195 protein-coding genes, 7 tRNA genes and 2 rRNA genes (2 of these 204 running past the window's edge) are annotated in these 230,686 nt (G+C 39.7%); 68 read left to right on the top strand and 136 right to left on the bottom strand.

The window, feature by feature from the left end; translation table 11 throughout:
• The 11 genes from ACUR5C_RS07180 to ACUR5C_RS07130 form a co-directional block, all read right to left on the bottom strand.
• Positions 1-184 carry the 5' portion of a lipopolysaccharide assembly protein LapA domain-containing protein gene (locus ACUR5C_RS07180; protein ID WP_454467673.1) on the bottom strand. It extends 110 nt beyond the left edge of the window, so 184 of the gene's 294 nt are visible here — the first part of the coding sequence; it begins with the start codon at positions 182-184; its stop codon lies off the left edge, out of view.
• Between the two features lie 133 nt (positions 185-317).
• A complete protein-coding gene (gene ihfB / locus ACUR5C_RS07175; RefSeq protein WP_454467672.1) occupies positions 318-611 on the bottom strand; it encodes an integration host factor subunit beta in 294 nt (97 codons plus the stop codon).
• Between the two features lie 133 nt (positions 612-744).
• Positions 745-2,418, bottom strand: a complete 1,674-nt coding sequence (rpsA, locus tag ACUR5C_RS07170) for a 30S ribosomal protein S1 (RefSeq protein WP_454467671.1) — start codon at positions 2,416-2,418, stop codon at positions 745-747.
• A 255-nt stretch (positions 2,419-2,673) separates the two neighbouring features.
• A complete protein-coding gene (cmk, locus tag ACUR5C_RS07165) occupies positions 2,674-3,366 on the bottom strand; it encodes a (d)CMP kinase (protein ID WP_454467670.1) in 693 nt (230 codons plus the stop codon).
• Between the two features lie 37 nt (positions 3,367-3,403).
• On the bottom strand, positions 3,404-4,495 hold the full coding sequence (gene serC, locus ACUR5C_RS07160; RefSeq protein WP_454467669.1) for a 3-phosphoserine/phosphohydroxythreonine transaminase: 1,092 nt from the start codon (positions 4,493-4,495) through the stop codon (positions 3,404-3,406).
• Positions 4,488-7,130 carry a DNA gyrase subunit A gene (gene gyrA / locus ACUR5C_RS07155; RefSeq protein ID WP_454467668.1) on the bottom strand — a complete coding sequence of 881 codons (2,643 nt, stop codon included), beginning with the start codon at positions 7,128-7,130 and terminating at the stop codon, positions 4,488-4,490. The genes serC and gyrA overlap by 8 nt, the downstream gene beginning before the upstream one ends.
• 744 nt (positions 7,131-7,874) lie before the next feature.
• The gene (locus ACUR5C_RS07150; RefSeq protein WP_454467667.1) at positions 7,875-9,608 is read right to left on the bottom strand and encodes a GGDEF domain-containing protein; all 1,734 of its coding nucleotides are present in this window, start codon (positions 9,606-9,608) and stop codon (positions 7,875-7,877) included.
• A gap of 22 nt (positions 9,609-9,630) precedes the next feature.
• Entirely contained in the window at positions 9,631-9,918 is a 288-nt protein-coding gene (locus ACUR5C_RS07145; protein WP_454467666.1) for a hypothetical protein, read from the bottom strand.
• Positions 9,919-10,010: 92 nt separating this feature from the next.
• Positions 10,011-10,802 carry an SAM-dependent methyltransferase gene (locus tag ACUR5C_RS07140; RefSeq protein WP_454467665.1) on the bottom strand — a complete coding sequence of 264 codons (792 nt, stop codon included), beginning with the start codon at positions 10,800-10,802 and terminating at the stop codon, positions 10,011-10,013.
• Between the two features lie 79 nt (positions 10,803-10,881).
• Entirely contained in the window at positions 10,882-11,418 is a 537-nt protein-coding gene (locus tag ACUR5C_RS07135; protein WP_454467664.1) for a GNAT family N-acetyltransferase, read from the bottom strand.
• A gap of 2 nt (positions 11,419-11,420) precedes the next feature.
• A complete protein-coding gene (locus ACUR5C_RS07130) occupies positions 11,421-12,689 on the bottom strand; it encodes a pepsin-like aspartic protease (RefSeq protein WP_454467663.1) in 1,269 nt (422 codons plus the stop codon).
• 187 nt (positions 12,690-12,876) lie between these two features.
• Between ACUR5C_RS07130 and ACUR5C_RS07125 the strand changes: the two genes are divergently transcribed.
• The 3 genes from ACUR5C_RS07125 to ACUR5C_RS07115 are packed head-to-tail and all read left to right on the top strand — an operon-like array spanning position 12,877 to position 15,698.
• On the top strand, positions 12,877-14,232 hold the full coding sequence (locus ACUR5C_RS07125) for a TRZ/ATZ family hydrolase (RefSeq protein WP_454467662.1): 1,356 nt from the start codon (positions 12,877-12,879) through the stop codon (positions 14,230-14,232).
• A gap of 43 nt (positions 14,233-14,275) precedes the next feature.
• The gene (gene ubiG / locus ACUR5C_RS07120) at positions 14,276-14,986 is read left to right on the top strand and encodes a bifunctional 2-polyprenyl-6-hydroxyphenol methylase/3-demethylubiquinol 3-O-methyltransferase UbiG (protein WP_454467661.1); all 711 of its coding nucleotides are present in this window, start codon (positions 14,276-14,278) and stop codon (positions 14,984-14,986) included.
• 55 nt (positions 14,987-15,041) lie between these two features.
• A complete protein-coding gene (locus tag ACUR5C_RS07115; RefSeq protein ID WP_454467660.1) occupies positions 15,042-15,698 on the top strand; it encodes an HAD family hydrolase in 657 nt (218 codons plus the stop codon).
• 19 nt (positions 15,699-15,717) lie between these two features.
• Here the strand turns inward: ACUR5C_RS07115 and ACUR5C_RS07110 are convergent, their stop codons facing one another.
• Together ACUR5C_RS07110 and pdsR are read right to left on the bottom strand one after the other, a co-directional pair.
• A complete protein-coding gene (locus ACUR5C_RS07110; RefSeq protein ID WP_454467659.1) occupies positions 15,718-17,799 on the bottom strand; it encodes an ATP-binding protein in 2,082 nt (693 codons plus the stop codon).
• 94 nt (positions 17,800-17,893) lie between these two features.
• Positions 17,894-18,586 carry a proteobacterial dedicated sortase system response regulator gene (gene pdsR, locus ACUR5C_RS07105; RefSeq protein ID WP_454467658.1) on the bottom strand — a complete coding sequence of 231 codons (693 nt, stop codon included), beginning with the start codon at positions 18,584-18,586 and terminating at the stop codon, positions 17,894-17,896.
• Between the two features lie 299 nt (positions 18,587-18,885).
• Here pdsR and ACUR5C_RS07100 point away from each other — a divergent pair, with 299 nt between their 5' ends.
• The 6 genes from ACUR5C_RS07100 (at position 18,886) to ACUR5C_RS07075 (ending at position 25,540) form a co-directional block, all read left to right on the top strand.
• Positions 18,886-19,569 (top strand): OmpA family protein, encoded by a 684-nt coding sequence (locus ACUR5C_RS07100; RefSeq protein WP_454467657.1) that lies wholly within the window; start codon positions 18,886-18,888, stop codon positions 19,567-19,569.
• A 388-nt stretch (positions 19,570-19,957) separates the two neighbouring features.
• Positions 19,958-22,009 carry a transglycosylase SLT domain-containing protein gene (locus ACUR5C_RS07095; RefSeq protein ID WP_454467656.1) on the top strand — a complete coding sequence of 684 codons (2,052 nt, stop codon included), beginning with the start codon at positions 19,958-19,960 and terminating at the stop codon, positions 22,007-22,009.
• A gap of 226 nt (positions 22,010-22,235) precedes the next feature.
• On the top strand, positions 22,236-22,526 hold the full coding sequence (locus ACUR5C_RS07090; protein WP_454467655.1) for a DUF6763 family protein: 291 nt from the start codon (positions 22,236-22,238) through the stop codon (positions 22,524-22,526).
• Between the two features lie 209 nt (positions 22,527-22,735).
• Positions 22,736-23,776, top strand: a complete 1,041-nt coding sequence (purM, locus tag ACUR5C_RS07085) for a phosphoribosylformylglycinamidine cyclo-ligase (RefSeq protein ID WP_454467654.1) — start codon at positions 22,736-22,738, stop codon at positions 23,774-23,776.
• Between the two features lie 62 nt (positions 23,777-23,838).
• A complete protein-coding gene (gene purN / locus ACUR5C_RS07080; protein ID WP_454467653.1) occupies positions 23,839-24,480 on the top strand; it encodes a phosphoribosylglycinamide formyltransferase in 642 nt (213 codons plus the stop codon).
• 28 nt (positions 24,481-24,508) lie between these two features.
• Positions 24,509-25,540, top strand: a complete 1,032-nt coding sequence (locus ACUR5C_RS07075; protein ID WP_454467652.1) for a DUF3108 domain-containing protein — start codon at positions 24,509-24,511, stop codon at positions 25,538-25,540.
• A gap of 82 nt (positions 25,541-25,622) precedes the next feature.
• Here the strand turns inward: ACUR5C_RS07075 and ACUR5C_RS07070 are convergent, their stop codons facing one another.
• The 3 genes from ACUR5C_RS07070 to ACUR5C_RS07060 form a co-directional block, all read right to left on the bottom strand.
• Positions 25,623-26,141: a protein tyrosine phosphatase family protein gene (locus ACUR5C_RS07070; RefSeq protein WP_454467651.1), complete on the bottom strand. Its 519-nt coding sequence runs from the start codon at positions 26,139-26,141 to the stop codon at positions 25,623-25,625.
• Positions 26,131-26,400 carry a YheU family protein gene (locus ACUR5C_RS07065; RefSeq protein WP_454467650.1) on the bottom strand — a complete coding sequence of 90 codons (270 nt, stop codon included), beginning with the start codon at positions 26,398-26,400 and terminating at the stop codon, positions 26,131-26,133. The genes ACUR5C_RS07070 and ACUR5C_RS07065 overlap by 11 nt, the downstream gene beginning before the upstream one ends.
• Positions 26,401-26,646: 246 nt before the next feature.
• Positions 26,647-26,723, bottom strand: a tRNA-Arg gene (locus tag ACUR5C_RS07060).
• A gap of 206 nt (positions 26,724-26,929) precedes the next feature.
• On the opposite strand from ACUR5C_RS07060, the gene queG reads away from it, so the two are divergent.
• Positions 26,930-28,057 (top strand): tRNA epoxyqueuosine(34) reductase QueG, encoded by a 1,128-nt coding sequence (queG, locus tag ACUR5C_RS07055; protein ID WP_454467649.1) that lies wholly within the window; start codon positions 26,930-26,932, stop codon positions 28,055-28,057.
• A gap of 262 nt (positions 28,058-28,319) precedes the next feature.
• Here queG and ACUR5C_RS07050 read toward each other — a convergent pair whose 3' ends face one another.
• Both ACUR5C_RS07050 and ACUR5C_RS07045 read right to left on the bottom strand, forming a co-directional pair.
• On the bottom strand, positions 28,320-30,227 hold the full coding sequence (locus ACUR5C_RS07050; RefSeq protein WP_454467648.1) for a hypothetical protein: 1,908 nt from the start codon (positions 30,225-30,227) through the stop codon (positions 28,320-28,322).
• A gap of 36 nt (positions 30,228-30,263) precedes the next feature.
• The gene (locus ACUR5C_RS07045) at positions 30,264-32,834 is read right to left on the bottom strand and encodes a serine/threonine protein kinase (protein WP_454467647.1); all 2,571 of its coding nucleotides are present in this window, start codon (positions 32,832-32,834) and stop codon (positions 30,264-30,266) included.
• 298 nt (positions 32,835-33,132) lie between these two features.
• Between ACUR5C_RS07045 and ACUR5C_RS07040 the strand changes: the two genes are divergently transcribed.
• Positions 33,133-33,324, top strand: coding sequence for a DUF6316 family protein (locus ACUR5C_RS07040; protein ID WP_454467646.1), 192 nt, complete (start codon positions 33,133-33,135; stop codon positions 33,322-33,324).
• 188 nt (positions 33,325-33,512) lie between these two features.
• Here the strand turns inward: ACUR5C_RS07040 and tcdA are convergent, their stop codons facing one another.
• Positions 33,513-34,304: a tRNA cyclic N6-threonylcarbamoyladenosine(37) synthase TcdA gene (gene tcdA, locus ACUR5C_RS07035; protein WP_454467645.1), complete on the bottom strand. Its 792-nt coding sequence runs from the start codon at positions 34,302-34,304 to the stop codon at positions 33,513-33,515.
• A 185-nt stretch (positions 34,305-34,489) separates the two neighbouring features.
• Here tcdA and ACUR5C_RS07030 point away from each other — a divergent pair, with 185 nt between their 5' ends.
• Positions 34,490-36,268: an acyl-CoA dehydrogenase family protein gene (locus ACUR5C_RS07030; protein ID WP_454467872.1), complete on the top strand. Its 1,779-nt coding sequence runs from the start codon at positions 34,490-34,492 to the stop codon at positions 36,266-36,268.
• Between the two features lie 10 nt (positions 36,269-36,278).
• Here the strand turns inward: ACUR5C_RS07030 and hda are convergent, their stop codons facing one another.
• From hda to ACUR5C_RS06960, 14 genes are all read right to left on the bottom strand, one after another.
• Complete coding sequence (hda, locus tag ACUR5C_RS07025; protein WP_454467644.1) at positions 36,279-36,962, bottom strand: DnaA regulatory inactivator Hda; 684 nt, start codon at positions 36,960-36,962, stop codon at positions 36,279-36,281.
• A 10-nt stretch (positions 36,963-36,972) separates the two neighbouring features.
• Entirely contained in the window at positions 36,973-37,569 is a 597-nt protein-coding gene (locus ACUR5C_RS07020; protein WP_454467643.1) for a CDP-alcohol phosphatidyltransferase family protein, read from the bottom strand.
• Positions 37,566-38,807 carry a DUF2066 domain-containing protein gene (locus ACUR5C_RS07015; RefSeq protein WP_454467642.1) on the bottom strand — a complete coding sequence of 414 codons (1,242 nt, stop codon included), beginning with the start codon at positions 38,805-38,807 and terminating at the stop codon, positions 37,566-37,568. The genes ACUR5C_RS07020 and ACUR5C_RS07015 overlap by 4 nt, the downstream gene beginning before the upstream one ends.
• Positions 38,808-38,906: 99 nt before the next feature.
• On the bottom strand, positions 38,907-39,911 hold the full coding sequence (locus ACUR5C_RS07010; RefSeq protein ID WP_454467641.1) for an FAD:protein FMN transferase: 1,005 nt from the start codon (positions 39,909-39,911) through the stop codon (positions 38,907-38,909).
• A gap of 121 nt (positions 39,912-40,032) precedes the next feature.
• Positions 40,033-40,977, bottom strand: coding sequence for an AgmX/PglI C-terminal domain-containing protein (locus ACUR5C_RS07005; protein WP_454467640.1), 945 nt, complete (start codon positions 40,975-40,977; stop codon positions 40,033-40,035).
• Between the two features lie 5 nt (positions 40,978-40,982).
• Positions 40,983-41,501, bottom strand: coding sequence for an ExbD/TolR family protein (locus ACUR5C_RS07000; protein WP_454467639.1), 519 nt, complete (start codon positions 41,499-41,501; stop codon positions 40,983-40,985).
• Positions 41,498-42,058 (bottom strand): ExbD/TolR family protein, encoded by a 561-nt coding sequence (locus tag ACUR5C_RS06995; protein ID WP_454467638.1) that lies wholly within the window; start codon positions 42,056-42,058, stop codon positions 41,498-41,500. Before ACUR5C_RS06995 ends, ACUR5C_RS07000 begins: the two co-directional genes overlap by 4 nt.
• A gap of 28 nt (positions 42,059-42,086) precedes the next feature.
• Positions 42,087-42,815, bottom strand: coding sequence for a MotA/TolQ/ExbB proton channel family protein (locus tag ACUR5C_RS06990; protein ID WP_454467637.1), 729 nt, complete (start codon positions 42,813-42,815; stop codon positions 42,087-42,089).
• A 202-nt stretch (positions 42,816-43,017) separates the two neighbouring features.
• Positions 43,018-43,407 (bottom strand): hypothetical protein, encoded by a 390-nt coding sequence (locus tag ACUR5C_RS06985; RefSeq protein ID WP_454467636.1) that lies wholly within the window; start codon positions 43,405-43,407, stop codon positions 43,018-43,020.
• A gap of 96 nt (positions 43,408-43,503) precedes the next feature.
• Positions 43,504-44,178 carry a tetratricopeptide repeat protein gene (locus ACUR5C_RS06980; protein WP_454467635.1) on the bottom strand — a complete coding sequence of 225 codons (675 nt, stop codon included), beginning with the start codon at positions 44,176-44,178 and terminating at the stop codon, positions 43,504-43,506.
• Positions 44,165-46,960 carry a tetratricopeptide repeat protein gene (locus tag ACUR5C_RS06975; protein ID WP_454467634.1) on the bottom strand — a complete coding sequence of 932 codons (2,796 nt, stop codon included), beginning with the start codon at positions 46,958-46,960 and terminating at the stop codon, positions 44,165-44,167. The genes ACUR5C_RS06980 and ACUR5C_RS06975 overlap by 14 nt, the downstream gene beginning before the upstream one ends.
• A gap of 71 nt (positions 46,961-47,031) precedes the next feature.
• Entirely contained in the window at positions 47,032-48,996 is a 1,965-nt protein-coding gene (locus tag ACUR5C_RS06970) for a tetratricopeptide repeat protein (RefSeq protein ID WP_454467633.1), read from the bottom strand.
• An 8-nt stretch (positions 48,997-49,004) separates the two neighbouring features.
• The gene (locus tag ACUR5C_RS06965) at positions 49,005-49,568 is read right to left on the bottom strand and encodes an AraC family transcriptional regulator (RefSeq protein ID WP_454467632.1); all 564 of its coding nucleotides are present in this window, start codon (positions 49,566-49,568) and stop codon (positions 49,005-49,007) included.
• 236 nt (positions 49,569-49,804) lie between these two features.
• Positions 49,805-50,293, bottom strand: coding sequence for a TlpA family protein disulfide reductase (locus ACUR5C_RS06960; protein ID WP_454467631.1), 489 nt, complete (start codon positions 50,291-50,293; stop codon positions 49,805-49,807).
• A 410-nt stretch (positions 50,294-50,703) separates the two neighbouring features.
• Between ACUR5C_RS06960 and ACUR5C_RS06955 the strand changes: the two genes are divergently transcribed.
• Positions 50,704-52,455, top strand: coding sequence for a cyclic-di-GMP receptor FimW-related protein (locus tag ACUR5C_RS06955; protein WP_454467630.1), 1,752 nt, complete (start codon positions 50,704-50,706; stop codon positions 52,453-52,455).
• Here ACUR5C_RS06955 and ACUR5C_RS06950 read toward each other — a convergent pair.
• Complete coding sequence (locus ACUR5C_RS06950) at positions 52,433-53,626, bottom strand: YihY family inner membrane protein (protein WP_454467629.1); 1,194 nt, start codon at positions 53,624-53,626, stop codon at positions 52,433-52,435. The two genes, ACUR5C_RS06955 and ACUR5C_RS06950, sit on opposite strands and share 23 nt — an antisense overlap.
• Positions 53,627-53,692: 66 nt before the next feature.
• Here ACUR5C_RS06950 and arsC point away from each other — a divergent pair, with 66 nt between their 5' ends.
• The 3 genes from arsC (at position 53,693) to ACUR5C_RS06935 (ending at position 55,190) form a co-directional block, all read left to right on the top strand.
• The gene (gene arsC / locus ACUR5C_RS06945) at positions 53,693-54,043 is read left to right on the top strand and encodes an arsenate reductase (glutaredoxin) (protein ID WP_454467628.1); all 351 of its coding nucleotides are present in this window, start codon (positions 53,693-53,695) and stop codon (positions 54,041-54,043) included.
• Positions 54,044-54,137: 94 nt separating this feature from the next.
• A complete protein-coding gene (gene wrbA, locus ACUR5C_RS06940; protein ID WP_454467627.1) occupies positions 54,138-54,728 on the top strand; it encodes an NAD(P)H:quinone oxidoreductase in 591 nt (196 codons plus the stop codon).
• A gap of 69 nt (positions 54,729-54,797) precedes the next feature.
• Positions 54,798-55,190 (top strand): DUF2069 domain-containing protein, encoded by a 393-nt coding sequence (locus ACUR5C_RS06935; RefSeq protein WP_454467626.1) that lies wholly within the window; start codon positions 54,798-54,800, stop codon positions 55,188-55,190.
• Positions 55,191-55,207: 17 nt separating this feature from the next.
• On the opposite strand, the gene aroC is transcribed toward ACUR5C_RS06935, so the two are convergent.
• From aroC to ACUR5C_RS06920, 3 genes are all read right to left on the bottom strand, one after another.
• Positions 55,208-56,290, bottom strand: coding sequence for a chorismate synthase (aroC, locus tag ACUR5C_RS06930; protein ID WP_454467625.1), 1,083 nt, complete (start codon positions 56,288-56,290; stop codon positions 55,208-55,210).
• Positions 56,291-56,493: 203 nt separating this feature from the next.
• The gene (gene aroA, locus ACUR5C_RS06925; protein WP_454467624.1) at positions 56,494-57,762 is read right to left on the bottom strand and encodes a 3-phosphoshikimate 1-carboxyvinyltransferase; all 1,269 of its coding nucleotides are present in this window, start codon (positions 57,760-57,762) and stop codon (positions 56,494-56,496) included.
• A 131-nt stretch (positions 57,763-57,893) separates the two neighbouring features.
• Positions 57,894-58,208: a DUF6122 family protein gene (locus tag ACUR5C_RS06920; protein WP_454467623.1), complete on the bottom strand. Its 315-nt coding sequence runs from the start codon at positions 58,206-58,208 to the stop codon at positions 57,894-57,896.
• Positions 58,209-58,481: 273 nt separating this feature from the next.
• Between ACUR5C_RS06920 and pabB the strand changes: the two genes are divergently transcribed.
• The 3 genes from pabB (at position 58,482) to ACUR5C_RS06905 (ending at position 61,980) form a co-directional block, all read left to right on the top strand.
• Entirely contained in the window at positions 58,482-59,927 is a 1,446-nt protein-coding gene (gene pabB / locus ACUR5C_RS06915) for an aminodeoxychorismate synthase component I (protein WP_454467622.1), read from the top strand.
• A gap of 6 nt (positions 59,928-59,933) precedes the next feature.
• Positions 59,934-60,491, top strand: a complete 558-nt coding sequence (locus ACUR5C_RS06910; RefSeq protein WP_454467621.1) for a CoA pyrophosphatase — start codon at positions 59,934-59,936, stop codon at positions 60,489-60,491.
• A 124-nt stretch (positions 60,492-60,615) separates the two neighbouring features.
• Positions 60,616-61,980 carry an L-serine ammonia-lyase gene (locus ACUR5C_RS06905; RefSeq protein WP_454467620.1) on the top strand — a complete coding sequence of 455 codons (1,365 nt, stop codon included), beginning with the start codon at positions 60,616-60,618 and terminating at the stop codon, positions 61,978-61,980.
• Positions 61,981-62,058: 78 nt separating this feature from the next.
• Here the strand turns inward: ACUR5C_RS06905 and ACUR5C_RS06900 are convergent, their stop codons facing one another.
• Positions 62,059-62,691: a nitrogen regulation protein NR(II) gene (locus ACUR5C_RS06900; RefSeq protein WP_454467619.1), complete on the bottom strand. Its 633-nt coding sequence runs from the start codon at positions 62,689-62,691 to the stop codon at positions 62,059-62,061.
• 181 nt (positions 62,692-62,872) lie between these two features.
• The gene (locus ACUR5C_RS06895) at positions 62,873-63,748 is read right to left on the bottom strand and encodes a universal stress protein (RefSeq protein ID WP_454467618.1); all 876 of its coding nucleotides are present in this window, start codon (positions 63,746-63,748) and stop codon (positions 62,873-62,875) included.
• 524 nt (positions 63,749-64,272) lie between these two features.
• On the opposite strand from ACUR5C_RS06895, the gene ACUR5C_RS06890 reads away from it, so the two are divergent.
• The 4 genes from ACUR5C_RS06890 (at position 64,273) to ACUR5C_RS06875 (ending at position 70,378) form a co-directional block, all read left to right on the top strand.
• Positions 64,273-66,783, top strand: coding sequence for a GGDEF/EAL domain-containing response regulator (locus tag ACUR5C_RS06890; RefSeq protein WP_454467617.1), 2,511 nt, complete (start codon positions 64,273-64,275; stop codon positions 66,781-66,783).
• Positions 66,784-66,908: 125 nt separating this feature from the next.
• Positions 66,909-68,711: a thiamine pyrophosphate-binding protein gene (locus ACUR5C_RS06885; protein ID WP_454467616.1), complete on the top strand. Its 1,803-nt coding sequence runs from the start codon at positions 66,909-66,911 to the stop codon at positions 68,709-68,711.
• Positions 68,712-68,715: 4 nt separating this feature from the next.
• Positions 68,716-69,582 (top strand): citrate synthase family protein, encoded by an 867-nt coding sequence (locus ACUR5C_RS06880; protein WP_454467615.1) that lies wholly within the window; start codon positions 68,716-68,718, stop codon positions 69,580-69,582.
• Between the two features lies 1 nt (position 69,583).
• A complete protein-coding gene (locus tag ACUR5C_RS06875) occupies positions 69,584-70,378 on the top strand; it encodes a citrate/2-methylcitrate synthase (protein ID WP_454467614.1) in 795 nt (264 codons plus the stop codon).
• A gap of 20 nt (positions 70,379-70,398) precedes the next feature.
• Here the strand turns inward: ACUR5C_RS06875 and ACUR5C_RS06870 are convergent, their stop codons facing one another.
• The 3 genes from ACUR5C_RS06870 to ACUR5C_RS06860 are packed head-to-tail and all read right to left on the bottom strand — an operon-like array spanning position 70,399 to position 75,020.
• Positions 70,399-72,513, bottom strand: coding sequence for a TonB-dependent receptor plug domain-containing protein (locus ACUR5C_RS06870; protein WP_454467613.1), 2,115 nt, complete (start codon positions 72,511-72,513; stop codon positions 70,399-70,401).
• Between the two features lie 31 nt (positions 72,514-72,544).
• A complete protein-coding gene (locus ACUR5C_RS06865) occupies positions 72,545-74,113 on the bottom strand; it encodes a sensor histidine kinase (RefSeq protein WP_454467612.1) in 1,569 nt (522 codons plus the stop codon).
• A gap of 4 nt (positions 74,114-74,117) precedes the next feature.
• Positions 74,118-75,020, bottom strand: a complete 903-nt coding sequence (locus ACUR5C_RS06860) for an ABC transporter substrate binding protein (RefSeq protein WP_454467611.1) — start codon at positions 75,018-75,020, stop codon at positions 74,118-74,120.
• 187 nt (positions 75,021-75,207) lie between these two features.
• Here ACUR5C_RS06860 and ACUR5C_RS06855 point away from each other — a divergent pair, with 187 nt between their 5' ends.
• Positions 75,208-75,771, top strand: a complete 564-nt coding sequence (locus ACUR5C_RS06855) for a YqiA/YcfP family alpha/beta fold hydrolase (protein ID WP_454467610.1) — start codon at positions 75,208-75,210, stop codon at positions 75,769-75,771.
• Between the two features lie 136 nt (positions 75,772-75,907).
• Positions 75,908-76,879 (top strand): transposase, encoded by a 972-nt coding sequence (locus ACUR5C_RS06850; RefSeq protein ID WP_454465862.1) that lies wholly within the window; start codon positions 75,908-75,910, stop codon positions 76,877-76,879.
• Between the two features lie 332 nt (positions 76,880-77,211).
• On the opposite strand, the gene ACUR5C_RS06845 is transcribed toward ACUR5C_RS06850, so the two are convergent.
• The 10 genes from ACUR5C_RS06845 to ACUR5C_RS06800 all read right to left on the bottom strand — a co-directional run bounded on the left by ACUR5C_RS06845 (position 77,212) and on the right by ACUR5C_RS06800 (position 87,711).
• Positions 77,212-77,288 (bottom strand) — tRNA-Pro (locus ACUR5C_RS06845).
• A 139-nt stretch (positions 77,289-77,427) separates the two neighbouring features.
• Positions 77,428-77,778 carry a MerR family transcriptional regulator gene (locus tag ACUR5C_RS06840; protein ID WP_454467609.1) on the bottom strand — a complete coding sequence of 117 codons (351 nt, stop codon included), beginning with the start codon at positions 77,776-77,778 and terminating at the stop codon, positions 77,428-77,430.
• Positions 77,759-78,058: an integration host factor subunit alpha gene (ihfA, locus tag ACUR5C_RS06835; protein ID WP_454467608.1), complete on the bottom strand. Its 300-nt coding sequence runs from the start codon at positions 78,056-78,058 to the stop codon at positions 77,759-77,761. The genes ACUR5C_RS06840 and ihfA overlap by 20 nt, the downstream gene beginning before the upstream one ends.
• Before the next feature lie 2 nt (positions 78,059-78,060).
• Positions 78,061-80,439 carry a phenylalanine--tRNA ligase subunit beta gene (pheT, locus tag ACUR5C_RS06830; protein ID WP_454467607.1) on the bottom strand — a complete coding sequence of 793 codons (2,379 nt, stop codon included), beginning with the start codon at positions 80,437-80,439 and terminating at the stop codon, positions 78,061-78,063.
• A 113-nt stretch (positions 80,440-80,552) separates the two neighbouring features.
• Positions 80,553-81,575: a phenylalanine--tRNA ligase subunit alpha gene (pheS, locus tag ACUR5C_RS06825; protein ID WP_454467606.1), complete on the bottom strand. Its 1,023-nt coding sequence runs from the start codon at positions 81,573-81,575 to the stop codon at positions 80,553-80,555.
• Positions 81,576-81,869: 294 nt separating this feature from the next.
• A complete protein-coding gene (rplT, locus tag ACUR5C_RS06820; RefSeq protein ID WP_454467605.1) occupies positions 81,870-82,226 on the bottom strand; it encodes a 50S ribosomal protein L20 in 357 nt (118 codons plus the stop codon).
• Positions 82,227-82,243: 17 nt separating this feature from the next.
• A complete protein-coding gene (rpmI, locus tag ACUR5C_RS06815; protein WP_454467604.1) occupies positions 82,244-82,441 on the bottom strand; it encodes a 50S ribosomal protein L35 in 198 nt (65 codons plus the stop codon).
• Positions 82,442-82,644: 203 nt separating this feature from the next.
• On the bottom strand, positions 82,645-83,190 hold the full coding sequence (infC, locus tag ACUR5C_RS06810) for a translation initiation factor IF-3 (protein ID WP_454467871.1): 546 nt from the start codon (positions 83,188-83,190) through the stop codon (positions 82,645-82,647).
• 225 nt (positions 83,191-83,415) lie between these two features.
• Positions 83,416-85,347 (bottom strand): threonine--tRNA ligase, encoded by a 1,932-nt coding sequence (thrS, locus tag ACUR5C_RS06805; RefSeq protein WP_454467603.1) that lies wholly within the window; start codon positions 85,345-85,347, stop codon positions 83,416-83,418.
• Between the two features lie 639 nt (positions 85,348-85,986).
• Positions 85,987-87,711 carry a bifunctional sulfate adenylyltransferase/adenylylsulfate kinase gene (locus tag ACUR5C_RS06800; RefSeq protein WP_454467602.1) on the bottom strand — a complete coding sequence of 575 codons (1,725 nt, stop codon included), beginning with the start codon at positions 87,709-87,711 and terminating at the stop codon, positions 85,987-85,989.
• A gap of 310 nt (positions 87,712-88,021) precedes the next feature.
• On the opposite strand from ACUR5C_RS06800, the gene ACUR5C_RS06795 reads away from it, so the two are divergent.
• Both ACUR5C_RS06795 and ACUR5C_RS06790 read left to right on the top strand, forming a co-directional pair.
• Complete coding sequence (locus ACUR5C_RS06795; RefSeq protein WP_454467601.1) at positions 88,022-88,405, top strand: VanZ family protein; 384 nt, start codon at positions 88,022-88,024, stop codon at positions 88,403-88,405.
• Positions 88,406-88,616: 211 nt separating this feature from the next.
• A complete protein-coding gene (locus ACUR5C_RS06790; protein ID WP_454467600.1) occupies positions 88,617-90,077 on the top strand; it encodes a capsule assembly Wzi family protein in 1,461 nt (486 codons plus the stop codon).
• A 248-nt stretch (positions 90,078-90,325) separates the two neighbouring features.
• Here ACUR5C_RS06790 and ACUR5C_RS06785 read toward each other — a convergent pair.
• A protein-coding gene (locus tag ACUR5C_RS06785) for an IS3 family transposase (RefSeq protein ID WP_454465036.1) occupies positions 90,326-91,401 on the bottom strand; the annotation gives its coding sequence in 2 pieces (ribosomal slippage) (positions 90,326-91,152 and positions 91,152-91,401; 1,077 coding nt in all).
• A gap of 158 nt (positions 91,402-91,559) precedes the next feature.
• Between ACUR5C_RS06785 and ACUR5C_RS06780 the strand changes: the two genes are divergently transcribed.
• The gene (locus tag ACUR5C_RS06780) at positions 91,560-91,928 is read left to right on the top strand and encodes an endonuclease domain-containing protein (RefSeq protein ID WP_454467599.1); all 369 of its coding nucleotides are present in this window, start codon (positions 91,560-91,562) and stop codon (positions 91,926-91,928) included.
• Between the two features lie 258 nt (positions 91,929-92,186).
• Here ACUR5C_RS06780 and ACUR5C_RS06775 read toward each other — a convergent pair whose 3' ends face one another.
• The 35 genes from ACUR5C_RS06775 to ACUR5C_RS06605 all read right to left on the bottom strand — a co-directional run bounded on the left by ACUR5C_RS06775 (position 92,187) and on the right by ACUR5C_RS06605 (position 133,616).
• On the bottom strand, positions 92,187-93,569 hold the full coding sequence (locus ACUR5C_RS06775; RefSeq protein WP_454467598.1) for a phosphohexomutase domain-containing protein: 1,383 nt from the start codon (positions 93,567-93,569) through the stop codon (positions 92,187-92,189).
• A gap of 110 nt (positions 93,570-93,679) precedes the next feature.
• Positions 93,680-95,329, bottom strand: coding sequence for a glucose-6-phosphate isomerase (gene pgi, locus ACUR5C_RS06770; RefSeq protein ID WP_454467597.1), 1,650 nt, complete (start codon positions 95,327-95,329; stop codon positions 93,680-93,682).
• Positions 95,330-95,331: 2 nt separating this feature from the next.
• Positions 95,332-96,213, bottom strand: a complete 882-nt coding sequence (gene galU, locus ACUR5C_RS06765; RefSeq protein ID WP_454467596.1) for a UTP--glucose-1-phosphate uridylyltransferase GalU — start codon at positions 96,211-96,213, stop codon at positions 95,332-95,334.
• Between the two features lie 88 nt (positions 96,214-96,301).
• Positions 96,302-97,705: a mannose-1-phosphate guanylyltransferase/mannose-6-phosphate isomerase gene (locus ACUR5C_RS06760; RefSeq protein WP_454467595.1), complete on the bottom strand. Its 1,404-nt coding sequence runs from the start codon at positions 97,703-97,705 to the stop codon at positions 96,302-96,304.
• A 283-nt stretch (positions 97,706-97,988) separates the two neighbouring features.
• Positions 97,989-98,996: an NAD-dependent epimerase gene (locus tag ACUR5C_RS06755; RefSeq protein WP_454467594.1), complete on the bottom strand. Its 1,008-nt coding sequence runs from the start codon at positions 98,994-98,996 to the stop codon at positions 97,989-97,991.
• 61 nt (positions 98,997-99,057) lie between these two features.
• A complete protein-coding gene (locus ACUR5C_RS06750) occupies positions 99,058-100,338 on the bottom strand; it encodes a nucleotide sugar dehydrogenase (RefSeq protein ID WP_454467593.1) in 1,281 nt (426 codons plus the stop codon).
• A gap of 50 nt (positions 100,339-100,388) precedes the next feature.
• Positions 100,389-102,314 (bottom strand): polysaccharide biosynthesis protein, encoded by a 1,926-nt coding sequence (locus tag ACUR5C_RS06745; RefSeq protein WP_454467592.1) that lies wholly within the window; start codon positions 102,312-102,314, stop codon positions 100,389-100,391.
• A 32-nt stretch (positions 102,315-102,346) separates the two neighbouring features.
• The gene (locus ACUR5C_RS06740) at positions 102,347-103,522 is read right to left on the bottom strand and encodes a DegT/DnrJ/EryC1/StrS family aminotransferase (protein WP_454467591.1); all 1,176 of its coding nucleotides are present in this window, start codon (positions 103,520-103,522) and stop codon (positions 102,347-102,349) included.
• A gap of 8 nt (positions 103,523-103,530) precedes the next feature.
• A complete protein-coding gene (locus tag ACUR5C_RS06735) occupies positions 103,531-104,748 on the bottom strand; it encodes an acyl-CoA reductase (RefSeq protein WP_454467590.1) in 1,218 nt (405 codons plus the stop codon).
• Positions 104,749-105,855, bottom strand: a complete 1,107-nt coding sequence (locus ACUR5C_RS06730; protein ID WP_454467589.1) for a LuxE/PaaK family acyltransferase — start codon at positions 105,853-105,855, stop codon at positions 104,749-104,751.
• Positions 105,848-107,224: an AMP-binding protein gene (locus ACUR5C_RS06725; protein ID WP_454467588.1), complete on the bottom strand. Its 1,377-nt coding sequence runs from the start codon at positions 107,222-107,224 to the stop codon at positions 105,848-105,850. The genes ACUR5C_RS06730 and ACUR5C_RS06725 overlap by 8 nt, the downstream gene beginning before the upstream one ends.
• 9 nt (positions 107,225-107,233) lie before the next feature.
• Entirely contained in the window at positions 107,234-107,992 is a 759-nt protein-coding gene (locus ACUR5C_RS06720; RefSeq protein ID WP_454467587.1) for an SDR family NAD(P)-dependent oxidoreductase, read from the bottom strand.
• Positions 107,979-108,215 (bottom strand): acyl carrier protein, encoded by a 237-nt coding sequence (locus ACUR5C_RS06715; RefSeq protein WP_454467586.1) that lies wholly within the window; start codon positions 108,213-108,215, stop codon positions 107,979-107,981. The genes ACUR5C_RS06720 and ACUR5C_RS06715 overlap by 14 nt, the downstream gene beginning before the upstream one ends.
• Positions 108,216-108,228: 13 nt before the next feature.
• Complete coding sequence (locus ACUR5C_RS06710; RefSeq protein ID WP_454467585.1) at positions 108,229-108,873, bottom strand: acetyltransferase; 645 nt, start codon at positions 108,871-108,873, stop codon at positions 108,229-108,231.
• On the bottom strand, positions 108,866-109,462 hold the full coding sequence (locus ACUR5C_RS06705) for a sugar transferase (protein WP_454467584.1): 597 nt from the start codon (positions 109,460-109,462) through the stop codon (positions 108,866-108,868). The genes ACUR5C_RS06710 and ACUR5C_RS06705 overlap by 8 nt, the downstream gene beginning before the upstream one ends.
• Complete coding sequence (locus ACUR5C_RS06700; RefSeq protein WP_454467583.1) at positions 109,459-110,667, bottom strand: glycosyltransferase family 4 protein; 1,209 nt, start codon at positions 110,665-110,667, stop codon at positions 109,459-109,461. Before ACUR5C_RS06700 ends, ACUR5C_RS06705 begins: the two co-directional genes overlap by 4 nt.
• 24 nt (positions 110,668-110,691) lie before the next feature.
• Positions 110,692-111,843 carry a non-hydrolyzing UDP-N-acetylglucosamine 2-epimerase gene (gene wecB / locus ACUR5C_RS06695; protein ID WP_454467582.1) on the bottom strand — a complete coding sequence of 384 codons (1,152 nt, stop codon included), beginning with the start codon at positions 111,841-111,843 and terminating at the stop codon, positions 110,692-110,694.
• Positions 111,844-112,953, bottom strand: a complete 1,110-nt coding sequence (gene wbjC / locus ACUR5C_RS06690; RefSeq protein ID WP_454467581.1) for a UDP-2-acetamido-2,6-beta-L-arabino-hexul-4-ose reductase — start codon at positions 112,951-112,953, stop codon at positions 111,844-111,846.
• Positions 112,950-113,972 (bottom strand): polysaccharide biosynthesis protein, encoded by a 1,023-nt coding sequence (locus ACUR5C_RS06685; RefSeq protein ID WP_454467580.1) that lies wholly within the window; start codon positions 113,970-113,972, stop codon positions 112,950-112,952. Before ACUR5C_RS06685 ends, wbjC begins: the two co-directional genes overlap by 4 nt.
• Before the next feature lie 11 nt (positions 113,973-113,983).
• Positions 113,984-114,763, bottom strand: coding sequence for an AglZ/HisF2 family acetamidino modification protein (locus tag ACUR5C_RS06680; RefSeq protein ID WP_454467579.1), 780 nt, complete (start codon positions 114,761-114,763; stop codon positions 113,984-113,986).
• Positions 114,764-114,765: 2 nt separating this feature from the next.
• Positions 114,766-115,380, bottom strand: a complete 615-nt coding sequence (hisH, locus tag ACUR5C_RS06675; RefSeq protein WP_454467578.1) for an imidazole glycerol phosphate synthase subunit HisH — start codon at positions 115,378-115,380, stop codon at positions 114,766-114,768.
• Positions 115,377-116,513: an N-acetyl sugar amidotransferase gene (locus tag ACUR5C_RS06670; RefSeq protein WP_454467577.1), complete on the bottom strand. Its 1,137-nt coding sequence runs from the start codon at positions 116,511-116,513 to the stop codon at positions 115,377-115,379. The genes hisH and ACUR5C_RS06670 overlap by 4 nt, the downstream gene beginning before the upstream one ends.
• An 11-nt stretch (positions 116,514-116,524) precedes the next feature.
• Entirely contained in the window at positions 116,525-117,670 is a 1,146-nt protein-coding gene (locus ACUR5C_RS06665; RefSeq protein ID WP_454467576.1) for a glycosyltransferase family 4 protein, read from the bottom strand.
• Positions 117,670-118,284 carry a CatB-related O-acetyltransferase gene (locus ACUR5C_RS06660; protein ID WP_454467575.1) on the bottom strand — a complete coding sequence of 205 codons (615 nt, stop codon included), beginning with the start codon at positions 118,282-118,284 and terminating at the stop codon, positions 117,670-117,672. The genes ACUR5C_RS06665 and ACUR5C_RS06660 overlap by 1 nt, the downstream gene beginning before the upstream one ends.
• Positions 118,285-118,320: 36 nt before the next feature.
• Entirely contained in the window at positions 118,321-119,508 is a 1,188-nt protein-coding gene (locus ACUR5C_RS06655) for an O-antigen ligase family protein (protein ID WP_454467574.1), read from the bottom strand.
• Positions 119,498-121,648, bottom strand: a complete 2,151-nt coding sequence (locus ACUR5C_RS06650) for a glycoside hydrolase family 20 protein (protein ID WP_454467573.1) — start codon at positions 121,646-121,648, stop codon at positions 119,498-119,500. The genes ACUR5C_RS06655 and ACUR5C_RS06650 overlap by 11 nt, the downstream gene beginning before the upstream one ends.
• Positions 121,649-121,691: 43 nt before the next feature.
• Positions 121,692-123,059 carry a lipopolysaccharide biosynthesis protein gene (locus ACUR5C_RS06645; protein ID WP_454467572.1) on the bottom strand — a complete coding sequence of 456 codons (1,368 nt, stop codon included), beginning with the start codon at positions 123,057-123,059 and terminating at the stop codon, positions 121,692-121,694.
• A complete protein-coding gene (locus ACUR5C_RS06640; protein WP_454467571.1) occupies positions 123,022-124,152 on the bottom strand; it encodes a DegT/DnrJ/EryC1/StrS family aminotransferase in 1,131 nt (376 codons plus the stop codon). The genes ACUR5C_RS06645 and ACUR5C_RS06640 overlap by 38 nt, the downstream gene beginning before the upstream one ends.
• A gap of 65 nt (positions 124,153-124,217) precedes the next feature.
• Positions 124,218-125,072, bottom strand: coding sequence for a UDP-3-O-(3-hydroxymyristoyl)glucosamine N-acyltransferase (locus ACUR5C_RS06635; protein ID WP_454467570.1), 855 nt, complete (start codon positions 125,070-125,072; stop codon positions 124,218-124,220).
• Between the two features lie 41 nt (positions 125,073-125,113).
• The gene (locus ACUR5C_RS06630; protein WP_454467569.1) at positions 125,114-126,067 is read right to left on the bottom strand and encodes a Gfo/Idh/MocA family protein; all 954 of its coding nucleotides are present in this window, start codon (positions 126,065-126,067) and stop codon (positions 125,114-125,116) included.
• Between the two features lie 36 nt (positions 126,068-126,103).
• Positions 126,104-127,036 (bottom strand): Wzz/FepE/Etk N-terminal domain-containing protein, encoded by a 933-nt coding sequence (locus ACUR5C_RS06625; protein ID WP_454467568.1) that lies wholly within the window; start codon positions 127,034-127,036, stop codon positions 126,104-126,106.
• 118 nt (positions 127,037-127,154) lie between these two features.
• Positions 127,155-128,807, bottom strand: a complete 1,653-nt coding sequence (locus ACUR5C_RS06620; protein WP_454467567.1) for a capsule assembly Wzi family protein — start codon at positions 128,805-128,807, stop codon at positions 127,155-127,157.
• A 30-nt stretch (positions 128,808-128,837) separates the two neighbouring features.
• Positions 128,838-131,513, bottom strand: coding sequence for an SLBB domain-containing protein (locus ACUR5C_RS06615; RefSeq protein ID WP_454467566.1), 2,676 nt, complete (start codon positions 131,511-131,513; stop codon positions 128,838-128,840).
• 732 nt (positions 131,514-132,245) lie between these two features.
• A complete protein-coding gene (rfaH, locus tag ACUR5C_RS06610) occupies positions 132,246-132,752 on the bottom strand; it encodes a transcription/translation regulatory transformer protein RfaH (protein ID WP_454467565.1) in 507 nt (168 codons plus the stop codon).
• Positions 132,753-132,842: 90 nt separating this feature from the next.
• Positions 132,843-133,616 carry an MlaC/ttg2D family ABC transporter substrate-binding protein gene (locus ACUR5C_RS06605; protein WP_454467564.1) on the bottom strand — a complete coding sequence of 258 codons (774 nt, stop codon included), beginning with the start codon at positions 133,614-133,616 and terminating at the stop codon, positions 132,843-132,845.
• Positions 133,617-134,017: 401 nt separating this feature from the next.
• On the opposite strand from ACUR5C_RS06605, the gene ACUR5C_RS06600 reads away from it, so the two are divergent.
• The 4 genes from ACUR5C_RS06600 to ACUR5C_RS06585 all read left to right on the top strand — a co-directional run bounded on the left by ACUR5C_RS06600 (position 134,018) and on the right by ACUR5C_RS06585 (position 136,796).
• Positions 134,018-134,560, top strand: coding sequence for a hypothetical protein (locus ACUR5C_RS06600; RefSeq protein ID WP_454467563.1), 543 nt, complete (start codon positions 134,018-134,020; stop codon positions 134,558-134,560).
• 26 nt (positions 134,561-134,586) lie between these two features.
• The gene (locus ACUR5C_RS06595) at positions 134,587-135,036 is read left to right on the top strand and encodes a hypothetical protein (protein WP_454467562.1); all 450 of its coding nucleotides are present in this window, start codon (positions 134,587-134,589) and stop codon (positions 135,034-135,036) included.
• 282 nt (positions 135,037-135,318) lie between these two features.
• Positions 135,319-135,792 (top strand): chemotaxis protein CheX, encoded by a 474-nt coding sequence (locus ACUR5C_RS06590; RefSeq protein ID WP_454467561.1) that lies wholly within the window; start codon positions 135,319-135,321, stop codon positions 135,790-135,792.
• A gap of 110 nt (positions 135,793-135,902) precedes the next feature.
• Positions 135,903-136,796 (top strand): pseudouridine synthase, encoded by an 894-nt coding sequence (locus ACUR5C_RS06585; protein ID WP_454467560.1) that lies wholly within the window; start codon positions 135,903-135,905, stop codon positions 136,794-136,796.
• Between the two features lie 876 nt (positions 136,797-137,672).
• Here ACUR5C_RS06585 and ACUR5C_RS06580 read toward each other — a convergent pair.
• From ACUR5C_RS06580 to uvrY, 7 genes are all read right to left on the bottom strand, one after another.
• A tRNA-Gly gene (locus tag ACUR5C_RS06580) sits at positions 137,673-137,748 on the bottom strand.
• A 29-nt stretch (positions 137,749-137,777) separates the two neighbouring features.
• A tRNA-Leu gene (locus ACUR5C_RS06575) sits at positions 137,778-137,864 on the bottom strand.
• A 58-nt stretch (positions 137,865-137,922) separates the two neighbouring features.
• Positions 137,923-137,996, bottom strand: a tRNA-Cys gene (locus tag ACUR5C_RS06570).
• Positions 137,997-138,089: 93 nt separating this feature from the next.
• Positions 138,090-138,165 (bottom strand) — tRNA-Gly (locus ACUR5C_RS06565).
• A gap of 103 nt (positions 138,166-138,268) precedes the next feature.
• The gene (gene pgsA / locus ACUR5C_RS06560) at positions 138,269-138,874 is read right to left on the bottom strand and encodes a CDP-diacylglycerol--glycerol-3-phosphate 3-phosphatidyltransferase (protein ID WP_454467559.1); all 606 of its coding nucleotides are present in this window, start codon (positions 138,872-138,874) and stop codon (positions 138,269-138,271) included.
• Positions 138,875-139,062: 188 nt separating this feature from the next.
• Positions 139,063-140,898, bottom strand: coding sequence for an excinuclease ABC subunit UvrC (uvrC, locus tag ACUR5C_RS06555; RefSeq protein WP_454467558.1), 1,836 nt, complete (start codon positions 140,896-140,898; stop codon positions 139,063-139,065).
• A 47-nt stretch (positions 140,899-140,945) separates the two neighbouring features.
• A complete protein-coding gene (gene uvrY, locus ACUR5C_RS06550; RefSeq protein WP_454467557.1) occupies positions 140,946-141,590 on the bottom strand; it encodes a UvrY/SirA/GacA family response regulator transcription factor in 645 nt (214 codons plus the stop codon).
• Between the two features lie 215 nt (positions 141,591-141,805).
• Here uvrY and ACUR5C_RS06545 point away from each other — a divergent pair, with 215 nt between their 5' ends.
• Both ACUR5C_RS06545 and ACUR5C_RS06540 read left to right on the top strand, forming a co-directional pair.
• Entirely contained in the window at positions 141,806-142,552 is a 747-nt protein-coding gene (locus ACUR5C_RS06545; protein ID WP_454467556.1) for a YciK family oxidoreductase, read from the top strand.
• 348 nt (positions 142,553-142,900) lie between these two features.
• Complete coding sequence (locus ACUR5C_RS06540) at positions 142,901-143,785, top strand: GGDEF domain-containing protein (protein WP_454467555.1); 885 nt, start codon at positions 142,901-142,903, stop codon at positions 143,783-143,785.
• A 164-nt stretch (positions 143,786-143,949) separates the two neighbouring features.
• Here ACUR5C_RS06540 and fadJ read toward each other — a convergent pair whose 3' ends face one another.
• The 3 genes from fadJ to proB all read right to left on the bottom strand — a co-directional run bounded on the left by fadJ (position 143,950) and on the right by proB (position 148,627).
• Positions 143,950-146,127 carry a fatty acid oxidation complex subunit alpha FadJ gene (gene fadJ / locus ACUR5C_RS06535; protein WP_454467554.1) on the bottom strand — a complete coding sequence of 726 codons (2,178 nt, stop codon included), beginning with the start codon at positions 146,125-146,127 and terminating at the stop codon, positions 143,950-143,952.
• On the bottom strand, positions 146,127-147,518 hold the full coding sequence (fadI, locus tag ACUR5C_RS06530; protein WP_454467553.1) for an acetyl-CoA C-acyltransferase FadI: 1,392 nt from the start codon (positions 147,516-147,518) through the stop codon (positions 146,127-146,129). Before fadI ends, fadJ begins: the two co-directional genes overlap by 1 nt.
• A 266-nt stretch (positions 147,519-147,784) precedes the next feature.
• The gene (proB, locus tag ACUR5C_RS06525; RefSeq protein WP_454467552.1) at positions 147,785-148,627 is read right to left on the bottom strand and encodes a glutamate 5-kinase; all 843 of its coding nucleotides are present in this window, start codon (positions 148,625-148,627) and stop codon (positions 147,785-147,787) included.
• Positions 148,628-148,921: 294 nt separating this feature from the next.
• On the opposite strand from proB, the gene ACUR5C_RS06520 reads away from it, so the two are divergent.
• Positions 148,922-149,335, top strand: a complete 414-nt coding sequence (locus ACUR5C_RS06520) for an Hsp20/alpha crystallin family protein (protein ID WP_454467551.1) — start codon at positions 148,922-148,924, stop codon at positions 149,333-149,335.
• Between the two features lie 176 nt (positions 149,336-149,511).
• On the opposite strand, the gene ACUR5C_RS06515 is transcribed toward ACUR5C_RS06520, so the two are convergent.
• From ACUR5C_RS06515 to ACUR5C_RS06495, 5 genes are all read right to left on the bottom strand, one after another.
• Positions 149,512-149,637, bottom strand: a complete 126-nt coding sequence (locus ACUR5C_RS06515; RefSeq protein ID WP_454467550.1) for a hypothetical protein — start codon at positions 149,635-149,637, stop codon at positions 149,512-149,514.
• 234 nt (positions 149,638-149,871) lie between these two features.
• Entirely contained in the window at positions 149,872-150,636 is a 765-nt protein-coding gene (locus ACUR5C_RS06510) for a phosphoadenylyl-sulfate reductase (protein ID WP_454467549.1), read from the bottom strand.
• Between the two features lie 62 nt (positions 150,637-150,698).
• Positions 150,699-152,411 carry an assimilatory sulfite reductase (NADPH) hemoprotein subunit gene (gene cysI, locus ACUR5C_RS06505; RefSeq protein WP_454467548.1) on the bottom strand — a complete coding sequence of 571 codons (1,713 nt, stop codon included), beginning with the start codon at positions 152,409-152,411 and terminating at the stop codon, positions 150,699-150,701.
• A gap of 2 nt (positions 152,412-152,413) precedes the next feature.
• Positions 152,414-154,213 carry an assimilatory sulfite reductase (NADPH) flavoprotein subunit gene (locus ACUR5C_RS06500; protein WP_454467547.1) on the bottom strand — a complete coding sequence of 600 codons (1,800 nt, stop codon included), beginning with the start codon at positions 154,211-154,213 and terminating at the stop codon, positions 152,414-152,416.
• A gap of 187 nt (positions 154,214-154,400) precedes the next feature.
• Positions 154,401-154,491 (bottom strand) — tRNA-Ser (locus ACUR5C_RS06495).
• A 226-nt stretch (positions 154,492-154,717) separates the two neighbouring features.
• Here ACUR5C_RS06495 and ACUR5C_RS06490 point away from each other — a divergent pair.
• Entirely contained in the window at positions 154,718-155,401 is a 684-nt protein-coding gene (locus ACUR5C_RS06490; RefSeq protein ID WP_454467546.1) for a Bax inhibitor-1/YccA family protein, read from the top strand.
• Between the two features lie 96 nt (positions 155,402-155,497).
• Here the strand turns inward: ACUR5C_RS06490 and gdhA are convergent, their stop codons facing one another.
• Positions 155,498-156,847 carry an NADP-specific glutamate dehydrogenase gene (gene gdhA / locus ACUR5C_RS06485; RefSeq protein ID WP_454467545.1) on the bottom strand — a complete coding sequence of 450 codons (1,350 nt, stop codon included), beginning with the start codon at positions 156,845-156,847 and terminating at the stop codon, positions 155,498-155,500.
• Between the two features lie 266 nt (positions 156,848-157,113).
• Here gdhA and tusD point away from each other — a divergent pair, with 266 nt between their 5' ends.
• From tusD to ACUR5C_RS06460, 5 genes are all read left to right on the top strand, one after another.
• The gene (tusD, locus tag ACUR5C_RS06480; protein ID WP_454467544.1) at positions 157,114-157,512 is read left to right on the top strand and encodes a sulfurtransferase complex subunit TusD; all 399 of its coding nucleotides are present in this window, start codon (positions 157,114-157,116) and stop codon (positions 157,510-157,512) included.
• Positions 157,513-157,558: 46 nt separating this feature from the next.
• Entirely contained in the window at positions 157,559-157,912 is a 354-nt protein-coding gene (gene tusC / locus ACUR5C_RS06475; protein WP_454467543.1) for a sulfurtransferase complex subunit TusC, read from the top strand.
• A gap of 42 nt (positions 157,913-157,954) precedes the next feature.
• Complete coding sequence (tusB, locus tag ACUR5C_RS06470) at positions 157,955-158,284, top strand: sulfurtransferase complex subunit TusB (RefSeq protein ID WP_454467542.1); 330 nt, start codon at positions 157,955-157,957, stop codon at positions 158,282-158,284.
• Between the two features lie 4 nt (positions 158,285-158,288).
• The gene (locus tag ACUR5C_RS06465; protein ID WP_454467541.1) at positions 158,289-158,627 is read left to right on the top strand and encodes a TusE/DsrC/DsvC family sulfur relay protein; all 339 of its coding nucleotides are present in this window, start codon (positions 158,289-158,291) and stop codon (positions 158,625-158,627) included.
• A gap of 179 nt (positions 158,628-158,806) precedes the next feature.
• Positions 158,807-159,397, top strand: coding sequence for an MlaC/ttg2D family ABC transporter substrate-binding protein (locus ACUR5C_RS06460; protein ID WP_454467540.1), 591 nt, complete (start codon positions 158,807-158,809; stop codon positions 159,395-159,397).
• A gap of 57 nt (positions 159,398-159,454) precedes the next feature.
• On the opposite strand, the gene serS is transcribed toward ACUR5C_RS06460, so the two are convergent.
• From serS to lrp, 6 genes are all read right to left on the bottom strand, one after another.
• Complete coding sequence (gene serS / locus ACUR5C_RS06455) at positions 159,455-160,738, bottom strand: serine--tRNA ligase (protein ID WP_454467539.1); 1,284 nt, start codon at positions 160,736-160,738, stop codon at positions 159,455-159,457.
• Positions 160,739-160,799: 61 nt separating this feature from the next.
• On the bottom strand, positions 160,800-161,195 hold the full coding sequence (gene crcB / locus ACUR5C_RS06450) for a fluoride efflux transporter CrcB (protein WP_454467538.1): 396 nt from the start codon (positions 161,193-161,195) through the stop codon (positions 160,800-160,802).
• Positions 161,196-161,304: 109 nt separating this feature from the next.
• The gene (locus tag ACUR5C_RS06445) at positions 161,305-162,669 is read right to left on the bottom strand and encodes a replication-associated recombination protein A (protein ID WP_454467537.1); all 1,365 of its coding nucleotides are present in this window, start codon (positions 162,667-162,669) and stop codon (positions 161,305-161,307) included.
• Between the two features lie 23 nt (positions 162,670-162,692).
• Positions 162,693-163,409, bottom strand: coding sequence for an outer membrane lipoprotein periplasmic chaperone LolA (lolA, locus tag ACUR5C_RS06440; RefSeq protein ID WP_454467536.1), 717 nt, complete (start codon positions 163,407-163,409; stop codon positions 162,693-162,695).
• Between the two features lie 208 nt (positions 163,410-163,617).
• Positions 163,618-165,921 (bottom strand): DNA translocase FtsK, encoded by a 2,304-nt coding sequence (locus ACUR5C_RS06435; RefSeq protein ID WP_454467535.1) that lies wholly within the window; start codon positions 165,919-165,921, stop codon positions 163,618-163,620.
• Positions 165,922-165,999: 78 nt separating this feature from the next.
• Positions 166,000-166,473: a leucine-responsive transcriptional regulator Lrp gene (gene lrp / locus ACUR5C_RS06430; protein WP_454467534.1), complete on the bottom strand. Its 474-nt coding sequence runs from the start codon at positions 166,471-166,473 to the stop codon at positions 166,000-166,002.
• Positions 166,474-166,640: 167 nt separating this feature from the next.
• Between lrp and ald the strand changes: the two genes are divergently transcribed.
• The 3 genes from ald (at position 166,641) to trxB (ending at position 169,649) form a co-directional block, all read left to right on the top strand.
• Positions 166,641-167,759 (top strand): alanine dehydrogenase, encoded by a 1,119-nt coding sequence (ald, locus tag ACUR5C_RS06425; protein ID WP_454467533.1) that lies wholly within the window; start codon positions 166,641-166,643, stop codon positions 167,757-167,759.
• Between the two features lie 273 nt (positions 167,760-168,032).
• Positions 168,033-168,569, top strand: a complete 537-nt coding sequence (locus ACUR5C_RS06420) for a DUF2058 domain-containing protein (protein ID WP_454467531.1) — start codon at positions 168,033-168,035, stop codon at positions 168,567-168,569.
• A 126-nt stretch (positions 168,570-168,695) separates the two neighbouring features.
• Positions 168,696-169,649: a thioredoxin-disulfide reductase gene (trxB, locus tag ACUR5C_RS06415; RefSeq protein ID WP_454467530.1), complete on the top strand. Its 954-nt coding sequence runs from the start codon at positions 168,696-168,698 to the stop codon at positions 169,647-169,649.
• Positions 169,650-169,735: 86 nt separating this feature from the next.
• On the opposite strand, the gene ACUR5C_RS06410 is transcribed toward trxB, so the two are convergent.
• Positions 169,736-170,389 carry a flagellar brake protein gene (locus tag ACUR5C_RS06410; protein WP_454467529.1) on the bottom strand — a complete coding sequence of 218 codons (654 nt, stop codon included), beginning with the start codon at positions 170,387-170,389 and terminating at the stop codon, positions 169,736-169,738.
• Positions 170,390-170,498: 109 nt separating this feature from the next.
• Between ACUR5C_RS06410 and ACUR5C_RS06405 the strand changes: the two genes are divergently transcribed.
• Entirely contained in the window at positions 170,499-171,872 is a 1,374-nt protein-coding gene (locus tag ACUR5C_RS06405) for an SLC13 family permease (protein WP_454467528.1), read from the top strand.
• A gap of 16 nt (positions 171,873-171,888) precedes the next feature.
• Here the strand turns inward: ACUR5C_RS06405 and ACUR5C_RS06400 are convergent, their stop codons facing one another.
• Positions 171,889-174,192, bottom strand: a complete 2,304-nt coding sequence (locus ACUR5C_RS06400; protein ID WP_454467527.1) for a xanthine dehydrogenase family protein molybdopterin-binding subunit — start codon at positions 174,190-174,192, stop codon at positions 171,889-171,891.
• Positions 174,193-174,530: 338 nt separating this feature from the next.
• Here ACUR5C_RS06400 and ACUR5C_RS06395 point away from each other — a divergent pair, with 338 nt between their 5' ends.
• Positions 174,531-175,961, top strand: coding sequence for a high affinity choline transporter 1 (locus ACUR5C_RS06395; RefSeq protein WP_454467526.1), 1,431 nt, complete (start codon positions 174,531-174,533; stop codon positions 175,959-175,961).
• A gap of 19 nt (positions 175,962-175,980) precedes the next feature.
• Here the strand turns inward: ACUR5C_RS06395 and ACUR5C_RS06390 are convergent, their stop codons facing one another.
• The 7 genes from ACUR5C_RS06390 to ACUR5C_RS06360 form a co-directional block, all read right to left on the bottom strand.
• A complete protein-coding gene (locus ACUR5C_RS06390) occupies positions 175,981-177,075 on the bottom strand; it encodes a polysaccharide deacetylase family protein (protein WP_454467525.1) in 1,095 nt (364 codons plus the stop codon).
• Positions 177,076-177,177: 102 nt separating this feature from the next.
• The gene (lpdA, locus tag ACUR5C_RS06385; protein WP_454467524.1) at positions 177,178-178,596 is read right to left on the bottom strand and encodes a dihydrolipoyl dehydrogenase; all 1,419 of its coding nucleotides are present in this window, start codon (positions 178,594-178,596) and stop codon (positions 177,178-177,180) included.
• Positions 178,597-178,684: 88 nt separating this feature from the next.
• Positions 178,685-180,415, bottom strand: coding sequence for a dihydrolipoyllysine-residue acetyltransferase (aceF, locus tag ACUR5C_RS06380; protein WP_454467523.1), 1,731 nt, complete (start codon positions 180,413-180,415; stop codon positions 178,685-178,687).
• Between the two features lie 13 nt (positions 180,416-180,428).
• Entirely contained in the window at positions 180,429-183,119 is a 2,691-nt protein-coding gene (gene aceE / locus ACUR5C_RS06375; protein WP_454467522.1) for a pyruvate dehydrogenase (acetyl-transferring), homodimeric type, read from the bottom strand.
• A 654-nt stretch (positions 183,120-183,773) separates the two neighbouring features.
• Entirely contained in the window at positions 183,774-184,631 is an 858-nt protein-coding gene (gene ampE / locus ACUR5C_RS06370) for a regulatory signaling modulator protein AmpE (protein ID WP_454467521.1), read from the bottom strand.
• Positions 184,632-184,758: 127 nt separating this feature from the next.
• Positions 184,759-185,313 carry a 1,6-anhydro-N-acetylmuramyl-L-alanine amidase AmpD gene (gene ampD, locus ACUR5C_RS06365; protein WP_454467520.1) on the bottom strand — a complete coding sequence of 185 codons (555 nt, stop codon included), beginning with the start codon at positions 185,311-185,313 and terminating at the stop codon, positions 184,759-184,761.
• Positions 185,314-185,421: 108 nt separating this feature from the next.
• Positions 185,422-187,749 (bottom strand): DUF1631 domain-containing protein, encoded by a 2,328-nt coding sequence (locus ACUR5C_RS06360; protein ID WP_454467519.1) that lies wholly within the window; start codon positions 187,747-187,749, stop codon positions 185,422-185,424.
• A gap of 556 nt (positions 187,750-188,305) precedes the next feature.
• On the opposite strand from ACUR5C_RS06360, the gene ACUR5C_RS06355 reads away from it, so the two are divergent.
• The 5 genes from ACUR5C_RS06355 to ACUR5C_RS06335 all read left to right on the top strand — a co-directional run bounded on the left by ACUR5C_RS06355 (position 188,306) and on the right by ACUR5C_RS06335 (position 193,177).
• The gene (locus ACUR5C_RS06355; protein WP_454467518.1) at positions 188,306-188,842 is read left to right on the top strand and encodes a retropepsin-like aspartic protease family protein; all 537 of its coding nucleotides are present in this window, start codon (positions 188,306-188,308) and stop codon (positions 188,840-188,842) included.
• Positions 188,843-188,884: 42 nt separating this feature from the next.
• A complete protein-coding gene (gene nadC, locus ACUR5C_RS06350) occupies positions 188,885-189,757 on the top strand; it encodes a carboxylating nicotinate-nucleotide diphosphorylase (RefSeq protein ID WP_454467517.1) in 873 nt (290 codons plus the stop codon).
• A 403-nt stretch (positions 189,758-190,160) separates the two neighbouring features.
• Positions 190,161-190,586, top strand: a complete 426-nt coding sequence (locus tag ACUR5C_RS06345; RefSeq protein WP_454467516.1) for a pilin — start codon at positions 190,161-190,163, stop codon at positions 190,584-190,586.
• 135 nt (positions 190,587-190,721) lie between these two features.
• Positions 190,722-191,141, top strand: a complete 420-nt coding sequence (locus ACUR5C_RS06340; protein WP_454467515.1) for a pilin — start codon at positions 190,722-190,724, stop codon at positions 191,139-191,141.
• A 119-nt stretch (positions 191,142-191,260) separates the two neighbouring features.
• Positions 191,261-193,177, top strand: coding sequence for a tetratricopeptide repeat protein (locus ACUR5C_RS06335; protein ID WP_454467514.1), 1,917 nt, complete (start codon positions 191,261-191,263; stop codon positions 193,175-193,177).
• 5 nt (positions 193,178-193,182) lie between these two features.
• Here the strand turns inward: ACUR5C_RS06335 and ACUR5C_RS06330 are convergent, their stop codons facing one another.
• Positions 193,183-194,187: a glycosyltransferase family 4 protein gene (locus tag ACUR5C_RS06330; protein ID WP_454467513.1), complete on the bottom strand. Its 1,005-nt coding sequence runs from the start codon at positions 194,185-194,187 to the stop codon at positions 193,183-193,185.
• The gene (locus ACUR5C_RS06325; RefSeq protein ID WP_454467512.1) at positions 194,184-194,945 is read right to left on the bottom strand and encodes a glycosyltransferase family 2 protein; all 762 of its coding nucleotides are present in this window, start codon (positions 194,943-194,945) and stop codon (positions 194,184-194,186) included. Before ACUR5C_RS06325 ends, ACUR5C_RS06330 begins: the two co-directional genes overlap by 4 nt.
• Before the next feature lie 141 nt (positions 194,946-195,086).
• Here ACUR5C_RS06325 and ACUR5C_RS06320 point away from each other — a divergent pair, with 141 nt between their 5' ends.
• The 4 genes from ACUR5C_RS06320 (at position 195,087) to ACUR5C_RS06305 (ending at position 199,593) form a co-directional block, all read left to right on the top strand.
• Positions 195,087-196,433 (top strand): flippase, encoded by a 1,347-nt coding sequence (locus ACUR5C_RS06320; RefSeq protein ID WP_454467511.1) that lies wholly within the window; start codon positions 195,087-195,089, stop codon positions 196,431-196,433.
• A gap of 118 nt (positions 196,434-196,551) precedes the next feature.
• On the top strand, positions 196,552-197,286 hold the full coding sequence (locus tag ACUR5C_RS06315) for a hypothetical protein (protein WP_454467510.1): 735 nt from the start codon (positions 196,552-196,554) through the stop codon (positions 197,284-197,286).
• Positions 197,286-198,383, top strand: coding sequence for a polysaccharide pyruvyl transferase family protein (locus tag ACUR5C_RS06310; RefSeq protein ID WP_454467509.1), 1,098 nt, complete (start codon positions 197,286-197,288; stop codon positions 198,381-198,383). Before ACUR5C_RS06315 ends, ACUR5C_RS06310 begins: the two co-directional genes overlap by 1 nt.
• Positions 198,361-199,593 carry a glycosyltransferase family 9 protein gene (locus tag ACUR5C_RS06305; RefSeq protein ID WP_454467508.1) on the top strand — a complete coding sequence of 411 codons (1,233 nt, stop codon included), beginning with the start codon at positions 198,361-198,363 and terminating at the stop codon, positions 199,591-199,593. The genes ACUR5C_RS06310 and ACUR5C_RS06305 overlap by 23 nt, the downstream gene beginning before the upstream one ends.
• Here ACUR5C_RS06305 and ACUR5C_RS06300 read toward each other — a convergent pair.
• The 4 genes from ACUR5C_RS06300 to ACUR5C_RS06285 form a co-directional block, all read right to left on the bottom strand.
• A complete protein-coding gene (locus ACUR5C_RS06300; protein WP_454467507.1) occupies positions 199,556-200,509 on the bottom strand; it encodes a GDP-L-fucose synthase family protein in 954 nt (317 codons plus the stop codon). The genes ACUR5C_RS06305 and ACUR5C_RS06300 overlap by 38 nt on opposite strands.
• Positions 200,510-200,512: 3 nt before the next feature.
• Positions 200,513-201,637, bottom strand: a complete 1,125-nt coding sequence (gmd, locus tag ACUR5C_RS06295) for a GDP-mannose 4,6-dehydratase (RefSeq protein WP_454467506.1) — start codon at positions 201,635-201,637, stop codon at positions 200,513-200,515.
• Between the two features lie 139 nt (positions 201,638-201,776).
• Positions 201,777-202,982, bottom strand: a complete 1,206-nt coding sequence (locus ACUR5C_RS06290; protein WP_454467505.1) for a glycosyltransferase family 4 protein — start codon at positions 202,980-202,982, stop codon at positions 201,777-201,779.
• Between the two features lie 33 nt (positions 202,983-203,015).
• The gene (locus ACUR5C_RS06285; protein ID WP_454467504.1) at positions 203,016-203,888 is read right to left on the bottom strand and encodes a glycosyltransferase family 2 protein; all 873 of its coding nucleotides are present in this window, start codon (positions 203,886-203,888) and stop codon (positions 203,016-203,018) included.
• A 242-nt stretch (positions 203,889-204,130) separates the two neighbouring features.
• Here ACUR5C_RS06285 and pilB point away from each other — a divergent pair, with 242 nt between their 5' ends.
• From pilB to ACUR5C_RS06250, 7 genes are all read left to right on the top strand, one after another.
• Positions 204,131-205,849 (top strand): type IV-A pilus assembly ATPase PilB, encoded by a 1,719-nt coding sequence (gene pilB / locus ACUR5C_RS06280; RefSeq protein ID WP_454467503.1) that lies wholly within the window; start codon positions 204,131-204,133, stop codon positions 205,847-205,849.
• A gap of 19 nt (positions 205,850-205,868) precedes the next feature.
• Positions 205,869-207,143 carry a type II secretion system F family protein gene (locus ACUR5C_RS06275; RefSeq protein ID WP_454467502.1) on the top strand — a complete coding sequence of 425 codons (1,275 nt, stop codon included), beginning with the start codon at positions 205,869-205,871 and terminating at the stop codon, positions 207,141-207,143.
• A gap of 72 nt (positions 207,144-207,215) precedes the next feature.
• A complete protein-coding gene (locus ACUR5C_RS06270) occupies positions 207,216-208,121 on the top strand; it encodes a prepilin peptidase (protein WP_454467501.1) in 906 nt (301 codons plus the stop codon).
• 24 nt (positions 208,122-208,145) lie between these two features.
• Positions 208,146-208,781, top strand: coding sequence for a dephospho-CoA kinase (gene coaE / locus ACUR5C_RS06265; RefSeq protein WP_454467500.1), 636 nt, complete (start codon positions 208,146-208,148; stop codon positions 208,779-208,781).
• 60 nt (positions 208,782-208,841) lie between these two features.
• Positions 208,842-211,028: an asparagine synthase (glutamine-hydrolyzing) gene (asnB, locus tag ACUR5C_RS06260; RefSeq protein ID WP_454467499.1), complete on the top strand. Its 2,187-nt coding sequence runs from the start codon at positions 208,842-208,844 to the stop codon at positions 211,026-211,028.
• Positions 211,029-211,045: 17 nt separating this feature from the next.
• Positions 211,046-211,342, top strand: coding sequence for a hypothetical protein (locus tag ACUR5C_RS06255; RefSeq protein WP_454467498.1), 297 nt, complete (start codon positions 211,046-211,048; stop codon positions 211,340-211,342).
• Between the two features lie 7 nt (positions 211,343-211,349).
• Positions 211,350-212,099, top strand: coding sequence for a cell division protein ZapD (locus ACUR5C_RS06250; protein WP_454467497.1), 750 nt, complete (start codon positions 211,350-211,352; stop codon positions 212,097-212,099).
• A 60-nt stretch (positions 212,100-212,159) separates the two neighbouring features.
• Here ACUR5C_RS06250 and ACUR5C_RS06245 read toward each other — a convergent pair whose 3' ends face one another.
• A complete protein-coding gene (locus tag ACUR5C_RS06245) occupies positions 212,160-213,350 on the bottom strand; it encodes a choice-of-anchor H family protein (RefSeq protein ID WP_454467496.1) in 1,191 nt (396 codons plus the stop codon).
• A gap of 180 nt (positions 213,351-213,530) precedes the next feature.
• On the opposite strand from ACUR5C_RS06245, the gene ACUR5C_RS06240 reads away from it, so the two are divergent.
• Positions 213,531-215,192, top strand: coding sequence for a dipeptidyl-peptidase 3 family protein (locus tag ACUR5C_RS06240; protein ID WP_454467495.1), 1,662 nt, complete (start codon positions 213,531-213,533; stop codon positions 215,190-215,192).
• A gap of 144 nt (positions 215,193-215,336) precedes the next feature.
• Here the strand turns inward: ACUR5C_RS06240 and ACUR5C_RS06235 are convergent, their stop codons facing one another.
• The 3 genes from ACUR5C_RS06235 to hutG are packed head-to-tail and all read right to left on the bottom strand — an operon-like array spanning position 215,337 to position 217,971.
• Positions 215,337-215,855, bottom strand: a complete 519-nt coding sequence (locus ACUR5C_RS06235) for a hypothetical protein (RefSeq protein WP_454467494.1) — start codon at positions 215,853-215,855, stop codon at positions 215,337-215,339.
• Positions 215,856-215,901: 46 nt separating this feature from the next.
• Positions 215,902-217,137, bottom strand: a complete 1,236-nt coding sequence (locus ACUR5C_RS06230; protein WP_454467493.1) for a cyclic di-GMP phosphodiesterase — start codon at positions 217,135-217,137, stop codon at positions 215,902-215,904.
• A gap of 39 nt (positions 217,138-217,176) precedes the next feature.
• Positions 217,177-217,971 carry an N-formylglutamate deformylase gene (hutG, locus tag ACUR5C_RS06225; RefSeq protein ID WP_454467492.1) on the bottom strand — a complete coding sequence of 265 codons (795 nt, stop codon included), beginning with the start codon at positions 217,969-217,971 and terminating at the stop codon, positions 217,177-217,179.
• 151 nt (positions 217,972-218,122) lie between these two features.
• Between hutG and hutC the strand changes: the two genes are divergently transcribed.
• The 3 genes from hutC to hutH all read left to right on the top strand — a co-directional run bounded on the left by hutC (position 218,123) and on the right by hutH (position 222,149).
• The gene (gene hutC / locus ACUR5C_RS06220) at positions 218,123-218,830 is read left to right on the top strand and encodes a histidine utilization transcriptional repressor HutC (protein ID WP_454467491.1); all 708 of its coding nucleotides are present in this window, start codon (positions 218,123-218,125) and stop codon (positions 218,828-218,830) included.
• 36 nt (positions 218,831-218,866) lie between these two features.
• Positions 218,867-220,540 (top strand): urocanate hydratase, encoded by a 1,674-nt coding sequence (hutU, locus tag ACUR5C_RS06215; protein ID WP_454467490.1) that lies wholly within the window; start codon positions 218,867-218,869, stop codon positions 220,538-220,540.
• A gap of 76 nt (positions 220,541-220,616) precedes the next feature.
• Positions 220,617-222,149: a histidine ammonia-lyase gene (hutH, locus tag ACUR5C_RS06210; protein WP_454467489.1), complete on the top strand. Its 1,533-nt coding sequence runs from the start codon at positions 220,617-220,619 to the stop codon at positions 222,147-222,149.
• A 39-nt stretch (positions 222,150-222,188) separates the two neighbouring features.
• On the opposite strand, the gene lysA is transcribed toward hutH, so the two are convergent.
• Genes lysA through ACUR5C_RS06195 form a run of 3 tightly spaced genes read right to left on the bottom strand, consistent with a single transcriptional unit; the run spans position 222,189 to position 225,671 of the window.
• On the bottom strand, positions 222,189-223,349 hold the full coding sequence (lysA, locus tag ACUR5C_RS06205) for a diaminopimelate decarboxylase (RefSeq protein ID WP_454467488.1): 1,161 nt from the start codon (positions 223,347-223,349) through the stop codon (positions 222,189-222,191).
• Positions 223,339-224,664, bottom strand: coding sequence for an aspartate kinase (locus ACUR5C_RS06200; RefSeq protein ID WP_454467487.1), 1,326 nt, complete (start codon positions 224,662-224,664; stop codon positions 223,339-223,341). The genes lysA and ACUR5C_RS06200 overlap by 11 nt, the downstream gene beginning before the upstream one ends.
• On the bottom strand, positions 224,661-225,671 hold the full coding sequence (locus tag ACUR5C_RS06195; RefSeq protein WP_454467486.1) for an aspartate-semialdehyde dehydrogenase: 1,011 nt from the start codon (positions 225,669-225,671) through the stop codon (positions 224,661-224,663). Before ACUR5C_RS06195 ends, ACUR5C_RS06200 begins: the two co-directional genes overlap by 4 nt.
• A 571-nt stretch (positions 225,672-226,242) precedes the next feature.
• On the opposite strand from ACUR5C_RS06195, the gene ACUR5C_RS06190 reads away from it, so the two are divergent.
• The gene (locus tag ACUR5C_RS06190; RefSeq protein WP_454467485.1) at positions 226,243-226,554 is read left to right on the top strand and encodes a LysR family transcriptional regulator; all 312 of its coding nucleotides are present in this window, start codon (positions 226,243-226,245) and stop codon (positions 226,552-226,554) included.
• Between the two features lie 49 nt (positions 226,555-226,603).
• Here the strand turns inward: ACUR5C_RS06190 and ACUR5C_RS06185 are convergent, their stop codons facing one another.
• Positions 226,604-227,140: a SprT-like domain-containing protein gene (locus ACUR5C_RS06185; protein ID WP_454467484.1), complete on the bottom strand. Its 537-nt coding sequence runs from the start codon at positions 227,138-227,140 to the stop codon at positions 226,604-226,606.
• Between the two features lie 10 nt (positions 227,141-227,150).
• On the bottom strand, positions 227,151-227,441 hold the full coding sequence (locus ACUR5C_RS06180) for a GIY-YIG nuclease family protein (RefSeq protein ID WP_454467483.1): 291 nt from the start codon (positions 227,439-227,441) through the stop codon (positions 227,151-227,153).
• Between the two features lie 120 nt (positions 227,442-227,561).
• Here ACUR5C_RS06180 and ACUR5C_RS06175 point away from each other — a divergent pair, with 120 nt between their 5' ends.
• Positions 227,562-227,924, top strand: a complete 363-nt coding sequence (locus ACUR5C_RS06175; RefSeq protein WP_454467482.1) for a hypothetical protein — start codon at positions 227,562-227,564, stop codon at positions 227,922-227,924.
• A 487-nt stretch (positions 227,925-228,411) separates the two neighbouring features.
• On the opposite strand, the gene rrf is transcribed toward ACUR5C_RS06175, so the two are convergent.
• Together rrf and ACUR5C_RS06165 are read right to left on the bottom strand one after the other, a co-directional pair.
• Positions 228,412-228,527: ribosomal RNA gene (rrf, locus tag ACUR5C_RS06170) — 5S ribosomal RNA — on the bottom strand.
• Between the two features lie 155 nt (positions 228,528-228,682).
• Positions 228,683-230,686: ribosomal RNA gene (locus ACUR5C_RS06165) — 23S ribosomal RNA — on the bottom strand (it continues 888 nt past the right edge of the window).

The raw sequence follows: 230,686 nt of genomic DNA, 5'->3' as shown, positions 1-230,686 counted from the left end.
CAACCAGCGCACCTATACCGACTAGAAACCCTAATAATAAGCATAACACCATTACCCAGTTTAACTGCCACTCAACTTGACTGTATATATAGTTAATAGTTACTAAGCCATCATTTTGAGCAAAAAACAGAGCAGATACTATAAATAGTATTAAAGCGATGATAATAATGATGAAATTTTTCAAAATTCTGCCTCAATTTTTTAACCAAGCTATTTTAGCCTATCTCATTCTACCGGGTCGACCTACATTTTAATTTTTGACTGCAAAAAAAAAGCATATCCAAGATATGCTTTTATATGATTCTAGTGACTTAGGTTTAACTCTTTTCAATTCCGTCGTTAACGCGATCTCTTAGCTCTTTACCCGGCTTAAAATGAGGAACATATTTGCCTTCAAGTTGAACAGATTGACCTGTTTTAGGGTTTCTTCCTACTCTAGGAGCGCGATAATGAAGTGAAAAGCTACCAAAGCCTCTAATTTCAATTCTCTCACCCTTAGCGAGTGATTGAGCCATATGTTCTAAAATATTTTTAACCACTAACTCTACATCTTTTAGCGAAAGTTGTGTTTGCCTAGCTGCTAATCTTTCAATGAGTTCGGATTTAGTCATTATAACCCATTCCTTTGTTACTTTTCGTGACGTTTGGATTACTTTCTACAATAGACAATTTATTTACAAAAAGCAAAAAAAAATGCCCAAAATCAATAGATTATGGGCATTTTTTACTAATTACTATAAGTAATTAATCGCGATCCATTTGCTCTTTTAATAGATCACCAAGCGTTGCTGGAGCAGCTTCTTCGCCATCTTTGCTGAATTCAGCAATAGCGTCTGCTTCTTCTTGCTTGTTTTTCGCTTTAATCGACAATGTGATTACGCGGTTCTTTTTATCTACAGCAGTAAACTTAGCTTCTACTTCATCGCCTTCTGCAAAGAACTTAGTCGCATCGTCTACACGTTCGTCGCTGATTTCTGCAGCACGTAAGTAACCTTCTACACTGTCAGCTAAAGCAACTTTAACGCCACGAGCGTCAACTTCAATTGCTTTACCTTTAACCATAGTTCCTTTTGCGTTATCCGCTAAGAACTGTGCAAATGGGTCAGAGTCGATTTGCTTAATACCTAAAGAAATACGCTCTCTTTCAGCATCAACAGAAAGTACTACCGCTTCTACTTCGTCACCTTTATTAAAGTCACGAACTGCTTCTTCACCAGTTGCGCTCCAAGAAATATCCGATAAGTGAACTAGACCGTCAATACCACCGTCTAAACCAATGAAGATACCGAAATCAGTGATTGATTTGATCTTACCAGTAACACGGTCATTTTTGTTGAATTTACCCGCAAACTCAGTCCAAGGATTAGGTACACATTGCTTAAGACCAAGCGAAATACGACGACGTTCTTCGTCGATATCAAGTACCATTACTTCAACTTCGTCACCTAAGTTAACAACTTTGCTTGGGTGAATATTTTTGTTTGTCCAATCCATTTCAGAAACGTGAACAAGACCTTCAACGCCTTCTTCGATTTCAACAAAACAACCGTAGTCAGTTAAGTTAGTAACACGGCCAAACAAACGCGCGCCTTCTGGGTAACGACGATTTAAGTCTGCCCATGGATCTTCGCCTAATTGCTTCATGCCTAATGATACACGTGAACGCTCACGGTCATACTTAAGGACTTTAACATCAATTTCGTCGCCAACTTGAACAACTTCAGATGGATGCTTAACACGTTTCCACGCCATATCTGTGATATGTAATAGACCGTCTACACCACCTAAATCAACGAAAGCACCGTAATCAGTTAGGTTCTTAACGATACCTTTAACTTGTGCGCCTTCTTCTAAGCGAGCTAATAACTCGTCTCTTTCTGCTGAACTTTCAGCTTCAATAACGCTACGACGTGAAACAACAACGTTGTTACGCTTTTGGTCGAGCTTGATAACTTTAAATTCTAGGTCTTTACCTTCAAGATGAGTTGTGTCGCGAATTGGACGTACATCTACTAATGAACCAGGTAAGAATGCACGAACGTTCTTAACTTCAACCGTGAAACCACCTTTAACTTTACCAGTAATCATACCAATAACAGTTTCGTTAGCTTCACAAGCTTTCTCAAGCTCTAACCAAGTTTCAAATCGCTTCGCTTTTTCACGTGATAATTGAGTCGCACCGTAACCATCTTCAATTGCATCTAATGCAACGTCAATTTCGTCACCTACGTTTACTTCAACTTCACCTTGCTCATTTAAAAATTGTGAAAGTGGAATAACACCTTCAGATTTTAAACCAGCGTTTACCACAACTGTTTCATTATCAATTGCAACCACAGTGCCTTTAACAATTGCACCAGGACGCATTTCGAGTTCATTTAAACTCTGTTCAAATAGTTCTGCGAAATTCTCGCTCATCTTTAGATACCTAAAATCGTGTATAAAATACACTTAGTTTCAAACTCCGAATAACATCCAGTTAGTCCGGGATTATTAATAAAAGACCGACTAATCCGTTAGCAGTCCAAAAAATGCTTTAAATAGTTTTTAAATAGAACCAACTAATCTCTAAAACCAATTAGTTAATTCAAAATATTCTTGTTTGGGGAATTTTCTAAACCAACAGAAAACGCCACATCCTACTACTTTTAATTAGCCTATAAAAACGGCTAATTATTTAGCAATAGGCAGGCTTTTTGATGCAAAATCAAGAACTTGAGTCATTACTTCTGACAAACTCAAATTTGAGCTATCAACGACAAAAGCGCCCTCCGCAGGTACCAATGGAGCCACGGGGCGATTCCGGTCACGCTCATCGCGTTCTTTAATGCTGTCTAAAAGCGCGCGCATATTAGCACTTACACCTTTATTTATCAACTGTTTATAGCGTCTCTCTGCACGGCATTCAGGACTTGCAGTAAGAAAAATTTTGACTGGCGCATGAGGGAAAACGACCGTTCCCATATCGCGGCCGTCGGCGATTAACCCGGGCATTGAATAAAAGTCTTTTTGGCGCTGAAGTAGCGCTTCTCGCACTTCTGGAATAATTGCAACTTGAGAAGCTGCCTGCCCTGCTTCGTCCGTTCTAACCAACTTGGCGAGGTTTTCGCCTTCTAAAATGGGCTCTACTTCGTTGGTTTTAGGGTTGCTTTCAAAGTGCACATCCATGTTACGTGCCAATTGAGCAACGTCTTGATGATTATTAATATCAATAGCATGCCGCTTTACAGCAATACCCAATACGCGATAAAGCGCACCGCTGTCTAAAATATGCCAGCCTAAATGCTCAGCTAGCATTTGACTGATAGTACCTTTACCCGAGCCAGAAGGTCCGTCAACCGTAATTATATTTTGCGTTTGAGACATGATTTAATGAACCTTAATTTAAAACTAAACGGATAAATTAACCGTGTTGACGCTTAAATTCTTGCATAAAGTCGACCAACGCTTGCACACCGGCTAAAGGCATTGAGTTATACAGGCTAGCACGCATACCACCAACACTACGATGACCTTGCAGTCCGACTAAACGTTCTTTTTCGGCTAATTCTAAAAACAGACTGTCTAGCTGAGTGTTTTTTAAGGTAAAGGGGATATTCATTCGAGAGCGGTTTTTTATTGCCACTGGATTAGCGTAAAAATCATCGCTATCAATACACGAATACAAAAGTGCGGCTTTATCAATGGCAAGTGCTTCCATGGCAGCCACACCACCCTGCGATAGTAGCCACTCGAAAACTAAGCTCGACAGGTACCAAGCATAAGTTGGCGGTGTGTTCACCATAGAACCGTTGTTCGCTTGCGCTTGATAATTGTAAATTTTAGGTAAGCGCGAAAAGTTCATCTGATTAAATAAATCGCGCTTCACAATGACAATAGTCATGCCAGCCGGGCCAATATTTTTCTGAGCCCCTGCATAAATTAAGTCAAAGTCATTAATATTGATAACTTCGGATAAAATGCAAGATGACATATCAGCGACAATTGCACCTGAGCTTTGAATTACTTCGGAAAAGCGGTGCCCTTCAATTGTCTCGTTGGGTGTGTAGTGGGTGTACTTGGGGTTTTCTACTCGTTGCCAAGATTCGCTGGGAGTAATTTCTTGTAAGTTAGCGCTATTTTGAGTAACGACATTTAAGGCTTTAACCGAACCAAATCTGGCCGCTTCTTTAGCCGCTTTATTTGACCAAATACCGTTACATAGGTACTCAGCTACGTCATTTTCTTGCAGTAAACTCATCGGGATATTTGCAAACTGATGAGACGCGCCACCATGTAAAAACAGCACCGCATACTCATCTGAAACACCGAGTAGCTTCCTTAAATCTGACTCGGCTTTTTCAGCAAGCCCTTGATATTGCGCGCTTCGGTGACTTATTTCCATGACCGAAACACCCATACCGCGCCAATCTAAAAACTCGGCATGAGCTTGTTGCATGACCGCTTTTGGCAAGGCCGCTGGCCCCGCACAAAAGTTAAAAGTCGTTTCACTCATCGTTTGAGTCGCTTTCCTTGTTATCAACCGCGTCATTTGTTTCAGGCTTAGCTTCTGCTTCTGTTTGAGCCTCGGCAGCGCTGTTTTCAGACTCTTCTTCGTCAGTTTCTAGCTCATCTATACGTTGTAAACCAACCAGTTTTTCATCTTCTTGTAAGCGAATAAGCCTTACACCTTGCGTATTTCGGCCCATAATTCTAATTTCATCGACGCGAGTACGAACTAAAGTACCACCTTTACTGATCAGCATGATTTCGTCACCGTCAGTCACTCTCACCGCACTAATCGCTTTGCCGTTTCTTTCACTCGATGTTATTGAGATAACACCTTGACCACCACGACCTCGTAACGGATGCTCGTTCATCTCAGTACGTTTACCATAGCCATTTTCAGTTACGGTAAGAATTTGACTATTTTCGTCGGCTCGAACCAGAGCAATCACTTTTTGGTCTTCGGCAATCCGCATACCACGAACCCCGCGAGCAGTTCGTCCCATTTCTCTAACGTTTTCTTCATGGAATCGAATTACTTTTCCGGCATCACTAAATAACATTAAGTGATCTTCACCACCGGTAATAACAGTACCAATTAACTCATCGCCTTCATCTAATCGTAATGCAATGATTCCGTTAGAGCGTGGTCTAGAGAATTGCTCTAAAGAGGTTTTCTTAACCGTTCCACTTGCAGTTGCCATAAACACAAAGAGCTCTGGAGAGTAATCTTTTACTTGTAAGATACTAGTAATACGCTCATCGTCTGCGAGTGGCAAAATGTTTACAATGGGTTTACCGCGTGAGCCGCGACTTGCCAAAGGAAGCTCGAAAGTTCTTAACCAATAAACTTTTCCGGCACTAGAGAAACATAAAATAGTCGCGTGAGTAGAAACAACCAATAACTTAGCAATAAAGTCTTCGTCTTTCATTTTAGTGGCCGATTTACCCTTACCACCACGACGTTGTGCTTCATACATATTTAAAGGCTGATATTTAACATAGCCTTCATGAGATAAAGTAACGACCACGTCTTCTTCTGGAATTAAGTCTTCCATTAATAAGTCTGCAGAACTATTGGTTATTTCTGTTCTACGCTCATCACCGAAAGCTTCTTTTACCTCTACCAGCTCTTCTCTTATCACTTCCATTAGTCTTTCTGTGCTAGCTAAAATAGCTAACAATTCGGCAATTAAAGCGATTAAATCGCGGTAGTCCGAAATAATTTTTTCATGTTCTAGGCCAGTTAATTTATGGAGTCTTAGATCCAAAATCGCTTGCGCTTGCGCTGGCGATAAATGGTATAAATTATCTACCATGCCAAACTGTGGTTCTAAATCATCCGGACGACAAGCGTCAGCGCCGGCTCGATCTAACATTTCTAAAACTTCACCCGCAGCCCAGCCTTTAGCCATTAACTGCGTCTTAGCTTCAGCAGGGTTAGCCGCTTTCTTAATTAATTCGATTATTTCATCTATGTTGGCTAAAGCTAATGCTAAACCTTCTAAAACGTGCGCTTTTTCGCGAGCCTTGCGCAAGTCAAAAATAGTTCGTCTCGTCACAACTTCGCGGCGGTGGCGAATAAACGCCTCTAGCATTTCTTTTAAATTGAATAACTTAGGCTGGTTGTTTTCTAGCGCAACCATATTAATGCCAAAAACAGTTTGCATTTGTGACTGTGAGTAAAGGTTATTCATGATGACTTCAGAGTTTTCACCCCGACGAAGCTCTATCACCATTCGCATACCGTCTTTGTCTGACTCATCACGGAGTCCTGTGATTCCATCGATCTTTTTATCTTTAACTAGCTCGGCAATTTTTTCAATTAGTCGCGCTTTATTAACTTGATAGGGTAATTCGGTAACAACAATGCTTTCTTTGCCGTTTTTCTCGTCTGTTTCAATATGGTGTCTGGCTCGAATATAAATACGCCCCCGACCAGTCGTGTAAGCTTGAACAATCCCTGCTCTACCATTAATGATGCCTTGCGTTGGAAAATCTGGCCCAGGAATATGTTCCATTAAACCAGCGACGTCAATATCTGGAGTGTCCATAACCGCTAAACAAGCGTCAATCACTTCATTGAGGTTATGTGGCGCAATATTGGTCGCCATACCAACAGCAATACCCGCAGAGCCATTAACAAGTAAATTAGGTACACGTGTAGGTAATACCGTAGGCTCCGATTCACTACCATCGTAGTTTTCGGCCCAATCTACTGTCTCTTTATCTAAATCAGATAATAACTGGTGAGCCAGTTTGTCCATTCGGACTTCGGTATAACGCATCGCCGCTGGAGAATCACCGTCGACAGAGCCGAAGTTACCTTGGCCATCAACCAGCATATAACGTAGAGAAAATGGTTGCGCCATACGTACAATCGTATCGTACACCGCGGTATCACCATGCGGGTGGTATTTACCGATTACGTCACCGACCACACGAGCAGACTTTTTATAGGGCTTATTAAAGTCATTGCCTAGCTCATTCATTGCGTATAATACGCGGCGGTGAACGGGCTTTAGTCCGTCTCGAACATCGGGTAACGCTCGACCGACTATAACGCTCATTGCGTAATCTAAATAAGAGACTTTAAGTTCATCTTCAATGTTGATTGGAAGGACTTCTTTTGCAAACTCACCCATAAATGACCATCGTTCCTTATATTATTGATTTTTAACGAATTTCGTTAAAAACTCAGCGATATTATTATTAATATGTCTGGCTAAACAAACTTGCTTGAACTCAAGCGGTATAAAGCAGGCAAGTGTACCACAAGTTGGACTAAAAATGACTAGATAATTTGCTAATTATTCGATTGGAAACAAAGCAAATTGCTTAAAGTCATCATCTGTTTATTTATTAGCCAACTCGGTTTAATTTGACTGAGCATTTTGTACTCAATTCTAAGTTCACACTTAAAATCCAATTCAAGCTTAGAATCCAATTCAAACTTAAAGTCAGCCTATAGTAAGACTGCCTATTGATTTAAGAATTGGTCCCTTTAGCTGTGTTGAGAGCAATTCTTAAAACTGGTGGTCCGGTCGCTAACTTTGTCAATTCTACAGGTATAAAGTCTACCTTTACTTAATTTCAATCTTGAGCGAAACCATAAACTAGCGCTTGCGCAAAGCCGAGGCAAACTTCACGCTGCTAAGTTGAAGTTTTTAATTTAGTGTTGAAGTGTTTAATTTAGTGTTGAGATTTTTAATTAAGAATGACAATACTGCAATGTAGCAGCTTGAGAACTTTAGCCTAAAACCGCTTTTTATTTGGATTTAGCTTATTAGTTGGACTTATCAGGCATACACCGGATAAACGCTACAATCGCTGCACAGCCACTCAACCGAGTGAATGAATGCCGCAGCGACTGGCTAAAGTCAGTTTGGTTAAATCGGCTTATAACTAACGACTTGGTTTCTACCGCGTCGCTTAGCTAAGTACATGGCTTCGTCTGCGTGCGCTATAAGATCTTTTAACAAATAACCACTCGATTGGCTATCAGCGACGCCAAAGCTTGCCGTAATTGGATCATCTAGCCCTAAAGGTGTTACGTCTATTTCGCTTATTTTAAGGCGACATTCTTCGGCAATTCTTAAGGCTTGTTCTGGCTCGCAACCAGGTAATAAAATAGCAAACTCTTCGCCGCCAACGCGGCCAAAAATATCCACTTTTCTAACGCACTCTTTACACGCCAAAGCAGTCAGCTTTAAAACTTTATCACCAACGGGGTGACCATGATTATCATTAATCTTTTTAAACTTATCTAAGTCAAACAATATAATACTGGCTTTGCGTTCAAAGCGCGCATAGTAACTTAGCATTGTTTCGGCGCTTTGAGTAAAGTAAGCTCGGTTGCTGATTTGAGTAAGGCTGTCATATTCAGCCAAGTACTTTAGTTTTTGCTGTGAGCGTTTTACATGCACTACCCACAATGTTAAAACGGTTAAGCTAAATAGTAATAAAATAATTATCCAACGATTATAAGTTGCAGACTCTTGCGCTAGATCTTTTTCTAGCTGCAAAATGTGATTCACTTTATTTAAGGAACTAATTTTTGCATCTTTTTCTGCCGACTGGCGTTTTGCAGATTCAATAGCAAGTTGCCGACCATTAATTTCTTGAAAGTGCTTTTTCTCCGCATCAAAATAGGCTTTTAAATATTCAATAGCCCGCTTTAACTCTCCCGCTTTTAAAGCTACCTGATAAAGTACATGATAGGACTCAGCAATGCGTTTAGTTTGCTCTACATTTTTACCTAAATTAACCGTAGTTTGTGCCATCTCATTGGCTTTATCAAAATTATTAGACAACCAATAAGCACGCGCTAATAGCGAGTAAACTTCTAAGATAAGAAATTGATACTGACTTTTTTCAACCGGCTCTTTAATACTTGTTAGCAAGTTTAGTGCGTCTTCTGTGCGCTGTTCTTTGACATAATAGCTTGCTAAGTCAGAGCGAATTACATTAGCGAGCAAATGCTCTTTGGCTTTTTCGCATATTTCTATTGCGTTTGATAACTCCAAAGCGTAATTCAACTCTTCACCGAGCAGTCGCTTTGATTTTAGTGACATACCTTTGGCTAAACAAAGGTTTCTTTGATTTGTGCCTTCACTTAATACTTGAGAAAGATAGCGAATGGTTACCGCATGATATTCAATTTGGTCATAAAAAATAGCGGCTGCAATTAGTCCTTGATGTTTAATGCCTAAATCGTAGATTGCGTTTCTATTGGCTTCGATAAATTGAATAAAGTCGAGTCCTTTCTTCCACTCTCTTTTAAAAGCGAATAAATTAACCAAGGAGAAAGCCGTTCGATACTTTAGTGACACATTGTGCGAATTGTTAAATACATGTAAGTAATTTTTCTCTGCGTCGTCTACTTTACCACCCAAAGCATGCAAATAGCCCTTTAAATATAAATAGTAGTATTTTTGATTAATATCGAACTGATCAAAATGCGCTTCTAGTTGTCCAATTAGTTGAGCAAATTCCGCTGCATTAGATGATTTTATTGACTCTGCTGCTTCTAATTGACGTTGAAATTCAGTCGAGTTCGCTTGCAAAAGCGCAGCAGCAAGGCTAAGGCTGGCAAGCGCCAGCCACTTTAAAAATGTTAACATGTAAGGTTTAAACTTATATTAATTAAAAATTAACGACAGCTAGGTGACTACTTTCTGCTGGCTTTTCATTGTCATCATCTTGCTTGCTATCATCTTCGTCGTCGTCATCTTTAGCTGGAACAAGCATACAAACAATTTCGTGCTTTTTACCTAATATTGATTCTAAGTAGGACACATCGCGAGCAATAATGGCTTGAATAACCTCGCTAGGCAAATTATAAGGTGCTAACGTTTTTTCTATCGCCTCATTGTTATTGGCGAAATTAGCGACACACGAAAGCTCTTCCAAAGCAGAAATTAAATTATTCATTTTATTGTCCTTTTATTTATTAGTGTACTTATTAATTTAGAGGGTTCTAGCAATCTTGTTATAATACTTGAATCTCGATGCAAATCAAATAATTAGTGAGCTATAGCCTGTAACTGGCTAATTACTGCATGATTCTTTTGTAATTCCTTACATGCGGGGATTACTAGGGTTGTGTAGTCGTGCAATTTAGCATTAACTAAATCACTTAATGCGATTTTTTGAATGCGATTATTCCCCAAGGATATTGTTTTGGCTTCATATAAAATCACCTGATGTGATAATGGGTAATGCTGGCCTAATAAGTCGATTAAAATTTGTAATGCTTGGCGACTAGTATTGCGTTTAGCTAAACTCATATCGCCAGCAACACCAATCTGCCACAAAATTAACAACGCCGAGGGATCTATCTGGCGATGATACATCATAAACTGAGTTGCTTCGTACTGCTGGCAACCAAGCTTGCCTGGGTCTAGCCCTAAGTCGGCTATTAAGCAATCTTCTGCTGAAATACCAGGTTCCATGCTTGCGCTGTAGCCCTCATGCTTAAGTTGTTGAATAGCTTTGTGAGCAACCAACGCGAATACACCTGGATGACCGTATAAACATAAGCAAACATTTTTGCCTTGCTTTACTTCAGCCACAACAACTTCGAGCATTTTTCGATAAGTTTGGTTTCTTGACAGCCCTTTTTGATAGTGGCTTTGCAGATTGCGAACATCATTATTCATTTGGCTAATCCACTCTTCCATAAAGTGATTTGAGACCGACATAAAGACGGTGTCTGCGGCTTGAATAGCAGATTTAGCAACCGGTGTTATATGCGCTCCCAGTTGAATTCCTGTTCCGACACAAATAAGCTCGCCTTTAGCTGTGGTATTACTCAATGAAAATCCTTAATTTATACTCGTTACTTGAACTCAATCCGGTCAAATTACCGCTAGGTTATATTTTAACCGGTTCATTTTAGTGTACTTGTGCCACGGGTTTAAATTCCCAAGCGGACTTGTCAACACCATAAACCACATAATTGGATTTAGGTTGCGTTGCTATTGGTTTAGCATTAACCGAGCGACAGGCTAAAATAACGGCTCGGTTATTTGTTCTAGTCTTAAAATGAATTCGTTGTACGCCCTTGTGGTAAAACAAATTATTCACCATGCTAATTCCAATTTGGCGGCCCTCTCCCTTGGCTAATATTCTGTGCTTTATTACAATACCAAGTTCTACCGTTTGAGTAGCCTGATCGATAATACTAGCCCCTACAAACCCAATACAATGCTGACTTGACTTACAGCGCAGCTTAAAATAAAGCTGGGTGGTAGAGTTTACAATATGATTAAACAGCTTAGTCAGCTCAGTATGATTTAACTGGTGCCGGATATACCGCATGGTTAGTGGGCAATTAAAAACGTCAATGTAGTCGGTTAAATCGTTTGGCTGAATAACCGAAAATTGATACTTAGGGTGCTGCGGAAGCTGTTCGCTAGAAGCAAATAACATGCTTAGCCTACGGTTTTAGCTTGTGCAAATTTCATACTACCAAACTGATTTTCAAACCGTGCAAATACAACAAAGTAACCAGCCATTAAGGGTAATCCCAAAATAGATTGGTCTGGCCAACCGGGTAGCTGAGAAATAATTTTAAATGAAATTTGACCATGTTGAGGTGCGTTGACTTGCCAATAATCTTCAGCCTTGCACATTAAGCTAACTTCTTTTTCTGGACTATCTAGCGAGCCTTCAAAAATAAACTCAATATCTGGCCACTCGTTTAAATTAACTAGATTGGCATCTATTCCCTTCTCTTTATTTTCGAAAGTTAGAAAGGGTTCTAAAATATTTTTGAAATTTGGATTAGTTTTTTCAAAGCAGTCAATAATATAATTATAAACGACATTATCTAATACAATTGCCGATGCCCCTGTGTCGATAAACGCATTAGAATGGTGCCTAGTTAAGTCGCGCCCCGTTAATAATGGTGCGTTAAAGGCGTCAAACTCGCCAACCTTCACTTTCAATAGCCTAACGTTATAATAGACATCATCGATAACTTTAATGCGCTTAAAGTCGCCTTGGTATAGGTCTTTATCTTCTGCGCCACCACCTAATATAAACAAACCTTGATTTAATGGATCTTGCTTAAGCTGCTCTTTTGACAAATTATTTTCAGCATGATGGATACTAGAGCGATGCGCGAGAATTGCAAACCGATTGGCGGAAATCCCCTCTTCCTCTAGCTTTGTAAAATAAGGTTTAAGCTCTTCTTTGGGATAATTTTTTAAATACTTATAAAAATCTCCCGCTGACTGTTTTGCAATTTTAGTGTCATCCCAAGGATAACTAACTGCGGGGTCGAGTGGTACCGTTTGGAAGTAACTTGTCAAATCGTGAGCATCATTAAGTTCATGAAAGGCTAAGCCTAAAATTCCGTCGGCCTCAGCAAAAGTTCCTTGAGTCATTTCGACTGCAATGGCAACATTCACGTTGTCTAAAAGCATTTTGTCATTGGCGGCAAACATATCGACACCGGTTTTAACTACAGGGCCATACCACCCACCAATACCGTAACGAATACACTGAACAAAAGAAGTTGCAACTAGTTCGGCATCAAGGTGTGACTCGTACGCGGCTTTCGAAACGACTAAAGTACTGCTTCCAGTATCAAGCACCAGTTCAGCGGTATCTTTTTCACTACCAAAACTCACCGTGACTGAAAATCCACCTCTTGCGTAGACGTTGGTCATTGGCATTCTAAGCGATTTGCTCGACATAAACATTCCTTGCTTTTGTTGTTATTTCCTAAGTTAACCAGTTTTTTATCACGACTTAATTTCAATAAATTAACTCAGACTTTAAATGATTACTTTTTGAGTATAGGTTTTCAGGGTAAAATATCAGCCAACTAAATAGAGCGCAACATAAAAGACGCTAATCACGATTAAAAAGAGCAATTTGATTATGCAAGAGTACATTATTAGTGCCGACTGGTTAATTCCAATGCAAGAAGCTAACCCTTCTGGCTCAAACCAAAGCTCATCAACGTCGAACGAGCAAACCCAGTTTTTACAACATCAAGCGATCAGAGTTAAAGGTAATTTAATTTCTGAAATCCTTGACTCAAAACTTGCGCAGCAAAAATATCCCGAATTACCTTTTACCCATTTAGCCGGTCAAGTGTTATTACCCGGCTTTGTCAACGCTCATTGTCACGCGGCTATGAACTTATTAAGAGGTTTATCCGACGATAAACCGCTAATGGAATGGCTAGAAAATGAAATTTGGCCAGTAGAAGCTCAATTTGTTGACGATGCGTTTGTTTACGAAGGTTGTCAACACGCCATTGCTGAAATGTTACGCTCTGGCACCACCTGCTTTCAAGATATGTATTTTATGCCCAATCAAGTCGCCAAAGCGGTGCATGAGTCTGGCATTCGCTGCAACTTGGGTCTGGTGATTGTGGACTTTGAAACTAGCTGGGCGAAAAACGCCCAAGATTGCATAGAAAAAGGGCTAGATGTCTATGATGACTTTAAGCACAGTAATACCCTGTGTTTTAATTTAGCGCCACATGCGCCTTATACTGTGTCTAAAGGCACCTTAGAAAAAATTGCCATGCTTTCTCATGAGCTCAGCTTAAATGTTCAAATCCATTTACATGAAACCGCCCACGAAGTTGACTCATTCATTGAAAATCACGGAATTCGACCCATGTCGATGATGCGCGATCTTGGACTACTGTCACCGCAACTTAATGCCGTACATATGACTCAGCTTAACCAAGGCGAAATAGAGTGGCTAGCCGAGTCCGGTACTCATGTGATTCACTGCCCTCAATCGAATATGAAATTATCAAGTGGCATTTGCCCAACTAAACAACTGCTCCAAGCGGGAGTTAATATTGCAATTGGTACCGATGGCGCTGCCAGTAACAACGACTTAGATATGATTAATGAAATGCGCAGTGCTTCATTGTTAGCCAAAGTTGACTTTCTTGATCCAACCGCATTAAATGCCTATGAAACACTTTATGCAGCAACTATGGGCGGAGCTAAAGCGCTAGGTTTAGATGATAAAATTGGAAGTTTAGAATCAGGCAAGTGCGCTGACTTTATTGCGATAGATCTTAACACGATTGAAACCATGCCTGTCTACAACCCAATTTCACAAATCGTTTATTCTAGTAGTAGAAATCAAGTGACCAATGCATGGGTTAACGGCAAGCAGCTTTTAAAAGATCGCCAACTTGCCACTTTAAATACACAACAGATCATGCACAACGTTGCGCAATGGCATTCAAAAATAAGTCAAAGATAATTTCAGTAAAAACGACAACCTAATTAATTTGGAAATAATACCTATGAAACAATCGCAAAATGTTGACGCTGCTGAAATTAAAAAGTTTTCAGATTTAGCTTCTCGATGGTGGGATTTAGAAAGTGAATTTAAACCACTTCACCAAATAAACCCTCTTAGACTAAACTACATTCACCAAAAGTCTGCAGGGCTAGAAGGCAAAAAGGTACTCGATGTTGGCTGTGGTGGTGGAATTTTAGCTGATTCAATGGCGGCTAAAGGGGCAATAGTGACCGGCATAGATATGGGCGAAGCACCGCTTTCTGTAGCAAAACTTCACCAATTAGAATCTGGGCAGAATGTTGACTACCAAAAAATTACTGCTGAAGAATTAGCGCTACAACAACCGCACAGTTTTGATATTGTCACTTGTATGGAAATGATTGAACATGTACCTTCACCCGCATCGGTAGTGGCGGCTTGCGCACAGTTAGTTAAACCCAATGGGCATGTGTTTTTTTCAACTATAAACCGCACTGTAAAAGCTTATGCGTTCGCGATTATTGGAGCAGAATATGTTTTGAAAATGCTTCCTAAAGGTACTCACCAATATCAAAAGTTTGTAAAGCCATCTGAACTGACCACTTGGTGCCGCAATAGTAAGTTAGCCACTCACGATTTAATTGGAATGCACTACAACCCGATAACTAAAGCTTATCGTCTAGGCGCAGGCGTCGACGTCAATTACATTATGCACAGTCAATTACAAAGCTAATTAACAGAAGGTTATAGGCTTTACTATAATCTATACGACCTAAGGACGTTACTTTATGCAAGGTATATTTTTTGATCTCGATGGCACTTTAGCAGACACTGCGCCTGATCTTTCACTTGCGATTAACTTAGTGCTAAAAGAGTTTGGCAAAGAACCTTTGCCATTTAGCGCCACCCGAGCACTCGTTTCTGGCGGCTCGCCCGCATTAATTAAACTAGCTTTTAATAAGACAGCAAGTGATCCTGAATTTGAAAATTTAAAACAAATGTTTTTAGATTTTTATGAGCAAAACATTCACGCAAAAAGCAAATTATTTAACGGCATCGACAAAGCTATCGCTATTTTAAATCAAAAAAATATTCCTTGGGGAATCGTTACCAACAAACCCGCCTACCTTACTCAGCAATTCGTTCCACACTTTTCATCACTTGCAAGTGCAAGTGTTGTGATTAGTGGTGATACTTACAATGAGAAAAAGCCGCATCCCAAACCACTTATTGAGGCTTGTAATGCGGTAAACCTTTCTCCCAAAGAATGCGTTTATGTTGGTGATGACGAGCGAGATATTATTGCAGCTAATCGCGCTAACATGTTCTCCGTTACAGCTAACTGGGGATATTTGTCGGGTCAAGATCCCTTCAGTTGGCACGCAGACTTTCATTTAGAAACAAGTGAAAGCCTAGCCGGATTTATCAAGGATACATTTAATTAAATAGGCATTGCATATTAGATTAGGCTTTTGCCTGTGGAACTCTAACACAAAAGCTCACTCCCGCCGGAGTTGTATGGTTCGACACAGTGACACTGCCTCTGTGAAATTCTGCCACTAGTTTAACCACATATAACCCTAACCCCAAATTGCCCTCGTTTTTTGAATCTTCACCACGAATTGAAACTAGTGAGCTAAAGATTTTTTTACGATTCTTTTTTTCAATTAGCGGCCCCTGATTAAATACAACTAATTCAATCCATTCTGACTTTTTTTCTAAAGTAATAACGATTGGCTTTCCTTGAGTACAAAAGTCCATCGCATTGGCTAAAAGTTTATCTAGCATTTCGGCAAATAAATCGGCCGATAGGTTCGCAAAAAGATTTTCACTTGGTTGCGAATATTCAAATTGAAACGTTTTAAAGGTTGTTTGGTAACCATCAATTAACTGTTGAACGAGTTGGTTAACCTTGACTGTTTCTACGCAGGCAGATTGCATGGCTTCTTTTATCCCGCTGGCGTGGCGCATTCGGGTGATTATTTCGCCTAACCGAGAAGTTCCAACCAGCGCTCTTTTAATAGTGGCCTTATTGTCAGCAGGTAAATCGTGGAGTAATAAGTTATCTAGTGAAGAGCGCACAACCGCTATCGGCGTTCTAAGCTCATGCGAAAGTCGAGATGCCAGTTTTTCTAAATAATCATTATACTCATACAGTTTATTTCCCATTTCGTAAAAAGCGTTTGACAGTTCGGCAATCTCATCTCCTTTTTCAAAGATTAATTCTGGCGGCGAAGCAATCCTGCCATCACTATCGGCAACTGACTTAACTTGTTTTCGCAACAGACTAATACGCCGAATTAAGCGCCCCACATACCAAGAGATAATAATTAGCACAATTAATATTAAACCCGAAGTAACCCAAACCATACGACTTAACGCTTGCTGTTGTAAAAACTGCACTCTCGCCACATTCTCTTCAAGTAAAATGACCCCTAACAATTTGTCAGCTTTGATAATCGGGGTGGCAGCCACCGCAATCGAAAAATCGCCATCTAACGATTTTTCAATTGCCGACGCCGTGCGCGAATTAATTGCTGCACTTATTAACGGGTTGTTTAATCTTAATCGGTCTTGGCGCTTATCATAGTTTTGTGACTGTTCACCAAATAACCATGCGGCTAATTTGTTGTACTGACTCTGGGGCGACTGTAAAGATCCTTTTCTGGCTAAGACTCTACCTTGAGCATCTAGCACCCATAAGCGCTGCCCTAAAATAATCGACAAGTTTTGGGTGTACTCTTCGATCTCTTTAACTGGCCAAACTAAACTATTTCTGTCGAAACGATTAGTTGTGAACAATTGTTTGTAGGTATTAGCGTTTTTTTGGTCGACATCATAAAAGGATATTCCCAGCTGCTTGGGAGATAACTTAAATGGAAAGCGTATTTCTAACTGAAACCCTAGCTGGGTTTCTACCCACTGAGCAGAAAAACGCCAATCAATTTTTAGCTGTTTATTTTGCAGCCGTTTTACCGGAATACGCCCTTGTCCATTGGGTTGAATAAATATTTGCTGAGGAATGTCACTGCTGTCTATATATTCGACCATCACTTGGTCTGCAACATAACTATTGACAGCATCTTTGTAAATAATTTGTTCATCTGTAACAGCAAGCGAAACAAACAAATGCTGCTGCGATGCGCCTAACAAAACACTTAGCTTTTCATTGCTCGCCATTTGCGGCGAATTATTTAAAGCTTGAAGCGCTTGACTAGAGGAAAAGCTAGACCTAAATTTCTCATAATATTCCCATTCATCAAAATAGCCGTCGACATTAATTTTTTCAGATAAAGGAAAAACGAATAATTCTTTTGCCAAACTATTGTCTGGCTTTTCTTGCGTTTGTGTAGCAAACCAATTGGCGTGTTGATTTAGCTGTAGACTGTAGAGTTTTGCTGCCAGTTCTAAATTACTTTTTAAATTATTCACTAATCCTTTTTCTACTGCTTGCAACAGAAAAATACTAGAAATAGGTATTAGCAAAGTGATTAAGCTTATAGAAATAAACTTGCTTTTCAATGACCACTGGGAAGGATTAAACAAATGCAAGTTATAACCTTTTCAAATACCGCAAGACGGCGTTACATATTAATTTGATTAAGATAGCATTTAGTCGCTAACTCTTGTTAGAGAGTGACTAAACTTTCCAACGATAGCCCATTCCGTATACAGTTTCAACACGATTAAATGATTTATCGATAGCAATAAATTTTTTACGTAAGCGCTTGATATGCGAAGTCACTGTAGAGTCATCGACAACAGCTTTTGCTGCTTCCATTAATTGGTCTCTGTTTTTGACATGACCTGGGCGCTTAGCTAGCGCATGTAATATCCAAAATTCGGTTAGCGTAATATCAAGCGTGTGCCCCTGCCAGGTTGCGACAAACCGATTAGAGTCTAAACATAAATCTCCAGTTTCTATTAATGCCTCAGTAGAATCTAAATTATTTTTAAGCGCGTCAACACGACGAAATAACGCTGATATGCGCACTAGAACCTGCGCTAGGCTTATATCTTTAGTCAAGTAATCATCGGCGCCTAAACGTAACCCAGAAATTGTATCGAACTCACTATCTAAAGCCGTTAAGAATATAATCGGTAAAGTTAAAGATTGAGCACGCAAATAGCGGCACAGTTCGAACCCCCCTTCTGGCTCATCTTTGAGTCCTACGTCTAAAATAGCTAAGTCAGGTAAACGCGTTTCAAACGCTTTAAGAGCCTCTGCTTTACTCGCATAACCAAAAACATCATACCCCTGCTTTCGTAAAGATGCCGAATAGTTTTCTCTTATTGCAGCTTCATCTTCGACTAATGCAATTCGTCTGGCCATGCTTAACTCTCTCATAAAATAAATAATAGGTAAGGATAATACCTTAAAAAATCGACTTTGAAAGCAGCTAGAGTAAAACGCCATATTTTTGCCACATTCCGCCTTTAATGATTCATTTTAATAATATTTTAGCGCCGTTATTTAGCGGTTTAATAGATTCATCCAAAAGCAAATCACAAAATAGCTTTTGGCGCTTTTACTAAGGACTTATAGACAAAGGGTAAGAGCCAAGGAAGGCCAATATTTTTGGGTAGAACCAATAGAATTAATCGATAAAACTAACATTTAGGAGTTTTCAAATGAAAAAAGTAATCACCATCACCGCATTATTAGTTGCTTCAACTATCAACACAGCGAACGCAGCGGCCTCAAGTACCGAAGAAAATATAGGCTTCGCCACCGGTGCGATCACCGGTGCAGCAGTGGGTGGCCCGCTCGGATTTATTCTTGGCGGTGTAGCTGGCATCTTATTGGGCGATCAAGTTGAAAAAGCCAATCAACTTGAGCAAGTCAATCAAGAATATGTCGTTCTGCAACAACAGCAAAGTGATTTACAGCTAGAGCTCAGCACATTGCGTGAATCTATCGCCAATGCTCCTCAAGAAACCTCTGGTTGGCTTGCCGATGGCCCAACGCTTAACCTAATGTTTACCACTAACTCTTTTGCCCTATCAGACACAGATTTAGCCAATATAAAACGTATCGCTAAACTATTAAATAATTATCCAAACTTTCAGGTACAACTTGATGGATACTCTGACCCTAGAGGCAGTAAAGCTTCAAACTTAACACTGTCTCAACAGCGAGTATCGGCGGTAGAGCAAGCATTTGCTGAGTTTGGAATAGACTCAAATAGAATTATTAGCCATGCTCACGGCGAAATTAGTACCTTTGAACAGGCCGACAGAGATGCGCTAGCAATGGCCCGAAAAGTTAGCTTAAACTTTATTGATACCAACGCGAACCAAGTCGCTCAAAACTGAGTTCTACCCCGCACGGCTCAGCCCCTTCTGTAATTTTCTGAGCCGTGCTTCCTAAAGTCTTCACCTTGGGTGCACGTTTAAGTTCCGCGTGCACTCTTTTTTATTCTATAAGCCAAATAAATAGAAATAACTAAGGTTTTAGCTGCTTTTTAGCCGCTGTTTGAGTAAAAAAGCTCAACTTATTGCTAATTTACGCGATAACTTAATAAAGATTGAATAATCAGCGCTTGCTATCGCTTTACTGTTCCCCATTTTTTAGCTTGTTAACAAAAACTAGACAGTGGTATGAAACAAGTGATAAAAAGAGGTAAGCGTTTATTTTTTAAACCTTTATTTTAAGTAACCGTGGCTCTACTTCACGGCTATAGCGCGCCCTAGGAAAACTGATTTGGCTGTAAATAAACTCAATTCAAAAGCAATCAGCATAATTGTGATGGGGCTTTTTATTGGCTGTTTAGAGGCCAATACGGCTATCAAAGATTTATCAAAAGACCTAACACTCCCTCAAAGCAACACCGCCAAGCCCGTATCTGCGCCACTAACAGATAAAAAACACGCTCTATCAGAGCAGCAATTGGCGACCAAAAGAGCGCTTTTTTTAAAAGCCGAGAAAGCCCTATTAAAAGGGCGCTACCAAGAGTTTAAGCAACTTTTAACCCAACTAGAAGACTATCCCCTTAAAAGCTACTTAATTAGAGATTATTTACTGAAGTCGCGTCAGTTTAAGCATACTCAAGCAATTGAAGCCTTTTTCAACGAATTTGGAGAACAGCCAGTCGCCAGGAAGTTGCGGTATAAATGGCTCTATTGGCTTGCCGACAATGATTATAGCCAGCTTTTTTTACGCCATTATAGAAGCTTTAACAGTCCACATTTAATCTGCAAACAACTCGAATTTAGACGTCGGCTAAATGAAAACCCTAAAGATGTTTTTAATCAAGTTGCCAATGTATGGGCAACGGCAAACTCGCTACCCAAAGCTTGTGATCCAATACTTGCGGCTTGGAAAAAGTCTGGTCTGCGCCAAGAATCACAAGTTTGGCAACGCCTTATTAAGGTAGTAAAAGCCAATAATTATCGCTTAATCAAGTACTTGAAAAAGCAGCTAGCCCCCGACTCTAGAGACGCGGCCGATCTGCTTATTGCAGCAAATAAAAGACCTTATTCACTTAAAAAGGTTAAATTTAGTTTGCCATTAACAGACAAAGCCCACGATATTATTGAGATTGCACTAGGTAAACTCGCTTGGCAGAACCCAAACCAAGCCATTGAGCTGTGGCAGCACCTTTCAACTCACTACCAGCTAAATCGCGAGCTACCACAGGTAAAGCGCAATATTAGTTTAAGTTTAGCTATCAATAGAGATCCTAAGGCAGAAGACTGGTTAAGTTCATTAACTCACTCGCAAGATGAGTCTGTAAAACACTGGCTATTATCGAGCGCTTTAAACCGCCAAGATTGGCCTAAGATTTTACAACTAACCCAAAACTTTATTGATGCTGGTGATAGCTCCAATCAATGGCAATATTGGAATGCGGTTGCAGCAACACAAATAGGAGACTTAGTTTCAGCTAAAAGTCGCTTCGAAGCTTTGGCGGCCACTCGTAGCTATTATGGTTTTTTATCTGCTCGCCAATTAAATATTCCTGCAAATTTAGCGCAACAAAGCTTTAATTTTGCAGCAAGTGAACTCGACGAGCTAGCAAACGCACCAACCGCCCTCCGCGCCAAAGAGCTATATCAATTAAAACGTTTTTCCTTAGCCCGCTCCGAGTGGAACTATCTCGTCCGTCAAACCCCGCACCAAGAGCAAATTAAATTGGCCCACATTGCCCACCTATGGGGTTGGCAGCACCAAGCAATTCTCGCATTTGCCAGAAGTAAACAAATTGACGATGTTGCCAAACGCTTTCCTTTAGCTCACTTAGAAACCTTTAATCAGTATGCACAAAAACACTCAATCCCAGTCAGTTGGGCGTTTGCTATTGCCCGTCAGGAAAGCGCATTTAAGGCCGATGCTCATTCGCGTGTAGGCGCCAAAGGCTTAATGCAGCTTAAGCACACCACCGCAAAGTCAGTCGCTAAACGTCAAGATAAGTACCATCACGCCAACCAGCTGCTTAACCCTGAAACAAATATTAAGCTTGGTACAGCACATTTAGGCAAAATGTACACTAGCTTTAAAGATAACCCAGTTTTGGCTACCGCTGCATATAATGCAGGTAAAAGCAGAGTTGACGAATGGTTAAAATTGAATAATTCAGAAAACAGCATTTATTGGATAGAACAAATACCATACAAGGAAACCCGAGAGTACGTTAAAAACGTGCTTACCTATCAACTCATTTATGCGCAATTAACCAATCAAAGTGAGGTGTTTATTGATCGAGTGTTTAACGCGCCTATATCGAGTCAAATTGGACAATCTGGCGCTAAATAGTCCAAAACCCTCAATTTTTCCTCGCTTTTCAAACCAAAGTCAATACCCGTATCTGGCAAATAAAAAATTCTTCTATTAGCCTTATTCTTATGAACGAAATGATCCTTTTAAAACACCAAATTTTAGACCATGCTTACTCTGAAGGGCCGATAATTAAAGGCCTTATATAATACCGAGTGAATTAACCGGCTCTTTCGATTACAAAACGAAAATAGAGGTAAGTACAATGATGTCTGGCCAAGTTTCTGCTGAAATCGGTCACTGGTACCGACCAATCACTGATCCTAACGTGTTCGAAGTGGTTGCAATTGACTACGATGATCAAACCGTTGAAATTCAATATTTCGATGGCGATATTGAAGAACTTGACTTTAGCGGATGGAAATCACTTAACCCTTTAGAAACAGCGCCTCCCGAAGACTGGACCGGCCCGTTCGAACTTGAACGGCAAGACCCTGCTTTTAACGACTATGCGATTAATGAAGCTTTACAGTCATTAGAACAGCGGCAGCGATAACTTTTCGCTAATCTCTAACCCCAAGAAATCGCTATCACTTATATTGGCGAGCTTTGAATTGGCAAGCTTAGTATTGGCGAGCATTTTATCATTTAATCCTCAAGCGACTGTTTATCTATTTAATTTTGCCCAAAATCTGTCGCATTCAAGCCCTAGCGTGATAGAATAGCGCGCAATTTAATCAGGCTATTAAAAAGAGATTTAAACGTATGACAGATTCAAACAAACCAAGCCTTAGCTACAAAGATGCCGGTGTTGATATTGATGCTGGAAATCAGCTAGTTGAACGAATAAAAAGTGTTGCAAAAGCGACACGTCGTCCAGAAGTTGTATCTAACTTAGGCGGTTTTGGTGCAATGTTTGAGTTGCCAACAGGCTATGAGCAACCCGTACTCGTTTCTGGGACTGATGGCGTTGGTACCAAACTACGTTTGGCTATAGATGCTGGCATACATGACAAAGTAGGAATTGATCTTGTCGCTATGTGTGTTAACGATTTAATTGTTCAAGGCGCAGAGCCACTCTACTTTTTAGATTACTATGCGACTGGCAAACTCGACGTGAACACTGCGGTTGACGTTGTCACAGGAATTGGCGAAGGCTGTAAACAATCTAATTGCGCTTTAATCGGCGGCGAAACAGCTGAAATGCCCGGCATGTACGAAGGTGAAGATTACGACCTAGCCGGCTTTTGTGTTGGTATAGTTGAAAAGTCAAAAGTCATTGATGGCACCAAAGTCACTGCGGGCGATCAACTGATAGGTTTGGCTTCTAGCGGACCTCACTCAAACGGCTACTCGCTTATTCGTAAAATCATTGAAGTTTCTGGCGCTGATTTAGAGCAAGAATTTGGCGACAGCACCTTAGCAAAAACCTTATTAGAACCGACAAAAATTTACGTTAAATCTGTGTTAGAGCTGATTAAGTCGTTAGAGGTTAAAGCACTATCGCATATTACCGGTGGTGGCTTACTAGAAAATATTCCACGTGTTATACCAGAAAACGCATGCGCTCAAATTGACACCCAAAGCTGGAAAATGCCTGCTATTTTTGAATGGTTACAATCCAACGGCAATGTAGAGATAATGGAAATGTATAAAACATTCAACTGTGGTGTTGGTATGGTTATTGTTGTGTCTCAAGATAACCTTGCACAAGCCATTCAAATCTTAAATGATTTAGGCGAAACCGCTTGGCACTTAGGTGAAATAACACCGGCAACCGACGGCACCCAAGTTAGTTTTAAATAGGCCAGAAAACTCTGGCCCTTACTTTAGTTTAATCACTCTATAAATTCTGCTGGTAGTATTAAATGGCGAGAAAACGGATTGTCATATTAATTTCTGGAAATGGCTCCAATTTACAGGCGCTAATTAACGCCCAGTCTAAAAACTTTTTTGACGCTGATATTGTCGCAGTTATTTCAAATAACCCAGCAGCTCACGGCTTAGTTCGCGCGCAGAATGCGGGCATAGTGACAGCTATTTTACCGCACCAAGACTATTCAAGCCGCGAACTCTTTGATCAATCATTAGCCGCTGAAATACAAAAATATCAACCCGACCTAATTGTATTAGCGGGGTTTATGCGCATTTTGAGTGAAGCGTTTGTTAGCCAGTTTTATGCCAAACTAATCAATATTCATCCCAGTTTATTACCCAAATATCCTGGCTTAAATACCCATGCTAAAGCGCTTAAAAATCAAGATAAATTTCATGGTTCAAGTGTTCACTACGTAACTAAAGAGCTTGACGGTGGGCCTGTCATTGCCCAGGCAAAAGTAAAGCTAATGCCAAACGACACTGAACTAAGCCTTGCAGAACGAGTCCTAACCCAAGAGCACCGCTTGTTCCCTCAAGTGGTTAAGTGGATTATTGAAGAAAAGGTAACTATGCTTAATAATCAAGCATTTTGGGAAAAGAAAGTTTTAACTCATCCCATTCAGCTCGATTAAAACAACATGAAATTTACACGAGCTTACAATGCAACCCATTTTAACGCCTAAAAAAAATCTTAAATATAAACGGCTCGGTGTAATCTGCTTAGTTTTTATGCCTTTTATTTTCTCATGTAGTAGTAAAGCTCAACCGCTTCACTCGGCTGATATTACAGTTACCTCAAAACAATTAGAAGTCAGTCAAATAAATCAGCAAACAACCAACCAAGCTAAGCCAGCTGGCGAACTGTCTGCAAACATAAGTAGTCAGCCATCAGCACAAACTGCGCTTAATGAAAACCAAGCCAACCTAAATAAAAACGCACAGCAACAATCTCTAAACGAAAACCCTGACCCGATTAATAGCAGCCAAGAACCCCTGCCACGAATTGAGCTAAACCGAGAAAACACTAAGTCAAAAAGAAATCATTGGGCATTTTTATTTCCTTATACCGCGAAATATACTGTCATTTCAGATGGAGACAAACTAGGAACTGCAACGCGCTCGTTAAAACGAACAACAGGTCACTGGTCGTTAGAGATTAAAAGTGAATTAAGAAAGTGGATGCTGAAACTAAAAAGTAATGAGTATTCGTTATTTAATATCGTGGGCAATGAACTTTACACTCACAAGTTTTTTACCTCAACGAAAATAAGCTTTAAAGATGACAGAGAAATAGTTCAAGATTTTAACTGGGATACTAACCGTGAAACAGGTAAAAAAGACTCTCAAACTTGGGAGTTGAGCTTAGATGAACACTTGTATGACAGAATGTCACATATAGTGCAAATGCGAGCCGATCTGCTACAGAATAAAACTGAGTTTGTGTACTTAATTAGTTACAAAGGAAAACGAAAACCATACCGTTATACTTTAAAGGCTAAACAAAAAATAGTCACTGAGTTCGGTACATTTGAAGCACTTAGATTTAATCGCTCGAGCGGTGACGATGGGCGGTTTTCAATTTGGTTTGCTCCGGCACTTAATTATTTCCCTATAAAAATTGCCCAGTTTGAACAAGACAAACCCGATGTTGAGTTGATTCTTAAAACCCTTAGTTTTGAAAACCTGGAATAGTCTTTGATCATCATTAGTCAGTTAACGAACTGACTAACTGACTAACTGACTAACTTTGAATTAAAACTAACTCACACTGCCATTATTTCTTTATGGATTTAATCACAGATTGAGTATGTTCTTTTAGACTGCCTAAGCCTGTACTTTCGCCAATAGAAATTGCTTCTTGTAGCGATTTACTTTGAACTGCCGCAGCTCTTATTGCCAAAAGTGCCCCTACCCGATTGCTACTTGCGCAATGAATAAGCACTGGCCCTTTAGCTGTTTGTAAAAGTTCATCTAACTTTTGTGCATTTTCTAAATTAATATCACTGGCTCCAGAAATGGGCAGTTGAATATATTCCATACCTTCGGTTTCAACAATTTTTTTCTCGTCAAAGTCGTTAAACTCACCTGGTGTTCTTAAGTTGATTATCGTTTTAACGCCACTTGTTGCAAATGACTTTATTGCCTGTTGCGAAGGTTGGCCCGCTGTAATTATCGAGTCACTCAAAGTATTTAAATTTTTAATTTCAATAGACTTTAGATTTGATGGCTCATTTGCCATTGTAAAACAGCTAAAAAGCAATACTATAATTAAAATTGCAGATTTATTTTTCACGATATCTCTCCTCATAGTTTTCTTGATTATCAGAGCTCTCACTAGAAACACTCAGCGCGTGAGGGTCTTTTAAATACACCGATTGATTGAGCTCGCTAAATTCAATTACAAGCTCCCCTTTACTAATATGGGACTTAATTTTATCAACCCATTCAGTCATTTTAAGGTCGACTTCGGCTTCATTAATATTGGATTGAATATAAGACTCAATGATGCCTTGCAGCGCTTCTGGGCTGAGTTGCTTGTGATCGATTAACACAATAAATAGTTCGCTTTGTTAAACAGAGATCCAGTTTAACTAAAATGACGCCAATACCTCAAGCTTTCTAACTAAAATGAACCTGTAGGTAACCCAAAGATAGCGACACTGAGACTATGCAGTTGTTTTAGAGCGGTTGTTTTACAGCGGTTGTATTAAAGCGTACTTTTTAGAAAGCATTAGAAATTGACTAATAATTGAATGCCTAAACAAAAAAAGGTCACTAAATAGTGACCTTTTAAAATTTGGCGCGCCATGAGCGATTCGAACGCCCGACCCTCAGGTTCGAAGCCTGATGCTCTATCCAGCTGAGCTAATGGCGCAAATGTGTTGCAGGCGCTAATCTAACCGAATGCAAGCCGAGACTCAAGTATTTTATGCAATTAATCTACTAAAGGTTAAAAAGCAACCAAGCTTCATAATTATCAAATTGCGACTTCAGCTTGGCTCGCTTAGCCTCAATACTTATATTTTAGAAAAAAGTGCGTATAATCTTAATGCATATTGTTCTGTTCGGCGATCGGTAAAGATGCAAGCTGAAGACTTGTTAAAAATAAAGCAAAAGATTATCAAAATTGCGCTTGAAAATGGCTTTCAAGATGCAAGAGTCTCTGATGTTGATACCGGCGGATATATAGATGAGTTTAAACAATGGGTAAAGGATGGCTATCATGGACAAATGTCTTACCTAGAAAGAAACCAAGATCTTCGTCAATTTCCGCAGCAGCTACACCCTAATACTTTGCGCGTGATATCTTTACGTTACGATTACCTACCTCAAAGCGCTGGCTTTTCTAAACCATTATTAGATTCAACCAAAGCGAATGTTTCTAGGTACGCTTTAGGACGCGACTACCACAAATTGTTAAGAAAAAAATTAAGCTCGCTTTGCAAAACAATTCAACAAGACGCTTGCTTAACGGATTTGAGTACACGAGTTTTTGTTGACAGTGCACCAGTATTAGAAACAGCATTTGCAGAAAAGTCTGGTTTAGGTTGGAAAGGAAAGCATACTTTAGTCATTAATCGACAGGCTGGTTCCTGGTTTTTTCTAGGCGAAATATTTATTAATTTAGCATTGCCAGTTGATGAGCCGGTTGAGGACTTATGTGGCAGCTGTAGTTCTTGCATTAAGCTATGCCCTACTCAAGCTATAATTGGACCCAATAAAGTCGATGCAACTCGATGTATTTCTTATTTAACCATTGAAAATCAGGGCGAAATTCCCGTCTCACTCCGCCCCAAAATAGGTAACCGGATTTACGGCTGCGATGACTGTCAGTTGGCTTGTCCCTGGAATCGTTTTTCAACGCCAAATAAATTTGGTGACTTTGCGGCGCGTAACGAACTAGACAATATTGATTTGCTCACACTTTGGCAATGGGATGAAGCAGAGTTTCTAGATAAGCTAGCAGGAAGTCCAATACGTAGAATTGGGTATCAAAACTGGCTTAGAAATTTAGCTGTAGCCATTGGTAATGGTGAATTTTCAGAGCCTGCAATAACGTTATTAAAAGCAAAAAAGAGTTTAGCCAATCAATTAGTGAACGAGCATATTAATTGGGCTATTACCCAATTAATGGATAAAACCAAACCCCTTCAAGATAATAAAAAATTACTTAACTGCATCAATACAATGCTACCACGAGATGCCTAATTTAAAAGTAAGAGTTTAACCAGTTAACTTTTTCAGCCACATTTTTTGCAACCGCATCTTTTGCAACCACATCTTTTGTAGCCACAGCTCTAATCCGCAGGGTTCTTAAGCATTATCTTGTTCAACAGCCCATAGAGATCAGGAGACACTTTAATGAGTCCGGGAAAATCAGCCTGCGGTCTAAATTTATTGGCTTGCTAAAATCTCGTGTAAAAAAATGCCCTTGATATTAAGGGCATTTAAACTAAGAAAAAGTGGGCGTTTAATGTTTGCTCAGTGTTAAACTTTTCAATTCAGTTAACCACTGGTTAACGTCTAACCCCTTCGCTTGTGCAATCGCAACGGCATTAGCTAAAAACTCTATCGCATCACTATTGTTACCTTTGGCTTTAGCTTCATTCGCTTTTTTATAAAAAACATTTTCTGGCGTTTCCAAATAAGCGTTTAATTTTTTCCCAAGCCCTTGCGCCAATTCTGTCGCTAAATTATCCATAATTTTAATATCACTGGGTAAACCGCCATCAACAAATGCTTGATGAAATTCCCCCTTTTGCAGTTCATCAATAGACTCTCCACTGAACTGGCGTTCACTTGATATTGTATCAGTTAATAAAATACTACCGTTAGAAGGCTCTACTATTCTATAAGCGACTTCGGCTACAGCAAGTTTTTTAATGTGTTTAACAACTAGCTCCACATTTTCCATTATGGGCGTTTCATTGTACTGCTTAGGTGCTTCCCCACGCTTACGTCTGGCCCAATCTTGATAGTCTTCGGTTTCTTCTCTGTGGGTGCCAACGCGAACATTTAAAGTTCTTTTTCCTTGACTCTGATTGGTTTCGATTGCCGCTTGCAATACTTCTCCGTCAATTTTTAATGCCAAGCCATCATAAGTTGATTCTTGTACTAACTTATCCGCGGTGACAATTGAAACTTCATTGCCTAGCTGCTCAAACAAAATTCGTTCGAGTTTGCTTCCAATTCGTCGTCCAACTGAGTTAAGTGCGCTTTGGCTAGTGAGAACTTCTTTAAAATCCGCGATAGACAATTTAGTCATGGCTCGCTGCTTTATTTCACCTAAGAGTTTAGTCGATTCTGTTTTTAGTCCCGGATAGGCGGGATCGAACTCAGCAATAACTCTTAACAAAGTTTGCTTTTCACCTAGATTTAAATTGGGCTGCTTAGACTTTTGCATTAATAAATCTAAAAACTGCTTTTCTTGAATAAAGCCACTTGCAGCAACCGATAATTGGCGTTGGATATTGCGCCCTTTATTAAAGTTATCGTAGGCTAATAATAAGTCGCCTTGTTGATAGGCTTTGTGTGCACTAGCAGAAAAATAATTTGCTAAAACTAAAATGCTTTTTTGCATCGATTTTTTAAGCTGCATAAAAATTGGTTCATCTGCTACAGCCATCATCGCCTGATATGCTGACTCTGGTTTACCGTTCTCTAACGCAAAGCGAAAATCTTTTTCAAATAAGCCGGCTTGAGCCTGTGACAACATTGACTCAAACTGGATATTTCCCGCATCAATCGCTAAACCTGTTTTTGCTGCATCTTTTGCCGTACTGTACAAGCGTTTCGCGAGCGCATCACTTCCAACATAAAGCATTTGCGAAACTGTAGTTTTCTTTGCTTCTTCAAAAGATTTTGCTTCAGGCTCATTTGCACCCGCTAGTTGTGCCGCTTGCCGATGAAAGTTAACTTTTTCTGCTACCCCGGCTGCTTGCTCACTTTGTTGCATAAGCGATGCAATCGCCTGGTTTTTACTCTCGAGCAAAGCATCAACTTGCGGAGCTATACGGGCATAATCTGTTGCTGACCAGTTTTGCATGTCACTTAAATAGTTTTTAAAGTCAACAATATTTTTTCTAGTCACAGAAAAGGCATCATTCGCTTGCTGCTGCTTTAAGCTAGTTAAAGTTTGATTAGCTTGCGTAACTAATAAACCAACTATTTTACTTCTTATATTAATTGCTTCTTTTTTACTACTGCCACTCGATTCTGCGATGACCTTCTCTATTTTAGCGTACAGGCTAGGTAGGTTGTTATTTTGTGCTGCGCTGGCTATTTCTGCATTAGAAATTATCGCGGGCTTAGCTCCACCACAAGCAATTAAACTGATTAACACCAAACAACTACATAGTTGTATCAATTGGTTTTTCATAGAAATATACCTTAAATTTTTATTTGCACTAATTTACTAAAATTCGACTTCCGTTGGTGGGTCTTGCTGTTTTTTACTTTCAGGCTCACTCGTTAACTCAACTTGCCTAGCTTCAGGTTTATCTTCAGCTTTAATATCATTGCTTTCTTGTTGTTTAGTATCGACTTTACTTTCAGGCGATGTTTTAGGCAGATTGTTATCTGTTGGTGAGGCTAAATCTTCATTTTGACCAGCGCCACTATCACCATTGGCTTTACTATTTGCTTTACTATTTGCTGACTCTTGATTGATCGAATCTAAGCTATTGGCATCAGAACCAGTTGAGTCAAGCTGGCTTTCAGGCTCTTCCTTGGTAGGAACAACTTCTATAATATTGGCGACGCTTTCTGCAAAAGAATCATAATCGGTATCTTCTGAGTTAAATAGCTTTAATTTAGTTAACCAAATTTCTGCATTCGCTCTATCATTGGCGGCTATAAATTGAGTTAGCGTTGTTTTAATTGTCGCCTCAATTCGAGCAATGCCAGTTTTGGCCTCTTCATTGGTTGGGTCAATTTCAAGGACTTTTTTATATTTAGCCAGCGCATTATTTTCCTCTGGCATTACAAGCACGCCCTGAGACTCAAAACTTTTCGCGCTGTCTAGACTACCAAGCAGTTGCATTTGCACCATGGGGTCATTAAGTTTAGCAAGTCTTTCTTGCTCTGCTTTTCGCTTGGCTTCAGCTAAAGCCGCTTGTTCTTTTTGTTGCTGTTGAAGCTTGGCATACTGGTTTTCTCCAGTCACAATTTTCTGCCTCAATGCTGCTTGTTTAAGCTTATCTTGTGACAATGAATTAAATCGCGCTTGGAAAGCTTTGGCTTTAGAAAAAGAACGTTCGGCAACCGCTTGTTCAATGAGTATTTCATATGCATCTGCAACCTTTTGAAGGCCGTCTTGCGCCGCTTGGTTGCTCTCGTCTAACTTTAAAACTTCTTGATAATAGTAAATAGCGTTTTTTTCGGCCGGCGATGAAAGGCGTCGGTTAAGCAGTGCTTGCTCTGCATCTTCTAATAAACTCGCTATTTTCTGTTGGGTCTTTGCCTGAGAGTCGCTATCTTCTAAAAATGCTTGTTCCATCTGCTTAATATTTTCTTGAGTAGCGCCTAACAGTTTGTAATTAGGATCTTCAAAACTAACCAAAGCAACCCATTGCTGTGCTTGTTCAAACGCATTTTTTTCAGCTAGATCAGTTGCCTCACTTAAACTCGTGCTTAAAATGTTTTGATAAATTAAATTTGCATTATTGTTATCTGGCTGTAAGGTTTTTACCGTAGCGACTAGCTTTAGTGCTTGCTTAAAATCATCAATATTATGTGGGGTAAACTGCAATAATGCATCAGCTTGTTGCAATAGTTCGGCAACGTTTGGTTGTTCTGGCTCTGCTGTATTTTGCGCTACACTAGTATCGCTTTGCTTACGCTCTAACTTAGACAACTGAGGTTCAGCAGCAGTACTTGGCTTACTCGCATTTTCGCTAAGCGGTTTAAAAGCGTAAATATTTGCATTAATCCAGGCGCTTGTTTCGGCAAACCAATAGTCTTTACTTAAAACCCCAACGGCTAGTAACGCCACAAGCGAGCTCATTACAACAATTTTAGGTAGTTTACTGGCACTGCTATCTTGGGATTCGGTTTGATAATTAAAGCTACGCTTTTCAGTATGCAAATCGTCGAATATTTCTGGCACTTCCGACTCGGTATTAATTTCCGTGGGGTTTTGTGTAGAAACAGGCTTTTGCGCCGGGGGTACAATACTTTGAGATTTTCCAGAGCGAGAAAACTCCACCAAAGCAAGCGCTAGGTCTTTGCCAGTTTGAAAGCGCTTGTCAGGATCTTTGTCTAGTAGCTGATCAATAATCCACTGATAATGGTCTAGTCTAACTGGCAATTTAGGAATGGGTTTAGTGACGTGCTGAATACAAACTGCAACAGAGTCTTCGCCTGTAAACGGAACTTTGCGGGTTAGCATTTCGTATAAAATAATGCCTAAACTGTATAAATCGGAACGGCCATCTACTGTTTTGCCACGGCACTGCTCTGGGCTCATGTATTCTGGTGTGCCAATAAGCTTTCCGGTTTGCGTCATTTGGGTAGATGAGTTAGAGGCTTTAGCAATACCAAAATCAGTTAACACGGGTTCATTATCGCCGTTAAACAAGATGTTTTCGGATTTTACGTCTCTATGTATATAGCCTTTTTGGTGTGCAAAATGCAATGCACCTGCCACCTTCGCAATAATGCTGATGCACTCTTTGGTTTTAAGACCGCTATTAATTTTTGCTTTTAGGTCAGATCCTGGCATATATTCCATAGCCAAGTAATAGAAATTACCACTTTCACCGACATCATAGACGGTAACAATGCTCTTATGGGAGAGTTTAGCGACTATTTTCGCTTCGCGAATAAATCGCTCTCCAAAGGTTGGATCAGCTGCTAATGCCGGAGACATGACCTTTAAGGCTACTTCTCTATCAAATCCTTTTTGAATGGCAAGATATACAGTTGCCTGACCGCCCACTCCAAGAGTTCGAATTATTTTATAACCAGGAATCTCGATGGCGCTCAATACTTATCTCACTTTAAAATCGTTATAATTGTTATGTTGGTACTTGATTGGTCCGACCAAAACTCGCTAAAACCAACCAATTTCAATATGTTACTGGATATTAACAAATCCGGCTCAGCCTGTGAAACGCTTCCGAATTATTCTCGTAAGTTTAGCTTAAAAACGTCGACTGAGGCGTAATATCAATTTTATATTAAGGATAATATTATAATTGATAATTCATATTAACGATAAGGTTAAAAATTGAGCTAAAATTAACTACGTAAGGTAACTTTAAACGATAAAAGGAGAAACGTTTATGAAAATACGCCATGGAGAGCCCTCAAAGGCTTGGTTTCGCTCAGACAGATACTACCACACTAATGACGGCTGGTGGTTTATGACTCGAGAGCATAAAGAAGAAGGTCCATTTTCATCTCAACATGAAGCTGAAAATGAGCTTATGCTGTATATCAGAAAGATTAACCAGCTTAGTAATTTCACGTCTTAGCCGTTTTATGTCGTAGTAATTTCAAGTCAAAGCAATTTCAAGTCTTAGCAATTTCAAGTCTTAGTAATTAGGCGCCTTTGCAAGCATTAACTTGATACTCAGGCTAGCAGAGTACAAATTTCACCATACTCAAAACGCTTAGTAAACTAAGCGCTTTGAGTTTGAGTGGCGATGATTCAATACTTGGCTCAAGATTGTGCGAGTTTTTTGAGCACTCGTGCCGCTGCAAACATGCCAAACGAAGCAGTAACTACACTACCGGCACCTAATCCACCTTCACAATCCATTTTCACACTTCCATCTTGAAATACCTTTTGTTGGCAGGTTTCACCGTCCAATTGCGGGTAATTGAGCTGTTCCAGCGAATAAATGCATTCAATGCCAAATTTACGTTTCGGGTTTTTGCTAAAGCCATAGTGTCTACGTAATTCACTACGCACCTTGGCAGCTAAAGGATCTTGTATAGTACGCGACAAATCAGCACAGCTAATTTGCGTGGGATCTAGCTGGCCTCCTGCTCCACCGGTCGTAATTACTTTAATTTTATTGCGTTTACAAAAGGCTAACAAAGCGACTTTAGCTGGTACGCTATCAATAGCATCTATAACAAAATCTGGATTATCTGCCAGTATTTCTGCTTGATTTTTAGCGCTAATAAAATCACTGGTTAGAGTGACTTGGCAATCAGGATTAATGTTTTTAATTCTCTCAGCCATCGCTTGTGTTTTTAACTGACCGACACTTTTTACATCAGCATGAATCTGGCGATTGGTATTGGTTACACAAATATCATCTAAATCGACCAAATGGATGTTACCTATATCCGATCTTGCTAACGCCTCTGCAGCCCAACTACCAACGCCGCCTAAGCCCACTACAGTCACTCTAGCTTGCTGGAATTTTGCGTGTGCTTTTTTGCCATACAGCCTGCTTATCCCGCCAAAACGCAAAGATCTTTGCTCTTGAGTATTGTCTTGCATAACCAACTAATTGATTGAGTTAAAAATTTGAAGAATCATTATACATGAGTATTTATCTTCGGCAGGAGCATTAATTGTTTGAAATACTAACTTATCGCGGCTTTATAAATATTGCAGACAAACCACTTGACCCAACTCCTCTGACCAGATAAATTAATCCGCATCAATTCAAAGAGGACTGAATGATGCCCCAATATACTGCACCACTAGAAGACATTCACTTTAACTTACATACTTGGTTAAAAGTGACCCAACACTATCAAAATTTAAAACTCGACGACGCCGCAGATGAAACACTTATTAACGCTATCGTTGAAGAATCTGGCAAGTTTGCGAGCGAAGTACTTTCGCCACTCAATTTTCCTGGTGATCAGGTAGGCTGCATTTTAGAGCAAGGTAAAGTAATTACGCCTGCTGGCTTTAAACAAGCCTACCAGCAGTATTGTGAAGCGGGCTGGTCCTCATTGGCAGCATCTCCTGAATTTGGTGGACAAGGCTTGCCCTACTCACTCTCTGTAGCGACCGCAGAGTTTAATGCGGCCGCTAATACTTCATGGAGTATGTATCCTGGGTTAACCCATGGAGCCATTGCAGCATTAGAACACCATGCAACTCAGGCCTTAAAAGAACAATTTTTGCCAAAATTAATTTCTGGCGTATGGACTGGCACTATGTGTTTGACCGAAGCTCATTGTGGTTCAGACCTAGGCCTGTTAAAAACCAAAGCTGAATTAGTTAATGGTGATTACTTAATTAGCGGTACCAAAATATTTATTTCAGCAGGTGAACACGATATGGCTGAAAACATCATTCACTTAGTACTTGCGCGACTTCCAGATGCTCCGTCAGGAACTGCCGGCATTTCATTGTTTGTAGTTCCCAAAATCTTACAGTGCGAAAACTCCTGTGAACAGCCAAGTGACAATCAAGTGCAGTGTAGCGCCATTGAACATAAAATGGGCATTAAAGCTTCTTCAACTTGCGTGATTAATTTTGACCATTCGAAAGGCTATTTAATTGGCGAACCTAATAAAGGCTTGAGCTACATGTTTACCATGATGAATAAAGCTCGGCTGGGAACCGCAATACAAGGTTATGCCATTGCAGATTTATCTCGCCAGGCGTCGTTAGCTTATGCTAAAGACCGTCTGCAAATGCGTTCACTTTCTGGGCCTAAATATCCCAACAAACCGGCCGATCCCATTATCGTTCATCCAGACGTGAGACGTATGCTGCTGTCTCAAAAGGCTCTCATAGAAGGTTGTCGAGGACTAGCGCTTTATACCGCAACACTCGTCGATATAGTCGAACATGGGAATCAACAAACAGAAGAAGCGAAAAATGCAGAATCTCTTTTAAGCCTGCTTACGCCAATTTGCAAAGCCTTTATGACAGAAGTTGGCTTTGAATCTACCAATCATGCAGTGCAAACTTTAGGTGGTCACGGCTTTATTTGCGAATGGGAACTTGAACAACAAGTAAGAGATTCTCGCATTACTTTAATTTACGAAGGTACCAACGGCATCCAAGCGCTCGACTTCCTCGGCAGGAAAGTGTTGCGTGATAATGGCGCTGCTCTAGGATCATGGATTAAACAAATTATGGCGCAAACCGACGCTGTGAGTGATGAGTTTTCACCTCAAAAACAAGCGCTAGTTAAATTATGCAAACAATGGTCACAAATCAGCCAAAGCATTGGGTTGAAAGCCGCCAATAATCTTGAAGAAATTGGTGCTGCTGCGTTTGATTTTTTAATGTACTCGGCATATATCAGTGTCGCGCATATATTATTACAACAAGCTAACTGTGTTGACAAAAGTAACGCAAGCGACCAGTTTAAACTCAGTAAAAAGCAAACAATGAAATTTTACTTCGCGCGCCTGCTAAGTAGAACGGAAACTCATAAACTCAATATTGAAGCAGGCATTGAAACATTAGAATGTGCTGAATTTGAGCTAAACTAAACCGACTTTTTCACTGGTCTAAGATTTCTTTGACCAGTGGAATGGTGACTTTACGCTGTAGCATCATACTAGAGCGATCTAGTGTATCTAGTATTTCGACAAGATCAGCAACCGAACGGCTGTAACGCGATAAGATAAACTTAGCCACTTCTGCAGGAATATCTAATCCGCGGTGAGTAGCCCTACTCTGAAATAGCGATATTTTTCCGGTATCACTTAACGCTTCTAACTTATATATTTCCATAGCGCTCAAACGAGAATTTAAATCTGCCAAATTAAACTGGGTTTGGGCAGGCGCAGCATTGGAAAAAATAATTAAGTGCTTGTGGTCAGCCTTTAATTCGTTATACAAATTAAACAGCGCAACCTCCCACTCACTCTTAGCCTTAACTGCTTCTACATTATCAATACAAACTAAGTCGAGGTGATGCATTCCCTGTAAGATTTCTGCATCAAAACTTTCATTATCTAGAGGAAGATAAGCCGCCAGTAAGTCTCGCTCTGCAAAGCTATGACATAGTGCTTGTGCTAAATGCGTTTTACCGGTTTCGCTGGCGCCCCAAATAAAAATAAATTCTGGAGCTGCATCGGCTAAAGTACTTAAGCGCTCGATCAGCTGAAGGTTGTGGCTCGCTTCAAAGTTATCAAAGGTACTCGAGTCGTCGAGCTGAACGTTTAAAGGTAATTGCAACATATTAAAGTAATCAGTCTTGGTTCTTAGTTTTCTGAGTAGGCGATGATTTACTTTTAAGTTGATACAGTTCAACTTTAAACTTTTTACCCCACACCCAACCATAATGAATACCACTACTTAAAGTTGTCACATAAGTTGCGATTACCATAGCTTCAATAAAAGCAGGTGATAGAGTGTACAAGCCAGCTGAAACCAAAATACAAGTGACTAAAAATAATTGTACAAAAGTATTTAACTTCGACAGCTTGCTGGGCTTCATTTCATAAGGCCCTAAGCGATAATGAAAATAATAGGCACCACTGACAATAAAAACATCGCGTAAAACAATTAAACCAAATAGAATCCAACTAATTTGTTGATTTATTGCCAAGATAACGATGGTTGTTATGAGCAGTGCTTTATCAGCCAGTGGATCTAATATGGCACCAAAGCGACTGACCCAACCAAACTGCTTTGCTAAAAAGCCGTCTAGGGCATCTGAAACACCTGCGATAACAAACACGAATAATGCATTTTGATAATTTTCGTTAATGAGAAAGATCGACAGCGGGATCAGTAAAACGACACGTAAGATCGTAATCACATTAGGAATAAAGCTTAAATTCATTCAACCCACCGAAAGTAAAGCATGGTTTCTTGCTCTAAAGGTAATGGCTGTAAACTAGCGTTTGCTTTATTTAAGACGTTTAGACTGTCCTTTTCTAGCGACTCATCTTTTTCTGGCTCAGCTAACACAAGATTATTCTCGGAAAGCGCAGAGAAAGACTGATCGGTAGAACCAGATTCAGTTAACTGAAATGGATCGACACTTGGCGCAGTTTCTTGAATCAGTTTATTGCTCAACTCGATGCCTTCAATAACCGACTGAAGCTCACCTAGCAAAGCAATATTAAAGCGGGCATGCGTTCCCGCAACTTGCTCCAACTCCACTTTTCTTATTGACGATAGGCCCTCTAAAAACTGCTGAACCTGTTTAAAGTCTTTAAAGTTTTTAACCCCAGATATTTGAAGCTTTATTGGTAAAGTATCGGCTGATTCTACAACACAATACTTTGCACATAACTGTTCTGCCAATCGATTAGACAAACTTGCTACCAATGCTTGTGGCGTTGGCGCTTCAATTTCAATTGCCTGTTGTTCTGACTGATTTAGATAAGTTAATTTACTTTGCCAAGTATCACCAACTTGATTGATTCGACCAACTAAGACTGAATCAGCTTGGTAACGCTCCGAAGCGTTATTTACAGGACCTAAAAATCGCCCCCAAACATCACTTAAAGTAACATTCAGTTCATCTTCCAAATCCATTAAAGGTAATATAACTGGAAGGCCACGTCGTTTTGCCTCTTCCGATATAAGATCGGACCAAAAGCTATTTTCGGGATTTTCTTTAACTAATTGGCGATTAAAGTTTTCTTCTACTGCAAGCCATAGAATGGTAACCGGTCGATTACTGCCCCAAATAGGCATACCGGCAGTTTGAATCAGCTCATCAACTAAACGCGGTTCAAAGTGCATTTTTAAATTAAACGGATACTCTGAAGCTTGCTGTGAATTACTCGCAGAATCGTTAGGAATATATTCGAAGCGCTGCAAAAAAGCCGTAACTTTACGAAAAGACTGCTTCACTTCGTATGCATCTAATACTCTTTCTGAACCACTTTTACGGATCAATACTTCTTTAAAGCCAGTTAGCACTGCTCTTGAACGAGTTGTACTTCGTTGGTCCGCCACGCCTACACTTGACTCATATAACCCCTGAACTTCAACCGCTTGCACACTATCTACTCTAGCGCAAAGCAAGATCACAGTAATTAAAATAAGTCGGTTAACTAGTAGTTTCATAATCGTCCCATTAAATAAGATGCTGACAATGATAATCTAACTATGAATTAGTGCCAAGCTAACATTTAGTGAATTTAAGGGAGATGGTTAATTATTGAGCTATTCTGCCGGGGTTAAATCTTTAGACAGCAATAACTTACCTTTATTGTTCACTATAATTGCGGAAACATTTGGCATGGCGTTAACCAGGGCCATGCCCTCTTTAACCCCTAACACAAACACGCTAGTGGAAAGCGCATCAGCAGTGATTGAATCATCCGCTATTATAGTCGCACTTTGAATCTCGCGCGCAGAGTCGCCAGTTTTGGGATCAATAATATGATGGTACCGCTTACCCTCGAGCTCAAAAAACCTTTCATAATCTCCCGAAGTTGATAGTGCGACGTTTTCCAATGGCATATTAGCGAGTAATTTGTCCGGGTTTCTAGGGTGCTTAATTCCAATATACCAGAGCCGGCCATTTTTTCTGCCTATTATACGGCTATCGCCACCGGCATTAACAAATGCATTTTGAATACCATGCCGCTGCAAAATTTGAATCGAACGATCAACTGCATAGCCTTTGCCAATACCGCCAAGATCAATTTTAACTCGCTTATCGGTAAAGAATACTTCTTGGGTTTGAGGGTTAAGCTGAATATTACGATAATTGATAGCAGAGCGTAACTGGTCAATTTGAGACGCGGTTGGTTTTACCTGCTCTCTATAATTGTATAAATAGCCCACACTCGAAAAACTGATATCAAACGCTCCATGGGTCAACTCTGCAAAATAATGAGAGCGCGCTAATATATCAAACATTTCTTGGCTAATTTTCATTGCGCCTTTGGCAGCGTTTTCATTGATCTGAGTTAACTCACTGTTCGGCTTGTAGGGACTCATCACGCGATCAATGCGCTCCATTTCCTCCACAACATCTTTAATCAGTTGACTAGCTAACTTTTGATTTGCGCTTTCAAACTCAACTTTAGCCAAGGTTCCCATCACTTCAAACTGATGACTATGCCATGATTTGCTTACTTTATTTTCACGCGCCGTTACAGGCTTATTTACGCCGACAGTCAATATGAAAATAAAACTAATTAAAAACCATTTTACGTGCATTCTGACTTCCTGACTTGTATTTGACTAAAAATACGCCATTACTAACCAATAATAGCGATAAAATAATTGACTCGAATAAGGCAATTTTTAATGAAAAAAGTTTAAAAATCGCCTTATTTTTTTAAGAAGGGAAAAAGTTGATTACATAGGTACTATTCCAAGTCGCTACTTGCGCTGCGCCAAAGTTTATTCGTTTAATTCTTGCGACTAAACGTTTTTCTAGAGCGGGATTATTTAATTCGCTTGACTCAATTTCACAGCTACTTACTCGCCCGTCTGGCTGTATGGTAAGACGAAAACTTACGCGACCTTGAATGCTTGGGTCTTTTCTTAGCGCTCTATGATAAAGCGCAAATATCGCCGGTTTATTCTTTTCAAACTCTAGCTGAATATTTTCTGAACTTCGTTTCAATGCTCCCGAAGCAGACTTAACTTGCGTATTACTTACCGCCTCGTCAATATCACTTTTAACTTGAGTGGTATTTTGGCCAGCTAACCTTCCGGTACCAGAAGATTGGCTCGCCGTAGCGACCTTAATTCCACCACTGCCTTGAGTTGCCTTTTTAGTAATAACCGAGCGCGTAACTTGGGCAGCCTGCCCTGTATCATTAGCTAAGCTCTTATTCTCTTTTAAGTTTTGCATATCGTCCGGATCACGTAAGTCTGCCAATGCATCAAATACGGCGATATGTTTTTTAGCAACTTCTTTTGCGGTATTTTTAGGCTCTACTTTCTCGGGTTGTTTTTCCGGCTTAGGCTCTTCCTTTTTTTCTTCTTTAGGTTCTTCTTTGGGCTCTTCTATTGGCTCTTCTTTTGGCTGCTCTACTGGCGGTGGAGGCTTAACTTCTTTCTTTTTCTCAAGCACCATTTTTACCAGCCTAGGAGGAATGCTAGCGGCTCTATCACGATCAGGTTTTACCACATCAATAAAAGGCACCACCGCTCCAAATAAAATACTAACAATAAGCAGAACCAACAAAATTCTAAAAAAGCGTGACGACTCTACCTCGTCATTTTCCCAAGGTAAAATAGGAGTTAGCATTGAACTGTTAAGATAACTTGCCATGCAGATTAACTTCCCTTGCCATTGTTTGAATCGTTAGATTGGCCGCGCTTCATTACCGCCATTGATATGTTGGTATAGTTAGCCTGACTTAATGTGGCTAAAATTTTCTTTAGCAGCTTATAGGGAATTTCTTTATCTCCCATGACCGTCACTTCTAATCCTTCTTCTAGTGCTGCTCCGGTCCAAGACTGCTTTGCTTGAAACTGCATTTCTTTAAGCAATGCTTGAATAACAACTTGGTCACTCTTAAGCACTTGCTCAACATTGGCTATTACTCGGCCTTGCACCAAAATTTGCTCATTATTCACTAACACGATCACCGTTTCTTTAGGTAACTGTTGTGCGGTTGACTCAGGTAGTTTCACCGCTTTACTGCTAGGTAACTGCTCGACACTTGACGAGTTAACTAACAAGAAAAACACTAAAATCGTAAAAATATCCATTAAGGATACAAGGTTTAAGCTACTCGTCCCAAATCGCTTGTGATGTCTTTCCATGCGAACGGCTCGATACGACTTTTTCATTGTTGAGCCCCATCGCTTTTGGGTTGTGAAGAATTAAAACTAACCGGCGGCGCGTCTCCCATAGAAATATTAGGGAATAACTCACCTTGAATAACAAATCCTTGAGAATCTAACTCGATCTCTTCTCTTTCGATTAAGCGCACCGCATCCATAGTTTGTACCAAAATATCATATTGAGTGTCCGACTCTAATAATAAGGTAACCCCGGTATCGGTATTAAATTCAGGGTGTTGTTTGACCTGTTGTAAGTATTCATTAAGGCCTTTAAAGTCGTATTCGGAATCTAACATGGGTATGCTTTTTAACAGACCCGACTGCCTTTCTAGAACATCGAACTTGTCTTTACGGATAACAACCTCTAAAGCTTTCGGCGGCTCATCTTCAGACGGCAGAGATTCGCTCACACCTTCTGGCAAATTTAGGTTTAAAATTGAAACTTGAGAAAACACTGCAGTAATAAGTAGAAATGGAACTAAAACCACCATTAAATTCATAAACGCAGTAATATTTAATTCTGCGTTGTTTTCACGTGTTCTTTTCGATTTACGTCGAAACATTGGTTCACCAATCCATTAAATGAGCGGCTTAGGCTTTTTTCATAGGCGCTTTTGCTGGCTCTGAAGGTCGTGCATCTCTAATTAAATTAACAAACTTAACAGAGGCCATTTCAATGCTATCAACAATCTCGGTGGTTTTTGTTTGTAAAAAGGTAAACGCTAATAACAACGGGATAGCCGCCATTAAACCAAATGCGGTAGTATTCATTGCAATAGAAATACTTGCAGATAGAATATTTGCTTTTTCTGCAGGGTCAACGTTGGCAACCGCAGTAAATGCTTTAATCAGACCTAAAATGGTACCTAAAAGACCAAGCAAAGTCGCAATATTGGCAAATGTTGCTAAATAAGGTGTGCGCTTTTCTAGCCGTGGTAGCACTTCCATCAAGCCCTCTTCCATAGCCATTTCTAAATCATCGTGACGTCGGCCTTTACCCACTTTTGACAATCCATAGGCTAATATTCTTCCTATTGCAGAGCGAGAGTTTGAAGCGACTTCCATTGCCTGGCGAAAGTTACCTTGGTTTAGAATTGGTAAAAGTCGCTTCCAAGCAGCTTGATTTTTAGCTTTCATCAAATTTAAATAAATAAACCTTTCTAATGCGATGGCCAAGCCAAAAATGAATACAATCATTATGGGGTACATAAAGGCACCACCATCTTGAAAAAAGCTCACAATGACATCAAAAGTTCCTGGTTCTACTTGATTACCAGAGTTCGCAATTTGAGATGCTAAATCGTTTTGTTCTTGAGCCATGAGATTCCCCTACTGGCAGTATTTAAGTCAATATTTGAATAGTGATGCAATAAGCAACAAAGTAACAGTTGCGAGATTAATTAACTAGTATAGACATAATCATTAATATTAAAAGTAGTATTAGTTCACAGAAACATCCTTACCTATTGATAAAACCTAATGCAATATCATAGACTTAAGCGCTTTGCAGAGCTTGCTAAGCTCATTCTGTTTTCTCTGCATTATTGACGCTCTGAGTTAGCTGGCGGTAAAACTTCACTTGTTTAGTAAAAACCTCAGGGTCAATTGGTGCGTAAACTTCATCCACCAAGCGAGTAATTTCAGGAGGAGAAGCCTCACTAGCATCCCCTTTCCAAGGAACAATATAAAGTACATTAGGTAAATCTTTAGTTCCAGAAACATTCATTCCTAACACAGTCTCTTCAATAAGGGTTTGTGACTTTGATGGCTGTTGTGCAGTCTTTGCTTGTTGCTGTGAAGGATTTGCTTGCTCACTTTCTTGTGCTAACAAAAATTCATTTTGAGCAATAAGCAAACTACATAGTACCGCAAACGCTAGGTGACGTATTTTAGTTAAAAATCGTTTTTTCATGATCATAAGTTACTCTCAATTCTCTCGCTCATTTATTGTAGGCCTATTTAATGTAAGCCTATTTTATTTGCCTAAGATAAGGCAAACTTTGCTTGGCTAATTCATTCGTCGCTTTAAATCGATAATCCATTTGTTGACTGTTTCTTTTTTAGCTGTCGATAACAGTAGGTACTGCTGGTAGTGCTGTAAGGCTAACTCAAAGTCATAAAGATAAATATCGGCCAATATGCCCAAATTTAAATGCACAGTTGCATGATTGGGATAAATTTCTATCGCTTTTTGGTAGGCCGCCTTGGCTTGAGCAAATTGACCTTGCTCCCTTAAGGCGAGCCCTTGCAACTCAAAACAATAATAATTATTTGGCGTTACGTTGATACAACTTTGGCTTTCTTCTACTGCGGCTGCAAAGTCAGACTGCTGCATATAAATTCTAGCTAACCGATAATGAGGCCCTGATGATTGTGGAAATTTCAATTTAAGACTTTTTAAACTCGCAATCGCTTGATCAAACTGCTGCTTAGAGAGCAAGTTATCTACCTCATCATACGCTTTGACTAAATCTAAGTCTGGCGTCAAACTCATAGGATCTGGAATATTCGAAATTATTACAGCAGCAATCTCTGCACCTTGTGAGTCTTTTTGCGGCTCACTAGACGAAGCGTCGTTGGCGGAGGCCTTGATACTTTGAGCCCCTTGCTGATTTCCTGTGGCGCAACTGGCTAATAAAACGATAGCTAAAGCAAAAACGCTAACTTGACTAAAACGAAACATTGGAAAGCGCCTCTAAATTTTCATGTTTATCGTATTGGATAGGTTTTAGCTTGCGCAATGAGTCTATACTTGCTTTGACAGAATCATCGTAAACGGCCTGTTTAGTTCTTTGAGCATTTGTTTCGTAAAAGCTAATCGCTTTATCTTCAAACGGTAAAGCTTGATCTTCTAAAAGGAACCCATACTCTTCTAATTCATCTTCGTTTAACCCTTTAGGCCTTTCAGAGTTCATTAAGTCAGTTGCAAGTATTTGATATATTTGTGCGACTTTATGCGTACTGGCGGTGGTAAATTCTGCGATTCCATAAGCCCCTATTTGATTATAAGCTTGCAACGCTTTCTTCATTGCACTCCGTTTACTTTTTAAGCTTTTAGCCAGCGGTAATTTAAGCTTAATGCGCTTAAAAGATTCAAATAACGGTAAAGACAAATCATATTGAGACTTAGCCGCTAAATAGGCAGTTCTTGTATTATTTTTAGCTTTATTTTGGGCATAAAACTCGACTATTTTCTTACGCCAAAAATCACGCTTACTAGAATCGCTTTTACCGGTGTATAACTCAACTAAAATAGCTCTCGCCTCTTGCGCTAATAAATAAGGCTGCGGGTACTCCCAAACATAAAATTTATAAGCCGCGATGGCTTTATCAAAAAGCTTTGCTTTGTGATAAAGCTCTGCTACCTTCCAATAACCTGCTCTAGCTAGTTCTGGATCATTCTGTTGTTTTGACAACAAATTATACTCAACAGCAGCTTTACTCCAGTCTTGTTGTTGCTCGTAAATGAGCGCAAGCTTTTCAGGAATATCTTTAGCTAGTGGGTGTTTTGGATAACTTAACCTAAAGCCTTCTAGCGCTTGGGCCGCCAAATCCCACTGCTGAGTTTGAATCATTAAAACAGCAGCGTCAAAATAGGCTGTAGCGGCAACCGCTAAAGTGGGCTCTAACGCTTTAACTTTTAAAAATAACTGAATCGCTTGCTCAAATTGACCAGCTTGTTTAGCTGCATCAGCTAATTGGTATACCGATTCAGCGCGCCTTTGCCTAAATATTTGGCGCTGTTTATTATTTAGTTTTACGCTATTTAATAGCTGAGTAATTGCAACTTCTGCCTTTGCATAATCTTTTAAATCAAACAGGCCATTAGCAATTATAATTAAAGCGCGTTCTTTCTGTTTAACTGATATTTTAGTTGGCAACGCCAGCAAATTTTCTGATGAGGTAATTGCGCCTAGCACATCGCCAATTTGCAGTTGTTGTTCTGCTACATTAGCTAATATTTGTGGTGTTTTTTCATCTTGATTAAACACGGTTGTAAACTGCGTTCCACTCTGAATCAATGGCATTAAACGCTCAGTTTGGGTCGCACCTTTCGGGTGCTGATAAGCTTGTAACGCAAGTAATGCTTTATACCCTGCATCACGCGAGAATTTAGAAATAGGATTTTTATAAGCAACTATTTCAAACTCATGGGCCGCTTGCAAAAGCTGTTTTCCATCTAATAGTGCTTCAGCAAGCGCATACCGATATTCACTATCAATTTGCGGCTCGTTAAAGGTAGCCAAAATTTCTCTATACCATTTAGCTGCAGCCAAATAATCTTTCGGTTGTTTAGACTGCTGTGCTTTTGCGTGATAGTACTTAGAAATGTCGTCTAAATGCAGTCTGAGCAATGGCATTAAATCATCAATCACTTTTCCAGAATACTCTGCCCAAAATTGACTATTTCTACCGTAACTATTCACAAAATTTTCTTTCGCTGGCAAAATCAAACTAGGAAAGCCACCTTTTCTGTAAATTTCAATAACCTTAGTGTGAAAGTCAGGCGCGGACAAAGCGATTGGATTGAGTTTGATAAAACCTAAATAAGTGTCAGCGGCATCTTTAAATCGCTCTTGCTCAATATACAAGTCGGCTAGCGCAGCATAGATTTTATCTTCATAGTTTTTACGTCCAAACTGTGCAAAATACTGATTCACTGTTTCTGCACCATCTTGGTTATAAAAAGATAAGCTAATAACTCTCAAGGTATCTTTTATTAAATCACCAACGAGTCGGGTCTGACCTACACCAGCAGATTGTTGGTGTACTAAGCGTTCGTACAAAATAAAAAAGTCTTGTAGTGCTAGCGAAAAATTATTTTGTTTAAACAAAGACCAGCCGCGCTTGTAAAGCGCTTTGTCGTAATACTCTGAGTTTGCTCCTTTACTTATCACTTCACTGTATGCGTTTTCAGCAACAGGATAATTTTTTCGCACAAAATAAGCTTCACCCCGCCTAAACTGACTTTCTAAATAGGTTACTGAGGCATTATGATTCACAGCGATTTGATCAAGTATCGCTAAAGATGACTCTGGGTCACTATTGAGCGAATGAGCTCGCGCTAATTGATATTTAACCTGATCGATTTTGGGGTAGTTTGGGTATTCACGAAGTAACGTTGAATATAATTGGATCGCATCATTAAAATTCGCACTTTTAACACTGCTAGCTAAATTAGCATTATTTTCATCGCCCAGTTTAATCTCTGCCAAGCGCATAGTTAAATCAGCCAGCCTATGTAAGGCTTCTTTGCGAACTTCTGGGTTGCCCCGTGTTAACAATCGTTTATAACTATTAATAACGGTTTCTGGTGGCACATCTTCGAGTGCAGAAGTTTCTACTGTATCGACTTGCTGATCATAAAAACTTACTCGAGGCTCTTGGTCTTTAGGCAATAATTCATTAAACGGAATAAGACGCTGCATGCTTGCACAAGAGACTAAAATTAATACCAGGCTCAAACTAATGCAAGACCTTAACCCATAGTATGGCTTAGTTAAGCGGCTGAATATAAAACGGCCTAAAGTCATGATTAATCTAGCTCCGGCAGTTTTAGTGCTTGCTCATGCAATCTGGCAATAGAAAGGTCCGACTGCAATAAATAATGTTGCAACGCTTTTTTTCTACTATTTAAAACCTTTACAATTTGGGTTTCTAATGCGTTAGCTTGTAGCTTTATTTGCTCGTCGACTTTACCCTGTAATCCTTGTAGATTTTGCGAAGCTTCATCTATCTTTTGCTGATAGCCTTGAAAACGAGTTTGGGCAACATGACGAGCATCAGCTAAATTTTGTTTTCTTAATGACATTTTGTTTATGGCTTCTCTAATCTCCAAAGCGACTTTTTCGAGCTGCCAAATTTTCGCAACTTTGCCTTCTAACAATTGCCACTTTAAAACACCATTGGCTCTACGAGCCTTTTCTTTTTGCTGGTTGCTAAGTAACTCATCAGGTATATCCGCTAATTTAGCATTTAACCCAGTTAATCGTTGGTAAATTTCTAGTTGATTTGAGTTAGCTAGTTGATGAATATTTTTATCTTGCTTTAAGTTGTCAATAACGCGCTCAAGCTGGGTTAATTCTTGTTGGAATTTCTCTACCATGCCAGTCTTTAAATAGTCATTAATAACAGGCATTTTTTGTTCAAAGCGCAATTCGTTGGTTTTAACAATTTGGTCAAATGTTGGCAACTCTCTTTCCCACTTTTCTAGCAAGGTAGCAAGCTCGCCTAATTTTAAGTAACTTTTAAAGCTTTCATTAAAACGGTGTTCAGAAACAAGCTCAAATAAATAGTAGTCCAGCTCATTGCCTAATTGTTGAAGGTCACTTAATGTGAATTGCTGTGTATTTGAGTCGACCTGGCCAGACTCAAGCACTAAGTTGATGACGAATTGCTCTATAATTTTTTCATTTTTAATTTTATTAAGCACATCATCAATCATTTTAATCTGTTGCTCAAAATTTAAAGCAGCAGTCTGATAATTTGTGAGAGCTTCTTGTAATGCGCCTAATTTTTGCAGTGCGTAAGGAATGGCTAGCTGCACTTCTTGAACCGCAACATCGCGAATGTCATTTTTACTCAGTGCATTCCAATGAGACAGTGCTCGCTGAAAATTAGCCTGTTCGGCATAACTCCAGCCAATACCAAGAAGCGCTTTGTTGGCGCTTAGAGAATTCAATCTTACTTTATTTAAATGTTTCCTTGCTTGTTCATAGTTCTGGTGGGATAAATTGTAATAACCTAAAGCCAAGTTAGCGCGATCAATTACATTTTTAGTTATCTCATCACTTTGCTGCGTCAACTTTATATTATTAAGAATACTAGTTGCTTGAGCTATTTTTTGTTCCTTTAAATACAACATGCCTAAGTTAAACTGACTAACAGCGGCTAAATTAGAATCTACAGAAATTTGTTTTAACCAAGTTTCAGCCTGCTCTAACCGATTGAGCTGCATCGCTAGATTACTTAGTATCACCAAGCACTCATCTTTGAGGTTGCTATTTAATTGCGGTAAGACTCGCTCTAATCGAAACTCAGCCTGCTGCAAATCACCTTGTTTATAGTGAAGTTTACCTAAATAAAATTCAATTTTAGAAAATAGACCAGACTCTAGTTCATCTTCTTGCAGTAGCGTATTAAAGATTTTTTGAGCGTGACTCAACATGCCAATATCTAAATAAATTACTCCAGATAATAGCTCTGCATTTTGGCGATGATGGAATAACTGACCGCGCTTTTTAGCAACCAGAATTTGATTTAAAGCTTCTATAGGTTTGCCTCTAAAATATTCAAATAAAATATTTCCATAGGCTAAGTCTTGCAGCACTATGGGGGCTTTCAAGTTTTCTTGGTTTGTTTTGGCGGGCTTATCGATATTTTCTGCGTTACACAGGTTGATAACTGAGATTGCAGCAAGCCATGCAGCAAAAATAAAACTTCGCCTAGAGCGAGTGCGGTGTAGCAGCGAGATAGGCCAAAAGCGGTTTGACAGCTTCATTTGCAAACTTACCACTCAATTACATTTAATTTTGGCTGCTGTTTGGTTTCATCGTCTCTAATTTGAATCTCTAAAGCTGAGGCTTCGCTATCTTTGGTAAACTTAAACGCAACTGCTTTTCGAAAATCTCGCTTATAGGGACCAGTCCCTATAACAATAGCGACCACTTCGTGCTCACCAACGCTTAAGTTGCCTACATAAAGCTTTTGAATAGCGCCTTTTAACAGGGCTTTAGTGTCATTTTCTGTATATAGGTAGTGGGTGACGTCTTTGTCGTCTATTTTCAGCTTTACGTTATCCAATGAAAAAAACTGACCAATATCCATCGACAAATAGACTGCAACTTGAGTAGAAGCAGGAAACAATAAATCTTCTTCTAAAATAAATAAGTCTCTGTTAACACTTAAAACATCTTTTTTTAAGTTCTCCAGCTTTTCCGCAGTCGTGATTTCCGAGCTGGACTCTGACTCACTCAAGGCCGATGCGCTCCCGGCGAAAGAGATTAAAATTATAAGGCAAGGTACAATCCACTGCTTCAACTTAAACATATCTTCTCTTCTTAAAAAGTCCATTGAGCAATAAGCCGCTCTTAACATAAGGATAGAAGTCATTTTTCTACAAAATTACTTCTCTCAACTCACGACTAATCATTAAATCTTAAAGCGACGCTTAAAACAACAAGCAAATATCATTACTAGCCAGTCGCTTGATTAATCACTTAATAATATCGCAGTTGGGAATAGAAAAACCTAACTAGTCCTCATTTTAAATCGATAGATTATTTAATTAATTGAACAATTTCGGTAACTTAGCTTTTGTTTTTCAACTGGTTTAGCGCTAAATTCAAGCTATTATGATCCTGCTTACCCTCTAACATGAGCAATACTTCGCCTTTAGAATTAACAATATAGTTAGTTGGTAAGGTTTTAGGCAAGCTAAACGGTAAAATTGGACTCGGACTAGTGGCCATAACAGGGTATTTAAAATCCCATTTGGTCACTATTGATTTGAGCTCGTCTTTTGATAGCTGATCATAACTAACGCCAATTACAATTGTTTGGTTGTTTTCTTGGTGCACTTGATTTAAGGCTGGGATCTCTTCTAAACATGGCGCACACCATTCGGCCCAAAAATTAATAATAATTAAATTGCCTTTATATTGAGAAAGCGAGACTTTCGCGCCATCTCCATCAAGTAAAGTAAATTGATTATTTTCCTGACAAGCGCTTAATGTAGCCAAAATAGCTAAAAAGCAGCCAAATAGTAATTTATTGCGAATTTGTGCTATAGTTTTCATAGATAGGCAACTCTGATATAGTCTAACTAATAGGCATAACCTATTGATTAATAAAATAGTTCTTAATTTTCATGCGGTTTGTCTTAAACACTGTTAAATTATATAAAAAGCGTTTAAACTTAAATTTGCACGCAATATTATAATTATTAGAGATAATATTTGCGGTATATCAAATTGCGGCTATGCTACCTTAATCTTAGCGCGATTGGAATTTGAGTTTCAGCGAACAAAAGTTAACTTAATAGTGAGTCGAGGCAATGCTTACTTTCAAGTTCCTTGTTAACTGAGTGGCAAAGAAAGATTGAATGGTTCAATCGTCGAAATCAGTGTATACCTTAAATTATATGGATATAATCAATCGTTTAGGCGAATTAAGTTAGCTGTAACTGGGAGAGATGTAAACGAAAAACATGGATAGCCTAAGATTAACAATACCTTCCCAACAGGAAGGCCAGCATATTCTCGTTGAAACAGACAAAACCAAGCTGTCAGAGTGGTTGCGCTCTCTTCCGCTTGCTGACATGTCGAAATCACTTACCGAAATCACACGTGCCATTTCTAGTTTAAATCGAACAGAAATGCCTTACAAACAACGTGCTGAACTTGTTGAACAGTTTGATTATAGCTACCGCATTATCCACGATCGCTTCCGTCCCCAAATTATCACTTTTGCAAAAAGCCCAGAATTCGAAAAAGATAACATAGAGAAGTTGCACAATTTCACCAGAGAAATGGCTTTTGCACACAAAATAATCGTCAACGACAGCCAAAACAAGCGCCAATTATGGGGCAAAAACAAATTAAAGATAAAATCTATCGCTTTTTCGATTTATTACCTTGGGCTGATGTTAATTGAGCAGTATGAAATGTACACGCCCGTGCCTATTTATTTGTGGCGTGAAATTAACACCTTATTTGCATTTGCAGGCAAAGAAGAAGTCGAAAAAGAAAGTATTGATTCAGGCCGCTCTCATTGTCTTGGTTCTATTGAGCAAAACTATATTCGCAATTGCTTAATTGCATTAGCAGATCCTTATCACCTTGATAAAACTGAGCATTGGCATCTTTTTTACTATCTTCAAAACTGGGTACATTTAGCCACTATTAGCGAAGATCCAGATGACTTTAGAAAGCAAGAATGCTTTATTATTGATGTTACAAGCGAAAATAAACCTAACTTTGTAACCAGCGAATTAGATGATCCTGAAGATCCTAAAATTAGACTGCTGTTAACTTTTGATCTACTGCGTCAAATTAACTATGACTTAGAAAACTTAGAACAAAACAACACCCTGTCTGAAAAAGCGTTTCACCGCTCGATTAGCCAAGATACCGCCAAATATCTGTGGGAACACGTAGACAAGCACTGGCGCCATCGCGTTGAGAGAAATGCTCGTCGTTACCCTATCGTGACCCGAGTAGATGTGGTCTGGGGCATTAATGACATTAGCCGAGTATTAGGACGTGCAGAGCAAAATGGACGTAAAGCGCTTAATTTTGACGAAATTGCAGCGCTTACTAAAATCTCTCAGCCAGAGCAGCTTTCGTGGGACGCTATAAATGTAAGTGCCGGCGGAATTGGCTTATGTTCTCGCCAATATATGCTGCCTAAAATCAAACTTGGCGATCTGGCTTTAATTCGCGAGTATATGGATGGAAACCCTGCTCCGCATTGGCGTTTAGCTATTTGCCGATGGCATACGGGTGACAAACTCAATGGAACCATGTTGGGGCTAAAGTATATTGAAGGCCGTTACCAACCTGTGCGGTTAATTTTACACCAAGGTAAAAATGAAAAAGGTGGTCAACCGGGCATTGTGGTTTCGGGAACCGTTATTGAAGGCAGCAATTCAGCAACCATTATTACTGCGCGAGGTTCACACAGAGAAAACCGCGTTTATGCCATGCTAGGTTTAGATAAACCAGTAGAAGTTCGGCCGCGCTTAAAGGTTGAAGTAACGCCGTGTATAGAGCGCTTTTTCTACCAAACTTATGAATTAAGAGACGAACTCGCTGAAGAAGTACAAGATGAAGTATCCGACGTAATTCCTTGGACTAGTATTCCACATGAAAAAGGCGATATACAAGACGACTTTTTAAGCGAATCTGACCCTGATGAAAGCTTATCGCTTAATGACCTTAGGCTTCCAGGTGATCACTAAGCTGCTGATTAATCCCCTTTATTAATTGCTTTACTTGGAGCTTGATGTTTTCAGGCAATTCGCAAGCGTCTACTTCTTGTAGTGTTGGAAGCTTTCGATTTGCCGCTTTATACGCCAACTTATAATCAATTGCGCTGGCGTTGTTGATCAGACAGTAAGATTGATCTTGACCTTTAGACACAACATTAAACTCGATTAATTTCTCTAACCACCGAATATAGCAAGCTTCCCAGCGTTTACGTGTCTCCAGACTTAACTCATCTTCGTTAATCGTTTTACCTAGTTTTTGATGCTCAATCAGCACTAACAATACTTCAACAACTTCTAAAAACGGGTGCTCAGGTTCTTCTTGTGATTGACTAAATTGAAATGATTCTAGTGCGTGACATAATTCAGCGCCAAACAGCACAATCCCCCAAATGACATAAATCCAAATGAGAAACAATGGAATTGTAGCCAAGGCACCAAAAATCAGCTGATAGGTTGAAAAGCTACTCACAAAAATCGCGAACAGCGCTTTGGCTACTTCAAATAAACTGGCTGTAACTAAACCAGAAAACACCGCATGTAAAACGAATATGCGACGATTTGGTATTACAAAAAACATCACCGAAAAAGCAATTGCCGCCATGAAAAACGGAACCCAGAAAGTCATCCATTGACTATATTCTGCGACATTAGTAAACACAGGTAATGACTGAATATAAGACGAAATTAAAACACTGGAACCTAACAATATGGGGCCTAAGGTAAGAATAGCCCAGTAAACCAATAAGGTTCGTACCATCGATTTATTAGACTTTACTTGCCAAATTTTATTAAAACTGGCGTCGATTGTCCGCATTAACAACAATGCGGTAACGATTAGCATCACAAAGCCTAACCCTGATAGCCCACGTGCTTTGGCGACAAACTCATTTATATAAGTTTGCACTGTTTCACCTGTTGCTGGCACAAAATAGCGAAACATCAAGGTTTGCACTTCTTGCCCTAGGCTTTGAAAGCTAGGGACAAATGCTAATAAAGAAAAAATAACCGCGGTTAATGGCACTAAGGCTAACAAGCTAGTAACCGTTAATTCGGCCGCAATTGAAGAGCAACGATCAGCGGAGTAACGCCGCATTACGTAAGAAATAAACGCTTGTAAATATTTAAGTCTTTCTTCTATCACAACTAAGCCCTAAAATAGCCTTTTTTAAAAACATCTTCATATTAACAGTAAAAGAGGCAATCACAAGTGGCAAAGCTGACTATTTATCATAACCCGCGCTGTTCTAAATCAAGACAAACGTTAGAGCTAATGGTTAACAATAATGCTGAAATAGAAGTTATCGAATATTTAAAAAACCCGCCGTCTGAGCAACAGCTTGGCCAAATTTTGGCGGCTTTAAAATTAACGCCTCAAGAAATTATGCGCAAAAAAGAAGCTGAATATAAAGCTGCAGGACTAGACAACTTGGAGCTTAGCGAAGCACAACAAATAAAACTAATGGTCGCTAACCCTAAAGTAATTGAGCGCCCTATCGTAGTTAAGGGCAAAAAAGCAATTATAGGCCGTCCGCCAGAAAACGTATTAGCTTTATTATAATATTTGTCGCTGCTGCTCTTTTAGTTAAGCAGCGATAATTTTTATTCGCCATAAAGCAAGTTTACACGGCCATCATTTAAGTAAGGTTTTAGCAATGTTAAACATATTAGTGCTGTATTACTCAGCTTCTGGAAGTACTCGCGAATTAGCCAAACTAATCGCTAGAGGAATTGAAAAACAAAGTGCTTGTGCTAAGTTGCGCACAGTTCCATCCGTTTCTGCTAAAACCGAAGCTACTCAACCAAACGTACCAGTTGAAGGTGATCTTTATGTTTCATTAGAGGACTTAAAAGAGTGTGACGGTTTAGTTGTCGGTAGCCCTACTCGGTTTGGCAATATGGCCGCACCCTTAAAATACTTTATCGACTCTACCAGCCAGCTGTGGATGAACTGTGAACTTGCCGGTAAACCGGTAAGCTTTTTTACCTCAACCAGTAGTTTACATGGTGGCCAAGAAACGACTTTACTCAGCATGATGATGCCATTTTTGCATCACGGAATGCTAATTTCAGGCCTGCCTTATAGTCAAACAGGCCTAATTCACACCAACAGCGGTGGCACTCCCTATGGTGTGAGCCACTGGAGCGGACAAAACAACGATAGAAGCATTAGTCAGCATGAAAAAGAACTGGCCATAGCACAAGGTGAAAGAATGGCTATTTTAGCTAACAAGCTAAAATGTTAATCTAGCCTGCTATTCGCTAATCGCCCAATGACTTAACCGTTAAAAAACCTAGCCTAAAGAATTAATATTATGACAATTGAAGCCCCTACACCACGAATGCTATTGGCCCATAGGCTCACTCTAATTGGCTATTTTGGACTGATTTTATTGATTCCGGTTTGGAATCTCGCTTGGTTTCCGTCGCCACAGTTCTCTAACACCACGCTAACCGTAATGTGGCTTATTCCGCTTGCTTTTCCGGCTTGGGGGCTAATACAAGGCAAAGCTTACACTCACGCTTGGTCTGGATTTATTGCCGTACTTTACATTTGCCATGCACTGACTTCTTTTGTCACCAACTTTAACGAATGGCCAGCGATCACCTTAGAGTTAATATTTGCATCGCTGTTTCTTTTTGCAGGCATGTATTTTGCTAAATGGCGCGGCGAGCAACTTGGCTTACAACTGCCTAAAAACAAATAACTGAGCAAAACCGTTTTTTACTCACAATAAGCTTTGTGTCTTAACCAGTGATCACATAAAACCAGTGCAGTCATAGCGTCAACAATAGGCACGGCGCGAGGCAATACACAAGGATCGTGACGGCCACGCCCTTGAAATTCCGTAGCAGAACCATCGAGCTTAACTGTCGATTGCTTTTGCATTATGGTTGCTACCGGCTTAAATGCGACTTTAAAGTCTAATGCCATGCCATTTGATATACCACCTTGTACACCGCCTGAATGGTTGGTATGAGTTTTAATTTGCTTGTTATCATCAGTGTAAAATAGGTCATTGTGTTCGCTGCCTAACATTTGGGTTCCAGCAAAGCCTGAGCCAATTTCAAAACCTTTACTCGCATTGATTGCAAGCATTGCTTTGGCTAAATCGGCTTCTAAACGATCAAAAATGGGCTCACCTAAACCAATGGGCATATTTTTAACACTGCCTCTCACTACCCCGCCGATGGTATCGCCGGCTTTACGAACCTGTAAAATTTTGTCTTGCATTAACTTTGCAGCTTGGGTATCAGGACAGCGAACGGGATTACTTTCAACTTGAGCTTCGGTAACTTGCTCAAAATCGATCGAGCATTTTATGTCTCCAACACTTTCCACCCAAGACAGTATTTCAATACCTTGCTGTGCTAATATTTTTCTAGCGATAGCACCGGCAGCAACATTCGCTGCAGTTGTTCTCGCAGAACTACGACCGCCACCGGCAACATCACGTAAACCGTACTTTGCTTGGTAGGTAAAATCAGCATGACTAGGACGATACAGCTCAGCCATTTCACTATAATCTTTAGAGCGTGAGTTAGTGTTTTTAATTAAAAGGCTTATTGCTGTTCCTGTCGTTTTTCCATTGACCACACCCGATAATATCTCAATTTGATCCGCTTCATTTCGTTGCGTAACCAATTGACTTTGCCCAGGCCTGCGCTTATCTAAATAAGGCTGAATATCTTGCTCGCTCAAACTAATACCCGCAGGACAACCCTCTACGACACAACCAACCGCAGGTCCATGAGACTCACCCCAATTAGTCACTCTAAACAACTTACCAAAACTATCGCCTGCCATAATGTCTATGCCTTAAAAACTAAATCTTTGAAAAACTAAATCTTTGAAAAACTAAATCTTTGAAAAACTAAATCTTTGAAAAACTAAATCCTTGAAAAACCGAATCGCTTAAAAACCAAATCATTTAAAACGTTCTTTACCTTTAAATAACCCAACTTATGTTTTGTTTAAGCCTATTTTAATATCACCACGCCCAAACCTCACTAAGATGAGACAACCTGAGACTCTATGCCGATTTGTGTTAATACATCCCAGTAACTTGGAAACGACTTTTCCACTACCTGTGCATTATTGATGACAATCCCTTGCGTTCGAATTCCCAGCAACGCAAGACTCATTGCCATGCGATGATCATCGTGAGTTTCTAGTGTTGCGGCATGCGGTTTGCCGCCAACTATTTCTAAAAAGTCAGCACCATAATTTACTTCAATTCCCGTTTTTTGAATTTCTTTTGCCGTATCGCTAATACGGTTAGACTCTTTGTACGCTAAATGAGCAATATTCGTGATAGTAACTTTTCCTTCACAAAAGCAAGCGACTGCTGCGAGAGTTTGAACCGCATCTGGCATTTCGCTCATATCAATGCTTATGCCTTTTAAACTTGAGGGACCACTCACAGTTAAGTCACCCTCATGAAAACTCACCTCACAGCCCATTAACTCAAGAACACGATAAAACTGAGCTTCACCTTGAACTGATGTTTGGTCGAAGTCTTTAATAGTAACTTTACCACCACTAATGGCGGCGGCGGCCATAAAGTAAGTAGACGAAACTGGGTCAGCTGGAATATGGTAAGTGCCACCACGGTAATTTTGCCCTGCAGCAACTCGATAACTATTATCACTTTGCTCTACTTTAACGCCTAACAGTCCCATTAACTGGATAGTCATTTCTACATAGGCTTTAGAAACAAGCGCAGACTCTAACTGAATCGTTAAGCCGTTAGGCAGCAAAGGCGCAATAATTAACAACGCGCTTAGGTACTGACTACTTCGACTGGCATCTAACTGGCATTGCTCATATTTAATTGGACCGGTGATTTGCGCGGGTAAACAGTTATTAGGCGACTCAACACTCACGCCTAAACTTCGCAATGCGCTAAATAACTCAAGCATAGGACGAGTCGCCATTTTGCTCGAGCAACTAATCTTAACCGAATGCTTTTGAAGTGCAGCAATCGCACTCACAAAACGAGAGAAAGTGCCACTATGTGCTGTATCTAAAGTGACTAACTGTTCAACTGGCTGGCCTGGTTTTACGATAATATTGCCCGCTTCACGTAAAACGGAATAGCCTAATTGATTTAAGCCCTTAATTGCCACGTTAATATCGTCATTTAACACCACATTTTTAAGGATTGACGGAGTCTGCGCCAAAGCGCACATAGGCAAAAGCCGATTGGCAATATATTTACTTCCCGGCAAGGTTAAACTAGCGGAAATATCAGTGTTTGGGGTGATTTGTCGATTCACAGAAAGTCGATTACTTGTTATAGAGTATTAGCACGATTAAACCTTGCTGCATGCAAAAAGTAAATGCTATTAGCGTTTTATAGCCATAATTTATAGTTGCTAATTATTTCAATCGGCTTAATTTGTGAGCGCTACTCAAACCAAAACTTAATTGGAAGCAAGCAATCTTGCCAATCGAGAGCCATATGAATCAGCAGCCCAATAGACACAAGTCTTGTAGGCCGAAAGCATAAACCCACAACATAAACAGCAATAGCCCAGTAGGTATGCAGTGGATGAAAATTAATGCTACAACGGTTGGGATCATAAATTGGGCTGGCTAATAAGTGATCAATATCGACCAGCATCGTCAGCATAAAAATGAAATAAACTTTTAACCAATGCTTTGAGAAAAAAAGCCGCGCCACAATCAGCGGTAAAATTAAATGCAATAAAAGGTGAAACATTAATGAACTCTACGTCTTGTCTCAGTTACAATAGATAATACTGTTTTGCACCTTTATCGGTAAAGGTTTAAAGCCAGCCATGAGTGACTTTAATTAAACATGTCTTCATTAAACAAGATTTAATTAAACAAGAATTAATTAAACAAGCTCTATTGGCCATTACTGAAAGCATAATATCTGTTTACAAACTTTAATGGTTTAATTACGCGCTTAGCTTAACTTAAAACTTAGCAATGGCAACCTTTACAAATTAACTCGACGCTTTTATATATCATGCAGCAAATAGAACTTAACTATATAAACCGCCAAACTAAGCTCGATGCCTACGAAGGCCTATTAAGCGCGCCTTGGTCAATGCTGCTAGACAGCGCTGGCAGCGATCTAGCCTATAACCGCTATGATATTTTAGTCAACTCTCCCAGTGTCACGCTGAGTTTTAATAATAATGAAGTCAACCTGACCACCAACTCAAACCACCTAGCGCCACCACTGGTTAATAAACTCAATAGCATCGCAGAGCAGTTTAGCGAACATCCACTCATCTTAATGCGCAAAATCAACCAATGCTTTAATCAGTTAATGAGCCCTACTCATGTTGAGTGCGAACTGCCATTTGTCGGGGGCTGGTTAGGTTACCTTAGCTACGACTTTGGTGAGCATTTAGAAAAATTTACCAATACGCAGCAAGACGATATTCAAATACCTACGTTAGCAATGGGTTTTTACCAGTGGGCTTTAATTAACGATCATCAATTAAAAACATCGACACTGTATAACTTTGGTCTACCCGAAAGCGCTTGGCAAGAGCTAACAAAGCGTACGACAGAAAGTCTAGCATTAGCGCCATTCGCAATTTCAGAAAACACCTCAGCGAATAATCACTTTAAATTAACCAGTCAATGGCAAAGCAATATCAGTGCAGCCGAATATAAAAACGCCTTCACTCGTATTCAAAACTACATTAAAGCGGGAGACTGCTATCAAGTTAACTTTGCACAGCGTTTCAAGGCACAGTTTCAAGGAAACTCGTATAGCGCTTATAAAAAGCTTAGTTTAGCCAATCAAGCGCCATTTTCAGCCTACTTAAAATATACAGACTTTGAAATTTTGTGCCTCTCACCAGAAAGGTTTTTAGAATGCAACAGAGGCAAAGTAATTACTCAACCGATTAAAGGAACCCGCCCTCGCAGCGACAACCAAACAAAAGACCGTGCTTTAGCTGATGAACTGACTAATAGCGAAAAAGACCGTGCGGAAAATCTAATGATTGTCGACTTGTTACGCAACGATCTTAGTCGAACCGCCGCTAAAGCCTCTGTAAAAGTATCGCAGCTTTTCGGCCTGCATTCCTTTAAAAGCGTCCATCACTTAATTTCGACAATTGAGTCTCAACTGGCACCTCAATTTGATATATTTGACTTGCTTTCAACTAGTTTTCCCGGAGGTTCTATTACTGGTGCACCAAAAATTAGAGCCATGCAAATAATCTTCGAGCTAGAACCTCATAAAAGAAACCTATATTGCGGTAGCATTGGCTATATTGATATTAATGGAAAAATGGATACTAATATTTGTATTAGAACTTTAATCAGTAAACAGAAGAATCTTTACTGTTGGGCTGGAGGTGGCCTTGTTGCGGACTCTAGTGCCAGTAGTGAATATCAAGAAACTTTTGATAAACTGGCTAAAATATTACCTATATTAGAAGCGGAAATTTAAAACCTAATGAATTTTGAGTCTATTCGCGACAGCTTAATTTCCATTGATGAGCCCTACCAACCGCAGCCTGAGCTTCGTTGTGCTGGAGTTTTAGTGGCATTTGTAGAGTCCAAAGATCGCAACTGGCAGATTCTATTAACCACTAGGGCTAGTCATTTAAAGCACCATCCAGGTCAGATTAGCTTTCCAGGTGGTAGCTATGAAACGCACGATGGAAGTTTAGCGCAAACCGCGATACGCGAAACTCAGGAAGAAATCGGTATTAGTCCACAACACATTCAATTATTAGGACGCTTACCTGAGCAACAAACCATCTCAAAATATAATATAACACCTTATGTTGCTCAAATTGATAGCAACTACCGCATTAAGGTTGATAAAAACGAAGTTGATGAGGTTTTTACCGTACCGCTCGCATTTTTAAGTGACTTAAGCCACTATAAAACGGTTGCAAGGACTTACCAAGGAAAGAATTACCACTATTATGTTATTCAATATAAGCATTACAATATTTGGGGAGCGACTGCTAAAATATTGCATAACTTAGTTAGTCGAATAAACTAAAAACGCATACTTAACACTGGCTAAACCAGTGAAGAATAAATAGAAAGTAGTACGCTCTCGTCTACGCAAATGTCATAATAAATAAGTAATCAATTAGCTACTAAATTTTATATAGAGGTTTCGCTTGGCTGTTTCAGTTTTTGATCTTTTTACCGTGGGCATAGGCCCTTCAAGCTCTCATACCGTTGGGCCCATGCGCGCTGCAAGAATGTTTGTGCACAAAGTCCTCGATCTTGACACGCCAGTAGCGCGGGTTGTTTCTGAACTCTATGGCTCATTAGGTCACACCGGTAAAGGGCATGGAAGCGATGTTGCAGTACTGTTAGGGCTAGAAGGCGAACAACCAGACTTAATTGACACAGATACTGTTCCAGATCGAATGGAACGAATTAGACAATCTAAACAACTTAATTTAGATGGGCGCGTTAAGATTGATTTCGATGGCAAGAACGACCTTGTTTTTCATCGTAAAAAAACCTTACCCGGTCACGCTAATGGCATGCAATTTAGTGCCTTTGATAACAATGGCGACCTAATATTACAAAAAATATACTACTCAGTTGGCGGCGGTTTCGTTATTAGCGATGACACCGATCCACAGCCCATTAAAGAAGCCCACTTGCAGTTACCCTACGACTTTCAATCGGGAGACCAACTACTTCAAATTGCTAAAGAAACCGGCAAAAGCATCTCAAGCATTATGCTAGAGAATGAAAAAGTTTGGCGAACTGAAGCTGAAATTATGCAAGGGCTCGACAACCTTTGGGAAAACATGAATGCCTGTATCGCTAAAGGCATGCGCACCGAAGGTGTGTTACCCGGCGGCTATAAAGTAAAACGCCGCGCAGTTTCGCTACACCGCCGCTTAGTTTCTAGAGGTGATTCACAAGATCCACTTGCAGCGATGGACTGGGTTAACCTATATGCGCTCTCAGTTAATGAAGAAAATGCTGCTGGCGGGCGGGTAGTTACCGCACCAACCAATGGCGCTGCCGGAATTATTCCTGCAGTAATCAAGTATTATGAGCATTTTTACAAACCACAAAACAAAGATAATATTCGACGCTTTCTGTTAGCCTCTGCTGCTATTGGCATTCTTTATAAACTCAATGCATCAATTTCTGGGGCTGAAGTAGGCTGTCAGGGAGAAGTCGGCGTTGCCTGCTCTATGGCAGCAGCGGGACTCACAGAGGCACTTGGTGGTACCCCAAGCCAAGTAGAATGTGCCGCAGAAATAGGTATGGAACATAACTTAGGCTTAACTTGTGATCCGGTAGGTGGTTTAGTGCAGGTGCCTTGTATAGAAAGAAACGCGATGGGTTCGGTTAAAGCGATTAATGCCAGTCGTTTGGCATTACAAGGCGATGGCGAACATAAAGTTTCACTGGATAAAGTAATAAAAACCATGCGCGAGACCGGTGCCGACATGAAAACAAAATACAAAGAAACCGCGCGCGGCGGGTTGGCTGTTAACATTATAGAGTGCTAAACCCTTGATACCCATTTTAGTTTAGGCAATGAACTACCCACCTATACTGCGCTGCTTGTTTTAATAAAGCAGCCTGCATTAACTAGCCAGTGGCAAGGTTATGTGAAACCCATTACCTTGCCACTGAATAGTACCTTTCATTTGTGTGATAAAACCTGCTACTACCGCTAGCCCCAGATCTTTTTTATCTAACAGCTCTCTACTCGAATAAAATGGCCGAAATAAATTATCAGCCATTGAGGCATTTAATTCGATATTAGAAAGTATTTTAATATCGATTGTCGCTTCCCGCTGACTCACGATTAACTGCGGCGCTTTGCTAGCTAATTCAAATCGCTGCTGATACGTACCAATAAAGCCAACAACTTGTTGAAAGCAATGCTGCATCCATTTTTGGTTGGTGTTTATTTTTTGAGTTAACCGATTTGGCAAACTGTCATCTGCTGAAAACTCAGCTAAGTCTAAAACTTGGTTTAATTCCACAGGCTGCATAACCACTTGAATACGAGCCAAACACGACAATAATTCCTTACCAAAAGTCACACCTTCATTGGCAGAAACCAAGCAACTTTGAATTCTTTCCGCTACCGCTTGGTTGCTCGACTCTAACAGCGCCAGCTCTGAAAAGCCCATGACTCCAGACAAGAAGTTATTGTAGGAATGAACTAATAAACCCACCTCATCATCATTAAAGATATTTTTAGTTGGCACGCTATATTTCTCCTACTCAATGCGACTTAATCTGACGCGAAACTAAATTGCCGTTATCACTAAAACCTATCATAAAATAGCACAAACAAAAACGGAGGTATAATACCCCCGTTTTTTGTGACTCCATAGCACACTCGAATACTGCTTTTAAGGGCTATGCTTAAACTTGGCGTGTGTCTGTTTATTTAATAACAACCACATCTGCTGCGACTTTATTGAGTACGCTCTCAGCGGTATTACCCATAATTCGCCCTCGCAATGATGTCGAGTTTTTATTTCCTAATAGCACCACATCAGCATTAATTTCTTTCGCTATGCGACAAATTTCTTTTGCTGGTTTACCAGAAACTAAGTGCAAGCGGTCACGGTCAAGCCCTGCTTCTTCAACAAGCTTACGAATAATTGGATCGAGTGACTCTTTCATTTTGTCTGCGTAAGTTTTGGGATCGATTAAATCTAAATCAATTAACGCTTTTGGCACTGCGATTGAGTAGCAGGCATGAACATTACTACCCGTTGACTTAGCTAACTTCATAGACTGTTTTAAAATGTTCTCATTTAATTCCAAAGAACGCTTTTTGTTCGAGCCCAAATCTAGCGCGGCTAAAACTGTGCCGCCCTCTTTCCAAGGGCTATCACCAACAATCATGACAGGCTCTGGGCAATGGCGCATTAACTGCCAGTCAGATGGCGTGTATAAGAAACTCTCTGACCGATTGCCAGATTTAAATACCATATCAAAAGATTTTTGGTGGCAACGTGCGTTAACCCATCGCTCAAAAGACTTTTCCCACACAACATCGGTTTTTACTTTAACTTGGCCAACATCGACTTTAGCTAAAAATGCGTCTATTTGCGCTTGCTTTTTATCGATATAACTATGGTGGACCTTTCGCTTTTCGTCATGAGTAAGTATTTCAGAACTATCCACTCCCGCAGCATGTACAAAGCCAACCAATTCAATGACTGCTCCGGTATTTTTCGCTATTTCTAACGCGTGATGAAAAGCCGCTTGCTTTTCGCCTTTTTTATCTGCAATAACTAATAATTCTCGCATCTCTTTCTCCAAGAGTGAAAAGGGTTAATTCGGTCGCGATTTTATCAACTTTCAGTGAAATATACATGACAAATATCAATGTTTTTAAAGATAATTAGAAAATTTGTTTAAATTAAATGAACACTTCTTGACTGTATGCCTAGTAACAATTAATGGCTTAAAATTGGGCGATAATAGCGATTTGTGCTTATACTTAACCATTGTCGTTAAACTTGTAAAATGATACTTATAAAAAGTAACTTTATAGCGAAGCTAGGCTTTGGTTGAACACACTGAAAGATTTCATTGATTTTAAATAACCCAGTTAGTTATAGTAGTCCAAGCCACGGCTAATAGGCCGTTGGGAAAATCATTAAGAGACAGAAAAAAACAAACACTAAAATATGCACTCAATTTAAACAACTAACAACTGCCCTCTAGCTTACTTTGTTAGCAATGCTATGGTTATTGACCATGAATAAATAGAAAAATAGATAACAATACGACTTATTGAAACTTTAGTCTGCCACACACTTTAGGAAGTTATGCAAAATATAAAACAACAATGTAAAGTTTTGCTAATTAATAACGATTTCGAACGTCTTGAAACTTTAAGCCAACTTTTAGAAAGTGAAATAGACTGTCAAATAGTACCGGCTAGCGATGCAGAAAGCGCCATATCATTTTTAAAGACAACACGCTTTGATCTTATTATCAGTAACATTAATTTAGGTCGGTTTGACGGATGGAAGCTTGCAAGACTAGTCCGCTCAGGCATTTTTAATACGCATAAAAAAACGCCCTACATAATTATCGCGAATACCTGGTGTGAGCACATAGCCACAGCAACCGCGCGAGAATTTGGCGTCAACGCGCTTATCTCTTACGAAAACCGCCACAAACTCATTTCGCTGATGAAAGATCACGATATAAAGCATATTAAGCAAATCGAAAAGCCCTCTTTACTGGTTATTGAAGACAACCCCGATACATTAGAGCTAGTTACTCGAATCCTGCAAAGTAAGTTTCAAATAGACAGCGCCACTAATGGCGAAACAGGACTGGAGTTATGGCGCACTAAAAACTACTCGCTTGTATTGCTCGACGTAATGCTACCGGGCATGAGTGGAAATAAAGTTTTACAACAAATGATGCAAGAGACACCGTCACAGTCAGTCGTAATAATGACGGCCAATCATACTTTAGCATTAGCTGAAGAGTTGATGCTTGCTGGCGCGGCTGACTTTGTGACCAAACCTTTTAAAGCCACAGAGCTTCGTCAAGTATGTGAGAGCGCCACCCGCCGTGATGACTTTATTATCAGTAACGCACAGTTTGCAGATAAAGTGAATTCTCTCAAAGTCAGCAAGTCACAATATATGGAGCTTTCAGAAGCCCATCAACAACTGCTCGATCGCTTAGGTAGCGTCATAATTGAACTTGATAATCACGGCTGCATTTTATTTTTAAGTAAGGCTTGGGAAAAACTGACCGGTTTAAACGTTTTTGAAGCACTCGGCAAACCCTTAACTCAGTTTATGTCCAATCAAAAGCTTTCTAAGCAGCACAATCAAAGCCTGTTAGACTCTATTACTCAAGGAGATAGCTTTTCACACTGTGTTGAATTTCAGCTAATTCACCGGCATAGCGAACATAAGTGGGTAGAAGCTAAATTTGAAATCAATTTAAATGCTAAACACCAAACTCACTATATTTCTGGCACTATCGACGATATTTCGGAGCGAAAAAAAGCCCAACAAGAATTAGAATACATGGCAATGCATGACAGCTTAACCGGACTGTTTAATCGCCACTTTTTTGAAACCGAGTTACGTCAATTTAGCGCCACCGCCGCTAAAGGGAATGGGCCACATTGTTTACTCTATATTGACTTAGATCACTTTAAAGTCATCAACGACACACTCGGACATCACCGAGGAGATAGTGTTTTAAAAACCATTGCCGAGCTCATTCAAAGCCAAGTGCAAGACTCTGATATTTTAGCCCGTATTGGGGGTGACGAGTTCGCCGTGTTACTCGCAAACACCACTGCACAACAAGGCTTTGAAGTCGCAACTCAACTTTGTGAAAATTTAACTCAATACCAGTTTAATTTAAGTGAACATAACTTTAGCTTAAATTGCTCAATTGGCATTACTGAAATTAGCGGCCTTGAGAGCCAGTCTACTGAATATATGAAACAAGCCGATATTGCACTTTATGCGGCCAAGCGCCAAGGTAGAAATCTAGCTCATGTTTTTGATAAAGCCGATGCGCATAGTGTAGAACTGCAAGACTCACTAGAATGGAGTCGCATTTTACATCAAGCAGTGGCCGATGATAACTTAGCCCTCTACTTTCAACCCATAATTGAAATAAGCTCCGGTAAAGTTGCTTATTATGAAGCCTTAGTAAGGCTCACCATAGACAATAGAATTGTAAGTCCAGGAGAGTTTATTCCGGCCCTAGAAAGAGAGGGTCATATGAACCTGCTTGACCAGCAAGTGATTCGCACAGCGATAAAGTATTTAGCAGAATATCCGCAACTCCATAAAGTATCTATTAATCTATCGGCTCAAGGTTTTAGTGACGAAAGATTGGTGCCATTAATTAAAAATACCATAAAAGATTATCAAGTTTGCCCAACCCGCATAATTTTTGAATTAACCGAAAGTGATAGCTTAACTAATATTGCCATGACTCGAAGTATTGTCTCAAGGTTAAGCCGCTTAGGGTGTGAGTTTTCAATTGATGACTTTGGGACTGGCTTTAGTACCTTTAATTATCTCAAACAGCTACCAGCACAATCGGTTAAAATTGATGGCTCGTTCATTGTCGACTTAACCCATAACCCAGTAGACTTAGCGCTCGTTAAAGCCATACTAGAAGTAGCCAATGCGCTCGGCAAAACAACCGTGGCAGAATTTGTAGAAAACCAAGCGACCCTAGAGTTGCTAACAGAAATTGGTATTACTTATGCCCAAGGCTATCACCTAGGTAAACCCCAACCAATTGAAAGTCTAGCGCAGCCAATTTTAAGCAAGATAAAAGCCTAAAATCTGATTGATAGACAAATAGACTGCGTATATAGCAAAAAACTTCTAAAATATCTCTTTTGAGTGATTTTTGTTCTACACTTGTACTTTATTGTAGTAACTAACAATCGGCACAGAGGTATTGTATGGCGATTAATTCCCCCCAAAATAAGCTTTTACCCCCTAGCTCATCAACTCAACTCCAATTAGATAATGCCGACTTACTTGTCCGATATTTATCTTTACTCGGTGTAGAGTTTATTTTTGGCGTGCCCGGTGGTGCCATAGAGCCACTTTATAATGCTGTAGCAAGGCAACAACAATCAAACATTCAAGTAGTTGTAGCGCGTCACGAAACGGGCGCCGCATTTATGGCTGAAGGCTATGCGCGGGAAACTGGTCGAATAGGCGTTTGCTGTGCCACCACAGGCCCCGGAGCAACTAATTTAATTACCGGCGTGGCGTCGGCATATGCAGACAACATTCCAATGCTAGTGATTACAGCACAAACGCCGCTTCCCAAATTTGGCCGCAATGCATTGCAAGAGTCATCCTGTACCGCAATTGATACCATCGGCATGTTCCGCCACTGTACGCGCTACAATACTTTAATTTCACATACAGAGCAGCTCATTACCAAATTAGGTGGAGCGATTAATGCTGCTTATCGTGCGCCGACCGGCCCCGCGCATATTAGTATTCCGGCAGACATATTACGCAGCCCGTGTGCGACACCAAACTTAACTAGCGTCGGGACGCTTATTCATCAGTTTAAGCTCACCGACACTCATGCGCTTGAAAGCCTTACCGAAATGATTTCTAGTGCAAAACGGGTTGCCCTATTTTTAGGTAAAGGCTGTGGCAGTGCAATTCATTCAATTATGGAGTTTGCAGAGTTAACTCGCTCTCCAATAATCACCGGCCCAGCTGGTAAGCGCTGGGTAAATGGATTTCACCCCTTGTATCGAGGGGTATTTGGTTTTGCTGGACACGAAAGTGCACAGCTGACTATCAATGATAAAACCATAGACTTACTGATAGCTGTTGGAACACCTATAACCGAACTAGGTACTGCTGGCTGGCAAAGCGAGTTGCTAAATGAAAGGCTTGTTCACGTCGATTGCAGTGTAGAGCATTTTAGCCGTTCGCCAATGGCCAGACTGCATGTTTGCGGCGATATTCAAAGCATATTTACTCACCTCTCTCAGGAAGTTCGGCAAGGATTAAAATGGGGGCGAACTTGGGAATTAGAAGATCCTGTAAAAAATCAATTCCTTGCGCTTGATAAACCAAGCAGTGATCATGGCTATCAAATTCGCTTAGATAATCCCGCTGCCTGCCATAGTGATGCTATTCCACTCAAACCACAACGCATTGTCACCGAACTTGCTCGCAACCTTCCCTCTAACTTTCGTATTCATATTGATGCGGGTAATGCATGGGCATGGTTTACTCACTATTTTCACCGCGCCAGCGCAAAAGGTTTCTACCATATCGCCATGGGATTCGGCTCCATGGGATGGGCGATTGGTGCTGCCATAGGTAATTGTTTCGCTTCAAAGCAACCTTCTGTTTGTGTCACAGGAGACGGCAGTTATCTTATGTCTGGACAAGAAATTACCGTGGCACTGCAACACCAACTTCCTGTCATCTATATTGTTTTTAATGATAGCGAACTAGGAATGGTAAAACATGGACAAAAGCTTGGTGGTGCTGCGCAAATAGGATTTGAGCTTCCGCTCATTGACTTTGCAAAAATTGCTCAAGCAATGGGAGTTGAAGGGATGGTAATTAACACCCCACAAGAGCTTACTCAAATTGATTGGCAGCGGCTAGGCGCAAAACCAGCACCAACGTTAATTGATATTCGAATCGACGCAAATGAGGTTCCACCAATGGGTCAAAGAGTCAAAGATCTTAAGCAACAAACCATGACTCCAGGAGGCTAACCTTATGTCACAACAACCGCCGCAATATACCACAAGCATTTGGTTTGAAGAAGCTCCCCAAAATAATCCGTTTGCTAGTCATCAAGCCTATATTCACGGATTTAATTTGTGCCAAGAAATTCTTCCTAATGCAAGCTGGAGTGAGCTAATTTATTTACTTTTTAAATCAGAGCGCCCTACTTCTAGCGAAGCAAAGCTATTTGAAAAGCTAGCATTACTTATCGCTAATCCAGGTTTTAGAGATAATGGCGTAAGAGCTGCGATGAATGCCGGAGTTGGCGGCTCGACTGCTGCTGCTTGTATTATTGCGGCAGTTGGCGTTAGTGCGGGTCAATTTGGGGGCGCACAAGAAGTCAGCTGTTTGCTCAAGCACTGGGCTTGTGCTCATCACGATCATCATGCCTGGCTTGAGTTTATTCAAAATCCTAATCAATATTCTTCAGCTGTTGAGGTTTGGGAGCCCTTTGAACAAGTTCCCGGCTTCGACCCTAATAGTGATGAGTGCCACCAGCTCGTGATTGATGCATTAAAATTTTTTAGTGAATTGAGTATTAACGGCAGCTTATTGTGGCTTAAAAATAATCGGGCAATGTTAGAGTCAAAAGTTGGTTACCCGCTCAGTCTCAATGGTGTCGTTAGTTGCGTATTTTACGAACTTGGTTTTACCCACAAACAAGCAGAGATGTTATTTTTAATCTTGCGACTACCCGGTGCGGCCGCTCACGCATTGGAGCAAGAAGAATTAGGCTGGCGAAAATTTCCATTTTTTGGACGAGATACCATTTTAACTGACGATCCGAAAGCCTCTAGCTCACCAGGTGAGCAAGTGGAACCGGCTGAATGTGAAAATTTATCTAAACGGGAGCGCTAAGATGAGTTTACAAGATTTATTGCAGCACGAAGATAAAATTGTTACCCGAATGGGTAAAGCATTTTTAGCTGAACGAGTGGTTTACCGCGGAAAAGATTTGCATACGCAATGTAACAAAATGTCCTGGCTTGAGCTGTTCGTTTATGGCATTACTGGTAGAGAATTTACCCCACCCCAACTGGAATTACTAAATTTTATGTGGGTTAGCACCAGTTATCCTGACAAGTCTATTTGGCCAAATCAAATTGCAGCACTTGCGGCAAATTCTCGGAGTACGCCTATACTGGGTTTAAGTAGCGGTTTATCAGCATTTGAAGCCAATTTGTATGCGGCTAAACCACTCAAAGCCTGTATCGATTTTTTATACCGAGCAGCGATTAAACAAACAGAAGGTATTGCTATAACTCAAATAGTTAAAGATGAACTGGCATCAAACAAGATCATCTACGGATATGGTCGCCCTTTAGCAAGTAGTGATGAACGAGTCCCCCACTTAATAAAATTTGCGACAGACAGAGACTTAGCTGGTGGAGAACACTTTAAACTTGCATTAGCAATTGCCAATATTTTACAGCAAGAAAAAGCACAGCAAATCAATATTGTGGCTGTTTACGCAGCAATAGGCGCAGATCTAGGTTTTACGCCGCAGGAGTTCCATCTCTTTATGACGCCCGCAGCCTTCGCGGGTATGCCACCCTGTTATATAGAAGCTAGAGAGAATCCGCCAGGTAGTTTTCTCCCTATTCGTTGTAGCCGAATCAATTATATTGGCAAAAAGAAACGTAAATGGTTATAAATTTATGCGCAGCTAAACCATTAAAAAACTTGACTTAACTTTAAATAAATTCCTCTTCCCGCTTGCGGTAAATCGTTTGGAATATTAATTTGCCCGAATGTTTCGCTTGCCGAACTAGGTTCATACACAGTCTCATTGAATAAGTTGTTAACTAAAAGCTCAAGTCGAGTCTGCGTACCCGTAAATTGATAAGTCGCCACTAGATTAATTAAACTATACCCAGATAGCGGCTCTCTAATATCGCCGGGAGTTCGTTCTCTTTCACCCACATGAATGAGTTGACCGTTAAGTTTCCAATGATCATTTAGCTTCCAATCAGATTTTAAATAAAACTGCCACTCCGGATAGTCACCAACGGCTTGATTAGCTAAGTCGTCGGTTGCTTTTACATACGCAATATTAGCCTGTAGTTTTAGATTATTAGAAACTAAATATTGGCTACTGGCTTCAAAGCCATTAGCACTGCGCTTACCGACATTTTGTGCGGTTGCCGTCACGCCATTGGTATCGGGCATAAAAGTAATAAAGTCTTCAATTTTATAATGGTAAATATTAAAATCCATCGAAAGATCACCCGAATACTGATACGCAAAAGCAAGCTCTAAAGTGTCGATAGTTTCAGGTTTTAAATTTGGGTTACCTAATGCAATTGGATTATTAACTACAATTAATTCCGCAAAAGCCGGTGCCCTAAAAGCTCTTCCATATAACAGTTTGCTGGTCAACTGACTTGACGTAGACCAAACTAATGCCGCTCTAGGATTGAAAGTGCTACCAAAGTCAGAGTAGTCATCAAGGCGAGCGCCAGCGGTAAGTTCCCAATCCCTATATAGCTGAGATACTGACTGCAAATAAACAAAATGGCTTTCTCTATCCGCTTCTGGCATAAACACCTCTGGCGTATCAGAAACATCTTCTAAGCCGTTTGGTCGCGGCGAAAAGTCAGCGTAAAAATTCTTTTCTTCAGTCACTTGATAAAGATTTTGTCGCTCATAACCTGCGCCAAACATTAACTCAGTTTTATCAAATCCAGTGTAATTAAAGCTCATCTCGGCTTTAGTTGTTTCTTCTTTCCATTCTGGATTTCCAATAAAACCATTGGGAAAAGCGCCTAGAAATGCGCCTTCTGGAAACAAGCGAAAGTCTTCATCTACCTGTTGGGCTGACGCATAATGACTGAGTGTTGTAGTTAAATTTAAAAACTCATTTAAAGCGTACTTTTTTTGCTGTAATTTAAATATCTTTTTATATCCACTGGTTTTGCCGTGAGGATCAAGAACTTCTGCTGCGCCATTACCTGTACCAAGATCTTTTCTTTGCATCCAGCCAAAATCAATCGAAAAATAATCGTTTTGTGCACTTCCCCACCAATCAATTGCTTTAAACTGCATTGCCACTTTAGCTGGAGCTTTTGACACTGGCGGTAGATTAAAGCCAGCAGCAAAATTATCAATGGCTGTTTGCGCATCAGCATTGATAATGCCATCATAGCCATCGGAATACATCAACTCAAAGTTAGAGGCAAAGCGCCAGTCTGCAACATTAATTTGATTATTTGCCCAAATATTTTTGGTATTAAAACTGCCTACTAAAGCGCCCACAGAATGGCTTGTTTCACTATGCCCCGTTTTAGTAATAATATTAATTACCCCAGAAAAAGCATCGGCGCCATACAATGCTGAACCAGGTCCTCGAATAATCTCTATTCTTTCAATCGCATGAATAGGAAATTCACCCCATACCACATGACTATCACCGCGCACTGAACTTTTAGTAGAAACGCCGTTAATCATCATTAACGTTTGCGGATTAAAAGTTGAAGTAATACCTCTAAACCAAAACTCTGGCGCCATTAGTTGGCCACTTCTCGACACATGCAAACCAGGGACCGACTCTAAAACCTGCGCTAAATTACGCGCTCCCATCGCCTTAATTTCGCTGGCGGTAATCACCGACGCAACTGCAGGCGCTTTAGCAATCGTTTTTTTGCTACCAGTTGCAATACTGACGAATTCTTCGTCACCATAAAAATCAGCTAACTCGTCAAAGCCATCGACTTCTTCGGCTTTTACATTAGCATTTTGCAAACAAACGAGTGCGACTGCTATGGCTATTGCTCGATTTTTAGTTAGCATTTTTTACCTTTTTTTAATGGTTAGTGTTTAACTAAGCGTCAATCGACTGCTTGGCTAAAACGGGTATTTTTAAACTAAATGATGTCCCAACATTTAACTCACTCTGAATGTCAATTTTGGCCTGCATTAAATCACAAAAACTCTTGGTTATTGCCATGCCTAAACCAGTACCTTCAAATTTTCTGGTTTGTGAGCCATCAACTTGAGTGAACTCTTCGAAAATAAAGTCTAGCATATCACTGGCAATCCCAATCCCTGTGTCGGCAATAGTAATATTTAAGCTATCTGACTCAAAATCTACGCTAAGCTTCACTTCACCATCGTGAGTAAATTTACAAGCATTACTTAATAAATTAAGTAAAACTTGCATCACCTTTTGTCGATCTAAGGGTAATTGCTGAGGTAGCTCACCTTTAACTAGAATTAAGCGATTATTGTTTGCTTCTGCCATTGGTTTTATTGTTTCTAACGCATCACTAAGCAAATAATCTAAGTCGACAGCTTGAATATAAAGATCCATTTTGCCCGCTTCTATTTTTGCCATGTCGAGTATATTATTTATTAATGCTAACAGATGGTATGCACTACGCGTCGACTTAGCTAAATCATCAGATAAATCAATCAGACCTTCCGAATCAAGTTCTTCTCTAACTAATTCCGTATAACCAATTATGGCTTGTAACGGCGTTCTCAGTTCGTGCGATATGTTAGCCAAAAACTCAGACTTATGGCGGCTGGCCGTTAGCGCTGTGTCGCGCGCCACTTTCAGCTCCATGGTGCGTATTTCTACTTCCGACTCTAAGGTGTCTCGGTGATTTTCTAGTTCAACCTGATTAGACTGAAGCTTCTCTATCATTTGATTAAACACAACGGCCATTGCCTTAATTTCTTCTGCACCGCGTGTCTCTGCTTTAACAAAAGCATTTGAGTCACGATTAACTTTCATGGTTTCGGAAAGCGCTATTAAAGGCGCGATTAATTTATTAATCCCCCAATGAATAATTAAAAACAACACTACCGCAATTAATAACCCAGTTAAAATGTTACTCGTAAAAATAGAACGCTGAATATTGTGCATTTCGCTTTTATCATAAGTCACTAAAACATAGCCAATAATCAGTTTACTTAGTTCAGACTTTTCGGGTTCAATATTTTCTGCATCAAGATTTTCTTCTTCATATTCGATTGGTGCCGCTAAAACCCAAACCTGATCATTTTCATGCACTAAAGAAGGCTCTACCATCTGCTGAGTCAAATGCTCAAAATCTAACGAGAGCGCTTGCTTTCTTTTTTCTACAAGCTTTTCACCTTTTTCACTTAATATGGTTGCAGCCAGAACAGACTCGAACCCTATCGCACGCTCAAGTGCAGACACGGCATTTTCTTCGCTGGCAGTAAGCGCGGCCAATACGGATTGTTCGGCAAAGTTTTTTGCAATTCTTAAACCTGTTTCTATTGTAGACTGCTGAATTTTAGTACTGGTTTGCCAAGCAGTGGTTAAGCTTGTTACTAGTGAAAGAAATAAAATACTGCAAATTAAAAAAGCAATTAACTGGCTTTTTAATGTTGACTGAAAATTAATTAACTGTTTTAAATTCATCAGCCTACTCGGGGAAAACTAGTTGAAAGTTTTTTTTAGTTTCAGGCTCATAGTGAAGCCCCAAATGCGATGCAGTTCGTAGATTAACTGCCAACTGCAATGATTGCAGCGGTTTAAATTTTTTCTCTGCTTTAAGATTTTTATCTGCGGCAAGCTCATAAACTAATTGAGCTAATTGCTCGCCCAGGTGAAAGTTATCGGGGTAAGTAGAAAACAGCGCACCGCGCTTTGCATGTGATGGCTTACTTGAAAAAACGACTATTTCCTTTGTCCAAGCTTTTTCCAAAATTAACGGTAAGGTAATTTTATCATTCGATGCGATCCTATCAAGCGGCAACCATATTGCACTTTGCGTTGAGTCTATTTGGTCAAATAAGTCTTGATAATACTGGATTGACTCTTTGGTCGTTGATACTTTTTTAGTGATTAATTCAATACCTAACTGCTCTGCTGCTCCTAATGCCAGCTTTATAATCCACTGTGAATGCTCGCTATAAGCAACATAAACCTTTTTAACATTTGGCGCTGCTATTTTAAGGTAGTAAAAAAGTTTATGAGGATCAGATATAAGACTAATACCAGAAACGCCATTAGGGGAAATCGGTAATGCACCAGAAACAACTTTAAACTCTGGTGGCAACTGTTTGGCTAATTTGTACCCCGATCGCCCAAGCACTATCACTTTAGTGATTTCATGTGACTTTAACTCAGCAACGACCTCTTCTACTTTAAATTGAGGTGAAAGCACGAACTCTTCAAGATTATTGGTATGTGTTTTAACGCCAGAAATGATTTGTTTATAAATGGTTCGATAAGGCTCTTTAATTTGCGGGTAGAAAACAGCCACTTTATCTACTGGCTCATCAGCAGGAGCCACTTCAACAAAAATAAAGTTACTTATTAACAATAAAAGGAAAAGCCCAAACCGCAACTACACAACCTCACTTTATCGAAAAATCTAGTATAACCTTTTTCTATAAAAAGCAAAGCCAAGATAACCTAATTGTTTGAATATTTTAACTAAAATCCGTATATTGGAGCTTTTTACTTGCCCCAAAACCAACAAAACGGGGCTTTCGAAACGAGAGAGCATAATGAATATTTGGTACTTGCATGGATTTAGAAGTACGCCCAACAGCAACAAAGTAGATCTATTGCGCCAATACTTCCCTGAGCACAAAGTCAAAGGGGTAGATTATGAACCACACTCGCCTGTCAATGCAGCAAAAACTTTATCTAACGAACTTAGCCGAACCGCTGGGCAGGAAGAAGTCATACTTATTGGCACTTCGTTAGGTGGATTTTGGAGCCGTTGGGCTGCGGAAAGTTTTGGCGAAAGAGCAATAATCATTAATCCGTCGCTTAACCCAGATCAATCTCTACCGCTTGGGAAGTTCTCTGTCTACGGGGCTGCAGAACAACAGATAAGTGTTACTCAATCTGACTTAGAGCACTTTAAAGACTACAAAGTGATGGAATCTAAAGGCGCAGAGTGCCAGGTATTTTTAGCCATGGACGATGAAGTAATTGACTCGAATAAAACTTTCACGCAACTTTACCATACCTACCCCGTGCACACTTTTCCTAATGGCTCCCACAGATTTACCCAGTTTGAGCAGTTAATTACCCAATACCTAAAACCTTTATTTAATCTTTAAATTGGACAGTCACCTTACTGTCAATTTCCTACACTCCCAAGCGCCAATCTCTTAACCTTTTTATCAAGTATTGCTTATTCAAGCGTTAAATATTTTCTGCAACAATGCTCTTCTATCCAATGCTCAAGGACGAATCATGGCCATTCCCAGAAAAGACCAAATTGATCCTGAAACGCCCGGTTATTATCATTTAATCAGCCGCTGTGTAAGACGCACTTTTTTGTGTGGGTTTGATAAAGAAACCGGCATAAGCTTTGAGCACCGTCGTCTCTGGATAGAAAATCGTATTCTTGAGCTGGCTAAGGTGTTTGCCATCGAAGTCTACTCTTATGCTGTAATGAGCAACCATTATCACCTAGTGGTTTACTCTAACCCCAAAGCGCCTCAGCAGTGGTCAAATCGAGAAGTCGCTGAGCGCTGGTTACGAGCTTTTCCTGGTAAGTTAGACAAGCCACAATTTCAATTACAGCGCCAATTACGCTTGCAGGCCATTGCCAATGATGATGAGCTGCTTGCCACTTACCGCAAACGATTAGGAGATATTTCATGGTTAATGCGACGCTTAAATGAACCACTAGCTCGGCTGGCTAATTTAGAGGATGGCTGTAAAGGCCACTTTTGGGAGTCGCGCTTTACTTCACAAGCGCTGTTAGATGAGTCGGCTGCGCTTGCTTGTATGGCTTATGTTGACTTAAACCCAATAAGAGCCGGCATTGCCAAGTCGCTACCAGAAAGCGACCATACCAGTATTAAACATCGCGTTGAGTCGATGACCACGGAACAACTTAATCAAGCGGTTGCCGCGATAGCCGGTCAGGTAAAAGAGCGCAAGTTAAACTTTAAGCTTAAGGACTATATAGCACTAGTGGAGTGGACCGGTAAAGCAATAGTCTACCCCGACAAAGCAGCACTGCCTGCGAACATTCAATCAGTACTCACACAGCTCAATATAAACCAGTCGCATTGGCTGAGCCAAATACAACATTATGGTCGAAACTATGGCCGCTTTGTGGGTGGCATTAATGCAATAAAAGCGAAGGTTGAGCAACTCGAGCAACAATGGATTCAAGGAACTCGGCAATTAGAAAAACTGTTTAGTACTGGATAACTTCGAAACCTACTCCATTCACAAAGCAACATTTAAATCACCACACTCGTGGGTATTTTGGCTGCTTCTGGTTTGTTTTTTGTAGCATCTTTCCCGCCACTTCCAGATTTAAAAACTAAATTGACCAATAAACTCGCGAACTAAAAAATGTTACGAAACTGGTCTTGGTTTCGGCAAATGAATTTCAAAATTTGACTGTCCAATTTTAAAAATTGACTAAAAACTGACTGTCCGTTTTTAATAGTCGATTAGTCGAAGTTGTTCGCTCGGGCGCAAAAAGCTAGGTGATTAAACGATTTTAGGTATATTCCGATATTGGAAAGATAAAAGATTGGTCGGAGCGAGAGGATTTGAACCTCCGACCACTTGCACCCCATGCAAGTGCGCTACCAGGCTGCGCCACGCTCCGATTTGGTATTGCTTCCGCATCTTTTAAACATTAGGGTCAATGCGAATGAGGCGGAATATTACCTGATTTAAAATACATTGCAAGCGATACTTAGGTGACCGCTTACAATTATTTTTAAATTTTGAAATTTAATTAAATCTTAATGACGTAAGATTTTTAAGACACCTTCAAGTTCTGCTATTACAGCTTGAATGGCCTGCGGATCGGCATTCACTTGCGCTTCTTCTGCTTCTAGCTGCTGCCTTGCGCCGCCTATAGTAAAGCCTTGATCATATAGCAATTCGCGAATTTCGCGAATGACTAATACGTCTTCACGTTGATAGTAGCGACGGTTACCACGACGTTTTACTGGCTTTAATTGAGGAAACTCTTGCTCCCAATAGCGCAGTACATGTGGCTTTACTAAACACAACTCGCTTACTTCACCAATAGTAAAATATCGCTTGTCGGGTATTGGTAATAACTCGTTATTATTGCTCGCTTCCAGCATAGGCCTCTACTCTGGCTTTTAGTTTTTGTCCGGGTCGAAATGTTACCACTCGGCGAGCACTAATTGGAATCTCTTCACCGGTTTTAGGATTTCTTCCTGGTCGTTGTTTTTTATCTCTTAAATCAAAGTTACCAAAACCTGATAACTTGACCTGTTTATTGTTGGCTAACGAATCACGGATCTCTTCGTAAAAGCCTTCTACCATTTCTTTCGCTTCACGTTTGTTAAGACCTAGGTCTTCAAATAAACGTTCTGCCATATCTGCTTTAGTTAATGCCATAGCTAATCCCTCAAAACTGCACCCAGTTTGTCTGTTAACGTAGAAATCACTTTTTCTAACGTTTTATTTATCTCTGCTTCCTTAAAGGTTCTATCTGAACGTTCCAAATTAAACCCAATTGCAATGCTTTTAAAACCCGGCTCAATTCCTTTGCCGCGATAAATGTCGAATATCACTATATTATTTAGCCAATGTTTGGCCGTTTGTCCAATTAAATCAACAATTTGCGTAGATGTCACGCTTTCTTTCACTAAAATCGCAATATCTCGACGAATGGACGGGAATTTAGATAAAGGGTTAAATGTTGGTAATTTCCGCGAAAGTAGCTTCTTTAAGTCCATTTCGAATAGAAAAACCGCTTCATCTAGGTCAAAATCTTTTTGAATCTGAGGGTGTAGCTTGCCAATAACACCAACTTTTTGTCCATTACGCAAAATAGCCGCAGTTTGCCCTGGGTGCAATGCATGTTGTGTAGTCGCCTCAAAAGTGAACTGTTCGGCAGCAGCTGTCATTGCAAATAAAGCTTCCAAATCACCTTTTAAATCAAAAAAGTCTACCTTTTCATTACGAGCTTCCCAATTTTCATTGGTTCTACGGCCCGCAATAGCACCTGCGATCACTGGTGTTTGCTGTAAACCAGCGTCGCTTGGTACGAATTTTAAGCCCATCTCAAAAATTCTAATTTGGTCATGTTGACGCTTTAAGTTATGTTCTACCGTTTTTAACAGTCCTGGCCAAATTGAGCTGCGCATAACGCCTAAGTCAGAAGATATAGGGTTTAACAGTGCCAGCGGCTCTATTTCAGGGTTAATTTTTTGCTGCGATGCTTTGTCGGTAAACGAATAGGTAATGGCTTCTTGATATCCTCTGGTCGCCAAGGCTTTAGCTACCTGAAGTTTTGTCAGCTTTTTCTCTGACTGACGAATCATACTCATTTCGCTCACCGGCTTTTTACTTGGAACTCGGTTATAGCCATACACTCTCACGAGCTCTTCGATAAGATCTGCTTCAATGGCTATGTCAAACCGACGACTCGGCACAGTTACATTCCAGCCACCTTCAATTGGACTTAGCTGCATACCTAAGCGAGTTAAAATATCTTCAATTTGTTGTGTACTTAGTTCAATCCCTAATAAACGCTTAATCCGCGCTTGGCGCAGCACCACCGTTTTTACTTTAGGAAAGTGCTCTTGCGCAATGACATCAACAACAGGTCCTGCCTGACCACCAACAATGTCTAGCAGTAGCTCGGTGGCGCGCTCAATGACCTCACCACATAGGTTGTAATCAACGCCACGCTCAAAACGGTGCGAAGCATCTGTATGCAAACCATATTGGCGAGCTTTACCGGCAATATGGATAGGGTCCCAATGGGCAGCTTCTAACACTAACTCAGTTGTTGAGTCATTTATTCCTGAAAACTTACCGCCCATAATGCCAGCTAAAGACAACGCTTTTTGTTTATCAGCAACGACAAGAGTATCGTCATTTAAGACTAGTTCTTGCTCATCTAATAACACTAACTTTTCACCGGCTTTGGCAAAACGTACTTCTATTTCATCGGCAATATTTTTGCGGTCAAACGCATGCATTGGGTGACCCAGCTCTAACATCACATAATTAGTCACATCTACCACTGGATCAATACTTCGAATATCTGATGCTAATAGTCGAGCTTTCATCCAGTCTGGAGTTTCAGCTTTAACATTAACCCCTTTTATAACTCGCGCAACAAAGCGTGGGTTTGCCTGCGGTGCAGATAAATTGACTTTTATGGTATCTTCAATTTGTGCTTTAATCGGTTTAATTTCTATTGGGTTAAGAGCGGTTTGAGTTAACACGCCAACTTCATAAGCAACGCCTTTAACCCCTAAACAGTCACCGCGATTAGGTGTTAAGTCAATATCAATTGCATTGTCTTTAAGGCCCAAATGATCAACTAGTTCACTGCCAACAACAGCGTCTTGAGCAAGTTCCATAATGCCTTCATGATCGTCAGAAATTTGCAACTCTTTACCTGAGCACAACATTCCAAACGAGTGTACACCTCTTAATTTGGCTTTTTTAATTTTAAAGTCGCCCGGTAAAATACACCCTATAGTTGCCACAGCAACTTTAATCCCAACTCTTGCGTTAGGCGCACCACATATAATTTGTAGTTTATCCTCAGCGCCCACATCAACACTGCACACTTGTAGTTTGTCTGCTTCTGGGTGACGGCTTGCCTCAACAATTTCGCCAACTAATACGCCGGCTAAATCAGCGCCAAGAGTTTCCACGCCGTCAACTTCTAGCCCAGCCATGGTTAAAGTTGAAACAAGTTGTTCCGTTGAAATACTTGGATTGACCCAAGTTCTTAACCAGTTTTCACTAATTTTCATTACTTATTTTCCAATCAGTTTCGCCTTTAATTTACGGCGGTTTAATACTTTCAATGTTTGTTATAACGTTTTTTTAGCAAACTAAATGCTAGGTAGTTTTAGCGCAATTTAAGTTAATTAAATTGGCGTAAGAACCGTAAGTCGTTATCAAAAAATAATCGCAAATCATTTACGCCATAACGTAACATAGTCATACGCTCTACCCCCATACCAAAGGCATAACCGGTAAACTCTTCGCTATCAATGCCTGCCGACTCTAAAACTTTAGGATGTACCATGCCCGAACCTAATATTTCTAACCAGCCGGTATGACTACATACTCGACAGCCTTTTCCGGCGCACATAACGCATTCGATATCTACTTCTGCTGAAGGTTCAGTAAATGGAAAATAAGAAGGTCTAAACCGAACCGCTAAATTGTCGTTCTCGAAAAAGTGTTTTAAAAACTCGTCTAGCACTCCTTTTAAATCCGCAAACGAAGTGTCTCTATCTACAAGCAACCCTTCTACCTGATGGAACATAGGCGTATGGGTTAAGTCGGAGTCACACCGATAAACTCGCCCTGGAGCAATTATTCTTACCGGTGGCTGCTTTTTTTCTAAGGTTCTAATTTGCACAGGCGATGTATGTGTTCTTAAAAGATCACCATTGGCAAAATAAAAAGTATCATGCATGGCTCTTGCAGGGTGATGACCAGGAATGTTTAGTGCTTCAAAGTTATGAAAATCATCTTCAACTTCAGGCCCTTCTTCAACGCCAAAACCAATTTGCGCGAAGTAATTAACTATACGTTCCAAAGTTCGGTTAACAGGATGAATACCGCCCATTTGAGCATTTCGACCAGCTAAAGTCACATCGATTGACTCATTGGAAAGCTGTGACTCTATAGCCGCTTGTTCAAACTTAATTTTTTGACTGTCTATTGCATTTTGAATCGTTTTTTTGGCTTTATTAATCGCAGCACCAGCAAGGGGTCTTTCTTCTGCGGGTAATGAGCCTAAGGATTTTAATTGCTGGGTAAGCTCACCCTTTTTTCCTAAAAACTCTACCTTAGCAGCCTCTAGTTGAGACAAGTCATTTGCCTGAGCAACAACGCCCAAACCTCTTTGTAGTAATTCATCTATTTTGTTCGACATTTAAATCAATCCAATTATCTCTAGCCCTAAGGACTTAGCTTGGTGTTTTTTTAATAATCCAATACTACAATTAGCGAGCTAACTCTCATTGTAGAATCTTGTTTGTTTAAAACTTATATCAATCATTTGATTGATATAAGTTCTATTGCCTAGGTATTTAAGCACACTTTAAAACTACTCATGCAACTGAGTTCACAGCGCATAAAAAAAGGGAAGGACCTGCGCCCTTCCCTTTAACGACTGGCTGTCAGCTTATCAACTAAAAGTTAGATAAAACTGTCAATCATTCGGTGCTTAAGCAAGCGCAGCTTTCGCTTTTTCAACTAAAGCAGCAAATGCAGCTTTGTCGAAAACAGCAATGTCTGCCAAAATTTTACGGTCGATAGCGATAGACGCTTTCTTCATACCGTTAATAAATTGGCTGTATGACATTCCGTTAACACGTGCTTCAGCATTAATTCGTTGGATCCACAATGCGCGGAACTGACGTTTACGCTGACGGCGGTCACGGTAAGCATATTGAGCGGCTTTAGTCACAGCTTGTTTTGCTACGCGGAATACTCGGCTACGAGCTCCGTAATAACCTTTGGCTGCTTTTAAGACTTTCTTATGACGCTTATGGGCTGTTACACCACGTTTTACTCTTGGCATCTTTTACTCTCCCATTCTTACGCGTAAGGAAGCTGACGATTCAGCTGTTCAACATCTGCAGGTGCAACCATTTCCATACCACGTAAATGACGCTTCCGCTTAGTGCTCTTTTTAGTAAGAATGTGGCGACGATGCGATTGAGCATGCTTGAAACCACCTTTTCCGGTTTTTTTGAAACGCTTTGCAGCGCCGCTATCGGATTTAATTTTTGGCATTGCTTTTTTACTCCAATTATCATCTGCAGGTCGTATTTTGTATTGAACGCGATTGATTAATATCAAAAGTATTCAAAACTATACCGTTGGTTACCTAACAGTGCTTAACAAAAAAGATAGCTTAACAATTAAGCTATCTCACCAGACTCTACAAGGTTGCCAAAAACCCAGCAAAGCCAAATAGTTACCCTATAATGGGTTAACTATTTTTTCTTTTTAGGGGCAATCACCATCATCATTTGACGCCCTTCTAATTTTGGTCTTGACTCAACATCACCCAATTCAGCTAAGTCTTTTTCAACTCGCTTCATGATATCCATGCCAAGTTCTTTATGAGCCATTTCTCTACCGCGAAATCTTACCGTGATTTTAGTTTTATCACCGTCGCTCAAAAAGTCCTGTAATTTTCTTAACTTAACATTGTAATCGCCAATATCAGTTCCCGGACGGAACTTAATTTCTTTAACATGGACGATTGTTTGTTTCTTTTTGGCTGCCGCTTTGGCTTTTTTCTGCTCAAAAATAAACTTACCATAATTCATGATTTTACACACAGGCGGCTCAGCACCCGGAGAAATCTCAACCAAATCTAACTGTGCATCATCTGCGGCCTGCTGCGCTTCTCTTAATGAAACGACTCCAATGGCTTCACCTTCTGGTCCTATAAGTCGAACTTGTGGTGCAGAAATCTCTTCGTTAATACTTGCGCGTTGCTCTTTTTGGCCCGCTTTTGGTCTTGGTTTTTTAATGTTAATGTTCCTCTTTCAAGTTAAAAATTGCTAATCAACGCTTATTTTGGTTATTTATTAGCTCAAGCGAGAGACTAACCGTTTAATCTTTTTCGTTAATCTGTGTGTATTTTTGATTAACCTTGTTCTCAGTATAAACTAATCTATTCAAATAGTTGAATCAGTTGGTCATATTTTACAACTGTTCGCTACCTGGTAGGCAAAATCTTGTCCGCCTATTTAACGCTATTTTTTGGTTTCTTCTTGATATTGGCCTTTTTGCTCAACACCAGACTGAAGCAGTTCAGCAAACTGCTCGACACTCATATTGCCTAAATCCTTACCGCCGCGAGTTCTGACAGAGAAAGTGCCACTTTCCACTTCTTTATCACCTGCCACCAGCATATAAGGAACACGCTGCAAAGTATGCTGGCGAATTTTAAAGCCGATCTTCTCGTTTCTCAAGTCCTGAATGGCTCTAAATCCCTTAGAATTCAAATATTTCACACTTTTTTGCACATATTCGGCTTGTTTGTCCGTAATATTAAGAAAAACTGCTTGATTAGGTGCCAACCAAGGTGGAAATTTACCAGCGTACTCTTCTATTAAAATTCCAATAAATCGCTCTAACGAGCCTAAAATTGCTCGATGAATCATGACCGGCGTTTTCTTAGAACCGTCTTCATCAACAAACTCTGCACTTAATCGCTCTGGCATTGAAAAATCAAGCTGCACTGTGCCACATTGCCATACTCGGTCTAAACAGTCGCGTAAAGAAAATTCAATTTTAGGGCCGTAAAATGCGCCTTCACCCGGCTGTAACTCAAACTCTATATTCTTTGACTTCAACGCTTCTTCTAGCGCCTTTTCAGCTTGATCCCAAACTTCGTCGGAACCCACTCGTTTTTCAGGACGAGTAGACAGCTTTATTTCAATATTAGTAAAACCAAAATCCGCATAAACCTGATAGATCACGTCTATTAATGCAGCAACTTCGTCTTGGATTTGGTTTTCAGTACAAAATATATGCGCGTCATCTTGAGTAAAGGCACGTACTCGCATTAAGCCGTGCAAAGCGCCCGAAGGCTCATTTCTATGACAAGAACCAAACTCAGCCATTCTTAGTGGCAAATCACGGTAAGACTTAAGCCCCTGATTAAATATTTGAATATGACCAGGGCAATTCATTGGCTTAACTGCATAGGTCCGATTTTCTGACTCGGTAGTGAACATATCGTCGTGATATTTATCCCAATGACCCGACTTCTCCCATAAGCTCCTATCCATTATTTGCGGCGCTTTCACTTCTTGGTAGTCAGTATCTTTTAAAACTTGACGAATGTATGCTTCTAATTCTTTAAAAATAGTCCAGCCATCATGATGCCAAAACACCATTCCTGGTGCATCTTCTTGGAAATGAAATAACTCAAGGGCCTTACCAATTTTACGATGATCGCGCTTTTCAGCTTCTTCCAAGCGGTGTAAATATTTCTTTAATTCTTTCTTATTAGTCCAAGCCGTGCCGTAAATACGTTGCAGCATTTCATTGTTAGAATCACCGCGCCAATAGGCACCAGCTAACTTCATTAGTTTAAATGCTTTTATCTTGCCGGTACTTGGTACATGCGGTCCACGACAGAGATCGATAAAGTCACCTTGACGATACAATGAAATCGTTTCGCCAGCGGGAATGCTTGAAATAATCTCTGCTTTATATTCTTCGCCCTTTGCTTTAAAGAACTCTATCGCATCTTCACGCAACATTGTCGTACGCTCAACTTGCAAGTCTTGTTTTGCAAGCTCTTCCATTTTGGCTTCAATTTTAACTAAATCATCAGGGGTAAAAGGACGCGAAAATGCGAAGTCATAGTAAAAGCCGTTATCAATTACAGGCCCAATAGTCACCTGAGCTTCTGGAAAAACAGCTTGAGTAGCCTGAGCTAATAAATGTGCGCAAGAGTGCCGAATAACCTCTAAGCCCTCTTCATCTCTTTCAGTAATTAATGCTAATTCTGCATTGTTTTCAATAGTATAACTGGTATCAACTAACTCGCCATTAACACGCCCGGCGAGCGCAGCTTTAGCTAAACCAGGGCCAATATCTGCTGCAACATCGTGCACAGTGACTGCGTTTTCGAATTCTCTTTGACTACCATCAGGAAGCGTAATTACCGGCATTGCTTTTGTTTAACCTTTTGTATTGATTTAAGTGTTTATTTAGAAATAACCGGCTCAAATTGCGGTATCACTTATTATTCCCTACGCTAAAGAAGTAAAAGCACCATTTTAGGTGCTTTTAGCCTGCTAATTGCAGCATAAACTCAATGCAGCAATAGCTTCGCCAAATTTTAACGTGACTATTGCGCGGATAATAGCTAATAAGCGCTTGTAAAGCAAAGAAAGTTTTAGTATTTGTAGCCTGTTATCAGCGGCCACGGAAAATAAAAAGCAAACAGCCTTTTAGTAATATTTTGGGGGTTGGGTTGTAAATGCCTATATTCCACGACGTATGATGGCGCAAATATAAAGCCGCCCCTTTAAAGACCAACTCAATCGCGCTGTGCCAGCGGACTGAGCGACGGGCTTTTTTGGTTACTTTTTTAGCTCTTGAAAAAAGTAACTTATAGCCAAGGATGGCTGGTATGCAGTTTTTGCAGGAGCAAAAAACTGCCGCAGGTAAGCTTTAGCGCTGCAAAACGCTTTACTGCGAGCTTTAGCGCTGCGAAACCGGGATATACTAAAACTTAAGATAGCGGCATATACAGTTTATAGTAAACTAACAAAACCAATTACGGGCTCAACAGAGCCCGCTTTCTTCTACTTTATATATCCCATATTTTCTAACTTAAGAATAATACGGTGCGCCGCTTCATCTGGCGTACAATCAGCCGTATCAATAACAAGCTCCGGATTCTCCGGCACTTCATAAGGATCACTAATCCCCGTAAACTCTTTAATAATCCCTTCTCTAGCCTTCGCATATAGCCCTTTTCTATCTCTCGACTCACAAACTTCTAAACTAGTAGCCACATGAACTTCAATAAAGCCACCGACTTCGTTTATCATTTGCCTAACTTCTCGTCGAGTTGCAGCATAAGGTGCTATGGGGGCACAAATTGCGATCCCACCATTTTTAGTAATTTCGCTAGCGACATATCCAATTCTAAGAATATTTAAATTTCTATGTTCTTTAGAAAAACCTAATTCACTGGATAAGTTTTTGCGCACCACATCGCCGTCTAGCAAAGTAATCGCTCGATCGCCGAGTTCCATTAATTTATTTAGCAAGGCATTGGCAATTGTTGACTTACCTGAACCTGAAAGACCGGTGAAAAAGATAGATAACCCTTGCTTATGTTTTGCCGGATAGCGTTTACGCAACTCAGCCACAACTTCTGGATAAGAAAACCAATCGGGTATGTCTAGGCCTTCAGCTAAACGCCGTCTAAACTCTGTACCAGATATATTAAGCACGTTCTCACCTTCTTTAACGCTATCTATTGGTTGGTATTCTGCCTTGTCTTCAACATAAACCATCAATTGAAATGGCACCATTTCAATCCCTAGTTCATCTTTAAACTCATTCATTAAATCTTGTGCATCATAAGGCCCATAAAAATCTTCGCCTTGGCTATCTTTACCTGGCCCGGCGTGATCTCGCCCTACAATAAAGTGTGTACAGCCGTAGTTTTTACGAATAATGGCATGCCATACCGCTTCTCTCGGCCCGCCCATGCGCATTGCTAATGGTAACAAGCTCAACATGGTTGTTTGTTCTGGATATTGCTTAACCAAATGCTCATAACAACGCACCCGACTAAAGTGATCAATATCACCTGGTTTGGTCATTCCAACAACTGGCTGAATTAATAGGTTGGCTTCAACTTGCTTGGCTGCTCTAAAGGTTAATTCTTGATGAGCCCTGTGCATTGGATTTCTAGTTTGAAATGCAACTACTTTATTCCAACCCGCCTTTTTAAATTTATCTTGTAATTCCGCAGGGCTGTCTCTGAGAATTTTAAAATCATAATGACTAGGCGTAGATAGCCCTTTAAGTTTACCGCCTAAATACACCTCACCGGCTTGATTAAAAAGATAGTGAACTGCTGGGTGCGCTAAGTCGGCTGAGCCAAACACTTGCTCGGCTTCTTTAGTTTTATCAGGACTCCATTTATCTGTCACCTTTAAGATTGCGATAATCACGCCCTCTTCGTCACGTAAAGCGATTTCATCATTCAGCTTTACTGTTTCGGCAAAATCACGAGTAACGTCTAAAGTGATTGGCATTGGCCATAAGGTCCCATCACTTAAACGCATAGTTTTAAGGACTGATTCATAGTCTGCCTGACCCATAAAGCCTTCTAAAGGCGAAAAACCACCATTTAACAGCAGTTCTATATCACAAATCTGGCGGTGGCTAAGATCCCAAGAAACTAGAGATTTAGCCGCTAATTTTGCGCTCACAGATTCTTCAGGCGACAAATATAAAGATTTTAACTCTCCACCATGGGCACGATACTCGCTGGGGCTATGACTATTCATGTGTTTTCCATACTCGTTGTTGGCTGAGCGGCATACGCCCATCAATTAAATAAAATGGTTAAAAAACGCTTCTTACTTGGCTAGTTAACTTACTATTTAGCCCAGTAGCAATAAGCATTTTAGTTGGGAATATTCCCACAAGAATGGATTAATATCAGATAATTTGTTGTCATGGTGATATAACTTAATTAGTAAAGTTTAATAATCCTGTTAAACAGGTCTAAATCGTTACTAATAACTGTTTAGTCATTCCTTGAATTGCGGTATTATCTGCCGGCTCCCTTCTAGATACGGATATTTTAATAGAAAATTGAAAACATTACTAAGCTTTTTAACTCAGCCAAGCTACCGCAAGCTTTGGTTAGCTATATTTTGGATAGTATTAATCGCACTACTTTATCTAACGCTAACCCCATCTCCAGTGCAAACCGTAAGCTTTAAGCATATTGATAAAGTCTTCCACTTTATTGCCTTTGCTGGCTTTACATTTTTGCTTAAAGTTGCGTTTAGCAAACTCAGTCATAATTTTGTTTTGAGTTTATCCGCATTGCTGGGTATTTTTATTGAAATCATTCAGCTGTATATACCCAACCGAGGCTTTAGCTATGCCGATATGTTGGCAGATTTTTTGGGCTCGTTATTTGGACTCTGGTTTTACTTAACGCTGATAAAAGCCTCACAACAGCATAAATAGGTTGCTATAGCTAAAATCGATTACTACAGCTAAAACCGATTACTTCAGCTAAACAGGTCTGGCGCTATTAAAATAACATTGACCAGCCTAAAAAGCGGATTACATCTTTTTACTTAAGCTAGCATGAAAATTTGCGTAAAATACAAGAACTTCTAAAAGAAAATACGAATTCATTTAACAACTTTACATCTATCAATTTTGGGTAATAACTTTGAAATTTTATATTAAATTGACGCTTTATATTTTAGCCACAGTGCTGACTTTCGCCAACCCGACTTCTGCAAACGCCAAGGCGCATTATTTACCGCTCAAAAGCGATCCACTCATCGAACTCGAGCTAGAAAAGCTAGCCACTATTGCGCAAATGCCAGCGTTGGCAAAACCTTATCATATTAATACGGTCCAAATTTATTTAGAGAAAATTAAAGCCTCGCATCCATCGCTTTATCAAAAAATAAAACACTATTTAGCGCGCTACAATAAAGATTATCAAATTACTCAACTTTCCATCGAAGGCAGCTACAGCAACCGACCTGACAAAAGCCTACCCAATCAGCGCGGCCGCACCACAGACAGCAATCTTCAAGCTAGCGTCGCGGGGTACTGGGCTATTAATGATTCGTTGAACCTATCATTGGGCGCAAATATCTATGACGGTAGCGGCGGCATCCAGCCTAGAAATAGTTATATTTCTTATAATAATCCCTACACCCAAATTGATATTGGCTATAAAGAAATTTGGTTATCACCATTACAAGAAAGTGCAATGTTACTATCCACTAATGCTAAACCGATTGCGCGTTTTAATATTAGTAGCCCAACACCTTGGACCGATTATAATTTGCGTTATGACGTGTCGTTTGGAAAGCTAGAAGAACAACAAGGCATCCGTTTTGAAGATGACCGCTTTCCAGGTAAACCAGGATTCCTGACTATGCATTTTAGTGCCCAGCCTTTGAGTTGGTGGACCCTTGGGGCATCAAGAACAATGATGTTTGGTGGTGGAGAAAGAGAAGTGAATCTAAGCGCTCTTTGGGAAGCGATCATTGATCCAGTTAGCGGCGATAATTGTGGTGGGGCTTCTGATCTTCAAGATTGCAATAAAGAAGTCGGTAACCAGCAGGCAAGTGTTTCAAGTAAATTCGATTTTTCCGTTGGAATGCCTGTCAGTTTATATATTGAGTTAGCAGGCGAAGACACCAACGATTTTAAAGCTTATAAACTCGGTAACAAAGCATATAATTTAGGTTTTTGGCTGCCCTACCTTACGTCAAATTCTTCACTACTTATTGAACATCAACTTGTCGAAAACGCCTGGTATACACACCATATATACCAGGAAGGTTATCGAAATGACTTAAGCTCGATGGGGCATTGGTGGGGAAATGAAAAATCAATATCCGATAAAATAGGCTCACAAATAACAAGTTTACGTTTTAATCAGAATATAAATGACTTTATATCATTTGATGCCAAGCTAGTAACATTTATCAATAAAAATGTGGGTAGCGAAGCGCCTTCAAATGAATCTGTGTACTCAAGAGGCCATGAGTTAACGTTTGGGTTGTCGGAATATAATGAAAATGCAGTTTGGCGTTACGAGCTTTACTTAGGTCGCGATAATTTTGGCAAAGACTTTTCTAGAGTGTCAGTTAGATATAGTTGGCAATAATTTTTCTTTTTTTTAAAAAATTAAAGTCTAATGAGTTGGGCTTTTTAATGACTGCTAAATACTCCTAAAAGTTCCTAACCCCCTCTAACTCCCCCTTAAAAATGGGGAGGACAAAAGCAGTTAATCCTCACTAAAAAAGGGTAACTAAATCCCTCCCCCTTGAAAAGGGGGAGGGCAAAAGCTGTAAATCCCGCCCCTTAGAAAAGAGGTGTAAATACCCCATTCTTAGCACAACTCACTCATAGAATTTAAATAGCTAATTTATATTCCACAGGCGTCATATCATTCAATGAATCATGAGGCCTTTCTGTATTATAAAGCGTTATCCAGTTTTCGGTTATATCCATCACTTCTTGTAAATTCGTAAAAATATACAAATCTAAAACTTCATGTCGATAGGTACGATTAAACCGTTCGATATAAGCATTTTGATAAGGGCAACCTGGCTTGATGTAATCAATCGTGATCTTGTGCCGCTTTGCCCATTGCATAAACTCAAACGAGGTAAACTCTGGACCATTATCAACTCGTACTTTTTTAGGGTAACCATGCCAAGCTGCCAATCTATCAAGATAACGAGTAACCTTTGACGCTGGCATGCCTGTACCAATATCAATGCCTAACACTTCACGGTTATAATCATCGATGACATTAAACGTTCTAAAACGCACTTTATTGTGTAAAGTGTCACTCATAAAATCCATCGACCAAACTTGGCCAAGTTTGTTAGGAACGGCTAATGGCTCAGGTTGACGAGGTGGAAGTCGTTTCTTATTTTTTCTCCTTAGGTTTAACTTCATTGCCGTGTAAATACGGTAAACACGTTTGTGATTCCAACGATACCCTTTAGCTCTGAGGCGCTTATAACATTTAGGAAAGCCCCAGCGTTGATGCTTTTCAACCAGCTGATTGAGTGCGTCAATAATCTCACCATCGTTTGATAATTGGGGTTTGTAATAATAAGCGGTACGACTCATGCCTGTTATTTGACAGCTGAGGGCAATACTAATGGTGTAAGTGGATTGCAACTCTTTTGCCCAAACTTTGCGCTCAACAACAGGCACTACAGCTTTTTTATAATTTCTTCCTGTAACTGTGACTTCAAGCTAAGGTCGGCATACATTTGTTTTAGACGACGATTTTCTTCTTCTAACTCTTTTAAACGCCTTACATCCGACGCTTCCATGCCACCATATTTTTCACGCCATTTATAAAAGGTTGAATTGCCGATGTTGTACTTTCGGCAAATATCTTTTACTAACATGCCTGCTTCTGCTTCTTTTAAAATCGCCACAATTTGGCTTTCATTCATTCGTTTGCTCATGTGTAAAACCTCTTAGGTTAGTTTAAAGAAAATTCTACGGTTAAGCTGTATTATTTTAAGGGATAGTTACAGAGGGAGAACAAATACTTGCAATTAATAACAATCAATCACTATCATTTCTTACGGAGAACACTAGAGATACGATTCAAGGACGAGAAATGAAAGAAAATAATACGATTTTTAATAAAAAGAAATACAAAGCTTTAAGAACTCTTTTGCGCAAACAACAAACCTTTCAAGAAAATATTCTTTGGGGCAAGATACGAGGCAGGCAGCTAGGGTTTAAGTTTCGCCGCCAGCATGGCATAGGAAACTATATAGTTGATTTTTACTGTCCAGAGAACAAGTTAGTGATTGAAATTGATGGTGATAGCCACTTTAATCACGAATCGGTTAAAAAAGATCATAAAAGAGATACCTACTTGAAATCTATTGGTATAACAGTTCTAAGGTTTACCAATTTGGATATTACGGAAAATATCGACAGCGTTTTAGAAAAAATAAAACAAAGTTTAGACCCCCTCTAGCTCCCCCTTGAAAATGGGGAGGACTAAAAGCAGTTAATCCTCACTAAAAAAGGGTAACTAAATCCCTCCCCTTTTCAAGGGGAGGTTAGGTGGGGTTATACAAACTTAATCGCTAGAACATTAGCCTAATGAATGACTGTTTAACCTTTCAGCTTTTAACCCCCTCTAGCTCCCCCTTAAAAATGAGGAGGACTAAAAGCTAATAATTCCCTTCTGAAAATAAGAAAAAATAAAATAATAAAACTCAGTTAGCACTCTTTAATCTGTAATGAGCGCCGATAACTCTTCGGTTTTAGCTTGCATTAGCTCAAAATCTCCGCGGGTTTCCAAGTTTAAGCGAATTACCGGTTCGGTATTAGAAGCGCGTAAATTGAATCGCCAGTTTTCAAAAGTCATACTAATACCATCAGTCCGGTCAATTTCTAAAACACTTTCGGCATAATTGGCTTCAATTTTTGCTAGCGTCGCTTGGGTATCAGTTACCTTAAAGTTAATTTCGCCCGGAGAAGGAAATTTTTGTATTCTGGCTTTAACTAACTGTGACAAAGGCTCATTTTTTAAACTGACTAATTCAGCGACTAATAGCCAAGGGATCATACCACTATCGCAATAACCGAAGTCTCTAAAATAATGATGCGCGCTCATTTCTCCGCCGTATACCGCATCTTCTTGACGCATTCTTTCTTTAATAAACGCATGGCCTGTTTTAGACTGAATAGCAGTTCCACCACTTTTCTCTGCGAGCTCAATCGTATTCCAAGTTAATCGAGGATCATGAATAATTCGATTATCATTATTTTTAGCTAGAAAAGCTTCCGCTAAAAGCCCAACAATGTAATAGCCTTCTATAAATTCGCCATTTTCATCAAATAGAAAACAGCGATCAAAATCACCATCCCAAGCAATCCCAAAATCTGCGTTATGTTCTTTTACCGCGTTAGAGGTTACCGTTTGGTTTGGCTTTAAAATAGGGTTAGGTATTCCGTTTGGAAAGGTTGCATCGGCCTCATGATGGATTTTAACAAACTCTATAGGCACCTTTTTTTCAGCAAACACTCGCTCAAATTCATCTACCACATGGCCAGCGGCACCATTGCCAGAGTTAACGACTAATTTTAGCGGTTTTATATTGTCTAAATTAATATAGGTTAATAGATGCTCTACATAGGGTTCAAGAATTGACACTTCAACTCGCTCGCCGCGCTCATCAGTCCTAGTTTTAGCCGTATCGCCTTGTGATAGAATTGTCTCTGCCATTTTTTTAATTTCAAGCAAACCTGAATCCGATGAAATTGGGCGAGACTTTTCTCTTACTGGTTTCATTCCGTTATAGTCAATGGGGTTATGAGAGGCAGTGACTTCGATCCCGCCATCGGTTTCTAAATGCTGAACAGCAAAATAAACTTCTTCTGTTCCAGTCATACCAATATCAATCACATCACAACCTGCGTCCATAATTCCCTCAGCTAAAGCCAGCTTAAGCTCTTCACTGGTTTCGCGCACATCGCCACCTAACACAACTGAGTCGGGCTGGATAAATTCCGCGAAAGCTCGTCCTATGGCATAAGCTATTTCCGTGTTGAGCTCTTCTCCAAGTTTGCCTCGAATGTCGTAAGCTTTAAAGCAAGTCAGTGCTTTCATTTTTTTACCTTAGTTGTTAGCGCGTTTAATTTTTCATTAGGAATTGACTTTGATAGGCTCTTTCTAAATGAGGCTGCAGCTATCAAAATTTAAGTTTTTCACATTGTGAATCAGCGATTTTCTCTCAACAATTTGATTATTTTTTGAGTAGAAAGATCAAAATTTTCTAAATCCTCGTTTGACTTCATTGCAGAAAATAAATCATTAGACATAGATTTTCCTAACTCTACTCCCCACTGATCAAAAGGGTTTATATCCCACACAGAAGCCATGGCGAAAACCTTGTGCTCATAAAGTGCAATCAACTGACCTAAACTATAGGGAGTTAACTCTCGCAATAAAATAGTTGTTGAAGGATGTCCGCCATAACAAGTCTTGTACTGCGCATTATTCAACATTGAAGACTGTTCCGGGCGAGAAGTGTTACCCATAGCTAAAGCTCCAGACTGAGCTAAGCAGTTCGCAAGAGTTAACAAATGCTGCTTATCAAGCAGTTCTTTCTGAGCGGAGCTCACGTGAGCTCTTGTCGATAAACGTTTTATCGGTATTATAAAATCACTACTCAGCTTTACCTTTCCTTGATGTAATAATTGGTAAAAAGTATGCTGAGCATTTGAGCCAACTTGCCCCATTAAAATGGGCGAAGTTAAAAAATTAATACTTTCACCAGATTGATCAAATTGCTTGCCATTACTTTCCATTTCTAGCTGACTTAAAAATGTTGGCAAAAAGCGTAAGCGAGCATCATAAGGCAATACTGCGTGGGTATTAATTTGTTGAAAATTTACATTCCAAATACTAATTAAACCAAGCAACACAGGTAAATTAGATTCTAAGGGTGCAGAAGCAAAGTGATTATCCATTGCGTGGGCACCATTAAGCATTTCTCTAAATCTGCGCATGCCTATTTTTAGCGCGAGCACAAAGCCAGCACATGACCAGATGGAAAAGCGCCCTCCTACCCAATCCCACACCGGCAATTGATTAGAGGCCACTATTCCCCAGTTAGACATGCGGGTAGCACTGGCAGAAATTCCAATAAAATGCTTTTGCATTATTTCCTTTTCACAAGCGTGTGAAGACCGCAACCAGCTTCTAGCTGACTCGGCATTAGCAAGTGTATCTGCAGTAGTAAATGATTTAGAAACAACAACAAAAAGGGTTGTTTCAGGATTAAGTCTTTTAAACAGTTTTTCTAAATGAGAACCATCCATAGCAGACACAAAGTGAAAATTTAAATGACTTTCTTCTGAGAATTCATCTAGAGCACTGCAACCTAAAAGTACACCTATATCAGATCCGCCAACACCAATATTAACCACATCTGTCATTGGTTTATCAGTAACGCCCATCCAATTAGATGAAGTTATTTTCTGAATTAAATGCTCCATACTTAATAAAGCGCTCTGAACATCAATAGAAATATCTTTATCATGAAGATATAAACTATTGTTAGCGGGCAGTCTTAGTGCAGAGTGTAACGCCGGCTTATTTTCACTTACATTAACGGTTTCACCGCTCAGCATTTTTTTTATTTTTAACTTAAGTTCGCTTTGATTTGCTAGCGACAACAGCTGTGCAAGTACAGTTTGGGTTACTTTTTGCTTAGAAAAATCGACAATTAACTGATCAAAACTAAAAGTTAAAGCATCCACGCGCTCCTTGTCATTCAGTAGCAAAGACAAGGAAGTAGCCGAAAGCTTATCGGATGTGTTGCTTAATGTTTTCCACTCTTCACTTCTATCTATCTGAGTAGACATTGTTAGTACTCTAATGATTTAAGCAAGTTTTTAACTTCATCGCCCGTTTCCGGATGACGCAGTGCATATTCTAAAACAGCTTTAACGTAGCCAACTTTAGAGCCACAATCGTGAGACTTTCCTACAATATGAAATGCTTCAACGGGCTCATTTTTCATCAACATATCTATTGCGTCTGTTAACTGTATTTCATCGCCTTTTCCGGGTTTAATATTCTCTAACAATGGCCAAATGTTTTTTGACAAAACATACCGACCAACAACCGCTAGGTTAGATGGAGCCTCTCCCTTCACCGGTTTTTCCACAACACGAGTCATACTTTTTGACTCACCAGGATTTAATTTAATGTCGTTACAATCCACAACGCCATATTGAGAGACCAACTCCAAAGGAACTGGCTCTACCATTATTTGTGAAGCGTTATTTTCTTTAAAACGCTTTAACATTGCGGCTAAATTATCTTTGCGTAAATCACATGAAGCATCATCTATAATTACATCGGGCAATACCACAACAAAAGGATTATCTCCTACCAGCGGGCGAGCGATAGAAATAGCATGGCCAAGGCCTTTTGCTTCACCTTGGCGAACATGCATAATAGTTACCCCTTTAGGACAAATCGCTTGAATTTCATCTAGCAACTGCCTTTTAACTCTTTTCTCCAGCGTTGTTTCTAATTCAAAGGAAGTATCAAAATGGTTTTCTATCGAGTTTTTAGACGAATGAGTCACTAATATAATTTCAGTTAAGCCCGCAGCAGCACATTCATTAACAATATATTGTATTAAAGGTTTATCAACTATTGGCAACATCTCTTTAGGTATTGCCTTTGTTGCAGGCAACAGCCTAGTACCTAACCCTGCTACTGGAATCACTACTTTCATTGATTAACTTCACTTTATCTAAAATAGAAAAAAAAATGCCAGAACTAAATTTAACTAGTCTGGCAGTTTAAGTCACGCTTTGATCGAGTTATGCTCGACCATAATTATCTTCTAGCCTGACAATATCATCTTCACCCAAATAAGAACCTGTTTGCACTTCGATTAACTCTAAAGGTACTTTACCAGGATTTTCAAGGGCGTGAATTTGTCCTAATGGAATATAAGTCGATTCATTTTCTGAAACTAAAAAGGTTTTATCGCCATTGGTCACACTCGCAGTACCAGAAACCACCACCCAATGTTCTGCTCTATGATGATGCTTTTGGACACTGAGCTTAGCGCCCGGCTTAACCGTAATACGCTTTACTTGGTAACGATCGCCGTGATCGATAGAATCGTATTTTCCCCAAGGACGGTAAACCTCGCGGTGAATTTTCCATTCTTCACGATCTTGTGATTTGAGTTTTTCAACAATCTTTTTAACATCTTGAACCTGCTCTTTACTAGCAACCAACAAGGCGTCTTTAGTATCAACCACAACCACATCATCGAGACCGAGAACCGTCACTAAGCGCTCTTCTGCATGCACTAAACAATTGTGTGCATTATGCGTAACAACATCGCCTAGCGTGCGATTACCATGCGCATCTTTTTCACTCACATCCCAAATTGCCGACCATGAGCCAATATCACTCCAACCTGCATCTAAAGGTACTACCATGGCTTTATCGGTTTTTTCCATTACCGCATAATCAATCGACTCGCTCGGACATTGGGCAAATGCCTCTGCATCAATGCGAATAAAATCTAAATCTTGGTGAGTGTTCTGCATACTTTTTTGACAGGCACTCAAAATTTCAGGGAAATGCGCTTCAAGCTCTTCTAAATAGCGGCTTGCTTTAAATAAAAACATACCACTGTTCCAATAGTATTCGCCGCTATTAACATAATTTTGTGCCGTTTCTAAATTAGGCTTTTCTACAAACTCCTGCACTTGATAACCCCCTTGTTGCTGAGAGTCACCGCGGCGAATATAGCCATAACCGGTTTCTGGTGTTTTTGCCACAATACCAAAGGTCACTAGCGCGCCCTGCTCGGCTAAAACTTGAGCTTGCGCAACTGCACTTTCAAATGCAGCGACATCTTGAATAACATGATCCGCAGCTAAAACTAATAATAAAGGATCTTCATGTTGAGTTTGTGCATTGAGTGCCGCAAGCGCTATAGCCGGGGCGGTATTTTTACCCTCTGGCTCTAAAATAATGCTACCTTGCTGGTCGATATTTCGTAATTGCTCTGCCACTAAAAAACGGTGCTCGTTATTACAAATAACACTGGGTGCTAACGTATCTATATTATTTAGTCGGCCCACCGTATCTTGGAGCATGGTGTTTTCACCAACAATATTAATAAATTGTTTAGGGTACATTAAACGTGATAACGGCCAAAGTCGGGTTCCAGAGCCACCCGCCATAATTACAGGTAAAATCATAGGTTAGTCCTTTAGTAATTTTTTGATATGATAAATATTGTTTATAAAAAGTCATTAGAAAGCCATAGAGTTAAGTAAATTATTCTTATCTAAGGCTAAAATTTCGTTAAATTATAATTGAGCACTTTCGCTTTTGAATAACCATATAAATTACGGTAAATTATAAAAAAGCCCCAAATGCAGAGCAGTTTGAGGCTTTCATTGTGCTCATTAGCTATAAGAATAATCTAAAAGCGTTGGCTTTCCAACTATTCAGGCGCTTTAGCAGCAAACAAACAGTTTTTTATTGCTTAAAATATTCGCGGTACCATTCAACAAACCGGTTGATCCCCGTTTGAATTGGTGTATTTGGCTTAAAACCCACTGCGCTTTCCAACTCAGAGACATCGGCGCAAGTAGATGGCACATCACCCGCTTGTAGAGGCATAAAGTTCTTTTTCGCTTTCTTGCCAACAGCGTTTTCAATCGCTTCTACAAAATCCATTAACTTAACCGGCGCATTATTTCCAATATTAAAGACTCTATAATTAGCATAACTAGTGGCTGGATCGGGCTTGTCACCGCTCCACTCAGGATTACCACTTGGCGGGTTATCCATGACCCTAACTATGCCTTCAACAATATCGTCAATATAAGTAAAGTCACGGATCATGTCACCGTTATTAAAAATATCGATAGTTGTACCGTCTAATATTCCCTTAGTAAACAAGAACAAAGCCATGTCAGGGCGTCCCCATGGGCCATACACGGTAAAAAATCGCAGTCCCGTCGTTTTCATACCATACAAGTGGCTATAACTATGCGCCATTAGCTCATTAGCTTTCTTACTCGCCGCGTAGAGTGAGACTGGATGGTCGATATTATGGTGTTCAGAAAAAGGTTGTAAAGTATTCGCGCCATACACAGAACTAGAAGAAGCATAAACCAAATGATTGATCTTATTATGGCGCACGCCTTCTAAAATATTTAAAAAGCCAACAATATTGCTTTCCATATACACATGCGGATTTTCTAGCGAATAACGCACGCCAGCCTGCGCTGCTAAATGCACGACGGCATCAAATTTATTATCCTTAAAAAGCGCCTCCATAGCTGCTTTATCTGCAACATCCATTTTAACAAAGGAAAATCCGTCAAACTTCTCCAGCTTTTCTAGTCGTGCTAATTTAATATTGGGATCGTAATAGTCATTAATATTATCAATGCCAACCACGCTATCGCCGCGCTTTAAAAGATATTGCGTAACGTGAGAACCAATAAATCCAGCGGCACCAGTAACTAAGATATTCAATTGTTTGCTCCATTATATTCATTGCAAAGCAATACGAATAATAACGTTAGCTTAGTTAAACTTATATACGCCAAACATCTACACCAAGCTCGGCGAGCTCTTTGCGCGGCAAAATGCCTTTTAAGTCGAATAAACCACCGCCCTTTGCCAGCATCTTGGCAAAGTCATCGCTTTTAAGTTGTTTGTATTCTTTATGCGCTACGGCAGCTATCACCAGGTCACAATCGTTGACTTCACTCAGCTCACTTAACTCAACATTGTAGTATTTAACAGCCTCTGCCTTATCGGCCATAGGATCATGGACAATTGGCTGAACCCCATACCCTTTAAACTGAGTTATTAAGTCCGCAATTTTGGAGTTTCTTAAGTCTGGGCAGTCTTCTTTAAAAGTAAGCCCTAAAATAGCGACCTTAGCGCCTTTAACTTTTTTATCTTGTAAAATCAGTTGCTTAACGCAGCGCTCAACAATAAGTTTTGCCATATTATCATTAATACGACGGCCCGCTTGAATCACTTCTGGGCGATAACCAACTTGTTCTGCTTTATAGGTTAAGTAGTAAGGATCAACCCCAATACAGTGGCCTCCTACAAGACCCGGTCGAAAAGGTAAGAAATTCCACTTAGTTCCGGCAGCTTCAAGCACATCGAGTGTATCAATGCCCATGCGCTCAAAAATAACCGCTAATTCGTTCATTAAGGCGATATTTAAGTCTCGTTGAGTGTTCTCAATTACCTTAGCCGCTTCTGCCACTTTAATATTGGCCGCTTTGTATACCCCTGCAGTCACTACACTAGAGTAAACTTCAGCAACAATATCTAATGTTGCTTGATCTTGCCCCGCCACAACTTTTAAGATTTTAGTAAAGGTATGCTCTTTATCACCTGGGTTAATGCGCTCTGGCGAATAGCCCACAGTAAAGTCTTTGCCACAGACTAACCCCGACTCTGCTTCTAAAATAGGCACACAATCTTCTTCGGTCGCTCCAGGGTAAACAGTTGACTCAAATACCACTATGTCACCCCGTTTTAATTGCGCCCCAATCGTTTTAGAGGCCGATAACATTGGTCGTAAGTCTGGCTGGTTTGCGTGATTAATAGGCGTTGGCACAGCCACAATATGAAAATCTGCTTGTTTTAAATCCGCAGGATCGCAGCTGTAAATCACATCGGCTTCGGCTAAGTCGCTGGCTTCAACTTCCAATGTTCTATCATGCCCTTGCTTAAGCTCGCTAATACGCTGCTCGCTTAAATCAAAGCCTATCACTTGGTGAGACTTGCCGAATGCCACTGCAACAGGCAAGCCTACATAGCCTAAACCAACAACAGAAATTTTTCTATCCATTCAATTAACCCTAATAAGCTCTAAATTTAACTTTCCTATAAACAATGTAACTAAGTTAACGTTTTAAACCTAACCACATTATTTTTATCTTTATCTTCATGCCATAACAAGTCACACACAGCATGTTGCGGATTGTAGCCTGTAGGGAGCTTCAAAAGCATCTGAACTATTCCCTCGCAGTCCATTTCTTCACATAATTCATTTAATAATAACAGTGCTTTTTGCATTTCGTTCCAAGGTAGCGAAATTTCATTCGCCGACATAATTTTAGGGTGCTCCGTCCCCTCAACATTTTCGCCTACTAGAAGCTCTTCATATAGCTTCTCACCAGGTCTCAGGCCTGAGAACTGTATCTCGATATCACCATGAGGATTAGATTTACTTTTTACACTTAACCCCATCAAATGCACCATTCGCTCAGCAAGTTCAGATATTTTAACTTGATCGCCCATGTCAAGGACAAAAACATCTCCGCCTTTGCCTAAAGCCCCCGCCTGCAGAACTAATTGAGCAGCTTCTGGAATGGTCATAAAATATCGAATAATATCCTTATGGGTTACAGTAACAGGTCCACCATTTTTGATTTGCTCTCGAAACAAAGGCACTACAGAACCAGAAGAGCCCAACACATTACCAAAACGAACCATGGTAAAAAGCGTTTTTTCTTTACGGCTATTCACTGCTTGCAAAACAAGCTCTGCCAGCCTCTTAGACGCCCCCATCACATTGGTAGGCCGTACAGCTTTATCGGTAGAAATTAGAACAAACCGCTCGACACCAGCTTGAACAGCTGCTTCTGCGGCATACCAAGTACCAAAAACATTGTTACGGATTCCTTCTACTATATTATGCTCAACAATTGGAACGTGCTTATAGGCCGCTGCATGATATACCGTTTGAACATTATACTGTGACATAGCTCGTAATAATCTATTCCGATGTTGCACTGAACCAAGCAATGAAATTATTTTCGGTTTGTTTTTTTTCTTCTTAAGTAGTTTATTCAATTCTTTGTCTATCGAGTACAATGCAAACTCAGACAGTTCATACAATACTAAAACTTTAGGCTTTATCACTACAATTTGACGACATAGTTCAGCACCAATAGAACCTCCCGCCCCTGTAACCATTACAACTTTTCCAACAATACAAGATTGTAGTAGCTCTTTATTTGGTTCTACTGAATCCCTACCCAAAAGGTCTTCGATCTCAATTTCTTTGATTTCCTCAATATTCACATTTCCATTAACTATATCTTCAACACCAGCAATTGTTTTAACTTTTAATGGTAAAGGCTCAAGTAGTGTTAATATTTCACTCTTTCGTTTATGAGTAGTCGAGGGTAACGCTAATAGAACTCTTGATATGTTTTTATGGTGGATTAATGTAGAAAACTCTTTGAATGAAACAACCTCTAGTCCATTTATTTTTGAATGATGAAGATTCTTATCGTCGTCTATAAAAATAACAGGTTTATAGTAATCACCTTGCTCCAAGGCCGAAGCTAACTGTCGCCCTGCGGCTCCAGCACCATATATTGCGACATTCACTGACCTGATGTCTCGGCTTTCAATATATCCTTTCAGTAGCAACCTCGACCCACCAATTAGAATTGTAAGAAAGCTCCAGTACAAAAAAACATGAGTGATATCAAGTTGTCTATATATTCCTTTAAACGTAATTAAGAAACAAAGAGTGCTTAAACTAACTCCCGCTAACAATATAAAAATTGTTTTAATTCCTATGTATCGCAGAATAGCTCTATAAAAACCTAATTTTATAAATGTAAGTGTTGAAATAACCCCAACGATAAACAATAGACTTAAACTTGAACTATTTATTACCAATATATCTGAATTATCCAAGTTTACGGCGAAAATAATTGAAACTAAAATTGAAAATGAGTCATACGTTAAAGCGACGCCCCTTTTCACTGAACGAGGTGCATTCAAAACAGATTCAATAATAGTTTTCAATGTATTTTCCTTTTACTATATCAAGTGACAAACTATCTTTGTGCACTACTTAATACTTCAGCCAAAACATTACAGCTTTTTTGAATTTCTAACTCGCTAAGTGTAGGGTGTACGAGCATCATTATACTAGTATCTCCAAGTTCGCGCGCATTTGGTAAACGGGTTTTAGGACGAAAACAGGTGTTATCAAACGCTTTCTCTAAATAGACTTCCGAGCAGCTTCCTTGAAAGCAGGGTACACCTTTTGCGTTAACTTCTTCAACAATTCTATCTCTTGTCCACCCAGAATTTAGTTTGCTCTGTTCAACGAAAAAATAGTGCTTATACTCTGCGTGCTCTACTTCTTTGGGAACAATAACCCTTCTAATAAAATCAAAATCAGATAAGCAATTATCTAGTTTTTTAGCATTCTCTGTTCTTTTACGCTTCCATTCAGGCATCTTTTTGAGCTGAATTCTTCCTATTGCCGCTTGCATTTCAGTCATTCGCCAATTTGTTCCAAAACTTTCATGAAGCCAGCGAAAGCCTGGTGGATGCTCTCTATTATAGACAGCATCAAAACTTTTACCATGATCTTTAAACGACCACATTTTTGACCATAGTTCTTTATCGTTTGTGGTAACCATGCCGCCTTCTCCACCTGTGCTCATAATCTTGTCTTGACAAAAAGACCATGCACCTATATGCCCGATAGAGCCAACACTTTTCCCTTTATAAGTCGCACCATGCGCCTGAGCGCAGTCTTCTATAACATAAAACTTATGTTTTTTAGATAATTCCATTATAGGGTCCATATCAGCAGGCATTCCAGCTAAATGAACAACAATTACAGCCTTTGTCTTGTCTGTAATCACACCTTTTATAGTACTAGCTTCAATATTTTGACTATTTAAATCGATATCAGCAAAGACTGGCGTGGCACCGGCATTTACTACGCATGAGACTGAAGCTAAAAAGGTCCTTGGTGTTACAATAACTTCATCGCCAAAAGAAATGTTGAGCGCTTTCAACGCTAGATCAAGTGCCAAAGTGCCATTAGCTAGCGCAATGGCATAATTAGAAGTAGCGAAAGTCGCAAATTCCTTTTCAAATTTTCGACACTCATCTCCAGTCCAATAGTTCACTTTGTTACTTAATAGAACTTGTTTTATTGCTTCAGCTTCTTCAACTGTATAACTCGGCCATGACGCGAATTTAGTGTTTAACATTTGAATTTCTACCGTACATCTATGTTTCTTGTTAATATTTGAGGTAAATCATACCCATCCCAAACACTTGAAAACTCAAGTGCTTTACCTATAGGTACAATTCTATCTATCCCAGGAATTTCTGATAAAACAAGCTTACTTAAAAGCTTTTTATCTATTCCAAAATAACTTAAGGTCTGATCACTTCGACCAAAAGTAGAAAGTGCGTCTTTTATGTCTTTTATCGCTATTTCAAAAAACAGTCCAGAACCGCAATGCTTTACATTTAAACTATGTTTGTTCAAGTCTAAAGTAACTCTGCTAACCAAGTTTGAGCTTGCTTTACTGTATGATATTTTTGAATCTATTGCGGCTTCTTGAATTGTGACGTATTTGTTAATGATATCACCTGCTTCAATACCGTGCTCAAAAATCAAAAGGGATTTCTCAACAGCTCGCCAAAATAAATCAATTGAATATTTGTTTTTCTCGTGATTTAGCCAAAAGACAGTTCGCGGTGATGAGCAAGCTTGCTGACCAAACAAAAACGCATCATTAACAAAATCACTCGCCAATTTTTCCAGCTCTGTGCCTGTAGCCTCGCTTAAACTGCCAGCGTCAATTATGGCGTAGGAGTATTTATTTGCAAACTTTAGGTCTATACACGTTGGCTTTGACAAAGAACGAGATATTTCACTTATAGTATTATCTCCCCCCCAAATCATACGCACATCAGACAAACTTGAAAGTTTATCCGTAATTTCTCTATCATGTGAATAAGTTAAAATAGCAATTTGTTTTTTTAGCTCTAGAAATTCATTACCTAGAAGCTCATTAAATATACTAAGTAGTATTTTTTGGCGTTCAGAATAGTTTTGTGATATGCGTACAATATTTTTATTCCCTAGCATCAAAGAGAGAAATAATGAGTATACAAAAATCGTGTCCACGTTTGAAGGTGCGATATGGAAAACTACACCTCTTGGAACCTTAATACCGTCACATGCCTTACTTTCAAAGTCACTTTGAATTTTTCTAATATGTGACTTTCTCATCCAAAAACCCAACGAAACAAGATCAGGATAAGGTTTAATCTTTACATCAGTTAGTAACATTCTAGAAAAACTGTTGATGAAGTTAACAACAACATCATTAAAAGGCTCTGACAATTTGTCGCCCATCTCTCGTTCAAAATCTGCAAAGTTAAATGAGCTTGGAGCCAACATCTTAATCTTTTCTGATGACATTTAACGTTTCCCCTTTGAGTCATTATGTGTGTCACTACACCCTCTTATTTCAGCTTTTGGTACGCGGCCTCTAATTTTAAAGTATCTACCCAGCCGCCCGCACTTGCAGTCGTCTTCCCCAATAACCGTACCTAAATCTTCAGTAAGTAAACGATGCCCAGGATAGCTTATAGGTAATAATGAGTCGACCTCTACCACTCCTTCCTCGCCAAACTCGCATTCACTCCAGTCTCGAGTCCTTCTCATACGTATTTGCGAAAAGTTAGGTGCATGTAAAACGCCATGTTCGCATTCAACAAAGATGGAACCAACTTGCTCAACCATACCATAAAAATTGTGGACTCTAGATACATTAGCGTACTCTAGCAGAGTGTTTTTAAACACTTCATTGCTAACAGCTTTATCTTCTAATTTCTTCCAGCCACCACTGTGGATTAAAATGCCCGAGTTTAAATTGACACTTCTCCTCGTCGCCTTGAGTTTCTCTACAAAATATTGCCATACCATAAATGTAAAACCGAAAACAAAAATAGGACCTTGATTATGCTGTTTAAGAAACAAATCTATTGCCTCAAAATTAATTTCCATATTTTCATCTAGCGCATATGTATGTTTTCGACCAAAAGTGGAAAGTCCTAAAATGCCTGCGCCTCGCGCAGAAAAAGATGTTCTATCCTTAACAACGCCTGGATGATCAATAATGAGCATTGGGAGCCTAGATCGCCCGAGATAAGATTGCATAATATTGACTAAAACTTTCGTTTGTAAATTAGCGGTAATTCTATCTAAATATATTTTAGATACTTTTTGACCAGTTGTACCCGATGAGGTGAGAGTCTTAACCACATTGGCGTCTGTAATAGACTTTAGTTTGTATTCTTTGAACAATCTTACAGCCAAGCTAGGTGTTAGACCGAATTGTTGCACTAGATCACTTTCTCTGTGTAAACGAGTCAGTTTTTCATACTGCTTACAATTAAAAGAATGATAGTCAGTAAGAAGTTTTAAACCATCTTCGAACAATTTATTTTTGTCCTTTTTACTTAAACTATAGGGAGAAGGTTCATCAAGAAGGCACCCTATATTTTTAATAACTATCTCATTCATCGCTTTTTCCAAATATCGACTTGTAGTCAATTTTCCCATTAGGTGTTCTGGCAAATTCATTCACATCAAACGAATGAATACTATTAACATTAAACTTTAATTTATGGCTAATAAATTGCTTAACATCGTCTTTAACCGTTGGTTTAATACAAGCTATTTCTAGTAGATCGTCTTTTCCGCCACAAACGCAAAAAAAACCCGCAGAATTTAAAATTTGTTCTACTTCATCTAAGTTAACACGCAAGCCATACATTTTAATAAATCGTTTGGCTCTACCGACAATATAAAAATCTCCATCCGAATCAAAAAAGGCTATGTCACCAGTTTTCAAAGATACTAACTTGCTAGTTAGATACAAGTCGTCGATACAACTCGCATAGCCAATCATAACGTTACTCCCCTTAAAAACGAGCTCACCTTTTATTTCTGCTTTTCTAATTAACTCTCCAGAATTATCATACAGCTCTAGCCGCCCACCGGGTATGGCTTTACCTATGCTTGTCGGCTTAGACTGCAACTTACCTGGCTCTAGATAAGAAATTCGAGCAGTAGCTTCCGTCTGGCCGTACATCACATAAAAGGTTATCCCTTTTTCGTCACACCAGCGAGAAAATTTAGTGACTAGATCTTCATTGAGCTTGCCCCCTGCTTGTGTCATATATTTTAAACTTGGGAGTTCCATTCTAACAAATCGCAATTTTTCGAGAATTTCATAAATATATGGCACTCCAGCAATTGAGGTTACCTCTTCTGCTTTAAACTCATTCCAAAAGCCGCGACTTAATATACTCAACGGTGTAATAAACATTGCCGCTCCTACGAGCAAATGAGAGTTTAAAATCGACAATCCATATGAATAATTAAAAGGCAATAAAGAAATCGCTTTGTCACTCTTTGTGATAGGAAGGTAATTTACGATCGATTCAGCATTGCTCTGTATATTATTTTTACTTAATTTTACTAGCTTAGGATCCCCTGTCGAGCCCGACGTAGAGAGTAAAACAGCTAACTCATCGGGCAATGGGTCACAAGACCTTCCCTTAATTAGCTGAAAGTTTCGATTTTCTAGCTGGCGAACAACCAACCTAGGGCAATATAAATCAATCAGCTTTTCTCTTAAACCAAGTTCTAGCTCGTTATCGATAAGTAAAACAGGATTATTAGATCTAAGCGCTGCTAAATAAAACAAAACGGTGTCGATAGATTTACTTGTTTCCAAAATCACCAATTGGTTCTTAAAAGAAAAGCTCTCCGAAACAATTTTGTTAACTCTAGCCTCAATATCTGAATATTTATAAGTTATACCATTACGGCAAGTAAACGCACAAGCATCTCCAAATTTCTTTAAATCGTTCCAAAACCAAGTCATCAGATTACCCTAAATTAACATCCCACCATCAACACCAATCGTTTGACCTGTGACGTAACTGGAAAGGTCGCAAGCTAAAAAAAGTACAACTTTAGCTATTTCTTCAGGTTTTCCGATCCTACCCATTTTTACAGACTCAATTCGTTGTTGAAATACATCTTCCGGAATAGAGCGAGCCATATCAGTATCTATAAATCCAGGTGCAACGGCATTTACTCTTACATTTTTACTAGCGAGTTCTTTGGCTAGAGATTTTGTCATTCCAATGACAGCAGACTTACTGCCGCCATAAACACTCTGCCCTTCATTCCCATTTGTACCAATTATTGATGCAAGGTTAATAATGCTTCCAGCCCCACTTCTTACCATTAGCCTTGAAGCATATTGAGTGCAATACAGTGGTCCAAAAACATTTACTTCATAAGTACTTTTAATTTGCCTTTCTGATACCATTCCGATTAAGGCATCATTGAGAACTCCTGCATTATTAACTAAAATATCTAAGCGCTTATATTGCTTATAAATACTTTGAAATGCCTCTTTTACAGCAAAGCTGTCAGTGACATCAAATATCGCAGTACTAAAAGCGACATTATCAGCTTCTAGCGCCGCTTTAGTTTCACATAATGAGTCTTTACTTCTGCCGTTAAGAACCAGCGTCGCACCTGCCCTCCCTAATGCCAAGGCAACTTCACGGCCAATACCTCTAGCAGCTCCAGTGACTAATGCGACCTTTCCTGATAAATCAATATACTTAAAATTTGACATCGTACTTACCCAAAATCTCCTTAACTTTTGCTACGCTGCTCATATCAATAATATCATCCGTATCGAGCATTATATCGAACTCATCTTCTATTGCTGCAACAAGTCCCATATGAGCAACAGAATCCCATTGAGGAATAGTCCCATACTCTAACTCTTCTGAAAATACCGCTTCACCTATTCCTAAAGAATCAATAAAAATACTTTTTAATCTTACTAAACTCATTAAAATCACCTCGTTAAATTAATTTATTTTTAAATACTTTATACTCACCCCTAACGGTGACTATTGAATTATCAATTACATCACATTTCGCGTAACTATGAGCATCTATTTGGGTTCTCTTACCGATATTAACACCAGGAAAAATACTTGCTCTAGTTCCTAAGAAACTTTCATTTCCAACCGATGAATTTCCGTTAACGGCGCAATATGGCGAAAGAACGCTACTTCTTCCAACTTGACTATCATGTCCGACACTACAATGCACATTTATAGCTACGTTACTTCCTACTTTAGCATTAGAGTTTACTATAGAAAATGGACATAAAACTACTCCTTCTTCTACTTTTGCTGTTTTAGCTATATAACAGGAGGAATGAATGTATGTAAAAAACCTTGCCCCTTTAATCGATAGTTTTTCAAATATGATCTCTCTAAATTTAGGGTTACCAACCGTGATTAAATAATGACAACTAGGATCTACTTTATGTTCATCTACCGTCCCTAACAATTTTAGATCGCAGTTGACTAGATCTGCGCGATCATCTAAAACACCAATGACCTCTATTCCAGATAGATAGCCCATATTAATATCGTGATTAATATATTCGTATATTTCAGAAAAGAAACCACCTGCTCCCACATAAATTAAATTAATCATATTTAGTACCGCTAAATTTTTTCATTGTAGCGTGATCTGCAGAATTGATGTCAGAGCGCTTTAATACCTTTAATACAGTCAGCGCTAATATTTTTAGATCTAATACAAAAGATTGGTTATCAACATACCAAACATCTAGCTTAAATCTTTCTTCCCAAGATATATTATTTCTACCATTCACTTGAGCCCAGCCTGTTATTCCTGGCTTAACTTCATGGCGTCTAACTTGCTCATCATCATAATGCTCAAGATACTCAACCAAAAGCGGCCGAGGCCCAACTAAACTCATATCACCATTTATTACATTTAACAATCCTGGCAACTCATCTAAACTCGAAGAGCGTAGAAATTTCCCAAACTTTCCCAACCTAACTTCGTCGGGAAATAACTCACCACCACTGTCTCTTTCATCACTCATAGAACGGAATTTTAATAAATAGAAAACTTTTCCATGTAAACCAGGCCTAGCTTGACGAAAGAAAATTGGACGACCGATAATAAAGTATATGAGTAGTGCTACACAAATAAATACTGGCAATGCACCTATAAAAGCAATAATTGCAGTTACTAAGTCAAAATACCTTTTCATGTTCTCACCACTCGATTAAATACATCTATGAACTTACTTACGCCAATTTCAAGAGATAAATTATCGTTATAGAAATCACGCGCACGATCACCTAACACTTCTAACTCCTCCTTATCTTTACTCGCAAAGTTCGAATAAGCAGCAGCTATAGCTTTTACATTTGAAGGCTCACAAACTTCTCCACAAGAAGATTTACTCACTAATCCCGCAGCATCTCCTTCAACAGCCATAATAATCGGCTTTCCAAGCGACATATAAGCTTGAGTTTTTGAAGGAATAGTAATAGTAAACAGTATATCCTTTCGCAAGTGGACTAATAAAACATCAGCCTGCGCTAATACTCTGCCAACTTCATTCATTGATACTCTAGGCAAAAAATATACATTAGGTAAATTCTCACTTTGAGCTAAACATTCAGCATTCGACTTTGCAATCCCATCTCCAATAAAAACTAGATTGAATGCAATGTCTTTTGATACCTCCTTGACAGCGAACACTAGACTACTTAGATCTTGCGCATTCCCCAGATTTCCAGCAAAAACAATATTGAACCCACTGGGTAACTCGACGCTCCTTTCGAGAACCGGATTTCTAAGCGAGCCTTCGTCTGCCCAATTATAAATAACTTCAATTTTAGTGGAACTAATGCCTCTAGATTCAATTGCAGCTTTAAAACCTGGAGATAATACAACAATAGCATCAGCTCGACGATAAATAAAATCGCAGATTTTAGCCACAAAATTAAGTAACTTTTCGTTGCTGATCATCCCGGTAGACCTTAGAGTATCAGGCCACAAATCTTGAACATCTAAAACTAATGGGGCCTTTTTAAATTTACTAAGTACCCAAGAGGATAAAAGCGTTGTTAAGGGGGGATGATAAGAATATATAACATCAGGTCTTTTAACTTTTATTAATCCCAAGATACAAGATGATAATGCAAAGCTCAGATAATTTAACATTCTCTTTAATCCGGAGCTATTATGACTTGGATAGAGTGCGACTCGGTGAATAACAACTCCATCAATTTTTTCTTTTAAATAAGGCTTAATTTTATAACCTTGGTAAACGTTACCACCCGGATAATTTGGAAATCCTGTAAGCACTTCAACCGAATGTCCTTTCTTCACTAGTTCCTTAGCAAAAACAAGACCTTTTATTGCAGGTTCAGGATCAAACCACTGTGTAACTATCAGTATTTTCATTTAGAAAAATTTTCCATATTAAAATTACCGCCAATCGTAGCGAGAAAAATCTTCTAGATTGCGCCAACGATTAGTCAACTTAGCAGTCCCCATAATTAATTTAGTGACTCTTAATGAAGTATTTTCTACGGTGTACTCAGCCGGTAACTCTCTGTTAGCGTAAATAGCAGATTCTTGAGTAACAAGCTCAACACAATTGAGTAAAACGTCGGGATTTAATCCAGATATTACTATTGAACCAGCATCTAAGGCTTCAGGCCTTTCTATTGAATTGCGTAAAGTCACAGCAGGAAAATTTAACATTGCAGACTCTTCGCTGATTGTCCCGCTATCAGAAACAGCACAAAATGACTCTTTCTGTAATTTATTATAATCAAAAAATCCAAATGGCTTTAAGAATCGAATATCGCGCTCGCCAAAATCAAAATCCAATTGTTCAAGTCTGTTTTTAGTCCGTGGATGCGTAGAAACAACAATCGGATAAGCATATTTATCGTAAAGTGCATTTAAGCATTCAACTACCTTACGCAAACTGGTTTTATTATCGACATTCTCTTCTCTATGAACGCTAATTATAAAGTACTTTTTATGCTCAAGGTTTAGTTTATTTAGCACATCGCTTTTATCGATCGCTTCCTTTTTCGAATTAAGTACTTCAAGCATAGGAGAGCCAGTAACGTATATAAAACGATGACTTAATCCTTCGCTAATTAAATGTCGCCTAGCGTGCTCTGTATAAACTAAATTAAAATCAGCAAGATGATCTACAAGCTTACGATTAATTTCTTCAGGCACATTAGCATCGAAGCTGCGATTTCCTGCTTCCATATGATAGGTTGGAATTTTCATTCTCTTTGCCATCATAATTGCAATTGCACTATTCGTGTCACCAAGTACGAGTACAGCATCAGGCTTTTCTTTTAGGATCACTTCTTCAGTCTTAATTATAATCTCTCCTAAGACCTTACCTAAAGATGAAGTATCAACATTTAAAAAATAATCAGGCTCCCTTACTCCTAACTCATCAAAAAAGACTTGATTAAGTTCATAATCATAATTCTGCCCTGTATGAACAAGCTTATGCTCGGTAAATCGCTCTAACGACTTCATAACAGACGCTAATCTAATAATTTCGGGTCGCGTCCCCAAAATAGTCATTACTTTTAATTTTTGCATTTATAAAACCTTATGATTGATCGTATCAGGTTTGCTAGGGTCAAATACTTCATTTGCCCAGAGCATCACGATCATTTCGTCATCGCCAATATTTTTTATATCATGAGACCAACCTGGCACAGTTTCTACAACTTGAGGATCAGCACCATCAACCTCAAGACTATAATAGTCATCGGTAACTATATTTCTAAATCCAAATTTTGCTTTGCCTTTTATCACTAAAAATTTTTCATTTTTGGAATGGTGATAATGACCACCTCTGACAACGCCAGGATGAGCTGTAAAATAAGAAAACTGACCTGAATCTTTTGTCTTGAGCATCTCTACAAATACACCACGAGGATCTTCATGCTTTACCAACGGATAATTAAACTGTTCTGGCTTAAAATAACTTATAAAAGTTGAATAGAGAGCCCTCTCGAAGCCGACCCCAACTTTTTCAATACATAAGCTATTTTTGCTCTGCTTAAAAGCTAGCAATTTACTATGTAGTTCACCTACGGTTACTTGATACGTTTGCGTCACTGCGCATTCGTGAAATTTTGCAGCACTATCAGCATCAATATGTGATATAAACGCCTCGACGACATCGTCAATGTAAACCAAATTAATAGTCGCTGAAGCATCATTAATTTGAACAGGTTTGTCGTTAGCAATATTATAACAAAAGGTGGCTACTGCGGAATTGTAGTTAGGCTTGCACCACTTACCAAACACGTTAGGTAAGCGATAATTATAAACTGAAATATTACTTGAGTTGGCAAGGCTATGGAGCTTTTTTTCAGCTTGTTTTTTACTAACTCCATATGGATTGTCTAATTCTGCTTGGATTGAACTAGTATATATAATACTTACCTTATCTGTTCTACTACTAAGCCTCTCGCAAATAATCTCGGTGAGCAATGCGTTTCCTTTAAAAAAATCGCTATCCTCTTTCGGTCTATTTACGCCAGCCAAATGAAAAACAAGGGTGGCATTATCAATTTTAGCAAGCATGTCACTTTCGCTATCTTCGCGAGTCACGCTTACGGGGTTGTGACCGAGCTCCTTAAGCCTTACAACTAGATTTTTACCTATAAATCCATTCGCACCAGTTACTAGAATGCTCATAGCTTACTCACTTCAGTTTTTATAAAATCAAGTTTTAATAATAGTTTTTTCATCCCATCAACATCTAATCTTGTAGTATTGTGCGAGTTATAGTCCTCAGCCTCTGAAATTGTGCCTTCTCCCTTATCTACAAATTTACCGTAATTTAAGTCTCTTAAATCAGGAGGCACTCTATAATACTCCCCAAGATCTTCGGCCGCAGCCATTTCTTCTCGGCTTAATAACGTTTCGTACAGTTTTTCACCATGGCGAGTACCAATAACTCTAACTTCATGACTATCGGCATTATAAAGTGAGAATAATGCCTTTATTAACACATCGAGAGTTGCAGCAGGAGCCTTTTGAACAAACATATCACCATTTCGAGCATTTTCGAATGCGTATAATACTAAATCAACGGCATCCTCAAGTGTCATCATAAAGCGTGTCATGCGGGGATCCGTTACTGTAATTGGACTCCCTTCTTTTATTTGCTTAGAAAATAGCGGAATTACTGAACCTCTAGACGCCATTACATTCCCATATCGAGTACCACTAATAACCGTTTTCTTGTCATCAGCATGACGAGACTTTGCAACCATGACTTTTTCCATCATGGCTTTAGAAATTCCCATTGCATTTATAGGATATGCAGCTTTATCAGTACTTAAACAAACCACCCGGCTTACTTCATTTTGTATAGCAGCCTCAAGCAGATTTTCTGTGCCTATGATATTCGTTTTCACGGCTTCCATAGGGTGGAATTCACAAGAAGGTACTTGTTTAAGCGCTGCAGCATGAAAAATATAGTCAACACCGCGAGTAGCATTTAAAATACTGCTATAATCTCTCACATCACCAATATAGAACTTCAACTTATCGCTGTTATATTTTATTCGCATGTCTTCTTGCTTTTTTTCGTCTCGACTAAATATCCTAATCTCCGACAAGTCACTTTGAAGAAACCTTTTTAGTACTGCATTCCCGAATGAACCAGTCCCACCTGTAATTAACAAAACTTTATTATTAAAAATCGACATATAAATCTTTCCTAATATTTTAAATCTGATTTAAATAGATGTTTTTTAGCGTTCCACTCAGGATAACTTATTAAAACAGCTCGATATGGACCTTTAAATACGAAAAAGCTACCAGCAGAAACACCAACAACGCCTAGGCGTCGTACCGCACTCTGAAAATCTTCAATTTTTCCTGCGCCTCCAAGTATTGTAATTGGTATACTTACAACATCACGCACTTTCTCTGCGAAATCTAAATCATAGCCTGTCATCATACCGTCATTATCTATTGAATTAATAACTATCTCACCAGCGCCCAAACGCTCAAACTCTGTAACTAGCTCTAACGCGTTTTTCTTCGTATTGAAGGTACCATTGTGTGTCCAAACATCATATTTTTTACTAAATAGCTTTTTCTTTACATCTAAAACTACAACGACACTTTGTGCACCAATTTCATTGGATATTTCTTGTATCAATTTAGGCTCTGCAATCGCTGCTGAGCTGATTGCTACTTTCTCTACCCCTAGTGAAATAATCTTTCTAGCTTGCTCGGCGGTTTTTACCCCACCGCCGTAACATAGCGGCATCCTACATTCCGCCGCAAGCCGGCGAATAGTCTTAAAGTCAGGCTCAACAGCGTTCTTTGACGCATCAATATCAAGAACAATCAACTCATCAGATTCTTTTTCGTTAAAAATTTTAACTGCATTGATCGGATCGCCAACGTACTTTGGGTCTTTAAACTGTTGCGTCTTTACTAGGCCTTTATTTTGGATGAGCAAACATGGTATTACTCTAGGTCTTAACATTTTTAGATTTCCGCAAAATTACTTAATAACTTAACACCACAATGGTGACTTTTTTCTGGATGAAATTGAACACCATAGACATTTTCATTTGAAACAGCACAGGAAAACTCTACACCATAATGAGCACTTGCTATTGAGTTGGAGTCATTTTTGCAGTCAAAATAGTAAGAGTGAAGAAAGTAAAAGTCTGCTTCATTTTCCATTCCCGCGAACAGCGGGTTATTATTAATCGGCGAAACGTCATTCCATCCCATATGTGGAACAGCTATAGATTCGCTCAATCCTAAGCTGGCGAATGCTTTGACTTTACCAGGGACCCAACCTAGCCCTTTTAAATTTCCTTCCTCGCTACTGTCGGCTAACATTTGCATTCCAACACATATTCCCAGCACTGGAATTCTGTCAACCAAAACCAATTCCTCTAACGTATCTTTCATTCCAGAATCTTCGAGTCTTTTAATCGCATGATCAAATGCACCTACACCAGGCAAAATTAACTTGCTTGCACCTTTTAGTGCATCAACGGTTTGTGCTATCTCCACCGGTATGTGCAGCCGTCTAAATACGTTTTCAAATGCCGTGATATTGCCTAGGCCATAATCTACAATTTTGATCATCTGAATAACCTTTTTTCTAAACCAAGTAGGCTCATTATTCTTGCGCCTATGCCAATCATAAAACGTTTATTTTTATAATCAGTTGCCACTTTATTCTTACCATTAAAAATTACTTCTAGTTCCTCAACGCTGAGATCTAGTTTATGCGCTACGTATTCAAACTCCGACTTGAGGAACTTTTCATCCATTTCAGGTCGAGAAATCCTTTCGAGCGCTTCATCTCGAGTCATTTGGCCTGTCATTATCAAACTCGAAAAATGTGCTCTCCTTTTTTCATATCCAAATTTCCTTGGCATCCAATAATCTTCATAGAAGCGTGTAAATCGAGACTCATGGTGTTTATGCTTAAACTTTTGCCAACCGTATAATTTATTTAGAGTTTCTTCTGCTTCACTTTTTTTGTATGGTAAATTGTTAAGTGGTTTAACAACTTCCATTCCAAATATATACTTGTAAACAAGCTTATATACGAAAATATCAACAATAGGAAATGACTTTAACTTCATATTTCCAAACTTGTCATTGATGTCCTTAATTAATAATTTATCTATTCCTGGATATGCACCCCATTCTTCAGGTTCTCTACAACACTCAGTAGAATAGTTAGCGCCGGTGAGTACATACTTAATTTTGTTTGCTCTTGCAAATTTATAGAGCGCTGAAAAGAAAGCTGTGTCTTGAGGGAAGTCTTGATCTGCTATTTGAGACTTTAGAAAAGCAGTCTGCATACTTTTCATTTCTTCCCAGTTTATAACTTCTGTATATAAGTCAAGTCCTAACCCATTTACTAGTTTCTCAATATTCCCAACTGCTCTGTCAGTATTCCATCCGGCATCAACATGAAACAAAAGTGGTCTCAATCCCATTACTTCTTTAGCCACATGTGCAGTGTAAGAACTGTCAAGCCCTCCACTCAAACCAATTATACAATCGAAATCCTTTCCCTCTCCTTCTTTTTTAATTTTTTGAGCTATACGCATTAGATTACGCTTACCGACTTCACCGGTATCCCAGCTCGGCTTTATATTATTCTCGAAATTACGACAATACTCACATACTCCATCTTCATAAACTACTAAATTTGGATCACTTTCATCCATAATGCATCTTTGACAAATACTGTAATTCTTCATAATTTAATACCCTATACTTCAAGTCGCTTTGCTAATTTCTTGTAATCTAAGTGCTCAACAGCTATGTCATACGATTGCTTTCCACTTAATTTAACAAGTTCCCTATCGCCTTCAATTTCTAAAAATGTTTTAATCAAGTCATCTTGATTAGAAACGAGCCACCCTGTGCCGCCAAGGAGATCTATATGACTTTTTACCTTATCTAATACCGTGGCACAGCGACAGCACAAGCTCATTTGCATCGTTGCTGATTGGGAACCTGGTTGAACATAAACATCAGAAGCACATAAAAGAGCTCTTAACTCTTCTGCATTTTTCCAACCGAGATACCTAATTCTTTCATCCGACTCTATAATTCTCGAAGCTTCTTCAGTTAAATTTTCAGAGATCTCGCCGACTATAAAAAATTTAAACTGGTTAGATTTTATTTTATTGAATGCCGTTAATGATTCAATTAGTTTCTTCTTTCTATCAAATTTTCCCGTTTGAATCATCAGTACGTCGTCATATTTTATACCATATTTCTCTCTACAACTCTCTCTAACAACAGCATACTCATCATCATCTAATATTCTTCCCCCTAAATAGAACATTTCAATTTTGGACTTGGGTATTCCATACATATCTATGCAAAAATCCTTAACTTCAGCTGTTAAACAAAGAATTTTACTTAGATAAGGTAAAGCTTTCGTGATAATAGATTTATAGAATAGCTTATGAAGCAAATATTTTGACATAACCGTTCGAGCGCTATTATGAGCGTCTTCATGACTATCAGCATAAAGCTTTACGTTTTTATTTATTTTTTTATATTTAATCAAGCTCATTAGCTCCCAGCCACAAAGCCCGTGAAAAAGTACTGCGTCAGGTTTCTCTTTAACTAGAATGCTTAGCACGCCTTTGTGCATCCTTAACTTTCTTGCTAGAAAACTTGGCAAGTATTTTGTGTAAGGTAAACGTATAACTTGTGCGCCCTCAGATCCTAGATACGATTTAGGTTCTGTATACACCAAAGAATTATTCTTGCCTATAGTTTCTGTTGAAGCTATTACAAGAACCTTGTGACCATCTATTACATTTTGCCGGATTAGCTCATTTTCTTGATACGAAAAATCATCTATATAAAAGCAGGATAAACAACAGTGAATAATTTTCATTACTTACGCTCCTCATCATACATACTTAAAAACTTAGTAGGATCATTAAAGTAATCACTATACTTTAAAAGTTTTTCGTCCGGCCACTCCCACCACAAACTATCTAATAATGAATCTATAATATTTGAGTCAAACCTCATCCTTATTAATTTTGCTGGATTGCCTGCGCATATAGAATATGGGGGTACATCCTTAGTAACTACAGAGCCCATGCCAATAACCGATCCTGTTCCAATTTTCACACCACTCTTAATAATAACACGCTCGCCTATCCAAACATCACTACCAATTCTGGTCTTGATTTCTGGATTATATTCAAATAATGAATATTTTTTTTTAATGCTATCTTTATGTGAAAGAAATGCTGGACTCGTTGAAACAAAATGCAATGGATGTGAAGCACCACCAATTGATACATCACTAGCTATCGAACAAAAAGCACCAATTTCTGTGTTTATTAATGAACAGTCATAGCCACAAAATGAGTGTTTACCTACAGTGCTATTCACAACCAATGATCCAGGCTCAATAGTTGATGTCTTGCAAATTACAGAGTTCTTTATAGATGGAATTCTCAGGCGCTTTAATACTTTAGATATAATATACTTAACCATTGCTTCTCACTTTTATTTTATAAAACTTCTTTTATTTTATTTATGAATTTTCAACTTAGACTGATAACCAAACAAACTAATTAAAATCATTATCACCCAAAATTGGTTTGCATAGAAAATTGAACCACTTACCAAAACGAACGTTCCATACTGAAAAAAAAGCAATGCTAACCAACCAATTTTATTATCAACGATCACATTAAATGCAACAATGGTTGCGTAACAATATAAAAATAGGAAGCAAACTCCACCAATGACTCCTAAAGCCATAAAAGATTCAACGATTAAATTATGCGGATATGAAGCATGTGGATACCAGGCTCCATAAAGCATATTCTCCAAAAAAGACGACATAGAATCTGCTAGCAATGTATTTCTTGCACTATCAGAGAAAAAACTACTGGAAATCCGCTCGATCATATAGATTTCTGCACCAGCTAGTATAAATAGTAACGACGCAACTACAATGGCTAATGCACTATACTTTAATAAATATTTAGCTTTAAAACTTAAAGAATAACGTAGAAAAATAACGGCCACGACAATTCCAAGCGAAAGCACTGGCCCTCGTGACCCAGCGATAAGCAAGCAAAAACTCGAAAATAAAAATATGAATATAGTTATTACTTTTTCTAACTTTGTTAAACTAATTTGTCTATACGTCCAAACACTCAAAATTATAGCGGTTAGTGCTAAATGCCCGTAAGCTATAGGATTAAGTGTATCGGTCTCCAGTCTACCCGACAATAAAGTGGAAGGTTCTATCTCACTTCCAAGAGCAATTAAAGTTACAATTAGTCCAAACAAAGAAACTATTAACAATCTATAAGGACTTATAAGCTTAATTACATTAATTCGACTTCCTAAACAGGCGGTTGCGGGTAAAAAGACAACTCCAATGGAATAAAATATTACTTCAAACCAGTCAAAAGAAAAAGAGTCATAATTCAATAGGAATTCAAAAAGCAACCTTGTAAGAAACAACCCCCAAAAACAGAACCAAATGAGATTGAAAACTTGCCAACCTCCGCTTCGGTTTCGAAGATTCAATACGAATAGAAAAATAGCTGAAGTAAGAACGAGAGCTCTAAACGGGACACTTAAAACCCGATTCTCAATACTAAGTAATATAGACAACCCAGCGACAATTGGATAACCACTTAAAGTACTTACCAACAAAAATTCAAACGTTAATCGAGAGAATCGAGAACTACTATTTTTCATGTTGGCTTATTCTAAAAATCGCACCATTGTTTGTTAGTAATGCTTTATGCCAATTTAAAAAATTTCTTTGATTAACCGGTGATAGTGTGTCGTTTGTCACTTTACTGCTTTCTAACAGCAATATATCGTTAGTTATAAGGGATTTTAGTTGCTCATTGTCGTTACCCAATAACCCATTAATAACTAGATCTACACTATTTGAAGTGAGCCTATATCTGACAAGACTAGATTCAAACCATTCAACGTCATCTAACATTCGCGCTTTAATACTTGGTTCGATATTTTTAGCTAACATTGTTCTCCACTTAGAAGCGGCATTATTTAGTCGACTTAATGACTCATCAAGCCCTCTAAAATTCTCAATTAACACGTTATCCTCGAACAATAATGGTATACTTTGCAGTCCACCAGTTTTAAACTGATTGAATATTTCTATATCACTAATTTCTCTCGACTCCCCCCAAAAAATTGTCTTGAATAAATGATAATTTAACGAGTCTTCTCCAAATAATTCTTTTGCATTATCAATTGAATGCATTACTTCATCGTAGATGCTTTCCCATTCCATAGCATATTTACCATATCTTTTAGAAAAATATTTATGCTTTACCGCATCTCCAACTAATTTGCGACTATAGCTTGGATCCATATTTTTCCACAACATTTTAGAAAAAAGTTGATTAGTAAGTCTACGAGGCCCTGGATTCTCATACAACGGATGCATATATGCTACTAGATTCTTGTTAAATTTACTAAGCTGCAGAAAAGAATCTTCTATATTTAAATGATCTGTGATTGCTAGTGCGGCGAAAGCACTATAATTGTAATAATCTACTGTACCGTAGTTATTATCACTTTGTTTGTCCCATTCGAGTATATTCTTGTATATTGTGTTATTACTTTGATGCTCATCTAAACTCTCAAATATGGGTTTCGACCAAGTTCTCTCATTTAGATAAAAGATATGAATGTAATCAGAGAGAGCTAAATTATCAAGTAAATCTAGTCTCGTTGGTGCAATCCAAGTATTAAAATAGCTAATACCAGCAACTACTACCTTCCGGTCTAATAACTGATTTTTAAATGCAACGTCTAAATGTTCTTGAACTCTAAGATAAAATAATAAAAGATTATCTGTGTTGTTCCCCGTACTTAATGCATCGTCGCTTTGGTCAAAAAGATTAACTCGGCTATCTTCTGGCCAAATATTTAAAATATCGATTTCATTTAAATCGCCACCATCGGCTAATCTCTCGATTAACCTTTTAGAAAAATATTCTGCCGATTCTGCATTTGAAAAAGCCGGGTTGTAATAGGTACCAGCGCGAGGAATTTTTTTCCGTTCGCCGTTAACTAAAGCAAACCACTCTGGATGTTTTTCATACAACCCCTCTTCTGAGTAAATTTCTTGCAAAATCTGATGACCTCCTCCCCAAGTTTTAATACCTAAAGTATTTTTTAATATATAATTTCCTGGTCCAGTCAAATTAAATCTATTTCGAGCTAACCATAACAAATAATCTCTGGGGAGCGGTTCTTCATTAAATATCCAAAAACCGCGATTTACTGTTTTTGGATCTTCCATAACCTCATAGTTTCCAACAGATTCCGTTGGTAAAGTTACCTCTCGATGATCATACCAAGCAAATCCCTCTGACTCTAAGAGTCGATAAACACCATAAAGAACTCCCTGTTTCGCAGGAGCGTATATTTGAACACTTTCGTCGGACTTTGCTAAATAGTAGCCTTGTGTTGAGAGTTTTTGATATTCTTTTTTTTGCCATTCCCCTTCCGTGATGAGTTCGCTATCCAAAGTATCGCTGATTTTCAAATATAAATGAGGTAAAGGTAACTTATATTCTTTCTCTTGCAAAAAACTTACGGAATGACCTATCATGTCAAAATGACTGATTATTTCTTTAACCGCAAAAGCTACTGTAATAGCGTTTTCATAACTTTCCCCTTCTCCAACTGTACTATATTCTGAAGCATTTATTGCTTCTTCAAGTGTTGAAAATGGATAAATATCGGCTACTACTAATTCAGGAAAATTAATCTTAGAAGTAGCTCTAATTCCACTTGTGTCTTTACATGAAATTAACATTAGCATAATAAGTAAAATAATATTAATTTTTTGCATAATACTTCACACTCCAGCGCCTAAAGATCAAACGGTAATATACCTAAATGTTTGGTATAAATATCAAAAGATAACAAAAAAAACTTAAACCAATTAGCAAACATAACCCAACAATTTTTAATTTGTCATTTTTTCTGAGTTCTATTACTTCTAGAATAAGTAATAGATATACGAAATAAAAAATGTAACCGGATATAGCGTAGGCTTCGATAATAAAAGGTTTATTCAGATAAACTATGAGCAACAATGAACCAACTCTCAATACCAAGCCGAAAACATGTAGCATTAGCGCTTTCTTTTGGTTATTTGTTATATTCAATACCATTGAAACTGGGGAAGATATCATTTGCAATATGAACCAAGGAGTAAACCATACAACCATATTTCCGGCCTCTTTCCACTCACTGCCAAATATCACAGGAAAGTAGTATGGAGCGAAAAACCCTACAAGAGCAAGTGGAACTACTGCAATTTTCAAGAGATTATAAATAGTTAGCTTTGTAAACTCAGGTAAGCTACCTGTTCTATAAGTCTCTGGAGCAGTTGCTAAATATACTTGACTAATCGCGGTTCCTATTAGTGAAATTGGTGCTCCCATCACCCGAGTCGCTAACAACAAATACCCGGCTGTTGGTCCAGCAGTATAACCAGCGATCAATAGTATTGGTAACTCAACTGCGGCTGTGTTCGTTAATGCCTCTAAGCTCGAAAATTTAGGATAGTTTTTATACTTAGCAAAGGTGTTTTTTAACTTTCGAATGGATATTTTAACGGAAATCGATTTGAATTTTGAAATATTTCTCCGGAATAAATTTATGCTGGCTGAAGCATTTCCAGCGAGACTCCCTAATATCAAGCCAATACCTGAAGCCTGTATAATACCAAGCACTATTTGCAATCCAACGTAGCTGCTAGCTTGAAGCATTCGGCTCTTTGCGATTATCGAAAATTGCTTTTCTCGGATTGCCCAGTATTGAACAGCTCCAAATATACAAATTAAAAGCACACCCAGCGGTACCCAATTTTTAACCTGCACTAATGCACTACCTCCTAAACTGATAAACAGTTCAACCGGAGTAAATAATGCAATTAAAAATAAAACGCATGATATTATAAAACAGCTACTAAGGGCTAAAACAAAAACATCAAACGCCTCATCATCAGTCTCAGCGGTAGGTATGGCAATTTCAAATCGCAAACATGATGATACGGAACAAATCGAGAGTAGTGACAAAAAAACGGCAAATTCGTTAAAGTTCTCTGGACTATAGATCCTTGTGATAATAGGTAGTGCAAGAACGCCTAAAATTTGCGCAACAACAGTTCCACCAATTAGCAATATTACTGAAGAGAAGAAAGTGCTCTTAAGAATTTTATCTTTTAGTATTATGAGCCAGGATAGCATTTTCAAGTAATTCAATATCTTCAATTAAATAGGGGTGCATTGGTAAACTAAGCACTTGATTCACAACTTTTGAAGCGACAGGAAACTCGTCATCTAATTGGTTTAAATTTTGAAAAGCCGGTTGTTTGTGCAAACAAGTACGATAATAAACCATAGTAGGAATACCTACTTCACTAAAACTTGCAGATGCTAGCTCGCGCTCCTTAAGCTTTAGCGTATATTGTGCCCACGAGCTATAACAACCGCTCTCAACTTTAGGTGTTTCATATATTCCGTCAAATATTCTAGAATAAAAATTAGCTACAGTATTTCTATTTTCTAACTCCAATGGAAATATAGAAAGTTTTTCTAATAAAATCGCGGCTTGAATTGTATCTAGCCTACTATTCAAGCCAATTCTTACATTGTCATATTTATCACTACCTTTACCATGAACTCGTAATGATTTAATTATTTCTGCTAGTTCATCATTATTTGTAAAAATTGCACCACCATCTCCATAGCACCCAAGAGGTTTAGCTGGAAAAAAGCTGGTAGTCGCTATATCTCCAAAGCTACCCGCTTTTTTTCCATTAATTTCACCTCCAAATCCTTGTGCTGCATCTTCAATCAGTTGTAAGTTATATTTTCTAGCAATCTGTTCAAGGTTTTCGAAGTCCGCGGGAAGTCCAAACAAATCTACAGCAATTATTGCCTTCGCATTCATTTTCCCTTCAGCTATAACACTTTCTATTTTTTGTTCTAATGAAATAGAACAAATATTGAAAGAGTCACGATCTATATCCACAAATACAGGAGTCGCTCCAACCAAAGCAATGACTTCTGCAGTAGCAAAAAAAGTAAATGTTGGGCAAAAAACCGCATCTCCCGGCCCTATATTCAGCGCCATTAATGCTAACTGAAGAGCGTCCGTTCCATTTGCGCAAGTTATTACATGCTTAGTACCTACATAATGAGACAACTTATCTTCAAGCTCATAAACTTCTGGCCCCATAATATAAGTACCATGCTCAAGGACCTTTGAGATTCTATTATCAATATTAAGCTTAACATGCTTATATTGCTTCTTTAAATCAATGAATTCAACAATATTAATCATAAACTCCTACACTACTAATTAAACATAAAATATAACGTATAAATCAAACTAAAGGTAATTTGACGCTACTTAAATTGACGAGCCGGATTTCCGAACACCGTAGCGGAATCTTCAACGTCTTTAAGAGCTATAGCCCCTATCCCGACTGTAGCGTCTCTCCCGATAGTCAACCTTTGCCGTACACATGAGTTAGGAGCTAATTTTGCATTTTCGCCAACAAAAACGTAACCCGATATTCCAGCTTGTGCTATTACCAAGCAATTATTATTCAGTGTACAGTCGTGAGCAATATGGACCAAATTATCTATTTTAGTACCCTTACCGATAACAGTCTCACCGTATATACCTCTAGCTATGCAAGCGCTAGAGCCTATTTCCACATTATCTTCAATAACAACGCCACCTACTTCCTGCTGTTTTATTCGCTTTTTGTTAACTTCAAAAAAATTAAAGCCCCCGACTCCTATTGAAGTGTTTGCACCTATATAACAATCTTTGCCAATCTTAGTGCCAGACTTAATAACAACATTGTGATCTATAAAAGTCCCTTCACCTATTTCGACATCTTCTTCTATAACGACATTCTTTCCTATATATAGTGAACTAGGCAGTGGTTTACATTTATAAAGCTCTTTAAAACCGATAGTTTCTTGAACCTTCCTTATAATATTATTCATCTCAAATTTTGGATTATCTACCACATAGCAATTATATCCTTCTACTACTTTATTCGTAATAAGGATCAATGAATCAAAACACTTTGGAAGTTCACCTTTTAAATATATACAAATACTAAATTCTGCGGCGTCACTAGGATCTGATATCGAATGTAACTTTTTATCTAAAACACTGCTACATATTTTTGTGTCTCTCACTCCCAGCTCTCGCAATGTAATATTTTTATTAAACCATCTGCTCATTTTCAGCTCCAAGTAACTTCAAATAAAATCTTAAATTATCTTTAAATTATTTCATTTAAAAAAGGATGAGCGTTTGAATTTGCTCTTATAACGCTTTGCTCTCGAATCGAGCTAACTATTTCAATGCTTGGTAACGCTTCTTCAAGCTTAAAGCCTTTCCCTGAAAGGATAGCCTCGTAACTTAACGTGTGAAGGTCGGTGAACCCCCCTGAAAACTCTAACTCTTCGCCATCAACAGTAATCGAACGAAAAGTTCTTTGCCCAGCAAGCTTTATACTTTCAGGTATATGTTCATAGTTTACTGACAAAAACCAACGCACTCTTGCATTTTTAAACTCTATATAACCGGCATTTGTATCAACTTTTTTAAAATGCGTTTCATTTAGCTTAGCAGCTCCAAATATCCAGCCTAGCATATCAAAAAAGTGGACACCTATATTTGTAGCAATACCTCCAGATTTATTTTCATCCCCTTTCCAAGAATTGAAATACCAGTTCCCCCTGCTAGTTAAATAAGTCAAATCTATATCAAATACTTTATTTGGATCTGTTGCAAGTTGTCTCGACACTTTATTTTTCAATTCAATAATAGATGGGTGAAGTCGTAATTGAAGAATATTATAAACATTTCTATTAGTTTCAGACTCAATAATTCTTAATGCCTCAACATTGTGTGGATTTAAAACGAGGGGCTTTTCACAAATTGCATGTGCGCCTTGTCTGAGGGCAAAACGTATATGAGAATCATGTAAATAATTTGGTGATGCTATACTTATATAGTCAATAGGTGTACCCTTTCGTTTTAGTAGGTCTATGTGTCTATCGAACCTTTCAAACTCTACAAAAAAATCTGCATCAGGAAAATGACTATCTAAAATCCCTACGGAGTCATTCTTGTCTAAGGCAGCTAAAAGAGTGTTTCCGGTTTCACTAATAGCTCTCATGTGTCTAGGAGCGATATATCCGGCAGCACCAATCATTGCGAAGTTTTTCATATGTTTTCCTTAAAAATAGTATCTAAAGACAGAGTGTCATTGTTTTCTAACGCTCGAAAATATTACAAATAATATGGCTATGATACCACCTATAACAATACCAACTAAGACAATAATAGCTTTCATTGGTTTAGATTTTACCGCTGCTACTTTTGGTGGACTAATTATCTGAAATACATATTGCTCGCTCACTTCCGCCAGCATTAGGTTTTTATGTTGCTCCTCAATCAATTGAAAAAAAACAGTTTGTAAACCAGCTAGTTTTGTTTCACTTACTTTCTTTGTTAGATAATCAATGCTTTTTAAAGCGTTCTTTCTATCACTAATCTTTATATGCTCGTTAATCGCTTGCACAAGCTGCTGAGCCCACTTTTGTGCTAAAATTGGGGAATAATATTCTACAGAAATTGAAACTAGGCCTGTCTTCTTGTTTTCACTCAAACTGATTCGCTTTCTAAACTTTTCAAATAACAACCAACTATCCTTAGGACTAAGAGAGGCACCATTCATACTATCAAAATCCCTTACCCACTTTTTATTTTCAACATCATAAATATCTGGGTCTATAATTAATTCATTAGTTGCTCGATTCCAACCTTTTGCCGCATATACTTCAACTGCAATATCGTTGTCTTCAATAAACTTCTCTAAAAAGCCCCAAGTTTTGATTAGCTCCATAGCAATAACGGTTTTGTCTTCACCACCTGCACCACCTAGATTTATCCCAGCTAGCGATGCTAATCCGCCAAATTGACCAGCTAACTTAGCAAGCCCTCCTGCACCACCAGCCTGTGAAGCTGGCGCTAGAATAGCCGTGGATTTATATTCATTAGGCAGTGATAAGGCATAAAAAACTGAAGCGATGGCAAACACACCGGTCACCGCCATTATCAACCATTTACCCTGCCAAATGGCATTCCATAATTCTTTGAGATCAATTTCATCACTGGAGTCTGTTTGGCTAATCAAATTTGAGTTTAAAGTGGAGAGCATTCGCAACTGCGCCTTTAGCTCTTCATTTTCTTGCTCTAATTGTTTTTCGTCTTTTGTCATAGTTTTTTATCTTATTAATCTTTTTATCGAATGCTTAATTCAACACATACCGCCAATCGATGGCGAGGCGCAGTTTATCTTTAAACCGGTTGTAGCGGTCAAATTTTTTGTTAACTTGCTCTAATGACACATCAAATTCGCCCATGTCGCGGGTATGGTATCGCCAATTTAATTTAATATGCTTTAATTCACTGCTCGTTGGCGTAATGCTATGCTCAGCAACACTGGAATAATCCATTGAGTCTTTATTTAACAAAATATCCGAAACGCTTAAACTCAATTGCTGATAACGACTAAGTCGGCCAATTAAACCGAGTGAAGAAACTTTAGAGTCATTGTCATAAGTCGACCCAATGTTTCTTTGGTTAATTCTATAACCTTCTGGGTAACTTTCACTTTCGTAAGCGGCGCTCATTAGAGTGTTATCTAGCGACGTATTAGTTACCTCAGCAAACCATTGCCAGTGAGTATTGGCAACTTCAAAAGATGACGTAACACCATACTGATTAATATTTTTAGATGGTATTAACTGACTATCACTTTCACCATATTGACTGGCATATAGACTAATGGGATAACTAATTGGCAAATTCCAGCGTAAGTCAATTCCGGCGACTCTATCACCAGAACTTGGAGAGCCATCTTCACAACTGCCCAATAAGTCTGCGCCATCACTTTGTTCACATTGCTGGTTAGCCAATAAACTATCGAGCAAGCTACTCACCGATTCGGTGCGTGACGCATAATGGGCAATGCCATTCTCATCTAAATTGGTAAACGCTTTTCCACCCCAAAACGTATTCGCTCTTAAGGATAACTCGAGAGTCGAGTGAGGCTTAAAACTAAAACTCATGCCGGCTAACTTTTGATCTTTGACCATGCCATTGTAATAGCCGAGTTTTTTTTGATATTTTCGGGCTGATTCTGCTTTGCTAACAAAGCCTGCGAGTGTCCAAGGGCCTAACCATTTAACCAGTGGCAGCTCAAATGCATTGGCATAATTGCGCTGAATACTTAAACCTAATTGCGGGCGCGCATTATTGGATAATAAATTAGCCGATTGCCAGCTTGGCCCCCACCACTTTTCAATTGCGCCTGCGGTAATTGACCAATTATTTAAAACCACCGAAATATAGCTGCCATCGTATAGCGTGGACTCGCCATCGTAGCCTTTGTATAACCGAGTGACTTCAAGGTTCCAGGCTAACCATTTATTTAAGCCTTCGTTACTTGCATTTAACTCGGCTCGTCCACGAGCATCATCACCAAAGGAGCGAAAGACTTGTTCGCTATTGCTAGCTGAAACTCGTAACGTCCGTTTGGTTTTTCCTGAAAGCGCCATGCGTGCGGCATTTTTTACACGCCAATAAATGGCTTTATACTCAGGCGCTACTTGCTCTATGTTGGTTTGGTCTAAATCTCTAACAATGTTAGGCCACATAAGCGGATAAGTGGTTAGCGGACTTTTTACAATGCCGATATCCGCTAGTGTTTCTATATCTGCTCTTAAGTATTGATCTTGCGTATTTAACCAAGGCGCTGCGTTAAGCAAGCCGGAATTGAAACTGCATACTGTAGTGCACACAACTAAGCACAAACCAATTAACTTGCGCTGACTTTGCTTAACACCAAAACTCAGGCGAATAAAGTCAAAACTAAACCAGTTAGCTCCACTTAACACAGGCATAATAAAACTCAAGGCTTACTCGGGTTTTGCTTATTTTAAATTGTTAATTGCAGCAGCGCCGAGCGCTAACTGATAAACAATTTGACTCACATTGGTCCATAGCGTTAAGGACTTAATTCTATCTGTGTCTAGCGGTACAACGATGGTATCGCCGGCTTGTAGCATTTCATTTTGATGAGATAACCAACCACTTTGATTGGGTAAAAATACTGAGCCATCGGCACGTACTACATAAATTCGGTCGTCATCAGCGCGACTTGTCATACCGCCGCTAGATTCTAAATAGTCATCGAGTGTCCATTCACTACTAAAAATATGCGAAGTTGAGTGCTGAACCTCTCCCACTACAGAAATTTCTTGACGGAAAGTTGGCACAATTAGCCTGTCGCCATCACGCAACTGTAAGTCTTGTGACGTGCCCGTCATAATGTCATCTAAGGAAATCACTAATCGCCCTAAGGCTTCGGTGTTAGATAGCGCGTTTAAGAGTTTTTCTGCGTCTTGAATTGCACCACCTTTGCCAGCTTCTGCATTTTCTAATTCACTAGCGGCAATGTCTTCTCGCATACGAGCTTTTAAATCGTCTAACTGCTTTTGCTCGCGCTGCTTAAGATCTTCACGGGTAAAAACAGACGCTTGAATATGCGCCATAGAAGTAAAACCGCCCGCCCGCGCAATCACTTGGCTTAAGGTTTCACCGCGTTTAAATTCGTACAAACCTGGAAAACGGACTTCACCCTCTAGGGTTATGGCTAAATTATCGCTATATTCTGGCGTCGCGTAAACGGCAAGTTTATCTTTAGGTTGCAGCTCAAAATTTTTCACATTAGTTAACTCTTCTAACAGGTTGACATTAATGTGCGCTATTGTGGCGGTTTCTTGCGAAGTTAAATCACGCCGCGTAATTTCTGCATTACCTAAATAAGACGCTTCTTTTAAACCGCCTGCTAACAAGATTAAATCGCGAACTGTCATACCTTCGGTTAAAGGGTAAGTTCCCGGAAAACGGATATTGCCGGAAATATCGACTAAATTAACCAAACCACCATTGTGATTTTGCTCTTTTAACTTTTTAACCAGCGGATCGAGTACTCTACTGCGCGGACTTTTGTTTTTAACTAATTCTATTAGCTCATCACTTTTCTTTTCTGCTTCACCGGCTTCTAAAATCAGCGACCCTTTGCTTTCTTCATACTCTAAACGTTCAAGCATTTTTACTTTTTCTTTTTTCTGCTCTAGTTCATTAAGTTCTTTTTCAAAGCTTGAAAGCTTCTTTAATGAATACCAACTAAAAGTCATCACCTCATCCATTGGTTGCAGCTCTAAGTCTTGTGACTTATCTCCTGCTAGCAAGGCATTTAGCTCAAAGTGCAACACACTAATTTGGCGCAGTGGCATTTCTTTTCGAACCACAAGCGCGATATTGAGATCGGTATCTTCTTTAAAGTCTTTTACTGAAGTAATTAAGTCACTTAATTTTAACCCTTTGCTCCACTGAACCGAACGTGGCCGATGAAAAGTACCAGACAAAGTCACAACATTATCTAGCTCTTCTAATACAGTACTAATTTTTACTCTGTCGCCATTGTTTAAGCGAGTTTGACCTAGCTTTTGTTCGGATAAATCCACATCGACAACCGTGGTAAAGCCTTTTTTATTTTTACGCGTGATATGTGAAATATTGGGGTAAGCCTCAGCAGAGTAACCACCGGCAATTTTTATTAGCTCTTTTAATGAATCTTGTTGGGTTAACTCATAAATAGCGGGACGCTTTACTTCACCCTCAATTGCCGCAGTTTTACCTACTGGCGGAATAAAAATCACATCGCCTGGCAGTAGTCGCACATCGTTTGAAGTATCGCCACGCTGTAATAAGTCGTATAAATCGAGAGTGGTAACGGTTTTGCCATTACGTTTAAGCTGAATATTACGTAGCGAGCCAATTTCTTTAACACCGCCACTCACAAACAAGGCATTAGTAATGGTGGATAAGGAACTGACCGTATACGAACCCGGTTGATGAGCTTCGCCTAAAATAAATACCCGAATTGAACGCAACTCACCTAAAGTGACAATTGCGCGTACCCCTATCATTTGCTGGTTAACACGCTCACTAATTAGCTGTTTTGCTTCGCTAAACTTAAGCCCAGAAACGGCAATGGGGCCTAACTCTGGAAAATTGATTTTACCATCACGGTTAACGCGTAATTCGTGGGACTGGCTTAACTTACCAAGCAAATCAACCTGAAAGCTATCGCCAGGGCCAACTACGTAGTCTACAGGGATGGGGATATTGGTTACCGGAGCGAAAGTTGTTGGCACACCAGCAAATAAATCGTAGCCATAAGGCTTTAAGGTTTTGTCATCACTTGCTGGGAGCTGTGTTTGATTTGATTTACTCTGAAATTGAGCTGACTCAATCACGCCGCGATCATTGGTGGTAACTGATGAGTTTCTTGGAACGACGGTTTGCACATCTTGAGTTGGCTGTGAATTTTTAGCACTATTACGCGCTTGTGAGCAAAGAGAATCAACATCATAACCGGCGGCTTTGGCCATTTGTCGTTGTTGCGGAGTAATGTTTTGACAGCGCTGCTGAATTTCTGAGGCGTCGACCGCATACACTTTAGTCGCACTAATTCCACTGAGGCCCAATAAGACCAGAAGACTCAAAGTATAGATGGTAATGTTTTTTACTGTTTGCATAGACTTACCCAAAAATCCAATTTCAAGATTGACTTTATTGTTTTAAAAACGCTTTTGCTTTAATTTACTAAAACTTGTTTGCTTGTCGATTGACTTAATTTGTTAATTCACTTGGCTAGTTGTGTGTTGAATAGACACGCTACCGCCCATGGGTTACGGCTCCCAACACGCCAAATTTGGTTAAATTTTATCTACTGCTAACCGTCAGACAGTATCATTTTCCGTCAGACAGTATCATTTTCCGTCAGACAGTATCATTTTCCATCAGACAGTATCAATTTCGGTCAGGCATCATCAGTTTTAACAAAGGGAGTTTAAGGTAGGCTATCTAATAAACGATAAAAAATTGCCCAACTTCTCCGTTATTTCGTGACAATGACTATCGTTAAAGTCCGTTTCTCAGATACTTGTTTTTTTGTTGCTTCTTATTAACCGTTGATTTTGTTAATAAAAAAACAAGAATATCCCTAAAAGTAATACTTTCAACATAACTGCATGATTCTAGCCCCAAATAGGCACTTATCAAATGCAACCTGAGAATAATTCGCTTTAACCAATTTACGCGATGATTCATTGCTTTGGCGCTTAAAACTCAATAGCGACACAACAAATAACAGCGACCACTAAATGTACGGTTATTTGGGGCGGAATTATACCTGAAGGTTATGTTAAAAACAGCCAAAAGCTGTTAAAAAAAGGGGAAAATATGACTTTAAAAGAATTTGTTAATTATCAATTGATTAGTATTTGCTCATTAGGCACAGGAACGCGGTTTTGCTTGCCTAAAAAGTCAATTAGCACCATGGAGCGCTGTTCTCCGTCTGGCATTTCAAAAATGCCATTGAGGCCTTTAAATGGCCCGTCTAAAATAACCACCGAGTCACCTGGCTTAAAGCAAGATAACACCTTCGCTTGCTGTGCCTTTGCGACTCCTTCGATTAAACTATTCACTAATTCTAGCGGCACTTTAGCAGCGCTACCCGCAAGCTTAACCCAATCACGAATACCGCGAGTCGACTTCACTTTATGCCACAGGCCATCAGTGGGTGCCACGTTAATAAAAACATAACCACTAAACATGGCTTCTTCAACAATTTTGCGTTTGCCTGCGCGAATTTTTTCTACCTTAATTAACGGCGTAAAGGCTTTAATACCTTGATTTTCAAGGTTTTCTATTGCGCGCATTTCTTGTTTAGGTTTACTGGCCGCTAAGTACCATTCTGTGTGGGTATTATGCATACTTTTTCGCTAATGTCTGTTCTGTTAATGACTGTTCTGTTAATGACTGTTCTGTTAATGACTGTCTCGTTAACCGTGCCGTTTACCGTATTAATTCATGCCTAACGCTTTACTGGTATTAGGCTGTGAACTGCTTGCTTCGCTATTTTTTTGTGAAGCCATAAAGCCTTGATTTTTATCATTTATTTCAGCTAAAACGCGTTCTACCCCGCCCTGCTTAAACTGTTCTCTGTAACCGCCTTTTTTTAGCTTTATATAGCTAACTCCTTGCACCAAAACATCATACAATAGCCATTGTTGAGCAACTTTTCTAACCTTAAAATCAACGTTAAAACTAGGCAACACATTGGGAACAAACTCAACCGTTAATAGCCCCAGTGTTTCTGATTTATTTAACTTAAGTTCAACAAAATTAAATTGCTGTCCATCATACTGTTGAAATCCTTCTTGAACATAACGCTGTATCGTATTATTAAACCCTTGATTTAACGCTGCTTTTTCTTGTGGTGATAGACTATTCCAATTAGCTTTTCCTAACATTCCGGTTAGCGTAGTAGATGCAGACCAAAGCGGTAATAGCCGCTCGTCAACAAACTTAACTAGCCTTTCAGGGTACTGCTCAAAACTCGCTTGCTGACTCCTAAGGAGTTGATTTATTTCAGTAATTTCTAGCTTAAAATAACTCGCCGCAGGATGATTTTGCGCAACACTACTTGCTTGAGTTTGGAATACGGCAAAACTTAAACTTAACCATAACAGCCTTGATAAATGTTTATTTGCACGCAAAAACCCTCGCAAGGCAAGTCTTACAAATGACTGAGGTGAAAATAGCTGCAAACGGTTGCAGTGAAGCCGACTATTCAATTTAAAGCCCTAGTTAATTTAAGCGTGTTTTATACGACAAGCGAGCATTATAAGGGTTCATTAATTAAATAGCACAAGCAATCGTCAGTTAATATTTTACAGTGACAAAAGTTGAATATATTTTCACCTGCTCAGCAAGCAAAATACGACACATCAAAGCAGGTTAGTATTGCTGCATTGCATGATTTATCGCTTGCTCTAGTTAGCGCGGCGCAATGGAAACGAATACAAATCACCTGTAACACTCTGTTTTTAAATATTATTTTAAATGAGGCCCCTACTTGATAAAAAACACATGCGATCCTATACAAATATCACTTGTTCATAAGTAAATAAATGGATTAGTTTTTAATAACTAAAACAAATAACGTAAATCTCACACGATTTCTTAAAAGGAACTTATGAACAGTCAAAAAGGATTTTGGGTATTAATCGCTGTGTGCCTTTCACAAGCATGGATCATTATTTATCTTACGGTTAGCTTCAATAAACTTAAATTAAGTTTACCCCAAACTATAGAAAATACTAGCGACCTAGTGAGTCAATTACCTGCCGACAGCAATGTTAGTGCATTGCAAGTCACTCAAACCACGCCAAATTTCAACACCGCCGATCTCAGAGTTATTATTCAAGAAGAATTAGAGCACTACTTTAACCAACATGACTTTAATCAACGTGACTTTAATCAACATGATTTTAATCAACATAATCGGCCAAACCTGACAGTTGAACAATCAGTTAAAGCCGCGCGAATTAGCACGCCAGAGCAAATTCAGCTTGTTGATCAACAGCTAGCTCAAGTTGCTGCGGAAGGCAGCTTTTCAAACCAAACATTTGAAGCGTTTTCTTCTAATGTTGCCAAATTGAGCCCACAAGACCGCCGCCGCGCATTTAGCAAATTGGCAAAAATGATCAATAGCGGGCGCGTAGAACCTAATAACTAATTTTCAATCACAAAAAAGGAAAAACGATGAAACTTAAAACGCTTATTATCTCAGTAGCATTTTCACTAACGTCGACAATTACATTCGCAGGCCAATCTACAGATATTCCGGTAGAGATTGATCATGAAATCATGCGTGCACAAGGCAATATGAAAACAGCTCGTTATGATGAAAATGAAAGTGCCCAATTGGGCTGCGGGACTCGTACTTTTGCTTTTGAAGATGGTACTTCGTATCGCTGGGGTTTTTGCCAAGCTTCTATTGATGACGTTCCTGAGAATCGCGCATTTTGCTCAACAGAAAATCCAGAGCTACTCAGCGAGATTGATTCACTAACCAACAATGATTTCGTCACTTTTCGCTGGGATGCTGATGGTATTTGTTCGGCGGTTGGCAATTCAACACAGTCACAATACTTAGCCGCCAATAAAGACGAAGCCAAAAAAGTAAAAAAAGATAATAAAAACATGGAATAAGATTTCCTCATTTTGGCACCATTGAAAGGCCTCAGTTTTGAGGCTTTTTATTAACTTTTGTAGAATGATAAATTTTACACCGCTGTCTTAAACAAGACACAGGCTTTCAAATTCGCAGCACTTTGGTGAAAAAATGCGCCTTTTAACTTCCTAAACTAGCAATTTCGCTCTATTCCAACTAAGTTTACAATTAGAGTGTTGTTGACCACTGAGAGCTTCCCCTTTCAGTTAATGTCTCTTCAGGTCTGCTGTAAAAACCCTACTAATCGAGCTATCTCCCTTATGAATGTTGAGTTTATTAATCCATTTTTAGCTTCACTGATGAACGTGTTAGCAACAATGGCGCAAACCAAGCTATCTCCAGGCAAGCCTTATTTAAAAAAAGAAATACGAGCGAAAGGCGATGTGTCAGGAATTATCGGTATGGTTGGACCGCAAACTAAAGGCTCGCTATCGGTTACCTTTGACGAATCCTTAGCACTGTCTATTATGGAAAACATGTTAGGTGAAAAACTAAATAAACTGAATGACGAAGTCATTGATATGGTAGGTGAAATTACAAATATGGTTACCGGTGGTGCAAAAAATTTGTTAGCCGAGAAAGGATTCGACTTTAATATGGCAACACCCACGGTAGTGTCCGGAAAAAACCATACCATTACTCACCAATCTGAAGGCGCAACGGTTTTAATACCTTTTGAATCTCCTCATGGTAAGGCTTATATTGAAATTTCTTTTGATGAACCAGCAGTTTAAAGCCCAGTGTATTCAGCTCGCTGAGCGCTTTATTGGAGTCCACTAAGATTGTACTGAGCGTCAAAAAAAGTTAAATTATTCACATTAATCTCAATTAGCTGACAATTGAAATGCCCATCGCTAAACGCCCTTCTTCCATTACCTTACCAGCCAATAACCCTCAACAAGACAATTTATTCAGTTTTTTATGTCGACACTTTGCTCATATTCCAAGCGAGGTTTGGCAAGCTCGCTTGCTAGACGGGAAGCTCCATTGGCAAGACGGGAGCGTGGCGACTTTAGATTCTGAATTTAAACCAAGTAAAAGGTTACACTATTATAGAGAAGTAGAGTCGGAGCCAAAAATAAAAGCCGCGCATAAAACTTTATTTCAAAACGAGCATTTTCTTATCGCAGATAAGCCGCATTTTTTACCGGTTACACCGGGTGGGCGCTTTGTTAACGAATGCCTACTAGAGCGTGTCCGCCAAGAAAGTAATTTCCCTGATTTAGTGTGTGCCCATCGAATTGACCGACTCACTGCCGGCTTAGTTTTGCTTTCAATTAATAAAAATAGCCGTAGCCAATACATTGAATTGTTTAAGAATAAAGAAATTCACAAAACTTACTACGCTGTAGCCGACATTAGCAAACTTAAAACAAACCCATTACCACAAGAGTGGAAATTAGCTAACCGTATTACTCGAAGTATGCCTAAATTTAGGTTTCAGCAAGGTGAAGGAGAAGTTAATGCAAGATCCCATATTAAATTGGTAGCCATACACGGCAACTTAGGCCAATTTGAACTGACTCCCATTACTGGAAAAACCCACCAGCTTCGCCTGCATATGGCGCATATAGGCGCACCAATACTCAATGATCCCTTGTACCCTAACCTTCTGCCATTAGAAAGTGACCAAGAACAAAAGCAACTTCAGTTATTAGCAAAAAAGCTTTCATTCACCGATCCTATCACCCAAAAATATCATAGCTTTAGCTCTGAAATAAGCCTTAGCCATTGGTGAACTAAGTGACTTTAGTCCTTATTATCTGCAAACCCAAAAGCATCAAGTAAGCTTTACCTTTAACTGCAAAACTGGTGCAGGAAACGAGAACTGTTTGGAAGACATTACGTTGGGCGGCACTCCGCTGGACCGGCACTCCGGATCGCGACGGTCGCTTGCTCACTCGGAGTAAGATCGAACAAATATTGTGAATTTAAATTGGAGCGGGAAACGTGATTCGAATAGCCGGCACACCGGATCGCGACGGTCGCTTGCTCACTCGGAGTAAGATCGAACAAATATTATGACTTTAAAATTGGAGCGGGAAACGTGATTCGAATGGCCGGCACACCGGATCGCGACGGTCGCTTGCTCACTCGGAGTAAGATCGAACAAATATTATGACTTTAAAATTGGAGCGGGAAACGTGATTCGAATGGCCGGCACACCGGATCGCGACGGTCGCTTGCTCACTCGGAGCAAGATCGAACAAATATTGTGAATTTAAATTGGAGCGGGAAACGTGATTCGAATGGCCGGCACACCGGATCGCGACGGTCGCTTGCTCACTCGGAGTAAGATCGAACAAATATTGTGAATTTAAAATTGGAGCGGGAAACGTGATTCGAATGGCCGGCACACCGGATCGCGACGGTCGCTTGCTCACTCGGAGTAAGATTTATTAAATATTTTGAATTTAAAATTGGAGCGGGAAACGTGATTCGAATGGCCGGCACTCCGGATCGCGACGGTCGCTTGCTCACTCGGAGTAAGATCGAACAAATATTATGAATTTAAATTGGAGCGGGAAACGTGATTCGAATGGCCGGCACTCCGGATCGCGACGGTCGCTTGCTCACTCGGAGTAAGATCGAACAAATATTGTGAATTTAAAATTGGAGCGGGAAACGAGATTCGAACTCGCGACCCCGACCTTGGCAAGGTCGTGCTCTACCAGCTGAGCTATTCCCGCTTAGAATTAAGAAGTAACTTCTTAATAAATGGTGCCCGGGGCCGGAGTCGAACCGGCACGGTGTTACCACCGAGGGATTTTAAGTCCCTTGCGTCTACCAATTTCGCCACCCGGGCTTTGGGGGGCTAGTTAACAAAACTTCGCCTTGTTAACAAATCATTTCCTAAAAGGAAATGGAGGCTGAGGTCGGAATCGAACCGGCGTACACGGAGTTGCAGTCCGCTGCATGGCCACTCTGCCACTCAGCCTAAATCTAGTTCTTGGCCACAGTAGCTGAATTTCAGATACATAACCTAGCGCTAACTTGCCTCTTAACATCACTTGCTTTAGAGGCAAAAATTTGGAGCGGGAAACGAGATTCGAACTCGCGACCCCGACCTTGGCAAGGTCGTGCTCTACCAGCTGAGCTATTCCCGCCGCAAGTGGTCGAGCATTTTACAGCAGAATCATTATCTGTCAAGCAAGTTTAAGCGAAGTTTTTAAACTTTTTTTAAACGACCTCAAACTGTTGATTTTATGCTCAATTTTCAGCATTTTCTGGTGATTTTTCGTACTTTGCAGCAGCTAATAACGGCCAAGTAACTTTTAAATAGATAAACATAGACCAAAGAGTTAATCCAACCGCTATATATAAAAAGATATAACCCCAAATATAAAGCCAAGAGTGTTCCCAAATTGACGTTACATTTGACTCGCTTCCGGCCAGTAATAAAAAGAAAATAGCTGACAACTGCATTAAGGTTTTGACCTTGGCGACAAATACTACTTTAATTGCGGAACGCTCTCCATATTCGGCCATCCACTCCCTTAGTGCTGAAACCGTAATTTCACGACTGATAATAACCAGTGCAGGCGCGGCAATCCAAATGGTGGCATGTTGTTCTACTAACAACACTAATGACGCGGCAACCATTAATTTATCGGCCACTGGGTCAAGAAACTCTCCTAATGGCGACTGCATATCAAATTTTCGAGCAACCCAACCATCAAACCAGTCCGTCCAACCAACCACAGCAAAAATTAATGCTGCAGTCGTTTGCCCCCAACTTACGGGTAAATAGAAAAATAAAACCAGCAGTGGGATACAGATGATTCGAAAAGATGTTAAAAGGTTTGCTATATTCATGTTTTACTTATTGGTCACTTCAATTGTTAATCTCATTTTAACACCCGCTCAACAGATGTCATCTTTAATTATGAATTGATTAGTCTATGAGTCGACAGAATGTATTTTTATAATGAACATGAACAGACAAGAAAAATGCGACTCACTCTTTGGTCAATCAATAAGAGGCGTTTTAGACTAACCGTTGATTAGTGCAAGTAATCATAGATACTTTGCGCTAGTGCTTTACTGATCCCTTCTACTTGCGCCAAATCACTTACCCCGGCTCGCTGAATTCCTTGTAACCCACCAAAATGCTGAATAATTGCTTTTCTCCGTTTAGCCCCCACGCCTGGAATTCCTTCTAAAACCGATGTTTTGCGTTGCTTATCGCGTTTTCCTCTATGGCCTGTTATAGCAAACCTGTGAGCTTCATCGCGGATGGCTTGTAAAAGGTGTAAACCTAGCGAGTCTTCTTCTAGTCTTTTGGCGATCGCTTCCGAGGGAAAAAAGATCTGTTCCATGCCGACTTTGCGATCGCTGCCTTTAGCCACGCTGATTAAGGTTATTTCCGAAAGCTCTAACTCTTCTAAAACTTTCTGCGCTTGATTTAACTGACCTTTACCACCGTCTATGATCAATAAGTCGGGCAATTTAGCTTCTTCTTTTACTAACCGCTGATAGCGCCGTCTTACGGCTTGCTCAATTGCCGCATAATCGTCACCAGCGGCGACATCTTTAATGTTAAAGCGTCGGTAGTCAGTTTTTTTAGCTTGTCCCTGTTCAAAAACCACGCAAGAAGCCACCGTTTGTTCACCTTGGAAGTGACTAATATCAAAACATTCCATTCTAAAAGGTAACTTATCTAAACCAAGTTCGTCGCTTAGGCTCTGGAGACGCTTTTGATAATGATTTTTAGTGGCTAGTTTAGCCACTAACATTTCGATTAAGTTTCTCTCTGCCATTTCAAGCCAGGCCGCACGATTGGTTTTAACTTTATGGGCAATTCTTACTTTCGTTTGCTTTAACTCAGTTAAAGTTAGCGACAGTTCAGTAGCGTTAACTAGAGCATGATTAACCACTATTTCTGCGGGCAGTTTATGGGTTGGTTGAGTATAAAAGTGCCCTATAAATGACTCTAAAATTTCACCCTCGTCAGTATCTGCGGGTACTTTTGGAAAAAAGTTTCGACTGCCTTGCACTAAGCCATTACGAATATGCATAACAAAAATAGCTGCCGTTTTTTCTTTAATGCCTGCTGCTATTACATCAACATCGGTATTGCTTGCTTGCACTGACTGTTTTTCTAAGACTCTTCTTAACTGAATAATTTGATCTCTAATTTGTGCTGCTTGTTCAAAAGCCAAATTATCCGAAGCTTTTTGCATACGCTCAGTTAACTCTTGAATGACCGAGTCGTTTTTACCCTGATAAAACAAGCGTACTAGCTCAACATCTTTTAAATAATCGGCGTGGGATATTTTGTTAACACATGAGCCGCTACAACGCTTAATTTGATATTGCAAACAGGGGCGAGAGCGATGTTTAAATACGCTATTTTCACATTGCCTTACTAAAAACAATTTTTGCATTAAGGAAATACTATAACGAGCGGCAGACGATCCTGTAAAAGGACCAAAATAATCACCAGTTCCTTTTTGCTTTCCGCGATGAATACTTAAACGAGGGAATTTATCCGCAGACAAATAAATATAAGGATAGGTTTTATCATCTCTAAAAACCACATTGTAACGCGGCCGGAATTTTTTAATAAATTGGTTTTCTAGAATTAACGCTTCATTTTCACTTTCGGTAATAACAATTCGAATATCGTAAATTTGTGCCACCATGGCACGAGTTTTAGGTGAATGGTCTTGCTTTTGAAAATAACTAGAAACGCGTTTTTTTAAATTTTTAGCTTTTCCAACATAAATAATTTCAGCTTGTTGGTTAAGCATTTGATAAATTCCTGGCTTAGTTGTCAGGCTTTTTATAAATGCTTGGTAATCAAATGCTTGTGGAGAAATAATGTTAACCTTAGTCAAAGCGGATGTTGCATTAGTCGGCTCTATATAGTTGTTTAATGCTCAACTTAAAGCTTTTCAGACTGAATAATTCCATGCCGAATAGCCATATGGGTCAACTCAACATCGTTGTCTATCTTTAGTTTTTCAAACAATCGGTAACGATAGCTATTGACTGTTTTGGGGCTTAAAAATAGTTGTTCCGATATTTCTTGTACCTTTTGACCTCGCGTTATCATTAGCATTACTTGCATCTCGCGATCTGAAAGCTCATCAAAAGGACTACCTTCATCTGGATTAACCGCTTTAAGTGCCATTTGCTGGGCGATTTCTGGAGTCAAATAACGCTTTCCGCTGGCGACTTGCTTAATCGCAATGGTCATTTCGTCAATACCAGCGCCTTTAGTGACATACCCTGCTGCACCGGCTTGCATAAAGCGTGTAGGATATGGCTCGTCTCCGTGCACTGTTACCGCAATAATTTTAATGTCTGGGTCAAAGCGTAATAACCGACGAGTGGCTTCTAGACCGCCAATTCCCGGCATATTCGCATCCATCAACACCACTTCTGGGCGTAGCTCTCGCGCTTTGCTAACGGCTTCTTCTCCGCTTTCGGCTTCACCAATGACATTAATTTTATCGTCATCAGCTAGCAAGCGACTAATGCCACTTCTGATCAATTCATGATCATCAACAATCATTACTTTAATCAAAGCTACTCTCCAATTGATATTATTTGAACCCTATAAAACAGGAGCTTACCACTTTATTGGTGTATCGCAAATATCAAAATTCATTTACACCCCAAGTTGAGATTAACTTCTATCCAATACTAAATTTATTAAATCTCACTATTTTGGCGCGCTATTTATTTTTAAGGCTGTTAAAATCAGCACCAATTTCAACCCACATTATTTAAAGGTTCAATATGCACAACTACGCGGCGCCGCAAAACTTACTGAATGAAAAAGTAATTTTAGTCACTGGTGCCAGTGACGGAATTGGTAAGGTGATGGCAATGGAATACGCCAAAGTCGGTGCGACAGTGATATTACATGGTAGAGATACCGCTAAACTTGAAGTGATCTACGACGAAATTGTTGCTGCTGGGTATCCACAGCCGGCAATTATTCCGCTTAATTTGGTCCATGCAACGCCAGAGCAGTGTAATAGCTTAGCTGAAACCATTCAAAACGAGTTTGGTCGGCTAGATGGCATCTTGCACAATGCGGCTATGATTTCCGATTTAGCGCCAATTGAATTTACACCGGCAGAAACTTGGTATCAAATCATGCAAGTAAACGTTAATGCCGTTTATTTAATAACAAGAGCTTGCTTAGGTATTTTACGCCAAACAGGAAGCGCATCCATTATCACAACATCGTCTGGTGTGGGGCGTCAAGGACGTGCTTTTTGGGGACCTTATGCAGTTTCTAAATTTGCGATTGAAGGTTTAACTCAAGTTTTAGCTGATGAGTTAGAAGGTTCGGGCATTAGAGTTAACGCAATTAATCCAGGTGCCACTCGCACCAGAATGCGCGCTAAGGCTTTTCCCGCCGAAGATCAAAGCCAACTTCCCTCTCCTAAAGATTTAGCGCCGCTATATCTTTACTTAATGGGCGACGACAGCGTTAAAGTTAATGGCGAGTCTATTGACGCGCAGCCAAAGAAATAAATTATTTAAACTTGATTAAAAGCTAATAAATAGGTCGTTTGAGCGTCAATAATTAACGCTTAAACGACCAAATAGAAAAGGACTAACGCGACTTATCTTCAGCCTAAAGGCAAATTCTTGCCGATGTTTGACTAAAAACGGTCTTTTTTAATTGAGAAGCCAGTTTTATCGCTTTAAAAGCGTCATTTTTCCAACATTTTTGCCCTTCTTTACTAGTTTAACTCGATAAGCCTTTGTTATTATGCAACTTATTAATAGTGGCACGATATGTGCTTCCTTAATTGCAATTATCGAGTTTAAGCGCATTTAGCAAAAACTCAGTCAGATATTGTGTAGTAGAGGCAAAGTATGAAAACTTCTTCAAAAGTGATTGGAATAGACGGTTATCGAGCAGCAGGTCAATCAAGTGGTGATTCGCTCGACATCACTCGCTTGGCGATTAAGCTCCAGCAAACCTTAGAAATATCACCGTTACTTCAATCTTTTTGCCAAGAAACTGCACGCCTAGTTCCTTGTGATTCAGTAAAATACCGACACGCCAATAACAATCAACATTTTTCAACCGGACAAGTAAAAGTCCATCGATGCCGTTATCAACTGGACTTACAAGGTGAAAATTTAGGCGAAATAGAATGCACCAGAGATACCCCGTTCACTATGCAAGAAACTGATTTGATCGAGCGCTTACTCAGTTTACTTATTTACCCATTAAGAAATGCGCTCATGTACCAAAAAGCGGTGGCAGAGGCTTTCCGTGATCCGCTAACCCAAATTTCAAATCGAGCAGCATTTGACGAGGCAATTAGCCGAGAAGTGTGTAATTTTAAGCGCCATTTAACTAACTTTTCTTTGTTAGTGATTGATATTGATTGGTTTAAACAAGTGAATGATACCTATGGTCACCTAGCCGGAGATAGCGTTTTAAAATCAGTTGCACAAACCATTAAGTCGACATTGCGTCGTTCTGACGAAGTCTTTAGATATGGCGGAGAAGAGTTTGTGGTTATTCTGTCAAATACGCCGGTTGAAGGCGCGCGCTTTATTGCAGAAAGAGTGCGTAAAGCGATTAAAAAGCTAACTATTAAAAGCCACGAAAAAATCAACGTAACAGCATCGATTGGTGTGGCTGCGCCAAGTACCGTGCAAGATGCCTCGGACACTTTATACCAAGCAGACAAAGCATTGTACCAAGCAAAAGAAGAAGGCAGAGACAAAGTTGTTGTGCGCGCCTAAACGCGCCTAGCCATTAAACATAAGCCATCAGCCAAACTGCTCTAGGCTTTTAATTTAAATTATTGTCACCGCGAAAGTTTGGCTATTTTCGATTTGCAAATATAAAAAAACACAAAGCATTTTGCTTTGTGTTTTTTTTACTGCCGTTACTTCAACTTTAAAAGCTAATAAAAGCTTGCGCCACTTTGCGCTTTTTCAACGAGTAAATCGGCGGGTTTATATCGGTCGCCAAAATTCTGTTGAAGCGCCTTTAATTTTTCCACAATTTGCGCTGCGCCTTGGCTATCAATATAGCGAAACGGGCCTCCTAAAAATGGTGGAAAACCAATTCCAAAAATAGCACCAATATCGCCATCTCGGGGATTTCTAATGATGCCGTCTTGTAAACAAAGTACCGCTTCGTTCACCATCATTAGCAAGCAGCGATCAACAATAGATTCCGGCGCCATTCTGTTGTCTGGTTGTACGCCTAACAAACGATAAATGCTTTCATCTACGGGCTTTTTGCCTTTGCTATTACCGGCATACATATAAAAACCGCGACCGTTCTTGCGCCCTTTTCTATCGTCTTCTTTAAGCTTGTCAAACATGGCCGGTGGTTGCATTCTCTCACCAAATGCATCTTCTAAAATAGGGGCGACTTTAGTTGCAACATCAATACCGACTTCGTCAAGTAATGTCATAGGCCCAACGGGAAATCCCGCATTAACTAAAGTTTTGTCTAGGTAATCAATTGGTACGCCGCTAGCAACTAACTGGCCAGCTTCGTTCATGTAAGGTGCTAAAATTCTGTTAACATAAAAACCTGCGCCATCTTTTACCACGATAACCGTTTTACCTTGTGCCTTCCCAAAGGCAACACAACTCGCAATCACTTGGTCACTGGTTGCTTTGCCTTTAATTATTTCCAGCAATGGCATTTTTTCTACCGGCGAGAAATAATGTAAACCAATCACACGTTCAGGACGCTGGCTTTTCTCAGCAATTTTATCAATTGGAATTGAAGACGTATTAGTTGCGAAAATCACATCACTGTTACAGTGGTTTTCGATATCAGCGAGTACGGTTTGCTTTAGCTCTAAGTCTTCAAATACCGCCTCTATGACTAGGTCTAGCTGCTTAAAACCGCGATAGTCTTTGGTGCCGCTTAACCGCGCAAAGCGCTTACTGGCATCATTTATTGACAGGTGTTTACGCTTGACACTTTTTCTAAAGATTTCCCAACAGTATTTTAGTGCATGGTTTATTCCGGCATCATCTCTGTCTTTAATTCTAACTCTTTTGCCCGCTTTATTTGCGGTGACATAAGCAATACCAGCGCCCATTAGGCCCCCGCCTAAAACACCCACTTTATTAATTTCGACAGGCTCAACGTCAGCATCAACACCTTTGTCTTTTTTAAGCTCAGTTGAAGCAAAAAAGATATTCATCAGTTGCGCTGACTCTTTTGACACCACCAACTCGCCAAAATGTCTGGCTTCAACCGCAAGACCGGCATCGAAACCTTCTTCCATACCGACTTTGACACAATCAATTATTTTAGGTGGAGACGGATAGTTTCCTTTAGTTTTTTTCTCGACTGTTTGTAAAGCCTTATCAAAAATAATTTTTCTGCCATAGCTACTCGTTTCTAGCGCTAGTTTTTGAAGTTCACTTGTATTAAATAAACCACTCACATTAAATTTAGGCTTAAGCTCACGCACTTTGCGTTTGCTATTATTGACTTCTTTTTTGGCTAACTTAGCCGCGGCAACTTTTAAATTGGCTAGTGGCACTACCTCATCTACCAAGCCTAACTTTTTAGCTCGTTTTGCGACTAGTTGTTTACCCGTTAGCATTAAATCAAGCGATGCAGCAATGCCGATTAACCTTGGTAATCGTTGAGTCCCTCCGCCGCCGGGGAGCACACCTAATTGAACTTCTGGTAGACCGAGTTTGGTTATAGACTCTTCGGTACAAATTCTGTGAGAGCAAGCAAGTGCTAGTTCTAATCCACCGCCTAAACAAGCGCCATGAATAGCGGCGATTACCGGCATAGGCAGATCTTCTAACTGCTTAAATACTGCATGACCTTTTAGTGCAACCTCGGTCGCTTCTTGTGCGGTATTAATTTTTTCCAACATACTAATGTCAGCACCCGCAACGAAGTTAGTGGGCTTACCACTAATTAAAACCAAGGCCCGGATTGCAGCGTCGGATTTAATTTGTGCAAAAATTTCTTCAAAGTCGTTAACAAATTCTGCGCGGAGTGTATTTTGTGATTCTCCTGGTACATCGATGGTTACCCAACCAATTCCTTCTTTATCTACTTGTAGGCTAAATACCGAAGTTTGATTACTCATTATTCAACCTCCAAAATCATTGCTGCGCCAAGACCACCAGCGGCACAAGCAGTCGTCAATCCAAGGCCTCCTCCACGTCGATTAAGTTCGCGTAAGACTTGGGTGATCATGCGTGCACCAGTTGCGGCAAATGGATGGCCGTAGGCTAACGAACCACCTAGGACATTAAATTTATCCATATCAATTTCACCTATTACTTTGCTGCGATTAAGCTTTTCTTGAGCAAATTTTTGACTTGCAAAAGCCTGCACGTTACATAATGCCTGCGCTGCAAATGCTTCGTGCATGTCAACTAAGGTTAAATCGGCTAAGGATATCCCTGCTCTGTCTAAAGCTAAAGGGGTTGCGTACGACGGCCCCATAAGCATATCGGTTTGTGCTTCTATCGCAGCAAAGGCATAACTTCGGATAAAACCTAAAGGCTTATAACCAAGCTCTTTAGCCCGCGATTCGCTCATTAATAACAAAGAGGCTGCACCGTCTGTCAGTCCGGTACTATTTGCTGCAGTTAAAGTACCATGTTGACGATCAAATGCTGGTCTTAACTTGGCATAACTTTCTAACTTAGAGTCAAAGCGTACCGTATTATCTTTTGCCAGTGCTTCATTAAATGGCTCCACATAAGCTGTCATGACTTCGTCGTCTAACCAACCTTGTTGCCACGCATTGGCTGCTAAAGTGTGCGAACGATGCGCAAGTTCGTCTTGGCTTTCTCGACTAATACCGTGGTCTCTAGCCATTTGCTCGGCATTTTGCCCCATAGTCAGTCCAGTTGAATACTCTTTCACTGACGGTGGTACTGGCGCAAGATCTTTAGGCCTTAGTTGAGTTAAAATTTTAAGTCGCTGCCCCATGGTTTTAGCTTTAGAAAGCTGCAAAAGTATGGCAGAAAACTTTTTACTAATACCAATTGGTACAACGGAAGAAGTATCTGCTCCCCCAGCTACGCCGACGCTAATAGTGCCAGCCATAATCGACTCAGCGACACTCACAGTCGACTGAAAGCTCGTTGCACACGCCCTAGAAACGCTATAAGCGTCAGTATTAACGCTCATGTCAGTACCTAACACGATTTCTCTGGCAATATTTGGTGCTTCTGGATGAATTAAAACTTGTCCAAAGACCAGTTGCTCTACGAGAGATAGATCGATTTCAGCCCGTGTCAGCATTTCACTGACGACCATTTTGCCCATGTCTATCGCATTGGTTTGCTTAAAATGGGTTAATTGTCGCGCAAATGGGGTTCGCAAGCCGGCAACAATGGCAACTCGCTCTGCTTTACTTTTGATTGGGGCTTTTTTTCGCGTCGTGTTTTTTTTCGCAGGCGGTTTAGCCTGGTCTGAACTCGATTGTTTTTTATTATCTTGCTCGTTTGCTTTTGCTTCGCTCATAGAATATCTCTCAAATATTTGAAAAAGCGACACTTTTTGCCGTTCATTGGGTTAGTTATAAGTTAGTAGAAAAACCTAAACTAAGCACGCTAATTCGCCAGAAAAATGTAACAGGCGCTGAATTTAACTCATCCGACCAATAAATTCAAACGATTGTTTGAATTTGAGTATCGGAAATACCCTCGCCGTTAGCTTAGAGCAAGTCACTACGTTGCTACGTTGCTATCTAGAGATTCATACTGGTTAACTCATATCATGGAGAGTCTTCAAGCAATAAACAAGGTACCCGGATTACGACATTGCTTTAGTGTTTCAAAGGTATCCGCTTTACGCCCATTAACAATCAATGTGCTAATCCCCGCATTCATCGCTAGCTCTGCAGCTTGAATTTTGGTTTGCATGCCGCCTTTAGCAATAGGGTTATTAGTTGTTGTGGCCATGCCTTTAATTGTGGTGTCAATCGCGCTTACCTGCTTAATTAGTTTTGCCTGAGGGTTAGTTTGAGGGTTACTTTCAAACAAACCGTCGACATCACTACAAATAATGAGTAGATCGGCTTCACTCATTACCGCCACGCTAGCGGCTAAGTTGTCGTTATCGCCTACCACCAGTTCATCAACTGCAACCGAATCATTTTCATTAATTATAGGGATTGCGTTAGTTGCAAATAAAGTGCTCAGCGTGTTTTTAGCATTGGCTATCCGCTTGGCATTTTCCAAGTCCGATCGGGTTAATAAAATTTGAGCACAATGTTGATCAAAAAGACGCTGCCAATGGAACATTAAATGGCTTTGCCCAATTGCGGCTAATGCTTGTTTTTGCGGAATGCTCATGGGTTGATCTAACGGGTATTGAGTTAATCCAATGCCCGCAGCGACACCACCTGATGAAACAATAATAACTTCTTTATTTTGGTGAAGGCTAAATTGAATAAAGTCAGCTAATGCTAATAAATAGCGAATACTACAACCTTGCCCATCGGGTGCAATTAATGCACTGCCTACTTTTATTACCGCTCTTTTCCAATTAAGTATTGGATTTTTCTCAGTATCATTTTTTAAGTTAGTTAATTGCTCTGCGGCATTGTTTAGTTGAGTTTCAATTGACACCGGTATTCCTTGAAGTTTGCTAATAAGCGCTTTATGACGAGGTCGTAACCTAAACCGTCATAATTAACTGTTCAAGTTTTATTATGTGGCTAAGCATAAGTTTAAGTTATAACAAACCGTCTAGGTTGCTTTATGCGCATTAAGCATGCCAAAAGCCGAGATTTTTAGGTTTTAATTTTTATAAAAACATACGCCTTTAAATTTTTTATTTTTACAGACTAGTACTGCCAATTCGTTAGCGTATCATTAGTTTAGTAACGCCCAAAAAGCTATCTTTAAAAAGGAGACAAGCTGATGAACTTAAGTAGTTGGAACCCTCTGCGAGAAATAGATGATTTTTTAACACCTTCACTCAAGTTAAGGAATAGCCAAGCGTCAACAGGAACTTGGAAACCATTGGTAGACGTAGGTGAAGATGCCAATGAATATTTGATAAAAGTAGAAGTTCCAGAAATTCCCAAAGAGAATTTAAAAATAACCACCAACAATGGATATTTGACCATTTCTGGCGAAAGAACATTAACTAAGTCAGACAAAAAAATGCACACAATGGAGCGTTTTTATGGGACCTTCGAACGCAGTTTTAATCTTCCAGAAAACGTTGACGAAAGAGATATTCGGGCAGAGTATCATGATGGTGTTTTAGAGCTTCACTTACAGAAAAATCAACTGCAACAACAACACCCTCACCAAATAGAGATAAAATAAACAAGCAGCAAGCGCCATGATCTTGGCGCTTGCACTCTTACTACCAAAGATAGCGCTCTATAATGTTAAGCACCTAATTCAAACTTTCGCTGCCTGAATTAATAAAACCCTAAAAATTAGCCATACCATTCAACCCACACACGACAGCATCCCAACAAATCATCCCTTAAAAATCCCTAATCCATACCAACAATACCTACAATACCAACAGTACCAACAGTACCAACAGTACCAATAAAGTTAACCACATCACTCATCCCACACGCGACAGCATCCCAACAAATCACCATACACCAACGCATTTGACACTCGCTAACAGCAAAGACTAACAAATCGCCCAGCGGCGAAGAGCGACGGGCGTTTTTGCTTACTTTTTTTGCTCTTGAAAAAAGTCAGTTATAGCCAAGGATGGCTGGTATGCAGTTTTTGCAGGAGCAAAAAACTGCCGCATGTAAGCGAAGCGATGCGAAATAGCCCTTTACCAGATCACAAAAAAAATAATTAACCAACTCAAAAAGCCAACAACACGCTAACTTTTAGAGTTCTTTCACCTCATGCAACCCACACTCCCTTTTCACCCCATTAAAGCGCGTTTCCTCTTCTAACATACCTTCACTCAACGGCCGGGTACTGTGTTTATCGCCAACCGAAACATAGCCTTTTTCCCACAACGGGTGATAAGGTAAGTGATGTTTTTTAAGGTACTCATAAACACGTTTATTATTCCAGTCTATCAGTGGATGGACTTTTAGCCGGTTTCTAACGACTTGCGCAACGGGTAAGTTTTTTCTAGAACTTGATTGACTTCTCATTAGCCCGGCAAAGTATGTATTAACGCTAAGTGACGACAGGCCTATTTCCATTGGCTCAACTTTATTCATCTGGTTGTATTGTTCTAATTGAGACACCCCCTGCTCCCAAAGCTTTCCATACTTTGCTTCTTGCCATGCGGGGCTTAGATTGGCGCGAAAAACTTTTAAATTTAGTTTAAGCCGCTCGGTTAACTGCTCTACAAACTGATATGTCTCGGCAAACAAATAGCCTGTATCGATAAATATGACTGGAATATTCGCAAACACTTGAGTCACCATATGTAGGCTCACTGCCGACTGAATGCCAAAACTAGAAGACAAAGCAAAATTTCCTGGAAAGTGTTGTAACGCCCACTCAATTCGCTGATGAGCAGAAAGTTTTTCTAGCTTAGGGTTATACTCAGCCAAACTTTTATTCACTAACAGTTGAAACCCTTTAGTATAAATAGGGGGAGCTGAATTGGTGTGACCGTTGATATAATTAAGCATGCTCACTCCTTACTTTAAGTAATTCCATTATAAAAAATAACCAAAAAAACCTTGGTTTTACTTTAGCCATGAAAGTCTAAACCGTTATTAACTTTCGCAATGTATTTTGCGCGGATAACAAAGTCTCCAAACCTTTCATCTTTAAGCCGGTTCTTGGCATAGTCTTGTAATAAAGGCTCAAGCGCTTGGAGAATTTGCGTTTCGTTAATGTTTTCTAAAAATAATTTATTTAAGCGTTCTCCTGAGTGGCTTGCACCTAAGTACAAGTTATATTTACCTGGGGCTTTTCCAACTAAACCAATTTCGCCCAAAAATGGCCGACCACAACCATTAGGACAGCCAGTCATTCGAACATTAATAGGCACATTGGATAGCTGATATTTGTTGAGTAAGTTTTCAACTCGGTCTATAAAACTGGGCAAATACCTTTCAGCTTCTGCCATAGCTAAGGAGCACGTTGGAAACGCGACACAGGCGATCGAGTTCAACCGTGTTGGCGACTCTTTTTCTCCACTACTAATATTATATTTCTTAAGCAGTTTCTCTATAATGGGTTTATTGGCCGCTGATATTTTACTTATAATCATATTTTGGTTAGGTGAAATTCTAAACTCGCCATCATGCACTTTGGCAATTTCTACTAAGCCAGTAAACAGTGGGCTTTGATCACTATCGATAATTCTTCCACTATGAATATAGAGTGTTAAATGCCAAAGACCTTTTTCGTCTTGAAACCAGCCATAACGATCAGCGTTATGTATAAACTCAAATGGTTTGCTTTTATTTAATTTAAAACCTTGATACTCGGCAAGTGTTGCAACAAACTTTTCAATCCCCATGTGGTCGATAGTATATTTTAAGCGGGCATGTTTGCGAATTTCACGATTGCCATAATCTCGCTGAACTTTGACTACACTCTCGGCAACCGTGAGTACTTTATCTAACTCACAAAACCCAATTACATCGGCTATTCTAGGATAAGTGGATTGATCACCATGAGAACTCCCCATGCCTCCGCCCACAACAACATTAAAACCAATTAACTTGCCGTTTTCAATAATTGCAATAAATCCTAAATCATTTGCAAACACATCCACATCATTGTATGGCGGGATAGCCACGGCTATTTTAAACTTTCTCGGCAAATAGGTTTGTCCATAAATTGGTTCTAGTGTCGCTTGGCTAGATTCAACTTTTTCACCATCTAACCAAATTTCATGATAGGCTGTAGTTTTTGGTAAAAGATGTTCACTAATTTTTTTTGCCCAATCAAACACCTCAGCATGTGCTTTTGAAGTTTCAGGCAATGGCGTGCTCATTACGTTTCGATTAACATCGCCACAAGCAGCAATGGTATCTAACATTGATTGGTTAATGCCTGCAATAGTGGCTTTTAAATTGCGCTTAAATACCCCGTGCCATTGATACGCTTGTCGGGTTGTTAGTCTTAAGCTACCACTAGAATATTGGGTTGCCAGTTGTGCCATTTGTATAAATTGTTGAGACGTTGTTACACCGCCAGGAACTCGCGCTCTAATCATAAATGAATAAAGCGGCTCCAACTTTTGCTTGCGCCTTTCGTTTCTTAAATCTCTGTCATCTTGTTGATAAGATCCATGAAACTTGATAATCATCAAATCATCATCAGCTAAAGCACCGGTTACTTGGTTAGTTAAACCCTCGGCAATAGTCCCGCGCAAATAGTCACTTTCTACTTTTATTTTTTCAACACTTGAGTGTTTACTGGGATCATATTTTGTCGTTTGAATAGTCATATTTAATAAACATCTCTTTGATAACGTTTGGACTGCTTCATTTGTTTTAGGTAAGCTATCGCTTGCGACTCGCTTTGATTACCTTGGGCTTTTATAATTTCAATAATGGCGAGCTCAACATCTTTTGCCATTTTGCTCATATCACCACACACGTAAAGGCTCGCTTGCTGTTCATCGATCCACTGCCAAATGCTTGCTGCATGACGGAACAGTTGATGTTGAACGTAGAGCTTCTCTTTTTGATCTCTGGAAAACGCGACACTTAAATGAGTCAGCTGCTTAGATTTAAGTTTTTCGAGCCATTCTGTTTGGTAAAGAAAGTCGCTATTAAAATTGGGGTTACCAAAAAACAACCAACTTTTTCCGTTTGCATTACGTGCTTCACGCTCTTGCATAAATGCTCTAAAAGGTGCAACACCCGTACCAGGACCTATCATAATAATTGGTGTGTCGTCGTGAGGTAGTTTAAAGTGCTTATTGCTTTCAACATAAACCATTAGTTCGTCATCTTCGCGTATGCTTTCAAGCAAATATTGGCTGGCTGCGCCCTTTCGAACCCCAGTTTCATTTTGGGTTTGCGCCAGCGCAACGGTCAAATGCACTTCTTCTGGGTTAGCACTTAAACTAGAAGCAATGGAATAAACTCTGGGTTTAATCGGCTGAAGTAAATTAACCAATTGCTGTGCAGTTAAGCTGAGTTTCGCAAGCTTTAATAAATCAATCACTTGATGGTTTTGGCTATAACTCGCAAAGTCTTCAAGTACTATTCGCTCTACATGAGTACGCAGCTTATCTTGCTTTATAAAGTCTAGGACACGCTTAACTAAAGGCTTACTTAGCAAAGTGAGCTCTAAATTTTCTATTAATGTTTGGCCAATAGATTGCTCTTTATTAACAAGGCTAATTTTCTCTTCAAATGAAATATTCAATAACTGAAGTATTGATTCGACTAACTGCCCATTATTTTTTACCCAAACACCTAAGCTGTCGCCAGGTTGATAGCTAATACCAGAGTTTTCAAGTGAAAGTTCAAGGTGATGGATATTCTTTATAGAGCCTTTTGCGGTGATTTTTTGATTAGTTAAAACCGTTGCAGTAAATGGGTTTTCTTTAGAGTAGTTTACAGACTCTGCTAGCTGGGATGTTTGAGCGGGAATGAGTTCAGCGCTCACTGGTGCTAGTTCGTTAAGTTTTACCGCAACTTGATTTATCCATTGATTAGCTTGCTCTTTATAATCAACATCGCAATCAACACGCTCTAGCAACGCTCGTGAACCGAGTCGAGCAAATGCTTGCTCAAACTCTTTACCGGTTTGGCAAAAATATTCATAGCTTGAGTCGCCTAAGGCTAAAACCGCGTGTTGCACCCCTTCTAGTTTTGGCGCGCGCTTACTTTGAATGAGTTCATGCAGCTCAATGGCATCATCTGGCGGCTCGCCTTCGCCATGAGTGGCCGCGACCATTAAGATTATATCTTGCTGCTTCAACTCCTTCAGCTTAAATCCTGCGCATGAAGCAATAGCCGCTTCAGCCCCTTGTGAAGTTAGTTTTTGATGGAGTTGATTAGCAACTGCTTCTGCATTGCCCGACTGAGAAGCAAACATCACTAATACTTTGAGCTTAACTGAGACCTCAGCGGCTGGAGCAACCTCGGACTTGGAATCACTTAATTTGGCATCGGCAATACCAGAACAATAGCCACTAAGCCAATAAAGCTCTTTCGACTTAAAATTGCTTAATTGTTTAAGTAACTCATCGCTAACCGGCTGCGCGTTAGTTGGGAATTCGACTTTTTGGCTCACTGTTTCATTCTGCTCAATTTTGAATTGAACCACAGTGTGCAATTTAGATTGATAATGAGCTACTAATTAACAGCTATCTTGGCATAACTGAATGTCATTTTGCTAAAAAGATTGTGTTGTGTCGGCAAGCGCAAGAACTTATTTTTAGGGCAAAAAAAAACCCGCTATAAAAGCGGGTTTTTCTGTCTGGCGGAGAGATAGGGATTTGAACCCTAGAAGGGCTATTAACCCTTGCCGGTTTTCAAGACCGGTGCATTCGACCACTCTGCCATCTCTCCGTTGAGGGGCGCATATTACCGGATTGTTTGAGTTTGTAAAAGCATATTTTAAAAAAAATTTAATTTTTTTTAAAATTCGGTTAAATATCAACCATCTAAATGATTATTTACATAAAAATACTTGACCTAAAGGCTTGGTTTCTTTAACTTGAGGCCATATTATAAGGATAGTCTTATAGTTTAATCTGCTCTTAATGTAGAGCATTTTTTTCAACAGGAGTTTGCTATGCAATCTAACACCCAGCCTTTCGAAAGAAGCGCGAGTCGCTCTCTCGAAATTAATAAAGTACTTAAAAATACTTACCTCTTACTGTCTGCAACGCTGTTATTTAGTGGATTGATGGCTGGCGTTGCCATGGCGTTTAATATTCCATTAATTCCTTGGTGGGCTTATTTAATCGCCCTATTCGGCATGACATTCTTAATTCATAAAACCGCTAACAGTGCTATGGGTCTGGTAATGACCTTTGCTTTTACTGGCTTTTTAGGGTTTTATGCGGGCCCAATTATTAGTTATCACGTAGCCGCTAGTGGCGCGAGTATCGTGGTTCAGGCCTTAGCTGGAACAGGTTTAATCTTTTTCGCCTTGTCTGGTTACGTACTAAAAACCCAAAAAGACTTCACGTTTATGCGCGGCTTCTTATTTACCGGCGTTACCGTGGTGTTCTGTGCTATCTTGTTTTACTACATAGGTAGTGCTTTCTTTGGTCTACACATATCTGGCTTCTCACTCGCCATTTCTGCAATTTGTGTATTATTAATGTCAGCTTTTATTTTGTATGACACTAGCAGCATTATTCGCGGTGAAGAAACTAACTACATATTAGCAACGGTTTCTATGTACCTTAATTTATATGTGTTGTTTATGCACTTACTTAACTTATTGTCTGCTTTGTCTGGCGATGATTAAAACCTGATGAGTTAATTGAATACTTAATAAATTAACTCTCAATAAAAAAGGCCCGTATAACGGGCCTTTTTTATTATCTAAAGTTTTCTTAGCGGGTTAAACTACGCCGTAAGCTAGCATGGCATTCGCAACTTTTACAAACCCAGCTAAATTAGCGCCCTTAACATAGTCCACATATTCGCCTTGAGTTGCGCCATATTCCATACACTTCCCATGAATTTCCGCCATTATGGCTTTAAGCTTGGCGTCTAACTCATCTCGCGTCCATGACATACGCTGACTGTTTTGTGACATTTCTAAACCAGATACTGCCACTCCGCCTGCATTTGAGGCTTTACCTGGCGCATATAAGACTTTGTTTTGAGTAAATACATGAATGGCGTCGATATAGGTTGGCATGTTTGCCCCTTCTGCAACCGCGATAACCCCATTTTTGACCAGCATTTTAGCATCAGCAACATCAATTTCATTTTGAGTTGCACAGGGTAACGCCACTTCACAAGCGATCTTCCAAGGTTTTTCACCAGGATAGAAAGTCACGCCATATTTATCGGCATACTCACTAATACGACCTCGACGCTCGTTTTTTAATTCCATGACAAAGGCGAGTTTTTCTACAGTGATACCGTCTGGGTCATGAATAAAACCACTAGAGTCGGACAAAGTAACAACTTTGCCTCCAAGCTGAATAACTTTTTCAGCTGCATACTGAGCGACATTACCAGAGCCAGAGATAACCACAGTTTTCCCATCTAATGAATCGCCTTGCTGCTTTAACATAAGATCCATAAAGTAGACTGTGCCATAACCGGTTGCTTCAGTTCGAATTAAACTGCCACCAAACTCAATCGACTTACCGGTTAATGTTCCGGTAAACTCATTCTCTAAGCGCTTATATTGGCCAAACAAATAGCCAATTTCTCGTGCGCCTACACCAATATCGCCAGCGGGAACATCTCTATTAGGGCCAATGTGTTTATGTAATTCGGTCATAAAGCTTTGGCAAAAGCGCATTACTTCACGATCAGATTTACCTTTAGGATCAAAGTCAGATCCCCCCTTACCTCCACCCATAGGTAAAGTTGTTAAGCTGTTTTTAAATACTTGCTCAAATCCTAAGAATTTTAAAATACTTTGATTCACAGATGGGTGAAACCTTAGCCCGCCTTTATAAGGACCAATAGCGCTGTTATATTGCACTCGGTAGCCTCGGTTTACTTGAATGTTACCTTCATCGTCTTCCCAGCTGACTCGAAAAGAGACAATTCTATCCGGCTCTATCATTCGTTTTAAAATTGCGGCTTGATTATAACGAGGGTGCTCATTAACAAAAGGGATGATATCTTCTGCTACTTCCTGCACCGCCTGGTGAAACTCTACTTCACCTGGATTACGGTCCTTCACCTCTTGCATAAAGGTGTCGAGATCTAACTCATGTTTGCTCATTAATTTTCTCTTTGGATAGTTTGAATTCAATAGTTGTATGTCGTTACTTAGCCTGTTTATTTGCTTTCTGTGAGTGCGCGCTTTAACATTCTAAGTTATTATCATCAAGCAAGTATTTTGCTAGGCAGGATTATGAGGTTTTGTATCTAGCAAAGAGATTAGACCAGTTGTAAATTTATTCAATTTAACGTAAAAACTTGAATAAAAACCTTGCTTGCTCGAAAATTAGCACGAAATCACTTAACTTAAACTATTTGGCTAAACCAATGAGCAAACCGATATCCCTATTAGTAACCGGCTCACCTAATCATTCCCAAGCTCATTTGTCTGCACTTGAATACTGTAAAGCCGTGAAAGCTAGCCAACATAAAATTGAAAGTGTGTTTTTTTACCAAGACGCGGTCCTGGTAGCCAACCAACTAGGGCTAAAACCAACTGATGAAACTAACCTTTTACAACGTTGGAAAGAAGATTCCCAACAACAGGGCTATGAATTACAAGTTTGTGTGGCTGCAAGCAATCGTCGCGGCGTGATTTCACATGAAGAAGCACAAACAAATCAACTTAACTGCCATAACCTTGATCCGCAATTTAAAGTCGTCGGCCTTGGGCAATTAGCGGCACTGATGGCAAATGATACCCACACCTTGGTTCATTTTAAGTAAAATTGAATTTTAGCCAGCCAAACATAACTAGGAACATTCATTTCTGATGAGCACCAGCATAGTAATAGAGTCGCCACCATTTAGTCGAATTAGCGCTAAAGAAGGCGTTGACTTAGCTTTAGTATGTGCGGCATTTGAGCAATCGGTTAATTTGATATTCGTCGACGATGGAGTTTATCATTTACTCAATGCTCAAGATGACTCAGCTTTTCCAGATAAAAACCACGATAAGCAGCTGAAATCGTTAGAGTATTACGATATAGACAATATTCTAGTCGAAACCGAGAGCCTTCATTTTCGAGGGTTAGAAATTGCCCAGTTAATCGACAATGTAACTGCCCTTTCCAATGCAGAGATCAAAGCCCGAGTGAGCGAAAGCGATCAATGCTTAGTCTTTTAAACCTTAACTAATAAAATTTGACCTGACTTATTGTGAGTTACTATGCCGTTATCCAGTAAATCTAAGATGCACTATCAATTACACATAGTTAGCACTAGCTTAACTCAGTGCGAGTTACAATCTTTTCGAAAACGCTTATTTGAAGCACAAGATCAGATAGTTTTTATTGGAGATGGCGTTAATAACTTAGTCAACACAAGCACAGCAAACATTATTGCAACAATTGATGCGCCTAAATTTGCCGTCGCTAATGATGTTCAATGCCGAGGCTTTAATACGCTTTTAGCGACAACCGCAGTGTCATGTGAGCTTATCGATTATAAAACACTGGTAAAATTAACCATTGAATCACGCAAAAACATTAGTTGGTAACCCCATGAGCCCTCAAAACAGTCAACTTCCTGATTCCATTAAAACTGACGCACAAGGCTATTTAATCGATCCAAATCAATGGGATGAAAACATTGCAGCGATCATTGCAAAACAAGAATCAATTGAGCTAACAAATGATCATTGGCAGGTGATTCGATATGTCCGCCAATTTTATTTGGAATTTAACACTAGCCCTTCAATTAGACCCTTAGTGAAATATCTCAGTAAGCTTTTGCCTGCCGAAAAAACCGGTAGCTTATATTTACAAATGCTCTTTCCAGAAGGCCCCGCCAAACAAGCCACTAAAATAGCAGGGCTGCCTAAACCGGCACGGTGTACCTAAAATCTAGACTCATTATCCTTTAAAATGCTTAAAAAGCGCAATCAGCGCTCAAATTCAGTTAGGGTTCATCATTTTTACATAATATAACGACTTAGCTACACCGCGAGTGTAATAATTCTGTTAAAATTGCGTCAATTACCTCACCAGTCGCAGTAAAAGCTTATCTAATGGAGATAAAAATGAAAAAGTTATTTGGCCTGCTGTTGATCCTAAGCACAGTTAGTTTTGCTCAAGCAGACACCGATCCGTCTACCTATTTAAGAGGTATAGCGGATAAAATGATAGCCGATGTTGAAAAGAATAAAGCCGCTTTAAAAAGCAACCCACAGCTAGCAGAAAAGCTGGTTAAAGAAAACCTACTCCCTGTCATCGACAAAGAAAGCTTCTCTGCAAAAACCTTAGGCTCTTCTACATGGGACTCTATGAACGATAAGCAGAAGCAACTTTTTATTGATGGTTATATTAATAGAGTCATTAACAAATATGCCAAAGGGATCTCGTTATACGATGGCCAAGCTTTTGAGTTTGAGAAAGCACTCATTAGTAAAAAATCAGGTAACGCAAGAGTAAAAAGTGAAATGAAGCAAAACGGTGCTGAGCCGCTCGCCATTTACTACTATTTAAGTAACGAGTCTGGAAAATGGCTAATCTATAATATTAACGTTGCAGGCACCGATATGAGTAAAAGCTACCGTAATCAGTTTTTACCGCGTTTAAATGAAGTTGGATTAGAGCAATTTTTAAAAGAGCTCAATAGCCCAGAAAGTTAACCGAAAAAGTCGAAAAAAAAACGCCGTTAAGGCGTTTTTTTTTGCTTATAAGAGTCACTACCCAATAAAGTCGACTTTCATATATGGCTTTAAAACTTCAGGAATTTTAACTTTGCCATCGGCAGTTTGGTAGTTTTCTAAAATAGCCACTAAAGTTCTTCCAACAGCTAAACCAGACCCATTAAGCGTATGTAGTAATTCGGGGCGGCCAGTTTCACTTGAGCGGTATCTTGCTTGCATTCTGCGCGCCTGAAAATCGCCCATGTTGCTACAAGAAGAAATTTCTCTATAGGTATTTTGTGCTGGCAACCACACTTCAATATCAAAAGTTTTAGTGGCGCCAAACCCAATATCGCCACTGCACAAAGTCACTGTTCTATAGGGTAACTCAAGCAGCTGTAGAATTTTTTCTGCATGACCTGTCAGTTCTTCTAATGCTTGCATTGAATTTTCAGGCTTAACCATTTGAACCAGCTCAACTTTTTCAAATTGGTGTTGGCGGATAAGCCCTTTCACATCCTTTCCGTAAGAACCAGCTTCACTTCTGAAACAAGGCGTGTGCCCAGTTAAGCGAATTGGCAGCTCTGCTTCATCAATAATTTCATCGCGTACCAAGTTGGTTAAGGGGACTTCAGCCGTTGGGATCATATACAACGGCTTATCGTCTTGAGTGGTACCTTGAACCGCAAATAAATCTTCAGCAAATTTAGGTAATTGAGAAGTACCATAGAGGCACTCTGGATTAACTAAAAATGGTACATAAGTCTCTTGATAACCATGCTGCTCGGTGTGAGTATCTAGCATAAACTGGGCTAAAACTCGGTGTAGTTTTGCTACTCCAGCATGCATCACAGCAAACCGAGAACCACTCAATTTTGCCGACGCCGCAAAGTCTAAACCATTAATCGCTTCGCCAATTTCAGTGTGGTCTTTAACTTCAAAGTCAAACTGTGGAATTTCTCCCCACTTTCTTACTTCAATATTATCGTCTTCACTTTTTCCAGCGGGAACGCTTTCATCAATTAAATTTGGCAAGCCTAAAAAAATATCATTTAACTGATTTTGAACGCTTTCAAATGCCGCTTTAGCTTCATCTAATGACTTTCCAAGATCAGCTACTTCATCTAATAACGGCTGAATATCCGCACCCGAAGCCTTAGCTTTTCCGATTGACTTGGAACGGCTATTTCGTTCGTTTTGTAACTCTTGCGTTTTCATTTGCAAGGCTTTACGTTGCTCTTCTAGGCTTAAATAGGCTTGCTTATCAAACGTGGCCCCGCGTTTTGCTAAATTCGCAACAACCTGCTCTAAGTCAGTCCTAAATAATTTTGGGTCGATCATGGATTAGTCCAAATAGTTGTTATTAAAAGTCGGTGTAAGTTATAAATATTAAAGTGTCTATTTAATTGGCAGCTATTCTACCACCAACCCACGCGCCAAAAAACACACAAATTAGGCAGAGTAAACAATTTAGTAAAATATTTAACCCTAGTCGCCAACTTTGGCCTTGATTAAATAGCACTAAGGACTCTAACGCAAAAGCTGAAAATGTTGTAAAAGCACCTAAAAATCCCGCGAAAAAGAAAAGTTGCTTGCTAGTGTCCCAGTGAGTTCCGCTATTTTCAAGCCATGTGTAAACAAGCCCTGCGGCAAAGCAACCCGAAGTGTTAACAATTAAAGTGCTGAGCGGAAAACTACTCGATGATATAAGAGGCAAAAGCTGCTTTATTGCATAGCGCGCAACGGCACCTAGCGCTCCACCTAATGCGAGCATTAATAAAGGGGCAATTTTTAGCATGGTCTGTTCCAGTTATTCAATAGCAGCCTTAAATCAAAGCAAAGTTAACAATACGCATTTTAATTAGCCGAGCATGTTTATTCGATGAAAACGCTTATTGTTAAGTCGCTTACTTTAAGTCGTTAAGCTTTTTTAGTTTTTCTGCAATCTGCTTTTCTAGGCCTCGATCGCTCGGTTGATAATACTGCGCCGAGTGCTTATCTTGCGGTAAATAAGTTTGCCCTGCCGCGAACGCATTTGGTTCATCGTGATCATAGCGGTAGGCCGTGCCGTAATCTAAATCTTTCATTAGTTTTGTGGGGGCATTTCTTAAATGTAAAGGGACTTCGTAACTTGGCTCTTGCTTTACTTCCGCCATACACTGTTTGAACGCCCGATATACCGCATTGCTTTTGGGTGCTGCAGCTAAGTAAACAATCGCTTGAGCAACCGCTAGTTCTCCTTCTGGACTACCTAAACGTTGCTGTACATCCCAAGCATTAATGGCAATTTGTAATCCTCTTGGATCAGCATTGCCAATATCTTCACTTGCCATTCTTACTACGCGACGAGCAATATACAAGGGATCACAACCACCATCTAACATGCGGCAAAACCAATATAGTGCTCCGTCTGGGTTAGAGCCACGAACCGATTTATGCAAGGCCGATATTTGATCGTAAAATGCCTCACCGCTTTTATCAAAACGCCTCGTTTCACCAGCTAACAGCGCTTTAATATGTGACTCGTCGATGACTGGCTCAATACCTTGTTGAGGCTCGATTAAATCTGCCGCCATTTCTAATAGATTAAGTAACCGCCGCGCATCACCGTCTGCCATTTTAATCAGCGAATCGCGCGCTGTCTCGGTCACACTTAAACTCACTTTTTCAGTGTTAAGTAGTTCATCTTTTAGTGCTCTGTCTAAGACTTTTTGCAAAGCTTTGTGGTCAAGCGATTTAAGCACATAGACTCTAGCTCGACTTAATAATGCGTTGTTTACTTCAAAAGATGGGTTTTCTGTAGTTGCTCCAATAAAAATAAAGGTACCATCTTCAACATAAGGTAAAAATGCATCTTGTTGTGATTTATTGAAACGGTGGACTTCATCGACAAATAACAAAGTCTTCTTCCCTAACGCCTGCTTTTGCTTAGCTTGTTCTACCGCTTTACGAATATCTTTAACACTACCAAGTACAGCACTAATGGCAATAAAGTGACAATCGCAACTGGCGGCAATTATTCGAGCCAGTGTGGTTTTACCGGTTCCAGGCGGCCCCCAAAAAAGCATTGAATGCAACTTACCCCGATTGATGGCTTCATAAAGTGGCTTCCCAGGCGCAAATAGATGCTCTTGGCCTGCATAATCGATTAAGCTGGTTGGGCGCAGCCTTGCAGCTAAAGGAACGGACAAATCAACAGACCTAGCTGAGTGCGACGGCGCTTTGTTTAATTCGTTTTCAGCAGCAGGCTCTGTCTCAAATAAGTCGCGCATAGACAATACTTTAACCTAAATTCCTATTCGTCAATTGGCGTTCGTGAATCAACAATATCGACACCTTCAGGTGGAACAAACTTAAACAGACTGTCTTTTAACGGCTGATTCATTTTAATCTGACTAAATTGAACGCTGGTTTTTTGACCTAAAGTATCTTGCATTAAAATCTCTATTAAACGCTGCTCTTCGAATAACAGATTGACTGACTCAAAAACACTATCCTTTGAGAGAGGTTTCAGCAGAAAAAGCTGTTTGTTTTTATTATCATTTAAAGGGTGAACTGAAATTTGATAACTCTTTTGTAAAGTTGCTGCGTCACTAGTCATTAATAATAAAGGTGAATCGGCTAGCATTGTAGATTGGTTTTGAATAGTTACTTGCTCTAGCTCGGGATCATAAGTCCACATATTTTCACCGTCGGCAACGATTAACTGCGGAAAAGTTTCTGTAATTTCCCAACGAAATAAGTTAGGCCTTTGAATCGAAAACTGTCCACGACTTTGATCGACAACTTGACCTAAATCATTGCTAACTTTTTGCTCAAAGGTCGCTTGGTAAGTTGTTAAATTTGCTAAATTATTAGCCAAAATAGTCGCTGCTGGCTGCTCTGATGCCGCAGCATGACTAATCGCCATAATGGCCAAACACCCTGCAGTAAAAACTGTTTTTACCAAACGAAGTGGCGTAACGGCCAAACTTACTTGATTGAAAAGTTGGAACTTAAATGAACTTAACATTGATAAAAGCCTTTTATTTAAATAATGCTTAACGTCTTTATTCACGCTGTGTAGTAACCTTTGCTTAATAGAAACTACTGATTGGGTAACCAATAATTATCGCGTCTTTGGTTAACATTTTTCATCTACAATTATTGGCGCCTAGCCTGAATATAAAATGAACCTGTCATGGCTGCTTACATATTAACAATTAAGCTAAGCGCGCCTGTTATACCTTTGGCGGCGGAGGCGCTATAACTTCTCTAGAACCATTAGATTGCATTTCGGTGACAATTCCGGCTGCTTCCATTTCTTCAATCATTCGAGCCGCTCGATTATAACCAATTTTTAAGCGACGCTGAACGCCAGAAATTGACGCTTTACGAGATTCAGTGACAATTGCTACGGCTTTATCATAAAGCTCATCTTTTTCTGCGGAATCATCTGACTCGTTTGGAAATCCTGGAACTTCGACTTCTGCAGCACCATTTAGAATAGAGTCTTCATAAACCGGTTCACCACGTTTTTTCCAATCACCTACCACTCGATGCACTTCATCGTCATCTACAAAGGCGCCATGTACACGAATTGGAATACTCGTTCCGCCCGGAAGATATAGCATATCCCCTTGCCCTAATAACTGTTCTGCGCCCATTTGGTCGAGAATAGTCCGCGAGTCAATTTTAGATGAGACTTGAAACGCAATGCGAGAAGGAATATTTGCCTTAATAAGCCCAGTGATTACGTCGACAGAAGGACGCTGGGTGGCTAGCAAAAGGTGAATTCCCGCTGCACGCGCTTTCTGAGCAATTCGCGCTATAAGCTCTTCGACTTTTTTACCGACTATCATCATCATATCGGCTAACTCGTCAATAACAATGACAATCTTGGGTAGCTCGCCTAATTCAGGCGCTTGCTCTTCCATTGATTCTTCTGCTTTCCACAGAGGATCAGTAATTGCTTCACCACGTTTGCGCGCATCTCTAATTTTGCGATTGTAACCGGCTAAATTCCTAACCCCTAGCGCCGACATTAGCTTATAGCGTCGCTCCATTTCTGCAACCGCCCAGCGTAACGAGTTTGCTGCTTCTTTCATGTCGGTTACAACTGGCGTTAATAAATGCGGAATACCTTCATAGACAGACAGCTCAAGCATCTTTGGATCAATCATAATCATGCGCACTTCTTCAGGCGATGATTTGTACAAGATACTCACAATCATTGCATTTAAGCCAACCGACTTACCCGAACCAGTGGTTCCGGCGACTAACAAGTGAGGCATTTTCATTAAATCGATCACTGTGGGAGCACCCGAAATATCTTTACCTAACGCCATAGTAAGAGAAGATTTAGAATCATCAAATTCGCGGCTAGCAATAACTTCTTTTAATCGAACGATTTCACGATTTTCGTTAGGAACTTCAATCCCAATATAAGGCTTACCTGGAATAACCTCAACCACACGCACACTCGTTGTTGCCATTGAACGGGCTAAATCTTTGGCTAAATTACTAATACGTGCCACTTTTACACCCGCGGCTAAAGAGAGTTCAAATCGAGTAATTACTGGGCCAGGATGAACCGCAACGACTTGCGCTTCAACTTTAAAATCAGCCAATTTAAGTTCGACCAAACGTGACATTGCTTCTAATGACTCATCAGACATTCGCTGAGTTTGGGCCTTTGGCTCATCTAATAAACGCACCGGAGGTAGCTCACCTTCTACCGGCAAATCATCAAATAGACTCGCTTGTTTTTCTTTTTCAGTGCGAATACTCGGCTCAATTTTTGGCTGCTCTTTGGCAATTTTAACCGGCTCGCGCTTTTCAATTTTAACTTTTTCTTGTTTAAAAACAGTTTCTCTAGCTTGCTTAATTTGCTTTTGGTTTTTGCGGTCTTTCATTGCGTCGAGTAAATCAATCGACTTTTGGGTCATCCACGCAAAACCTTGCAAAGTCCATTTACCTACCCAGTCCATTAATTGAAACCAAGAAATGCCGGTAAACAATGTCATCGATGCAAAAAAAGCCGCCAACATTAATAAAGTAGCGCCCACTGGATTAAACCAGCCCACTAACAGATCGGCCAAAAGTTTGCCAAAGATGCCACCGGAATAATAAGCGTTTTGCATTTCAGGATCGGCAAAATGTTGAGCGGAAATAGCGGCGCCCAAAAGTAAGGTTAAAATAAACCCAAAAATACGGAAGCTCCAAAATGCTAAGCTATTAGGTAAAGTGTTATTGCGCTCTCTAAATACCAAATAACCAGAATAAAGCACCATAAATGGAAATAGAAACGCCAAATAGCCAAATAAATGCAGTAATCTACTTGAAAACCAAGCCCCAGCTTTACCACCCGCATTTTGATATTCTGAATTAGTCGTTACACTGGTCCAGCCGTTATCTTCAGGAGAAAAGCTCCACAGGGATATAAATAAAAATATCGCGATTGCGATAAGTAGAATAAATCCGCCCTCTTTCATTCTAACCATTAGAATACTAGCGACTTGTTGTTTATCGACTTGACTATTCATCAACGAAAATTACCCTTAAAAACGCCTTTCTGGTTACTTTTATTATTATGTAATCCACTCAAAATGATTGATTTATTTTTATTGAGCAGGAATTTGAATCGTGGTTGTTTCTTTTACTTCTTCCATTACCACATAAGTTCGTGAACCGCTCACGCCCGGTAATGTCAGTAATGTCTCACCGAGAAGTTTTCGGTAGTTTTTCATATCGGCGACCCTCGCTTTTACCAAATAGTCAAAATCGCCTGAGACAAGATGGCACTCTAACACCTGCGGCAAATCAATAACAGATTTTTTAAAGTCATCAAATACGTCTGGTGAAGTGCGTGAAAGGCGAATTTCAACAAAAACTAACAGTGCTGCCCCAACCTTATGCGGTGCAACTTGTGCTGTATAACCTGTCACATACCCGTTTTTTTCAAGCCGTTTTACTCTTTCTAAGCAAGGCGTTGGGCTTAACCCTACTCGCCGTGAGAGTTCCACATTGGCGATACGGCCATCTTTTTGTAGTTCACGTAATATAGCGCGATCAATTCGATCTAAATCACTTAACATGGAAGCCACCAATAGAATTTTCCTCTAAATAATATACAGTAAAAAGATAATAACACTATAAACCCTCAAATATAAGTGAGTTATTCTACATATCTAGCGCTATACTAGCGCAAAATTTTTCAAGCACAATAATTGAGCCCGTCTCATCCTTTTTGGAGGTTTTAAAAATGTTAATCGGTGTACCAAAAGAGATCAAAAACCATGAATATCGAGTTGGCATGGTTCCAGCCAGTGTCCGTGAGGTTGTAAGTCACGGGCATCAAGTGATTGTTGAAACTAACGCGGGTATTGGCATTGGTTTTACCGATGAAGACTATATTGCAGCCGGTGCAGAAATCAAAAACTCTGCTGAAGAAGTTTTTGCTCAAGCCGAAATGATTGTAAAAGTCAAAGAGCCTTTAGCAGAAGAGCGCGCTCGCTTAAGAGAAGACCAAATCTTGTTTACTTACCTGCATTTGGCGCCTGATTTACCACAAACCAAAGATTTAATTAAAAGTAAATCAATTTGTATTGCCTATGAAACCGTTACAAGCCACACAGGCGCTTTACCGCTACTAGCACCTATGTCTGAAGTTGCTGGGCGAATGTCAATTCAAGCCGGCGCCCAGTGTTTAGAAAAATCTAACGCTGGCCGTGGTATGTTACTCGGTGGTGTTCCAGGTGTTGCTCCTGCCAAAGTCGTTATTATTGGCGGTGGCGTTGTCGGCACAAACGCAGCACAAATGGCTGTTGGTATGGGCGCTAACGTGGTTATACTCGACCGTTCAGTTGATGTTCTTCGTCGCTTAGATGCACAATTTGGTGCCAAAGTAGACACGGTTTTTTCAAGTAAAGACGCTTTAGAACAGCACGTACTTTCCGCCGATTTAGTCATTGGTGGCGTGTTAATACCTGGCGCTGCGGCACCTAAATTAGTTTCTGCAGAAATGATCAGCAAGATGAAACCTGGTTCGGCTGTAGTTGATGTAGCGATAGACCAAGGCGGCTGCTTTGAAACCTCTAAAGCAACCACACACGCAGACCCTACTTATATTGTTGACGAAGTAGTGCATTATTGTGTTGCCAATATGCCGGGCGCTGTACCCCGCACTTCAACCTTTGCTTTAAATAACGTGACTTTACCTTATATTTTGAATTTAGCGAACAAGGGCTATAAAGCAGCACTTGAAGCCGACAAACATTTAGCCAATGGGCTTAATGTATACAAAGGAATTGTGACTAACTTAAGTGTCGCTGAAAACCTTGGTTACGAGTTTGTTGAACCAATGGATGCGTTAAATTTATAAGCATTTAGTTATTTATAAAGCGAATGTGATTTTAAAGCCCTGTTTACAGGGCTTTTGTCGTTTGGCGCATTAAGAAGTCTTATTTCGATTGAATTTAGCTTATAAAGCCACAATAATAGTGCGCTATCGAACAATATAAACTTTTCGGTGTAATTTATCGGGCCGGCTCAATATAATTTGCGAGCTCAATGTATTATTCTGCAGGTTGATAGGCATAATTAATACGGCACTAACTTCGCGTTAAAAGTTAACAACTAAGTATTAGGAAAAACCATGGCTTCTTTGCAAGAGCAATTACTAAAAGCGGGCTTAACCACGAAAGATAAAGCCAACAAGGCGAAAGGCGAAAAGCGCAAACAAAATAAATTAAAGCGTAAGCAGAAAGACAGCAGCTTAGATCAAAGCAAGCTAGCCGCCCAGCAAGCCCTAGAGCAACAAGCGCAGCGTGCACGCGAGCTAAATCAAGAGAAAAATGCTCAAGCAGAGCAAAAGGCTATTGTTGCTCAAATCAAGCAACTGATTGAGTCTAACCAACAACCACTTGGCGAGCCCGTAATAAGCTTTAACTTCTCTGACCAAGGCGCTATTAAAAAGATTGAAGTGTCAAACTTAGTTCACAAGCATTTAACTCAAGGTCAGTTAGCCATAGCTAAGCATTTACAGGGTTATGCGCTAGTGCCTAAAGTTATTGCTGAAAAAATTCAACAAAGATCGAATGACTTTATCATATCTCTTAATGAGTCAACTCTTGAACCGGCAGAAGATGATCCCTATGCGGAATATCAAATTCCGGACGATTTAATGTGGTAATTGAATCATTATAGATAATTCCTATTAGGTTGCACTTGTCTGAAACGGCAAAGCCTCCTAAAATCGCTGCATTAAAATTTAAGCAACTTTGCTTTCCCCTAACAATTAAGACAATCGGAGTTTTTCATGTCTCAATCTCGTCATTGTAAGTTACTCATTCTTGGTTCTGGACCGGCTGGCTATTCGGCAGCAGTTTATGGTGCGAGAGCAAACCTATCACCAGTCATTATCACCGGAATGGAAAAAGGCGGTCAATTAACCACGACAACCGATGTTGATAACTGGCCAGGCGACAATGAAGGCGTGCAAGGACCAGAATTAATGGATCGAATGGAAAAGCACGCGCTCCGCTTTGGTACAGAAATTATTTTCGATCATATTCATACTACGGATTTGAGCCAACGCCCTTTTACTTTAACCGGTGATCAAGGCACTTACACAGCAGATGCACTGGTCATCGCAACCGGCGCTTCAGCAATGTATTTAGGACTTGAGTCAGAAGAAGCGTTTAAAGGAAAAGGGGTTTCAGCCTGTGCTACCTGTGATGGCTTTTTCTATCGTAATAAAAAGGTTGCGGTTATTGGCGGCGGAAATACTGCAGTTGAAGAAGCCTTATATTTATCCAACATTGCTTCAGAAGTTCATTTAGTACACCGCAGAGATACTTTAAGAAGTGAGAAAATCTTACAAGATCACTTATTTGAAAAGGCTGAAAACGGTAATATTAAGCTACATTGGAACAACACTTTAGATGAAGTACTTGGCGATAATATGGGCGTAACCGGTATTCGGATTAAAAGCACACAAGACGAGTCAACCCAACAACTTGATCTTGAGGGTGTTTTTATTGCCATTGGACATAAACCCAACACCGATATTTTTGCTGGCCAACTAGAAATGGAAAACGGCTATATCAAAGTAAAAAGTGGGCTTCAGGGAAATGCCACGGCAACCAGTGTTGAAGGTGTTTATGCTGCAGGGGATGTAGCAGATCAAGTCTATAAACAAGCGGTAACTTCAGCAGGTATGGGTTGTATGGCGGCGTTAGATGCGGAAAAGTTTTTAGATGCTAACAGCTAATTTAATAATTCACTAAAGTTAAAATAAATTAACTTTGTAGCCGAGTCACATAGTAGCGGTGTTTAACGACTATGTGACTTTAGGCTTTATATCATGTGCAAACTACGTAACAACTCCTGATAAACAAAGCCTCGCAAACTTACCATGTCTTCTTCGTCGATTTCGTCAATATTCACGCCATAAGTGAATAATTTGGCTTCTTCATCTTCTTTTAAGTAAGTCACTTCCCCTTGAAAAGTAATTAATCGCTCAATTTCTTCAAGAAACAATTTCATTGTAATATTTAAGTGATTACCTTTGTGTGCAATTTTAGTATTAGTTTCTATTCGACCACCAGAGCAACTCATGTTCATCATACGACCGGTCAGCGCCGGTGAATTATGAGTTTTGTTAATAATAGTGACCGCGATATCTGTTGAAACTCGAACTTCTTTTCGCACCTCTACGGTTTGAACTTCTTTGGGTATTTCTAAATGAAGATAAGGGTAAGGCTGCCCTCGAGTAGCGATTACCCGGGTAGTAAAGCCCGACGCGACATTTTGCGCAACAAACCTTAAGGTAACAAGCTGCCCTTCCCTAACGAAAATCATTTTATCTTCGCCAGAACGAGGCGCAGAGACAATCACGCTGCCTTTAGGGTTTATCCCAAAAAACTTCACCGGATAACGGTGCGCGGCATTTTCACCGATTTGCAACTGCATACCGTTTCCGGCGGCTAAACCAAGCTCTTCAATTCTCATTTTGTACCCGTTGGTTTCAAATTAACCCCTTTACTTTGAAGGTTTTCAACGCCCTCCGTTAAGTGTAGACTTAATTTATATAAAAATTAAAAATCTTATGCTGTAATCGATGAAAAATATTAAAAGTCTAGCTTTGTGGGTCACTCCACTACTCAGTATTGCGTTGGGAGTCAGTTTAACTTCTACTGGCTTTAGCCGTGAAGTAGCCATTGTTGCGGGGGTGACTTTATTATGTGCCATTTGGTGGATAACCGAGCCAATTCCTATCCCCATTACTTCTTTAATTCCGCTGGCGGTTTTCCCAATGACAGGTGTACTTAACTCAAATCAGGTTGCGCAAGCATATGGACACCATTTAATCTTATTATTATTAGGCGGCTTTATTCTTAGCCAATCTATGGCCTATTCTGGCGCGCACCGTAGAGTCGCTTTAATTATGGTCAACTTGTTTGGCGGAGCTTCGCCTAAACGCCTAGTGATGGGATTTATGGCGGCGGCAGCATTATTAAGCATGTGGATATCCAATACCGCCACCACCTTAATGTTATTGCCAGTCGCGTTAGCAACTTTAGAAGCAAGTCAAAATGCAAAACTTACTACCACCTTATTGCTCGGCATTGCTTACGCGGCTAGTGTGGGCGGCATAGGTACGCCCATTGGCACTCCCCCAAATGCTTTATTTTTATCTACCTACCAAGAAGCGACAGGAATTAGCTTAAGCTTTTTTGACTGGATGAAATGGGGAGTCCCATTGGTCGTGGTGTTTATTCCTATTATGATGTTATGGCTAACTCGCAATATTGATTCGAAAGTTCGTATCGAAGTACCCGCTAGTGGCGCTTGGAGTTTAGTTGAAAAACGGGTGATGTGGGTGTTTGCAGTAACGGCGCTATTATGGATCACAAGACAAGAACCATTCGGAGGCTGGCGCGAATTAACAGGCTTTTACGGAGCAACTGACGCTAACGTTGCAATGCTAGCCTGTTTAGCCCTATTTATTATTCCCGATGGTAAGCAAGGCAAATTACTCGACTGGAAAACTGCAAACCAAATTCCATGGGGCGTTTTATTACTCTTTGCTGGGGGGATTTGTATTGCCAAAGCATTTTCTAGCAGCGGGCTTTCTAACATTATTGGTGAACAGCTTAGTGCAGTAACTTTATTGCCTGTGGTACTGCTAATCATGGTAATCGCGTTTACGGTAACTTTTATGACCGAAATGACAAGCAACACAGCAACCACCGCTTTACTAATGCCCATTTTAGCTTCTGCCGCGCTAAGTGCAAAAATAGACCCTGCACTTTTAATGGTGCCAGCGGCAATGAGTGCAAGCTGCGCATTTATGCTTCCTGTCGCTACCGCACCTAATGCGATTGTCTATGGAAGTAACCGAGTACCAATACAGCAAATGGTCAAAAATGGATTGGCGTTAAATCTTGCAGGTACCTTACTCATAACAATGGTTTGCTACTTATTTATTTAAAGTAACCTGCCAGTAATCAAATAACGCCTGCGGTTAGCTGATCGCCAATAGGTAAATGTCTTATCCTTTTACCGGTAGCTTTAAAAATCGCATTAGTTAATGCTGGCGCCACCGGAGGTAAAGGAATTTCCCCGACGCCAGTTGGTTTATCATCCCAAGGAAGCAGGTGAGTCTCAAAATCAATGGGGATTTGATGCATTCGAGCGATTGGGTAAGTATCAAAATTAGACTCTTGAATTTGCCCTCCAGCAAGGGTCACGGCTAAACTTAACGCAGTGCTAAGCCCGTCAATAGTCGCACCTTGGAGCTGTGCCTTTACCGCATCAGGGTTGACCACCAAACCGCAATCCATGGCGGCAACAATCCTATTAATTTTGAGTTCGCCGCTCTTTGTCACGCTTACCTCAATCGCATGAGCCGCGTAACCTCCAAAAGTAAAATGACAGGCAAGTCCTACACCTCGACCTTTAGGCCTTGGCTTTGAATAGTCTATTTGCTGAGCCACATATTTAAGTAGCTTGGCGAGTCTGCCAGGATTGAACGTGGGCCCACCATGCCCCTCATATTTTAATTCTCGCGGCTCCCCTAATAACTTCAATCTTAAGGTTAGCGGATCTTGCTTGGTTTCAAAGGCGACTTCATCTAGAAAACTTTGTATTGCAAATGCATTAGCAGTATGCGCTGGTGCTCGCCAACTACCTCTAGGTACTCCAGACTGCACCGAGAAATATTCTAAACAAAAATTGTCTAATATATTTGCAGGGAAATCATCTGGGTAAAGCTCAGCTTTCCAGTAATCTGACTCTGCTACATTGGCGCGACGGTAATACTTACTCGCACTGGCTAAACTGTGTTTCCATGCACTAATATTAGATTCGTGGTCGACAGCAGCAGTTAATAAATGCTTACCCGATGGCCGATAAAAGTCATGCTGCATATCATCTTCTCGCGACCAAACTACTTGAATAGGCAGCCCTGTTTTCTGGGCAATGAGCGCGGCTTCAACAGCATAATCGACACTTAAACGCCGCCCGAAAGCGCCGCCAACACGAGTCATTTCTATATTAATGTTTTCTCTAGGAATATTGGTTGCGGCATGCACGGCTCGTGACACACCAGAAGGCATTTGCGTAGGTACAATGATTTTACAATAGTCCGATTTTATCTCGGCAAAACAATTTTGAACTTCAAGCGGTGCGTGGGCAACAAAAGGCACGAAGTAATTTCGTTTGATTACTTTGGCGGCTTTTTTAAATGCCGCTTCGCAGTCGCCATCGTTCCTCACGCGCTGACCTTGGCCCGCCAAAAGCTGGTCACATTGGGCGATAAAAAATGCTGACGATTCGTTTGAATGCGGCCCATGATGCCATTGAATTTTCAACTTTTGCTTAGCTTGCATTGCGGCCCAAGTTGTTTCTGCCACTACCACCACCGCTTCAGCTAAAATATGGTAGGGTTCGCCGGCTTTAGGCCCTGCCAACTTAAAAATATCGATGACACCGGCTACTTTCATACTCTCGCTACCATCAAAAGACTTTACCTGACCATCTAAATACGGGCTGCGAGCTAGCATGGCTATTTTTGCTTGCTGTGGCGCAGAGTCGATTCCAAAGCGCACTTGTCCAGTAACAATCTTTTCCAGCTCTAATTGACGTTGCTCTTTTCCAATAATTGAATGTTTAGCTAACGGCTTAAGTTTTGGCGCTTGCTCTGGTAAGGGCAGCTTCGCGGCAATTCCCACCAACTCTGCATAACTTAGCGATTGGTTAGTTTTCTGGTTTACCACTTGGCCTAAATGGCAGTTAGTATTCTCGACCTTAATATTCCATACGTTTGCTGCAGCTAGTTGTAACAATAAGCGTGCCGAAGCACCAACTTCTCGCATACTGACCCAGTTATTAGTCAAACCGGTACTGCCGCCTACCCCTTGCCCGCCATACTTCCAGGCGTAACCTTTTGCGTTTTTTACAATTCCTAGCGGCATTTGTTTAACCGTAACATTTTGCCACGCTACTTCTAGTTCTTCTGCAATTAGCATTGGTATAGTCGAGCCGATCCCTTGGCCTATTTCTGGCTGGTTATTACCAATAATAACTTTGCCTTGTGGGGTAATTTCGACAAAAAAGCCTATTCGCTCTACTTCACGAGAAAAATAAGCCGTTTGAGTTAAATCACGCTTATCAAATGCGTTAGCTTGCTGAGCTAAACTAGCTACCATCAAGCCGCCACTTGCGGTTAAACCTGCACAAATAAAGTCGCGACGACTTATTAAATCGCTGCGGAGAGTTGTTTGCCGCGTCTTATCGAGTGTGTCACGCATAAGAATTCCTTATTACAATGAGGGATTGAACTAAATGCCCGCGATATAACCTACCAAACTCTCTTATAGTGAACAGACTATTTAAGCTTATTGGAGTTAAATTTGCGACTAACTCCTAAATTTACCTGCTCGCATCGACGCCATAAAGTGAGCTTAATAACACAGCAGGGTTGAAAATCAGTACCTTTCCCCTATAAATACTAAAAAATAATGCAAAATATGAAAAAATTTCTCGCCAAAATCTAGCTTTCTCTCTTATATTAGCGCATCTTTTTTTTAGTGCGTGTCTATACCAGCTAATCGCTCGACCGTACGCTTTTTAAGAGGCTTAAAAAAGCATGTTAGTCGCTTTCGTTTCTGTTTATTTAATGATTTCTATTAGCATCGGTATTGCCGCAGCACGCCGCGTAAATACAACTAAAGATTACGTTACCGCGGGCCGTCAACTCCCCCTGATGGTAGTAGTCGCGATGGTATTCGCAACTTGGTTTGGTGCCGAAACTTTGCTTGGTATGCCCGCGAGCTTTATTGCTGAAGATTTGGGTGCGTTAATCAGTGATCCTTTTGGTGCTGCTTTCTGTCTGATCTTTTTTGGTTTATTTTTAGCACGACCACTTTACCGAAAAAATTTACTCACACTAGGTGACTTTTATCGCAACCGCTTTAGTCAACCAGTAGAAATAAGTGTGTCTATCGCCATTGCTATTTCATACTTAGGCTGGGTTTCTGCTCAAGTAACCGCGCTGGGTTTGGTCTTTAACATTCTAAGTCTCGACACTTTGCCAGTTTCAGCAGGTATCGTTTTAGGCGCGGCGATTGTATTGCTCTACACTTTATTTGGCGGCATGTGGTCGGTGGCAATCACCACATTTATTCAAATGATTGTCATAGTGGCAGGCTTATTTTGGATTACGCATCTCGTTTCTGAGCAAACTGGTGGCTTTAAAACAGTTTGGGAGCACGCGCTAAACCACAACAAGTTTAATTTTTGGCCCGACGCCAATTTCGCCGCCATTGTTACTTTTGTTGCCGGCTTTTTAACTATGGCTTTAGGCTCCATTCCGCAGCAAGATGTTTTTCAACGAGCCAACTCTGCTAAAAATGAAAAAATTGCAGTATGGGGCACTGTTATTGGGGGAGTTACTTATTTTTTCTTTGCCGCCATTCCCATTTATCTTGCTTACTCCGCGTTTATTATTGCGCCAGAAATGAGTGCACAATTGTCGCAAAAAGATCCTCAACTCGTGTTACCTTCGCTAATACTGAACCACCTACCCGTGTCGGCCCAAATTATCTTTTTTGGTGCACTACTCTCGGTCATTATGAGTACTGCTAGTGGTACGTTGTTAGCGCCATCGGTCACCCTCAGCGAAAATGTTTTAAAACCCTTGCTACTAAAACGTCATATTAGCGATCTTAAGCTATTAAAAGTCATGCGCTTTACCCTGTTTGGGTTTGCGGTTTTGGTAACAGCCTATGCGCTTTGGGCAAATCAATCCAATACAAGTATTCACGAACTGGTGCAAAACGCTTATAAGGTCACTTTAGTGGTAGCACTAGTCCCTTTAATCGCGGGAATTTATTGGCCAGCAGCAAACAATAATGGTGCTTTATGGGCAATTATTATTGGCTGTATTGCTTGGGGTTGTGCCGAAATGTTTTTGAACGAAACTGCACTACCGGCACATTTTTATGGTTTTTTCGCCGCCATTATAGGAATGCTTGCAGGAAGTTTATTGAAACCAACTAGTCGGCTAGAAAGCGCTTAAACACCACTAGAAAGTGGTGTTATTCAGAATACCACTTTCCATTGGGTAACTTTTTAATCCAAACCACAGAGTACCAATAATAACCTCCTTGTTGAGGTGATTTTGCAGTGCAGTTATATTTAGAGCGACCCGCATTTAGCGGTTTATTCGGTTCAAACAGCAACGACTGTCCTTCAACTGTTTTCTTTAACCGCCCTTGGCCCGATAGATAACACTGTACATCTAACTTAGCAAAATCTTGTTTTAAAGTTAACTTTAACTTAGGCCGAGTAACCCCATCCGCTAGAACTATATCTGTAAGCAACTCTCCACTCTCTGCATAACTTTGAGTGCTTTCTAGCGGCATAGGCAAAGTGTTTACTTTAAGTTTAAAATCTTCTAAATCACCATATTGGCCACCAAACGGAAACCGTGGAATGCTAGTTAATTCAACACCAGAACCTACTGCTCCAGAATTTTGGCTAAAGGCAATATAACCAAGCTTACTGACTAACTGCTTTAATGCAGAATTCCACTCGCCAAATGGGTAGGCAAATATTTTTAAGTCTTGATTAAACTGCTCATGAATAAAAGTTTCTACACTTAATATTTCATCTTTTATTCGCTTTACATAAGCTTGATCAGACTCGACCCCTTGGTCAGTTTGAAGTTTACGAATTAAGTGGGCATGAGTAGCACTGTGATTGCCTAACGTTGCACCATTTTTAACCAGCTCTTTCAGTTGCTTTGTGGTCATAAATTGGGGCAGCTTTTGGACTATCGGTTGCGTATTGATAAATACCGTAAACGGATACTCAAACTCCTTTAAAATCGGCAAGGCGTTTTCATAAATGTTTTGATAGCCATCATCGAAAGTGATGACCACTGACTTTTTAGGTAATGGCTGTCCTGTTTTAAGCGCCTTTACTAGTTCAGCCATTGAAATGACATTAAATTCCTGATGATGCAGGTAAAGCATATGCGCTTTAAAAAGCTCTGGCGAAAGACTAGTCGCTTTGGGCGTGTCGTTAGATATATGGTGGTACTGTAAAATGACGGTTGCTTGAAGTAGCCCTGGCATTAGCAGCATAACAAATAGCAAAAATAGACTGACTATTTTTAATCTAACTGCCATTTTTATTCTCCTACTTTAATACTAAAAAGCCCCTAACCAAACAGTAAGGGGCTCAAGTTTCTCTACAAACTTAGGTAAAATATTAACCCATATTAAACCGGTTTATTTTTTACGCGCTGGTGGTAAGTCTGTGCAAGTTCCTTCATAGGCTTCAGCAGAAAACGCTAGCGACTCTGAAAGCGTTGGATGAGCGTGTACAGTTAACGCAATATCTTCTGCATCACATCCCATTTCAATAGCTAAGCCAGCCTCGCCAATTATTTCACCTGCATTAATCCCAACTACTGCCGCACCAATAATGCGATTGGTTTTTTTATCGTAAATGCTCTTCGCAAAGCCTTCAGTACGACCAGCGCCAATAGCACGACCACTGGCTGCCCATGGGAAAGTCCCCACGCCAAAGTCAATGCCTTTTTGTTTGGCTTCTTTTTCGGTTAGGCCAACCCAAGCAATTTCTGGATCAGTATAAGCGACACTAGGAATACATTGTGGTTCAAACGCGTGCTTTTTACCGGCAATAACTTCTGCTACTACATGCGCTTCGTGAGTCGCTTTATGCGCTAACATTGGTTGCCCAACTAAGTCACCAATTGCATAAATATTAGGAACATTAGTTCTTAACTGCTTATCAACTGCAATAAAGCCACGCTCGTCTACGTTAACCCCAGCTTTTTCTGCATCAACCAAATCACCATTCGGACGACGACCTACAGCTGACAATATTTTGTCGTAACGAACGGGCTCTTTAGGCGCTTTTTTGCCTTCAAAGGTAACGTATAAACCATCATCTTTGGCTTCAACTTTTGTCACGCTAGTCTCTAGCATAATAGCGTTATACTGCTTGCTAACAAAACGCTGAAACGGCTTTATAACATCTTTATCTGCTGCTGGAATTAACTGATCGGCCATTTCAACAACGTCAATACTACTACCCAAAGCGCGATATACGGTTGCCATTTCTAAACCAATAATACCGCCACCTAGAATTAGCATTTTTTCAGGAACATTTTTAAGCTCCAACGCGCCAGTAGAATCAACAATACGATCATCTTCTGGTAAGAAAGGTAACTTAACTACACGCGAACCAGCAGCGATAATGCAGTTTTCGAAGTTGATGGTTTTAACATCGTCATTCCCTTCAATTGCTAGGGTATTTTTAGAAGTAAACTTTGCCGTGCCTTGAACCACTTTCACTTTACGCATTTTAGCCATGCCAGCTAAACCTTTAGTGAGCTGACCGACTACACCGTCTTTGTATTCGCGAATTTTATTTACATCAATTTTTGGCTCTCCAAAAGCAACACCATGAGATTCCATGCTTTTAGCTTCGTCAATTACTTTGGCAGAATGTAACAAGGCTTTAGAAGGAATACAGCCAACGTTTAAACATACGCCGCCTAAGGTTGAATACTTTTCAACTAAAACTACATTAAGACCCAAGTCGGCCGCGCGGAACGCAGCTGTATAGCCACCAGGGCCTGCGCCAATTACCACAACCTGCGCTTGAATGTCATTACTCATAGTGCTTTCACCTTTTCAAATTAACACAGGCCTTGTTAAAAGGCCTGCTTAGTCTATTTGCTAACCAGCGCTAATTTGCGCTAATTAATTACTTTAAAAGAACGCGTCGAATATCGTTAAGCGTTTGCGACAAATGCACCACAAATCTAGCTGCGTCTGCACCATCAATTACACGATGGTCATAAGACAAAGACATAGGCAACATTAATCGAGGAACAAACTCGCTACCGTTCCATACCGGCTGCATTTTGTTTCGAGACAAACCTAGTATGGCAACATCCGGCCATTTTACAATAGGCGAGAAGGCAGTACCACCTATTCCGCCTAATGAAGAAATAGTAAAACTGCTACCTTGCATATCATCAGCGGACAGTTTCTTATCTCTAGCTTTAGCACTTATCTCACCTAGTTCAGTGGCTAAAGTATAGATGCTTTTTTGATCGACGTTACGGATAACTGGAACTGTTAGTCCATCAGGTGTTTCTACCGCGACCCCAATATGGTAATAATTTTTGATAATTAAATTTTCACCATCATTCGCCAAAGACGCATTAAATTTTGGGAATGCTTTTAAAGTATGGACCAAACCTTTCATTATAAAGGCTAGCGGAGTTAACCTAACACCATCTTTCGCAGCCTCTTCTTTCAATGACTTGCGAAACGCATCTAGCTCGGTAATATCGGCATCTTCATGTTGCGTCACATGAGGAATCGTTATCCAATTTCGATGTAAGTTAACGCTGCTAATTTTTTGTATTCGAGAAAGCGATTTAGTTTCTATTTCTCCCCATTTGGCATGGTCAACAACCGGCATTTCAGGCATGGCAAATGCACCTGTGGTAGCGGTCGCTTTAGGGCGAGATAATTCAAACTTTATAAAGTTCTGAACATCTTGCTTTACGATTCGCCCTTTAGGCCCAGAGCCGTTCACAAGAGAAAGGTCAGCACCCAGCTCTCGCGCAAAACGACGCACTGCCGGACTGGCGTGCACAACACCACCAGAAGCACGTTTTTTCATTTGCGGATGCTCTGGTACTGGCGCTCCACGTGAACTAGAACTAGCTTCAGGGGTCGAACGGCTTGTTGAGTTTGACGGTTTCTCACTCGATTTATTATCGTCTTTAGAGTTAGCGTCGTTGCTTTCAGCGCTTTGATTTGCAGAACCTTTAGGTTTGACTGAGCTAGCCCCTTGTACAAGAGCTTTGCCTAACACATCGCCTTGTGAAACTTTGTCGCCAACCTTAACGCTAACTTCTATTATTTCGCCAGCAAACTCAGCTGGAACTTCCATCGTTGCTTTATCAGTTTCTAAAACAATCAAGCCTTGATCTTTGTCGACTTTATCACCGGCCTGAATCAATACTTCAATCACATCGACTTCATCTGAATCACCGATATCCGGTACAACTATCGACTTTTCTTGCTTTTCATCGGAGTCTGCTTGAGCTTCGTCATCTGCCGATTCGTTTGGCGTTGGCTCGGCAGGCTTGTCAGCCTTGGCTTCATTTTCACTCGTTGCTTCCGACTGATTAGAGTCAGCTTCTTTAGCTTGAGAATCTTGTGAATCCGTTTGACTGTCGGTTTCTTCTACTTCTAATATTAAATCGCCTTGTGAAACTTTATCACCGACTAAAACGTGAACTTTTTTAACTACACCAGCATGACTTGATGGTATATCCATTGTGGCTTTATCGGTTTCAAGTGTAATAAGCGAGTCTTCTTTAGCAATACTATCGCCAACATTAACTAACACTTCAATTACATCAACACTTTCTGCATCGCCAATATCAGGGACATTGACTGAAATTAATTGACTCATTTTCAATCCTCCCTTAGCTATGTAGTGGGTTAGGTTTAGAAATATCGATATTGTATCGCTTGATAGCTTTGGTCACTTCTTTAGGACTAATTGTCCCCTCGTCAGCCAATGCCTTAAGCGCCGCAACTGCGACGTAATAACGATCGACTTCGAAGAAGCGGCGCAAGTTTTCTCTAGAATCACTTCGCCCAAATCCATCAGTGCCTAATACTGTGTAACTGCCAGGTACATAGGCTCTAATTTGTTCGGCGTATGATTTCATAGAGTCCGTTGATGCTATCACTGGACCTTCTTGTTTAGCCAAACATTGCTCGACAAAACTCGCTTTAGGCTTTTTCTGCTCAGGGTTTAGCAAATTGTGCCTAACCACATCTTGGCCATCGCGCGCCAGCTCATTAAAGCTGGTAACGCTCCAAATATCGGCAACAACTTTAAAATCATCTTCCAGTAATTTAGCGGCTTCAATAACTTCATTTAATATAGCGCCGCTGCCTAATAGTTGTACTCGAGTTGGTTTCTGCTTAGCTTTAGATTTTTTACCTTGCTGGAGCAGATACATTCCTTTAATAATTCCCTCTTCACTACCTTCAGGCATTTCGCCATGCACATAGTTTTCATTTAAGGTTGTAATGTAATAAAAAACGTTTTCTTGCTCTTCATACATACGTCGCATTCCATCGCGAACAATTAACGCGAGTTCATAACCAAAAGTTGGGTCGTAACTAATACAGTTGGGAATAGTTGAAGCCAAAATATGGCTGTGACCGTCTTGATGCTGCAATCCTTCGCCATTTAAAGTAGTTCTACCAAAGGTAGCGCCAACTAAAAACCCTCTGGCCTGCATATCACCGGCCGCCCAGGCTAAATCGCCAATTCGTTGGAAACCAAACATCGAGTAATAGATATAAAAAGGAATCATGGGCAAGTTGTTACTCGAGTAACTTGTAGCGGCAGCCATCCATGATGACATGGCTCCGGCTTCATTAATCCCCTCTTCCAAAATTTGGCCTTTTTTATCTTCTCGGTAATACATTACCTGATCAGAATCTACAGGCTCGTATAACTGACCGACAGATGAATAAATCCCGATTTGGCGGAATAAACCTTCCATCCCAAAAGTACGCGCTTCGTCTGGAATAATCGGTACGATTCTTTGACCTATTTCTTTATCTTTAAGCAGCACATTTAAAATCCGCACAAAAGCCATTGTGGTCGATATTTCACGTCCGTTTGAACCTCCAGTAATAGCGTTAAACGCTTTTAACGGTGGAATGGTCAAACTCTGTGACTTAGCTCTGCGCGCAGGTAAGTAGCCGCCTAACGCAGCACGACGTTCTTTTAAATATTTAATTTCAGGACTGTCTTCACCCGGATGATAAAATGGCGCGTCTTCTAACTGTTCATCTGATATAGGTACATTAAAACGATTTCTAAATTGCTTTAATGCGTCTAAATTCATTTTTTTCACTTGATGAGAAATGTTTTTACCTTCGCCACTTTCTCCCATACCATAGCCTTTCACGGTTTTTGCGAGAATAACGGTTGGCTGGCCTTTATGGTTAACCGCAGCGTGATAAGCGGCATAAACTTTGGTTGGATCGTGCCCGCCTCTATTTAACCGCCAAATGTCAGCATCTGACATGTTGGCAACCATTTCTAGTAGCGCAGGATCTTTTCCAAAGAAGTAATCGCGGGTAAATTTACCGCCTTTGGATTTATAGTTTTGGTACTCTCCATCAACAGACTCTTCCATTACTTTAAGAAGTTTTCCATCAACATCGCGAGCGATTAAAGGGTCCCAATATCGTCCCCAAATCACTTTAATGACGTTCCAGCCTGCGCCTCTAAAGCCACCTTCAAGCTCTTGAATGATTTTTCCATTCCCACGCACTGGGCCGTCTAGTCGTTGCAAGTTACAATTGATAACAAATATCAAATTATCGAGCTTTTCTCGTCCCGCAAGTGAAATAGCGCCCAATGACTCTGGCTCATCCATTTCGCCGTCACCCATAAACGCCCAAACTTTGCGGCCTTTAGTGTTAGAAAGCTCTCTGTCTTCTAAATATTTTAAAAATCTTGCTTGATAAATTGCTTGAAGTGGACCAAGGCCCATTGAAACTGTGGGAAACTGCCAAAAATCAGGCATTAACCAAGGGTGAGGATATGAAGAAAGACCCTTACCATCAACTTCTTGGCGGAAATTCCCCATTTGATCTTCAGTGATACGACCTTCTAAAAATGCTCGAGCATAAATACCCGGTGAAGAGTGACCTTGATAGTAAATAAGATCCGCTTCACGCTCGTCATTGGCAGCGTGGAAAAAATAATTAAAACCGACATCATACAGTGTTGCAGACGATGCAAAGCTAGACAAATGACCACCAAGCTCTTGGTTTTTTTTGCTCGCCTTTAATACTAATGCAATCGCATTCCAACGGATAATAGAGCGCAGCCTTTGCTCCATCTCTTGGTCCCCTGGAATCAATGCTTCTTTAGAGGTAGGAATGGTATTTAAATAAGCGGTAGTCGCGCTGTAAGGTAAATGTGCGCCAGAGCGACGCGCCATATCAATTAATTTTTCCAGTAAAAAGTGAGCTCGCTCAGTACCTTCTTCTTCAAGTACGGCTTCTAATGCGTCCAGCCACTCTTGCGTTTCAATGGGGTCCACATCGTTTGGTGAATCGGAATTTTGGATATCAGACATTAGGTTCCTCATTACTTAAAATGCTCTTCAATTTAGGCAGCATTTTTGGTGTAAAATTAAGTCAATTATTAGTCTTACTTCACTGAGCCTATTTGAAAATGAAATCTTTCTAACCGAACACCAGCCGATAAGGCAAAGTTAGTTATTCTCAAATAGCAAAAGTATAGCAGTTGGTCACAAATATGCAGCGAAACTCAAAATTCGATTAGAAAGTGGCGATTTAACCAAAACTAAAGCATTGTTGGCTACACAAAAAACACAATAAACATGGGCTCGGCGCTAAGTTTACTGTAGGAACTATTGAAGATTAGTTTATATGGCGACCCGATTCAGCATCCAATTAACTGACTTTACGCTCGCTAACTGAATACACATTGCACAAAAGGTCGAAAAAACTAGCTGCCAATAGTCATTCTGGAAGAGAAATTAACACTTATAATCTGAGATTACAATATTTAGCCATGCTAACCATATTCAAGAAAGCCAAAATCAAACATAAACACAACAATCGACTATGCGAAATCTTATTTATTACCAGACCAAAACTTTTAATAAGCAAGGCTAACTAAATACTTTAACTTACTCAGCTAAATTTTAAAAACAAAAAAGGCCGCTAAGCGACCTTTTTATAGCTTTAATAGGTGTGTGAGGTTTTTACCAAAAAGCTAGTGGACTAAGCGCAGCGACTGCGACAACATATATCATTAGGGTTCTATCAACCATGGCAAATGCGTTTTTATTCTCTTCAACTTTACCATCGCATACGCCCATGTCTAAGCCCAGTGCTGCAATACCCGTTTCGCTGATAAGTTGACGGTTATCTGCGGTTAAATCGACAAAGTAATCTCTTACTCGATAAAAGCCATTCACAAAGTCCCCTGTGAACAAGAAGATAATGCTTGTTAAGCGACTTGGGATCCAATCTAACCAGTGGATTAACGTGGTAGTCTTATCGGCTAGCTCATCTTCAGCATTTTTATGACAGGTATTTAAATAGGTTTGCGCCGTTCTGTAAATTAATGCGCCGTAGGGACCCAAAAAGATAAACCAGAAGATAGCACCAAAATAACGGCTCTGACTTTCCACTAAGATAGTTCGCGTCGCATTTCTCACTATTTCTTCATCTTGTGGCAGGTCACGAATAAGCGACTCTTCTTCAAGTGTAAAATAGGCGCCTTCTTTGTCGCCTCGTTCGAGGGCTTCAAAATAAGGCTTAAATGAGTCTTTTAACCTTTTAGGGCCTAAACACAAGAAAAGCACAACACAGGAACTAATAAAAAGTACAAGATAGTAAAGCGCACCACTAAAAAGATTAATAATTAAAAATAAAGCTAACGCTGGCAGTAAAGTGATCACGGCAACAAGCAGCCATGGACTGATGGACTCTAGTTGTTCAGAAAACTGATTAATCTTGGCGTAATAAAATTTAAACCAAGCCGAATTTCGGTACTCAGCACCCCAATTAAAATAAAACTCTGCTGCTAACACGATTAATACGGATATAAGCGTCATAACTGTCTCATTAAGAACCATAGAATATGACTTAATAATACTCGATTTTTCTAGAAAAAACAGTTTGTTATAGGCTGGTCGGAAGACCTACTAGCAAATGCTAGCGGCGCTATTGGATAACTGCTTATTATTTTGCCAATAATAAGCGATATTTTGACCAGTCAAAGGAAGGGCCTGGATCGGTCTTTCGTTGCGGCGCAATATCACAATGGCCAACAATATTGGCATCAGTAATTTGCGGGTAGAAAGCCTGTAGCTTCAGGGTTAGGCTAGCAAGTGTTTGATATTGAACTTGGGTATAAGGTAAATCTTCAGAACCTTCTAGTTCGACCCCTATAGAAAAATCGTTACAATTACAAAGACCATTAAACTCAGATTCGCCTGCATGCCATGCCCGCTGATTGGTGGGGACAAACTGGATTAGTTTGCCACAACGCTTAATGTAAAAATGAGCAGACACTCTAAGATCGGCAATTTCTCTAAAAAAAGGATGTAAGCTGGTGTCTAGTTTTCCTTGAAAAAAATCTTCAACAAAGTGATTACCAAAAACTTTAGGCGGCAGACTAATGCAATGAATAACTAATAAGTTAATTTCCGTACAGGCTGGTCTGGCATTAAAGTGCGGACTGATTATTGGCACAGCATCTTCTAGCCAAATGTCTTCGATAGTTTGGTCTTTCATTTAATTACAAATGCAGGGGAAGTAAGAGCACTAGCATATCAAGTATCAGTTCTTTGAGCTAGCCTCGGACTAATCACATTATCTTAAATTAAAAGGCGTCAGTCTTCATTACAAAGTGTCGGTCTTCATCGCCCGCAAGTTTGAAATGACAGACTCTAACGCCCTATCAAATAGAGCTTCGTCGTCAAGTATTTTAACTCTACCTAGTTGGTACTCTTGAGCCAATTGCTGGGTAAAGTATTCGGCAACCTTTATTCCATTTCTATTAACGAAAATAAACTTACCAACAGAGCTAATTCGAGCCGCTAACTTACAGCGTATATTTTTGTCATTAACTACAAGCTCAAACCAACTGCCGGCAGTTAAAGAGTCAACTAACTCAAAACTTTCTGGCTTAATTTCGACCGACTCAACAAATGTCTTTTGAGCGGCTTCACCCGTTTGTTCTGCAGGGAATCCTATATCTTCTATTTCTACCGGCTCATTAGATGTTTCATTAGCCTGCTCTGTTGTGGAAGAAGGTGCGCTGATACTTGGGACAATCCCAGAAGGCTCTAACCTTAATATATCTTCTTGCTTTTCTTCATTCTCAATATAGTCTTGAGCAGACTTAATAATTTGTCGGTGGGTATCTTCTAAAGACTCTAACAAATGCGAAGACTCTATAGGAGATAACGCTACAATATTAAACCCTTTGCGAAGGTTTTTAACTAATAAAGGAATTCTGCCAACGAGCTTTTCTAACTCTACCGCAGTAAATACAGGCTGTACGCTCCATATCAACAGTTTGGCGACGTTACAAGCTTTTTCCCATCCATCTTCTTGTCCTTTTAGGCGCTCTAAAAGCATCACATGCGCCCAAACGTTTTTAAGCATCAACTTAGCCGCTGGAGGTACATGTTTTTTAAAGCAAATCTTTTTTAGCTCTTTATTAACAATGCTACGCGAAGACTCAGCTTTCGCTTTACCTTCTTCTGCTTCTTTTGTTCGGCGCTCAAAAATTTCTGCACGCTGACGTGATTGAGCTCTGAAAGACTGGAAGTCATTCAGTAAGTTATCGAAAATATGCACATCATCTTTAAAGTTGGTGATAATTTCATTGCATATCGATTCAATTTTTTGCAGCATTTGAGTCGCATCAGCATCACTAGGGTTCCAAGAAATTCCCGCTCGCGCAATTTCATTTAGTAGCAGTCTGGCGCTATGATTTTTGTCTGAAAAAAAGCTTCTATCAACTAGACCTACTTTTAACATGGGTATTTGCAACCGAGCAATTACCGATTTAATTTCAGCATGAAGATTTTCATCGTCTAATATAAAGTCGAACAGCATCGATACGATATCAATCATATCGTTATTAAACTGCCCCAAACTTTGCGTTGATTCCCCTATCCCGTTTTGTGCTAGTTGAGTGCCAAGTTGGGTCTTAATATTAGCTAATACATTTACTAGGTTTTGCGAGTCAAATGACTGGTTTGACTGCACTTGAGTTAAAGCAGAAACTAGCTGATTGGTATTAACCGGTGCTTGTTCCTTATTCATGTGAGGAATTTCAGTTTGAGCTTCATCGACAGAAATAGATGCTTGTCTAGATGAAAGTAAATTTTGCAATAAAGAAATTACTTGCTCATCATTTTCAGTTATTTTTTGTTCACTTGTGCTTTCTTGATGGATGTTTTCTTGATGCGCATAACGATTATTTGGCGTACGCGCTGACTGAGTTTTAATCGGCTTTGTAAACGTATTTTTTAAGTCTGGCAACACGCCCTTATCAATAAAAAACTGATTAACATGAGCATACACTTGCTCTAAGTTATTAGTCACCATTCGTTCAAATAATTTATAAATAACAAGCAATGACTCTAGATCCATGTCTAAAGTTAAACTGGCATGTTTAAACGCATTACAAATAAAGGCTGGCTCGAAAGGATTATTCTCTGCAGCAATACTGCGATCAGAAATTAAGGTATCGAGCCTTAATCTAATTTGCTCGATAGCGGCAGAGCTTTTGGCTCGACTCTTTTTTACCATGGTATCAATAGCGATACCTTCTTCAAGTTCGCCGTCTTCTACAAGAGCAATATTTTCAAATGAAATGCTTTCTTCTAAGCTGTTGTCTTGATAAGCAGACTGCTTGCCGAGGTGTAAATTAAAGCACTGATTATATTCACTATAAAAACTTTTTAACAAACCTTCTTTTTTAAGCCGCAATAGGCGCATTGCCTCAAAGTGAGCATTGTTATAAGCGTTATTAGACATATCAAATAGTTGATCATCAGCTTGCTCTAACATAGCGTGAAGCAGCTGTTCTAGCTCTTTAAGGCAAACTTTGCGCGACTGATCGACTAGCGCCGGCAATGGTCGCAATAGCCCTTCGCTTTGCTTGCTTAAGCTTTTTGAATTGAAATCTAAAATGTGGCTTTTGGAATTACCCACAACGCTTATCCTTTACTTTGTTTAACTAGAATAAGAATTAAGCCGCTAAATGCCATGCTTGTGACGCTACTTATTGCCTTTTTTTTAAAGGCCATTTTAGCAGGAGGTATTAATTACTAATAAGGTTGTCATGTATTCAGACTAAAAGTAGAAACAGCCTAGTCACTAGGCTAGCAATTTACCTTAAAGAACAACAAGCCATAACAGCCAACTTATCACAAGCCAAGTATTGAATTAGCAACATAATGCAGAATACTGGGATAGTTACTATAGTAGATTGCGTCCAAATACAGTGTGACCTATAACTCAAAACACTCAAACTTAATCTTAAACGTTTATTAAGTGTGAGCCTGTTTGACTAAAAATGAAACTTAGAATGCTAAAAAATCTCAAAATGAAATTCCTTTAGACGATTTCGTAATGACCTTGAATTCACTTATAGTAATAAGTATAAGTGGACACCTATTTTACTACTTGAGTTAATTGAGCGAAGCCCACATAATCCAGCGTGTCTTAACTAATTATCTATTGTGACCCTTAAAAAGTAGCCTATTTTATGCACAACTCAAATGACAATAACCCGCCACCGAACACTCAACCTATTGGCAATAGAATGATAACCATTGCGTGGGTTATTGTTATTTTGTTGTTAACTTGGTTATTTGGCAACTGGGAAGAAAAACAAATCAACCCTAACCAAAATGTCTTAAGCAAAACCAACAATGAGTTTATTGAAGTCGTTTTGCATGCCAACCGTGCTGGACACTATTTAGTGGATGGCTTCATTAATCGCCGTCCCGTGACATTTCTGCTCGATACGGGGGCAACTAACGTTGCAGTGCCAGGAGCGCTCGCCTCATCATTAGGACTTGAACCCGGGCAAAAACGCTATTCTCAAACCGCTAACGGCACTGCCGTTGGAGCTACAACCCGCATCAATAGTTTAGAGATTGGCGAAATTAAACTGTATGACTTAGAAGGAGCGATACTCCCTGGGATGCAAGGAGAGCAAATATTACTGGGAATGAATGTGTTAAAGCGACTCGAGTTTGCCCAAAAAGGCAAACAATTAACCTTGCGGCAATATCGCTAAATGCTAGAATAACGACAATTTTTTCCCTATTGAGACAAGAAGTTGGATCAACAACAGTTTGAAGAGTTACTTAACCATGAAATTCAGCGTATGTGCGAGTTTGCGCTATATGAAGATCTAGCTGGTAAAGACAATATAGATATCACTGCAGAACTTATTCCTGCAGAAAAGCAAGCAAAGGCCACTCTGATAACCCGCGAACCAGGAATTGTTTGTGGCAAAGCTTGGGTTAACCAAGTATTCCTACAGCTTGGCAATAAGGTTACTTTAAATTGGCACGTTAACGACGGCGATCCAATCCAAGCTAACCAACTACTTTGTGAGCTTACGGGTAATGCAAGAGATTTACTCACAGGAGAACGCGCTGCGATGAATTTCTTGCAGACATTATCGGCAACCGCGACTCTCACCAACCATTATTACCAAAAAATTTCGCATACGGCTTGCAAACTATTAGATACCCGCAAAACCATTCCTGGGATGCGCTTTGGTCAAAAATATGCGGTAAGAACCGGCGGCGGAACTAATCACCGACTCGGCTTATCCGATGCATTCTTAATTAAAGAAAACCATATCATGGCCTGTGGTGGAATTTCTCAAGCACTAACCCAAGCGATACAAAACCACCCTGATCAGCTGTTAGAAATAGAGGTAGAGTCACTTAACGAATTAAAATTGGCACTTGATGGCAACGCTCAAGTTATCATGCTAGATAACTTTAACCTTGCAGATATGCGCACAGCGGTGAGTTTAAGGAACCAACATCGTAACCAAGCTAAATTAGAAGCTTCTGGCAATGTCAATATTGAAACCATCAGCGAAATAGCGGCTACTGGCGTAGACTACGTATCCGTTGGCGGCTTAACCAAAAATATACAAGCGTTAGACTTGTCTATGCGAATTGATTTAAATTAACTGACCAATTGCGCTCATTTAACACCTTAAGTTACAAAATGTGTCACTCTTGCACATTAGATGTGACGCAATTTGTCACATTGATAATCATTAAGCTAAAAATCTGTGAACAGCGGAGTGAGACTTACGTCACACAAAATATTAAAAACTCAATCGACATCTCAGTGAGAGCTATCTGAAAAATCATATCCTTTTGATTTTAAAGATATTTTTATGCCGCAAATAATAAAATAGCGTTATATTAAATAATCTCCTTTTATTCTTGCAACCTCAAACCAAAGTTGGCACTATCTTTGCTGAACTAACTACAAGATGTTTTGTCTTGTTTTTTTTTCGAAACGGTCTACTTTTAAAGTTACGTTTCAAAATAACTAAAATCCTAACTCAACTTGAGGTATTTAAAATGAAAAAAGTACAATCTGGTTTTACACTGATTGAATTAATGATTGTTATCGCAATCATCGGTATTCTTGCTGCGTTCGCAATTCCTGCGTATCAAGACTATGTAGCTCGTTCACAAGCTGGTGAAGCTTATGCACTTGCATCTGGTCTTAAAGTTCAAGTTGGCGATGTTTACATGGATGAAGGATCGTTTGCCGGTGTAGCTAGCGGTAGTGATGGTATTCCGGCTGCAGGTTCTGTTTCTGGCAAGTATGTAACACAAGTTGGAATTGCTGCTGGCGTAATTACAGCGACTTTAGGTGGTGACGCAAGTGCTGCAATTGCCGGTGGTACTGTTGAGCTATCTCCTGTAGATAATGGTGGTTCTATTAGCTGGGAATGTTCTTTCTCTGGTGAAGATAAATACGCACCTAAAGCTTGTAGATAATTTTATATGAGTGAAGCTACCCTAGCTTCACTCTTTCTCTCGCTTACCGCCCTAAAACTCAATTGTTCAAACGTTAATTAATGTTTGCATTATGTATCACGCTAATTTTTGCCTAAGTATTGAGGAAGTTAAATTATGAACTCTAAAGGCTTTACTTTAATTGAGCTAATGATAGTAATTGCAATCATTGGAATATTAGCTGCTTTCGCTATTCCGGCCTATCAAGATTATGTAGCTCGAAGCCAAGCTGGCGAAGCTTATGCTTTAACCAGTGCTATAAAGGCAATGACTGGCGATATTTACATGGATGAAGGCACCTTCGCTAATGTTGATAATGGCTACTTGGGCATTCCAATGGAAGACTCACTCAGTGGACGTTACACATTAAGAACTTCTGTCGAAAATGGTGTAATTTTGGTCGAATTAGGTAATGATGCGAGTGCGGTTATATCTGGAAACTCTGTTAGACTTTCACCTGTCGATAACGGCGGCTCTATAAGTTGGAGTTGCTCATTTAACGGAGAAGATAAATACGCCCCCAAAGCCTGCCGTTAAACATATCTAATCAGTAAGCATACTATTACAATTTCTTAACTAGTATAGCCTTACTAAATTTACTAATGTTACACAGTTCTGCACACTAAACTCTACAAAAATTATAAAGCGACCTAAAAATGTCTACGTGGTTAAAAAACCTCTCTAACTCAAAAGCAATTCTCATGCTTTTTACAATTAGCTTAGCGCTCATTTTATTTTCTTTGGGTATTGAAGGAGCATTTCTCTTCGATGACACAGCCAACTTACCGGCAATACTACAAGTTACTGACTGGCAATCATTTATAGAATACGCTTTTAGCGGTATTTCAGGCCCTACAGGTCGCCCCGTCTCTCTGATTAGCTTTATGCTCACAGCAGATGCTTGGCCTGGTCACCCTGAGATCTTTTTAGCGGGAAATATTATTTTACATCTCGTTAATATTTGCCTCGTCTATTGGTTAACTCACCAGCTGAGTTTAATGAGCTCGTTCACTAACAAACAAGCCTTCACTTGTGCTATTTTGACTTCGGCTATTTGGGCAATACTTCCAAACCATGTATCAACTGTTTTATATGTTATACAAAGGATGACATTATTAGCGACTACTTTTGGCCTGTTTAGTTTAATTATGCTAATTTACGCGCTAACCACGGACAATAAGAAAATATTTTCAAAATATTCGATTGCATCTATTATTTCTATAGGTCTAGCAATTTTAAGCAAAGAAAATGCGGCTATTATTTTTGTAATAGCCTATTTTATAGTTTCATTCTTCGCAGGGAACGATTCGAAATTAAGACAAGAAACAAAATCACAACGATATTTTTGGTCTAGTTTATCTCTTATTTTGCTCGCTTATTTAAGCACTCATATTATTAATGCAGAGCAATACTACTCAAACCGCCCTTTCTCACTTAGCGAGCGAGTATTTACTCAGTTTGAACTTTTCATTACCCATTTTTCTAATTTTCTGTTTCCTCGCCCTGTCACCAACAGTTTATTTAATGACCAAATAGCTGTGGTTAGCTCTGTCTCTGATTACTTAACTAGCGGGTTTATTGGTTTATTGATATTGAGCAGCTGTATCTATGCGTTTACACGTGTTTATCAACAACGCTGCCTTGTATCATTTTGGATATTATTTTTCTTTGCCGGACACTTAATTGAATCTACTGTTATCGCACTTGATCTTTACTATGAACACAGAAATTACCTCCCATTTATTGGGCTAAGCGCTGCTCTAGCAACGCTTAGTGTGAAAGTAGCTGCACAATACCGTAAATATTTAACAATAGGCATTGCGCTATTTCTAATAGCGAACATCTACGCTACTTTTTCTCGCGCATCCCTATGGGGTAATCCTTTTAAAGCGGCGGCTTACTGGGCTGAGCTAAACCCCAAATCATTGCGTGCTCAAGAAAATGCTGCGGTCCAATTTTCTAAAACATCTAATTTAGAGGCTGCAATTATCTACTTAAAGAGAGCTTATGCAATTGAACCCTCTCCTTTTATAACGCTCAACGCGATTAACTTAGCCTGCAAAAAGAAGGGAAAAGTATATGGTCTGCTATTTAACCCAAACGCTTTTAAAGATAACTTAAAGTCAAATAGAGATTTTCCTGTGGCAATGGAGACATTAGCGTTACTTAAACAAGGTAAGTGTGATGATTACACCCCTAACCAGCTTTTAGAAATGAGCAACAATATTTTAGCTAACCCGGAATACGCATCTAATTCTATTCAGCAAAAGTTTTTACATATCAAAGCCGAGCTAGAGTTTATATTAGACCAACAAGAAGCTGGCTTAACCTCTTTTCAGCAGTCCCTAGATAAAGTGCCTTCCTATGATGCTTTGATTCTACAAGCTGCCACTATCGCTAATTTTGGCCATTGTAAAGACGCTTTAAACTATTTACATAGCAATAAGAACTTAGAGTTAAAGTTAAGTTTGCGAGAGTCAATAGTCGACTCGCTATATCCGCGAAAAAACATATTGATTGAATACATTGAGCAGCTCGAAGCGGTTTGTGTTAATGAAAAGCCAACTAGTTGAGTATTTTAAACGCTACTTTGTTCAAAAACTTGCTGAAAAAAATCTGTATAGTTTTTCAACATACTGTCTAAGGTAAATTTTTGCTCGACCTGCGCACGGTTATATTGTCCCATTTGAAGGCGCAAATTAGGTGAGTCCGCAAGCAACATAATGGCTTTTGCATACTCTGCAACATTTCCGGTTTCACATAAATACCCACCCTTGCCATGGGTGACCAATTCAGGAATTGCAGAACAGTTACTAGAAACAACTGGCAGCTGACAAGCCATCGCTTCGGCGACCACCAAACCAAAACCTTCTCTAACCGTGGGAAACAGAAAGATGTCTGCCTGTTGATACAGCTTGTGCATGTCGGCATATTCTACTTTACCTAGCGGTACTAACCTTGGATGTTTAAAGCTATCTGGAATATTTCTTAAGCCGGCAGTGTACTGAATGATAATGTTTTCTGGTAATAAGCGAATAATATCAGGCAGCCAATGCCCGCCTTTTCGTTTACTTAGATTTCCGCAAAAAAGTACTTTGATTTGCTTAGTAGAATTTGACCTTGTTTTTTCTAGTGGAACAAAGCGTTGGTGATCAATGCCATTATAAATAACTTTTATAGGCTTTTTCAGGCGTAAATTTTGGGTTGTTTTATCTGCAACATACTGGCTTACCGCGGTTAAATAATCGGCTCGCCGCAATGACATTTGAGTGAGCCACTTTAAATCTGTTTTACGATGCAGGTTTTGTAGCTTAGAAAGGTAAGGAGACATATATGCGTCTAGTACATAATTATGTAGCGTAAGTACTAGCGGAATTTTACTACGCTTATGAAATATCCCGTAATCCATTAAGCTATGTATTATATCTGCTTGTTGTCTCCGACCAATTGGATAGAGTAGCGGAGGAAAGAGTGTTATCCATGGGTTATAGTCGGTAACTCGATAGTCCGGTAATTTCGACTCGAGCAATTTATGCAAAACATGGGCTCCATTCCCTCGAGAAACAGGACTTATTATTCTCATATCGATTTCAACCAGTAAACAACCTTTCTGTAACCAAGATACAGCGGCCAATAAATAGTATACAGCAGACGTAACTTCTTGGATGAGGCATAAATTTTATGTATTTTTCGCTCTTCTGCGAAACGTTTACGCAAACTACTCCAATCTACTCTGGAGCTAATTCCTTCATCGCCCATATAGGCGATTGGCGTGTTCACAACTCGAATGCTATAACCTGCTCTAATCGCTCTTAGAATCAACTCATAATCCATTGCGAGCTTAAACTCACACTTAAACAAGCCAACAGAATCAAATAGTGAGCGACGAAACAGCATGCCTTGATGACAACCAGGTATTTTAAAATTCCAGTAAAACTTTAGGTTATTTGCTTTTAGCAATCGATGCGCTTTGCCAAAAATAACGTCGAAACAGGCTATATCTGTCTGATTATCTAATGCCTGAGCGACTATTTGTAGACTGTTGCTATTTAACAATAAATCATCAGCATGAATAAAAATAATGAAGTCTCCTCGAGCTGCTTTAATTCCCTTGTTCATAGCATCTGCGATTCCATCATCTTTTTCACTGATAACGCGACAATTTGAACCCGCGTGCTCTTCAATAACTTTTAATGTTGAGTCTGTGGAGTTACCATCGATGACTATATGCTCGTAGTCATCGAAAGACTGTGACTGTATACTAAGCAAGCAATTTTTAATTGATTTTTCAGCATTAAAACATGCTGTCACAATACTAATAGTGGGATTGTTTTTATTCATCTATTTTAGGTTGTTTAAACAAACATACTAAGCGCGAAAGGCTCAAACCGTACTTTTAAGGAAACATAATTAGAGTCTAGCACATCATCCCTAAATAGTTTAATATCAATAGCTTGCATTCAGCTAAAAGCTAATAATCACATGTCTAAATTTAATAGCGCTAAGCATGAACTAAAAGCGCGAGACAATTCACACTCCTTTTTAACGAGTATCTCTTGGCTTACTCTAGAAAAGGCAATGCAATTAGCGAGCGCATTAATAATCGGTATTTGGATTGCAAACTATCTAGGCCCTCAAAATTTTGGTTTTTTCAGTTACGCGCAAAGCATAATTAGCATCTTAATCGCCATCGCAATGTTCGGAATGGACGGTATAATCGTAAAAGATCTTACTCAAAATAAGCATCAGCTCGACTCAATTTTAAGCTCGGCACTCATATTAAAACTTACAGGATCGTTAGTAGCGTGCCTAATACTTACACTTATTCTAGTCACATCGAACCAAAATAGCAGTGAAAACTGGTTATTAATAGTTATAGGCAGTAGCTTACTGCTTCAATGCTTCACCGTTTTCGAGCTGTATTTTCAAAGCCAAGTGAAAAACCAATATCCAGCTTTCGCTAAAATAACTGCGCTATTAATTTCTGCACTTTTAAAAGTCATTTTAATTCTCAACCAAGCGCCTTTACTCTATTTTGGTATAGCGATTCTAATCGAGTCGATATGTTTTTCTAGCCTGATTTTCTACTTTTTTTATAAGCAACTTGGGCGAGCATATGTATACTCTCCCAGTCTGAAAAAGTGCACTGAATTGTTGCGTTCTAGTTGGCCACTCGCATTAAGTGGACTTTCTATTATACTTTACTTAAAAATTGACCAGATAATGATCGAGAAGATGCTAAATTCTGAACAGGTTGGGATTTATGCAGCAGCCGCAAAAATTAGTGAAGCCTGGTATTTTTTACCTATAATCATTTCTAATACGGTATTTCCAGCACTAGTAAAACTAAAGGCTGGTGAACAAAAAACTTATTTTGAATTTCTAAGGAATATCTATACAACTATGTCTTGGCTAGCAATATTAATAGCAATCCCTACGTATCTTTATAGTGAAGAGATAGTACTATTTTTGTTTAATGCTAGCTACCTGCCTGCCGCTTCTGTTTTAAGCTTACATGTGTGGAGCGGTATTTTTGTATTCTGGCTGCATGCAAGTGGAAGGTATTTAATCGCCGAAGGTTTACACATGCACGCTTTATTTAGAAATTTAATTGGTGCGATTGTAAATATTTCATTAAATTTTTACCTCATTCCCACCTTGGGAATCTGGGGAGCAGCGCTAGCTACATTAATTTCTTATGCATTTGCCGGATTTTTATATGATTTAAGCAGTAACAAGCTACGTTCACAGTTTATACTTAAGCTAACTTCGTTTTTTTATATTCACACACTTTTGATGAATTATAAGGCTCAACAAACCAATGATTAGTTTTTTGAATAGGCTTTATCAGATTATTTTTAGACTTAGATATGCGAAACACTTCGCCAACCTAAGCAGTCAACAACAAAGCATTTTCCAGCAGTATAAAACTTGCGGTGCTCAAAACATGCTTTACAATATCGGATATAAAGTCTACTCACAACATGAGGAAGACGGAATTCTTAGTTACTTATTTGCAAAAATAGGAACAACTAACAAAACCTGTGTTGAGCTTTGTGCCGGTAATGGAATGGAATCTAATACAGCGAATTTATTGATTAATTTTCATTGGAACGGACTCTTAATAGACGGCAATAAAACTAATACTAAAAAAGCAGAACTATTTTATCGGCTACACGAAAATACATGTATTTACCCACCTAAAATTATTAATACCTGGGTTACTAAAGACAATATCAACACAATTATTAAGTCAAATAAAATTGAAGGCGTTATTGACTTGCTTTCTCTTGATATCGATGGTAATGATTATCATATTATGAAAGCCATCAACACAATTACAGCGAGAGTTATTGTGTTAGAGTTTAATCATTTACTGGGACCTAAAGCCAGTTTAACAATACCCTATAATGAAAAGTTCGTTGCAGAGTTTAGCGCAGATGGTGCAGATTATTCGGGTGCATCTTTGGCTGCATTCATTAAGTTGCTAAATAAAAAGAATTATGCGTTTATAGGAACCAACCGCTTTGCGACTAATGCGTTCTTTGTTCTTAAGTCGGAATTAAATCATGAAGTTTGCGAGGAGAAAGATATTGAAAAATACTTTACCCACCCTCGTGCTATCTATGGTATGACAGAAAGATTTGCTAAAATTAAAGATAAACCTTGGGAGAGTGTGTAGTGAAAGTTGCGATAATAACAACTATCGATCACAATATTGGCGATGACTTCATTAGAGAAGGACTTGAATACATCCTAAAACAAGCGTTAAACCAATCTGAAGTAGAGTTTAGTTATATTCATAAGCATTCTCCAATTACTTCGCGCAAAGGTTTTGAATGGTTTCGTTACAATCGCATATCTAAGTATTTTGATAAACTACCCTTGAACTTAACTCAGGATCGCATTCTAGATGCTGATTTAATAGTACAAAGTGGAGCACCTATTTATTGGTGTCATGATGAAGCGCACTGCTATAACAATGAATGGTACCAAGCATTAATAACCCGTCGGGCAAGTGACAAGTCCATATTAAATTTAGCGGGCGGTTCTTGTCAGACATTTCACTCTAAAGGTGATGAGTTTTGCAATAAATGTAACCGATACATCAAAGAGTTTCATACCCGCTGCTCTCTTACAACTTATAGAGATCACTTAGCACAAATCATTGCAAAAAATGCAGGCGTAGAATCTCCAGTGATCCCCTGCTCTTCAATTTTTGCTAATGACAATCAATCAGTCACGGCTACTTCGGAAGACTATGTGGTCCTAAACTATATGCGCGGTGGCGCCCACTTTACCTTTGGACAAGAAATAAAGTTTAAACAATGGGAGCAAGAATTTTCAAATTTTTACCGCTACCTTAGCGAAAAAGAAAATGTCATTTTTGCTTGCCACAACGATACTGAATATAAGCTTGCAAAAAAACTAGCGCCTAAAGGAAATATTTTCTATCAAAAAAATAACTATGCCGCATACTTGCAACTTTATAGTAAGGCAAAATTTGCATTTGCCAATCGTATTCACTGCGCGTACCCAATTGCTTCATTAGGAAAAAGAGTCTTATTAGTAGGCAATGATAGCCGTGTACAAATGGCAAAAGAAATCGGTATAGACGGATATTTTGTAAATGATGTGAGTAGCGAGCTATTAATAGATAAATACAAAGAATTTCTTCTAGGCAATGATGACTTTTCACAAAGCATGCTAAACATTAAATCAAAAGCTTTACAAAGCTACATAAGCCTTATAAAAAATGCAGTCTACAAAGCTAATTAGTCTAGTTCGTTATCTAGCTTATCTTTTTATTGACGGCTGGTTAAGCCTTACAACAAAGCTTACTGACCAAAGCAAAAGAGATAGCAAGGGCCTATTGATTGTCAAAACGGATGCCATTGGTGACTATATATTATTTAGAAACTTTATTTCGCCGTTGCTTAACCATTTAAGTCATAATGATCAAACGACTATAGTTAGCAACATTGCATGCAAAAACCTGCTCGAGTCCATTGATCAGTCCAACAAGCTAAAGGCTATTTATATTGATAGAAAGAAATTTAGAAATAACATAATTTATCGTTACAGAAAGCTTCAAGCGATAAAGAGCGTAAACTATAAACTATGCATTGCCCCTACTTTTAGCCGAGAGTTTTTTGTAAGCGACTGGATTGCTAAGTCAGTGAAAGCTGAATCAAAAATAGCGCCGAGAGACAATGGGGTCAACCATGAAGATTGGCAAATGGGCTTTGTGAGTAACATTTACACTAAGGAAATATCAATACCTCAAAGTTGCAATTTCGAGTATCATAAATTAGCGTATTTCTTTTCAGAATTACTTGAGGTTAATCTAAATCCTATTCGACCTTCGCTTAAACTAAACACCATAAAAAATAATTCAGCTGCTCAGTATTTGGCTCAATCAGGTATCACTAAAAAATTCATTGTTTTGTTTGTAGGGGCTAATGAAAAAAGCAGGCGATGGAATGAGAATAACTTTTCAAGTGTTGCTAACGAAATAATTAAAAATTTTAATTATGAAATTATACTGTGTGGCGGAAAACAAGAGACAGAGGCTGCACAATCCATACACGAACTCACTGACTTTAAATGCCTAAACCTTGTAGGAAAAACCACACTGATTGAGCTCGCTATTTTGATTGATAATAGCGAATTAGTGCTATCTAACGACACAGCAGCAGTCCATATTACTGCAGCATCACGCTGCCCTGCGGTATTCGTGGTTTCTAATGGTAAGCACCTAGGGCGCTTTATCCCTTATCCTAAGGAGTTAATGAGCCACTATTATCTGTTCCTACCACCTCAATTAAAAAATGAAAACATTACGCAGGATCTAATTCAAAATCTATCTTTAACTAGCCAATTTAAAATTGACGATATTACTCCGGATGAAGTCTTCGAAAAAATTGCATTTTATTTAGAAAAAAGTAAATCTAACTCAAACTTCTTTGAAACCACTGATAAGTATTAAAAAGCCCACTTTTGAGCTCAGTTTTATACTTCCAACCCAAATTTTCAATCAGCGATGTATCTAGTTTCTTTCGCATAGTACCATCGGGTTTACTTTTGTCAAAAACAATGTCTCCTGAATACTCTATTGTTTCAGTTAAAAGGGCGACTAAATCGCGTATCGAAAATTCTTCAAGAGAACCTATATTCACAACCCCGCTCTGCGATTTATCATTAAATTCTGTAGAATTGAGCCGCATAACAAACATGCAAGCATCAGCCAAATCATCTACGTGTAAAAACTCTCTTAATGCTTTGCCTGTTCCCCAGACTTTTACTTGTGGCTCATTAGACAGCTTTGCCTTATGAATTCTTTGCATTAATGCTGGTATTACATGCGCATTTTGATCGTCAAAGTTATCATACGGCCCATACAAATTAGTCGGCATAACACAGCGATAGTCTCTTCCGTACTGGGAATTATAAGCTTGACACATTTTAATGCCGGCAATTTTTGCAATGGCATAGGGTTCATTAGTGGGCTCGAGTTTGCCGTCTAAAAGGTACTCTTCTTTTATAGGCTGTTTAGCATGTTTGGGATAAATACAGGAGGAACCTAAAAATAATAATTTATTTACATTCGCGAGATGAGCAGAGTGTATTAAATTACATTGAATCATTAAATTGTCATAAATAAACTCAGCTGGAAAATTAGAATTGGCTCCTATTCCGCCAACCTTTGCTGCGGCAATAATGATTTCATCAAATTGATTAGCGTTAAAGTAGTCTGCTACTGCCGATTGCTGAGTTAAATCTAGTTCACTGCGACTTGCCGTGAATACTTGGTAATTAGGCTCATTTTTTAGGCGCCTTAAAATAGCCTTCCCCACCATACCATTGTGGCCCGCAACAAATATTTTTTTGTTCGATTGACTCATAATTTATTCACTATACGGCGATGGCTTTTGATATCCATGATCTTTAAGCAATAATTGGCGTTTGGCTTCACTTAAATCATGCTCTACCATCTCAGAAACAAGAGTATCAAAACTTATTTTTGGAGACCAATTTAATTCTTGCTTGGCTAAGCTAGCATCTCCTAATAATGACTCAACTTCGGCGGGACGGTAGTAGCGGCTGTCGACTTGGACTACTCTCTGGCCTAGCTTTATTCCTGGCAGCGATTCTGAATCTACCTTTGACACAACGGCATATTCACTTTCTTGCTCACCCTTAAACTCTAATTCAAAGCCCATTTTATGCGCACAGAGCTTAACAAAATCGCGCACACTATGTTGGACTCCGGTTGCGATAACATAATCTTTAGGCTCGTCTTGTTGTAACATGAGCCATTGCATTTCAATGTAGTCTTTAGCATGTCCCCAGTCACGTTTAGCATCTAGGTTACCTAAATACAAACATTTATCTAGGCCTTGTGAAATATTGGCTAATGAACGAGTAATTTTACGGGTGACAAAAGTCTCTCCACGCCTCTCAGACTCATGATTAAATAGAATTCCGTTACATGCAAATATGCCATAGGACTCTCGGTAGTTTACGGTAATCCAATAGGCATAAAGTTTTGCAACACCATAAGGAGAGCGAGGGTAAAATGGCGTTTTTTCATTTTGAGGAACCGACTGTACCTTTCCAAAAAGTTCTGACGTGGAAGCCTGGTATAACTTACAAGTTTTTTCCATTCCTAAAAAACGAATTGCTTCCAATATTCTTAACGGACCTAATGCATCAACTTCTGCTGTATATTCTGGACTTTCAAACGAAACTGCAACATGAGACTGAGCACCAAGATTATATATTTCCGTAGGCTTTATTTGATTAATTAATTTAGTAAGGTTTAACGAGTCAGTTAAATCACCATAATGCAAAAAAAACGATTTATCTTCTATATGCGGATCTTGATAAAGATGATCAATTCGTTGTGTATTAAATGAAGATGCTTTGCGCTTCATACCATGCACTTCATAACCTTTGTTTAACAAGAACTCAGCTAAGTAGGAGCCATCCTGACCCGTGATTCCTGTAATTAATGCGATATTTTTTTTCACTTAACCATCTCAATAAAATTATTAAATAAACGAAAAGCTTACTTTGTATTTGTAATCACTTCAGCCAAATGAGTAAACCAAATTAGCAAATCAAATTAGCAAATCAAATTAGCAAATCAAATTAGCATACACTAATTAACTAAATTTCGTTAAAGTATTCAGTATAACGCTTAGCGACCATGCTCCAATCAAAGTTTATGTTGGCATAGTCATGTCCCCTTTGAGCTATTTCTTCACATTGATTAGAGTCATCGAGTAACCCAATAAGCGCCTTTCCTAGTTCAATATGGCTTCCTGCTTTAAACATTATTCCAGTGCGTTTGTGTATAACGACATCTTTAATTGCAGCCAAATCAGAGACAATTACAGCGCAGCCACACCCCATTGCTTCAACCGCAACCAACCCCAAGCCTTCTTGATCACCACTTGCGCTTACAATCGATGGCATTACAAAAATTCTTGACTGGTTTAAGAGCTCGGGAATTTCGGAGTGCGCTAACGAGCCCTTAAACTCTATATTAGAATTTAAACTTAACTCCATAGCCAACTGTTGATTAAAAGCCTTTTCACTGCCCTCACCAACGATAGTTAATTGAGTGTTGGGATACTTTTGAGTGACTATTTGCATCGCTTGAATCAACACATGTAAACCTTTTTTCTCAGCGATTCGACCAACAAAAATAAGGCCTTCTCTTTGCTTGTAAGGCTGAAGTTGAACAAAAGTATTTTGCAGATCGACTCCCATAGAGCGGACCTCAATTTTGCAACTAGCTTTAACTTTGATTGCATCGTAACAATATTCTCGCATTGCCTCACTTACTACAACCGTTTTATCGGCGTTGCTAATAACCCAGCGTTTAAGCCAATTAAATCCCCAATAATTTAGTGCAAATAGATCACCCCCATGCGAGGTAACAACAATCTTAAGTGCGATATTTTTTCTTTTAAACCGCTTTTTTAAAAGTATTGCGATTAATCCTTGAGGGATTATCCAGTGGGCATTAATCAGTCTAATGTCATCATTAATTACCTTTCTATAAATAGAACGGTATTGCGCAACTAGCAAAAAAGGGATTAATAAAAAGAGCAACTTATTTTTCTTTAAGTTTTCAAGAATGCCGTTGCCGTAAGTGAGAGTTTCAAACCGCTCTAAAAAGTAACTGTAACGGGAAACCTTAAGGTTTCCCAATTTTTCGTCCTTTTTGGCCCCGGCATAATGAGGAACTAATACGTTTACGTCAAAGTCAGCGGCCAAGTTTTTAGCTAAATCATATATAAAGCGAGGCTGATTATCCGCTTCCTTGAGTGGAAAAGTAGTTGCTGTTATTAGAATTTTTTTGCGCACGCTAGTCCCATTATTTACTTAAAGTGAGTCCTTTTACTCATCCGGTCTGGAATTCATAAATATTAGAGTATTAATTTGCTCTGATATTAAGCCAATCAAAAATATTATAACCGAAGTAGTAAATAAAATGACGCTCATATTGGTGAGTTGGCCTGAAGTAATAAACGTAAATAAGTAATAGAAAAAAGCTAATAGAAACATGATAAAACTAAAGGGAGTAAACACTTTTAAGGGTGAGTATAGGGTACCAACCTTAAAAATGATTAACAGAAACCTCAAACCATCTTTCAGCGGGCTAATGTGGCTATTTCCTAGGCGATCAGCTGAAATATCTTCCGTAAGATATCCAACTTGGTAACCTGCCCTCAAAAATGCCATTGTTATAGTCGTTGGATAAGAAAAGCCATTAGGTAGAAGGTGCAAAAACTCGATAAATCTGGCCCTTTTTACACAGCGAAGTCCAGACGTTAAGTCTTCGATTGGGTAATTAGTAATTAACGAAGCAAATTTATTATAAAAATTATTTGCTAAATGTCTCCAGCGGCTAGCTTGAGACTCGCTTTTACGTGCACCTACGACCATATCAAAGCCATCACTTAATTTGTTTAATAGACGTTGAATAGACTCAGGCTTATGTTGACCGTCTGCATCCATAAAACAAATATAATCACCTTTCGCTTTTCTAGCCCCAGCTTTAATTGCAGCGCCATTTCCACGAGAAAAAACGTGATTAACCACTACAGCACCCTCACGCCTAGCTATTTCACTGGTTTGGTCGCTAGAGCCATCGTTAACAACAATTATTTCTAAAAGCTCAGGACAGCATAGCTTTAGCGCAGGAATTAGCTTACTTAAGCTGTCTGCCTCGTTTTTTGCGGGTATGACAATACTGGTCTGGCTCAGCATAGTTCGGCAATTTCCTTTATCAATAACCTTGGGTCAAATTAGAGTTTAACTAACATTTGATGTGAATTGTTAATTTTATCTCATATCTACTTGTTTTTTAATAAAAAAGATGAATTTTCTAGCATGAGCATTTATACTCAAGTGAATATTTATAAAAAGATTAGCCCAAAACTCGCTTTTTGTGGCTAATGAAGTAGACTTTTTAGATCACTAATTAAGTTTTAAACCAAAAAACGAGAATTATGGCCGCACCACAATCAAATATCGTATTAAGCGGACTTGCTAGACGACTTATCCATGATGAATACTTGGATGAGCCAACCGCATTAGATGCAATTAGCAACGCTCAAAAGAACAAAAAGAACCTGGTTTCCTACTTGGTAGACAATGACATAGTCGCCTCGTCAGCTATTGCAGAAGCAGCATCTGCTGAATTTGGTGTCCCTTTGTTCGATATTTCAGCAATGGATACCAGTGTTATTCCCACTGAAGCAATTAGCGAAAAACTTATTACTAAGCATAATGCGGTGCCATTATTTAAACGCGGCAAAAGACTCTATGTAGCAGTATCTGACCCAACAAACCTTTCGGCACTAGATGAGTTCAAGTTTCACTCAGGACTCACCACTGACGCTATTTTAGTAGACGAAGTTAAACTGTCTAAGTTAATCGTTAAAATTATTGATGAAAAAGAAAGTGATGAATTAGGCGACTTTGACGATACAGACCTAGAAAACCTGGATTTAGAAGCGGTAGACGAAAATTCGGCAAAGGAAGATGAAGCCGATGCCGCCGGCGACGATGCTCCGATTGTTCGCTTTGTGAATAAAATATTACTAGATGCGATAAAAAAAGGCGCTTCAGACTTACATTTTGAACCCTATGAAAAGCGTTACCGAGTTAGGTTTCGAATTGATGGCATTCTTTCTGAAGTTGCAGGACCACCTATAACTCTAGCAACTCGCATTTCAGCCCGACTAAAAGTTATGTCTCGCTTAGATATTTCCGAAAAGCGAGTCCCTCAAGATGGCCGGATTAAACTAAAGCTTTCTAAAAATAAAGCCATCGACTTTCGTGTCAGTACTTTGCCTACGCTGTTTGGCGAAAAAATTGTAATGCGTATTCTTGATCCGACCAGCGCACAACTCGGTATCGATATGCTAGGTTACGAGGCCGATCAAAAAGAGCTATTTATGGATGCAATCCATAAACCGCAAGGCATGGTATTGGTGACAGGGCCTACAGGTAGTGGTAAAACCGTCTCGCTATACACAGCCGTTAACATTATTAATACCGACGAGCGAAATATTTCTACCGCAGAAGATCCTGTCGAGATCAACTTAGAAGGTGTCAACCAAGTGAACGTTAATCCTAAAGCAGGTTTAACTTTTGCCTCGGCATTACGGGCTTTCCTTCGTCAAGATCCCGATATTGTGCTAGTTGGTGAGATACGTGATTTAGAAACTGCGGAAATTGCCATTAAAGCAGCACAAACCGGTCACTTAGTGTTATCAACTTTACATACCAATAGTGCCCCAGAAACACTTACACGTATGGTTAATATGGGGGTTGCGCCATTCAATATTGCAACTAGTGTTAACTTAGTAATTGCACAGCGCTTGGCTCGAAGACTATGTGAAAGCTGTAAAGCCGAAGCCAAAATCCCAGATGAAGCCCTATTAAAAGCTGGATTTAGAAAAGAAGAACTAGGTACTTTTAAAATATATGAACCAGTCGGTTGCGATAATTGTACCAATGGGTATAAAGGGCGTGTAGGTATTTATCAGGTAATGAAAGTATCTGAAGAAATGGGCCGAATCATAATGGAAGGCGGTAATGCTATTGATATTGCTGACCAAGCGGCTAAAGAAGGTGTTAATGACCTACACCGCTCAGCTTTGATGAAAGCAATGCAAGGTACTACTTCGTTAGAAGAAGTCAACCGTGTCACACAGCATTAAATTGAATTAGGATTGAATTATGGCCGTTCAAGCAATTAAAAAAGAACGAAAAACAGCACAAAAGCGTACTAAGGCGGCTAAAGCCCCTAAGCAGTACACTTACAACTGGGAAGGTGCTGATAAAAAAGGACAAAAAGTTAAAGGCGAGATGCTTGGTGAAGCACCTGCAATTATTAAAGCACAGCTCAGAAAGCAAGGAATTAGTCCCATAAAAGTGACTAAAAAGGCTGAACCTTTATTTGGCGGAGGAAAAGGCAAACCCGTCACTGCGGCTGATATTGCGATGTTTTCTCGCCAAATAGCCACCATGATGAAAGCCGGTGTTCCACTGGTACAATCTTTTGAAATTATCGGACGCGGCAACGAAAAACCCAGTGTTCAAGACTTACTTTTAGGCATAAAAACCGACGTAGAGTCCGGTAACACTATGGCAGAGGCTTTAAGAAGACACCCAAAGCACTTTGACGACTTATTTTGTGATCTTGTTGATGCTGGTGAGCAGTCTGGCTCATTAGAAGGTATGCTTGATCGCATAGCCATGTACAAAGAAAAAAGTGAGGCGTTAAAATCCAAAATTAAAAAAGCGTTAACCTACCCTATTGCCGTTGTTGTTATTGCGGTAGTCGTAACTGCTGTGCTTTTAGTTAAAGTTGTTCCTTCGTTTCAAGATGTTTTCCAAAGTTTTGGCGCCGACTTACCTGCATTTACTTTAATGGTTATAGCCATGTCCGAGTTTATGCAAGAGTATTGGTGGATATTTTTAATTGGGATGGTTGGCTTTTCAGTTGTCTATAAGAAAATGCTGTTATCCTCTAAGAAGCTTAGAGATCAACAAGACAAAGTTATGCTGAAACTTCCAGTGATTGGCATCATATTACACAAAGCAGCTGTTGCTCGATTCGCGCGTACCCTTTCAACCACTTTTGCGGCTGGTGTTCCTCTGGTTGAAGCGCTAGACTCAGCTGCTGGAGCTTCTGGTAATGCTTTATATAGAGATGCAATACTAAAAATTCGTGACGAAGTAACTACTGGTATGCAGATGAATCTTGCAATGCTCTCCACTGGCGCTTTTCCTAACATGGTTGTACAAATGGTCGCTATAGGTGAAGAGTCTGGCTCTATTGACGCCATGTTGTCAAAAATTGCAGATATATACGAGCAAGAAGTTGACGATGCAGTTGATGGTTTAAGCGCTCTCTTAGAGCCGATTATAATGGCAATCTTAGGCGTGTTAGTAGGCGGATTAATTATAGCGATGTACTTACCGATATTCCAACTAGGTGGCGTGGTTTAATCCGAACATAAAAATTTTACAACCAAATGGGCTAGCTTAACCGCCAGCCCATTTACTTAAAATAAGAAATCCATGAACACTATTTTAATCGCACTGGAAACTTCCCCTACATTACTAATTATCACTTGTAGTCTATTTGGGCTGCTCGTTGGCAGCTTTTTGAATGTCGTTATTTATCGCTACCCTATTATGCTTTTCAAAGAATGGGAAAATATGGCTAAGGAGATATTAATTGAACGAGGCTTTTCAATTAATAAACCGCCAAATTCTGATAGTTCAAGCGATACACCACTTAACCTAGTTACTCCGCGCTCTGCCTGCCCTAAATGCGGACACATGATAACTGCAATGGAAAATATTCCTGTATTTAGTTATCTATTTCTGAAAGGAAAGTGTCGCTCTTGCAAAACACCCATTTCGCTACGCTACCCTGCTATTGAATTGTTAACAGGCATACTCTGCGGGATTACCGCTTGGCATTTTGGATTTAATATAAGCTTGGCGTGCGCACTCCTTGTTACCTTGTATTTTATTAGCATGAGCTTCATCGACATTGATCATCAAATCTTACCAGATACTATGACGCTTCCATTAGTTTGGTTTAGTTTATTGGTAGCGACACAACAAGTTTTCATCCCTTTAACTGATGCGGTGATTGGTGCTGCTGCTGGTTACCTAAGTTTGTGGAGTATTTACTGGTTATTCAAGTTACTTACCGGAAAAGAAGGTATGGGTTATGGCGATTTTAAGCTGTTAGCTGCTATTGGTGGATTTGTGGGGTGGCAAATGCTACCGCTTGTAATTCTACTCTCGGCGGGCGTGGGCGCAGTTGTTGGGGGATTAATGGTCGCCTTACAAAATAAAGACTCCCAAACCAAAATACCTTTTGGGCCCTATTTAGCAGCGGCAGGATGGATCGCTCTCATTTGGGGCGAACCGCTTGTTGATAGTTATCTACTATTTTCTGGTTTAAAATAATCTTTTTCTACGGATAGATTTACAATGAGCGCTATTAGAATTGGCTTAACTGGTGGCATAGCTTCAGGTAAATCTACCGTCTCAAGACTTTTTGCGCGACTCGGCGTCCCTATTATCGATGCAGATCTTATCGCGAGGCAATTATTTGAAGATAATAGCCCACACCTCTCCCAACTCCAATGTAAATTTGGTGATAAAATATTTGACTCTCCGAACAAATTAAATCGCAAAGCGCTAAGGAAAGAAATTTTCAGCTCTAAAGAGTCATTAACTTGGTTGAATAACTTCTCTCACCCTCTAATTGCGGCGAGAATACTAGAACAAATCAAAACAATAGACTACGCCTATACGTTAATTGATATACCATTGTTAATTGATAAAGAAGGCCAACTATCACCAAGATTCAAACCCCTCATCCAACGCGTATTGGTTGTAGACATACCCAGCGAGATGCAACTTTTAAGACTATGTGAGAGAGATAATATATCTCTTAGTGATGCTCAGTCTATAATTCAATCTCAGGCTACGAGAGAGCAAAGGCTTGCTTGGGCTAACGACATAATTGATAATGCTGACTCTGAAGCCGTTTTATCAAAACAGGTAGCTCAGCTTCACCAAAGTTATTTGAAACTAGCTAAATTTAAATCGATAAACTCGTAAAGCTAAATGGCCAAAACTAACATTATTTAGGCACATTGTAGTGAGCAAGGTAATTAATATATGTGTGGATTTTCAGGTTTTTTTGATTATAACAATGAAACGGAACTCAAAAACCAAACCCTAAAGTATATGGGAGAGGCTTTAGAGTTTAGAGGGCCAGACGAAGAAAGCTTTTATAATGATGATTATCTTTCTTTTGTATTCAGGCGATTAGCTATTGTTGATATTAAAAGTGGCAGCCAGCCCATTTGGAATGAAGATAACTCTATCTTTGTCGCCGTGAACGGCGAGATATACAATCATATGCAGTTGCGAGAAAAGCGCAAGATAGATCGCCCTTTCAAATCAAATTCAGACTCAGAGATAGTCCTACATCTATATCAAGACTTTGGTGTTAACGCATTTGAGTTGTTGAATGGAATGTTTTCAATAGTGATTTGGGATTTAAAGAATAAAGAATTAATATTAGCTCGAGATAGATTAGGCATTAAGCCACTTTACTACGCAAAATCTGAAGAGCTTTTCCTTTTTGGCTCTGAACTCAAAGCGCTTCTTATGCACCCTAACTGCAGTCGCGAACTTAATTGGAGTGATTTATACGAACCTGGCTTGCAAGATAAAGAAGATATTTCTAGCTATGTTGAGGGTATTTATCACTTCCCAGCAGGACACTATGCAAAGTACAAAGTTCAAGATCGTAGTTTCTCGCTGGAGTCATATTGGAAGCTAACAGATACCAAACAGCCTCCAATAAATGAATACAATGATCCTGTTGAAACTTATTTTTCATTAATTTCTGACTCTGTAAAGCTTCAACTTATGTCAGACGTCCCTGTCGGTATATTTTTGAGTGGTGGTTTGGACTCATCCCTATTAACCGCGCTTGCTGCAAAACAAAATAAGAATTTGCACTGTTTCACTGTCGTCGAAAAATCAACTTATGACTCTGGTGATGTAGAAATTGCAAGACAAGTTGCTAAAGAGCACGGATTAAAATTCTACCCTGTTTTATTCGATATTCAAGCAATGGTCGAGAACTTTGATTTAAGCGAATTAGAGAAAATGATATGCTTAATGGAGTCTCCTCGATTCGACTTAGAGTGGTACTATAAGTCAGAACTTCATAAAGCAGCAAAGAAATACACTCCCGACTTAAAAGTTATTTTGTTAGGACAAGGTGCTGACGAATTTTGTGGAGGTTATTCAAAATTTTTAGGTTCTAAGTGGAATAATTGGCAGGAATATATTGAACATGAAATAGAGCCATCATTAACTAAAAGTGAGTTAACATCACATCAAGTTCCGTCACGTTTCTATAATGATCTTCAAGTTAGAAGAGAAAATAATAAAAGTGTTTACGCACTCAAAATGGAAAAGTTTATACCTCAGCTACAATTTTTTAACTTGTGGCATGAAGACAGAACTAGTTCATTTTATGGTATCGAATCAAGAGTTCCCTATTTAGATCATCGATTAGTCGAGTTTTTATATAGAACGCCAGAAGAAATGCAAGAATCATATTTCTGGAATAAAAACTTAATCAGAAAAGTTGCTGATAAAGCCATGCCTAAATACCCAGAGAAACATCCGAAGGTGCCATTCTATATTACGGAGGATATGTCGCCAATTAATGAGTTTGCAAAAGCAATCACTAAGAACATTTATACAGAATTCAAAGAAAAATACATTAATACAATTCAAAATTGTTTTAAATTAGAAAGCTTGGAATCACTCTACGTTGAGTCGCAAAAAAACAATCTAAAAAGTCCTGAGTCTGCTTGGGAACTCATTGAATTAATGAGTATAATCATATTTAAAGAGTTTTGTAACGAGCCTAAAGCTTATCTAGCGGCCTGCGATCACTCTACTACTGATGCTTATCCACTTGTAGCAGAAGATGAATGGGAGCGTTTAGAGGAAAAATTGGCACTCCAAGTTTCAAATTCACACACAAGTTGGAACTCAGGTTCAATTATCAATATTCCTGATGATTGTGAGATCGTAAACCCTTTGACAGAAGATGAAGGTTCAACACAGCTAGCCTTGCTGCATAAAGGAACTCAACTTTGTAGAATTAATATACCAGACTCGATGGACTGGGTAGTCATGTTACTTGATGCAATGGGACGCTTTGTCAATTCACCAAAGTCGGTAAGTTACTGGTCAGAGAAAACCAAAGTTCCTATACAAGATTTTATTAACATAACCAACAATTTAGTAAAAGGCGGATTTCTCGTTAAACTTTAACCTTAAAGGTCTAATTAATGATAAAAGATTTTTTAAATAGAAAAAATATTTCTAAATTCGCTAGTACTACTATAAATAATTATTTAACCAAAGCAGAACTTAGAAAAATCAGAGAACTTAGTGAGAACAAGCGGGACAAGCGAGTCAAAATTCTTGTCCAAAACCTAAAGCGTGAATTTGTCATATATAGTAGCGACAACCAGCTCGGAATTTATGGTAAAGCCAAACTAGCTAAAGTTGTTCAAGAGGAAATGCAAAATATGGATTTAGATGAGAATATCATTTCTTATATAGTCAACAAGCTAATTAGATAACGCAACTATGATTTTTGAATACCCTTTAAAAGAAAATTATAGGACGTTTTTAAGACTCGAACTTTTGTTCAATCAGTTTGAGCGCAACCGGCTTGCGTCAAACGAAGATAACCACCTTCATGCGCTTAAAATTCTGCTTGAAATTTTAGAGATTCTAGAGCGCGGTGACTCACGTTCTGAAATAACCAAGGAGTTATCTAGGCTGAGCGACTACTTTACCAAACTTAGGCAAGTACCCGATGTAGATGTAGCTAAACTTGAGAACTTTCTTACTCAAATCAATCAACTAAAGAGTTGGGTGTTTAATTATCATGGTAAGTTTGGTGATTTACTTAGAAAGACCCCATTTATAGAGAATATTAAACACCGAATGAGTATTCCTGGAGGCGCTTGCTCGTTTGACTGCCCCGACCTACATTTATTTCTTAATAAGTCTCACCAGGAGCGACAAGGTAACTTTAACCATTGGTTAGACAATATTAAAGGAATAAAAACGAGTATTGAAGTGATTCTTAGAATAACACGAGAAACAGGACACTGGCAGGAGTGTGTCGCGCCGATGGGTAGCTATTTAATTCAACCTGGTGATGAATCTCTTAATTTGCTACGCGTGAAAATTAAAGATGAAAACCTAGTTTTCCCCGAGTTTAGCTGTGGTAAACACCGTAGTAATATTCACTTCATGTACTTTAATAATGAACATAAAAAAATAGCGACTCAGTCAAAAGTCGCTTTTAGTTTAGCTTGCTGTCATTAATCGGTTGTTATTAATCGACTGTCATTATCTTCCGCTGCAAACAGCAAGCACGCCTTAGTGTTATGAGCTTTGCTGCTGCCCCTTGTATGCTCTAGCGGCAGCAGAAAGAACTAGCAATAGAGCCCCCAATATTCCTAGGCTACCGCCACCAGACTCATGAACAACTACGACATCAACCGCATCTAAATGACCGTTGTTAGGCTGTGGAGAGTCATAAGCATTATCATATTCATAAGACTCTAATGTAAGTTGAATCAGTGCATTAAAATCTTGTGCCGCAATTGCTAAAACTTCGCCAGTGTATGAATCAATAATTCTTACTTCAATATCATACCAGCCAGGAGCATAACCCGCTTCTAAAATTAACGAGTTAACTTCGGTTTGATTACCTAAAAAATAGTCATCAGTACTTACAACCACTTGTTGCATTGTATCTACGTTAGTTAAAGTTACTTCAGAATAAACAGTCATGCCACTATTCAGTGTATCTATGTCATATTCTAATGATAGCTCGGTGTAAAACCCATCTTGGTCTAAATCAACTGACAGTTCAGACGCGACATAGGTAATTAAAGTATCGTCGCTATTGGTTTCATGCGCTCTATCTTCTAGCGGTAAGTTATTCAAGCCATTAAAATCATAAGGCTCTGCGGTTGCCGCAATACCAGAAACTCCAACCTCATATAAATCAATCAAAAGATCGTAATTCCCAGTGGAAAATTCGCTGTTTAAACGCGTGAAAACACTATAGCTATCGGTACTGTCATTCGAATAAATGGTAAATACATCGGTAGTATTAAAGTGGATCCAAGGACCACCGTCTTTACTTAAATACATAACCGCATAGACATCTGCATAACCCCCGGTAAAATCAGCGTCAAAGTTAAGCGTAAACTCCGAAAAGTAGCCATCATTGTCATAATCAACTTCTAACACTGTCCACGCGTCATAAAAGCTAAATTGATGCATTGATGCTGACTGTTTAGGCTCTGCTGCCCTCACCTGTAATTCTTGTTTAGATGCTTCAGCTTTTAATTGAGGCGTTTCTCTGATTTTTTTGGTTACCGAATTTCGAGTTATCTTTACTCCCTGACTCGCGTTTTTAATTACCGGGGTTGATAAAGAGCGTCCTTTAGCGGCCACTGATTGCTTTATTTTGGCCGCACTAGTGACAGGTTGTTTGGGTTCGGCGAATATCGCAAAGCTCGCTAAACTGGCCAGTATAAGACTAAAACTAACTAGACTTCTCATAAACTTCTCCGTTGATAATGACTTGCTTAAGTGTATTAAACACTAATGGAGATGAATCAAAACTGAACTGATATAAAAACCTAAGCCTATAAATCAAACTGTTTTTAATCTATTATCGGGAACATCTATATCAAATCTAATGAGCAAATAACATTTTGCTAAAAATAAACAGGAGGAATAATGAAAAAAATCATCCCTATAGGCCTTTTTAGTACCTTATTACTGGTTGGATGCGGCTCTGGCGAGCCTAATATTAGCAAAAGCACTGCTGATCCAGAGCCCCCTTCAGCTAAATCAAGCAATCCTCGATTTGATATTTATAAGCCGGTAACTTTAACAGCCAATTTAGCGCATTTAAGTGAAAATCAAAAAGCAATGATTAGTAAGCTAATCGACGCGTCTAAAATAATGGATGAGTTATTTTGGCTTCAAGCTTTTGGAGAAAAACACGCATTTTTAGACTCAATCAAGGATCCTGCAACACGTCAATTTGCCAATATAAACTATGGACCATGGGACAGGCTCGCAGGCGATAGTCCTTTTATTTCAAAATATAAAGAGAAACCACTTGGCGCACGCTTTTATCCTGCCGATATGAGCAAGGAAGAATTCGAAAGCGCGGATTTAGCCGACAAGAAGGGACTTTATTCTTTAGTTAAGCGGGATCCTCAAGGAAAGCTTTATACACAGCCATATCATCAAGCCTATGCTAAGCAAATAAAAGCAGCCGCTAGCATACTGCGCGAAGCAGCCGATTTAGCTGATAATCAAGAGTTCAAAAATTACCTAAAATTAAGAGCTACCGCACTAGAAACCGATCAATATCAGCCGAGTGACCTTGCCTGGATGGATATGAAATCCAACCCGGTAGAACTAGTCTTAGGACCAATAGAGACTTATGAAGATCAGCTCTTTGGCTACCGGGCAGCGTATGAGTCTTACGTGTTATTAAAAGACTTAGAGTGGAGTGCGAAACTCGCTAAATTTGCTGCTTTCTTACCAAAACTTCAACAAGGTTTACCAGTAGATGAAAATCTAAAAGCCGAAGTTCCAGGAACTGACTCAGACTTAAACGCCTATGATGTTGTTTACTATGCAGGTCACAGTAACGCAGGTTCTAAAACAATTGCGATTAATTTACCGAATGACGAGCAAGTTCAATTAGCCAAAGGAACCCGAAGGCTTCAACTGAAAAACGCAATGCAAGCCAAATTTGAGCACATTTTGCTTCCAATAGCTGATCAACTCATTGAAGCGGAACAAAGAAAATATATCACTTTCGATGCATTTTTCGCTAACACTATGTTCCACGAAGTCGCCCACGGATTAGGCATTAAAAATACAATTAATGGTAACGGAACTGTACGAAGCGCATTAAAAGAAACTGCATCGCCCTTAGAGGAAGGCAAAGCGGATATTCTTGGTTTGTATATGATTTCTGAACTGTATAAAAGTGGTGATATTTCTGAAGGCCAATTAATGGATAACTACGTAACATTTCTTGCAGGCATTTTTAGAAGTGTACGCTTTGGAGCGTCTAGCGCGCACGGCAAAGCCAATATGGTTAGATTTAACTTCTTTGAAAAAGTGGGTGCGTTTAACCGTAACCCACAATCGGGACTCTATCAAGTCAACTTTGATGCGATGACCCTTGCAATGAATGCACTATCCAAAGAAATACTTACTATACAGGGTCATGGCGACTATGCAGCAGCCAAAACCTTACTTGATACACAGGGTATTATTAGCGAACAGCTGAGCAAAGACTTAGCTAAGTTAGAAAAAGCCGCTATCCCGGTGGATATCGTTTTTGAGCAAGGAAAAAAAGTACTTGGGCTTTAAATTGAAACCCTAAGTTTGAAAATTAAAACCCCTATAATAAAAGCTATTATAGGGATTTTTGCTTAACGTCTATTTAAAAACTGATAAAGTGCGCAAAACCACCAGCGCCCTAATTATCAATTAGAGCCTAGCAATGAAAATTTGTTAGCTACCTTCGGACAATCGTTTATGAAACTGAAATATAACCATAAACCAAGCTAACCCAACCGCCATTTTTTTATCCGCATCAACCGCCAGAAGGTCTTCTCGCCACTGATTAGCTTCACTAATATCTTGTTCAAACCGAGTAAAAAGCTCATTAACCAAAGCAGGATCTTGGCAATCTAAGGGCAACCATTTATTCTCAAAAACAAAAGCAACAGCGTCTTCCTCCAACGGAAACTTGTCACCAAGGTCTCGGGCTAGAATCTGCCTTACATGCTGTGCAAAAGGTAAATTTAAAAGGTTACTGGCAACTTCTGTAGCCGCCTCAGTTTCTTGTTGGTGGGCTGCTTTAATTTTCTCAGCATATTTACTTTCCATTTCCGCAATAAGCTTTCTGTCTTCAGTTGACAGCTTCGAAAAATCACCATCTATGGCTTTTAACTTATCAGAAAGTGACTCAAAAATGGCCTTGTCTTCTTCCGATAGTTGTTTGAGCATTCTATTTAAAACGCTTTGCATCATCTAGCCCTTTGAAATTAGTCAAGCCTTGTGGCTTGTTTGAATTTTAAAATTGAATATTAAGCCCTTTATCAGCATAAGACTGCAAGTCTATGCCAAAAGCCATGTTTTCAAAAACTTTGCTGATCTTATAGGGCTTAGATTCTGGGTCAAGTGCCATTTTATTTAAATCTACAAGTTTCTCTTTTCGAGGGTGTTTATATTCGTTTAAAACCAGTAAAACTTTAGGCTTGAGTTTATGCTCGCGGTTCGCACTAACAACAATTCCTACTTCACCATTTTGCATTTCTACTATCGCCCCAGGAGGATAGATACTGCGCCATTTGATAAACTTTAAAATAAGAGACTCATCATAATGGCTCGACTTCTCGGCCATTAACATTTTATATGAGTCTAATATAGACAAACCTTTGCGATAGGCCTGTTGACTCGTTAACGACTCAAATACCTCAATAATACTAACAATTCTCACATTCTTAGTAATTTGATTTTCTTTTAACCCTCGAGGATAGCCACTACCATTTAATCGCTCGTGGTGTGAATAAACAACATCAAGACAAGAAGGCGTTAGACCTTCTTTGCCCGCTAAAATGTCAAAACCAAATTTAGCATGTTGCTCAACCGCTTCTCTTTCGTTAGCATTTAATTTACCCGCTTTATTTAATAATATTTTATCTACTTTTACTTGTCCAATATCATGTAATAAAGCAGCCATACCAATATCTTCCAAAGCTTCTTCCGAATAACCTAAATATGACGCAAATCCAATCGCCAAAACACTGACATTAAATGAATGTTGAGCGACATCTTCATGCTGATTTTTTAACATCGTAAGCATCAACATGGCTTCTTGGTTATGCAGTACGCTTTTAACATTTTCTTGAACTGCTGTTCTAACCCCCTGCACTTCAAAGTCTTCGCCCAGCATAATTTTATCCATTACACTGGTTAACAAGTTACTGGTTTTTTTGCGGTTAAGAAAAGCTGGTTTCAATTTAGCACGCAAGTTAAATGTTGAGCTATCAACAGATTCTTGTATTTTTTTCTTATAGGTTTCTGACTTTGTGGTTTTTAGCTTATAAAGCTTAAACTGCTCGTCAGACTTAAAGTCTACATAGACAAATTCGCACTGCCTAGCAACAGCGTCGATATCGACCTGCCCTTCGATGGTAAAACCTTGCAATAAAAAGTTAGATTCAGACCAATCTCGATCGAGAGCAGCAACAAACATACCGGGTTGCAAGTCTTCGCAGTAAACTTTTATTCGTTTTAAATGGCGCATAATTTAATAATAGTAGCTTATGTATAGAAAATATAAATACTATTCAGCAGATACGTATTTTTTTATTGTTTGGATTAGCGATGTTAGCGCTGGAATGACTTGTTTTGCCTTACTAGGATCATATTCGAGCCGCTCTTCGTTCATATAGGTCGCTTGAGAAAGTTCTAATTGGAGCGTTTCTATTGAGGCTGTTGGGTTAGCATAATGACGAGTGATATAGCCACCTTTAAAACGTTGATTGATTACTTTAGAGTAGTTTTGCGGCGGCTGCCAACTAGTCAGTAAATCCCCAAGCTTGGGACTGCAACTTCTACCTCCATTGGTCCCAAAGTTAAAATCGGCAAGCTTTCCATCAAAAAACCTCGGTACAACCGACTTTATTGAATGAGCTTCAAATAAGACGCATTTACCATATTGCGATGCAATTTGCTGAACGCTTTCCGCTAACTGCTGATGATATGGCCGCCAATAAAGCGCTTTACGACGTTCGATTTCTGCCTGGCTCGGTAACTCATTGAGGTAAATTGGCTTTTTAGAAAACTGAGTCGTTGGACAAAGCTCTGTTGTATCTGCTCCCGGATAAAGTGATTCATCACTTTCCGGACGGTTTAGATCAATCACATAACGAGAAAAGTTAGGCTTTAAGACAAAACAACCTAGTTCATGTGCAAAACGATAGAGACGGTCTAAATACCAATCAGTGTCAACGACTTGCAGCGCATCGGGCTGCATAGTAGCGGCAATCTCTGCGGGTATCGCCGTGCCATTATGTGGCATAGATATTAAAATAGGACAATTACCAACTAAGTAATTATAAATCTCATTCGACGACATATTGCTGGTTTTCCTTAATTTCGAGCAGTTTATTTTAGTTGAGCCAGTCCAAACGCGACAACTATACCAAAGAATAAGCTAGAATGTATCACAATAATAAAGCACAAAAAACAACTTGTATATACAACTTAACTATTGGATAATTCCTCTCATGAAAAAATCAAGTAGCCGTTATCTTCAGGTCAAAAACTACATTCTCGATGGTATTAGTCAGCAGCTGTGGAGCGCGGGCCAACGCGTGCCATCGGAAAATGAGCTTGTTGATCTTTGTAAGGTAAGCAGAATGACTGCTCGTAGAGCACTACAAGAACTCTACTTTGAAGGTACCTTGGTTAGAATAAAAGGCAAAGGTAGCTTTGTTGCTGAAGAAAAGCAGCAATCATCTGTACTACAAATTAGGAGTATTTCTGCCGAAATTAGAGAGTTAGGTCATGAGCATTCAGCGCGATTAATCCAGTCTTGCGAACAGCCTGCAGATCAGAAAATTGCTCAAATTCTGCAAATAGAGACAGGTCAAGCCTGCGCATTTTCTGAAGTGCTTCATTTTCAAGACCACGAGCCTCTACAGTTAGAAATGCGCTGGGTTAATTTAGACGCAGCTCCCAATTACTTAGCACAAGACTTTGAAGCATTGACCCCGAGCGAATACTTGTTTTCTATTGCACCAGTAACAGAAGCAGAACATTTAATTGAAGCGATTATTGGTGACGATGAAATAAGAGAAGAGTTAAAAGTAAGTGACGACGAAGCCATTTTATTGCTTGAAAGAAAAACTTGGTGTCATGGGCAGCTTGTTAGTTATGCCCGTTTATATCACCCCGGTAAAAGATATCGTCTTGGCACTAAATTCACCCCTTAAACAGTTCAACCATTTATAAAGAGTTAGGAGTAAGTAATGAACGATCCTAGGTTAGACCCAAAACGCATTGTAAAAGCCTCTACTGGCAGCACGCTTTCAGCTAAGTCATGGCTCACAGAAGCGCCTTTAAGAATGCTAATGAACAACTTAGATCCGGAAGTTGCTGAAAACCCTAACGCACTGGTGGTATATGGAGGAATTGGTAGAGCAGCTCGTAACTGGCAATGTTTTGATGAAATAGTTGAACAACTGAAATCTTTAGAAAATGACGAAACACTATTAATACAGTCTGGAAAGCCTGTAGGTGTTTTTAAGACTCACGCCGACGCGCCGAGAGTACTAATTGCGAATTCAAACTTAGTGCCGGCATGGGCAAACTGGGAACACTTTAATGAGTTAGATAAAAAAGGCTTAATGATGTACGGTCAAATGACTGCTGGCTCATGGATTTACATCGGCAGTCAGGGAATCGTGCAAGGTACCTATGAAACTTTTGTAGAAGCAGGACGCCAACACTTTAATGGTGACACCAAAGGAAAATGGGTCCTCACGGGCGGACTTGGTGGAATGGGCGGAGCGCAACCCTTAGCAGCTGCCATGGCCGGCTACTGTATGATCGCAGTTGAGTGCGACGAAACCCGAATTGACTTTAGATTACAAACCCGATACTTAGACAAGAAAGCAACTTCAATCGATGAAGCCATGAGCATGCTAAACCAAGCCATAGAAAACGGTGAAGCAATTTCTATTGGTCTTTTGGGTAACGCAGCAGAAGTATTTCCAGAGCTGCACAAACGGGGCATTAAGCCAGACTTAGTCACCGATCAAACTTCTGCTCATGATCCAGTAAACGGCTATCTGCCTATTGGCTGGAGCGTTGAAGAGTGGCGTAAACAAGCTCAACAAAACCCAACATTAGTCGCGACTGAAGCACGAAAATCTATGGCCATCCAAGTGCAGGCAATGCTCGACTTTTTTAACGACGGTATTCCTACTGTCGATTATGGCAACAATATTCGTCAAGAAGCCTATAACCAAGGTGTGAAAGCTGCTTTTGACTTTCCTGGTTTTGTTCCAGCCTATATTCGACCATTATTTTGCCGGGGTGTTGGCCCTTTCCGCTGGGCAGCATTGTCAGGTGATCCTGAAGATATCTATAAAACAGACGCCAAAGTAAAAGAGATTATTGCTGACGACCCTCACCTACATAATTGGTTAGATATGGCTAAAGAAAGAATTAGCTTTCAAGGATTACCTGCCAGAATATGTTGGGTAGGCCTCGGTCTTAGACATAAATTAGGTTTAGCTTTTAATGAAATGGTAAAAAATGGCGAGTTAAAAGCGCCTGTTGTGATCGGCAGAGATCACCTTGACTCTGGCAGCGTAGCAAGCCCTAACCGCGAAACAGAAAGCATGCAAGATGGATCAGACGCCGTATCTGACTGGCCATTGTTAAACGCAATGTTAAATGTTGCCAGCGGTGCAACTTGGGTTTCTTTGCATCACGGCGGTGGTGTAGGAATGGGGTATTCACAGCACTCTGGGATAGTAATATGTTGCGATGGAAGTGACGAAGCGGCCGCAAGAATTAACCGAGTACTTTGGAATGATCCAGCTACTGGCGTCATGCGCCACGCCGATGCTGGCTATGAAATCGCCAAGCAATGTGCCCGTGAAAATAACTTAAACTTACCTATGCTAGATCGATAAAACTCAGTGGGTTATTTAAAAAGCATTAAATACTGAAAATCGATTTAGCCTAGTACCCTATTATAGAGATAATATAATGACAACATTTACCATTAAGCCTGGCCAACTGAGCCTCAAAGACTGTAGATATATTTATACTAACCCTGTTAAGTTTGCTTTAGACAAAAGCGCTTTTAATGCAATCAATGCATCAGCACAAACGGTTCAAGACGTTATTGACGAAAAAAGAACTGTCTATGGAATTAATACTGGCTTCGGTCTGCTAGCTTCAACTAGTATTCCAGATGATAAGCTTCAGCTACTTCAAGAAAGCTTAGTTTTATCACACGCGGCAGGTGTAGGCAGAGCTCTGGATAAAGACACGACACGATTACTAATTGCGTTAAAAGTAAGCAGTTTGTCACAGGGGTATTCTGGGATCCGACTTCAAGTGATACAAACCCTTATTGACTTAATCAATCACGACATATACCCCGTTATACCAGCGAAAGGTTCGGTCGGTGCTTCAGGCGATTTAGCTCCACTAGCACATATGAGCTGTATGCTACTCGGTGTTGGCGAAGTGTTTTTCAAGGGGCAACGGGTTTCAGCAGAAAGCGCCTTAAAACAAGTTAAAATTGACAAATTGCAGCTCGCAGCCAAAGAAGGTCTGGCGCTATTAAATGGAACTCAAGCTTCTACTGCAATTGCATTAGCAGGCTTATTTCAAACAGAAAATTGCTTTGCATCAGCGTTTGTCGCTGGATGCCTATCTGTTGACGCAGCACTTGGAAGCATAGCCCCATTTGACGCTCGAATTCATCAGGTAAGAGGTCACCAAGGCCAAATAGAAACGGCAAAAGCATACCGCGAGTTCTTAGCTGGAAGTGAATTGCTTAATAGTCACGCTGATTGCAGTAAAGTACAAGATCCCTATTCGCTGCGTTGCCAACCTCAGGTAATGGGTGCGGCCTTAGATCAAATAAAATTTCAGGCAAGTGTATTACTGACCGAAGCTAACGCAGTTTCAGACAATCCATTAGTTTTCTCAGATCAAGGCGACATAATTTCCGGTGGAAACTTTCATGCAGAACCCGTCGCGCTTGCGGCCGATAGCCTTGCTATTGCTGCAGCAGAAGTAGGTGCTATCAGCGAAAGAAGAATTGCTTTATTGCTTGACAAACATTTAAGCCAACTACCGCCTTTTTTGGTAAATGATAGCGGAGTAAATTCAGGTTTTATGATCGCACAAGTGACCGCAGCCGCGTTAGCCAGTGAAAATAAAACTTTAGCCCACCCGGCTTCAGTTGACAGCTTACCTACCTCTGCAAATCAAGAAGATCATGTTAGCATGGCTACCTTTGCTGCTCGTAAATTAGTCGAGCTGAGCGATAATTTAGCAGGAGTTATTGCTGTTGAAATTTTATGTGCGGCGCAAGGCGTTGAACTTAGATCTCCATTAACAACTTCTAAGCAAGGTGAAGAAGCCATAAAAGTCACCCGAACTAAAGCTGCGTTTTATGAAAAGGATCGTTATATGGCTAGCGATATAGAAGGAATTAAAGAGCTAATACTTGAAGGCAGCTACAATCACTTCGCGCATTCTTTAAAACTTCCATCTTTAAAATAAAATTGGTTAAGTACGACTGGCAGAGAGCCGGTCGTACTTTTAACTCAGTTTTTGTCGATAATAAAACGCCGAATAGCGATCTCTTAAATTATAGTTAGACATCATTACTTCACCATAAGCACCTACACTGCGAATCGCAATCAAATCACCTCGTTGGGTTAAGGGCAACTCTATCGCTTTACCAAAACAGTCAGACGATTCACAAATAGGGCCGACAACATCATAAAGCTTGCAAGGTTTGGTCGAAGACAAATTCTCAATTTTATGGAAACTTTGATATAACGCAGGCCGCATTAGCTCGGTCATTCCTGCATCTAAAATAGCAAAATTAGTATTAATCCCTGGCTTAACAAATACAACTTTTGTAATTAAACTGCCACACTGAGCAACAATAGATCGCCCCAGTTCAAAGTGAATTTTTTGATCTTTGTTACGCTTTAAAAAACGGTCAAAAATAGCAAAGTACTCTTCAAAATTAGCAATTGGTTCTTTGTCTGGATTATCGTAATTAATACCAAGTCCACCGCCCACATTTAGGTGCTCTATCGCAATACCATTTTCATTAAACCATGTTTGTATTTCATTAACTCTTAAACAAAGCCCTTTAAAAACATTAAGATCAGTTATTTGTGAACCAATATGAAAGTGTAGTCCGGTAAGCTTAAGATTCGACAAACTAGGCAAAATGTGAATGATTTCTACTAAATCTTGTTGATTGATTCCAAACTTATTTTCATCTAACCCAGTGGTTATATATTTGTGAGTTTTAGCATCAACATTAGGGTTAATTCTTAACGCTATTTCCGTTACCACTCCAGCCTCTTTTGCTAACTCGTTGATCACTTCAATTTCTTGAATGGACTCAACATTAAAAGCCTTTATTTTATGCTTAAGTGCTTGTTTTATTTCTTTGTCAGTTTTGCCTACACCAGCAAACAAAATTTTATTTGGATGAAAACCTACTTCTACAGCTAACGCAACTTCATTACCACTGACACAATCAGCTCCAAGTCCTGCTTGATTAAAAAGCTCTAATAATTCAACATTAGCGTTGGCTTTTACCGCATAGTGAACGTCAAATTGATAGTTTTCCGCCAAACTTACTACTTGCTGCAATGTTTCATTTAAAAGATCGATATCATAGAAGTAATAGGGTGTTTCTTTATCTTTAGGAATAGCATTAACTAAACTAGCAGTCATCGAATAATCCCTCATGTAATGCTTGCAATGCTTGAACTTTATTTTCATTAGATATCAGTAAAGTAATATTATGCGCGCTGCCACCGTAGGAAATCATCCGAATAGGTATTTGCTTTAATGATTGAATAACTTGACAAGCAATACCCGTACTTTCAGCAACAAAATTGCCAACAACACAAATAATTGCGAGGTTTTGATCGACCTCAACGGTCCCAAATTCTGCTAAGGTATTTACAATCGGTTGTAGATGGCTGGTATCGTCGATGGTGACCGAAACCGCGACCTCTGAAGTTGTAATTACATCAATTGAAGTATGAAACAACTCAAAAACCTCAAATACGCGGCGCAAAAAACCTGGCGCTTGCAACATCTCGCTTGACTTAATCTTAATTGCAGTAATTCCACTCTTTGCCGCCACTGCTTTAATACGCGACGCATTTGTCCGGTTGGAAATGACCGTTCCAACAGCATGGGGTTGTAGCGTATTGAGTAACTTAACAGGGATATTATTTTGGCGAGCCGGCTTAATACTACTTGGATGAAGAATTTTTGCTCCAAAATAAGCCAACTCAGCCGCTTCATCAAATGAGAGCTCACGTATCGGTTGAGTTTTTTGAATAAAACGAGGATCGTTATTATGCATTCCATCTATATCGGTCCAAATTTGAACCTCGTTTGACTGAATAGCTGCAGCGATTAACGAAGCCGAATAATCACTTCCTCCGCGTTTTAAGTTACTAATATCACCAAAAGCGTTTCTACAAATAAACCCCTGAGTAACCCACACATCTACCGCTTCATTAGCATTTAGCAGTGCTTTTAATCTTTCTTTCAAATAATCAGTGTCTGGCTGGTTCGCCCGGCTAAGCCTCAATACGTCTAAAACTGAAAATAATTTTACTGATACATTTCTTTCTTGTAACAACAGACTAAACAAAAACGTTGAGATCATTTCGCCTTTGGCTAAAACTTGAAATTCTGTCGAGGCGACAAAGGATTGTTGCGCGATGACTTTTAATTCTTCAAACTGAGTTTCAATGTAATCTAAAGCATTGTTTAAAAGAGCTTGGCTTTCTGGCTTAAAAAGCGTAACTAGATAAACTTGGTATTGATTTAATAGCGTTTCAATTAAGTTAGACGCTTTGTGAATATCACCTTCGCGTATCGACTCAACAATTTCAACTAACGCATCTGTCGTTCCAGCAACCGCAGAAAGAACAACGAAGGTTTTACCTTGCGAAGTTACAATATCGGCAACTCTTTGCATTCTCGCCGGCTCGCCTAGACTCGTGCCACCAAACTTAAGTACTTTCATGGGTTTTCTCTAACTAACAATTCTGCTATTTGGACAGCATTAAGCGCAGCACCTTTCCAAAGCTGATCAGCTACACACCATAAAGCTAACCCGTTTTCACAGGATATGTCTTCGCGTACCCTACCCACATAGGTTGTCATGGTTTCGCTACATTCTGCTGGTGTGGGGTAACCACCATCGGATCGACTATCAATTAGCGTAATATCTTTACTCTCTTCAAAAAGTTGGCGCGCTCTCTTTTCGCCAATATAGTCATTAGTCTCTACATTGATTGCTTCAGAGTGGGCTCTTAACACAGGTACTCTCACACAAGTTGCGCTAATTTTAATACTGGGATCTGCTAAAATCTTCCACGTCTCATTAACTAACTTCATCTCTTCTCTGGTATAGCCATTATCTTGAAATAAGTCGATGTGCGGAATAACATTAAGGGCAATTTGCTTTGTGAAATTTTCAACTTTTAACTCTTTACCTTCAGCTAGCGCTTTGGTTTGTTGACTGAGTTCGTCAATAGCGGCTTGCCCTGCGCCCGACACCGCCTGATAACTTGATACGATTATGCGCTTTATGCGTGATTCACGATGTAACGGGCTTAAGGCTACCACCATTTGAATGGTAGAACAGTTAGGGTTTGCGATAACGCCATTATGATTGAATGCAGCCTCTGGATTGACCTCAGGAACTACAAGCGGAACATTATCATCTAACCGGAAAGCGCTACTGTTATCTATCACTATCGCCCCAGCTTTAACCGCAGCCGGAACATTAGCTTTTGCATGCTCTCCACTGGTAGCAAAAAATACAAAATCTTGGTCTGCAAATGCCTGCGGCTGAAACTCCTCAACTTTTAGCACGCCAAAAGCGGTATGGTACTCTTTACCCACAGAACGTTTGGAAGCTAAAAGCGTTAGTTTTTTAACTGCGAAATCTCGTTTTGCCAACACCTTAATAATTTCTTGACCAACTGCTCCGGTGGCTCCAACGATAGTGACATTGTATTTACTCATTTAGTTCTCTCATGATTAAATTATTCTAGATTTAGCAAAAGGCGTTAGAATAGACTAAAGTCAGCTAACAAACGCATAATTTTTGGTTATTTCTTCCATTATATAACCTTTTGTTATCTTATGTTTACTTGACCTCATTCTCCCTGCCTGTTATAAAAGTTTCATAATTTAAATAAGCGCTATTATTGCTTCATGAATAAATCGCTAAAAACAGATATACGATAGCTAACATTAAGTTAAAGCTGCAAATAAATATATCTTTGGATGTAAAGAACCCAATTGACGAAAACACTTAACCAGAAGATTTAAACTTAAAGAAATGAACATGAAAACATCACCAGCTAACCTAACATCAGCTCCAGCGGCAACAATTACCTGCATTATGCCTGTGATTGCGTGCGCATGTGCTTGGTTAGTCTCTATGTTTAAACACATGCTCTTTACAAAAAAACGTAGAGACTGGGTGGTGTCCTGAAGATTTAACTTAACAAATCCTTTAAAAACGCCACTTAGATTTTCTCAGTGGCGTTTTTTTTTAACTTTACTTTTTCAACATAACAGAGGCGATAAAATGAAACTACAACAACTACGCTTTATTCTAGCAATTGCTGAGAGCGGCTTAAATATAACTCAAGCTGCAGAGCGGCTTTATACTTCTCAACCAGGCGTTAGTAAGCAACTAAGGCTTTTAGAAGAAGAATTAGGAATCCAAATTTTTTCTCGAAATGGTAAAAATTTAGCGGGAATTACCCAAGAAGGAAAAGTTGTGTTGGAGAAGGCCTTTTCTATTATGAACCAAATAAACGAAATAAAAGCTTTCTCTAATGAAATTAACCCTCAAAGGCGCCCGCTTTCTATTCAGTCTTTTAGCGTGGCTGCTTAGTGCCTACCTATAATGAGTTGTTAGCAAAAGAAGCAGTACTAACAGCTCATTACTGAGTTAAATTCAATTCTTGCAGCTTAAGCAAGCCAGTTTCATAATGCCTAAACTCTGAGCGACTAATAAAGTAAAGCTCTCCTTGAGATTCAGGTCTCCCTTTTAGGTAATATCGTTTTATACCTTTACTTCGTCGATAGCGTTGACCAACTTGCGCTAATTGATTAGTTCTTTTACACCAATGCACTAATAACCAGGGAGTGTCGGGAAGATTGAAATTTCCAGTTGCTTTTGGCGTGGCCCCTAACATTTTAGCAACCTCTTTCCATCGTCTGCCGTGCCCTACTTCTTTATATAAGTGAAAGCAAATTGCATGGGCTAATTCATGAAGAATGGTATCCATAACCATCGCCTCTTCATTTAACCTTATATGTACTCGACTTAGTTTGATTATTTTATTATTTAGATCACAAAGACCAGCTCTTCGCTTTGCGTTATCAAACCCAATTTTCCAGGTCGCTAAGAAAGGATAATCCTGAGTTAGGTCATTTAGTTGAGTATTAGCTAGGTATATTGCCTTTTCTAGGTCCATAAATAATAACTTATACTAATCTGCCATTTAATCTATTTATTGGGGAGTTTATTAATGCGATTTTTTCTTTACGAGTAAGCTTTTTAATTCGATATTCTAGCTTTGAAGCTTCTGAGCGCGAAGCGACTTGCTGCGCGAAAACTAATTCCTTTGGTTTATTGAGATTGAAATATTTAGCGCCTCTTTTACCTGTTAAATGTTCCTTAAATCGTCTGTCTAAATTAGTTGTGATACCAGTATAAAAATATGAATTAGTGCAGATTATTATATAAATATACCAATCACTACTTTGCTCACTCACTTGTACAGCCTTATAACTCAATAGAAACGCCTAACCTACTCACTTTTCAATTATCACTCAATAGATTAATAACCTTGAGTCCATTATAATACACTACTAACACATATATTAGAGAATACTATGAACCAAGAACTCCCTGAAATCAAAATCGATTTAAATAGCTTAGTAAAAGAAGAAGTTTTTACCGATCAAAAAATTGGAAGCATCCGTATGCTTACGCCAGTGACTCCAAATGGCGAAACAGACACGACACGCCAAGTTTCATTTTTTGGACAATCACAAGTAATGACCCCTGCTGGAGCTATCCCGCTAAACTTCGAACTAATAGCAGAAGATTTAGCTCAAGCAATAGAAGCTTTCCCTAACGCTGCTAAAGAAAGTATGGAAAACACCATGCGTGAAATACAAGAGTATCAGCGCGAGCAAGCGTCTAAAATTGTTGTGCCTGGCCAGGGTGCCGAACCTAAAATTCAAATACCTTAATCAGCCTGCCTTTATAGCTCTATTTTCCCTTAGAACACTATTTTATCTTTCAGTCTTTGAAGCAACAAAGGCTGAAGATTAAAATCTCCTTTTGCTAACTGATAAGACGCCCTAGGAATGATGTCAATAACTTGAGTAAGAATAGCTATAAAAGCGTTCTTTGTTCAGTTTCTTATTAACGTTTTTTCTAGACAAAAAAAAGCCCAACCTTTCGGCTGGGCTTTTTCTTAAATAAATGCCTGGCGTTAACCTACTTTCACCTGGGCGGTGCGACGACTCGCAAAACCCACACAAAATAAACAATCAGGGGTTTCCTAAACAAAAAAGCCCAACCTTTCGGCTGGGCTTTTTCTTAAATAAATGCCTGGCGTTGACCTACTTTCACCTGGGCGGTGCGACGACTCGCAAAACCCACACAAAATAAACAATCAGGGGTTTCCCAAACAAAAAAGCCCAACCTTTCGGCTGGGCTTTTTCTTAAATAAATGCCTGGCGTTGACCTACTTTCACATGGGGAAACCCCACACTATCATCGGCGCTGAACGTTTTCACTTCTGAGTTCGAGATGGGATCAGGTGGTTCCCGTTCGCTAATGTCACCAGGCAAAACTGTTGTGCTTATCGCTACGCGATAAACCAAATGCTTTGCAATTTAAAATAAAACGAGTCAAGCAATAAAGGTTTCTTTAGTCACTATCAATTCTTCAATTCGTGTATCAACACACCTCAATTTGCCTTAGCAAACCGCTTGGGTGTTATATGGTCAAGCCTCTCGGATCATTAGTACTAGTTAGCTCAATACATCACTGCACTTACACACCTAGCCTATCAACGTCGTAGTCTTCAACGTTCCTTATGAGAGCTTAAAGCTCTAGGGAAATCTTATCTTGGAGGGGGCTTCCCGCTTAGATGCTTTCAGCGGTTATCCTGTCCGAACATAGCTACCGGGCAATGCCACTGGCGTGACAACCCGAACACCAGAGGTTCGTCCACTTCGGTCCTCTCGTACTAGAAGCAGCTCTCCTCAAATTTCCAACGCCCACGGCAGATAGGGACCGAACTGTCTCACGACGTTCTAAACCCAGCTCGCGTACCACTTTAAATGGCGAACAGCCATACCCTTGGGACCGGCTACAGCCCCAGGATGTGATGAGCCGACATCGAGGTGCCAAACACCGCCGTCGATATGAACTCTTGGGCGGTATCAGCCTGTTATCCCCGGAGTACCTTTTATCCGTTGAGCGATGGCCCTTCCATACAGAACCACCGGATCACTATGACCTGCTTTCGCACCTGCTCGACGTGTCTGTCTCGCAGTTAAGCACCCTTATACCATTGCACTAAACTCCCGATTTCCGACCGGGATTAGGGTACCTTCGTGCTCCTCCGTTACTCTTTGGGAGGAGACCGCCCCAGTCAAACTACCCACCACACACTGTCCTCGTCCCAGATAATGGGACTGAGTTAGAACTCAAAACATACCAGGCTGGTATTTCAAGGTTGGCTCCACGATGACTGGCGTCACCGCTTCAAAGCCTCCCAGCTATCCTACACAAGCAGGTTCTAAGTCCAGTGTGAAGCTATAGTAAAGGTTCACGGGGTCTTTCCGTCTAGCCGCGGGTATACGGCATCTTCACCGCAATTTCAATTTCACTGAGTCTCAGCTGGAGACAGTATGGCCATCGTTACGCCATTCGTGCAGGTCGGAACTTACCCGACAAGGAATTTCGCTACCTTAGGACCGTTATAGTTACGGCCGCCGTTTACCGGGGCTTCGATCAAGAGCTTCTCCGAAGATAACCCCATCAATTAACCTTCCGGCACCGGGCAGGCGTCACACCCTATACGTCCACTTTCGTGTTTGCAGAGTGCTATGTTTTTAATAAACAGTCGCAGCCATCTGGTTTCTTAGACCACCAGCAGCTTAAGTCGCGAGGACTATCACCACCAGCGGTGTACCTTCTCCCGAAGTTACGGTACCATTTTGCCTAGTTCCTTCAGCTGAGTTCTCTCAAGCGCCTTGGTATTCTCTACCTACCCACCTGTGTCGGTTTGGGGTACGGTCTCACATTGCCTGAAGCTTAGAAGTTTTTCCTGGAAGCCGGGCATCAACTACTTCCGAACCGTAGTTCGTCGTCATCAGCTCTCAGCCTTAAGGACCCGGATTTGCCTAAGTCCTCAGCCTACCACCTTAAACATGGACAACCATCGCCATGCTAGTTTAGCCTTCTCCGTCACTCCGTCGCAACAATGTCAGGTACAGGAATATTAACCTGTTTCCCATCGACTACGCATTTCTGCCTCGCCTTAGGGGCCGACTCACCCTGCTCTGATTAGCATAGAACAGGAAACCTTGGGTTTCCGGCGGGGAAGTTTTTCACTCCCCTTATCGTTACTCATGTCAGCATTCGCACTTCTGATACCTCCAGCAAACCTCCCGGTTTACCTTCGACGGCTTACAGAACGCTCCTCTACCATGCGTGTAAACACGCATCCGCAGCTTCGGTGTATGGTTTTAGCCCCGGTACATCTTCCGCGCAGGCCGACTCGACTAGTGAGCTATTACGCTTTCTTTAAAGGGTGGCTGCTTCTAAGCCAACCTCCTAGCTGTCTGGGCCTTCCCACATCGTTTCCCACTTAACCATAACTTTGGGACCTTAGCTGGCGGTCTGGGTTGTTTCCCTTTCCACGACGGACGTTAGCACCCGCCGTGTGTCTCCCATGATTGCACTCACTGGTATTCGGAGTTTGCATCGGGTTGGT

This window comes from Aliikangiella aequoris, assembly GCF_053709105.1.
The sequence above is the reverse complement of the archived record's forward strand: the minus strand, read 5'-3'. Positions and strand labels throughout refer to the sequence as shown.

Bases quoted from the DNA above. Each gene is read 5' to 3' on its own strand.
- pdsR (WP_454467658.1), bottom strand. From the start codon at position 18,586: ATGGCCAGACGAATTGCATTAGTCGAAGATGAAGCTGCAATAAGAGAA.
- ACUR5C_RS06710 (WP_454467585.1), bottom strand. From the start codon at position 108,873: ATGATTAATTTAATTTATGTGGGAGCAGGTGGTTTCTTTTCTGAAATA.
- ACUR5C_RS06335 (WP_454467514.1), top strand. From the start codon at position 191,261: ATGTCTACGTGGTTAAAAAACCTCTCTAACTCAAAAGCAATTCTCATG.
- ACUR5C_RS06345 (WP_454467516.1), top strand. From the start codon at position 190,161: ATGAAAAAAGTACAATCTGGTTTTACACTGATTGAATTAATGATTGTT.
- ACUR5C_RS06510 (WP_454467549.1), bottom strand. From the start codon at position 150,636: ATGCTTAATTATATCAACGGTCACACCAATTCAGCTCCCCCTATTTAT.
- lysA (WP_454467488.1), bottom strand. From the start codon at position 223,349: ATGACTGCTAGTTTAGTTAATGCTATTCCTAAAGATAAAGAAACACCC.
- ACUR5C_RS06780 (WP_454467599.1), top strand. From the start codon at position 91,560: ATGAAAGAAAATAATACGATTTTTAATAAAAAGAAATACAAAGCTTTA.
- pgi (WP_454467597.1), bottom strand. From the start codon at position 95,329: ATGTCTACTCAGATAGATAGAAGTGAAGAGTGGAAAACATTAAGCAAC.
- ACUR5C_RS06775 (WP_454467598.1), bottom strand. From the start codon at position 93,569: ATGAAAGCACTGACTTGCTTTAAAGCTTACGACATTCGAGGCAAACTT.
- pilB (WP_454467503.1), top strand. From the start codon at position 204,131: ATGGCCGCACCACAATCAAATATCGTATTAAGCGGACTTGCTAGACGA.
- ACUR5C_RS06760 (WP_454467595.1), bottom strand. From the start codon at position 97,705: ATGATTTTACCTGTAATTATGGCGGGTGGCTCTGGAACCCGACTTTGG.
- ACUR5C_RS06910 (WP_454467621.1), top strand. From the start codon at position 59,934: ATGAATTTTGAGTCTATTCGCGACAGCTTAATTTCCATTGATGAGCCC.
- ACUR5C_RS06850 (WP_454465862.1), top strand. From the start codon at position 75,908: ATGGCCATTCCCAGAAAAGACCAAATTGATCCTGAAACGCCCGGTTAT.
- rpsA (WP_454467671.1), bottom strand. From the start codon at position 2,418: ATGAGCGAGAATTTCGCAGAACTATTTGAACAGAGTTTAAATGAACTC.
- ACUR5C_RS06185 (WP_454467484.1), bottom strand. From the start codon at position 227,140: ATGGACCTAGAAAAGGCAATATACCTAGCTAATACTCAACTAAATGAC.
- ACUR5C_RS06400 (WP_454467527.1), bottom strand. From the start codon at position 174,192: ATGCGTGACACACTCGATAAGACGCGGCAAACAACTCTCCGCAGCGAT.
- ACUR5C_RS06640 (WP_454467571.1), bottom strand. From the start codon at position 124,152: ATGATTAATATTGTTGAATTCATTGATTTAAAGAAGCAATATAAGCAT.
- ACUR5C_RS06725 (WP_454467588.1), bottom strand. From the start codon at position 107,224: ATGACTTGGTTTTGGAACGATTTAAAGAAATTTGGAGATGCTTGTGCG.
- ACUR5C_RS06705 (WP_454467584.1), bottom strand. From the start codon at position 109,462: ATGAAAAGGTATTTTGACTTAGTAACTGCAATTATTGCTTTTATAGGT.
- ACUR5C_RS06960 (WP_454467631.1), bottom strand. From the start codon at position 50,293: ATGAAAACTATAGCACAAATTCGCAATAAATTACTATTTGGCTGCTTT.
- ACUR5C_RS06615 (WP_454467566.1), bottom strand. From the start codon at position 131,513: ATGCAAACAGTAAAAAACATTACCATCTATACTTTGAGTCTTCTGGTC.
- ACUR5C_RS07015 (WP_454467642.1), bottom strand. From the start codon at position 38,807: ATGAAACTACTAGTTAACCGACTTATTTTAATTACTGTGATCTTGCTT.
- ACUR5C_RS07005 (WP_454467640.1), bottom strand. From the start codon at position 40,977: ATGGCAAGTTATCTTAACAGTTCAATGCTAACTCCTATTTTACCTTGG.
- ACUR5C_RS07040 (WP_454467646.1), top strand. From the start codon at position 33,133: ATGAAAATACGCCATGGAGAGCCCTCAAAGGCTTGGTTTCGCTCAGAC.
- ACUR5C_RS06990 (WP_454467637.1), bottom strand. From the start codon at position 42,815: ATGGCTCAAGAACAAAACGATTTAGCATCTCAAATTGCGAACTCTGGT.
- ACUR5C_RS06330 (WP_454467513.1), bottom strand. From the start codon at position 194,187: ATGAGAATAATAAGTCCTGTTTCTCGAGGGAATGGAGCCCATGTTTTG.
- ACUR5C_RS06285 (WP_454467504.1), bottom strand. From the start codon at position 203,888: ATGCTGAGCCAGACCAGTATTGTCATACCCGCAAAAAACGAGGCAGAC.
- ACUR5C_RS06520 (WP_454467551.1), top strand. From the start codon at position 148,922: ATGAACTTAAGTAGTTGGAACCCTCTGCGAGAAATAGATGATTTTTTA.
- wrbA (WP_454467627.1), top strand. From the start codon at position 54,138: ATGTTAAACATATTAGTGCTGTATTACTCAGCTTCTGGAAGTACTCGC.
- ACUR5C_RS06735 (WP_454467590.1), bottom strand. From the start codon at position 104,748: ATGTCATCAGAAAAGATTAAGATGTTGGCTCCAAGCTCATTTAACTTT.
- ACUR5C_RS06655 (WP_454467574.1), bottom strand. From the start codon at position 119,508: ATGAAAAATAGTAGTTCTCGATTCTCTCGATTAACGTTTGAATTTTTG.
- hutC (WP_454467491.1), top strand. From the start codon at position 218,123: ATGAAAAAATCAAGTAGCCGTTATCTTCAGGTCAAAAACTACATTCTC.
- aceF (WP_454467523.1), bottom strand. From the start codon at position 180,415: ATGAGTCAATTAATTTCAGTCAATGTCCCTGATATTGGCGATGCAGAA.
- ACUR5C_RS06200 (WP_454467487.1), bottom strand. From the start codon at position 224,664: ATGAAAGTACTTAAGTTTGGTGGCACGAGTCTAGGCGAGCCGGCGAGA.
- ACUR5C_RS06250 (WP_454467497.1), top strand. From the start codon at position 211,350: ATGATTTTTGAATACCCTTTAAAAGAAAATTATAGGACGTTTTTAAGA.
- ACUR5C_RS06935 (WP_454467626.1), top strand. From the start codon at position 54,798: ATGACAATTGAAGCCCCTACACCACGAATGCTATTGGCCCATAGGCTC.
- ACUR5C_RS06515 (WP_454467550.1), bottom strand. From the start codon at position 149,637: ATGCGTTGGTGTATGGTGATTTGTTGGGATGCTGTCGCGTGTGGGATG.
- ACUR5C_RS06880 (WP_454467615.1), top strand. From the start codon at position 68,716: ATGTCACAACAACCGCCGCAATATACCACAAGCATTTGGTTTGAAGAA.
- ACUR5C_RS06545 (WP_454467556.1), top strand. From the start codon at position 141,806: ATGCACAACTACGCGGCGCCGCAAAACTTACTGAATGAAAAAGTAATT.
- ACUR5C_RS06750 (WP_454467593.1), bottom strand. From the start codon at position 100,338: ATGGATAGAAAAATTTCTGTTGTTGGTTTAGGCTATGTAGGCTTGCCT.
- ACUR5C_RS06890 (WP_454467617.1), top strand. From the start codon at position 64,273: ATGCAAAATATAAAACAACAATGTAAAGTTTTGCTAATTAATAACGAT.
- fadI (WP_454467553.1), bottom strand. From the start codon at position 147,518: ATGAGCGAAGCAAAAGCAAACGAGCAAGATAATAAAAAACAATCGAGT.
- ACUR5C_RS07150 (WP_454467667.1), bottom strand. From the start codon at position 9,608: ATGTTAACATTTTTAAAGTGGCTGGCGCTTGCCAGCCTTAGCCTTGCT.
- ACUR5C_RS06875 (WP_454467614.1), top strand. From the start codon at position 69,584: ATGAGTTTACAAGATTTATTGCAGCACGAAGATAAAATTGTTACCCGA.
- ACUR5C_RS06920 (WP_454467623.1), bottom strand. From the start codon at position 58,208: ATGTTTCACCTTTTATTGCATTTAATTTTACCGCTGATTGTGGCGCGG.
- ACUR5C_RS06420 (WP_454467531.1), top strand. From the start codon at position 168,033: ATGGCTTCTTTGCAAGAGCAATTACTAAAAGCGGGCTTAACCACGAAA.
- aroC (WP_454467625.1), bottom strand. From the start codon at position 56,290: ATGGCAGGCGATAGTTTTGGTAAGTTGTTTAGAGTGACTAATTGGGGT.
- rpmI (WP_454467604.1), bottom strand. From the start codon at position 82,441: ATGCCAAAAATTAAATCCGATAGCGGCGCTGCAAAGCGTTTCAAAAAA.
- ACUR5C_RS06730 (WP_454467589.1), bottom strand. From the start codon at position 105,855: ATGAATGAGATAGTTATTAAAAATATAGGGTGCCTTCTTGATGAACCT.
- ACUR5C_RS06720 (WP_454467587.1), bottom strand. From the start codon at position 107,992: ATGTCAAATTTTAAGTATATTGATTTATCAGGAAAGGTCGCATTAGTC.
- ACUR5C_RS06435 (WP_454467535.1), bottom strand. From the start codon at position 165,921: ATGAATAGTCAAGTCGATAAACAACAAGTCGCTAGTATTCTAATGGTT.
- ACUR5C_RS06965 (WP_454467632.1), bottom strand. From the start codon at position 49,568: ATGGACTTTTTAAGAAGAGAAGATATGTTTAAGTTGAAGCAGTGGATT.
- trxB (WP_454467530.1), top strand. From the start codon at position 168,696: ATGTCTCAATCTCGTCATTGTAAGTTACTCATTCTTGGTTCTGGACCG.
- pabB (WP_454467622.1), top strand. From the start codon at position 58,482: ATGCAGCAAATAGAACTTAACTATATAAACCGCCAAACTAAGCTCGAT.
- lpdA (WP_454467524.1), bottom strand. From the start codon at position 178,596: ATGAGTAATGACATTCAAGCGCAGGTTGTGGTAATTGGCGCAGGCCCT.
- ACUR5C_RS07090 (WP_454467655.1), top strand. From the start codon at position 22,236: ATGATGTCTGGCCAAGTTTCTGCTGAAATCGGTCACTGGTACCGACCA.
- ACUR5C_RS06630 (WP_454467569.1), bottom strand. From the start codon at position 126,067: ATGAAAAACTTCGCAATGATTGGTGCTGCCGGATATATCGCTCCTAGA.
- ACUR5C_RS06885 (WP_454467616.1), top strand. From the start codon at position 66,909: ATGGCGATTAATTCCCCCCAAAATAAGCTTTTACCCCCTAGCTCATCA.
- ACUR5C_RS06195 (WP_454467486.1), bottom strand. From the start codon at position 225,671: ATGAGTAAATACAATGTCACTATCGTTGGAGCCACCGGAGCAGTTGGT.
- ACUR5C_RS06980 (WP_454467635.1), bottom strand. From the start codon at position 44,178: ATGTTTCGTTTTAGTCAAGTTAGCGTTTTTGCTTTAGCTATCGTTTTA.
- hutU (WP_454467490.1), top strand. From the start codon at position 218,867: ATGAACGATCCTAGGTTAGACCCAAAACGCATTGTAAAAGCCTCTACT.
- ACUR5C_RS06670 (WP_454467577.1), bottom strand. From the start codon at position 116,513: ATGAAGAATTACAGTATTTGTCAAAGATGCATTATGGATGAAAGTGAT.
- serC (WP_454467669.1), bottom strand. From the start codon at position 4,495: ATGAGTGAAACGACTTTTAACTTTTGTGCGGGGCCAGCGGCCTTGCCA.
- ACUR5C_RS06390 (WP_454467525.1), bottom strand. From the start codon at position 177,075: ATGGCAGTTAGATTAAAAATAGTCAGTCTATTTTTGCTATTTGTTATG.
- ACUR5C_RS06840 (WP_454467609.1), bottom strand. From the start codon at position 77,778: ATGCTGGAAGCGAGCAATAATAACGAGTTATTACCAATACCCGACAAG.
- rfaH (WP_454467565.1), bottom strand. From the start codon at position 132,752: ATGCATAATACCCACACAGAATGGTACTTAGCGGCCAGTAAACCTAAA.
- ACUR5C_RS07050 (WP_454467648.1), bottom strand. From the start codon at position 30,227: ATGAAAAACCAATTGATACAACTATGTAGTTGTTTGGTGTTAATCAGT.
- purM (WP_454467654.1), top strand. From the start codon at position 22,736: ATGACAGATTCAAACAAACCAAGCCTTAGCTACAAAGATGCCGGTGTT.
- ACUR5C_RS06405 (WP_454467528.1), top strand. From the start codon at position 170,499: ATGAAAAATATTAAAAGTCTAGCTTTGTGGGTCACTCCACTACTCAGT.
- asnB (WP_454467499.1), top strand. From the start codon at position 208,842: ATGTGTGGATTTTCAGGTTTTTTTGATTATAACAATGAAACGGAACTC.
- hutG (WP_454467492.1), bottom strand. From the start codon at position 217,971: ATGTCGTCGAATGAGATTTATAATTACTTAGTTGGTAATTGTCCTATT.
- aceE (WP_454467522.1), bottom strand. From the start codon at position 183,119: ATGTCTGATATCCAAAATTCCGATTCACCAAACGATGTGGACCCCATT.
- ACUR5C_RS07020 (WP_454467643.1), bottom strand. From the start codon at position 37,569: ATGAATTTAAGCTTTATTCCTAATGTGATTACGATCTTACGTGTCGTT.
- hisH (WP_454467578.1), bottom strand. From the start codon at position 115,380: ATGATCAAAATTGTAGATTATGGCCTAGGCAATATCACGGCATTTGAA.
- pheT (WP_454467607.1), bottom strand. From the start codon at position 80,439: ATGAAAATTAGTGAAAACTGGTTAAGAACTTGGGTCAATCCAAGTATT.
- ihfA (WP_454467608.1), bottom strand. From the start codon at position 78,058: ATGGCATTAACTAAAGCAGATATGGCAGAACGTTTATTTGAAGACCTA.
- ACUR5C_RS07100 (WP_454467657.1), top strand. From the start codon at position 18,886: ATGAAAAAAGTAATCACCATCACCGCATTATTAGTTGCTTCAACTATC.
- hda (WP_454467644.1), bottom strand. From the start codon at position 36,962: ATGTTGCAATTACCTTTAAACGTTCAGCTCGACGACTCGAGTACCTTT.
- ACUR5C_RS06460 (WP_454467540.1), top strand. From the start codon at position 158,807: ATGAAAAAGTTATTTGGCCTGCTGTTGATCCTAAGCACAGTTAGTTTT.
- pgsA (WP_454467559.1), bottom strand. From the start codon at position 138,874: ATGAATATAGCAAACCTTTTAACATCTTTTCGAATCATCTGTATCCCA.
- ACUR5C_RS06635 (WP_454467570.1), bottom strand. From the start codon at position 125,072: ATGAGCAGATGGTTTAATAAAAATATTACATTGCGAGAGCTGGGAGTG.
- tusC (WP_454467543.1), top strand. From the start codon at position 157,559: ATGAGCACCAGCATAGTAATAGAGTCGCCACCATTTAGTCGAATTAGC.
- ACUR5C_RS07075 (WP_454467652.1), top strand. From the start codon at position 24,509: ATGCAACCCATTTTAACGCCTAAAAAAAATCTTAAATATAAACGGCTC.
- ACUR5C_RS06395 (WP_454467526.1), top strand. From the start codon at position 174,531: ATGTTAGTCGCTTTCGTTTCTGTTTATTTAATGATTTCTATTAGCATC.
- ACUR5C_RS06230 (WP_454467493.1), bottom strand. From the start codon at position 217,137: ATGCGCCATTTAAAACGAATAAAAGTTTACTGCGAAGACTTGCAACCC.
- ACUR5C_RS06855 (WP_454467610.1), top strand. From the start codon at position 75,208: ATGAATATTTGGTACTTGCATGGATTTAGAAGTACGCCCAACAGCAAC.
- ACUR5C_RS06650 (WP_454467573.1), bottom strand. From the start codon at position 121,648: ATGCAAAAAATTAATATTATTTTACTTATTATGCTAATGTTAATTTCA.
- ACUR5C_RS06355 (WP_454467518.1), top strand. From the start codon at position 188,306: ATGCACAACTCAAATGACAATAACCCGCCACCGAACACTCAACCTATT.
- ACUR5C_RS06305 (WP_454467508.1), top strand. From the start codon at position 198,361: ATGCAGTCTACAAAGCTAATTAGTCTAGTTCGTTATCTAGCTTATCTT.
- hutH (WP_454467489.1), top strand. From the start codon at position 220,617: ATGACAACATTTACCATTAAGCCTGGCCAACTGAGCCTCAAAGACTGT.
- ACUR5C_RS06315 (WP_454467510.1), top strand. From the start codon at position 196,552: ATGCTTTACAATATCGGATATAAAGTCTACTCACAACATGAGGAAGAC.
- ACUR5C_RS07130 (WP_454467663.1), bottom strand. From the start codon at position 12,689: ATGTCGAGCAAATCGCTTAGAATGCCAATGACCAACGTCTACGCAAGA.
- ampD (WP_454467520.1), bottom strand. From the start codon at position 185,313: ATGAAAGACCAAACTATCGAAGACATTTGGCTAGAAGATGCTGTGCCA.
- galU (WP_454467596.1), bottom strand. From the start codon at position 96,213: ATGAAAGTAGTGATTCCAGTAGCAGGGTTAGGTACTAGGCTGTTGCCT.
- ACUR5C_RS06895 (WP_454467618.1), bottom strand. From the start codon at position 63,748: ATGCGAGAATTATTAGTTATTGCAGATAAAAAAGGCGAAAAGCAAGCG.
- lrp (WP_454467534.1), bottom strand. From the start codon at position 166,473: ATGTTAAGTGATTTAGATCGAATTGATCGCGCTATATTACGTGAACTA.
- ACUR5C_RS06865 (WP_454467612.1), bottom strand. From the start codon at position 74,113: ATGAATTTAAAACAGTTAATTAATTTTCAGTCAACATTAAAAAGCCAG.
- wbjC (WP_454467581.1), bottom strand. From the start codon at position 112,953: ATGAGCATTCTAGTAACTGGTGCGAATGGATTTATAGGTAAAAATCTA.
- ACUR5C_RS07115 (WP_454467660.1), top strand. From the start codon at position 15,042: ATGCAAGGTATATTTTTTGATCTCGATGGCACTTTAGCAGACACTGCG.
- ACUR5C_RS06275 (WP_454467502.1), top strand. From the start codon at position 205,869: ATGGCCGTTCAAGCAATTAAAAAAGAACGAAAAACAGCACAAAAGCGT.
- ACUR5C_RS06595 (WP_454467562.1), top strand. From the start codon at position 134,587: ATGAAACTTAAAACGCTTATTATCTCAGTAGCATTTTCACTAACGTCG.
- queG (WP_454467649.1), top strand. From the start codon at position 26,930: ATGCAAGCTGAAGACTTGTTAAAAATAAAGCAAAAGATTATCAAAATT.
- ACUR5C_RS06410 (WP_454467529.1), bottom strand. From the start codon at position 170,389: ATGAGAATTGAAGAGCTTGGTTTAGCCGCCGGAAACGGTATGCAGTTG.
- gyrA (WP_454467668.1), bottom strand. From the start codon at position 7,130: ATGGGTGAGTTTGCAAAAGAAGTCCTTCCAATCAACATTGAAGATGAA.
- ACUR5C_RS06800 (WP_454467602.1), bottom strand. From the start codon at position 87,711: ATGAATAGTCATAGCCCCAGCGAGTATCGTGCCCATGGTGGAGAGTTA.
- ACUR5C_RS06300 (WP_454467507.1), bottom strand. From the start codon at position 200,509: ATGAGTCAATCGAACAAAAAAATATTTGTTGCGGGCCACAATGGTATG.
- serS (WP_454467539.1), bottom strand. From the start codon at position 160,738: ATGATCGACCCAAAATTATTTAGGACTGACTTAGAGCAGGTTGTTGCG.
- ACUR5C_RS06715 (WP_454467586.1), bottom strand. From the start codon at position 108,215: ATGAGTTTAGTAAGATTAAAAAGTATTTTTATTGATTCTTTAGGAATA.
- ACUR5C_RS06660 (WP_454467575.1), bottom strand. From the start codon at position 118,284: ATGGTTAAGTATATTATATCTAAAGTATTAAAGCGCCTGAGAATTCCA.
- ACUR5C_RS06970 (WP_454467633.1), bottom strand. From the start codon at position 48,996: ATGAAGCTGTCAAACCGCTTTTGGCCTATCTCGCTGCTACACCGCACT.
- cysI (WP_454467548.1), bottom strand. From the start codon at position 152,411: ATGACTATTCAAACGACAAAATATGATCCCAGTAAACACTCAAGTGTT.
- wecB (WP_454467582.1), bottom strand. From the start codon at position 111,843: ATGCAAAAATTAAAAGTAATGACTATTTTGGGGACGCGACCCGAAATT.
- ACUR5C_RS07030 (WP_454467872.1), top strand. From the start codon at position 34,490: ATGCCCCAATATACTGCACCACTAGAAGACATTCACTTTAACTTACAT.
- ACUR5C_RS06540 (WP_454467555.1), top strand. From the start codon at position 142,901: ATGAAAACTTCTTCAAAAGTGATTGGAATAGACGGTTATCGAGCAGCA.
- gdhA (WP_454467545.1), bottom strand. From the start codon at position 156,847: ATGAGCAAACATGAGTTAGATCTCGACACCTTTATGCAAGAGGTGAAG.
- ACUR5C_RS06600 (WP_454467563.1), top strand. From the start codon at position 134,018: ATGAACAGTCAAAAAGGATTTTGGGTATTAATCGCTGTGTGCCTTTCA.
- ACUR5C_RS06995 (WP_454467638.1), bottom strand. From the start codon at position 42,058: ATGTTTCGACGTAAATCGAAAAGAACACGTGAAAACAACGCAGAATTA.
- ACUR5C_RS06680 (WP_454467579.1), bottom strand. From the start codon at position 114,763: ATGTTAAGACCTAGAGTAATACCATGTTTGCTCATCCAAAATAAAGGC.
- cmk (WP_454467670.1), bottom strand. From the start codon at position 3,366: ATGTCTCAAACGCAAAATATAATTACGGTTGACGGACCTTCTGGCTCG.
- ACUR5C_RS07000 (WP_454467639.1), bottom strand. From the start codon at position 41,501: ATGAAAAAGTCGTATCGAGCCGTTCGCATGGAAAGACATCACAAGCGA.
- ACUR5C_RS06255 (WP_454467498.1), top strand. From the start codon at position 211,046: ATGATAAAAGATTTTTTAAATAGAAAAAATATTTCTAAATTCGCTAGT.
- rplT (WP_454467605.1), bottom strand. From the start codon at position 82,226: ATGCCAAGAGTAAAACGTGGTGTAACAGCCCATAAGCGTCATAAGAAA.
- lolA (WP_454467536.1), bottom strand. From the start codon at position 163,409: ATGTTAAGTTCATTTAAGTTCCAACTTTTCAATCAAGTAAGTTTGGCC.
- ACUR5C_RS06955 (WP_454467630.1), top strand. From the start codon at position 50,704: ATGGATAGCCTAAGATTAACAATACCTTCCCAACAGGAAGGCCAGCAT.
- ACUR5C_RS06685 (WP_454467580.1), bottom strand. From the start codon at position 113,972: ATGTCGATTTTTAATAATAAAGTTTTGTTAATTACAGGTGGGACTGGT.
- tusD (WP_454467544.1), top strand. From the start codon at position 157,114: ATGAGCAAACCGATATCCCTATTAGTAACCGGCTCACCTAATCATTCC.
- ACUR5C_RS06465 (WP_454467541.1), top strand. From the start codon at position 158,289: ATGAGCCCTCAAAACAGTCAACTTCCTGATTCCATTAAAACTGACGCA.
- ACUR5C_RS06445 (WP_454467537.1), bottom strand. From the start codon at position 162,669: ATGCGCGACTTATTTGAGACAGAGCCTGCTGCTGAAAACGAATTAAAC.
- coaE (WP_454467500.1), top strand. From the start codon at position 208,146: ATGAGCGCTATTAGAATTGGCTTAACTGGTGGCATAGCTTCAGGTAAA.
- ACUR5C_RS07145 (WP_454467666.1), bottom strand. From the start codon at position 9,918: ATGAATAATTTAATTTCTGCTTTGGAAGAGCTTTCGTGTGTCGCTAAT.
- ihfB (WP_454467672.1), bottom strand. From the start codon at position 611: ATGACTAAATCCGAACTCATTGAAAGATTAGCAGCTAGGCAAACACAA.
- ACUR5C_RS06175 (WP_454467482.1), top strand. From the start codon at position 227,562: ATGAACCAAGAACTCCCTGAAATCAAAATCGATTTAAATAGCTTAGTA.
- ACUR5C_RS06585 (WP_454467560.1), top strand. From the start codon at position 135,903: ATGCCCATCGCTAAACGCCCTTCTTCCATTACCTTACCAGCCAATAAC.
- ACUR5C_RS06190 (WP_454467485.1), top strand. From the start codon at position 226,243: ATGAAACTACAACAACTACGCTTTATTCTAGCAATTGCTGAGAGCGGC.
- tusB (WP_454467542.1), top strand. From the start codon at position 157,955: ATGCCGTTATCCAGTAAATCTAAGATGCACTATCAATTACACATAGTT.
- ACUR5C_RS06235 (WP_454467494.1), bottom strand. From the start codon at position 215,855: ATGCAAAGCGTTTTAAATAGAATGCTCAAACAACTATCGGAAGAAGAC.
- ACUR5C_RS06665 (WP_454467576.1), bottom strand. From the start codon at position 117,670: ATGAAAATTATTCACTGTTGTTTATCCTGCTTTTATATAGATGATTTT.
- ACUR5C_RS06325 (WP_454467512.1), bottom strand. From the start codon at position 194,945: ATGAATAAAAACAATCCCACTATTAGTATTGTGACAGCATGTTTTAAT.
- crcB (WP_454467538.1), bottom strand. From the start codon at position 161,195: ATGCTAAAAATTGCCCCTTTATTAATGCTCGCATTAGGTGGAGCGCTA.
- ACUR5C_RS06985 (WP_454467636.1), bottom strand. From the start codon at position 43,407: ATGAAAAAACGATTTTTAACTAAAATACGTCACCTAGCGTTTGCGGTA.
- tcdA (WP_454467645.1), bottom strand. From the start codon at position 34,304: ATGCAAGACAATACTCAAGAGCAAAGATCTTTGCGTTTTGGCGGGATA.
- ACUR5C_RS07010 (WP_454467641.1), bottom strand. From the start codon at position 39,911: ATGCACGTAAAATGGTTTTTAATTAGTTTTATTTTCATATTGACTGTC.
- ACUR5C_RS07125 (WP_454467662.1), top strand. From the start codon at position 12,877: ATGCAAGAGTACATTATTAGTGCCGACTGGTTAATTCCAATGCAAGAA.
- ACUR5C_RS06590 (WP_454467561.1), top strand. From the start codon at position 135,319: ATGAATGTTGAGTTTATTAATCCATTTTTAGCTTCACTGATGAACGTG.
- ACUR5C_RS06270 (WP_454467501.1), top strand. From the start codon at position 207,216: ATGAACACTATTTTAATCGCACTGGAAACTTCCCCTACATTACTAATT.
- ACUR5C_RS06320 (WP_454467511.1), top strand. From the start codon at position 195,087: ATGTCTAAATTTAATAGCGCTAAGCATGAACTAAAAGCGCGAGACAAT.
- ACUR5C_RS06700 (WP_454467583.1), bottom strand. From the start codon at position 110,667: ATGAAAATACTGATAGTTACACAGTGGTTTGATCCTGAACCTGCAATA.
- purN (WP_454467653.1), top strand. From the start codon at position 23,839: ATGGCGAGAAAACGGATTGTCATATTAATTTCTGGAAATGGCTCCAAT.
- ACUR5C_RS07135 (WP_454467664.1), bottom strand. From the start codon at position 11,418: ATGTTATTTGCTTCTAGCGAACAGCTTCCGCAGCACCCTAAGTATCAA.
- ald (WP_454467533.1), top strand. From the start codon at position 166,641: ATGTTAATCGGTGTACCAAAAGAGATCAAAAACCATGAATATCGAGTT.
- ACUR5C_RS06870 (WP_454467613.1), bottom strand. From the start codon at position 72,513: ATGCTAACTAAAAATCGAGCAATAGCCATAGCAGTCGCACTCGTTTGT.
- ACUR5C_RS06620 (WP_454467567.1), bottom strand. From the start codon at position 128,807: ATGCCTGTGTTAAGTGGAGCTAACTGGTTTAGTTTTGACTTTATTCGC.
- ACUR5C_RS06340 (WP_454467515.1), top strand. From the start codon at position 190,722: ATGAACTCTAAAGGCTTTACTTTAATTGAGCTAATGATAGTAATTGCA.
- ACUR5C_RS06740 (WP_454467591.1), bottom strand. From the start codon at position 103,522: ATGTTAAACACTAAATTCGCGTCATGGCCGAGTTATACAGTTGAAGAA.
- fadJ (WP_454467554.1), bottom strand. From the start codon at position 146,127: ATGAGTAATCAAACTTCGGTATTTAGCCTACAAGTAGATAAAGAAGGA.
- ACUR5C_RS06245 (WP_454467496.1), bottom strand. From the start codon at position 213,350: ATGAGAAGTCTAGTTAGTTTTAGTCTTATACTGGCCAGTTTAGCGAGC.
- pheS (WP_454467606.1), bottom strand. From the start codon at position 81,575: ATGTCGAACAAAATAGATGAATTACTACAAAGAGGTTTGGGCGTTGTT.
- thrS (WP_454467603.1), bottom strand. From the start codon at position 85,347: ATGCCGGTAATTACGCTTCCTGATGGTAGTCAAAGAGAATTCGAAAAC.
- ACUR5C_RS06240 (WP_454467495.1), top strand. From the start codon at position 213,531: ATGAAAAAAATCATCCCTATAGGCCTTTTTAGTACCTTATTACTGGTT.
- ACUR5C_RS06490 (WP_454467546.1), top strand. From the start codon at position 154,718: ATGCAATCTAACACCCAGCCTTTCGAAAGAAGCGCGAGTCGCTCTCTC.
- ampE (WP_454467521.1), bottom strand. From the start codon at position 184,631: ATGACGCTTATATCCGTATTAATCGTGTTAGCAGCAGAGTTTTATTTT.
- ubiG (WP_454467661.1), top strand. From the start codon at position 14,276: ATGAAACAATCGCAAAATGTTGACGCTGCTGAAATTAAAAAGTTTTCA.